Source organism: Streptomyces sp. NPDC001594 (assembly GCF_042893675.1).
Lineage (GTDB): Bacteria > Actinomycetota > Actinomycetes > Streptomycetales > Streptomycetaceae > Streptomyces.
The window spans coordinates 1-218,580 of record NZ_JBIAVB010000014.1; the positions used below are offsets into that span (position 1 = coordinate 1).

General features: G+C 73.3%; 228 protein-coding genes and 3 pseudogenes (1 of these 231 only partly in view). 85 read left to right on the forward strand and 146 right to left on the reverse strand.

The genetic code is table 11. From position 1 onward, the window contains the following. The 3 genes from ACFY0O_RS25955 to ACFY0O_RS25965 all read left to right on the forward strand — a co-directional run. The coding region (locus ACFY0O_RS25955) for a vitamin B12 dependent-methionine synthase activation domain-containing protein (RefSeq protein ID WP_388950648.1) at positions 1-1,574 on the forward strand (1,574 nt) is incomplete at its 5' end. 35 nt (positions 1,575-1,609) lie between these two features. Beyond that, positions 1,610-3,016: an adenosylhomocysteinase gene (gene ahcY, locus ACFY0O_RS25960; protein ID WP_388950651.1), complete on the forward strand. Its 1,407-nt coding sequence runs from the start codon at positions 1,610-1,612 to the stop codon at positions 3,014-3,016. Between the two features lie 45 nt (positions 3,017-3,061). After that, positions 3,062-3,757 carry a maleylpyruvate isomerase family mycothiol-dependent enzyme gene (locus tag ACFY0O_RS25965; protein ID WP_388951248.1) on the forward strand — a complete coding sequence of 232 codons (696 nt, stop codon included), beginning with the start codon at positions 3,062-3,064 and terminating at the stop codon, positions 3,755-3,757. Positions 3,758-3,802: 45 nt separating this feature from the next. Here the strand turns inward: ACFY0O_RS25965 and ACFY0O_RS25970 are convergent, their stop codons facing one another. After that, positions 3,803-4,549 carry a PIG-L deacetylase family protein gene (locus ACFY0O_RS25970; RefSeq protein ID WP_358898275.1) on the reverse strand — a complete coding sequence of 249 codons (747 nt, stop codon included), beginning with the start codon at positions 4,547-4,549 and terminating at the stop codon, positions 3,803-3,805. Positions 4,550-4,651: 102 nt separating this feature from the next. Between ACFY0O_RS25970 and ACFY0O_RS25975 the strand changes: the two genes are divergently transcribed. From ACFY0O_RS25975 to mshA, 3 genes are all read left to right on the forward strand, one after another. Next, positions 4,652-6,466: an asparagine synthetase B family protein gene (locus tag ACFY0O_RS25975; RefSeq protein ID WP_388950654.1), complete on the forward strand. Its 1,815-nt coding sequence runs from the start codon at positions 4,652-4,654 to the stop codon at positions 6,464-6,466. Between the two features lie 245 nt (positions 6,467-6,711). Then, positions 6,712-8,286, forward strand: a complete 1,575-nt coding sequence (locus ACFY0O_RS25980) for a class I tRNA ligase family protein (protein ID WP_388950657.1) — start codon at positions 6,712-6,714, stop codon at positions 8,284-8,286. A 206-nt stretch (positions 8,287-8,492) separates the two neighbouring features. Further along, positions 8,493-9,815 carry a D-inositol-3-phosphate glycosyltransferase gene (gene mshA / locus ACFY0O_RS25985; RefSeq protein WP_388951251.1) on the forward strand — a complete coding sequence of 441 codons (1,323 nt, stop codon included), beginning with the start codon at positions 8,493-8,495 and terminating at the stop codon, positions 9,813-9,815. Between the two features lie 334 nt (positions 9,816-10,149). Here the strand turns inward: mshA and ACFY0O_RS25990 are convergent, their stop codons facing one another. From ACFY0O_RS25990 to ACFY0O_RS26030, 9 genes are all read right to left on the reverse strand, one after another. Beyond that, positions 10,150-11,202 carry a LuxR C-terminal-related transcriptional regulator gene (locus ACFY0O_RS25990; RefSeq protein ID WP_388950660.1) on the reverse strand — a complete coding sequence of 351 codons (1,053 nt, stop codon included), beginning with the start codon at positions 11,200-11,202 and terminating at the stop codon, positions 10,150-10,152. A gap of 121 nt (positions 11,203-11,323) precedes the next feature. After that, a complete protein-coding gene (locus ACFY0O_RS25995; RefSeq protein ID WP_358898267.1) occupies positions 11,324-11,767 on the reverse strand; it encodes a transcriptional repressor in 444 nt (147 codons plus the stop codon). Positions 11,768-11,869: 102 nt separating this feature from the next. Further along, positions 11,870-12,775, reverse strand: coding sequence for a class I SAM-dependent methyltransferase (locus ACFY0O_RS26000; RefSeq protein WP_388950663.1), 906 nt, complete (start codon positions 12,773-12,775; stop codon positions 11,870-11,872). 175 nt (positions 12,776-12,950) lie between these two features. Further along, the gene (locus ACFY0O_RS26005) at positions 12,951-13,430 is read right to left on the reverse strand and encodes a GNAT family N-acetyltransferase (RefSeq protein WP_388950666.1); all 480 of its coding nucleotides are present in this window, start codon (positions 13,428-13,430) and stop codon (positions 12,951-12,953) included. Between the two features lie 130 nt (positions 13,431-13,560). After that, positions 13,561-14,469, reverse strand: a complete 909-nt coding sequence (locus tag ACFY0O_RS26010) for a M56 family metallopeptidase (RefSeq protein ID WP_388950668.1) — start codon at positions 14,467-14,469, stop codon at positions 13,561-13,563. Next, positions 14,466-14,861, reverse strand: a complete 396-nt coding sequence (locus tag ACFY0O_RS26015) for a BlaI/MecI/CopY family transcriptional regulator (protein WP_388950670.1) — start codon at positions 14,859-14,861, stop codon at positions 14,466-14,468. Before ACFY0O_RS26015 ends, ACFY0O_RS26010 begins: the two co-directional genes overlap by 4 nt. A gap of 170 nt (positions 14,862-15,031) precedes the next feature. Continuing rightward, on the reverse strand, positions 15,032-15,313 hold the full coding sequence (locus tag ACFY0O_RS26020) for a metal-sensitive transcriptional regulator (RefSeq protein WP_388950672.1): 282 nt from the start codon (positions 15,311-15,313) through the stop codon (positions 15,032-15,034). Positions 15,314-15,322: 9 nt separating this feature from the next. Continuing rightward, the gene (locus tag ACFY0O_RS26025) at positions 15,323-17,590 is read right to left on the reverse strand and encodes a heavy metal translocating P-type ATPase (RefSeq protein WP_358898256.1); all 2,268 of its coding nucleotides are present in this window, start codon (positions 17,588-17,590) and stop codon (positions 15,323-15,325) included. A gap of 95 nt (positions 17,591-17,685) precedes the next feature. After that, a complete protein-coding gene (locus ACFY0O_RS26030; protein WP_388950674.1) occupies positions 17,686-17,973 on the reverse strand; it encodes a cation transporter in 288 nt (95 codons plus the stop codon). A 186-nt stretch (positions 17,974-18,159) separates the two neighbouring features. Here ACFY0O_RS26030 and ACFY0O_RS26035 point away from each other — a divergent pair, with 186 nt between their 5' ends. Both ACFY0O_RS26035 and ACFY0O_RS26040 read left to right on the forward strand, forming a co-directional pair. Further along, positions 18,160-19,125, forward strand: a complete 966-nt coding sequence (locus ACFY0O_RS26035) for a hypothetical protein (protein ID WP_388950676.1) — start codon at positions 18,160-18,162, stop codon at positions 19,123-19,125. 87 nt (positions 19,126-19,212) lie between these two features. Then, positions 19,213-19,494, forward strand: a complete 282-nt coding sequence (locus ACFY0O_RS26040; RefSeq protein WP_045947249.1) for a metal-sensitive transcriptional regulator — start codon at positions 19,213-19,215, stop codon at positions 19,492-19,494. A gap of 108 nt (positions 19,495-19,602) precedes the next feature. On the opposite strand, the gene katG is transcribed toward ACFY0O_RS26040, so the two are convergent. Next, on the reverse strand, positions 19,603-21,801 hold the full coding sequence (gene katG / locus ACFY0O_RS26045) for a catalase/peroxidase HPI (protein ID WP_388950679.1): 2,199 nt from the start codon (positions 21,799-21,801) through the stop codon (positions 19,603-19,605). 152 nt (positions 21,802-21,953) lie between these two features. Between katG and ACFY0O_RS26050 the strand changes: the two genes are divergently transcribed. Both ACFY0O_RS26050 and recQ read left to right on the forward strand, forming a co-directional pair. Continuing rightward, the gene (locus ACFY0O_RS26050) at positions 21,954-22,364 is read left to right on the forward strand and encodes a Fur family transcriptional regulator (protein WP_358898248.1); all 411 of its coding nucleotides are present in this window, start codon (positions 21,954-21,956) and stop codon (positions 22,362-22,364) included. Between the two features lie 70 nt (positions 22,365-22,434). Then, on the forward strand, positions 22,435-24,486 hold the full coding sequence (gene recQ / locus ACFY0O_RS26055) for a DNA helicase RecQ (RefSeq protein WP_388950680.1): 2,052 nt from the start codon (positions 22,435-22,437) through the stop codon (positions 24,484-24,486). A 46-nt stretch (positions 24,487-24,532) separates the two neighbouring features. On the opposite strand, the gene ACFY0O_RS26060 is transcribed toward recQ, so the two are convergent. The 3 genes from ACFY0O_RS26060 to ACFY0O_RS26070 all read right to left on the reverse strand — a co-directional run bounded on the left by ACFY0O_RS26060 (position 24,533) and on the right by ACFY0O_RS26070 (position 29,345). Then, entirely contained in the window at positions 24,533-26,920 is a 2,388-nt protein-coding gene (locus ACFY0O_RS26060) for an ATP-binding cassette domain-containing protein (RefSeq protein ID WP_388950682.1), read from the reverse strand. Positions 26,921-26,992: 72 nt separating this feature from the next. After that, positions 26,993-28,555, reverse strand: a complete 1,563-nt coding sequence (locus tag ACFY0O_RS26065; RefSeq protein WP_388951254.1) for a serine/threonine-protein kinase — start codon at positions 28,553-28,555, stop codon at positions 26,993-26,995. A 13-nt stretch (positions 28,556-28,568) separates the two neighbouring features. After that, a complete protein-coding gene (locus tag ACFY0O_RS26070; protein ID WP_388950684.1) occupies positions 28,569-29,345 on the reverse strand; it encodes a serine/threonine protein kinase in 777 nt (258 codons plus the stop codon). Between the two features lie 423 nt (positions 29,346-29,768). On the opposite strand from ACFY0O_RS26070, the gene ACFY0O_RS26075 reads away from it, so the two are divergent. Together ACFY0O_RS26075 and ACFY0O_RS26080 are read left to right on the forward strand one after the other, a co-directional pair. Then, the gene (locus ACFY0O_RS26075; RefSeq protein WP_358898240.1) at positions 29,769-30,710 is read left to right on the forward strand and encodes an NAD-dependent epimerase/dehydratase family protein; all 942 of its coding nucleotides are present in this window, start codon (positions 29,769-29,771) and stop codon (positions 30,708-30,710) included. 17 nt (positions 30,711-30,727) lie between these two features. Next, on the forward strand, positions 30,728-34,069 hold the full coding sequence (locus tag ACFY0O_RS26080) for an aminotransferase class I/II-fold pyridoxal phosphate-dependent enzyme (protein ID WP_388950686.1): 3,342 nt from the start codon (positions 30,728-30,730) through the stop codon (positions 34,067-34,069). Between the two features lie 10 nt (positions 34,070-34,079). On the opposite strand, the gene ACFY0O_RS26085 is transcribed toward ACFY0O_RS26080, so the two are convergent. The 4 genes from ACFY0O_RS26085 to ACFY0O_RS26100 form a co-directional block, all read right to left on the reverse strand. Continuing rightward, entirely contained in the window at positions 34,080-34,655 is a 576-nt protein-coding gene (locus ACFY0O_RS26085) for a toxin (RefSeq protein ID WP_388950688.1), read from the reverse strand. Continuing rightward, entirely contained in the window at positions 34,652-35,134 is a 483-nt protein-coding gene (locus tag ACFY0O_RS26090; RefSeq protein WP_358898235.1) for a helix-turn-helix domain-containing protein, read from the reverse strand. The genes ACFY0O_RS26085 and ACFY0O_RS26090 overlap by 4 nt, the downstream gene beginning before the upstream one ends. 302 nt (positions 35,135-35,436) lie before the next feature. Then, positions 35,437-36,597 (reverse strand): MAB_1171c family putative transporter, encoded by a 1,161-nt coding sequence (locus ACFY0O_RS26095; RefSeq protein WP_388950692.1) that lies wholly within the window; start codon positions 36,595-36,597, stop codon positions 35,437-35,439. Positions 36,598-36,642: 45 nt separating this feature from the next. Then, a complete protein-coding gene (locus ACFY0O_RS26100) occupies positions 36,643-37,359 on the reverse strand; it encodes a WHG domain-containing protein (RefSeq protein ID WP_388950694.1) in 717 nt (238 codons plus the stop codon). Between the two features lie 196 nt (positions 37,360-37,555). Between ACFY0O_RS26100 and ACFY0O_RS26105 the strand changes: the two genes are divergently transcribed. Together ACFY0O_RS26105 and ACFY0O_RS26110 are read left to right on the forward strand one after the other, a co-directional pair. Further along, on the forward strand, positions 37,556-37,957 hold the full coding sequence (locus ACFY0O_RS26105) for a VOC family protein (RefSeq protein ID WP_388950696.1): 402 nt from the start codon (positions 37,556-37,558) through the stop codon (positions 37,955-37,957). A gap of 5 nt (positions 37,958-37,962) precedes the next feature. Beyond that, positions 37,963-38,841 (forward strand): patatin-like phospholipase family protein, encoded by an 879-nt coding sequence (locus ACFY0O_RS26110; RefSeq protein ID WP_388951257.1) that lies wholly within the window; start codon positions 37,963-37,965, stop codon positions 38,839-38,841. Between the two features lie 5 nt (positions 38,842-38,846). Here the strand turns inward: ACFY0O_RS26110 and ACFY0O_RS26115 are convergent, their stop codons facing one another. Next, a complete protein-coding gene (locus ACFY0O_RS26115; RefSeq protein ID WP_388950697.1) occupies positions 38,847-39,347 on the reverse strand; it encodes a GNAT family N-acetyltransferase in 501 nt (166 codons plus the stop codon). Positions 39,348-39,482: 135 nt separating this feature from the next. Between ACFY0O_RS26115 and ACFY0O_RS26120 the strand changes: the two genes are divergently transcribed. The 7 genes from ACFY0O_RS26120 to xdhC all read left to right on the forward strand — a co-directional run bounded on the left by ACFY0O_RS26120 (position 39,483) and on the right by xdhC (position 50,895). After that, entirely contained in the window at positions 39,483-40,046 is a 564-nt protein-coding gene (locus tag ACFY0O_RS26120; RefSeq protein WP_358898225.1) for a PadR family transcriptional regulator, read from the forward strand. 39 nt (positions 40,047-40,085) lie between these two features. Further along, positions 40,086-41,804: an acyl-CoA dehydrogenase family protein gene (locus ACFY0O_RS26125; protein WP_388950700.1), complete on the forward strand. Its 1,719-nt coding sequence runs from the start codon at positions 40,086-40,088 to the stop codon at positions 41,802-41,804. Between the two features lie 838 nt (positions 41,805-42,642). Further along, entirely contained in the window at positions 42,643-44,193 is a 1,551-nt protein-coding gene (locus ACFY0O_RS26130) for an alpha/beta fold hydrolase (RefSeq protein ID WP_388950702.1), read from the forward strand. An 80-nt stretch (positions 44,194-44,273) separates the two neighbouring features. Beyond that, the gene (locus tag ACFY0O_RS26135) at positions 44,274-45,806 is read left to right on the forward strand and encodes an alpha/beta fold hydrolase (protein WP_388950705.1); all 1,533 of its coding nucleotides are present in this window, start codon (positions 44,274-44,276) and stop codon (positions 45,804-45,806) included. Between the two features lie 382 nt (positions 45,807-46,188). Continuing rightward, positions 46,189-47,718, forward strand: a complete 1,530-nt coding sequence (locus tag ACFY0O_RS26140) for a xanthine dehydrogenase small subunit (protein WP_388950708.1) — start codon at positions 46,189-46,191, stop codon at positions 47,716-47,718. Next, the gene (gene xdhB, locus ACFY0O_RS26145; protein ID WP_388950710.1) at positions 47,715-50,084 is read left to right on the forward strand and encodes a xanthine dehydrogenase molybdopterin binding subunit; all 2,370 of its coding nucleotides are present in this window, start codon (positions 47,715-47,717) and stop codon (positions 50,082-50,084) included. The genes ACFY0O_RS26140 and xdhB overlap by 4 nt, the downstream gene beginning before the upstream one ends. After that, complete coding sequence (gene xdhC / locus ACFY0O_RS26150; RefSeq protein WP_388950713.1) at positions 50,077-50,895, forward strand: xanthine dehydrogenase accessory protein XdhC; 819 nt, start codon at positions 50,077-50,079, stop codon at positions 50,893-50,895. Before xdhB ends, xdhC begins: the two co-directional genes overlap by 8 nt. A 5-nt stretch (positions 50,896-50,900) precedes the next feature. Here the strand turns inward: xdhC and ACFY0O_RS26155 are convergent, their stop codons facing one another. From ACFY0O_RS26155 to ACFY0O_RS26165, 3 genes are all read right to left on the reverse strand, one after another. Then, positions 50,901-51,527, reverse strand: coding sequence for a VC0807 family protein (locus tag ACFY0O_RS26155; protein WP_388950716.1), 627 nt, complete (start codon positions 51,525-51,527; stop codon positions 50,901-50,903). Positions 51,528-51,680: 153 nt separating this feature from the next. Next, positions 51,681-52,334, reverse strand: coding sequence for a LuxR C-terminal-related transcriptional regulator (locus ACFY0O_RS26160; protein ID WP_388950719.1), 654 nt, complete (start codon positions 52,332-52,334; stop codon positions 51,681-51,683). After that, on the reverse strand, positions 52,298-54,319 hold the full coding sequence (locus ACFY0O_RS26165) for a sensor domain-containing protein (protein ID WP_388950721.1): 2,022 nt from the start codon (positions 54,317-54,319) through the stop codon (positions 52,298-52,300). The genes ACFY0O_RS26160 and ACFY0O_RS26165 overlap by 37 nt, the downstream gene beginning before the upstream one ends. Positions 54,320-54,473: 154 nt before the next feature. On the opposite strand from ACFY0O_RS26165, the gene ACFY0O_RS26170 reads away from it, so the two are divergent. Next, a complete protein-coding gene (locus tag ACFY0O_RS26170; protein WP_388950723.1) occupies positions 54,474-56,090 on the forward strand; it encodes a purple acid phosphatase family protein in 1,617 nt (538 codons plus the stop codon). Between the two features lie 6 nt (positions 56,091-56,096). On the opposite strand, the gene ACFY0O_RS26175 is transcribed toward ACFY0O_RS26170, so the two are convergent. The 3 genes from ACFY0O_RS26175 to ACFY0O_RS26185 form a co-directional block, all read right to left on the reverse strand. Further along, positions 56,097-57,605, reverse strand: a complete 1,509-nt coding sequence (locus ACFY0O_RS26175; RefSeq protein ID WP_388950725.1) for a DUF4246 domain-containing protein — start codon at positions 57,603-57,605, stop codon at positions 56,097-56,099. Between the two features lie 114 nt (positions 57,606-57,719). Next, a complete protein-coding gene (locus ACFY0O_RS26180; protein WP_388950727.1) occupies positions 57,720-58,124 on the reverse strand; it encodes an FKBP-type peptidyl-prolyl cis-trans isomerase in 405 nt (134 codons plus the stop codon). Between the two features lie 21 nt (positions 58,125-58,145). Next, positions 58,146-59,234 (reverse strand): C40 family peptidase, encoded by a 1,089-nt coding sequence (locus ACFY0O_RS26185; RefSeq protein WP_388950729.1) that lies wholly within the window; start codon positions 59,232-59,234, stop codon positions 58,146-58,148. A gap of 259 nt (positions 59,235-59,493) precedes the next feature. On the opposite strand from ACFY0O_RS26185, the gene ACFY0O_RS26190 reads away from it, so the two are divergent. The 3 genes from ACFY0O_RS26190 (at position 59,494) to ACFY0O_RS26200 (ending at position 61,914) form a co-directional block, all read left to right on the forward strand. Beyond that, a complete protein-coding gene (locus tag ACFY0O_RS26190) occupies positions 59,494-59,769 on the forward strand; it encodes a hypothetical protein (RefSeq protein ID WP_388950731.1) in 276 nt (91 codons plus the stop codon). A gap of 212 nt (positions 59,770-59,981) precedes the next feature. Then, on the forward strand, positions 59,982-60,179 hold the full coding sequence (locus ACFY0O_RS26195; RefSeq protein ID WP_388950734.1) for a hypothetical protein: 198 nt from the start codon (positions 59,982-59,984) through the stop codon (positions 60,177-60,179). 259 nt (positions 60,180-60,438) lie between these two features. Further along, positions 60,439-61,914, forward strand: coding sequence for a sialidase family protein (locus tag ACFY0O_RS26200; RefSeq protein WP_388950736.1), 1,476 nt, complete (start codon positions 60,439-60,441; stop codon positions 61,912-61,914). Between the two features lie 53 nt (positions 61,915-61,967). Here the strand turns inward: ACFY0O_RS26200 and ACFY0O_RS26205 are convergent, their stop codons facing one another. Together ACFY0O_RS26205 and ACFY0O_RS26210 are read right to left on the reverse strand one after the other, a co-directional pair. After that, the gene (locus ACFY0O_RS26205) at positions 61,968-62,174 is read right to left on the reverse strand and encodes a hypothetical protein (RefSeq protein WP_388950739.1); all 207 of its coding nucleotides are present in this window, start codon (positions 62,172-62,174) and stop codon (positions 61,968-61,970) included. 156 nt (positions 62,175-62,330) lie between these two features. Further along, on the reverse strand, positions 62,331-62,558 hold the full coding sequence (locus tag ACFY0O_RS26210; RefSeq protein ID WP_388950742.1) for a hypothetical protein: 228 nt from the start codon (positions 62,556-62,558) through the stop codon (positions 62,331-62,333). Between the two features lie 232 nt (positions 62,559-62,790). Here ACFY0O_RS26210 and ACFY0O_RS26215 point away from each other — a divergent pair, with 232 nt between their 5' ends. After that, positions 62,791-63,132, forward strand: coding sequence for a hypothetical protein (locus ACFY0O_RS26215; protein WP_388950745.1), 342 nt, complete (start codon positions 62,791-62,793; stop codon positions 63,130-63,132). 130 nt (positions 63,133-63,262) lie between these two features. Here ACFY0O_RS26215 and ACFY0O_RS26220 read toward each other — a convergent pair whose 3' ends face one another. Next, on the reverse strand, positions 63,263-64,786 hold the full coding sequence (locus ACFY0O_RS26220) for an aldehyde dehydrogenase family protein (RefSeq protein ID WP_388950748.1): 1,524 nt from the start codon (positions 64,784-64,786) through the stop codon (positions 63,263-63,265). Between the two features lie 56 nt (positions 64,787-64,842). After that, positions 64,843-66,179 (reverse strand): annotated as a pseudogene (locus ACFY0O_RS26225) (GAF domain-containing protein). 192 nt (positions 66,180-66,371) lie between these two features. Here ACFY0O_RS26225 and ACFY0O_RS26230 point away from each other — a divergent pair. Continuing rightward, positions 66,372-66,929 (forward strand): MOSC domain-containing protein, encoded by a 558-nt coding sequence (locus ACFY0O_RS26230; RefSeq protein WP_388950751.1) that lies wholly within the window; start codon positions 66,372-66,374, stop codon positions 66,927-66,929. A gap of 29 nt (positions 66,930-66,958) precedes the next feature. Here the strand turns inward: ACFY0O_RS26230 and ACFY0O_RS26235 are convergent, their stop codons facing one another. Together ACFY0O_RS26235 and ACFY0O_RS26240 are read right to left on the reverse strand one after the other, a co-directional pair. Beyond that, positions 66,959-67,420, reverse strand: coding sequence for an SAM-dependent methyltransferase (locus tag ACFY0O_RS26235; RefSeq protein ID WP_388950753.1), 462 nt, complete (start codon positions 67,418-67,420; stop codon positions 66,959-66,961). A 46-nt stretch (positions 67,421-67,466) separates the two neighbouring features. After that, on the reverse strand, positions 67,467-68,255 hold the full coding sequence (locus tag ACFY0O_RS26240; protein ID WP_388950756.1) for a hypothetical protein: 789 nt from the start codon (positions 68,253-68,255) through the stop codon (positions 67,467-67,469). Between the two features lie 134 nt (positions 68,256-68,389). Here ACFY0O_RS26240 and ACFY0O_RS26245 point away from each other — a divergent pair, with 134 nt between their 5' ends. Then, on the forward strand, positions 68,390-69,304 hold the full coding sequence (locus tag ACFY0O_RS26245) for an oxygenase MpaB family protein (protein WP_388950759.1): 915 nt from the start codon (positions 68,390-68,392) through the stop codon (positions 69,302-69,304). Between the two features lie 61 nt (positions 69,305-69,365). Here ACFY0O_RS26245 and ACFY0O_RS26250 read toward each other — a convergent pair whose 3' ends face one another. Then, positions 69,366-69,965, reverse strand: a complete 600-nt coding sequence (locus ACFY0O_RS26250) for a class I SAM-dependent methyltransferase (RefSeq protein WP_388951260.1) — start codon at positions 69,963-69,965, stop codon at positions 69,366-69,368. A gap of 171 nt (positions 69,966-70,136) precedes the next feature. Between ACFY0O_RS26250 and ACFY0O_RS26255 the strand changes: the two genes are divergently transcribed. The 7 genes from ACFY0O_RS26255 (at position 70,137) to ACFY0O_RS26285 (ending at position 76,852) form a co-directional block, all read left to right on the forward strand. Then, on the forward strand, positions 70,137-71,039 hold the full coding sequence (locus ACFY0O_RS26255) for an MHYT domain-containing protein (RefSeq protein WP_388950762.1): 903 nt from the start codon (positions 70,137-70,139) through the stop codon (positions 71,037-71,039). Between the two features lie 43 nt (positions 71,040-71,082). Beyond that, entirely contained in the window at positions 71,083-73,737 is a 2,655-nt protein-coding gene (locus tag ACFY0O_RS26260; protein WP_388950764.1) for a nitrate- and nitrite sensing domain-containing protein, read from the forward strand. Then, a complete protein-coding gene (locus ACFY0O_RS26265; RefSeq protein ID WP_388950767.1) occupies positions 73,737-74,183 on the forward strand; it encodes a roadblock/LC7 domain-containing protein in 447 nt (148 codons plus the stop codon). The genes ACFY0O_RS26260 and ACFY0O_RS26265 overlap by 1 nt, the downstream gene beginning before the upstream one ends. Further along, positions 74,180-74,581, forward strand: a complete 402-nt coding sequence (locus tag ACFY0O_RS26270; RefSeq protein ID WP_388950770.1) for a DUF742 domain-containing protein — start codon at positions 74,180-74,182, stop codon at positions 74,579-74,581. The genes ACFY0O_RS26265 and ACFY0O_RS26270 overlap by 4 nt, the downstream gene beginning before the upstream one ends. After that, entirely contained in the window at positions 74,578-75,225 is a 648-nt protein-coding gene (locus ACFY0O_RS26275; RefSeq protein ID WP_388950772.1) for an ATP/GTP-binding protein, read from the forward strand. Before ACFY0O_RS26270 ends, ACFY0O_RS26275 begins: the two co-directional genes overlap by 4 nt. A 290-nt stretch (positions 75,226-75,515) precedes the next feature. Then, a complete protein-coding gene (locus ACFY0O_RS26280) occupies positions 75,516-75,914 on the forward strand; it encodes a roadblock/LC7 domain-containing protein (RefSeq protein ID WP_045950089.1) in 399 nt (132 codons plus the stop codon). A gap of 113 nt (positions 75,915-76,027) precedes the next feature. Next, on the forward strand, positions 76,028-76,852 hold the full coding sequence (locus ACFY0O_RS26285; RefSeq protein WP_388950775.1) for a DUF6397 family protein: 825 nt from the start codon (positions 76,028-76,030) through the stop codon (positions 76,850-76,852). Here the strand turns inward: ACFY0O_RS26285 and ACFY0O_RS26290 are convergent. The 3 genes from ACFY0O_RS26290 to ACFY0O_RS26300 all read right to left on the reverse strand — a co-directional run bounded on the left by ACFY0O_RS26290 (position 76,816) and on the right by ACFY0O_RS26300 (position 80,864). After that, positions 76,816-77,217 (reverse strand): YchJ family metal-binding protein, encoded by a 402-nt coding sequence (locus ACFY0O_RS26290; protein WP_358896116.1) that lies wholly within the window; start codon positions 77,215-77,217, stop codon positions 76,816-76,818. The genes ACFY0O_RS26285 and ACFY0O_RS26290 overlap by 37 nt on opposite strands. A 55-nt stretch (positions 77,218-77,272) precedes the next feature. After that, entirely contained in the window at positions 77,273-78,175 is a 903-nt protein-coding gene (locus ACFY0O_RS26295; RefSeq protein WP_388950776.1) for an acyl-CoA thioesterase, read from the reverse strand. Positions 78,176-78,281: 106 nt separating this feature from the next. Continuing rightward, positions 78,282-80,864 (reverse strand): DEAD/DEAH box helicase, encoded by a 2,583-nt coding sequence (locus ACFY0O_RS26300; RefSeq protein ID WP_388950778.1) that lies wholly within the window; start codon positions 80,862-80,864, stop codon positions 78,282-78,284. Positions 80,865-80,948: 84 nt separating this feature from the next. On the opposite strand from ACFY0O_RS26300, the gene ACFY0O_RS26305 reads away from it, so the two are divergent. After that, a complete protein-coding gene (locus ACFY0O_RS26305) occupies positions 80,949-81,740 on the forward strand; it encodes a metal-dependent hydrolase (RefSeq protein WP_358896119.1) in 792 nt (263 codons plus the stop codon). A gap of 27 nt (positions 81,741-81,767) precedes the next feature. Here the strand turns inward: ACFY0O_RS26305 and ACFY0O_RS26310 are convergent, their stop codons facing one another. From ACFY0O_RS26310 to ACFY0O_RS26325, 4 genes are all read right to left on the reverse strand, one after another. Then, positions 81,768-83,549, reverse strand: coding sequence for an ABC transporter ATP-binding protein (locus ACFY0O_RS26310; RefSeq protein WP_388950781.1), 1,782 nt, complete (start codon positions 83,547-83,549; stop codon positions 81,768-81,770). Then, on the reverse strand, positions 83,546-85,342 hold the full coding sequence (locus ACFY0O_RS26315; protein ID WP_388950784.1) for an ABC transporter transmembrane domain-containing protein: 1,797 nt from the start codon (positions 85,340-85,342) through the stop codon (positions 83,546-83,548). The genes ACFY0O_RS26310 and ACFY0O_RS26315 overlap by 4 nt, the downstream gene beginning before the upstream one ends. 104 nt (positions 85,343-85,446) lie before the next feature. Then, positions 85,447-88,371 carry an FAD-binding and (Fe-S)-binding domain-containing protein gene (locus ACFY0O_RS26320; RefSeq protein WP_388950786.1) on the reverse strand — a complete coding sequence of 975 codons (2,925 nt, stop codon included), beginning with the start codon at positions 88,369-88,371 and terminating at the stop codon, positions 85,447-85,449. A 64-nt stretch (positions 88,372-88,435) separates the two neighbouring features. Then, positions 88,436-88,906 (reverse strand): MarR family winged helix-turn-helix transcriptional regulator, encoded by a 471-nt coding sequence (locus tag ACFY0O_RS26325; protein WP_388950788.1) that lies wholly within the window; start codon positions 88,904-88,906, stop codon positions 88,436-88,438. Between the two features lie 87 nt (positions 88,907-88,993). On the opposite strand from ACFY0O_RS26325, the gene ACFY0O_RS26330 reads away from it, so the two are divergent. Continuing rightward, complete coding sequence (locus ACFY0O_RS26330) at positions 88,994-90,832, forward strand: ABC transporter ATP-binding protein (protein WP_388950791.1); 1,839 nt, start codon at positions 88,994-88,996, stop codon at positions 90,830-90,832. A gap of 62 nt (positions 90,833-90,894) precedes the next feature. Then, complete coding sequence (gene mltG, locus ACFY0O_RS26335) at positions 90,895-91,812, forward strand: endolytic transglycosylase MltG (protein WP_388950794.1); 918 nt, start codon at positions 90,895-90,897, stop codon at positions 91,810-91,812. 205 nt (positions 91,813-92,017) lie between these two features. Here the strand turns inward: mltG and ACFY0O_RS26340 are convergent, their stop codons facing one another. Further along, entirely contained in the window at positions 92,018-93,097 is a 1,080-nt protein-coding gene (locus ACFY0O_RS26340) for an FAD-dependent oxidoreductase (RefSeq protein ID WP_388951261.1), read from the reverse strand. A 57-nt stretch (positions 93,098-93,154) separates the two neighbouring features. Next, positions 93,155-94,012, reverse strand: coding sequence for a helix-turn-helix domain-containing protein (locus tag ACFY0O_RS26345; protein WP_388950796.1), 858 nt, complete (start codon positions 94,010-94,012; stop codon positions 93,155-93,157). A 101-nt stretch (positions 94,013-94,113) separates the two neighbouring features. Here ACFY0O_RS26345 and ACFY0O_RS26350 point away from each other — a divergent pair, with 101 nt between their 5' ends. After that, complete coding sequence (locus ACFY0O_RS26350) at positions 94,114-95,580, forward strand: MFS transporter (RefSeq protein WP_388950797.1); 1,467 nt, start codon at positions 94,114-94,116, stop codon at positions 95,578-95,580. Between the two features lie 226 nt (positions 95,581-95,806). On the opposite strand, the gene ACFY0O_RS26355 is transcribed toward ACFY0O_RS26350, so the two are convergent. Together ACFY0O_RS26355 and ACFY0O_RS26360 are read right to left on the reverse strand one after the other, a co-directional pair. Continuing rightward, positions 95,807-96,499, reverse strand: coding sequence for an HAD family hydrolase (locus ACFY0O_RS26355; protein ID WP_388950799.1), 693 nt, complete (start codon positions 96,497-96,499; stop codon positions 95,807-95,809). Between the two features lie 45 nt (positions 96,500-96,544). Next, entirely contained in the window at positions 96,545-97,024 is a 480-nt protein-coding gene (locus ACFY0O_RS26360) for an Lrp/AsnC family transcriptional regulator (protein ID WP_045950111.1), read from the reverse strand. 67 nt (positions 97,025-97,091) lie between these two features. Between ACFY0O_RS26360 and ACFY0O_RS26365 the strand changes: the two genes are divergently transcribed. Continuing rightward, a complete protein-coding gene (locus ACFY0O_RS26365; protein WP_388950802.1) occupies positions 97,092-98,471 on the forward strand; it encodes a cryptochrome/photolyase family protein in 1,380 nt (459 codons plus the stop codon). A gap of 23 nt (positions 98,472-98,494) precedes the next feature. On the opposite strand, the gene ACFY0O_RS26370 is transcribed toward ACFY0O_RS26365, so the two are convergent. Beyond that, entirely contained in the window at positions 98,495-99,214 is a 720-nt protein-coding gene (locus tag ACFY0O_RS26370; RefSeq protein ID WP_388950804.1) for a YoaK family protein, read from the reverse strand. Between the two features lie 62 nt (positions 99,215-99,276). Between ACFY0O_RS26370 and ACFY0O_RS26375 the strand changes: the two genes are divergently transcribed. The 3 genes from ACFY0O_RS26375 to ACFY0O_RS26385 all read left to right on the forward strand — a co-directional run bounded on the left by ACFY0O_RS26375 (position 99,277) and on the right by ACFY0O_RS26385 (position 101,899). Continuing rightward, positions 99,277-99,870 carry a histidine phosphatase family protein gene (locus ACFY0O_RS26375; RefSeq protein WP_388950807.1) on the forward strand — a complete coding sequence of 198 codons (594 nt, stop codon included), beginning with the start codon at positions 99,277-99,279 and terminating at the stop codon, positions 99,868-99,870. An 81-nt stretch (positions 99,871-99,951) separates the two neighbouring features. Further along, positions 99,952-101,472: an APC family permease gene (locus ACFY0O_RS26380; RefSeq protein ID WP_388950810.1), complete on the forward strand. Its 1,521-nt coding sequence runs from the start codon at positions 99,952-99,954 to the stop codon at positions 101,470-101,472. Positions 101,473-101,482: 10 nt separating this feature from the next. After that, positions 101,483-101,899: a universal stress protein gene (locus ACFY0O_RS26385; RefSeq protein WP_358894641.1), complete on the forward strand. Its 417-nt coding sequence runs from the start codon at positions 101,483-101,485 to the stop codon at positions 101,897-101,899. Between the two features lie 8 nt (positions 101,900-101,907). Here ACFY0O_RS26385 and ACFY0O_RS26390 read toward each other — a convergent pair whose 3' ends face one another. Beyond that, positions 101,908-103,539 carry an FAD-dependent monooxygenase gene (locus ACFY0O_RS26390; RefSeq protein ID WP_388950813.1) on the reverse strand — a complete coding sequence of 544 codons (1,632 nt, stop codon included), beginning with the start codon at positions 103,537-103,539 and terminating at the stop codon, positions 101,908-101,910. Between the two features lie 337 nt (positions 103,540-103,876). Here ACFY0O_RS26390 and ACFY0O_RS26395 point away from each other — a divergent pair, with 337 nt between their 5' ends. From ACFY0O_RS26395 to ACFY0O_RS26405, 3 genes are all read left to right on the forward strand, one after another. After that, on the forward strand, positions 103,877-105,382 hold the full coding sequence (locus ACFY0O_RS26395; RefSeq protein WP_388950815.1) for an FUSC family protein: 1,506 nt from the start codon (positions 103,877-103,879) through the stop codon (positions 105,380-105,382). A gap of 294 nt (positions 105,383-105,676) precedes the next feature. Further along, entirely contained in the window at positions 105,677-106,816 is a 1,140-nt protein-coding gene (locus ACFY0O_RS26400) for a nitric oxide synthase oxygenase (RefSeq protein WP_388950817.1), read from the forward strand. 54 nt (positions 106,817-106,870) lie between these two features. Further along, complete coding sequence (locus ACFY0O_RS26405) at positions 106,871-107,938, forward strand: lactonase family protein (protein WP_388950820.1); 1,068 nt, start codon at positions 106,871-106,873, stop codon at positions 107,936-107,938. An 82-nt stretch (positions 107,939-108,020) separates the two neighbouring features. On the opposite strand, the gene ACFY0O_RS26410 is transcribed toward ACFY0O_RS26405, so the two are convergent. Next, positions 108,021-108,941, reverse strand: coding sequence for a sirohydrochlorin chelatase (locus ACFY0O_RS26410; RefSeq protein ID WP_388950823.1), 921 nt, complete (start codon positions 108,939-108,941; stop codon positions 108,021-108,023). A gap of 186 nt (positions 108,942-109,127) precedes the next feature. On the opposite strand from ACFY0O_RS26410, the gene ACFY0O_RS26415 reads away from it, so the two are divergent. Beyond that, positions 109,128-109,805: a uracil-DNA glycosylase gene (locus ACFY0O_RS26415; protein WP_388950826.1), complete on the forward strand. Its 678-nt coding sequence runs from the start codon at positions 109,128-109,130 to the stop codon at positions 109,803-109,805. A gap of 18 nt (positions 109,806-109,823) precedes the next feature. Here ACFY0O_RS26415 and ACFY0O_RS26420 read toward each other — a convergent pair whose 3' ends face one another. The 6 genes from ACFY0O_RS26420 to ACFY0O_RS26445 form a co-directional block, all read right to left on the reverse strand. Then, complete coding sequence (locus ACFY0O_RS26420) at positions 109,824-110,585, reverse strand: class I SAM-dependent methyltransferase (protein ID WP_388950828.1); 762 nt, start codon at positions 110,583-110,585, stop codon at positions 109,824-109,826. Positions 110,586-110,642: 57 nt separating this feature from the next. Further along, complete coding sequence (locus ACFY0O_RS26425) at positions 110,643-111,842, reverse strand: aminotransferase class V-fold PLP-dependent enzyme (RefSeq protein WP_388950832.1); 1,200 nt, start codon at positions 111,840-111,842, stop codon at positions 110,643-110,645. A 1-nt stretch (position 111,843) separates the two neighbouring features. Continuing rightward, positions 111,844-113,163 (reverse strand): pyridoxal-phosphate dependent enzyme, encoded by a 1,320-nt coding sequence (locus ACFY0O_RS26430; RefSeq protein WP_388950835.1) that lies wholly within the window; start codon positions 113,161-113,163, stop codon positions 111,844-111,846. After that, positions 113,160-114,674 carry a Y4yA family PLP-dependent enzyme gene (locus ACFY0O_RS26435; RefSeq protein ID WP_388950836.1) on the reverse strand — a complete coding sequence of 505 codons (1,515 nt, stop codon included), beginning with the start codon at positions 114,672-114,674 and terminating at the stop codon, positions 113,160-113,162. The genes ACFY0O_RS26430 and ACFY0O_RS26435 overlap by 4 nt, the downstream gene beginning before the upstream one ends. 82 nt (positions 114,675-114,756) lie before the next feature. Then, complete coding sequence (locus ACFY0O_RS26440) at positions 114,757-115,311, reverse strand: GNAT family N-acetyltransferase (RefSeq protein ID WP_388950839.1); 555 nt, start codon at positions 115,309-115,311, stop codon at positions 114,757-114,759. A 41-nt stretch (positions 115,312-115,352) separates the two neighbouring features. Next, a complete protein-coding gene (locus ACFY0O_RS26445) occupies positions 115,353-116,441 on the reverse strand; it encodes a WD40/YVTN/BNR-like repeat-containing protein (protein ID WP_388950841.1) in 1,089 nt (362 codons plus the stop codon). 239 nt (positions 116,442-116,680) lie between these two features. On the opposite strand from ACFY0O_RS26445, the gene ACFY0O_RS26450 reads away from it, so the two are divergent. Next, positions 116,681-117,781: an NADH:flavin oxidoreductase/NADH oxidase gene (locus ACFY0O_RS26450; protein WP_388950842.1), complete on the forward strand. Its 1,101-nt coding sequence runs from the start codon at positions 116,681-116,683 to the stop codon at positions 117,779-117,781. 124 nt (positions 117,782-117,905) lie between these two features. After that, positions 117,906-118,262, forward strand: a complete 357-nt coding sequence (locus ACFY0O_RS26455; RefSeq protein WP_388950845.1) for an ArsR/SmtB family transcription factor — start codon at positions 117,906-117,908, stop codon at positions 118,260-118,262. Between the two features lie 2 nt (positions 118,263-118,264). Here ACFY0O_RS26455 and ACFY0O_RS26460 read toward each other — a convergent pair whose 3' ends face one another. Then, positions 118,265-119,623: an FAD-dependent oxidoreductase gene (locus ACFY0O_RS26460; RefSeq protein WP_388950848.1), complete on the reverse strand. Its 1,359-nt coding sequence runs from the start codon at positions 119,621-119,623 to the stop codon at positions 118,265-118,267. A 54-nt stretch (positions 119,624-119,677) separates the two neighbouring features. Further along, complete coding sequence (locus tag ACFY0O_RS26465) at positions 119,678-120,334, reverse strand: DUF305 domain-containing protein (protein ID WP_388950851.1); 657 nt, start codon at positions 120,332-120,334, stop codon at positions 119,678-119,680. Positions 120,335-120,412: 78 nt separating this feature from the next. On the opposite strand from ACFY0O_RS26465, the gene ACFY0O_RS26470 reads away from it, so the two are divergent. Then, the gene (locus ACFY0O_RS26470; RefSeq protein ID WP_388950854.1) at positions 120,413-121,900 is read left to right on the forward strand and encodes an LVIVD repeat-containing protein; all 1,488 of its coding nucleotides are present in this window, start codon (positions 120,413-120,415) and stop codon (positions 121,898-121,900) included. A 15-nt stretch (positions 121,901-121,915) separates the two neighbouring features. Here the strand turns inward: ACFY0O_RS26470 and ACFY0O_RS26475 are convergent, their stop codons facing one another. From ACFY0O_RS26475 to ACFY0O_RS26485, 3 genes are all read right to left on the reverse strand, one after another. Continuing rightward, positions 121,916-122,539 carry a TetR/AcrR family transcriptional regulator gene (locus tag ACFY0O_RS26475; protein WP_388950857.1) on the reverse strand — a complete coding sequence of 208 codons (624 nt, stop codon included), beginning with the start codon at positions 122,537-122,539 and terminating at the stop codon, positions 121,916-121,918. Positions 122,540-122,645: 106 nt separating this feature from the next. Further along, positions 122,646-123,581 (reverse strand): M56 family metallopeptidase, encoded by a 936-nt coding sequence (locus tag ACFY0O_RS26480; protein ID WP_388950860.1) that lies wholly within the window; start codon positions 123,579-123,581, stop codon positions 122,646-122,648. A 101-nt stretch (positions 123,582-123,682) separates the two neighbouring features. Then, complete coding sequence (locus ACFY0O_RS26485; RefSeq protein WP_388950863.1) at positions 123,683-124,279, reverse strand: DUF5134 domain-containing protein; 597 nt, start codon at positions 124,277-124,279, stop codon at positions 123,683-123,685. Positions 124,280-124,421: 142 nt separating this feature from the next. Here ACFY0O_RS26485 and ACFY0O_RS26490 point away from each other — a divergent pair, with 142 nt between their 5' ends. After that, on the forward strand, positions 124,422-124,961 hold the full coding sequence (locus ACFY0O_RS26490) for a GNAT family N-acetyltransferase (protein WP_358894664.1): 540 nt from the start codon (positions 124,422-124,424) through the stop codon (positions 124,959-124,961). Positions 124,962-125,012: 51 nt separating this feature from the next. Here ACFY0O_RS26490 and ACFY0O_RS26495 read toward each other — a convergent pair whose 3' ends face one another. After that, positions 125,013-125,705: a glycerophosphodiester phosphodiesterase gene (locus ACFY0O_RS26495; protein WP_388950866.1), complete on the reverse strand. Its 693-nt coding sequence runs from the start codon at positions 125,703-125,705 to the stop codon at positions 125,013-125,015. Between the two features lie 190 nt (positions 125,706-125,895). Next, complete coding sequence (locus ACFY0O_RS26500; protein WP_388950869.1) at positions 125,896-126,534, reverse strand: PadR family transcriptional regulator; 639 nt, start codon at positions 126,532-126,534, stop codon at positions 125,896-125,898. 49 nt (positions 126,535-126,583) lie between these two features. Here ACFY0O_RS26500 and ACFY0O_RS26505 point away from each other — a divergent pair. Beyond that, positions 126,584-126,766: pseudogene (locus tag ACFY0O_RS26505) on the forward strand (LLM class flavin-dependent oxidoreductase); the annotation flags it as partial. Between the two features lie 65 nt (positions 126,767-126,831). Here the strand turns inward: ACFY0O_RS26505 and ACFY0O_RS26510 are convergent. Further along, the gene (locus ACFY0O_RS26510) at positions 126,832-127,038 is read right to left on the reverse strand and encodes a hypothetical protein (RefSeq protein WP_388950872.1); all 207 of its coding nucleotides are present in this window, start codon (positions 127,036-127,038) and stop codon (positions 126,832-126,834) included. Between the two features lie 164 nt (positions 127,039-127,202). Between ACFY0O_RS26510 and ACFY0O_RS26515 the strand changes: the two genes are divergently transcribed. Then, a complete protein-coding gene (locus ACFY0O_RS26515) occupies positions 127,203-127,439 on the forward strand; it encodes a helix-turn-helix transcriptional regulator (protein WP_388950875.1) in 237 nt (78 codons plus the stop codon). A 415-nt stretch (positions 127,440-127,854) separates the two neighbouring features. Continuing rightward, positions 127,855-128,784, forward strand: coding sequence for a TrmB family transcriptional regulator (locus tag ACFY0O_RS26520; RefSeq protein WP_388950877.1), 930 nt, complete (start codon positions 127,855-127,857; stop codon positions 128,782-128,784). 46 nt (positions 128,785-128,830) lie between these two features. On the opposite strand, the gene ACFY0O_RS26525 is transcribed toward ACFY0O_RS26520, so the two are convergent. From ACFY0O_RS26525 to ACFY0O_RS26735, 43 genes are all read right to left on the reverse strand, one after another. Next, positions 128,831-129,109 carry a DUF6087 family protein gene (locus ACFY0O_RS26525; protein ID WP_388950880.1) on the reverse strand — a complete coding sequence of 93 codons (279 nt, stop codon included), beginning with the start codon at positions 129,107-129,109 and terminating at the stop codon, positions 128,831-128,833. A 21-nt stretch (positions 129,110-129,130) separates the two neighbouring features. Then, complete coding sequence (gene tgmC, locus ACFY0O_RS26530; RefSeq protein ID WP_388950883.1) at positions 129,131-130,333, reverse strand: ATP-grasp peptide maturase system methyltransferase; 1,203 nt, start codon at positions 130,331-130,333, stop codon at positions 129,131-129,133. Continuing rightward, positions 130,311-131,309, reverse strand: coding sequence for an ATP-grasp ribosomal peptide maturase (gene tgmB / locus ACFY0O_RS26535; RefSeq protein WP_388950886.1), 999 nt, complete (start codon positions 131,307-131,309; stop codon positions 130,311-130,313). The genes tgmC and tgmB overlap by 23 nt, the downstream gene beginning before the upstream one ends. 3 nt (positions 131,310-131,312) lie before the next feature. Continuing rightward, complete coding sequence (locus ACFY0O_RS26540; protein WP_388950889.1) at positions 131,313-131,585, reverse strand: putative ATP-grasp-modified RiPP; 273 nt, start codon at positions 131,583-131,585, stop codon at positions 131,313-131,315. Between the two features lie 168 nt (positions 131,586-131,753). Further along, entirely contained in the window at positions 131,754-131,963 is a 210-nt protein-coding gene (locus ACFY0O_RS26545) for a hypothetical protein (RefSeq protein ID WP_388950892.1), read from the reverse strand. Then, the gene (locus tag ACFY0O_RS26550) at positions 131,960-132,184 is read right to left on the reverse strand and encodes a hypothetical protein (RefSeq protein WP_388950895.1); all 225 of its coding nucleotides are present in this window, start codon (positions 132,182-132,184) and stop codon (positions 131,960-131,962) included. Before ACFY0O_RS26550 ends, ACFY0O_RS26545 begins: the two co-directional genes overlap by 4 nt. A 216-nt stretch (positions 132,185-132,400) precedes the next feature. After that, complete coding sequence (locus ACFY0O_RS26555) at positions 132,401-133,621, reverse strand: helix-turn-helix domain-containing protein (protein WP_388950898.1); 1,221 nt, start codon at positions 133,619-133,621, stop codon at positions 132,401-132,403. Between the two features lie 145 nt (positions 133,622-133,766). Then, positions 133,767-133,943: a hypothetical protein gene (locus tag ACFY0O_RS26560; RefSeq protein WP_388950901.1), complete on the reverse strand. Its 177-nt coding sequence runs from the start codon at positions 133,941-133,943 to the stop codon at positions 133,767-133,769. A 91-nt stretch (positions 133,944-134,034) separates the two neighbouring features. After that, positions 134,035-135,675 carry a hypothetical protein gene (locus tag ACFY0O_RS26565; protein WP_388950904.1) on the reverse strand — a complete coding sequence of 547 codons (1,641 nt, stop codon included), beginning with the start codon at positions 135,673-135,675 and terminating at the stop codon, positions 134,035-134,037. 9 nt (positions 135,676-135,684) lie between these two features. Beyond that, a complete protein-coding gene (locus ACFY0O_RS26570) occupies positions 135,685-135,906 on the reverse strand; it encodes a hypothetical protein (protein WP_388950907.1) in 222 nt (73 codons plus the stop codon). 20 nt (positions 135,907-135,926) lie between these two features. Further along, positions 135,927-136,241: a hypothetical protein gene (locus ACFY0O_RS26575; RefSeq protein WP_388950910.1), complete on the reverse strand. Its 315-nt coding sequence runs from the start codon at positions 136,239-136,241 to the stop codon at positions 135,927-135,929. A 19-nt stretch (positions 136,242-136,260) separates the two neighbouring features. Then, complete coding sequence (locus ACFY0O_RS26580; protein ID WP_388950912.1) at positions 136,261-137,106, reverse strand: peptidoglycan-binding protein; 846 nt, start codon at positions 137,104-137,106, stop codon at positions 136,261-136,263. A 70-nt stretch (positions 137,107-137,176) separates the two neighbouring features. Beyond that, positions 137,177-137,698, reverse strand: coding sequence for a hypothetical protein (locus tag ACFY0O_RS26585; protein ID WP_388950915.1), 522 nt, complete (start codon positions 137,696-137,698; stop codon positions 137,177-137,179). A gap of 8 nt (positions 137,699-137,706) precedes the next feature. Then, on the reverse strand, positions 137,707-140,259 hold the full coding sequence (locus tag ACFY0O_RS26590) for a hypothetical protein (protein ID WP_388950918.1): 2,553 nt from the start codon (positions 140,257-140,259) through the stop codon (positions 137,707-137,709). A 132-nt stretch (positions 140,260-140,391) separates the two neighbouring features. Beyond that, entirely contained in the window at positions 140,392-143,586 is a 3,195-nt protein-coding gene (locus ACFY0O_RS26595) for a hypothetical protein (protein ID WP_388950921.1), read from the reverse strand. 148 nt (positions 143,587-143,734) lie between these two features. Then, a complete protein-coding gene (locus ACFY0O_RS26600; RefSeq protein WP_388950924.1) occupies positions 143,735-144,199 on the reverse strand; it encodes a hypothetical protein in 465 nt (154 codons plus the stop codon). Next, on the reverse strand, positions 144,196-144,654 hold the full coding sequence (locus ACFY0O_RS26605; protein ID WP_388950927.1) for a phage tail tube protein: 459 nt from the start codon (positions 144,652-144,654) through the stop codon (positions 144,196-144,198). Before ACFY0O_RS26605 ends, ACFY0O_RS26600 begins: the two co-directional genes overlap by 4 nt. Before the next feature lie 66 nt (positions 144,655-144,720). Beyond that, positions 144,721-145,143: a minor capsid protein gene (locus ACFY0O_RS26610; RefSeq protein WP_388950930.1), complete on the reverse strand. Its 423-nt coding sequence runs from the start codon at positions 145,141-145,143 to the stop codon at positions 144,721-144,723. Next, positions 145,136-145,492 carry a minor capsid protein gene (locus ACFY0O_RS26615; protein ID WP_388950933.1) on the reverse strand — a complete coding sequence of 119 codons (357 nt, stop codon included), beginning with the start codon at positions 145,490-145,492 and terminating at the stop codon, positions 145,136-145,138. Before ACFY0O_RS26615 ends, ACFY0O_RS26610 begins: the two co-directional genes overlap by 8 nt. Beyond that, entirely contained in the window at positions 145,489-145,800 is a 312-nt protein-coding gene (locus tag ACFY0O_RS26620) for a hypothetical protein (protein ID WP_388950936.1), read from the reverse strand. Before ACFY0O_RS26620 ends, ACFY0O_RS26615 begins: the two co-directional genes overlap by 4 nt. Continuing rightward, the gene (locus ACFY0O_RS26625) at positions 145,797-146,216 is read right to left on the reverse strand and encodes a hypothetical protein (RefSeq protein ID WP_388950939.1); all 420 of its coding nucleotides are present in this window, start codon (positions 146,214-146,216) and stop codon (positions 145,797-145,799) included. Before ACFY0O_RS26625 ends, ACFY0O_RS26620 begins: the two co-directional genes overlap by 4 nt. 12 nt (positions 146,217-146,228) lie before the next feature. After that, positions 146,229-146,735, reverse strand: coding sequence for a hypothetical protein (locus ACFY0O_RS26630; protein WP_388950941.1), 507 nt, complete (start codon positions 146,733-146,735; stop codon positions 146,229-146,231). 9 nt (positions 146,736-146,744) lie between these two features. Continuing rightward, the gene (locus ACFY0O_RS26635) at positions 146,745-147,080 is read right to left on the reverse strand and encodes a hypothetical protein (protein WP_388950944.1); all 336 of its coding nucleotides are present in this window, start codon (positions 147,078-147,080) and stop codon (positions 146,745-146,747) included. Between the two features lie 10 nt (positions 147,081-147,090). Next, entirely contained in the window at positions 147,091-147,681 is a 591-nt protein-coding gene (locus ACFY0O_RS26640) for a hypothetical protein (RefSeq protein WP_388950947.1), read from the reverse strand. Next, positions 147,674-148,018, reverse strand: a complete 345-nt coding sequence (locus ACFY0O_RS26645) for a hypothetical protein (protein WP_388950950.1) — start codon at positions 148,016-148,018, stop codon at positions 147,674-147,676. Before ACFY0O_RS26645 ends, ACFY0O_RS26640 begins: the two co-directional genes overlap by 8 nt. Next, on the reverse strand, positions 148,018-149,082 hold the full coding sequence (locus tag ACFY0O_RS26650) for a major capsid protein (protein ID WP_388950953.1): 1,065 nt from the start codon (positions 149,080-149,082) through the stop codon (positions 148,018-148,020). Before ACFY0O_RS26650 ends, ACFY0O_RS26645 begins: the two co-directional genes overlap by 1 nt. 17 nt (positions 149,083-149,099) lie before the next feature. Next, the gene (locus tag ACFY0O_RS26655; protein WP_388950956.1) at positions 149,100-149,624 is read right to left on the reverse strand and encodes a hypothetical protein; all 525 of its coding nucleotides are present in this window, start codon (positions 149,622-149,624) and stop codon (positions 149,100-149,102) included. Between the two features lie 435 nt (positions 149,625-150,059). Then, positions 150,060-151,208, reverse strand: coding sequence for a phage minor capsid protein (locus ACFY0O_RS26660; protein ID WP_388950958.1), 1,149 nt, complete (start codon positions 151,206-151,208; stop codon positions 150,060-150,062). A gap of 18 nt (positions 151,209-151,226) precedes the next feature. Further along, positions 151,227-152,741: a capsid protein gene (locus ACFY0O_RS26665; protein ID WP_388950961.1), complete on the reverse strand. Its 1,515-nt coding sequence runs from the start codon at positions 152,739-152,741 to the stop codon at positions 151,227-151,229. Next, complete coding sequence (locus ACFY0O_RS26670) at positions 152,728-152,928, reverse strand: hypothetical protein (RefSeq protein WP_388950964.1); 201 nt, start codon at positions 152,926-152,928, stop codon at positions 152,728-152,730. Before ACFY0O_RS26670 ends, ACFY0O_RS26665 begins: the two co-directional genes overlap by 14 nt. Continuing rightward, positions 152,925-154,211, reverse strand: coding sequence for a PBSX family phage terminase large subunit (locus ACFY0O_RS26675; RefSeq protein WP_388950967.1), 1,287 nt, complete (start codon positions 154,209-154,211; stop codon positions 152,925-152,927). Before ACFY0O_RS26675 ends, ACFY0O_RS26670 begins: the two co-directional genes overlap by 4 nt. Next, positions 154,201-154,725, reverse strand: coding sequence for a helix-turn-helix domain-containing protein (locus ACFY0O_RS26680; RefSeq protein ID WP_388950970.1), 525 nt, complete (start codon positions 154,723-154,725; stop codon positions 154,201-154,203). The genes ACFY0O_RS26675 and ACFY0O_RS26680 overlap by 11 nt, the downstream gene beginning before the upstream one ends. A gap of 87 nt (positions 154,726-154,812) precedes the next feature. Continuing rightward, positions 154,813-155,394: a DUF4352 domain-containing protein gene (locus tag ACFY0O_RS26685; protein WP_388950973.1), complete on the reverse strand. Its 582-nt coding sequence runs from the start codon at positions 155,392-155,394 to the stop codon at positions 154,813-154,815. 181 nt (positions 155,395-155,575) lie between these two features. Further along, positions 155,576-155,983: a helix-turn-helix transcriptional regulator gene (locus ACFY0O_RS26690; RefSeq protein WP_388950976.1), complete on the reverse strand. Its 408-nt coding sequence runs from the start codon at positions 155,981-155,983 to the stop codon at positions 155,576-155,578. A gap of 148 nt (positions 155,984-156,131) precedes the next feature. After that, positions 156,132-156,506 carry a hypothetical protein gene (locus tag ACFY0O_RS26695; protein WP_388950979.1) on the reverse strand — a complete coding sequence of 125 codons (375 nt, stop codon included), beginning with the start codon at positions 156,504-156,506 and terminating at the stop codon, positions 156,132-156,134. A 166-nt stretch (positions 156,507-156,672) separates the two neighbouring features. Then, positions 156,673-156,882 (reverse strand): hypothetical protein, encoded by a 210-nt coding sequence (locus tag ACFY0O_RS26700; RefSeq protein ID WP_388950982.1) that lies wholly within the window; start codon positions 156,880-156,882, stop codon positions 156,673-156,675. A gap of 261 nt (positions 156,883-157,143) precedes the next feature. Further along, positions 157,144-157,704: a hypothetical protein gene (locus tag ACFY0O_RS26705; protein WP_388950985.1), complete on the reverse strand. Its 561-nt coding sequence runs from the start codon at positions 157,702-157,704 to the stop codon at positions 157,144-157,146. Next, positions 157,701-158,204 (reverse strand): hypothetical protein, encoded by a 504-nt coding sequence (locus tag ACFY0O_RS26710; protein ID WP_388950986.1) that lies wholly within the window; start codon positions 158,202-158,204, stop codon positions 157,701-157,703. The genes ACFY0O_RS26705 and ACFY0O_RS26710 overlap by 4 nt, the downstream gene beginning before the upstream one ends. Continuing rightward, positions 158,201-158,740 carry a hypothetical protein gene (locus ACFY0O_RS26715; RefSeq protein ID WP_388950989.1) on the reverse strand — a complete coding sequence of 180 codons (540 nt, stop codon included), beginning with the start codon at positions 158,738-158,740 and terminating at the stop codon, positions 158,201-158,203. Before ACFY0O_RS26715 ends, ACFY0O_RS26710 begins: the two co-directional genes overlap by 4 nt. Further along, entirely contained in the window at positions 158,737-159,525 is a 789-nt protein-coding gene (locus ACFY0O_RS26720; RefSeq protein WP_388950992.1) for a protein transporter Sec31, read from the reverse strand. The genes ACFY0O_RS26715 and ACFY0O_RS26720 overlap by 4 nt, the downstream gene beginning before the upstream one ends. A 72-nt stretch (positions 159,526-159,597) precedes the next feature. Further along, positions 159,598-159,849 carry a hypothetical protein gene (locus ACFY0O_RS26725; RefSeq protein ID WP_388950994.1) on the reverse strand — a complete coding sequence of 84 codons (252 nt, stop codon included), beginning with the start codon at positions 159,847-159,849 and terminating at the stop codon, positions 159,598-159,600. Then, entirely contained in the window at positions 159,846-160,139 is a 294-nt protein-coding gene (locus ACFY0O_RS26730; RefSeq protein ID WP_388950997.1) for a hypothetical protein, read from the reverse strand. The genes ACFY0O_RS26725 and ACFY0O_RS26730 overlap by 4 nt, the downstream gene beginning before the upstream one ends. Continuing rightward, complete coding sequence (locus ACFY0O_RS26735; RefSeq protein ID WP_388951000.1) at positions 160,136-160,552, reverse strand: hypothetical protein; 417 nt, start codon at positions 160,550-160,552, stop codon at positions 160,136-160,138. Before ACFY0O_RS26735 ends, ACFY0O_RS26730 begins: the two co-directional genes overlap by 4 nt. Positions 160,553-160,688: 136 nt before the next feature. Here ACFY0O_RS26735 and ACFY0O_RS26740 point away from each other — a divergent pair, with 136 nt between their 5' ends. The 5 genes from ACFY0O_RS26740 to ACFY0O_RS26760 all read left to right on the forward strand — a co-directional run bounded on the left by ACFY0O_RS26740 (position 160,689) and on the right by ACFY0O_RS26760 (position 162,989). Next, positions 160,689-160,970 carry a hypothetical protein gene (locus ACFY0O_RS26740; RefSeq protein WP_388951002.1) on the forward strand — a complete coding sequence of 94 codons (282 nt, stop codon included), beginning with the start codon at positions 160,689-160,691 and terminating at the stop codon, positions 160,968-160,970. Between the two features lie 115 nt (positions 160,971-161,085). Next, entirely contained in the window at positions 161,086-161,409 is a 324-nt protein-coding gene (locus ACFY0O_RS26745; RefSeq protein ID WP_388951005.1) for a hypothetical protein, read from the forward strand. Positions 161,410-161,511: 102 nt separating this feature from the next. Continuing rightward, the gene (locus ACFY0O_RS26750; protein ID WP_388951007.1) at positions 161,512-161,730 is read left to right on the forward strand and encodes a hypothetical protein; all 219 of its coding nucleotides are present in this window, start codon (positions 161,512-161,514) and stop codon (positions 161,728-161,730) included. Positions 161,731-161,753: 23 nt separating this feature from the next. Further along, the gene (locus ACFY0O_RS26755; RefSeq protein ID WP_388951010.1) at positions 161,754-162,140 is read left to right on the forward strand and encodes a hypothetical protein; all 387 of its coding nucleotides are present in this window, start codon (positions 161,754-161,756) and stop codon (positions 162,138-162,140) included. Positions 162,141-162,422: 282 nt separating this feature from the next. After that, positions 162,423-162,989: a hypothetical protein gene (locus ACFY0O_RS26760; RefSeq protein WP_388951013.1), complete on the forward strand. Its 567-nt coding sequence runs from the start codon at positions 162,423-162,425 to the stop codon at positions 162,987-162,989. A 132-nt stretch (positions 162,990-163,121) separates the two neighbouring features. Here ACFY0O_RS26760 and ACFY0O_RS26765 read toward each other — a convergent pair whose 3' ends face one another. The 28 genes and pseudogenes from ACFY0O_RS26765 to ACFY0O_RS26900 form a co-directional block, all read right to left on the reverse strand. Continuing rightward, positions 163,122-163,832, reverse strand: coding sequence for a hypothetical protein (locus ACFY0O_RS26765; RefSeq protein ID WP_388951016.1), 711 nt, complete (start codon positions 163,830-163,832; stop codon positions 163,122-163,124). A gap of 94 nt (positions 163,833-163,926) precedes the next feature. Next, positions 163,927-164,259: a hypothetical protein gene (locus ACFY0O_RS26770; protein WP_388951019.1), complete on the reverse strand. Its 333-nt coding sequence runs from the start codon at positions 164,257-164,259 to the stop codon at positions 163,927-163,929. Beyond that, positions 164,256-164,414, reverse strand: coding sequence for a hypothetical protein (locus ACFY0O_RS26775; protein ID WP_388951022.1), 159 nt, complete (start codon positions 164,412-164,414; stop codon positions 164,256-164,258). The genes ACFY0O_RS26770 and ACFY0O_RS26775 overlap by 4 nt, the downstream gene beginning before the upstream one ends. Continuing rightward, positions 164,411-164,644, reverse strand: a complete 234-nt coding sequence (locus ACFY0O_RS26780; protein ID WP_388951025.1) for a hypothetical protein — start codon at positions 164,642-164,644, stop codon at positions 164,411-164,413. The genes ACFY0O_RS26775 and ACFY0O_RS26780 overlap by 4 nt, the downstream gene beginning before the upstream one ends. Beyond that, positions 164,641-164,889 carry a hypothetical protein gene (locus ACFY0O_RS26785; RefSeq protein ID WP_388951028.1) on the reverse strand — a complete coding sequence of 83 codons (249 nt, stop codon included), beginning with the start codon at positions 164,887-164,889 and terminating at the stop codon, positions 164,641-164,643. The genes ACFY0O_RS26780 and ACFY0O_RS26785 overlap by 4 nt, the downstream gene beginning before the upstream one ends. A 3-nt stretch (positions 164,890-164,892) precedes the next feature. Next, entirely contained in the window at positions 164,893-165,036 is a 144-nt protein-coding gene (locus tag ACFY0O_RS26790; protein ID WP_388951031.1) for a hypothetical protein, read from the reverse strand. Further along, complete coding sequence (locus ACFY0O_RS26795; protein WP_388951034.1) at positions 165,033-165,596, reverse strand: hypothetical protein; 564 nt, start codon at positions 165,594-165,596, stop codon at positions 165,033-165,035. The genes ACFY0O_RS26790 and ACFY0O_RS26795 overlap by 4 nt, the downstream gene beginning before the upstream one ends. Then, on the reverse strand, positions 165,593-166,327 hold the full coding sequence (locus ACFY0O_RS26800; protein WP_388951037.1) for a hypothetical protein: 735 nt from the start codon (positions 166,325-166,327) through the stop codon (positions 165,593-165,595). Before ACFY0O_RS26800 ends, ACFY0O_RS26795 begins: the two co-directional genes overlap by 4 nt. Positions 166,328-166,346: 19 nt before the next feature. Beyond that, entirely contained in the window at positions 166,347-166,538 is a 192-nt protein-coding gene (locus ACFY0O_RS26805; RefSeq protein ID WP_388951039.1) for a hypothetical protein, read from the reverse strand. Positions 166,539-166,609: 71 nt separating this feature from the next. After that, positions 166,610-166,939 (reverse strand): hypothetical protein, encoded by a 330-nt coding sequence (locus tag ACFY0O_RS26810; protein ID WP_388951042.1) that lies wholly within the window; start codon positions 166,937-166,939, stop codon positions 166,610-166,612. 49 nt (positions 166,940-166,988) lie between these two features. Beyond that, a complete protein-coding gene (locus ACFY0O_RS26815) occupies positions 166,989-167,588 on the reverse strand; it encodes a hypothetical protein (RefSeq protein WP_388951044.1) in 600 nt (199 codons plus the stop codon). Further along, on the reverse strand, positions 167,585-167,890 hold the full coding sequence (locus ACFY0O_RS26820) for a hypothetical protein (protein ID WP_388951047.1): 306 nt from the start codon (positions 167,888-167,890) through the stop codon (positions 167,585-167,587). Before ACFY0O_RS26820 ends, ACFY0O_RS26815 begins: the two co-directional genes overlap by 4 nt. 745 nt (positions 167,891-168,635) lie before the next feature. Continuing rightward, positions 168,636-169,070 (reverse strand): hypothetical protein, encoded by a 435-nt coding sequence (locus ACFY0O_RS26825; protein ID WP_388951050.1) that lies wholly within the window; start codon positions 169,068-169,070, stop codon positions 168,636-168,638. A gap of 535 nt (positions 169,071-169,605) precedes the next feature. Further along, positions 169,606-169,794: pseudogene (locus tag ACFY0O_RS26830) on the reverse strand (WhiB family transcriptional regulator); the annotation flags it as partial. Between the two features lie 20 nt (positions 169,795-169,814). After that, entirely contained in the window at positions 169,815-170,444 is a 630-nt protein-coding gene (locus ACFY0O_RS26835; RefSeq protein WP_388951052.1) for a hypothetical protein, read from the reverse strand. Then, positions 170,441-171,271 carry a phosphoadenosine phosphosulfate reductase gene (locus ACFY0O_RS26840; protein ID WP_388951055.1) on the reverse strand — a complete coding sequence of 277 codons (831 nt, stop codon included), beginning with the start codon at positions 171,269-171,271 and terminating at the stop codon, positions 170,441-170,443. Before ACFY0O_RS26840 ends, ACFY0O_RS26835 begins: the two co-directional genes overlap by 4 nt. Further along, positions 171,268-171,597: a hypothetical protein gene (locus ACFY0O_RS26845; RefSeq protein WP_388951058.1), complete on the reverse strand. Its 330-nt coding sequence runs from the start codon at positions 171,595-171,597 to the stop codon at positions 171,268-171,270. The genes ACFY0O_RS26840 and ACFY0O_RS26845 overlap by 4 nt, the downstream gene beginning before the upstream one ends. Continuing rightward, positions 171,597-172,304 (reverse strand): 3'-5' exonuclease, encoded by a 708-nt coding sequence (locus tag ACFY0O_RS26850; protein ID WP_388951061.1) that lies wholly within the window; start codon positions 172,302-172,304, stop codon positions 171,597-171,599. The genes ACFY0O_RS26845 and ACFY0O_RS26850 overlap by 1 nt, the downstream gene beginning before the upstream one ends. After that, positions 172,301-173,416 carry a hypothetical protein gene (locus ACFY0O_RS26855; RefSeq protein ID WP_388951064.1) on the reverse strand — a complete coding sequence of 372 codons (1,116 nt, stop codon included), beginning with the start codon at positions 173,414-173,416 and terminating at the stop codon, positions 172,301-172,303. The genes ACFY0O_RS26850 and ACFY0O_RS26855 overlap by 4 nt, the downstream gene beginning before the upstream one ends. Further along, entirely contained in the window at positions 173,344-174,165 is an 822-nt protein-coding gene (locus ACFY0O_RS26860; RefSeq protein ID WP_388951067.1) for a hypothetical protein, read from the reverse strand. Before ACFY0O_RS26860 ends, ACFY0O_RS26855 begins: the two co-directional genes overlap by 73 nt. Continuing rightward, positions 174,162-174,566: a hypothetical protein gene (locus ACFY0O_RS26865; RefSeq protein ID WP_388951070.1), complete on the reverse strand. Its 405-nt coding sequence runs from the start codon at positions 174,564-174,566 to the stop codon at positions 174,162-174,164. The genes ACFY0O_RS26860 and ACFY0O_RS26865 overlap by 4 nt, the downstream gene beginning before the upstream one ends. Then, entirely contained in the window at positions 174,563-174,832 is a 270-nt protein-coding gene (locus tag ACFY0O_RS26870) for a hypothetical protein (protein WP_388951073.1), read from the reverse strand. The genes ACFY0O_RS26865 and ACFY0O_RS26870 overlap by 4 nt, the downstream gene beginning before the upstream one ends. After that, a complete protein-coding gene (locus ACFY0O_RS26875) occupies positions 174,829-175,212 on the reverse strand; it encodes a hypothetical protein (RefSeq protein ID WP_388951075.1) in 384 nt (127 codons plus the stop codon). Before ACFY0O_RS26875 ends, ACFY0O_RS26870 begins: the two co-directional genes overlap by 4 nt. Further along, a complete protein-coding gene (locus ACFY0O_RS26880; RefSeq protein ID WP_388951077.1) occupies positions 175,209-175,385 on the reverse strand; it encodes a hypothetical protein in 177 nt (58 codons plus the stop codon). The genes ACFY0O_RS26875 and ACFY0O_RS26880 overlap by 4 nt, the downstream gene beginning before the upstream one ends. Beyond that, positions 175,378-175,767 carry a hypothetical protein gene (locus ACFY0O_RS26885; protein ID WP_388951079.1) on the reverse strand — a complete coding sequence of 130 codons (390 nt, stop codon included), beginning with the start codon at positions 175,765-175,767 and terminating at the stop codon, positions 175,378-175,380. The genes ACFY0O_RS26880 and ACFY0O_RS26885 overlap by 8 nt, the downstream gene beginning before the upstream one ends. After that, positions 175,764-176,207: a hypothetical protein gene (locus ACFY0O_RS26890; protein ID WP_388951081.1), complete on the reverse strand. Its 444-nt coding sequence runs from the start codon at positions 176,205-176,207 to the stop codon at positions 175,764-175,766. The genes ACFY0O_RS26885 and ACFY0O_RS26890 overlap by 4 nt, the downstream gene beginning before the upstream one ends. 86 nt (positions 176,208-176,293) lie before the next feature. Further along, positions 176,294-176,485, reverse strand: coding sequence for a hypothetical protein (locus tag ACFY0O_RS26895; RefSeq protein ID WP_388951083.1), 192 nt, complete (start codon positions 176,483-176,485; stop codon positions 176,294-176,296). After that, positions 176,482-176,703 (reverse strand): helix-turn-helix domain-containing protein, encoded by a 222-nt coding sequence (locus ACFY0O_RS26900; RefSeq protein WP_388951085.1) that lies wholly within the window; start codon positions 176,701-176,703, stop codon positions 176,482-176,484. Before ACFY0O_RS26900 ends, ACFY0O_RS26895 begins: the two co-directional genes overlap by 4 nt. A gap of 239 nt (positions 176,704-176,942) precedes the next feature. Here ACFY0O_RS26900 and ACFY0O_RS26905 point away from each other — a divergent pair, with 239 nt between their 5' ends. Together ACFY0O_RS26905 and ACFY0O_RS26910 are read left to right on the forward strand one after the other, a co-directional pair. Further along, positions 176,943-177,398 carry an XRE family transcriptional regulator gene (locus ACFY0O_RS26905; protein ID WP_388951087.1) on the forward strand — a complete coding sequence of 152 codons (456 nt, stop codon included), beginning with the start codon at positions 176,943-176,945 and terminating at the stop codon, positions 177,396-177,398. A 77-nt stretch (positions 177,399-177,475) separates the two neighbouring features. Further along, positions 177,476-177,991, forward strand: a complete 516-nt coding sequence (locus tag ACFY0O_RS26910) for a hypothetical protein (RefSeq protein WP_388951090.1) — start codon at positions 177,476-177,478, stop codon at positions 177,989-177,991. Here the strand turns inward: ACFY0O_RS26910 and ACFY0O_RS26915 are convergent. Next, entirely contained in the window at positions 177,921-179,477 is a 1,557-nt protein-coding gene (locus ACFY0O_RS26915; RefSeq protein ID WP_388951092.1) for a recombinase family protein, read from the reverse strand. The genes ACFY0O_RS26910 and ACFY0O_RS26915 overlap by 71 nt on opposite strands. On the opposite strand from ACFY0O_RS26915, the gene ACFY0O_RS26920 reads away from it, so the two are divergent. The 5 genes from ACFY0O_RS26920 to ACFY0O_RS26940 all read left to right on the forward strand — a co-directional run bounded on the left by ACFY0O_RS26920 (position 179,476) and on the right by ACFY0O_RS26940 (position 184,613). After that, positions 179,476-180,492 carry an LLM class flavin-dependent oxidoreductase gene (locus ACFY0O_RS26920; protein ID WP_388951095.1) on the forward strand — a complete coding sequence of 339 codons (1,017 nt, stop codon included), beginning with the start codon at positions 179,476-179,478 and terminating at the stop codon, positions 180,490-180,492. The two genes, ACFY0O_RS26915 and ACFY0O_RS26920, sit on opposite strands and share 2 nt — an antisense overlap. A gap of 173 nt (positions 180,493-180,665) precedes the next feature. Further along, positions 180,666-182,072: a DUF6421 family protein gene (locus tag ACFY0O_RS26925; protein ID WP_388951098.1), complete on the forward strand. Its 1,407-nt coding sequence runs from the start codon at positions 180,666-180,668 to the stop codon at positions 182,070-182,072. A gap of 26 nt (positions 182,073-182,098) precedes the next feature. Then, positions 182,099-182,854: an SDR family NAD(P)-dependent oxidoreductase gene (locus ACFY0O_RS26930; RefSeq protein ID WP_388951100.1), complete on the forward strand. Its 756-nt coding sequence runs from the start codon at positions 182,099-182,101 to the stop codon at positions 182,852-182,854. After that, entirely contained in the window at positions 182,833-183,927 is a 1,095-nt protein-coding gene (locus tag ACFY0O_RS26935) for a threonine aldolase family protein (RefSeq protein ID WP_388951103.1), read from the forward strand. The genes ACFY0O_RS26930 and ACFY0O_RS26935 overlap by 22 nt, the downstream gene beginning before the upstream one ends. Positions 183,928-184,013: 86 nt before the next feature. Further along, positions 184,014-184,613: a transglutaminase family protein gene (locus ACFY0O_RS26940; RefSeq protein WP_388951106.1), complete on the forward strand. Its 600-nt coding sequence runs from the start codon at positions 184,014-184,016 to the stop codon at positions 184,611-184,613. Here ACFY0O_RS26940 and ACFY0O_RS26945 read toward each other — a convergent pair. After that, positions 184,549-185,793: an MFS transporter gene (locus ACFY0O_RS26945; RefSeq protein ID WP_388951108.1), complete on the reverse strand. Its 1,245-nt coding sequence runs from the start codon at positions 185,791-185,793 to the stop codon at positions 184,549-184,551. The two genes, ACFY0O_RS26940 and ACFY0O_RS26945, sit on opposite strands and share 65 nt — an antisense overlap. 83 nt (positions 185,794-185,876) lie before the next feature. Between ACFY0O_RS26945 and ACFY0O_RS26950 the strand changes: the two genes are divergently transcribed. Next, on the forward strand, positions 185,877-186,476 hold the full coding sequence (locus ACFY0O_RS26950) for a CGNR zinc finger domain-containing protein (protein WP_388951110.1): 600 nt from the start codon (positions 185,877-185,879) through the stop codon (positions 186,474-186,476). On the opposite strand, the gene ACFY0O_RS26955 is transcribed toward ACFY0O_RS26950, so the two are convergent. Beyond that, the gene (locus tag ACFY0O_RS26955; RefSeq protein ID WP_388951112.1) at positions 186,460-187,182 is read right to left on the reverse strand and encodes a lysophospholipid acyltransferase family protein; all 723 of its coding nucleotides are present in this window, start codon (positions 187,180-187,182) and stop codon (positions 186,460-186,462) included. The two genes, ACFY0O_RS26950 and ACFY0O_RS26955, sit on opposite strands and share 17 nt — an antisense overlap. Positions 187,183-187,421: 239 nt before the next feature. Between ACFY0O_RS26955 and ACFY0O_RS26960 the strand changes: the two genes are divergently transcribed. From ACFY0O_RS26960 to ACFY0O_RS26980, 5 genes are all read left to right on the forward strand, one after another. Next, positions 187,422-187,769 carry a thioredoxin family protein gene (locus ACFY0O_RS26960; protein ID WP_358894675.1) on the forward strand — a complete coding sequence of 116 codons (348 nt, stop codon included), beginning with the start codon at positions 187,422-187,424 and terminating at the stop codon, positions 187,767-187,769. A gap of 245 nt (positions 187,770-188,014) precedes the next feature. Continuing rightward, the gene (locus ACFY0O_RS26965) at positions 188,015-188,563 is read left to right on the forward strand and encodes a flavin reductase family protein (RefSeq protein ID WP_388951116.1); all 549 of its coding nucleotides are present in this window, start codon (positions 188,015-188,017) and stop codon (positions 188,561-188,563) included. A gap of 214 nt (positions 188,564-188,777) precedes the next feature. Next, on the forward strand, positions 188,778-189,563 hold the full coding sequence (locus ACFY0O_RS26970) for an electron transfer flavoprotein subunit beta/FixA family protein (RefSeq protein WP_045950473.1): 786 nt from the start codon (positions 188,778-188,780) through the stop codon (positions 189,561-189,563). Between the two features lie 56 nt (positions 189,564-189,619). Continuing rightward, positions 189,620-190,582 (forward strand): electron transfer flavoprotein subunit alpha/FixB family protein, encoded by a 963-nt coding sequence (locus ACFY0O_RS26975; RefSeq protein ID WP_388951120.1) that lies wholly within the window; start codon positions 189,620-189,622, stop codon positions 190,580-190,582. Positions 190,583-190,754: 172 nt separating this feature from the next. Then, positions 190,755-192,053 carry a DUF6986 family protein gene (locus ACFY0O_RS26980; RefSeq protein ID WP_388951122.1) on the forward strand — a complete coding sequence of 433 codons (1,299 nt, stop codon included), beginning with the start codon at positions 190,755-190,757 and terminating at the stop codon, positions 192,051-192,053. 308 nt (positions 192,054-192,361) lie between these two features. Here the strand turns inward: ACFY0O_RS26980 and ACFY0O_RS26985 are convergent, their stop codons facing one another. Beyond that, entirely contained in the window at positions 192,362-193,351 is a 990-nt protein-coding gene (locus tag ACFY0O_RS26985) for a LacI family DNA-binding transcriptional regulator (protein ID WP_388951264.1), read from the reverse strand. Positions 193,352-193,546: 195 nt separating this feature from the next. Here ACFY0O_RS26985 and ACFY0O_RS26990 point away from each other — a divergent pair, with 195 nt between their 5' ends. Continuing rightward, positions 193,547-194,563 carry an NUDIX domain-containing protein gene (locus ACFY0O_RS26990; RefSeq protein ID WP_388951124.1) on the forward strand — a complete coding sequence of 339 codons (1,017 nt, stop codon included), beginning with the start codon at positions 193,547-193,549 and terminating at the stop codon, positions 194,561-194,563. Positions 194,564-194,632: 69 nt separating this feature from the next. Here the strand turns inward: ACFY0O_RS26990 and ACFY0O_RS26995 are convergent, their stop codons facing one another. Then, complete coding sequence (locus ACFY0O_RS26995) at positions 194,633-195,331, reverse strand: MBL fold metallo-hydrolase (RefSeq protein ID WP_388951127.1); 699 nt, start codon at positions 195,329-195,331, stop codon at positions 194,633-194,635. Between the two features lie 108 nt (positions 195,332-195,439). Beyond that, positions 195,440-196,804, reverse strand: coding sequence for a dipeptidase (locus ACFY0O_RS27000; RefSeq protein ID WP_388951130.1), 1,365 nt, complete (start codon positions 196,802-196,804; stop codon positions 195,440-195,442). A 268-nt stretch (positions 196,805-197,072) separates the two neighbouring features. Here ACFY0O_RS27000 and ACFY0O_RS27005 point away from each other — a divergent pair, with 268 nt between their 5' ends. Then, positions 197,073-198,263 (forward strand): geranylgeranyl reductase family protein, encoded by a 1,191-nt coding sequence (locus ACFY0O_RS27005; RefSeq protein ID WP_388951267.1) that lies wholly within the window; start codon positions 197,073-197,075, stop codon positions 198,261-198,263. A gap of 35 nt (positions 198,264-198,298) precedes the next feature. On the opposite strand, the gene ACFY0O_RS27010 is transcribed toward ACFY0O_RS27005, so the two are convergent. Then, entirely contained in the window at positions 198,299-198,733 is a 435-nt protein-coding gene (locus ACFY0O_RS27010; protein WP_388951269.1) for a nitroreductase/quinone reductase family protein, read from the reverse strand. Between the two features lie 190 nt (positions 198,734-198,923). On the opposite strand from ACFY0O_RS27010, the gene ACFY0O_RS27015 reads away from it, so the two are divergent. From ACFY0O_RS27015 to ACFY0O_RS27040, 6 genes are all read left to right on the forward strand, one after another. Then, a complete protein-coding gene (locus tag ACFY0O_RS27015) occupies positions 198,924-199,622 on the forward strand; it encodes a TetR/AcrR family transcriptional regulator (protein WP_388951132.1) in 699 nt (232 codons plus the stop codon). A 154-nt stretch (positions 199,623-199,776) separates the two neighbouring features. Then, on the forward strand, positions 199,777-200,766 hold the full coding sequence (locus tag ACFY0O_RS27020) for a spherulation-specific family 4 protein (RefSeq protein ID WP_388951135.1): 990 nt from the start codon (positions 199,777-199,779) through the stop codon (positions 200,764-200,766). Between the two features lie 89 nt (positions 200,767-200,855). Then, positions 200,856-201,323: a hypothetical protein gene (locus ACFY0O_RS27025; RefSeq protein WP_388951138.1), complete on the forward strand. Its 468-nt coding sequence runs from the start codon at positions 200,856-200,858 to the stop codon at positions 201,321-201,323. 10 nt (positions 201,324-201,333) lie between these two features. Beyond that, positions 201,334-202,626, forward strand: a complete 1,293-nt coding sequence (locus ACFY0O_RS27030; protein WP_388951140.1) for a hypothetical protein — start codon at positions 201,334-201,336, stop codon at positions 202,624-202,626. 29 nt (positions 202,627-202,655) lie between these two features. After that, positions 202,656-203,153 (forward strand): hypothetical protein, encoded by a 498-nt coding sequence (locus tag ACFY0O_RS27035; protein WP_388951142.1) that lies wholly within the window; start codon positions 202,656-202,658, stop codon positions 203,151-203,153. A 2-nt stretch (positions 203,154-203,155) separates the two neighbouring features. Further along, on the forward strand, positions 203,156-203,623 hold the full coding sequence (locus ACFY0O_RS27040; RefSeq protein ID WP_388951144.1) for a hypothetical protein: 468 nt from the start codon (positions 203,156-203,158) through the stop codon (positions 203,621-203,623). A gap of 85 nt (positions 203,624-203,708) precedes the next feature. Here ACFY0O_RS27040 and ACFY0O_RS27045 read toward each other — a convergent pair whose 3' ends face one another. After that, complete coding sequence (locus ACFY0O_RS27045; RefSeq protein ID WP_388951146.1) at positions 203,709-204,452, reverse strand: maleylpyruvate isomerase family mycothiol-dependent enzyme; 744 nt, start codon at positions 204,450-204,452, stop codon at positions 203,709-203,711. Between the two features lie 37 nt (positions 204,453-204,489). Here ACFY0O_RS27045 and ACFY0O_RS27050 point away from each other — a divergent pair, with 37 nt between their 5' ends. Both ACFY0O_RS27050 and ACFY0O_RS27055 read left to right on the forward strand, forming a co-directional pair. Next, positions 204,490-205,146, forward strand: coding sequence for an alpha-ketoglutarate-dependent dioxygenase AlkB family protein (locus tag ACFY0O_RS27050; protein WP_388951149.1), 657 nt, complete (start codon positions 204,490-204,492; stop codon positions 205,144-205,146). A gap of 43 nt (positions 205,147-205,189) precedes the next feature. Next, a complete protein-coding gene (locus ACFY0O_RS27055) occupies positions 205,190-206,479 on the forward strand; it encodes an ROK family protein (protein WP_388951152.1) in 1,290 nt (429 codons plus the stop codon). A gap of 39 nt (positions 206,480-206,518) precedes the next feature. On the opposite strand, the gene ACFY0O_RS27060 is transcribed toward ACFY0O_RS27055, so the two are convergent. After that, positions 206,519-207,064 (reverse strand): ATP-binding protein, encoded by a 546-nt coding sequence (locus ACFY0O_RS27060; protein ID WP_388951155.1) that lies wholly within the window; start codon positions 207,062-207,064, stop codon positions 206,519-206,521. Positions 207,065-207,263: 199 nt separating this feature from the next. On the opposite strand from ACFY0O_RS27060, the gene ACFY0O_RS27065 reads away from it, so the two are divergent. Next, positions 207,264-208,421, forward strand: coding sequence for a PLP-dependent cysteine synthase family protein (locus ACFY0O_RS27065; protein ID WP_358894694.1), 1,158 nt, complete (start codon positions 207,264-207,266; stop codon positions 208,419-208,421). 26 nt (positions 208,422-208,447) lie between these two features. Here the strand turns inward: ACFY0O_RS27065 and ACFY0O_RS27070 are convergent, their stop codons facing one another. Further along, positions 208,448-208,960 (reverse strand): SRPBCC family protein, encoded by a 513-nt coding sequence (locus ACFY0O_RS27070; protein WP_388951157.1) that lies wholly within the window; start codon positions 208,958-208,960, stop codon positions 208,448-208,450. Between the two features lie 242 nt (positions 208,961-209,202). Between ACFY0O_RS27070 and ACFY0O_RS27075 the strand changes: the two genes are divergently transcribed. Continuing rightward, a complete protein-coding gene (locus tag ACFY0O_RS27075; protein WP_388951160.1) occupies positions 209,203-211,626 on the forward strand; it encodes a hypothetical protein in 2,424 nt (807 codons plus the stop codon). Here the strand turns inward: ACFY0O_RS27075 and ACFY0O_RS27080 are convergent. From ACFY0O_RS27080 to ACFY0O_RS27100, 5 genes are all read right to left on the reverse strand, one after another. After that, on the reverse strand, positions 211,577-214,018 hold the full coding sequence (locus ACFY0O_RS27080) for a right-handed parallel beta-helix repeat-containing protein (protein WP_388951162.1): 2,442 nt from the start codon (positions 214,016-214,018) through the stop codon (positions 211,577-211,579). The two genes, ACFY0O_RS27075 and ACFY0O_RS27080, sit on opposite strands and share 50 nt — an antisense overlap. A gap of 147 nt (positions 214,019-214,165) precedes the next feature. After that, a complete protein-coding gene (locus ACFY0O_RS27085; protein ID WP_388951165.1) occupies positions 214,166-214,783 on the reverse strand; it encodes a hypothetical protein in 618 nt (205 codons plus the stop codon). Between the two features lie 331 nt (positions 214,784-215,114). Continuing rightward, on the reverse strand, positions 215,115-215,942 hold the full coding sequence (locus ACFY0O_RS27090; RefSeq protein ID WP_388951168.1) for an MOSC domain-containing protein: 828 nt from the start codon (positions 215,940-215,942) through the stop codon (positions 215,115-215,117). A gap of 120 nt (positions 215,943-216,062) precedes the next feature. Further along, entirely contained in the window at positions 216,063-216,671 is a 609-nt protein-coding gene (locus ACFY0O_RS27095; protein ID WP_388951170.1) for a DUF6643 family protein, read from the reverse strand. Between the two features lie 288 nt (positions 216,672-216,959). Next, complete coding sequence (locus ACFY0O_RS27100; RefSeq protein ID WP_388951172.1) at positions 216,960-218,129, reverse strand: glycosyltransferase; 1,170 nt, start codon at positions 218,127-218,129, stop codon at positions 216,960-216,962. Between the two features lie 226 nt (positions 218,130-218,355). Between ACFY0O_RS27100 and ACFY0O_RS27105 the strand changes: the two genes are divergently transcribed. After that, on the forward strand, positions 218,356-218,580 hold the start of the coding sequence (locus tag ACFY0O_RS27105; protein ID WP_388951175.1) for a glutamate racemase. Its footprint extends 576 nt past the window's final position; the window shows 225 of its 801 coding nt (coding positions 1-225); it begins with the start codon at positions 218,356-218,358; its stop codon lies off the right edge, out of view.

The following is a 218,580-nucleotide window of genomic DNA, read 5'->3' on the forward strand; positions in this document are numbered from 1 at the left end:
GCAAGGCCGAGGAGCTCCTCGCCCTGCCGCTGGACGAGCGCCTGCAGCGGCGGATCATCGACGGGGAGAAGAACGGTCTGGAGGCGGACCTCGCCGAGGCCCTCCAGACCCGGCCCGCGCTGGACATCGTCAACGACACCCTGCTGGAGGGGATGAAGGTCGTCGGCGAGCTGTTCGGGTCGGGGCAGATGCAGCTGCCGTTCGTGCTCCAGTCGGCCGAGGTGATGAAGACGGCCGTGGCCTACCTCGAACCGCACATGGAGAAGACCGACGCGGAGGGCAAGGGCACGATCGTGCTGGCCACGGTCCGTGGTGATGTCCATGACATCGGCAAGAACCTGGTCGACATCATCCTGACGAACAACGGCTACAACGTCGTGAACATCGGGATCAAGCAGCCGGTCTCGGCGATCCTGGAGGCGGCGCAGGAGCACAAGGCCGATGTGATCGGCATGTCCGGGCTCCTGGTGAAGTCCACCGTGATCATGAAGGAGAACCTGGAAGAACTGAACTCCAGGGGACTGGCGGCCCGTTTTCCGGTGATCCTGGGCGGTGCGGCCCTGACCCGGGCCTACGTGGAGCAGGACCTCCACGAGATCTACGAGGGCGAGGTCCGCTACGCCCGTGACGCGTTCGAGGGCCTGCGGCTGATGGACGCGCTGATCGCCGTCAAGCGCGGCGTTCCCGGCGCCGAACTCCCGCCCCTCAAGCAGCGCCGCGTACCGCAGCGGGCCGCCGTCCTCGACGTGCGGGAACCGGAGGAGGCCGGCCGGTCCGACGTGGCCGTCGACAACCCGGTGCCCACCCCGCCCTTCTGGGGGACCCGGGTCGTCAAGGGCATCCAGCTCAAGGAGTACGCGGGCTGGCTGGACGAGCAGGCACTGTTCAAGGGGCAGTGGGGCCTCAAGGACGCGGACTCGATCGCCACGGACGGCAGGCCCCGCCTGCGCGGCTGGCTGGACCGGATGCACACCGAGCGGCTCCTCGAAGCGGCCGTGGTCCACGGCTACTTCCCGTGCGTCTCCAAGGGCGACGACCTGATCATCCTGGACGAGGACGGCGCCGAGCGGACCCGCTTCACCTTCCCCCGCCAGAGCCGGGGCCGGCGCCTGTGCCTCGCCGACTTCTTCCGCCCCGAGGAGTCCGGCGAGACCGACGTCATCGGCCTCCAGGTGGTCACCGTCGGTTCGAGGATCGGCGAGGCCACGGCCAAGCTGTTCGAATCCGACTCCTACCGCGACTACCTGGAACTGCACGGCCTGTCCGTGCAGCTGGCCGAGGCCCTCGCCGAGTACTGGCACGCCCGCGTCCGCGCCGAACTGGGGATCGCAGGGTCCGACCCGGCGGGCATGGACGGCATGTTCCGCACCGAGTACCAGGGCTGCCGCTACTCGCTCGGCTACCCGGCCTGCCCGGAGCTGTCCGACCGGGCCAAGATCGCCGAACTGCTCCGCCCCGAGCGGATCGGGGTCCACCTCTCGGAGGAGTTCCAGCTCCACCCCGAGCAGTCCACCGACGCCCTGGTCGTCCACCACCCCGAGGCCGGCTACTTCAACGCGGGAGGCCGCCGATGACCCCGGCCCCCGTACCTCTTCAAGGAGCACACCGCATGTCTGCCGCATTCACCGACTACAAGGTCGCCGACCTTTCCCTTGCCGCCTTCGGCCGCAAGGAGATCACCCTGGCCGAGCACGAGATGCCGGGTCTGATGTCGATCCGCCGGGAGTACGCCGAGGCGCAGCCGCTGGCCGGCGCCCGGATCACCGGCTCCCTGCACATGACCGTGCAGACCGCCGTCCTGATCGAGACCCTGGTGGCGCTCGGTGCCGAGGTCCGCTGGGTGTCCTGCAACATCTACTCGACGCAGGACCACGCCGCCGCGGCGATCGCGGCCGCCGGGATCCCGGTCTTCGCCTGGAAGGGCGAGACGCTGGAGGAGTACTGGTGGTGTACGGAGCAGGCGCTGACCTGGCCCGGACAGGCCGGCCCGAACATGATCCTCGACGACGGCGGTGACGCCACCCTCCTCGTCCACAAGGGCGTCGAGTACCAGAAGGCCGGGGCCGTCCCCGACGCCTCGACCGCCGACAACGAGGAAATGGCCATCGTCCTGGGCCTGCTGGCGAAGACGGACATCGACTGGTCCGCCCTCGCGTCCGAGATCCGTGGTGTGACGGAGGAGACCACGACGGGTGTCCACCGCCTCTACGAGATGATGGCCTCGGGTGACCTGCTCTTCCCGGCGATCAACGTGAACGACGCGGTGACGAAGTCGAAGTTCGACAACAAGTACGGCTGCCGCCACTCGCTGATCGACGGCATCAACCGCGCCACCGACGTGCTGATCGGCGGCAAGGTCGCGGTCGTCTGCGGTTACGGCGACGTGGGCAAGGGCTGCGCGGAGTCGCTGCGCGGCCAGGGCGCCCGTGTCATCGTCACGGAGATCGACCCGATCTGCGCGCTGCAGGCGGCGATGGACGGCTACCAGGTCGCGACGCTGGACGATGTCGTGGAGACGGCCGACATCTTCATCACCACGACGGGCAACAAGGACATCATCATGGCCGCGGACATGGCCAAGATGAAGCACCAGGCGATCGTGGGCAACATCGGCCACTTCGACAACGAGATCGACATGGCCGGTCTGGCGAAGATCGACGGCATCGTCAAGGACGAGGTCAAGCCGCAGGTCCACACCTGGACGTTCCCCGACGGCAAGGTGCTGATCGTCCTGTCCGAGGGCCGTCTGCTGAACCTGGGCAACGCGACGGGCCACCCGTCGTTCGTGATGTCGAACTCCTTCGCGGACCAGACCCTGGCGCAGATCGAGCTGTTCACCAAGCCCGAGGAGTACCCGACCGACGTCTACGTGCTGCCCAAGCACCTGGACGAGAAGGTCGCCCGCCTCCACCTCGACGCCCTCGGGGTCAAGCTGACCACCCTGCGCCCGGAGCAGGCGGAGTACATCGGCGTCAAGGTCGAGGGCCCGTACAAGCCCGACCACTACCGCTACTGACCGCGGGGGGAGACCGTGGACACCATCGTGCAGACCGCCGCGGCCATCGTCCCGGACCTCGCCCCGGACCTCGCCCCGGACACGGCTCCCGGCGAACGCGACCCGTGGCTCCCGGACCTGCTGCTGCGCACCGAACGGGACCTGCTGATCCCGCTGTTGCGCCGCACCCCGGAGGCCTCGTTCGGGCTGCGCACCGCCTGCCCCGGCTGGACCGCCCGGGACGTCCTCGCCCACTGCGCGGCGGCCCTCGTCCGGATCGTCGAGGGCCGGCTGGAGGAGGGGGTCTTCCTCCCCGCCGCCAACGCCGCCGACGTGGCCGAGCGCGTGGACTGGCCGGTGGGCCGGATCGTGGACGAGCTGGAACGCGGCTTCAGCGAGGCCGGCCCGGTCATCGCCGCCGGTGACGGCAGGCTCGACGCGGTGGCCCTGGGGGAGTGGATCCACGCGGGCGACGTCCGCGAGGCCTTCGGGGAGCCGGGCGCGTACGGGGGCGACAGCCTCGCCCTCGCCCTGCCCCTGCTACAGGTCACCAGCCGCAAGCGCGAAACGCCCCGGCTGATCGCCGACCTCGACGGTCACACCGGAGCGCTGGAACTGGGCAACGAGGTGGAGGGCCGGCCCCCGGCCCGGTTCAGCGGCGACGCGGCCACGCTGATCCGGCTCTACTCGGGCCGTCCGCTGGTCGCCACCCGCTACGAACTGGCGGGCGCGGCAGAAGAGGAACTGCTCATCTACCGCTGAGACCGCCGGGGTGCGCCCGGGCCGCGACCCGGCCCGGGCGGGCGCTCAGCCGTCGATCCGCACGACCTGGAAGGCCTCCGCCATCCGCCCGGGCGGCAGCCCCGCCGCCCGGGCGTGCTCGCCCAGCCAGTCCCGCAACAGCCCCGCCAGATCGTCGAAGTGCGCGGTCTGCGAGGTGTGGATGCGCAGCGCCTCCACCTTCCGGTCGAAGACCGGCGTGACGTCGACGTACTGGTTCGGGGTCGGGCCGGTCATCAGCCACAGCTCGGGCACGATCCACGGCTCCAGCCCCTCCTCCTTGAGCAGGGACGGGTGGGCGAAGGGGTTGCGCGCCTCGGGGTAGACCGCCCGCAGGGCCGCGTCGCCCACCGCACGGTGGTCGGGGTGCAGGTCCGCGACGCGGGACCAGTTGATCTCCGGGCTGGGTATCACGGCCCGCTGCGGGCGTACCTCCCGGATCACCCGGCACAGGTCGCGGCGCAATTCCACGCTCGGCTCCACGTAGCCGTCCGGGTAGCCCAGGAAGCGGACGTCGTCGACGCCGCTGCGCTTGGCCGAATGGACCTGCTCGGCCCGGCGGAGGTCGCCCATGGCCTGGCGGGGCAGCCGTTCGTCGTAGCCGCCGGCGCCGCCGTCCGTGACGATGCAGTACGTCACGCGCTGCGTGCCCTGCGCGATCCACCGCATGACCGTCCCGCTGACGCAGAACTCGATGTCGTCGGGGTGCGCGGCCACGACCAGCAGGGATTCCGGTGCGCTGCGGTCAATGAGATGGGTCGCGAAGTGTTCCATGCGATCAGCCTGTTGGGCCCGGACCCGGCCCGCAAGGCAGCCCCTTTGGCGTACTCGCGACATGTCGCCTGTACGCCACGCGAAGCGGAGGCGCGTCCGTCCATGTGCAGGATCTTCGGCTCCCTGTCGCCCGCGCCGGCCCGTCCGGACCCGGCCGAACTCGCCGCCGTCGCGGCCCGGCAGCGGCACGGCGGCCCCGACGGGCACCGCGTGCTGCGCGGGCCGGGCTGGGCGCTCGGCTGCGACCGGCTCGCCGTGACCGACCCGGGCGGCGGGGGCCGGCCCCACCGGCTCGCGCACCTGCCGGGCATCACGGCCGTGCTGAACGGACAGATCCACAACCACACCGCCCTGCGGCGCGAACTCGCCGCCCGAGGCCACCGGTTCCCCGACCACTGCGACGGCACCCTGCTGCCCGCGCTGTACGCGGAACACGGCCCCGACTTCGCGCGGCGGCTGGACGGCATGTTCGCGGTCGCCGTCCTCGATCTGCGCGCGGAGCCCCGGTTGGTCCTCGCCGTCGACGCGCTGGGCATCAAGCCCCTCCACTACCACCACGGCGCGGACGGCACGTTCCGCTTCGCCTCCGAGATCCCCGCGCTGCTGGCCTTCGACGGGGTGCGGACCGCCCCGCGCGAGGACAGCCTCGACACCGTCCTGTGCCTGCGCACCCCCGTCTCGGCCCGCACCGCCCTGGAGGGCATCGGCCTGCTGCCACCCGGAGCGACCGCCCTCGTACGGCCCGGCCGGGCGCCCGTCGTACGGCGCAGACCCCCCGGCGGGCAGGAGGGGGCCCCACAGGCGGCCGGCGGGGACGGTGGGCGGGACGTGCAGGACCTGCTGCGCGGCGAGGTGCGGCGGCTGGCCCCGGCCGACGTGCCGGTGTGCACCCTGACCAGCGGGGGACTCGCCTCCGGCCTGGTCACCGCCCTGGCGGCCGAGTACGCCCGGGAGACCGGGGCGCCCGCCCCGCACAGCTTCCACCTCGCCCTGCGCGGCCGGTGGCCCGGCGCCGAGCAGAGCCGGGCCCGACAGGTCGCCCGGCGCACCCGCGCCGTCCACCACGAGGTCACCCTGGACCCGGCCGAACTGCCCTCGCTGCTCACCCGGACCACCCGCCACCTGGGGCAGCCCGACGCCGACCCGGCCGCCCTCACCGCCTACGCCCTCTTCCGCGCCGCCCGGCAGGCCGGGTACACCGTCGCGCTGACCGGGGACGGCGCCGACGAACTGTTCGGCGGCCCCGCCCGGTTGCAGGCCGCCGCCTCGGCACCCACCGGCGCGGACTGGGCCGCCTCCTACGCCGACACGCTGGGCGCCGTACCCCGCCTGCTCCGCCAGTGGCTGTACACGCCCGCCTACCGCGCCTACCTGGCCGACGAGGGCTCGGCCGCCGACCGCGTGGCGCACGAGCTGCGCTCCTGCCCCGACGGCGACCGGCGCGCCGCCGTCACCGCCTTCGAGACCCGCTGGCGGCTGCCCGCCGGCCCGCTGCGCCGGGCCGACCACCTGGGCATGGCCTGGGCCGTCGAGGCCAGGATGCCCTTCTGCCGCCCCGCCGTCGCCGCCCGCGCCCTCGCGCCCGCGGGCCCGCACGACCGCCGGGTCCTGCACGGGGCGGCGCGCGAGCTGCTGCCCCAGGCCGTGGCCCTGCGCGCCCGGCAGCCGTCCGCCCCGCCCCTCGCCGCCCTGATCGCGCCCGGCGGCCCGCTGCTGGACCCCGTGCGCGAACTGCTCTCCCCGGAGCGGCTGGCGCGGGCCGGGCGGGTCCGGCCCGAAAGGGTCGGGGCCCTGCTGGCCCGTCAGCTGGAGCGCCCCTCGGAAGGCGACGCGCTCGCGCTGTGGGCGCTGGCCGCGCACGAGCTGTGGACCGAGGTGGTCCGGGGCCTGCGCGTCCCGCTCGACTGCGCCGCCTGAACGGCCCCGCGGGGCACGGCCGGTGGCCCCCGGAGCACCCGGCCGACCGGCCGGTACCTCCTGGCGTGTCCACGCAACGGCGTGAACGCGCACCCGGATACCAGACCGGGCGGTTCGTTTCTCTGTCACGCTGGAACGGCGGCACCCCGGGCTTCCCGGCGGCCGGGCAGCGGCCCGACGCCCCGAGCGCTCATCCCGTGCCGAGCCCCGCTGCGTACTGCGCACCACCACGTCAAGGAGGTCCCATGAGCACCCCCGTATGGATCACCGCGACCCCTCCGGCCACCCACGGCGAACTGCACGTCGGACACCTCGCGGGCCCCTACGTCGCGGCGGACGTCCTGTCGCGCTACCTGAGGGCCGAGGGCGAACCCGTCCTGTTCACCACGGGCACCGCCGACCACAACAGCTCCGTACACGCCCGCGCCCTGCGCGCGGGCCGCAAACCGGAGGAGGTCGCGGAGGGGTACCGGGCCGCCATCACCTCGGACTGGCTGCGCTCGGGCGTGGAGTTCGACCACGTCGTGCGCCCCCGCCAGGACAAGGGCTACGGACGCTGGCTCGCGGACCTCTTCCGGCGCCTGCACGCCGACGGCGTCATCGCCGCCCGGACCCGCCTCACCCCGTACTGCGAGCCCTGCGAGCGCTGGCTCCACGGGGCCCACGTCACCGGCGGCTGCCCGCACTGCTCCGCCTCCAGCGAGGGCGGCATGTGCCACGAGTGCGCCCGCCCCAACGACGGCGGCGACCTGCTGGAGCCCCGCTGCGCCCAGTGCGGCTCCGCGGCCGTGCCGCGCCGCTGCCGCCGGCTCTACGTCCCGCTGGAGCCGCACCGGGAGGCCCTCGCCGAGTACTGGGCCACCGCCGGCCTGCCGCCGCGGCTGGCCGCGCTGTGCGAGTCCCTCGTCGAGGACGGCCTGCCCGACATCGCGGTGGCCCACCCGGCGGAATGGGGGCTGCCCGTCCCGGTCGACGGCTTCCCCGAGCACCGGATCGACGGCTGCTTCGAGGCCGCCGCGATGCACCTGTTCGGCTACGGGGACCAGGCGCTGCCCGAACGGGCCATCCACTTCTGCGGCTTCGGCCACGCCTTCTGCCACGCCGTGCTGCTGCCGGTCCTGCTCTTCGCCCAGGGCGTCAAGCTGCCGCAGCACTTCTGCGTCAACGAGGCGTACGTCGTGGACGACGAGGCCCTGGTCTGGGGTTCCGGCCAGAAGGCCTGGGCGCTGGACCTGATCACCGAGTACGGGTCCGACACGCTGCGCCGGCACGTCCTGCAGGCCCGGCCGCTGGGCCGGCGCACGGAGTTCCGGCCCGAGCGGCTCGCCGCCGCGCGCCGGGAGCTCGACGAGAGCTGGAACAGCTGGCTGCAGCGGCTGTTCGCGGCCGTCCGCGAGGAGGGCGCCGGGCTGGCCCCGGCGGCGCTGCCCGGCGGCGCCGGCTGGGAGGTGCTGGAACGGCGGCTGCTGCGGGGGGTGGAAGACCTGCGGGAGGCGTACTCGCCCGAGTCCTTCGACCCGCGCAGGGCCGTCGCCCTGCTCGACGAGATGGTGCGCTCCGCGGCCGACTTCGGCCACGTCAACGCGCACGAGGCGCACCGGCCCACGGCCGACAGCCGTCACCTGTCGGCGCTCGCGGGCCAGCTGGCCGTGGCCCGGGCGCTCGCCGCCTGGGCGCGGCCGGTGATGCCGGAGGGCGCCGACCGGCTGGCCGCCGCCCTCAAGGCGGAGCCGGGCGGCCCGGTCTCGGCCGCGGCCCTCGTCCCCCCCGCCCCCGGCACCCGCCTGGCCCCGACCTCAGGCCCGGTCTTCGGCTTCTGACCCCCCGCCCCCGGCTCCGGCCAGGGAGCCGGTTCGTGCCGCCGCCCCCCACACGGCGGCACTCTCCGCACCACGGAACCATCCGCACCATCCGCACCACAGCGAGACGACCACCCTCCTTCGCCGCGTGACCGCGCGCCGGTCACCGGCGGTGCGGGGCGCGCGGCCACTCCCCGTTGGAGTTCCACGTGTCCCTGCGCGTCGCCATGCTCAGCGTCCACACCTCGCCGCTGCACCAGCCCGGCACCGGGGACGCGGGCGGCATGAACGTCTACATGGTCCAGCTCTCCCGCGCCCTGGCCGAACAGGGCGTGGAGGTGGACCTGTTCACCCGGTGCGCGGGCGAGGAGCACCCCGACCCGGCCGGCCTCGGCCCCGGGGTGCGGGTGCGGCACCTGGAGGCCGGCCCGCGCGCGCCGCTGTCCAAGGAGGACATGCCGGCCCTGGTGGTGCCGTTCTCGCTGGCGCTGCTCAAGGAGGAGCGGCGCTACGACCTGGTGCACTCGCACTACTGGCTCTCCGGCCAGGCCGGCCGCATCGCGGCGGCCGGCTGGCGGATCCCGTTCGTGCACACCGCCCACACGCTGGCCCGGGTCAAGAACGCCGCCCTCGCCGAGGGCGACACCCCCGAGCCCGAGCTGCGGATCCGCGGCGAGCACCAGGTGGCCGGCTCCGCGGACCGGCTGATCGCCAACACCGGCGACGAGGCCCGGGCGCTGTCCGAGCTGTACGGGGCCGACGCGCGCCGCACGCGGATCGTGCGGCCGGGCGTGGACCTGGCCACCTTCGGTCCCGGCCGGGGGAGGGCGGAGGCGCGGGCCCGGCTCGGGCTGCCGGCCGACGCGTTCATCCCGCTGTACGCGGGCCGCATCCAGCCGCTCAAGGGGCCGGACGTGATGGTCCGCGCGGTCGCCGGCCTGCTGGAGCGGGCCCCGCATCTGCGCGGGCGGACCCTGGTCCCCGTGGTGGGCGGCAACTCGGGGGCCGGGCCGCGCGGGGAGGCCTGGGAACTCGCCCGCGAGCTGGGGGTCGCGCAGGTGCTGCGGCACCACCCGCCCGTACCGCAGCGGGAGTTGGCACTGTGGTACCGGGCGGCCGACGTGCTGATGGTGCCCTCGCGCAGCGAGTCGTTCGGGCTGGTGGCCCTGGAGGCGCAGGCGTGCGGGACCCCGGTCCTGGCCTCCGCCGTGGGCGGGCTGCCGACGGCGGTGCGGGACGGGGTGACGGGGGCGCTCGTGCACGGCAACGATCCGGCGGAGTACGCCCGATGGCTGCTGTGGTTCGCCGAACACCCGGGGGAGGCCGCGGTGATGGGCCGGGCGGCGGTGGCCCACGCCCGGAACATGAGTTGGCGCGGTGCGGCGGCGCGGACCGTCGAGGTCTACCGGGACGTGCTGCGGGAGGAAGGGGCGCGGCCGGGCGCGGACATGAGTGAGGCAGGAGCGGCGGCACGCTCCTGCCTCGCCGACGCCTCTCCCCTGGAGGGTCGAGAAGGCCGGAATTCCACCCTAGCAGCACTTTTGAGCTGACCAAAGGTGCGCAAGCGTAACGTCTGTATGAACTCCTTCAGATCCGCCTCAGGTGCGCTATAGGCAGCTGGCCCGCCCCCGGAATCCGTACGACAATGAAGAGGTCTTCGAAGGAATACCGGCGGCACGGATCCGCGGAGACCGAATCGATGTTCCGCAATTCCTGGAGGAATCATGTCCGCTGTGCACACCGCCACCGTCCGTCCGCTCTGTACGATCCGCGACAACGGCAACGGCTGGGACTGAACGACCGGCCGGACCGGCGGACATCACCCCGCGATCGCCCCTCCGGGCGGTCGCGGGGTCTTTTATTTCCGCTCTTCCGCCATTCCGTTCAGTCCAGCCAGCCGAGCCGCTGCGCGCGCACTCCGGCCTCGAATCGACTGGACGCCCCCATTTCCTGCATCAGCTCGGAAAGCATGCGGCTCACCGTCCGCAGGGAAACCCCCAGGGTCCGGGCGACCTTTTCGTCCTTCATTCCCGAGGCCAGCATTTTCAGGGCCGCCCGCTGCTGTTCGGACAGTCCGTCGCCGCCGAGTTCCGGCGCGACGTCGTCGCCATAGGGGGTGGCCGCGTGCCAGCAGTGTTCGTACAGCGCCAGATAGGAGCGCACGAGCGCCGGCCCGCGGGCCAGGATCGCGCCGGCCGACCGGTCCTCGGGGTGCACGGGCAGGACGGCGAACTGCTGGTCCGCGATGATCATGTTCATCGGGACGGCGGGGGAGAGGCGGATCTCGACGCCGGCCTCGACCCGGCGCCGGAGCATCTCCACCGCCTCCGGCGACGTGGTGATCCGCTGGTGGTAGATGGCGCGGATGCGCACCCCGTTGTCGATCTGCCGGCGGTCCCTGCTGAGCACCCGGTCCGCGACCTCCCGCACCAGGGCCGTCACGTGCATGGACGTCAGGTCGTGCCGGATGACGTCGGTGATGTCCTCCAGCACCTGCTGGATCCGCCCGTAGTCGTCGAGGATCTCCACCTCGACGTCGGAGCCGCCCAGCGCACCGGGCCGCAGGAACCGTCCGACCAGTGTCTCCAGCGCGCTGTACGCCCGGTCCGACTCGTCCAGGTGCTCGCGCAGCCGCTCCCGCTCGCGCTGGAGCATCCGCAGCAGGGCGATCTCCGGGTCGACGGCCGCGACCGCGTCCGGGCCCGGCCGCCACTCGCCGGACTGGAGGTCGGCGCGGGTGGCGTGGGTGGTGCCGGTCGGCACGATGAGGCCGAGCGAGATCAGCTCCGCCCGCCACTTCTCGCGCTCCTCGGACGAGAGGTCGAGCTCCTCGAAGGCGTCGTTGAGGTTGGACACCCCGCGCAGGCGCAGCTCCTGATAGAGGGCCAGCACCTTGTCGGCCGACTGGATGCCGTCCCTGCCATCGCCCGTTGCCATCGCGAAGCGACCCCCTCGTCTTACGAATCGACAGTCACACTTTGGCACATGCCGATGGGGGACCCGCTGCCCCCCTGTTTCTGATGTGACGGGGGTCACTCGATGGCTCTGAGGTGCGGGATCAGTCCCGGGGCGCGCTCAGGCAGTCGGGGCACAGCCCCTTGAAGACGACCTCCGCGCCCCCGTCCATACGCCAGGCGGTGAGCGGCGCGCCGCGCGGCGGCTCCGGAACCGGGGCCTCGACGTTCTCCACCCGGCCGCAGCGCACGCACAGCGCGTGCTGGTGGGGCGGGCCGGCGACCTCGAAGACCGCGGGCAGGCCGGGACGGTCGAACTTCGCGGCCAGGCCCGTCTCCAGGAAGTGCCGCAGCATCTCGTAGACGGCCTGGCTGGTGAGGGTGCCCAGACGCTCACGGGCCGCGGCCGTGATGGACTCGACGTCCATGTGCCCGCCCGCCGCCAGGACCTGCAGCACCTCCAGGCGCGGCCCGGTGACCCGCAGTCCCACGTCGCGGAGGCGCTGGATCACCGCCTCGCGGCCGGTCGACTCCTCCACGACAGCCATCACCGCGCCACCATCCGCAATCTGGTCGACTCAAAACTTTGGGAGCATCGTACCTCTTGCGAGCCCTTCTCGAGCGGGAGGAGCGGAAAGGCGGCGGCCCGCTCAGCCCGCGGCCCGGCACACGAGCAGGACGCTCTCGGTCCGCCCGTCCAGCCGGTGCGTGCGCCGCCGTTCCACCCGCAGGCCGGCCGCGTCCAGTTCGGCGTCGAGGGCCTCCGCGTCGACGATCCACTTGTCGGTGGCGCGCACCACCCGCTCGGTGCGCACCTTGCCCGTGCGCACGGAGTGATAGGTGATCCGCTCGGTCATCCCGTCCAGGTCGAAGACCTGCCGGGCCACCGTCCACTCCTCGACCCCGTCGAACCGGGGGACCTGGAAGGCCCAGGTGCGCCGGGGCTCCTCGGCCAGCCCGCGCGGTCCGTGCGCGGTGAAGTCGAGGGCCAGGGCGCCGCCCGGCTCCAGCCGCCCCGCGACCTCCCGCAGCAGGCCGGGGCGGGCGTGGGGCGGCACGGCCGCGATCATCGTCCCGGCCAGCAGGGCCAGCCGGTACCTGCCCCGCAGCCGCAGTTCCGCGAGATCGCCCCGGGTGGTGACCAGCAGCCGCGAGACCTGGGGGCCGATGCGCCGGCCCCAGGCCCGCAGCCGCTCCAGGCTGGCCGTGTCCCGGTCCACCGCCTCGACGCGGAAACCCTGCCGGGCGAAGGGCACCGCCAGGCGGCCGGCCCCGCAGCCCAGGTCCAGGACCGGGCCGCCGCAGCGGCGGGCGAGGCTCAGGTAGCGGACGATGTCCGCGCTGTGCGGGCCCAGCAGGGCGTCGTGCAGCCAGCCGGCGTCCTCGTCCGCCGGGGCGGCCGACTCCAGCCCGGGCAGGCAGTCCGCCGGGAGCAGCACGGCGGACCCTGCTTGCGCCGGGAGCCGGGAATCCTCCGGGGCGGCCGGCCGGACCGGTGCGAACGCTGCGGGCACGACCGGCATGAAGGGCAGGGAAGTGCCGCTCGGTGTGTGCATCGCTCCTCCAGGGGCTCGCTCGGTCCAGCCGTCCGGGGCGTGGCTCCCGTGCCGCCGGGGGACCGCGCCGCTGGGGAAATCCTGTCCCGCGGGCGGGCGTCGGGGCCAGCGTTGCGGGCTGCGTGAACACGCGATGGCGTGGATCTGCCACGGTCCCGGGCGGGGGGCGAGGGAGTCAGAGAGCGCGGCCCAGCCGGACCGGCGAGAGCGCGGTGAACCCGTGACGGGTGAAGAACGGCAGGCACGGGGCCGCCTCGGCGGGCAGCGTGACCCGCTGGGCCAGCGCCCCGTGGGACCGCATCCGTTCGCCCGCGGCCGCCAGGAGGGCCGAGCCGACGCCCTGCCGGCGGCGGTCCGGGGCGGTGCACAGGGCGTAGAGCTCGCCCTCGGCGGTGACGGGGACCCCGCCCGACACCGCCCCGACGACGCTGCCGTCCGCGTCGGCGGCGACCAGCCAGCCGAGCCAGGCGGGCGCCCCGCCGGGAATTCCAATTTCCGCTCGAATGCGGGGGAGTGCGCAATGGTCCGACACCAGCCGGCCGACGCCTATTTCGCCGAGGAGGGTGCCGTAGTCCTCGCGTATGGCCGCGGCGAGGAGCCGGGAAATCGCCGGGGCGTCCCCCGGAGCTGCCGTCCGCACGTCAGCCAGCAGCATCTATCCCCCACCTCTCACCGCACCGGTCCTGAGCCCGCACGCGCCCACAATAGCGGCCAATTCGAGTACCGGGGGTCGGGGGGAAATCTACGAATTGGCTTAGTAAATAGCCGGGTTGGGTGACCCCCTATCAACGGGTCCAACAACAGAGCGCGATCAGCGGGAGGATGGCCGACGCCGAGAGGGCCACCGCGAACAGCCCGCGCAGCACCGGGCGGCCCGCCCGGCGCGGCCCCAGGATGCGCCGCATCCGCACCGCCGCCGACGGACCGCCGGCCGCGAACGCCTTGTGCGGCGCGTGCCCGGTCGCCAGCGCGTACAGGGCCCTGGCCAGCGCGTCGCGCGAACAGCCGCGCAGCGCCCGGTCGTCGGCGGCCATCTCCAGCAGCAGCGGCACCGTCCGCCCGCCGATCCGGGCCAGCGGCAGCCGGCGGAACACCGACGCGTACGCCCCCGCCGCCGCCACCAGCAGGTGGTGGCGGCCGCCGATGTGGGCCCGCTCGTGCGCGAGCGCCGCGGCCAGCTCCTGCTCCGAGAGCACCTCCAGGGCCCCCGTCGAGACCACCACCCGGCGCGAACGTCCCGGCAGGCAGTACACCGCCGGGCGCGGGTCGTCCAGCACCGTCACCCCCAGCCGCCCGTCGTAGCGGCCCACCAGTCGCAGCAGTTCGGCGTGCCGGGTGCGCGCCCGGCGCGCCCGCGCCAGCTCCCTTACGAAACCGGTCCCGGGCACCGCCAGCACCGCGAGCGCCGCCAGCGCGGCGAGGGCCTCGCGCGGGGACGCGTCCAGCACCCGGCCCACGGAGGGCAGGTCCATGGTCAGGGCCGTGTCGACCAGCCGGTGGCTGGTCTGCGCGGGCAGCACCAGCTGCGCCGGCAGCATCGCCGTCGACGCCGCGAACAGGGCGCCGCACAGGATCCACACGGCCAGCCCCAGCCGGGGCGCCTGCTGCGCCCACACGGCACGGACCAGCATCCACGGCAGTACCAGGCCGGTGACCAGCGCGAGCCCCAGCGGGGGCAGGACGTGGTGGTTCACAGGGCCTCGCCCCCCACCGGGGAGGGGCGTTCCGAGCGGGCGGCGCGCAGGGCCTCGTCCAGCGCTTCGACGTCCTCGTGGGACATCCGCTCCACGAACCGCAGCAGCGTGGCCCGCCGGTCCTGGCTGTCGCCGAGCGCGTCCTGCATGAGCGCCGCGGTGTACTCCTCACGGCTGCGCACCGCCTGGTACATCCAGGCCCGGCCCGACTTCTCGCGGCTCAGCCAGCCCTTGCGGTGCAGGATGTCGGCCACGGTCATGACGGTGGTGTAGGCGACCTTGCGCCCCCGGTTGATGTCGTCGACGATCTCGCGGACGGAGGCGGGCCGTTCCCACTGCCACACCCGGTCCATGATCTCGGCTTCCAGCTCTCCCAGCCGGCGTACGCGCATGCTCGTCGCCCTCCCCTCGGCAGCGGCTCATCGTACGGCGCGCCCCCGCGGCGGGGGCATACCCCGGTCCGGTACGCGGAGACCGGGCGCGGGGCGCGGGGCGGGGGAACGCCGCGAGCCCCTCCACACGGCTTCCGTGTGGAGGGGCTCCCGGGCCCGCTGCCGCCGGGCTACGCGCGGATCAGCCGGGCGATGGCCCTGCTCGCCTCGCCGACCTTGGCCTTCGCCTGGTCGCCGCCCTGGGCGATGGCCTCGGTGACGCAGCTGCCGAGGTGCTCGTCGAGCAGGGTCACCGCGCAGGACTGGAGGGCGGCGTTGATCGCGGACACCTGGGTGAGCACGTCGATGCAGTAGACGTCCTCGGCGACCATCCGCTGGACGCCGCGGACCTGGCCCTCGATCCGCCGCAGCCGCCGGATGACGTCTTCCTTGTGTGATGCGTAACCGGCCACGGGGGCTCCTCAGTTGGCGGCGGCCCTGAAGCCGCGCAGACGCAGGCTGTTGCCGACGACGAAGACCGAGGAGAAGGCCATGGCCGCTCCGGCGATCATCGGGTTGAGCAGTCCGGCCGCGGCGAGCGGCAGGGCGGCCACGTTGTAGGCGAAGGCCCAGAACAGGTTCGAGCGGATCGTGCCGAGCGTCTTGCGGGCCAGCCGGATGGCGTCGGCCGCGGCCCGCAGGTCGCCCCGGACCAGGGTCAGGTCGCCGGCCTCGATGGCGGCGTCGGTGCCGGTGCCCATGGCCAGGCCGAGGTCGGCCTGGGCGAGCGCGGCGGCGTCGTTGACCCCGTCGCCGACCATCGCGACGCTGCGGCCCTCGGCCTGCAGCCGCTTGACCACGTCCACCTTGTCCTGCGGCATGACCTCGGCGATGACCTCGTCGATGCCCACCTCACGGGCGACGGTCTCGGCCACGGCCTTGTTGTCGCCGGTCAGCAGGATCGGGGTCAGGCCCAGGGCACGCAGCCGGCGGATCGCCTCGGCGCTGGTGTCCTTGACGGCGTCCGCGACCTCCAGCACCGCGCGCGCCTCGCCGTCCCAGGCCACCGCGATGGCGGTGCGGCCGGCCGACTCGGCGTCGGACTTGGCGCGCTCCAGGTGCGGGGGCAGCTGCATCGCCCACTCGGCGAGCAGCTTGCCGCGGCCGACGAGGACGGCGTGGCCCTCGACGACGCCCTGGACCCCGAGGCCCGGGATGTTGGCGAAGTCCTCGGGGGCGGGCAGGGACCCGACGCGGGCGGCGGCGCCGGCGGCGACCGCCTGGGCGATGGGGTGCTCGGAGGCGTGCTCCAGGGCTCCGGCCAGGCGCAGGACCTCGGTCTCGTCGGTGCCCTCGGCGGTGTGCACGTGCAGCAGGGTCATCTGGCCGGTGGTGACGGTGCCGGTCTTGTCCAGGACGATGGTGTCGACCTTGCGGGTGGACTCCAGCACCTCGGGTCCCTTGATCAGGATGCCGAGCTGGGCGCCGCGCCCGGTGCCGACCAGGAGGGCGGTCGGGGTGGCCAGGCCCAGGGCGCAGGGGCAGGCGATGATCAGGACGGCGACGGCGGCGGTGAAGGCGGCCGACAGGCCCGCTCCGGTGCCCAGCCAGAAGCCGAGGGTGGCGAGCGCGATGGCGATGACGACCGGGACGAACACGGCGGAGATCTTGTCGGCGAGCCGCTGGGCGGCGGCCTTGCCGTTCTGCGCGTCCTCGACCAGCCGGGCCATGCGGGAGAGCTGGGTGTCGGAGCCGACCCGGGTGGCCTCGACGACCAGGCGGCCGCCGGCGTTCAGGGTGGCGCCGGTGACGGAGTCGCCGACGGAGACCTCGACCGGCACGGACTCGCCGGTCAGCATCGAGGCGTCGACGGCGGAGGAGCCCTCGACCACCGTGCCGTCGGTGGCGATCTTCTCGCCCGGGCGGACCAGGAAGCGGTCGCCGACCTGGAGGTCGGCCGTCGGCACGGTGACCTCCTGGCCGCCGCGCAGCACGGTGACCTCCTTGGCGCCCAGCTCCAGCAGCGCCTTGAGGGCGGCGCCGGCCTTGCGCTTGGACTTCGCCTCGAAGTAGCGGCCGGCCAGGATGAAGGTGGTGACGCCGGCCGCCGCCTCCAGGTAGATGTTCCCCGCGCCGTCGGTGCGGGCGATGGTGAACTCGAAGGCGTGCCGCATGCCGGGGGTGCCGGCGGTGCCGAAGAACAGGGCCCACAGCGACCACAGGAACGCGGCGATCGTGCCGACCGAGATCAGGGTGTCCATGGTGGCCGCGCCGTGCTTGGCGTTGGTCCAGGCGGCGCGGTGGAAGGGCCAGGCGGCGTAGGTGACCACCGGCGCGGCCAGGGTCAGCGAGAGCCACTGCCAGAAGTCGATCTGGAGGGCCGGGACCATCGCCATGGCGATGACGGGCACCGAGAGGACGACGGCGGCGGTGAGCCGCTGGCGCAGCGGGGCCAGTTCGTCGGCCTCGGCCGGCGGCTCCTCCCCGGCGCCGGACGGGGCGGAGGAACGGGGCGGGGCGGGCTCGTGCGCGGTGTAGCCGGTGGCCTCGACGGTGGCGATCAGGTCCGCGACGGAGATGTCCGCGTCGGCGTCGAAGGTGACCTTCGCCTTCTCGGTGGCGTAGTTGACGGTCGCCTCGACGCCGTCCATGCGGTTGAGCTTCTTCTCGATGCGTGCCGCGCACGAGGCGCAGGTCATGCCGCCGATGGCGAGCTCGACCTGGGCGGCGCCGGGGGTGATGGTGGTCATGAGTGCTGCTCCTCGTTCGAGCGCGGGGCCGGTGCCGGGGCCCCCGGGGGAAGGACGGGGCCCCGGCGTCCGGGTGGGTCGGGGTGGGGCGGGCGTCAGGCCCGGCCGGTGAGCTCGTAGCCGGCGTCGTCCACGGCCGCGGCGATCGCGGCGTCGTCCGGCTCGCCGGCGGTGGTCACGGTGACCACGCCGCCGTCCACGTCCACGTCCACCGTGAGGACCCCGGCGAGCGCGCCGACGGACGCGGTGATGGCCGTCCGGCAGTGTCCGCAGCTCATGCCGGAGACGCGGTAGACGGTGGCGGTGCTGTCGACGACGGCGACGGTGGTCGTGGTCTCACCGTTGGAGGCGCAGGCGCCATCGGGGGAACAGCAGGAAGACATGGGCTTCTCCTTGATCGTGCGGGTGGTGCAGATACCCTGTGGGGGTATCCGGCCTGACTCCAGATATACCCCCCCGAGGTATCCGTTCGCAAGAGTTTCCCGCGCTTGACTTGATACCCCCTGGGGGTATGGTGGAGATCCATTGAACCGCTGTACGCGGCACCTACGTCGTACGGGAGACCAGGCATGAACACCGGAGTGAAGATCACCGCCTTCGCCGCCGCACTCGCGGCCGCCTTCGGCGCCGCCTACGGGGTCGGGGCGGGCGTCGGCCCCGTGGGCGAGCCGGCGAAGGCCGGGCACGCGGCCCACGCCACCCAGGCGAAGGCGCCCGCGGAGGGCGGGCACGGCGGCCACGACCAGGCCGCCGCCCAGGGCCCGGCGGCCGGCGGCCTCCAGGTCTCCGACGCCGGCTACACGCTGAGCCTCGACACCCCCGTGGTGGCCCCGGGTCAGGGCGAGCTCAGGTTCTCGGTCAAGGACGCCGCCAGCCGCAAGGTCACCGGATACAAGACCGAACACGGCAAGGAACTGCACTTCATCGTCGCCTCGCGCGACCTGGCGGTCTTCCGCCACCTCCACCCGGTGCGCGCCGCGGACGGCACCTGGTCCACCCCCGTGGACCTGCCCGCCGCCGGCGCCTACAAGGCCTTCGCCGACTTCGCCCCGTCGGCCGGGGACGCGAAGAACGTCACCCTGGGCGCCGACCTCACCGTCCCCGGCGCCTACGCGCCGAACCCGATGCCCCCCGTAGCGCCCACCGCCGACGTGGACGGCTACCAGGTCGCCCTCGGCGGGAGCCTCCAGCCAGGCAAGCCCGGCGAACTCAAGCTCACCGTCAGCAAGGACGGCAAGCCCGTCACCGACCTGGAGCCCTACCTCGGGGCCTACGGCCACCTCGTCGCCCTGCGCGACGGCGACCTCGCCTACCTGCACGTGCACCCCAACGAGGGCGGCCCCGGCCCCGACGTCTCCTTCACCGCCACGGCCCCCAGCGCCGGCACCTACCGGCTCTTCCTGGACTTCCAGCACCAGGGCAAGGTCCGCACCGCGGCCTTCACCGTCCGGGCGGGCGGCGACGGCGCGGCCGCGGCTCCCGCCGAGCAGCCCGCACAGCCGGCCGGGGAGGAGCAGGGCGGTCACTCGCACTGACCGCCCGGCGGAACATCCCGCGGCCCGTCCTCGTTGTCGACATACCCCCCCGGGGTAAAGAAGGCCCGATGAAGGGAAGCGATCGCCGTGCCCGGTTACACCTCCCACAAGGACGACGTCCTCAAGCGGCTGCGCCGCATCGAAGGCCAGGTGCGCGGCCTGCAGCGCATGGTCGAGGAGGGGACGTACTGCATCGACGTGCTCACCCAGGTCAGCGCCGCCACCAAGGCCCTGCAGTCCTTCGGGCTGACCATGATGGAGGACCACCTGCACTCCTGCGTCGCCGACGCCATCGCCGAGGGCGGCGACCAGGCCCGCGGCAAGGTCGAGGAGGCCTCGCGGGCCATCGCCCGCCTGGTCCGCGCCTGAGGCGGCGCGCACCGGCGCCGGCCCGCCGTCCCCCGCGCACACGCGTCCGGGCCGGCCCCCTCCGAGGGGGCCGGCCCGGACTTGGTGCGCCGCGGGCGCCGCGGTGCGTCAGACGAGGTCGAAGCGGTCCAGGTCCATCACCTTGGCCCACGCCGCGACGAAGTCCTTGACGAACTTCTCCTTCGCGTCGTCGCTCGCGTACACCTCCGCCAGGGCGCGCAGCTCGGAGTTGGACCCGAAGACCAGGTCCGCCCGGCTGCCCGTCCACCGGACCGCGCCCGTCACGGCGTCACGGCCCTCGAAGGAGGTCTCGTCCTCCGACACCGCCGACCACCTCGTGCCCAGGTCGAGCAGGTTGACGAAGAAGTCGTTGGTCAGGACCCCCGGGGTGTCCGTGAGGACGCCCAGCGAGGACCGCCCGTGGTTCGCGCCGAGCACGCGCAGACCGCCGACGAGCACCGTCATCTCGGGCGCGCTCAGGGTCAGCAGGTTCGCCCGGTCGAGCAGCAGGTACTCGGCCGGCAGCCGGTTGCCCTTGCCCAGGTAGTTGCGGAAGCCGTCGGCCGCCGGCTCCAGCGCGGCGAAGGACTCCACGTCCGTCTGCTCCTGCGAGGCGTCCACCCGGCCCGGGCTGAAGGGCACCTCGACGTCGAAGCCCGCGTCCTTCGCGGCCTTCTCGACGGCCGCGCCGCCCGCGAGCACCACCAGGTCGGCCACCGAGACCTGCCGGCCGTCCGAGCGGCCCTCGTTGAAGGACCGCCGGATCCCCTCCAGGGTGCGCAGCACGGCCGTCAGCCGGTCGGGCTCGTTGACCTCCCAGCCGATCTGCGGCTGGAGGCGGATCCGCCCGCCGTTGGCGCCGCCGCGCTTGTCGCTGCCGCGGAAGGAGGAGGCGGCCGCCCACGCGGCGGACACCAGGTCGGCCACCGACAGGTCCGAGGCCAGCACGCGGGCCTTGAGGTCGGCGACGTCGGCGGCGCCGACCGGCTCGTACGTCCGGGCCGGCAGCGGGTCCTGCCACAGCAGCTGCTCGGCCGGGACCTCCGGACCCAGGTAGCGGACCACGGGGCCCATGTCGCGGTGGGTCAGCTTGTACCAGGCGCGGGCGAAGGCGTCCGCGAACGCGGCGGGGTCGGCGTGGAAGCGGCGCGCGATCGGCTCGTAGACCGGGTCGAAGCGCAGCGACAGGTCGGTGGTCAGCATCGTCGGGGCGTGGGTCTTCGACGGGTCGTGCGCGTCGGGCACGGTACCCGCGCCCGCGCCGCCCTTCGGCCGCCACTGGTGCGCCCCGGCCGGGCTCTCGAACAGCTCCCACTCGTAGCCGAAGAGGATGTCGAAGAAGCTGTTGTCCCAGGTCGTCGGGGTGTCGGTCCAGATGCCTTCGAGACCGCTGGTGATCGCGTCCCCGCCCTTGCCGGTGCCGTGGGAGTTCGCCCAGCCCAGACCCTGCGCCGACATCGGCGCGCCCTCGGGGGCCTCGCCGACGCTCTCGGCCGGGCCCGCGCCGTGGGTCTTGCCGAAGGTGTGGCCGCCGGCGATCAGGGCGACCGTCTCCTCGTCGTTCATCGCCATCCGGTGAAACGTTTCACGGATGTCGCGCGCCGCGGCTATCGGGTCCGGATTGCCGTTCGGGCCCTCCGGGTTCACGTAGATCAGGCCCATCTGCACCGCGCCGAGCGGGCTCTCCAGCTCACGGTCCCCGGTGTAGCGCTCGTCGCCGAGCCAGGTGGTCTCCGGGCCCCAGTACACGTCCTCGTCCGGCTCCCAGACGTCCGCGCGCCCGCCGCCGAAGCCGAAGGTCTCGAAGCCCATCGTCTCCAGGGCCACGTTCCCCGCGAGGATCATCAGGTCGGCCCACGAGAGGCTGCGCCCGTACTTCTTCTTCACCGGCCACAGCAGGCGGCGGGCCTTGTCCAGGTTGCCGTTGTCCGGCCAGCTGTTGAGCGGGGCGAACCGCTGCTGGCCGGCCCCGGCGCCGCCGCGGCCGTCGCTGATCCGGTAGGTGCCCGCGCTGTGCCAGGCCATCCGGACCATGAAGGGGCCGTAGTGGCCGAAGTCGGCGGGCCACCAGTCCTGCGAGGTCGTCAGCACCTCCGCGATGTCCCGCTTGACCGCGGGGAGGTCGAGGGTCTTGAAGGCCTCGGCGTAGTCGAACCCCTCACCCAGCGGGTTCGCCACGGCGGGGTTCTTCGCGAGGATCTTCAGATTGAGCGACTCCGGCCACCACTGACGGTTTCCGCCACCCTGGGTCGGGTGCGCGGCGCGACCGTGGGCGACGGGGCAGCCTTCGGCTTGCTTCTCAGACATGGGAATCCTTCCGCACCGGGGGGTGTCGCGGTGCACGGAAATCGCTGGAGTGTTTTCCTGTCCCTTGGCTATCGGCAGATCCGATCCTACGATGGACGGATTCCAAGTCAAGAAGCATGCCAGAGTACGCTTCCCCAGGAATGGGTGACCCTATGAGTGACCTGCTGGAACGACTTCGAAGCCGCGGCTGGCGGATGACCGCGCAGCGCCGCGTCGTCGCCGAGGTGCTGGACGGGGACCACGTCCACCTCACCGCCGACGAGGTCCACGCCCGCGCGGTGCGGCGGCTGCCCGAGATCTCCCGGGCCACCGTCTACAACGCCCTGGGGGAGCTGGTCGCCCTCGGCGAGGTGGCGGAGGTCTCCACGGACGGGCGCGCCAAACGCTACGACCCCAACGCGCGCCGGCCGCACCAGCACCTGGTCTGCTCCGGCTGCGGGACGATCCGCGACGTCCACCCGGCCGGCGACCCGCTGGCCGGATTCCCGGAATCGGAACGCATGGGTTTCACGGTGTCCAAGGTCGAGGTCACCTACCGGGGACTGTGTCCGTCCTGCTCCTGACCCGTTCCTCCCGCGCCCCGGGCCCGGCCGACGGGACGGGAGCGTCCCGGGGTGCCGCTAGGCTTCTCGGATGGCCCTTTCGGACGCTTCCCCCGAGATCTCAGACGAGGTCTCCGACGCCTTGCGGGTGCTCCACCGCGTCTTCGGTTACAGCTCCTTCCGCGGTGACCAGCAGGAGATCATCGAGCAGCTGATCGGCGGCGGCGACGCCCTCGTCCTGATGCCCACCGGCGGCGGCAAGTCGCTCTGCTACCAGATCCCGGCGCTCGTCAGAGAAGGCACCGGCATCGTGATCTCCCCGCTGATCGCGCTGATGCAGGACCAGGTGGACGCGCTGACCGCCCTCGGGGTCCGGGCCGGGTTCCTCAACTCCACGCAGGACCCCTACGAGCGGCAGGCCGTCGAACAGGCCTTCCTCGCCGACGAGCTGGACCTGCTCTACCTGGCCCCCGAGCGGCTGCGCACCGAGGGCACCCAGCGCCTGCTGGACCGGGGGAAGGTCTCGCTCTTCGCCATCGACGAGGCGCACTGCGTCGCCCAGTGGGGCCACGACTTCCGCCCCGACTACCTCGCGCTCTGGATGCTGCACGAGCGCTGGCCCAAGGTGCCGCGGATCGCCCTGACCGCGACGGCCACCGAGGCCACCCACGCCGAGATCGCGGGCCGCCTCGGACTGCAGGACGCCCGGCACTTCGTCGCCAGCTTCGACCGCCCCAACATCCAGTACCGGATCGTCCCCAAGGACAACCCCGCCCGGCAGCTGCTGGAGCTGATCCGCGCCGAGCACGACGGGGACGCCGGCGTCGTCTACTGCCTCTCCCGCTCCTCCGTGGAGAAGACCGCCGCCTTCCTGCGGGAACAGGGCATCGACGCCGTCCCGTACCACGCCGGCATGGACGCCCGCGCGCGTGCCGCGAACCAGGCCCGCTTCCTGCGCGAGGACGGGGTCGTGGTCGTCGCCACGATCGCCTTCGGCATGGGCATCGACAAGCCCGACGTGCGCTTCGTCGCCCACCTCGACCTGCCCAAGTCCGTCGAGGGCTACTACCAGGAGACCGGCCGCGCCGGCCGCGACGGCGAACCCGCCACGGCCTGGCTCGCCTACGGCCTCCAGGACGTCGTCCAGCAGCGCAAGCTCATCGACGGCTCCGAGGGCGGCGACGCCCACCGCCGCTCCCTGGGCATGCACCTCGACGCCATGCTCGCCCTCTGCGAGACCGTCGACTGCCGCCGCGCCCGGCTGCTGGAGTACTTCGGCCAGCACGGCGGCCCCTGCGGCAACTGCGACACCTGCCTGACGCCCGCCGAGTCCTGGGACGGCACCGTCGCCGCCCAGAAGCTGCTGTCCACGGTGTGGCGGCTGGCCAAGGAACGCCGCCAGAAGTTCGGCGCCGGCCAGATCATCGACATCCTCCAGGGCAAGAAGACCGCCAAGGTCATCCAGTTCGACCATGACGCCCTCTCGGTGTTCGGCGTCGGCGCCGACCTCGGCACCGCCGAATGGCGCGGCGTCGTGCGCCAGCTGCTGGCGCAGCGGCTGCTGGCCGTCGAGGGCGACTACGGCACCCTCGTCCTCACCGACGCCAGCGGCGAGGTGCTCGGCGGACGCCGCACCGTCCAGATGCGCAAGGAGAAGAAGGCCCCGGTCACCGCCCGCAAGGAAGGCGGCTCCCGCTCCGGCAAGGCCGCCCGCGTCCCCGTCGACCTCCCGGCCGCCGCCGTGCCCGTCTTCGAGGCCCTGCGCGCCTGGCGGGCCGAGACCGCCCGCGAACAGGGCGTCCCGGCGTACGTCGTGTTCCACGACGCCACACTGAGGGAGATCGCGACCCGGCTGCCCGGCAGCGTCGAGGAACTGGGCGGGATCGGCGGCGTGGGCGAGGCCAAGCTCGCCAAGTACGCCGAGGGCCTCCTCGACGCCCTGGCCGCGTGCCGGGCCGACGGCGCCGTCGCCACCGCCGCACCGGCTCCCGCCGACCCACAGCTCACAGGCGTCGAGCCCGCCGCGCCCCGCCGGACCGCCCCGAAGGCCGCTCCGCAGGCCGCCCCGGAGGAGCCCCCCTTCGAGGAGGAACCGCCCTTCGACCCGGAGGAGATCGACCCTCCGTGGGACGACTGGCGCTGACGCGCCGGTGGGGCGGCCCCCGAAAGGGCCGCCCCACCCGCCCCCGTCAGGCCCCGACGTACGCCGCGAGGTGCTTGCCGGTCAGCGTGGAGGGGGCGGCCACCAGCTCGGCCGGCGTGCCCTCGAAGACGATCCGGCCGCCGTCGTGGCCGGCGCCCGGCCCGAGGTCGATGATCCGGTCGGCGTGCGCCATGACCGCCTGGTGGTGCTCGATCACGATCACCGACTTGCCGGAGTCCACCAGCCGGTCCAGCAGCCCCAGCAGGTGCTCCACATCCGCCAGGTGCAGGCCCGCGGTCGGCTCGTCCAGGACGTAGATCCCGCCCTTCTCACCCATGTGCGTGGCCAGCTTCAGCCGCTGCCGCTCCCCGCCCGACAGGGTGGTCAGGGGCTGGCCGAGGGTCAGGTAGCCCAGCCCGACGTCCACCAGCCGCTCCAGGATCCGGTGCGCGGCCGGCGTGCGCGCCTCGCCCGAGCCGAAGAACTCCGCCGCCTCCGCGACCGGCATCTCCAGCACCTCGCTGATGTCCCGGCCGCCGAGCCGGTACTCCAGCACCGACGCGTCGAACCGCTTGCCCTCGCAGTCCTCGCAGGTGGTGGCCACCCCGGCCATCATCGCCAGGTCGGTGTAGACGACCCCGGCACCGTTGCAGGTCGGGCAGGCCCCCTCCGAATTGGCGCTGAACAGGGCCGGCTTGACCCCGTTGGCCTTGGCGAACGCCTTGCGGATCGGTTCCATCAGCCCCGTGTACGTCGCCGGGTTGCTCCGCCGCGAACCGCGGATCGGCGCCTGGTCCACCGACACCACCCCCGCCGAGGCGGGGACGGAACCGTGGATGAGCGAGCTCTTGCCCGAGCCGGCCACACCCGTCACCACCGTCAGCACCCCCAGCGGGACGTCCACGTCGACGTCGCGCAGGTTGTGCGCCGACGCCCCGCGGATCTCCAGGACCCCCGACGGCTCGCGCGGCGACTCCTTGAGGGCGGCCCGGTCGTCGAAGTGCCGCCCGGTCACCGTCCCGCTGGCCCGCAGCCCCTCGACCCCGCCCTCGAAGCACACGGTGCCGCCCGCCGCGCCGGCCCCGGGCCCGAGGTCGACGATGTGGTCGGCGATCGCGATGACCTCCGGCTTGTGCTCCACGACCAGCACCGTGTTGCCCTTGTCGCGCAGCCGCAGCAGCAGCCCGTTCATCCGCTCGATGTCATGCGGGTGCAAACCGGTGGTCGGCTCGTCGAAGACGTAGGTGACGTCGGTCAGCGCCGAGCCGAGGTGGCGGATCATCTTCACCCGCTGCGCCTCCCCGCCCGACAGCGTGCCCGCCGCGCGGTCCAGCGACAGGTACCCCAGCCCGATCTCCACGAACGAGTCCAGCGTGTGCCGCAGCGTGGCGAGCAGCGGCGCCACCGAGGGCTCGTCCAGACCGCTCACCCACGTGGCCAGGTCGCTGATCTGCATCGCGCAGGCGTCCGCGATGCTGATCCCCTTGATCTTGGAGGAGCGGGCGCCCTCGCTCAGCCGTGTCCCCGCGCAGTCGGGACAGGTGGTGAAGGTGACCGCGCGCTCCACGAACTCCCGGACGTGCGGCTGCATCGCCTCCTTGTCCTTGGCCAGCATCGACTTGCGGATCCGCGGGATCAGCCCCTCGTACGTCATGTTGATCCCGGCGATCTTCATCCGGACCGGTTCGCGGTGGAGGAAGTCGGCGAGCTGCTTCTTGGTGAACGAGCGGATCGGCTTGTCCGGGTCGAAGAGGCCCGACTCGCTGTAGAGCCGGTGGTTCCAGCCGCCCGGCTTGTAGCCGGGGATGGTGAGCGCCCCATCGTTCAGGGACTTGGAGTCGTCGAACAGCTGGCCGAGGTCGAGGTCGTTGACCGTGCCCCGGCCCTCGCAGCGCGGGCACATGCCGCCGGTGATGCTGAACTCGCGCCGCTCCTTGACCTTCTGCCCGCCGCGCTCCAGGGTGACCGCGCCCGCGCCGCTGATCGAGGCCACGTTGAAGGAGTACGCCTTGGGGGAGCCGATGTGCGGGTCGCCGAGCCGGCTGAAGAGGATGCGCAGCATCGCGTTGGCGTCGGTGGCGGTGCCGACCGTGGAACGGGGGTCGCCGCCCATCCGCTGCTGGTCCACGGCGATCACCGTCGTCAGCCCGTCCAGTACGTCCACGTCGGGGCGGGCCGCCGCGGGCATGAAGCCCTGGACGAAGGCGCTGTAGGTCTCGTTGATCAGCCGCTGGGACTCGGCGGCGACCGTGTCGAACACGAGCGAGCTCTTGCCCGAGCCGGACACCCCGGTGAACACCGTCAGCCGCCGCTTGGGGATCTCGACGCTGACGTCCCTGAGGTTGTTCTCCCGCGCACCGTGCACCCGGATCATGTCGTGGCTGTCGGCGGCGTGCGGTACGGGCGGCCGGTCGTTCGTCGTGCCCCTGCTCATCGTCTCTCCCTCGTCGGCGCGGCCGCGGCGGCCTCCCTCGGCGCCCCGGCCCGTTCCACGCTACGTGAGGGCTCAGGGCTCCCGCTTCTCCGAACGTGACCGGTCCGGACACGGGGGCAGGGCCGGGCGGTCCTTCGTCCGCACGGCCGGCAGCCAGGCACTGGCCCGCGGGGCCCCGCCCGGCAGGCGCACCCGGTACCAGAGCGTGGAGCGGAAGTCCGACTCGTCGATGACGGGCTCCCCCTGCGCCAGCTCGCAGTCGGCGTCGAGGACGTCGGCGTGCCACACCCGGGTCGGCACGACGTTCCCGGCGGTGTAGGGCCGCGCCGGGTCGACCGCCAGGCCCAGGCTGCACCGCGGCTCCCGGTCGGCCCGGTCCTGGCAGGCCCGCTCGGCGTTGAACACCCGTACCGGCAGCGGCGCCTCCCGCGCCCCGCCGGGCTGGGCCGCCCCGACCTGGCCGCCGGACGCGGACCACAGGGCGGCGGCCGCCGCCCCCCAGGTCGCGGCCGCCAGCAACACCGCCCGACGCCGCCACAGCGCCCCCGGCCCGGTACGACGCCCCCGCCCGCCGGGGTCCCGCCCGCCGGGGTCCCGGCCGGCCGCCGCCCCGTGCGCCGGAGGCCCGCCCTCCGTCCCCGGCCCGCTCGCGGCCCCGGGCGCGGTCGCCCCCGCCCCCGGGGCGTCTGCGGCAGGGCCGCCCGGGCTCGCCCCGTCCGCCGCCCGCGCCGCGCCGATCCGCCGCAGCAGGCTTTCCGCCGTGTGGGCCGCCCGGGCCTCGTGGGTCGGGGCCAGGCAGTCGGCCGCCAGGGCCCGCCAGAACTCCGGGACCCCGCCGTCCATGCGCAGCGCGGCGCGCCCCGCCGCGTACTCCTGCACGGCCGCGCCCCGTGCCATCGGGGTGGCACCGGGGAACACCGGGGCACCGGAGGCGAACACCTCGTGGATCACCAGGCCCAGGGCCCAGACGTCGGTGCTCGCCCGGACCCGTACGCCCCGTTCGCCGAGCGGCGCCTTCCAGCGCTCCGGCGGAAGATAGTCGAGGGTGCCCATCGGCGCCGCGTACCCGTGGGTCCCGGTCAGCTCGGTGGCGAGCCCGAAGTCCGAGAGCCTGACCGCACCGTCCGCACCGATCAGGACGTTCTCCGGCTTGAGGTCGCCGTGCACCCAGCCGCTGCGGTGCAGGTGGGCCAGCCCCTCACAGATCCCGGCGACCAGCTGTCCGCCCTCGGCCCGCGACACCCCGGCGTCGATCCGCTCGCGCAGACTGCCCGCCGCACGTTCCATGACCAGCACGACCGCCCCGTCCAGCGACGGGTGCTCCGGCGCGTCGAGCACCAGGTAGTCCAGCAGCCGCACCAGCCGGGGGTGTCCCGCCCGGGTCCCGAGCTCCACCTCGCGCCGGGCGGCCTCGGCCACGCCCCGGGCCTGCCGCGGCGCCAGTCCGGCCGTCGGCATCACCTTCAGGGCCACCTCGCCGCCCTGCCGCGGACCCGCCGGCCGCCCGGCGTAGACGGTCGCCCAGCCGCCCGCCCCGATCGGCTCGCCCACCACCCACGCCCCCACCCGGTGGCCCGGGGGCAGGAGTTCCGTGTCCCCGTCGCTGCTTCCCCACCGGGCGCCGGGGCTGCGCAGCCGCCCCACCCGGCTAACCCCGCGCCACCGCTTCGGCCCGTGCGGGCGGCAGCAGCGCGAGGTGCTCCTCCCGGACGATCCCGAACCTCAGCGCGAGCCCGACCACGGCGTCCCGCTTGCCGTTGTGCCGCTCGCCCCGCCCGTCCCCGGCCTCGGCGGGGCCGCCGATCCGCAGCTTCTCCTCGGCCAGGTAGTCGATGTGCGAGCTCACCGCCCGCGCCGTCAGCCGGCCGCAGCCGGGATGCCCGCGCAGCCGCTCCACCACCTGTGGCGTGGTCGGCACCGAGACCGGCGAACGGTCCCGCAGCCAGGGCTCGCAGAGCGCGACCAGCACCAGGAAGTACGTGGCGGTCTCGTCCAGGGAGTACGCCGTCACCGTGCGCCCCGTCAGCGGCCCGCCGGGGCCGGGCGGATCCAGGTAGAGGTGGTCGGGGGCGAACACCTGGAAGGAGACCGCGCCGCCGGCCCGGGTGGGCAGCACCACCCGGGAGAACTCGAACGGTATGGGCGCCCCCGCCCGGCGCGGCGGCACCCGCAGGTACTCGCCCGCCCCCTCCGGGTTCTCCACCAGGTAGCTCTGGGTCGGGCTGTGGTTGCTCAGCTGCCAGTGGTCGTCGGTGACGCGGATCTCCCCGGCCAGCCGGGAGATCGCCACGTCGTCCAGCCGGAGCTCGACCGGCGTCCGCGCGTCCCCGCGCCCGAACCGCGCCACCTCTCCGGGCCCGAGCCGCAAGGTCACCGCCCCGCCGCCCGCGCCGCCTCCGGGCAGATGGACGACCAAGCCGCTCACGATTCCCCCTGTCCGACGTGTTGACAGACGCCTGGACAGGGACGTTACCCGCTGCGCGGCCACCTGGCCCGTGCCCCTTCGGCCAATTCAGGAGGCCGGGCGGGTGCCCCTCAGCCGACCCCCGGCCCCGCGTTGCGGTTGCCCCGAGTCGCAGGGTTCCGGCCAATCGCGCGGCTGCCGCCGGGCGGACGGTGCGCGGTCGACGGGGCCTCCTGGTCGCGCGGGCGGGCAGCCGACGGGGCGCGCGGGACCGGCGATGCGCGCGGACTGGCGATCGGGAATCCGGCAACGGCGCCGTGACCGGGGGATCCGGGGAATCGCGGGATGACCGCGGCGCGTACTTCCGGTAAGGGTGGGGGTTTCGGCCGATGTGCCCGAGGGCGTCGGAGCGGCCCGCCCGAGGGCTCGCGCTAGTGTGCGTACGTGAACTCTCATGTCGTCATAGGTTTCGGACCCGCCGGCGCGGCCACCGCCCGGCTGCTCGCCGAGCAGGGCCGCACGGTGAAGGTCGTCACCACGTCGGGCCGCAGCCCGGAGCCCGGGATCGAGCACGTCGCGCTGGACGCGAAGGACAGCGTGCGGCTCACCGAGGCGGTCCGGGGCGCGGCCGCGATCTACGGCTGCGCCGCACCGCCCTACCACCGCTGGGCGGGGGAGTGGCCGGCGCTGGCCTCCTCGCTCTGCACCGCCGCCGAGGAGACCGGGGCGGTGCTGGTCATGCTCGGCAACCTCTACGGGTACGGGCCCGTGGACGGCCCCCTGACCGAGGACCTGCCCCTCGCGGCGACCGGCACCAAGGGACGGGTGCGCGCCGCCGCCTGGGAGCGGGCACGGGACCTGCACCAGCAGGGCCGGATCAGGGCCGTCGAGGTCCGCGCCTCCGACTTCTTCGGACCCGGTGTCACCGACGGCGGGCACCTCGCCGCGCGGGTCGTGCCGGCGCTGCTGCGCGGCAAGCCCGTCTCCGCGCTCGGCGACCCGGACGCCCCGCACAGCTGGACCTACCTGCCCGACGTGGCCCGCGCCCTGGCGCAGGCCGCGGGCGACGAGCGGGCCTGGGGCCGGGCCTGGCACGTGCCGACCGAACCCGCCCTGTCCGTGAGGGAGATGGTCGGCCGGCTCGCCGCCGAGGCGGGCACCGGACCGGTCGCGGTACGCGGCGTTCCGCCCCTGGCACTGGCCCTGGGCGGACTGTTCAACCCGCTGCTGCGCGAACTGAAGGAGATCCGCTACCAGTTCGACCGCCCGTTCACGGTCGACTCCACGGCCTACGAGACCGCGTTCGCGACCCGGGCCACCCCGCTGGACCAGCAGGTCAAGGCGACGGTGGACTGGTGGCGCGAGCGCCTGGCCACCACCGGGTGACGGTCGCGGTGAGAAGGATGGATTCCACAGTGGACCGCAGCGCGGAGCGGGAGGACATAGCCGTCGTCGGGATGGCGTGCCGGTTCCCGGGAGCACGGAACCTGAACGAGTACTGGCGGCTCCTGACGGACCCCCGGGCCCAGTTCGGCCGGATCCCCGACGCGCGGTGGCGCGTCGACGGCTTCCTCAGCGAGGACTTCCGCGACACCTCGGCCGCCTACACGGACACCATGGCGCTGCTGCCGGACGTGGACCGCTTCGACGCGGCCCACTACGGCATCCCGCCCCGCCGGGCCAAGGCGATGGACCCCCAGCACCGGCTGCTCATCGACCTCGCCCGCGAGGCGATCCAGGACGCCGGGTGGGAGGCCGACGGCTTCGACCGCGAGGAGACCTCGGTGATCACGGCCCTCACCGAGAGCGGCTACCGGGGCCTGACCACCCTCCAGATCCGGATGCGGCAGCTGGCCGGCGGGGAGTTCGGGGCACGCCCGGGCGATCCCGGCTGGCGGGAGACGGTCCGCGCCGTCGACGGGATGCAGGGCACCTCCGTGGCCGGGATCCTGCTCAACATGGGCCCGAACACGATCAGTTCGGTCCTCGACCTGCACGGCGAGAGCTACGCGCTGGACTCCGCCTGCTCCGGCGGCCTCATGGCCGTGGCCAACGCCGTCCACGCCCTGCGCTCCGGCCGCACCCGCATCGCCCTCGCGGGCGGCGCCCAGCTGGTCGTCACCCCCGACCTGCTCGTGGGGCTCTGCCGGATCGGCGCCATCTCGCGCACCGGCCGCTGCCTGCCGTTCGGCGCGGACGCCGACGGCTTCGTCCTCGGCGAGGGCGCCGGGATGCTGGTGCTGCGGCCGCTGTCCGACGCGCTGGCGGCCGGTGACCGGGTGTACGCCGTGATCCGGGGCGTGGGCACCGCCAACGACGGCACCGTCCAGGGCGGCATGCACCCGCAGGCCGCCGGACAGCTGCGCGCCCTGCGCCGCGCCTACCGCGACGCCACACTGACCCCCGGCGACGTCGGCTACCTGGAGGCGCACGGCACCGGGACCACCGTCGGCGACCCCGTCGAGCTCGCCGTCCTGCGCGAGCTGCGCGGGCCGGACGCGGCCCCCGCCTACCTGGGCGCGGTCAAGGCGGTGGTCGGCCACTCCCTCAACTCGGCGGGACTCGCCGGGCTGATCAAGGCGGTCCTGGCCGTGCAGCGGGGCGTGGTCCCCCCGCAGCCGGAGTTCGCCCTCGCGGAGCCGCCCGAGCTCCGGGCGGCGCGGCTGACCGTGCCGACGGAACCCGTCGCCTGGCCGCAGGACGGCGGCCCGCGCCGGGCGGGCGTCAGCGCCTTCGGCTTCGGCGGAACGGGCGTGCACCTGGTGCTGGAGGAGCACACCCCGCGGCCGGCCCGACCCGCCCCGCCCGCAGGCCCGTACACGCTGACCCTCAGCGCCCGCGACCGGGCCGGGCTCGCCCGGTACGCCCGCGACCTGGCCCGTACCGTCGCCGAGGACCGGCCCGCCCTGGCCGCCGTGGCCGGCACCCTGGCCCGCCGGGCCCCCCTCGGGGAAGGCCTCACCGTCGAGGCGCACGGCATCGACGAGGCGGTGGCCCGGCTGACCGGGGCGGCCGAGGCCCTGGAAGCGGGCCGCCGACCGGACCCGTCCGGCGGGGCGGTCGTACCGGCGGGGGAGCGCGTACCCCCGTGCACCCTGCCGCCCAGCCCGCTCGCCCCGCGCCGGCACTGGATCGTGGACGAGGCGGCACGCGCGACGGCCGACCCCGACCCCGGGCCCCCTCCGGAGGCGGAGCCGGATCGGCGGCAGGGGGCGGAGTCGGAAGGAGCGCGCCCCGACGCGCGGGGCGCCGCGGTCGTCGTCCTCGAAGAGGTGTCGCGGACCGGCGTCTACCCGCTGTCCGACCTGCACGAGGGCCAGACGCTGGTCGCCGACCTCGGCTTCGACTCCCTGATGCTGCACGAGCTGGACACGCGCATCGCGAACCGGGTGCCGGGATTCCGCACCGAGGAGATGTTCTCCCCGGACCTCACCGTCGGCCGGCTGATCGCCCTGGTGGACCCGGACCGCGGCGCGCCCCGGCCCCCCGCCCCGCGGGCGGACCCGCCGCCCGCCGTGCGGTGGAACGCCGAGACGGCGGACGTCGACGCCTTCCCGGAGGTGGCCGCGTTCGAACGGCGCCTGGACTCCCTCACCGGGACCGGGGCGTACCCGTACTTCCGGGTCCACGAGGGCACCATCCGCGACACCACGGTGATCGGCGGCCGCCCGTACCTCTCCTTCGGCAGCTACAACTACCTCGGCCTGTCCGGCCACCCCGCCGTCAACGAGGCCGTGCACCGCGCCGTCGACCGCTACGGCACCTCGGTGTCCGCGAGCCGCGTGCTGTCCGGCGAGCGGGACCTCACCGTCCGCCTCGAACGGGCCCTGACGGAATTCCTCGGGGTCGGGGACTGCCTGACGCTGGTCAGCGGCCACGCCACCAACGTCACCGCTATCGGGCACCTGGTCGGCCCGGGGGACCTCGTCCTGCACGACGCCCTCGCGCACGACAGCATCCTCCAGGGCTGCGCCCTCTCCGGTGCGGCCCGGCGCCCCTTCGCGCACAACGACCCCGAGCGGCTGGAACACCTGCTGCGGCTCAACCGGTCCCGGTTCCGCCGGGTGCTGATCGTCGTCGAAGGCGCCTACAGCATGGACGGCGACCTCGTCGACCTGCCCGCCCTGATCGAACTGAAGAAACGTTACGGCGCACTGCTGATGGTGGACGAGGCGCACAGCATCGGCACCGTCGGCGAACGGGGCCGGGGCGTCGGCGAGTTCTTCGGGGTCGACCGCCGCGACGTGGACCTGTGGATGGGCACCCTCTCCAAGGCCTTCGCCAGCTGCGGCGGCTACCTCGGCGGCTCGGCCCGGATGGTGCGCTGGCTGCGCCACACCCTGCCCGGTTTCGTCTACAGCGTGGGCCTGACCCCGCCCAACGCGGCGGCCGCGCTGGCCGCCACCGAGCTGATCGCGGCGGAGCCGCAGCGGGTGGCCAGGCTCCGGCGCAACTCCGAGCTGTTCCTCGGCCTGGCCGCGGCCGCGGGCCTGGCGACCGGCTCCAGCGCCCACACCCCGATCGTGCCGTGCATCCTCGGGGACTCGGCGCGTACCCTGCGCGTCGCGGAGGGCCTCTACGCGCGCGGAGTGACCGCCGACCCGATCTTCCACCCCGCCGTGGAGGAAGGGCTCTCGCGGCTGCGGTTCTTCGTCACCAGCGAGCACCGCGAAGAGGACGTCCGCCGGGCGGTGGCGGCGCTGTCCGAGGAGGTGGCGTCCGCCGCGGGAGGGCACGGGAGGTAAGCGGTCCACCTCAGAACAGGGTCCGTTCGATCCGGCTGAGCATGGCGCTCGTCCCCGGGTCGCCGCCCTCGTCCGCGTCCGCGCCGGGGTGCGCCGCGTGCTGCTCGGCGCCCTCCATCCGCTGGGCGAGCAGGTAGGCGATGATCTCCGCCTCCTGCTCCTGGACGTCGTCGTAGGTCGCGCGCAGGAGCATGTCGCGCACGAGGTCGGGGTCCAGGTCGGGGAAGAGGAGGCGGGCGGCCGCCTCGTCGAGTCCGCCGGCCCCGCGGTGGCAGCAGATGATGTGGCCCAGCTCGTGCAAGATGATGTGCTCCTGATGCGCGCTGGTGGTGTTGGCGTCGTAGAAGATCAGGTCCTCGTCGCGGGCGGCGACCCACATGCCGCACGGGTGTGAGGAGGGCATCTGCATCGGGACCAGGACGATCGGCCGCTCGCGCGCCTCGCCCAGGTGGCGGCAGAGCTCGGCGACGTCCGTCACCTCGGGGAGGTCGAGTTCGGCGAGCCGCCGGGCGCCGGCCTTGCGGAGCTTCTTGAGCTGGCTGCGCCGGTCGTGGTCGGCGGCCCGCTCCTTCCAGGCGCCCCTCATACGGGCTCGGAGGGGCCGGGGCCGTCGCCGGCGGCGGAGGGGTCCGCGACGGGTGCGTCGGTGACCGGCGGGAGGCCCTGCATCTGCCGGTACTGGTCCATGATGGCCGTGATGGCCGCGAGGTTCTCCTTCTTCATCCCGGCCGCGCGCATGGCCACGGCACGGACGCCGGACTGCCGCAGCGCCTCGATGGCGGCGACCTGGCTGAGGACCGACTCGGCGACCTTGTCGTCGAAGAAGTAGGCGACCGAGACGCCGAAGAACTTGGCCAGGGCGGCCAGGAGGTCGGGCGAGGGGTTGGAGCGCTTGCCGGTCCTGAGCTGCGACAGGTACACGCCCCCGGCCTTGAGCTCGGGGTTGACCCGCTTCAGCTCCTCGGCCACCTCGGCGTTGGTCCAGTGCTTGCCCTTGGGACGGACCGTCTTGAACAGGTCGTCAAGGCGCCTGGCGAGCAGGGGCCGGTCGTCGGACTCTGTCATGGTGATACTTCCTCCCGTCACCTCCTCGGTATAGCCCTTGGCTATACGCCAGTTTCACAGAATAGCGGTCAGTTGACAATTGGCCGGGACTCCGCCAACGTTGGGTCTCGCCGATAGCTGCCAGCTAACTCGTCACGGGGGAAGTACGACGAGTTGGCGGGCGGTGAAAGCGGACTGGCCCGGCCCTCGGGGGATGGGCCGGGCCAGTCCGGGCGATGGCCACCCGCCCGGCCGGCACAAGAGGCCGCGGGAACGGGGGAGGCCCGCCCGGTTTGACGGGGGATACAAACCGGGCGGGAGCTTCAACTCGCGGTGCCGAGTTTACTGTAGGCGGCCGCTACTTTGGTGAGCCAGGCGACTTCGGCCGTGAAGTTGTCCGTGTCGCGGTCGTCGAAGTCGCCGGCGTCCTTGTTGTCGTGCGGCATGGTCCCGGCCTGCTTGGCCAGCAGGGCCTGCTTGATCCGCGCCGCCTCCGTGAAGGCCTGCCGCGACTCCGCGTTCTCCTCCCGGCCCGCTTCTCCGGCCGAACCGCCCACGGTGGTCCGGTCGATGTACGGACGCAGGTCCCGCCACCCGTCGCGTATCTCGACGACCCGGCGGTGCAGCCGGTAGTCCAGGTCCGCGACGGACGCGCCCGGGGGCTCCAGGGCGATGTCCGGGGAGGACTCGTACAGGTCCCGCCAGAGCGGGTACAGCGCCCGGTACGAGCGGTAGCTCCGCCCCCACGCCAGCAGCCGCGAAGCCGCCGGACCCCACGAGGAGTTGGTCAGGCCGAGCGACAGGATGACGATGCCCGCCGCGCTGAAGATGTTCGAGGCCAGCTTCCAGACGCCGATGTCGACCCCGGCGGCGGCCGTCAGGATGTTGACCGTCCGGCACGTGCAGTACAGGAACAGCACCACGGCGGACACCCGCAGCACCCGCAGCGCCTGCCGCAGCGACTCGTTCTCCGTCATCCGCGCGTACGCGCCGCACTGGCGGAAGATGGTCACGCACGGCAGCGCCTGGGAGGCCATGAAGGCCAGGAGGTAGACCAGGACCAGCGGTTGCCCGCTGCCCGTGTCGAAGTCCGTGGACGGCCGGGAGGTTCCGTCGGCGAGGAGGAAGAGAGCCACCAGGGCCACGTTCAGCGCGCTCCCGGTGATCACCCACCACCGCGTCCTGCGCCGCGCCTCCTCCTCGGGGGCCGCCCACCGCAGCAGGATGATCTCCGCGGCGACGCAGTAGGCCACCGCCGACAGGTGCATGAGGAGGATGGCGAGGTTGCCCACGCCCAGGAGGCGCGGGCCGCCCATGGCGATGGCGCCGAAGGTGAAGGTGAGGCACTGGAGGACCAGCGTGGTGATCAGCGTCCAGTAGGCGCTGTCGTGCCGGCTGCGCCTCGCCTGGCACAGCCGGTAGATGAGCGCGGCGTACGAGGAGAGCGCCGCGATGACGAAGCAGAGGGTTCTGATGGTGTTCAAGGCCTGGTTTCCTGCAGGGTGTCGCGAGGGGCGGCAGTGTGGGGGTCAGTCGGTGGGTCCGCCGAGCGGGACCTCGAGCCCGATGCTCTCGGCCGCCACGGCGATGGCGTAGTCGAAGTACGCGGCCTCGTCCTTGACGCTGTCGTGGGTGCGGCTGAAGACCTGGAACACCAGGAGCCCGATGAGGCTGCTCCACAGCACGATGCCGCGCTCGACGATGTCCGAGAACGGGGCCTCGGGCACGCCGCCGAAGGCTTCGACCGCGGCCGGCAGCAGCAGCGGGGGCCCGGGCACCGCGCGCCGCGGCGGGGTCAGTTCACCGCCCTCCAGCGCGGCCCGGACGATACCGGCGAGCACGGCGGGGGTCCGCGCGGCGGCCGGGACGGTGTCCTGCGGGGCGTGGTAGCCCGGCACGGGAGAACCGTAGATCAGCGTGAACTCGCCGGGGTGGGCGAAGGACCACCGCCGCAGCGCGCGCGTGACGGCGAGCAGCCGCGCCCCCGCCGGGGCGCCGGCCGTGTCGGCCGCCTCCATCGCCGCGCCGGAGGCGTCGTAGGCGTCCACGACCAGCGCGGTCAGCAGGTCGTCCCGGTGCGCGAAGACGGCCTCCACGTCGGCGAGGCCGAGCCCGGACGCACGGGCCACGCCCTCCAGGGACAGCCCCGCGGCTCCCAGTTCCACCAGCTGCCGGCGGGCGGTCTCCTTGATCGTCTCCGCCGGGTCCGGGCCGGCGCCGTTCGAACTGATTGCTGAAACGTCCATGCCGGAACCGTACCCGCCGCCCCGAACAGCCGTGGCCACAGCACCGGGAGCGAGCCGGGCGGACCGCCGGGATCCGGCCACGGCGGTTCGGGGCTTCTGCCCGGCCTGGTCCGAAACCGCCTAAGCCCAAGGTCGTAGGGCCGATACGGCCGCAGGCCGATCTCCGGCGACCCTCCGCCGTCCTACGGTGATCCACATGGAGATACCCCAGCACCACAAGCAGACCGTCATTCCGCACATCATGCTCGACGGCGCCGCCGCGGCGATCGAGTTCTACGCGGAGGCGTTCGGCGCCGTCGAGCTCGTCCGGCTCGAAGGCGACGCCGGGCGGATCGCGCACGCCGAGATCGGCATCCACGGCTCCACCCTGATGCTCGGCGACGTCGACGTCCCGTTCTCGACCCCGGACCAGGGCGGAACGCCCGTGGCGCTCCACGTGTACGTGCCGGACGTGGACGGCCTGACCGCGACGGCGGTGAGCAGCGGCGCCGAACTGCTGAGGGCCCCGGCCGACATGCCCTACGGCGCGCGGCAGTCGATGCTGCGCGATCCGTTCGGCCACGTCTGGATCTTCCTCACGCCGATCGCGGCGGCGTGATCCGCATGTCGGACATCGCCGAACGGCAGGACACCGAGTACCCGATCGACCGGGCGCTCGTGCTCGGGCCGGGCGGGGTCGCCGGCACCGCCTGGACGGCCGGACTGGCCCACGGTCTGCGTCACCAGGGCCTGGACCTGGGCGAGGCGGACCTGGTCGTCGGCACCTCGGCCGGCGCGATCGTGGCGGCCGCGCTCGGTGCCGAGGACGGCCTCGCCCGCCTCGCCGACCCGCTGAGCGGCGGCCGCCCCCGGCCCGCCGGACCGGACCCGGGGCGGACGGCCGAGGTGTTCGCCGTGCTCGGCACCCCGGGCCTGGCACCGGAGGAGGCCCGGCGCCGGGTGGGACGGATCGCGCTGGAGACGGCCGACCCGCGCGCGCAGCAGGCGCTGCTGACCGGTCGTCGCGAGCTGATCGGCACGGACGCCTGGCCGCAGCGCCGTCTTCTGATCACGGCCGTGGACGCGGCGAGCGGCGAACCCGTGGTCTGGGACCGCGACAGCGGCGTGCCCCTGGTCCACGCGGTCGCCGCGAGCAGTGCCTTTCCCGGCACGGCGCCACCGGTCGCCGTCGGTGACCGGCACTACATGGACGGCGCGCTGCGCGAGGGCAGCAACGCGGACCTGGCCCGGGGGGCCCGCACGCTCGTCGTCGTCGAACCGCTCGCCCATCAGCACCCGCGAGAGCCGCACCGGCAGGCGCACGCCGCCCTGGCCGCGCGGACCGTGCTCACCGTCGTGCCGGACGAGGCCTCGGTCCGCGCCTTCGGCACCGACCCGGGCGACCGCGCGGCATGGGCTCCCTCCTTCCGGGCGGGACGCGCGCAGGCCGCCGCCGAGCACGGGCGGCTCCTTGCCGCCTGGACCGGTCCCCGGTCCGGGTGACCCCTTCAGGCGCGCCGGGTCAGCACGCGGGTGGTGCTGCCGTCGTCCTCCGTGACGTCCCGGACGTGCTCGAAGCCGAGCCGTTCCAGCAAGGCCAGCGAGGCGCCGTTCGCCGCGGCCACCGTGGCGTGCACCTCGGGGAGGCCGAGGGTCTCGAAGCCGTACTCCGCCAGGGCACGCGCCAGCTCGGTCCCCAGCCCCGCACCCCAGGCCGCGGGGGCCAGCGCGTAGACGATCTCGTGGCCGTCGACCGCGTCGGTCCGCTTGATCTCGGCGTGCCCGACCAGCTCGCCGTCGCGGCGGACGGCCCAGACGTCGAAGAGGTCCCCGGCGTAGACCTTGGTGAAGATCCGGCCGAACAGGGCCCGGTCCTCCTCCTCGGGGACGGGCCCGTCGCCCATCCACCGGGACACCCTCGTGTCCTGGAACAGGGCCACGAAATCCTCCTCGTCCGCGGGGACGTAGGGGCTCAGCAGCAGGCGCTCGGTACGCAGGGTGGGGGTCATGGACGGCGACGCTATCCAGCCGCCACCGGGGCGGCAAACGATTTGGCGGCGGCCCGGGCGGGAAGCGGGTGAGCCGTGTCTCACCCGCGCGGCGGCACTTGTCTATGCAACGAGTTGCATAGAAAGATTCGGGGCATGGCGCTCGACCACGCGATCCTCGTCTCCCTCCTGGAGATGCCGGGCTCCGGATACGAACTGGCCCGGCGGTTCGACCGGTCCATCGGCTACTTCTGGACCGCCACGCACCAGCAGATCTACCGCGTCCTCGGCCGCATGGCCGCCGACGGCCTGCTCACCGTCCGCGAGGTGCCCCAGCAGGGGCGGCCGGACAAGAAGGAGTACTCCGTCGCCGCGCCCGGCCGCGCCGCCCTCGCCCGATGGCTGCACGAGCCGATCGAACCCGAGAGCATGCGCCACGAGCTCGCCGTGAAGATCCGCGGGGCGGCCTTCGACGAACCCGCCGCCCTGATCCGCGAGGTCGAACGCCACCACCGCGCCCACAGCGACCGCCTCGCCCACTACCTGGCGGGCGAGCGGCGCGACTTCACCGGCCCCGAAGCCCCCGCCCCGCTCGACGCCGGGCAGGAGCTCCAGCACGCCGTGCTGCGCGGCGGCATCGCGTACGAGCGGATGACCGTCGCCTGGCTGGACGACGTCCTCGCCACCCTCCACCGCATCGGCGCGACCCCGCCCGCCTGACCGCACGACCCGTCACTACTCCCCGGAAGGCGACCCCTCATGGCCGACTCCCTGCTGTTCAACCCGCGCACCTACGACCCCGCGCACTTCGACCCCGAGACCCGCCGCCTGCTGCGCGCCACCGTGGACTGGTTCGAGGAGCGCGGCAAGCGCCGGCTGCTGGAGGACTACCGCACCCGCGCCTGGCTCGCGGACTTCCTCGCCTTCGCCGCCAAGGAAGACCTGTTCGCCACCTTCCTCACCCCGGCCTCCGCCGCCGGCCGCGCGGACCAGCGCTGGGACACGGCCCGCATCGCCGCCCTCAACGAGATCCTCGGCTTCTACGGCCTCGACTACTGGTACGCCTGGCAGGTGACCATCCTCGGCCTCGGCCCGGTCTGGCAGAGCGACAACGCCGCCGCCCGCGCCCGCGCCGCCGAACTGCTGGCCCAGGGCGAGGTGTTCGCCTTCGGCCTGTCCGAGCGCACCCACGGCGCCGACATCTACTCCACCGACATGCTCCTGGAGCCCGACGGCGACGGCGGCTTCCTCGCGACCGGCTCCAAGTACTACATCGGCAACGGCAACGCAGCCGGACTGGTCTCCGTCTTCGGCCGCCGCACCGACATCGAGGGCCCGGACGGCTACGTCTTCTTCGCCGCCGACAGCCGCCACCCCGCGTACGGCCTCGTCCAGAACGTGGTCCACTCCTCGAAGTACGTCAGCGAGTTCCGCCTGGAGCGCTACCCGGTCGCCGCCGAGGACGTGCTGCACACCGGCCGCGCCGCCTTCGACGCCGCCCTGAACACCGTCAACGTCGGCAAGTTCAACCTCTGCACCGCCTCCATCGGCATCTGCGAGCACGCGATGTACGAGGCCGTCACCCACGCGCAGAACCGGGTCCTCTACGGCCGCCCGGTCACCGCCTTCCCCCACGTGCGCCGCGAACTGGCCGACGCCTACGTGCGCCTCGTCGGCATGAAGCTGTTCAGCGACCGCGCCGTGGACTACTTCCGCTCCGCCGGTCCCGAGGACCGCCGCTACCTCCTCTTCAACCCGATGACGAAGATGAAGGTGACCACGGAGGGCGAGAAGGTCATCGACCTGATGTGGGACGTCATCGCCGCCAAGGGCTTCGAGAAGGACACCTACTTCGCCAACGCCGCCGTCGAGATCCGCGGCCTGCCCAAGCTCGAGGGCACCGTCCACGTCAACCTCGCGCTGATCCTCAAGTTCATGCGCAACCACCTGCTGGAGCCGGTCGACTACCCGGCCGTGCCGACCCGCCTCGACGCGGCCGACGACGACTTCCTCTTCCGGCAGGGCCCCGCCCGCGGCCTGGGCTCCGTACGCTTCCACGACTGGCGGCCCGCCTACGACGCGTACGCCGACCTGCCGAACGTCGCCCGGTTCCGCGAACAGGCCGACGCCCTGTGCGAGTTCGTCGCCACCATCGCCCCCGACGAGGCGCAGAGCCGCGACCTCGACTTCCTGCTCTCCGTCGGCCAGCTGTTCGCCCTGGTGGTGCACGGCCAGCTGATCCTGGAGCAGGCGCGCCTGACGGACCTGGACCGCGACGTCCTCGACGAGCTGTTCTCCGTCCTCGTCCGCGACTTCTCCGGCCACGCCGTCGAACTGCACGGCAAGGACTCCGCGACCGGGGCGCAGCAGGCCTGGGCGCTGGGCGCGGTGCGCCGCCCGGTCGTCGACGAGGCCCGCGCGGCCCGCATCTGGGAGCGCGTCGAGGCCCTCTCGGGCGCCTACGAGATGGCGCCGTAACGGAAACCGGCCCGCCGGCCGGGCCCGGGGCACGGCCCCCGGTCCGGCCGGCGGCCCGTCAGGCGGCCGGCTTGCCGGCTGGTCGTGGGTGGAGCAGGCGTAGGCGGACACGAAGTCGTCGCCGCGGCCCGTGATCCGGTCCAGGTCGGGCCGCGGCAGGTCGACCACGTGGTGAACCGGCCCGAGGGCGCGGCCACCTTCCGCGTACCGGCCGAGGACGTCCGCCACACCCGCACCTGGATGGCCTTCCCGGACAGCGGCTCCATCTGGGGCGGCGCGCTCTCCGGGGTCCAGGCGGACATCGCCCTGATCGCCAGGACCATCGCCAGGTCCGTGATCACCTCGATCCCGGTCGACGACTGCTGGACGCGCGACAGCGGCCCGGTCTTCCGCACCGACGGCTCCTGCGGCCTCGACGCCGTCGGCCTGGACTTCAACCGCCGCCGGGGTGGTGGGGGCGGGCGGCGCGGACGACCACGTGGGCGCGACCTCGCGCTTCCTCGCCTCCGGCCGGGCCGTGGTCCAGATGCCCCTGGCCACGGACGCGGACGCCTTCGCCAAGGACGCCCGTCGGGGACCAGGTGCTGTCCGCCGCCACCGCCGCCGACGGCACGCGCATGGCCGTCGAGCGGCGGCGGCATCCACTGCGTCACCCAGCAGCAGCCGGTTCCGTAGGGGGAGCCGTACCGCACCGGGCCGGACGGCCGCCGGAGTGCGGCCGTCCGGGGGACCCGGTAGCGTCGAATGCGTACGTTCCGCCCCACCCCTCGCGGCGCCTCCGCAACGGGTGGGCAGCCGAGGATCCGGAAGCAGGTGCCCGGAAGAGGAGCGGGATCGTATGGCACAGCACCCCCTCAGCGCGGCGGCCGCAGCGGCCGCACTGGTCTGCCTCGGAGCCTTCGGCCCGGCGGCCGGCACCGCCACCGCGGCACCCTCCCGGGCCGGGACCGCCGACCCCGCCGCCCCCGCCCGGTACGTCCCCGGGCCCTGCCCGAAGACGCCCGAGCCGATCGAGGCGCTGGCCACCGCGAAGTGCGGAACCCTGGAGGTGCCCGAGAACCGCTCCCGGCCCGGCGGCCGGACCATAAAGCTGGCCGTGGCGGTCGTCCCGGCCGTCTCCGCCAAGCCCGGCCAGGACCCCGTGGTGTTCATGTCCGGCGGCCCCGGCGGCGAGACGTTCGACGACCTCCCGTTCCTGGTCGGGTCGGGACTGAACCGGGACCGCGATCTGATCGTGATGGCGCAGCGCGGCAACCGCTACGACCAGCCCAACCTGGCCTGTCCGGAACTGGACCGCTTCTACGCCCAATCCGTGGGCCTCTCCTCCTACGCGCCCTCGACCGAGCGCCTGGCGCTCGACGCGGTGAAACGCTGCCGGGACCGCCTCACGGCGGACGGTACCGACCTGGGCGCCTACAACAGCACGGAGAACGCGGCCGACTTCGCCGACCTCCGGACCGCGCTCGGCCTCAAGCAGTGGAACGTGTACGGCCATTCCTACGGCAGCGACCTGGCCCTGACCTACCTGCGGCTGCACCCCCAGGGGATCCGCGCGGTGGCGCTCGACTCGGCGGCCCCGCCGCAGTACGTCTCCCTGCCCTTCGCCTGGGACAGCGCCAAGGAGGGGCTCGAAAACCTCTACCGGGCCTGCGCGGCCGAACCCCGCTGCAAGAGCCGCTACCCCGACCTCCGGCGCACCCTCGACGAGCAGATGCGCAAGCTGGACGCCCAGCCGCTGACCCTGGACGTCCGCCCGCCGCAGGGCGGGGACCCGGTGAAAGTCGTCCTCGACGCCGGCGCGGTGATCAACCTCCTCGTCGCCAAGGCACTCCCGATCGCCGACGTCCCGGCGGCCGTCGACGAACTCGGGCGCGGGCGTCCCGAGCGCTTCGCCCGGGCCCGCGCCGCAGGCTCGGTCGAGGACACCGGCCAGAACGCCCACGGCCTGACGCAGTCCGTGGTGTGCGCCGAATGGGCCCCGGGCCACCCGTCGTCCGAGGTGCTGGCCGCGGGCCGCAGGGCCTTCCCGGACTGGCCGGAAGCGGTCCAGGCGCAGGCGCCCCAACTGGCCTTCCAGAACGCTATGTGCGGCATCTGGAAGGTTCCCGACCGTGCGGCCGCCCAACGCGTGCCCACCAGCAGCCCGGTGCCCGTGCTCTTCCTCAACGGGACCGCCGACATGAAGACCGGGGCGGCGTTCGCGCAGAAGGCGGCCCGTACGCTGCCCCACTCCACCCTCGTGCGCATTCCCGGCGTCGGACACTGGACGGTCCCGCAGTCACCCTGCGCCCAGAAGGTGCTGGCCTCCTTCCTCGACCGTCCCACCGCGCCCGACATCGCCTGCGTGGCCGGCCTCCGGTGGGAGCCGTTCACGATCACCCCCAAGTGACCGAGCAACCGGGAGGGCACATGGCTCCCCAACGCGTTCCCCGTCGCCGCGGCGTTCGGCGGCTGCGTGCCACGCCGGCCGTGGCGGCGACCGGAATCCTCGTCACCGGCCTGTTCGCGCTCCCCGCGCACGGCGCCCCCTCCCCGGGCCCGGCGCCCCTCGGCAGCGTCGCCGGGACCGCCGGCGCCGCCCGCTACACACCGGGCGCCTGCCCCAGGACGCCCGAGCCGGTCGCCGAGCTCGCCGGGGCCCGCTGCGGAACGCTCACCGTCCCCGAGAACCGTGCGAAGCCGGGCGGCCGGACGATCAGGCTCGGGGTGGCGATCGTGCCGGCGCTCGCCGCGAAGCCGCAGCCCGACCCGATCGTCTGGCTCGCCGGAGGCCCCGGGGACGACGCCGTCGGCGAGGCGAAGATGGCCGTCGACGGCGGCCTCAACCGCGACCGCGACGTGATCTTCATGTCCCAGCGCGGCACGTACTCCGCCGATCCCGCGCTCACCTGCCCGAACATCGACGAGTTCAACGCACGCGCGACCGGCCTCGTCGCCGACTCGCCCGCCACCGAGCGCGAGCACCTCCAGGCCACGAAGACCTGCCGCGACCGGCTGACCGGACTCGGGGCCGACCTCGGCGCCTACAACGACACCGAGAGCTCCGCCGACCTCGCGGACCTGCGCACCGCGCTCGGCGTCCCGCAGTGGAACCTGTACGGCATCTCCTACGGCACCCAGCTGGCCCTCGTCACCATGCGCCTGCACCCGCAAGGGATCCGCTCGGTCGGCATCGACGGCATCCTGCCGCCCTCCACCTCCGGCGAGGCCCTGACCTGGAGCGCCGCCAAGCAGGGCTTCGACGGCCTGTTCAAGGCCTGCGCCGAGCAGCCCGCCTGCAACGACCGCTACCCGAACCTGCCGGCCACCTTCGAACGCCTCGTGCGCGAACTCCAGGCCAAGCCGGTCACCACCACCGTCACCCTGCCCGACACCCACCGGCAGGTGAAGGTGGTCCTCGACGGCACGGCCCTGGTGAACTGGCTGACCTCCGCCACCCACGTCGCCGCCCAGGTGCCCCGCGCCCTCGACGAACTGGACCACGGCAAGCCCCAGCGGATCGCCCAGCAGTGGTCGGTCGGCAAGTACAGCCCCCAGGCGGTCGGCCGGCTCTCCCACGGACTCGTCTACGGAGTCTTCTGCAGCGAGTGGACCCCGTACGAGGCCCGGGACGCGGCCCTGCGCGGCGGCGAGGAGGCCTTCCCGTCCTTCCCGCGCTCGGTCCAGTCCCAGTCGCCGCAGCTGGCCTATCTGCACCAGGACTGCGACACCTGGAACGTCCCCGCCGCGCCGCGCTCGATCCGGGACGCCACCACGAGCGACATCCCCACCCTGGCCCTCTCGGGCGGCTTCGACTCCCAGACCGGAGCGGCCAACGGCACCTACGTCGCCCGCACCCTGAGCAAGGCCACCGTCGTCACCGTCCCCTACGAGCCGCACGTGGTCTTCGCCACCTCGAAGTGCGCCCAGACCATCGCGGTCTCCTTCTTCGACACCCCGACGGCCCCCGACACCCGATGCCTCAAGGGCCTCAAGCCCCCCGCCTTCGACACCGGCCCCTGAGCCGCCGACGCACCGGTGGACCCCCGCGGGGCCACCATCCGGAGTGACAGCGGACCACATGCCGGAACACATGCTTGACCGATCAACCGGCGGCGACGTAGCTTCGGGCCGAACGACTCGTGAGCTCAGGGAAGGAGGCGACGTCGGATGCCGACCGTCTCCGCGCCGCCGCGCCCTGCCCACGAGGTCGCCTGGGCGCCCGGCCGTGTAGCCCACGGCTGCTGAACGGCCCCTCCCTCCCGGTGCGCCCGATCGCGGCCCCGGCCCCTTTTTTTCCCACACCCCGCCTGCGGTACGCCGACGCGTGCCGACGTGCGCTCCCCGGGCTCCTCGACGCCCGGGTTCTTCGAGCTGCGCCACCGAAAGAGAAAGCTCCTGAAATATGGCGACCAGTACACCCACACCCTTCATCACGGTCAACGGGAGGGAAACCCCGCTCGCACCGGCCGCCCCCCACACCACGGCCCTGGACTTCCTGCGTGAGCGCGGGCTGACCGGCACCAAGGAGGGCTGCGCCGAGGGCGAATGCGGGGCCTGTTCGGTCCTGGTGGCCCGGCCCGGGGTGGACAAGCCCACCGACTGGGTGGCGGTCAACGCCTGCCTGGTCCCGGCCGCGGCCCTCGACGGCCAGGAGGTCATCACCTCCGAGGGCCTCGCCACCCCCGGCGAGCCCGGCACCCCGCCCGCCCTGCACCCCGTGCAGGAGGAGATGGCGGTCCGCGGCGGCTCCCAGTGCGGCTACTGCACCCCGGGGTTCGTCTGCAGCATGGCCGCCGAGTACTACCGCCCCGGCCGCTGCGCCCACGCCACCCCGGCCGAGGACACCGACGCCGCGCACGGCTCCGCGCACCGCCTCGACCACGGCGACCCCGAACACGGCGACGCGGAGCACGGCCCGAACGGCTTCGACCTGCACGCCCTCAGCGGGAACCTGTGCCGCTGCACCGGCTACCGCCCCATCCGCGACGCCGCGTTCGCCGTGGGCACGCCCGCCGGGGACGACCCGCTCGCCCGGCGCCGCGATCAGTCCCCGCCCGCCCCGGCCGCCACCGCCTACACCCGCGACGACAGCAGCTTCCTGCGGCCCGGCAGCCTCGCCGAAGCCCTGGAGCTGCTGCGTGAGCGGCCCGCGGCGGTCGTCGTCGCCGGCAGCACCGACTGGGGCGTCGAGGTCAACATCCGCTCCCGCCGGGCCCCTTGCGTCATCGCCGTCGACCGGCTGCCCGAACTGCGCACCCTGCACGTCGGATCCGACCACGTGGAGATCGGCGCCGCACAGACCCTCACCGAGATCGAACGCCGCCTCGACGGCGCCGTGCCCCTCCTGGCCGAGCTGTTCCCCCAGTTCGCCTCCCGCCTCATCCGCAACAGCGCCACCCTCGGCGGCAACCTCGGCACCGGCTCGCCCATCGGCGACAGCCCGCCGGTCCTGCTCGCCCTGGAGGCGTCGGTGCTGCTCGCCGGCGCCGACGGGGAACGCGAAGTCCCCCTCTGCGACTACTTCACCGGCTACCGGCAGAGCGTGCGCCGCCCCGGCGAGCTGATCCGCGCCGTACGCGTCCCGCTGCCGCTGTCGCCCGTCACGGCCTTCCACAAGATCGCCAAGCGGCGGTTCGACGACATCTCCAGCGTGGCCGTCGCCTTCGCCCTCGACATCCAGGACGGGACCGTCAGCAAGGCGCGCATCGGCCTGGGCGGCGTGGCCGCCACCCCGATCCGCGCCCTCGCCACCGAGGCCGCCCTGGAGGGCAGGGCGTGGACGGCCGAGACCGTCCAGGCCGCGGCCGAGGTGCTCAGGACCCAGGGCACCCCCATGGACGACCACCGCGCCAGCGCCGGCTACCGCTCCGCCATGCTCGGCCAGAGCCTTCTCAAGCTGTACGCCCAGACCACCGAGGCGGTTTCTTCGTGAGCCAGTTGTCCCAGCGCCCCGAGAAGCCCGCCGTCGGACTTCCCCTGCCGCACGAGAGCGCCAACCTGCACGTCACCGGCGCCGCCCTCTACACCGACGACCTGGTCCACCGCACCAAGGACGTCCTGCACGCCCACCCGGTCCAGGTGATGAAGGCCCACGGCAGGATCACCGCCCTGCGCACCGGGGCCGCGCTCGCCGTGCCCGGCGTGGTCCGCGTGCTGACCGCCGCCGACGTGCCCGGAGTCAACGACGCCGGCATGAAGCACGACGAACCCCTCTTCCCCGACACGGTCATGTTCCACGGCCACGCCGTCGCATGGGTGCTCGGCGAGACCCTGGAAGCGGCCCGGCTCGGTGCGGCGGCCGTCGAGGTGGAACTCGACGAACAGCCCTCGATCGTCACGCTGGCGGAGGCGATCGCCGCCGAGAGCTTCCACGGAGCCCGGCCCATGATGGTGGCCGGCGACGTCGACGCCGGATTCGCCGACTCCGTCCACGTGTTCACCGGCGAGTTCCAGTTCTCCGAACAGGAGCACTTCTACCTCGAGACCCACGCGGCGCTCGCCCACATCGACGAGGCCGGGCAGGTCTTCGTCCAGAGCAGCACCCAGCACCCCTCGGAGACCCAGGAGATCGTCGCCCACGTCCTCGGCCTGCACAGCCACGAGGTGACCGTGCAGTGCCTGCGCATGGGCGGCGGCTTCGGCGGCAAGGAGATGCAGCCGCACGGCTTCGCGGCCGTCGCCGCCCTCGGCGCCCGGCTCACCGGCCGGCCCGTCCGGGTCCGCCTCAACCGGACCCAGGACCTGACCATGTCGGGCAAGCGGCACGGCTTCCACGCCGCCTGGAAGATCGGCTTCGACGCCGAAGGCCGCATCCAGGCCCTGGACGCCACCCTGACGGCGGACGGGGGCTGGAGCCTGGACCTGTCCGAGCCGGTGGTGGCCCGCGCCCTCTGCCACATCGACAACACCTACTGGATCCCCCACGCCCGCGTCGCCGGCCGCATCGCCAAGACCCACAAGGTCTCCAACACCGCCTTCCGCGGCTTCGGCGGCCCCCAGGGCATGCTCGTGATCGAGGACATCATGGGCCGGTGCGCGCCGCTGCTCGGCCTCGACCCGACGGAACTGCGGGAACGCAACTTCTACCGGGAGGGCCAGCACACCCCCTACGGGCAGCCGGTCACCCACCCCGGACGGATCTCCGCCGTCTGGGAGCAGGTCAAGGAGAACGGCGGCCTGGCCGACCGGCGGCGCGAGATCGCCGCCTTCAACGCCGCGCACCCGCACACCAAGCGGGCCCTCGCGCTCACCGGCATCAAGTTCGGCATCTCCTTCAACCTCACCGCCTTCAACCAGGGCGGCGCACTCGTGCTGATCTACAAGGACGGCTCGGTCCTGATCAACCACGGCGGCACCGAGATGGGCCAGGGCCTGCACACCAAGATGATCCAGGTGGCCGCGACCGCCCTGGGCATCCCCCTGCACAAGGTGCGGCTGGCACCGACGCGCACCGACAAGGTGCCCAACACCTCCGCCACCGCCGCCAGCGCCGGCGCGGACCTCAACGGCGCGGCCGTGAAGAACGCCTGCGAGCAGCTGCGCGCCCGCCTGCTGGAGGTGGCCGGCACCCAGCTGGGCGTCAACGCCCCGGACGTGCGCATCGTCGACGGCGTCGCCCGCGCCCTGGGCAGCGACCGGGAACTGGCCTGGGACGACCTCGTGCGCACCGCCTACCTCCAGCGCGTCCAGCTCTCGGCGGCCGGCTTCTACCGCACCGAGGGGCTGCACTGGGACGCGAAGGCCTTCCGGGGATCGCCGTTCAAGTACTTCGCCCACGGGGCCGCCGCCACCGAGGTGGAGGTGGACGGGTTCACGGGCGCGTACCGCATCCGCCGGGTGGACATCGTGCACGACGTCGGCGACAGCCTGTCCCCGATGATCGACATCGGCCAGGTCGAGGGCGGCTTCGTCCAGGGCGCGGGCTGGCTGACCCTGGAGGACATGCGCTGGGACACCGGCGACGGCCCGAACCGCGGCCGGCTGCTCACCCAGGCCGCCAGCACCTACAAGCTGCCGAGCTTCTCCGAGATGCCCGAGGAGTTCCACGTCACGCTGCTGACGAACGCCACCGAGGAAGGGGCGGTCTACGGCTCGAAGGCGGTCGGAGAGCCCCCGCTGATGCTGGCGTTCTCGGTGCGCGAGGCACTGCGGCAGGCCGCCGCGGCCTTCGGACCCGCCGGGGCCGCCGTGGAACTCGCCTCCCCGGCGACCCCGGAAGCGGTGTACTGGGCGATCGAGGCGGCCCGCGCCGCCGGGACCCCCCGGCCCGTCGGCACGAGCGCCCTGAGCAATGCCTGACCTCACCTGGGTGGCCGCGGTCGCGCGGCTGCGGGCGCGCCGGGAACCCGGCGCGCTCGTCACCGTCGCGACCGTGCGCGGCCACGCCCCCCGCAAGGCCGGAGCCAAACTCGTCGTCGGACGGACCGAGACCTGGGGCTCGGTCGGCGGCGGCAACATCGAGGCCGTCGCCATCGACCGGGCCCGCGAGGTGCTCGCCACCCCCGGCGCGGAACCGGAACTGATGGAATTCGCCCTCAACGACAAGGTCACCGGCCGGCACGGCGTGCAGTGCTGCGGGGGAGCCGTCAGCGTCCTGCTCGAACCGCTGCCGGTGGTCCCGGCCGTGGCCGTCTTCGGGGTCGGGCACGTGGGACTGGAACTGGCCCGCATCCTGGCCCGCTTCGACCTCGACCTCCACCTGGTCGACACCCGCCCAGGCCAGCTCACCGACGACCGGCTCGGCGTGCTCGCGGACGCGGTGGCGCAGGTCCACGTCCACCACACCCCGCTGCTCCCCGAGGAGGTCCTCGCCGAACTGGCCCCCGGCACCCACGTCCTGATCATGACCCACGACCATGCCGAGGACGCCGCCCTGTGCGACGCCGCCCTGCGCACCCCGGGCCTGGGCACGATCGGCCTGATCGGCTCGGCCGCCAAATGGGCCCGGTTCCGCCACCGCCTGTCCACCGAGGGCGGCCACGACGAGGCGGCGATCGACCGGATCAAGACCCCGATCGGCCTGACGGAGATCACCGGCAAGGAACCCGCCGCGATCGCGGTCGGCGTCGCCGCGGACCTCCTGCGCACCTTCGAACGCGAAAGGGCCTGACCCCTTCAGGAGAGCTGCTCCATCATCCGCCGCCCGTAGGCCCGGCTGACCTTGACGACGGCCATCAGCATGCCCACCAGCAGGATCACGGAGAGCACGGGCACGAGGTCGACCGGCAGGGTGTACGCCATGACCACGCGGGCGGTGGAGTCGATCAGGAAGGAAGCACCCCAGGCCACCGACATCCAGCGCATCACGCTCCGGAAGCGGGCGTGCCGCTCCCAGTGCGCGTGCCAGGTGCCGGCCGTCTCCTCCGGCAGCATCCTGACCATCGTGGCGAACATGAAGGGGCGCTTCGCGAACAGGGTGGCGATCATCCACAGGCCGAGCAGGCCCGTCAGGTAGCTCTCCCGGGCCAGCAGCAGGCGGGCGTCCCCGGTGACGAGCGTGATGGCGGTCCCGCAGGCCATGACGCTCAGGGTGAAGAGGGCGACCGTGGGGACGCGGCGCTCCCTCGCCATCCGGAGGACCAGCCGGGCCAGCGGGAGGGCGCCGCTGACGAGCAGGGAGAGCCACTGGCCGAGGCCGGCCGCACGCAGCCCGTAGTAGAGGCCGAGCGGCACGCCGACCTCCATGAAAGCCGTCCGGACCAGCTCCGCCTTCGGGTCCTTCGCGCCCTTCGCCGTGATCACCGTGTGCTCCCCGCCCTGTTCCCCGCTCTGCCGGACCGCTGCCCGGCCCGTCGTCCGGGTTCGACGCTACGGGGCGGGCGATCAGCGGCGTAAGGGAGTTGTGAGCACAGCCGGGGTGGAGAAAACTGCACCCCTCGCGGCCGCGTCCGCCCCTCAGTCCTGCGGGGCGTTCAGGTAGGACAGCACCGCCAGCACCCGGCGGTTGTCACTGGTGTCCTGCGTCAGCTCCAGCTTGGTGAAGATGCTCGCCGAGTGCTTGCTCACGGCGCTGTCGCTCAGGTGCAGCTCCTGCGCGATGCCCGTGTTGGACCGCCCCTGCGCCATCAGCTCCAGCACCTGGAGCTCGCGCCCGGTCAACGCGGCCAGCGGACCCGTGCGTTCGCCCCGCGCCACCAGCTTGGAGATCACCTCCGGGTCCATCGCGGTCCCGCCGCCGGCCACCCGGCGCAGGGCGTCGGCGAACTCCTCGTCGCTGAACACCCGGTCCTTGAGCAGGTAGCCGATGCCGCCCCGGCCGTCGGCCAGCAACTCGCGCGCGTACAGCTGCTCCACGTGCTGCGACAGCACCAGGACGGGCAGCCCCGGTATCGCGCGGCGGGCCGCGAGCGCGGCCTGCAGCCCCTCGTCGGTGAAGGTCGGCGGCAGGCGTACGTCGACCACCGCGAGGTCGGGCCGGTGCAGCGTCAACGCCCGCGACAGCGCGGGGCCGTTGTCGACGGCCGCGACGACCTCGAACCCGTACGACTCCAGCAGCCGCACCAGTCCTTCCCTCAGCAGGAACTGGTCCTCGGCGAGGACAACACGCACGGCAACTCCATGGTCACGAGGGTCGGGCCGCCCACGGGGCTGCTCACGAACAGTTCTCCGTCGAATGTACCCAGCCGCCGGCGCACGCCCGAAAGGCCCGTCCCCGCGGCCGGGTCGGCCCCGCCCCGGCCGTCGTCGGCCACCGTGATCCGCAGTACCCCGTCGGAGTGGCGCAGGCCGATCCGCACCCTGGAGGCCCCCGCGTGCTTGGCGGCGTTCGCGAGCACCTCACACACGGCGAAGTACGCGCAGGCCTCCACCGGTGCCTCCGGCCGGCCGGGGACGTCCACCGTCACCTCGACGTCCAGCGGGTGGTCGAGCGCCAGCGCGCGCACCGCGTCGCCCACGCCCCGCTCGGCGAGGACCGGGGGATGGATGCCCCGCACCAGGTCCCGCAGCTGGGACAGGGCCGTGGACGACTGCCGGCGGGCCTCGGCCACCAGCTCGCGCAGCTCCGGGGCCTCCTCGCCCAGCCGCCGCTCGACCAGCCGCAGTGTCATCCCGATCGCCACCAGGGTCACCTGGGCCCCGTCGTGCAGGTCCCGTTCGATCCGGCGCAGCTCGGCCGCCTGCACGCCGGTGGCGTCCGCCCGGGTCTCCGTCAGCCGCTCCACCTCCCGCGTCAGCCGCGCGTTCCGGGTCGGCCGCAGCAGCAGCACCGCGAACCGGGCGTGCGCCCGCAGCGCGTGGGGGACCGCCCACGACACCGCCGCGAACAGCGCCGCGCCCACCGGGACCGCCGCCCACGGGTGTGCAACCAGGACCCCGCCGCCCGGCAGCCGCAGCAGAGCCGCGTCCCAGAAGCCGTACGGGCCCCTGCCGCGGGTCACCAGGTCCAGCACGCCCGGCACCACGAGCCCGAACAGCGCGACACCGGCGAGGGCCGACGGGACGGCCAGCAGCACCGCGCTCACCACCGGGTTGGCCGCCGCCCACAGCAGGTCCCGCCACACCGCCGGATCGTGCGCGGTGTGCCGCACCAGCTGCAACTGCCGTACCAGGTACGGCGTCCGGTACAGCCGCCGCCCGTAGCGGTGGAAGCCGTCCGCACCGCGCCGCACCGGCTCGGGCGCGGGCCGGTAGGGCGCCGGGACCTCCACCCCGGCCAGGCTCCCGGCCATCCGCCGGGCCGCCATGACGAAGGGCCGACAGGACTCCACGGCCTTCGGGAAGAGCACCACGAGCCCGGTGCACACACCGGCCACCAGCGCCGCCACCTGTACGAGGGCCAGCGCCGCGCCCACCATCGCCAGCAGCGACAGCAGCACGCAGGCCCCCAGCAGCCGCAGCCGCCGGCCCGGCTCCCACCCGGGGCCCGCCGCCGGCGGCGCCACCCGGCGGCCCAGCAGCGACCGCGTCCAGCGCCCGTGCACCCACAGCGCCGCCGGGCCCACCGTCACCCCGGCCACCAGCGCCACCAGCCCGGCCCCGGCCACCGCCGCGACCCCGCCCCACGCCGTTCCCGGCGCGGCGGAGCCCCAGGCCGCGCGGCACAACGCCCCGCCCAGCCCGTACAGCCCACCGGCCACCGCCGCGACGGGCAACGCCGCCACCGGCACCCCGACGAACGGGTCGAGCAACAGGAACGCCAGGTCCCGCCCGGTCGCGGGATCCCGCCGCGCCTGGCGCGCCCGCCGGCGGCGCGCCACCGCGCCGGGGGAGGAGTGCAGCCGCCTGCCGTCGCGGTAGAGCCCGTCCTCACGGGGCCGGGGCTCCGGCGGCTCCGGCAGGTAGGGATCGCCGACGGGGGCGTCCGACCACCGCCCGGCCAGCACCCGCCGCCACCGCGGCAGCCACCGCAGCAGTCCCGGCGGCGCCCCCAGCCCCACGGCCACCCCGGCCGGCAGGGCCACCACCGCCCCGAACACCCCCAGCAGCACGAGCACGACACCCCGCCCCGCTGCCACCACACCCGCCCACAGCCCCACCAGGAGCCCGGCCGGCCCCCCACGTCGTTCTTCCCGGGCGGCGATCGAAGCGAGCATCGGGCCAGTCTCGCACGGGGGTTCGACGGCAGGCCGCCGAGGCGCTGCGCCCGCCGATGGAAAATCCTCGTTCAACAGGGCTCCCCGCAGGCATCATTGCGGTCGACCGCCCCAGGGCGCACACGATCGACCCGCTTCCAGAAAAGGGTGCCTCATGCCGATTCCGCGCAGGACGTTACTGACCGGCTCGACCGCCGGGGCGGCCGCCGCCGTCGGGGGTGCGGGGAGCGCCCGGGCCGCCGAGCGGCCGGCGGACGCCGCCTCGCCCCTGCTGCAGCGCACGCCCAGCCGGATCGGGGTGCCCGGAGTGGCCGGACTGCACCTGCAGTTCGGGGCGGACCCGGCCACCGAGATGACCGTCTCCTGGATCAGCCCCCAGTCCGTCCGGCGCCCGCGGGTCCACCTCGGCTCACCGGACGGCGGCGGCTCCGGGCACGCGGTCGACGCCGAGACCCGCACCTACCGTGACGAGCTCTCCCGGCGGGAGGTCTACGTCCACCACGCCCGCGTCACCGGACTGCGCCCCGACACCACCTACCTGTACTCGGCCGGACACGACGGCGCCGCGCAGGAGACCGGGTCGTTCACCACGGCTCCGCGCGGCCGCTCCGCGTTCACCTTCACCAGCTTCGGCGACCAGGGCACGCCCAACCTGCGCCGCTCCCTCACGTGGCCCACGCCCGACGCACCACCGCCGCTCGGCCACTTCCCGCTCTACACCAGCACCCAGGGCGGCACCGAGGCCTCCGCCGACATCGTGGCGGCGGTGGAACGGGTCGCCCCGCTGTTCAACCTGGTCAACGGCGACCTCTGCTACGCGGGCGTGGCCGGTGCCATCGGCGAGGACCGCGTGGCGACCTGGGCCGACTGGTTCATCGGCAACAGCCGCTCGGCGCGGCTGCGCCCCTGGATGCCCTGCGTCGGCAACGGCGAGACCGAGAAGGGCAACGGCCCCCTGGGCCTGACCGGCTACCAGACGTACTTCACCCTGCCGGGCGCGGCCACCGCCACCGACGGCGGGACCCGCGGCCTGTGGTACGCCTTCACCGTCGGCGGGGTCCGCTTCATCAGCCTGGCCAACGACGACGTGGCGATCGTCGACACCGGCGACATCTATCTGCGCGGCTACTCCGGCGGTGCCCAGCGCCGCTGGCTGGAACGGGAACTGAAGGCGGCGCGGGCCGACACCGGCGTCGACTGGATCGTCGTCTTCATGCACCACCCGATGATCTCCAGCCACCGCAGTGGCGGGAGCGACCTCGGAGTCCGTCAGGAATGGGGTCCGCTCTTCGACGCGTACGGGGTCGACCTGGTGCTCTGCGGCCACGAGCACTACTACGAGCGGTCGCTCCCCGTCCGCGGCACCCTCCCCAACGACACCCGCACCCCGATCCCGGTCTCCACCCGCACCGACGTCGCCGACACCGGCAAGGGGACCGTCCACATGATCATCGGTGGCGGCGGCAACTTCGCCACCACCCAGGACGACCTGTTCGAGGAGCCCAAGGGCCGCGTCGTCGTCGACGTGAGCAAGGAGCCCCAGGGCCGCCACCGCACCCCGGTCTACCTCACCGAGGACGCCCCCTGGCGCGCCGTGCAGGACCGCGTCCACCCTCACGGCTTCGCCGCCTTCGACGTCGACCCGGGCACCCGCGGCTCCGGCCGCACCCGCATGCACGTCACGTACTACACCTTCGACGGCCCCTACGGGGAGCTGACCCCGGTGGACACCTTCACCCTGGAACGCCCCCGCGCGGACGCCCGGCCCTGACCGGACTCAGTGCTCGCAGAGGGAGAACTCCCGCTCGTAGAGCTGCTCGTTGTGTTCGGCGACGAAGAACTTGCGCTCGTGCATGAGCTGTTCGCGGTAGCCCTTCGCCTCCTCCAGGGTCATGGTGGAGGTCTCGGCCCAGGGCTGCTGCGGCGGCACGTCGGCGGTCGAGACGATCCGCTCGGACGGATCGACCAGGAAGAACGCGAGGATCTTCCGGTGGCCCGGACGGGTGGGGTCCGCGAGGCGGAACGCGCCGACGCGGTGCTGCAGCACGTTCGGGAAGGCCAGGCAGCGGCCGGCCGGGGTCGACGCCGAACCCAGTATCTGGTTCAGCGCGTCCTCGTTCTCCAGGCCGTAGACCTCGCGCATGCCGTCGTCGTCGTTCTGCTCGTAGTCCGGGTCGTCGAGCGCCGTGCGGAAGCTCAGCCGGCTCTCGGTGACGTTCTCGCTGTCCCAGTAGTAGATGCCGGTCGAGACGATCCGCTCGTTCAGCATCCCCTCGACGTGCCAGGAGCCGCCGGCGTACTCGGGCCGCTCCGGGGTGAGGTGGATGGTGGCCAGCTTCACGATGACCTGGAGGCCGCGGCCGCGCAGGTCGACCCGGTCGGCCGCCCCGGGCACCTCGGGCGCGGTGAACTCCGGCGCGTCCGGGACCACCGGCCGGCGGTCCTGCCACCACGTGTCGTGGGCGTCCCCCCACTCCTGGCGGGCTTCCGCGAAGGCCTTGTCGTCGGCGTAGTCGGCACGGTTCGGATACTGCGGCTCGTCCTCGTACCACCCGTAGGGATCGGCCTCGATGCGCCGGGGCCGCGGATGGCGCAGATCGGTGAGCACGTTCTCCAGCAGCGGACGCATGCGCGCGAACAGCTCCGGCAGCACGGCGGCCAGCTCGCGGTGGGCCTCCGGGTGGACGTTGTTGACGTACGAACGGAAGGAGACCCCGCCGTCCTCACCGACCTCGACGTCCGTGGGCAGCCACTGGAACTTCTCCGAGAACTCGTGCTTCGACCAACGGTCCGTCGGGTTCCGCCAGGCCTCTTCGGGCGCCCCGCTCACGCCCCGCACCAGGCAGAACAGCGAGGGGTGCACCAGGTCCAGCACCTGGCCGTCGGATCCCGGATGCCAGTCCAGCTCCGCCGCGGGCACCTCCTCCAGCACCCGCACCGCCTCCCGCAGCCGCGCCCCGAGCTCCTCTTCGACCAGCGCGTCCGACTGCCACACCCCGTCGACCCCGGACACCTCGACGCCGGTCCGCCCGTCCCGCAGCGCGGCGTAGTGCGCGAGTTCGTCGAGGACGTACCGCACCTGCGCCTCCGTGAGCCCCTGCTCCAGGGCCTCCCGCTTCCACCGGGCGACGACGTCGGCGTCCCGCATCTTCTCGAACCACCCGGCCTTCGCCCGGATGTGCGCGCTGCACCGCATCATCTCCAGTTCCCTCAGCGTTCGTGGAGTGGCGAACGATGTGGAACGCGAGGCTTGAAAGGGCAGCGGAAAGGCGGTCAGGCCGGACAATTCTCTTGATCCTCCGAGTCGGTGTGCGGTGGCCGGAACAATACTTCAGCGCACTGACACCGCCCCGGCCCGCCCGCCGCACCAGGAGCCCCAGGACCCCAGGACCCCAGGACCCTAGGACTTGCTCCACCCGGCCGTGGCGGAGTACGAGTCGACCAGGTCCACCACGAACACCAGGGTCGAGCCCGGCGGGATCAACGGCGAGGGCGACTGCTTCCCGTAGCCGAGGCGCGGCGGAACGATGATCTCGCGCCGGCCGCCGACCCTCATGCCGCGCACGCCCCGGTCCCAGCCCTTGATGACCTTGCCGCTGCCCAGGGCGAACTTGAACGGTTGGCCCCGGTCCCAGGAGGCGTCGAACTCCCTCCCGGTCTCGAAGGTCACCCCCACGTAGTGGACTTTGACCACCATGCCCGGCTTCACCTCGGGCCCGTCCCCGACGACCAGGTCCCGGACGGCCAGCTCGGCAGGAGCCTCACCCTCCGGAACGTGCACCACGGGCTTCGCCAGTTCACTCATGAACGGTCACGCTACCGGGGTTCAGCGCGTGAGGAAGCGGGTGGCGCCGACGTAGACCCGGCCGGTGGCACCGATGGGCTCCTCCCTGACGGGGTCGCCCGTTCGCGGAGAGTTGATCATCATGGGTTCGCCGTCGCGCGTCCCCGAGTAGATGCCGACATGGGTGACCGCGGTGCCGGCGGCGGGGCGGAAGGCGACGATGTCGCCGGGGCGGAGGTCTTCCGTACCGGTGACCCGCACCCCCGCCGCCGATCCCACGGGCACCTGCCCGCCGCCCGCGTCGAACTGCGGCTCGGCGTCCCTGGGGATCGTCACGCCGAGCGCGGAGTAGACCTGGCTGGTGAGGCCGGAGCAGTCGTAGCCGAATCCCGAGGTACCGGACCACAGGTAGGGCAGGCCCAGGAAGGCGCGGGCGGCGGCGACCACGTCGGCGCCGCTCGGCGCGGAGGGCACCCTCGCCAGGTCGCCGGCCCGGAAGAACACCCGGCCGCCGCCGGGGGAGTGGGCGGTGACCACCCCGGGCACCGGACCGGCCTCCACCGGGAAGGAGGTGTTGTACGAGTACTCGGCGACCTGCCCGGACCCGCGGCCGTCGAGCGCGGCCCGGGCGGTGGCGAAGCCCAACGCCGTGGGGCGGGCGACGCGTTCCTCGTGCGTACCGGCGGGCGGGCGCCGGTGCTCCGAGGTCAGTTGCCGGTCGGGGATCCAGCCGGGGTAGGCACCCCGCCCGGCCTGGTCCCTGGGGGTGGGCTGGCCGTGCACCCACACGTGGTCCCAGCGCAGGCCGTCGCGCCACTCGCTGCGGTCGACGGTCACCCGGATGCCGTGGAGGGCCTGGGTCTCCCCGGCGACGTCCCGCCGCTCGTCCAGGGACATGCCGGCCAGCCAGCCTCGGACGTCGGCGGGACGGGCGGTGGCCGGGGCGTCCACGGGGCGGACCTGTTCGGGGCTGACCCAGACCTGGGCGACCGCCACGTCGACGTAGCAGGTCGGGGCGGCGTCGCAGGGGCGCCGCGCGGCGCCGGGGGCGTCGGGGGCCGCGGTGGCCGGAGAGGAGAGGGCGAGGAAGGCTGCGGCAGTGGCCGTCAGGACGGTCTTCACGGAATACATGCGTCGATCCTGTCCAGGACGCGGGGACCGCGAACCCCGCCGCATCCCCGCCGGTACGGGGCGCCGGCGGCCCGCCCCCGCCGTGCCGGACGCCGCCGGGCCGGGTGTGCCCAGGACGGCCGGGGGTGAGGATGCGACGCTGGAGTGGGGGCCGCCGGCCGGGGCACCCCTCGGCGCGCGTGTCCCGGCGGCCCCACCGCGTGGATCCGGCCCACCGGGACCAGGGCCGCGCGACCGACCCGGAAGGCAGGTGCGTCCCATGCGCACGTCGACCCGTATCGCCGGTGCCCTCACCGGCCTGACCCTCACCCTCGGTGGTGCGGTCCTCGCCGCTCCCGGGGCCCGGGCGGACATCCCCGCCTGCACGCAGATGGCCGAACAGGCCGGTGCCACCGATTCCGCCTCCGCCTCGGCGGCTTGCGGCCGCGGCGTGACGGGGGACCTGCAGGGATGTGCGGCCGGGCTGACCGGGGCCGGAGTGGCGGGCGGCGCCGCGACCGCTGCCTGCCGGGCGGCGGCCCACGAACCGCGCTAAGGGGGCCTGTCCGGCGGACCATGCGCGCGGGTCGGCCGAGGGTGGGGGCGCGATGGCTCTCCGCGCCCGGGCCGTCACCGTCCGGGCGGGGCGCCCGGTCACGCCTCGCGGGCCCCGTGCCGAGCGCCCATCCTGAGGGGGAGGGCGCCGTCGTCGTGAGACCCGTCCTTCCCGAAGGCCGAACGAAGGCGCCTGAGAGAAGGAGGAAAGTCATGCGCATGCGAAGAATCCTGGGCCTCGCCCTGGCCGCGGCGACCCTGGCCGGCATGAGCGCCGTCGGCGCCGCGGCCGCCTCGTCTCCGAGCATCTCCCGGGACGACTGCACGGCCGCCGGCGGACACGTCGTCGCACGCCCCTACGCAGGCGAGACCTGCGCACTGCCTGACGGGACCACGCCGCCGATCACCTGACCGGGGAACCGCGAGACGGCGCCACAACAGCACGACCCAGGAGCCGACCGGCACAGCACTCGCCGGTCGGCTCAGTCGTGCGCGCCGACGACCCCGCGGGCGACTCCGCCGTTCGGCCCATCAAGGGCACCGGCCGCAGCGCCGAAGAGGACCAAGCGGAGTCGCCCCCACCCTCGCGTTCCGGTATGCCTCCGTGTCCCAGGCCGCCCCGACGACGGCGGTCCCGTACGCCGGCCGAGAGGCCCGGAGGAGATCCCGCATGCGCGCCGTCCCGCCCCAGACCGCCGTCACCACCGCCGTCCTCCTCCTCCTCGTCACGGCCACCGGCGCCCATCCCGCCGCAGCGGACCCGGACCACGACGGATCGGCCCTGGTCAAGGTCGCCGAGGGCGACCCGTACGCGAAGTGCGCCATCGGAGCGAGGTCCCCCGACAGCGTCGTCTACCCGGGCACCGAGGTCGAGCCGTACCTGTCCGTCGATCCGCGCGACCCCCAGCGCGTGGTCACGGTCTTCCAGCAGGACCGCTGGAACGACGGCGGCGCCCGCGGCCTGGCGGCCGGCTGGACCACGGACGGCCACACCTTCCACCGGAGCACGCTGCCGTTCAGCCTCTGTGCCCCCGGCGGCGCGGACTACGAACGGGCCTCCGACCCCTGGGCGAGCACCGGACCGGACGGCACCGTCTACGCGAGCGGCGAGGGCGTCGACTTCACCAGGAGCACGCGCAGCGCCCTCCTGGCCGTCACCTCCCGCGACGGCGGCCGCACCTGGCAGAACCTCACCACCACGCACGTCGACGAGGAGCCGTTCTTCAACGACAAGCCCTCGCTCACCGCCGACCCGGTCCGCAAGGGCACCGCCTACCAGGTCTGGAACCGCCTCGACAACGACCCGCCCGGCCCCAGCTCCCTCGACGGTCCCGGCTACATCTCCCTCACCCGCGACGGCGGCCGCACCTGGAGCAAGGCCCGGCCGTTCGTGACCACCAGCTCCGTGCCCAACACCCAGACCATCGGCCACCTGATCGTCGCCGACCGGCGCACCGGCACCCTGTACGACTTCTTCGACCGGATCACCTTGGCCGACGACCTCACCACCGTCGTCGAAGCCCGCTACGAAGTGGTCACCTCGACCGACGCCGGAGAGACCTGGAGCGCGCCGGTCACCGTGGCCCGGGACACCTCCGTACCGGAGGTCGACCCGAACGACCCCGCCAAGCCGCTGCGCGCCGCGGCCACCCTGCCGAGCCCTGCGGTCGACCCCGAGTCGGGCACGCTGTACATGGCCTACGAGGGCTCCGACTTCTCCGGCGGCACCTTCGACTCCGTCCAGCTCGTGCGGTCCACCGACGGCGGGCGCACCTGGGGGAGCCCGGAGCTGATCAGCCCCGAGGGTGTCCCGGCCTTCTCACCGTCGATCGCGGTCACCGAGCGGGGCACGGTCGCGCTCACCTACTACGACCTGCGCTTCCTGGAGCCCGGCAACACCACGACCCTGCCCACCGCCCACCAGCTGACCACCCTGCGGCACGGAAACCCGCGGCACCGCACCGAACGGCGGATCTCGCGGGTCTTCGACTGGCTGCAGGCACCGTTCGCCGGGGGCTACTTCCTCGGCGACTACCAGGGCCTGGCGGCGGACGGCAAGGGGGTCCGGGCGGTGCTCACCCAGACCCGCTCCGGCGCACCGCGCAACCGTACGGACGTGTACACCGGCAGCTTCCGCACCCCCTGACCGGCGGGCCGGCAGCGCCCCGCGGCACGTGGCTGCGGGGCGCCGTGCGGGAGTCAGTCGATCTGCTCGCCGTCGTGCGTACCGCCCTTGCAGACGTTGGCCGTCAGATCGGCCGTTCCGCCGCCCTGCTTGCACTCGGAAGGAGTGACGTAGGAGGGGGCGCCGTGGGTGGCGGCGGTGGCGGTGGCGGCACCTGAGAGGCCGAGTCCGGCGAGGGCCGCCGTGGCGGCGACGGCGGCGAGGCTTCTTCGAATGCGCATGTGGTTCCCCTTTCACGGATTGCCTCGATTGGGGCACTAGCCAGCTTGATCTTCACCCATTCGGGTGGCACGCCATGTTGCGCCGTTCGGGTGACAGTGCCGCCGGGTGCCAGGTCGGAGGCCGTTTCCCGGGCGTCCGGGCGTGGGAGTGCGCGGTCAGCCGGCCGGGCGGCCGAGCAGGACGCCGCGGCCCGCGGAGTAGCGGCGCAGCACCGGCCGGGGGACGTCGACCAACTCCTGCGAGGCGCCGTGCCAGCCCGACGGGTTGTGGATCGTGACGGCCAGCACCAGGTGCCCGCCGCGGTGGGGCGGCTCGGTGTCCCCGCTGCGGACGCCCGGGTGGACGGAGAGCATGGCGAGGCGGCCTGCGTGCAGCTGGGACACGACCTCCGACAGCGGGAGCCGGGGGCGGGATGCGGCGTGGAGGCCGAAGCGGTCCCGTCGGTGCGGGTGGCGCCCCAGCGGACGCCCAGCGCGGTGAGGACCTCGCGGACATGGGCGGCATCCGCTACCTCCGCGGCATCGACTCCATCCGGGACCACCTGGAAGCCCTCAACGACGACGTCAAGGAGGAGTTCCTCACCTTCGCGCCCGGCGGACCCAGACCCCTGCCAACATGGAGGCCTCGCGCCCGCTCAACCGCCGCCTCCTCTCCCGCGGCATCACGATGCGCACCGTCTACCTGGACAGCATCCGCCGCGACGCCCCCACCGCCGGCCACGCGACCTGGCCCACCGAGCAGGGAGCGCACATCTGCACGGTGCCGACCCTGCCCAACCGCATGATCGTCATCGACCGGCGCTCGGCCCTGATCGCCTCCGACTCCGACAGCACCGCCGACGGCGCCCTGGCCATCACGGGCCCCGGCGTGATCTCCCTGCTGTGCCGCCTGTTCGACCTCGTGCGGGACTCCGCCGAACCCTTCGGCGCCGCGCCCAGCGCCCCTCCGGCGAACTGACCCGGCAGCAGACCGAGGTCGTGCGCCTGATGGCGGAGGGCCGCACCGACGAGTCGATCGCCAACTGGGCTACCTCCCCCTCCCACCTCTGAAGGACCGCCCGAGCGCCGGCCGCCGCTCAGTCGTGCTCCTAGAAGAAGCCGAGCTTCTTCGGCGCGTACGAGACGAGGAGATTCTTCGTCTGCTGGTAGTGCTCCAGCATCATCTTGTGGGTCTCGCGGCCGATGCCCGACTGCTTGTAGCCGCCGAAGGCCGCGTGGGCCGGGTAGGCGTGGTAGCAGTTCGTCCAGACGCGGCCCGCCTGGATCGCGCGGCCCGCGCGGTAGGCCGTGTTGACGTCGCGGGTCCAGACGCCCGCGCCGAGGCCGTACGCCGTGTCGTTGGCGATGCGGACCGCGTCGTCGAAGTCGTCGAACGAGGTCACCGACACCACCGGACCGAAGATCTCCTCCTGGAAGATCCGCATCCGGTTGTCCCCCTCGAAGATGGTCGGCTGGACGTAGAAGCCGCCCGCCAGGTCGCCGCCGTGGTCGATCCGGCCACCGCCCGTGAGGATCTTCGCGCCCTCCCGCTGGCCGATCTCCACGTACGACAGGACCTTCCTCAGCTGCTCCGCCGAGGCTTGCGCGCCGATCATCGTGTCCGTGTCCAACGGGTGGCCCGGCACGATCAGTTCCGTGCGGGCCACCGCCGCGTCCAGGAAGTCGCCGTAGCGGCCCCGCTCGATCAGGGCGCGCGAAGGGCTCGTGCACACCTCGCCCTGGTTCAGCGCGAACATGGTGAAGCCCTCCAGGGCCTTGTCGCGCAGGTCGTCGTCCTTGGTCCAGATGTCGTCGAAGAAGAGGTTCGGGCTCTTGCCGCCCAGCTCCAGCGTGACGGGCTTCAGGTGTTCCGCCGCGTACTGCAGGATCAGCCGGCCCGTCGCCGTCTCCCCGGTGAAGGCCACCTTCGCCACCCGCGGGCTCGACGCCAGGGGCTTGCCCGCCTCCTCGCCGAACCCGTTGACGATGTTGACCACCCCGGGGGGAAGCAGGTCCGCCACCAGGCTCAGCCAGTAGTGCACGGAGGCGGGGGTCTGCTCGGCCGGCTTGAGGACCACCGTGTTGCCCGCGGCCAGGGCCGGGGCGAGCTTCCACACCGCCATCAGGATCGGGAAGTTCCACGGGATGATCTGCCCGACCACGCCCAGCGGCTCGTGGAAGTGGTAGGCGACCGTGTCCTCGTCCAGCTGGCTGAGCGAGCCCTCCTGCGCGCGCAGCGCCCCCGCGAAGTAGCGGAACTGGTCCACGGCCAGCGGGAGGTCGGCGGCGAGGGTCTCGCGGACCGGCTTGCCGTTCTCCCAGGTCTCCGCGACCGCCAGCGCCTCCAGGTGCTGCTCCATGCGGTCGGCGATGCGCAGCAGGACGCCGGCGCGCTCCGTGACCGACGTACGGCCCCAGGCCGGGGCCGCCGCGTGCGCCGCGTCCAGGGCGCGCTCCACGTCCTCCGCCGTACCGCGGGCGACCTCCGTGAAGGGCTGCCCCGTGACGGGGGAGGGGTTCTCGAAGTACCGGCCGCGCGCGGGCGGCACGTACTCCCCGCCGATGTGGTGGTCGTAGCGGGACGCGTACGCCATCAGGGCGCCCTCGGTACCGGGTGCGGCGTAACGGGCCATGCTGGTCCTCCCCTTGCCGGACGCCGACCGCCGTCGGCCGGCGCTCGGAAGGGAGGCTAGGGGCGCGCGGGTTGCGCGAACGTTGCACGGCCCGCGCCCGCGCCCGGCCTCGGCCTCGTGCCCGCGCCCTGGCCCGGCGCCGCGCCCAGCTCCGCGTCGAGGGACCGTACGCGGGCCAGCGCGGCGGGGCGGGCGTGTGGCGGGAGTGCCGTGGCCAGCGCCCGCCACACGGCCGGGTCCTCCGCGCCCCACGGGCTGCACACCCAGTCCGACAGCAGCCCCACGTCCGCCCGGGCGAGCACCGCCGCCCGCGCCTGGTCCTCGATCCGCCGCCGCAGCCGGACGATCCCCGGGGCCGAGGAGGCCGGCAGCAGCGGGCCCGGGTAGCGGGTGAGGGCGGCCGAGACGGCGCCCGCCGCCAGGTGCCGGGTCACGGCGGCGAAGTCCGCCTCCAGGGGGACCGCCGTGCGGTACGGGCGCGAGAGCAGGATCCCGGCGCCCAGCACGGCCCGCAGCCGCGACATCTCGGCCCGCAGGGTCACCGCCGCCACCGACCCCTCCTCGTACAGGGCGTAGGCCAGTTCGTCCCCCGTCAGCCCTTCCGGGTGCTGCGCCAGCAGGGCCAGGATCTCGCTGTGCCGCCGCCCCAGCGCGATCCGCCGGCCGCCGAGCACCAGCAGCGCCTCGTCCCGGCCGAGGGCGGTGAGCGTGTCGGGGGCCGCCGCGCCCGGAGCGGGCTCCAGCAGCGCCAGCTGGGCCTCGGCGGCCCGGGCCACGGCCTGGACGAAGGCCAGCGAGTGCGGGTGGGCCAGCCCGTCGCCGCCAGTGATGTCCACGGCGCCCAGCACCCGGCCGGTGCGCGGGTCCCGGACCGGGGCCGCCGCACAGGTCCACGGGTGCACGCGGCGGCTGAAGTGCTCCGCGCCGAAGACCTGGACGGGTTCCCCCAGCGCGACCGCCGTACCCGGGGCGTTGGTCCCCATGGCCGTCTCCGCCCAGCGCGCACCCGGCACGAAGCCCAGCCCCTCGGCCCGGCGCAGGGTGGCCGGCTCCCCCTCCACCCACAGCAGCCCGCCCCGCGCGTCGCACACCGCCAGCAGATGGGCCCCGTGCGCCGCGAACGCCCCCACCAGGTCCCGGAACAGCGGCATCACCCGGGCCAGCGGGTGCCGCTCCCGGTACGCCAGCAGCTCCGGCTCGGCCGCTCCAGCCGGGGCGCGCACTCCGGGCTGACCCGGGCCCGCGCGCAGCGCCGCCAGGACTTCGCGATCACCGCCCGGACCGGCGGCTCCATCCGCCCGTCCCGGGTGAAGGCCTCGTGCGCCCGCCGCAGGACGCGCGTGCGCTCGACGGGATCGGCCCCTCCCGGCAGCGCCAACGACGGATCGCCCATGTCACCCTCCCGGGGGCCGTGGTGCCGCGGTACGCGGAGCGCCCCCATCGTGGTGCGGGTCCCCGGCCCCGGCAAGGGCCGCGTCGGCCAGTCCGTGACGGAACCCGGCCGGGAACGCACCGCCGCTGCGGCGCGTTGTACGGCGAGGAAGCGGATCAATCGGCCGCCGACAGCGGCAGGGGGAACAAGCACATGAACGACACCACCACCACGGCGCGGGTCGCGGCGGTCAGCAGCAACGGCGCCTACTCCTTCACGAAGCCGAACCGGGAGAGCATCACCCTGCTCACCGGTCTCGGCGTCGAGGGAGACGTGCACGCGGGCGTCACGGTCAAGCACCGTTCGCGCGTGGCCCAGGACCCGACGCAGCCCAACCTCCGGCAGGTGCACCTCATCCACCGCGAGCTGTTCGACGAGGTCGCCCGGGCCGGATTCAGCGTCGCGCCCGGCCAGCTCGGGGAGAACGTCACCACCGAGGGCATAGACCTCCTGGCCCTGCCGAAGGGCACCCTGCTGGGCATCGGCGAGCGGGCGGTCGTCGAGGTGACGGGCCTGCGCAATCCGTGCCCGCAGATCAACGCCTTCCAGGACGGACTCCTCAAGCAGGTCGTCGGCCGGGACGAGGAGGGCCGGGTGGTCCGCAAGGCCGGGATCATGGGCGTGGTCCAGCAGGGCGGCAGGGTCCGCCCCGGCGACTCCATCACGGTCACGCTCCCGTCCCTGCCGCACATACCGCTCGAACGCGTCTGAGGGAGCCGCCCGGCTCGGCGGCGGGCGCGTCAGTAGTAGTCGCGCATCAGGGCCGTCGCCCACTCCGGCTGGTGGACCCCGCCCCGCGGGCCGAACTCCTCCATGTACGGCTTGAGGTCGAGCACCGGCGTGCCGTCCACCGCGTCCAGGCCCTCCACGTGCACGTCGAGGCCCTCGACCCGCACCACCCGGCACCTCGAGACGCCGAGCCGGTTGGGCCGGTTCTTCCCCCGCTGGGCGAAGATCCCGACCAGCGGCCAGTCCCGGTTCCCCCGAGGATGCCGGGAGCCGGTCTCGATCTTCTCCGGCGGTACCCGGTCGAAGTGGTAGACGACCTCGACGTGCGAGAAGTCCTCCAGCCCGTAGAGGGCCTCAGGCCCGAACAGGCCGGCGTCCAGCCGGATCACGGCCCGTTCCCGCCCCCAGTCGTCGTCCACGACTTCCGCCCGGCCGCCCACGACCACGCCCACCGGCATCGACTCGACCACCATGCCGTTCCCCGTTCCTCATTCGCCGTTTCCGTCCGTGTGTCCGTCTTCAGACCGGCCGTACGGCGACGCGGTCCAGCGCCTCCAGCAGGCCGGACACACCGGGCAGCCCGTCCGCCGCCTCGTGGGGCACCGCCAGCACCCCGCCGGGCTCCTCGTCCAGCAGCACGAAGGCGGCGTCGCCGGTCCGGGCCACCAGCGACCAGCCGGGCCCGTCCGCCCGGAAGGTCCGTACGCCCTCGCCCGCGAAGGCCGACCGGACGCGCCCCGGCGGAGGCGGCTGCCGGGTGTAGTCCAGCGCCTCCCGCAGCGCCCGAGCCAGCCCCGGGTGCGCGGCGGCGGCGGCCCCGCCGTCCTCCGCCACGCGCTCGCGCCAGTCCGCCCACTCCCGGGCGATCTGGTCCGCGCCCAGCCGCCGCTGCACCGGCCCCCAGGTCTCCGCCGAGGGCGGCGTCAGCGGCACCCGCCCGGTGCCGTCCGCGCCCCGCTCCGGATCGTGCGGGGCGGGGATGCCCGGCGTGGACACGGTCAGCTCCAGCGGCCAGCCCGCCAGCGACAGCACGACCGACCGCTCGTCCGGCGACAGGTCGTACTCCATGCCGCAGTCCCAGGAGGCGATGGCGGCGGCCACGAGCGAGACGTCGTCCACCACGACCGTCCACCGGGCGCCCTCCTCGTCCTGGCCGAGGACGAGCCCGTACCCCTCCGCGGTGGGCGCCACGCCCAGCAGCCCGCAGGCCTCCGGGAAGTCGTCGCCGAGCAACGTCGGGAACTGCGTGGGGGTCAGCAGTACGGCACTCAGCACGTACAGCGAGCCCCCGCCCTCCTCGTCCGACATCTGGCCTCCCGATCGCAGTTCCGTCGGCGCACCCTAACCAGCCGGTAACTCGCACGTCGAGCCCCGGCGGGCGGCGATTTTCAAGCCCGCTACCTGCACGTAGAGTTGGCCACCCGCCACAGAAAGGGAGACCGGTGCAGCGTTACGACCGGCTGAAGGAGATCCTCCGGCTCGACCCCGAGAAGGACTTCCTCGCCATCTACCGGCTCACCGCCACCTACGAGTTCCCCTGGGACTTCAGCCGCGCCCTGGAGCTCGCCCTCTTCCGCACCTACGCGGTCCCGAGCATCGGCAGCCTGCTCGCCGAGACCGGGGAGTTCACCGAGCGCCCCCAGAAGCGCTACGACGACACCGCGCTGCTCCTCGACGCGGTCGTGGAGCACGGCTTCGACCACGACACGGCCCGCACCGCGATCCGCCGCGTCAACCAGATGCACCGCAGCTACGACATCTCCGACGACGACATGCGCTACGTCCTGTGCACGTTCGTGGTGATTCCGTCGCGCTGGATCGACGCCTACGGCTGGCGCCCGCTGACCCACCACGAGCGCCGCGCCTGCGCCCGCTACTACGCGACCCTCGGCAAGCACCTGGGCATCAAGGAGGTCCCGGACTCCTACGAGGAGTTCGAGACCACCCTCGACGCCTACGAGAAGGCCCACTTCGGCTGGGACGAGGGGGGCCGCGCGGTCGCCGACTCCACCCTGGGCCTGATGGCCTCCTGGTACCCGGCGCCCCTGGCCCCCGCCGTGCTCCGCGCGAGCCGCGCCCTGCTGGACGAGCCGCTGCTCGACGCCTTCCGGTACGAGCGGCCCCACCCCGCGCTGAGCCGCCTGGTCCACGGCGCCCTGCGGCTGCGCGGCCGCGCGGTACGGCTGCTGCCGCCGCGGAAGACCCCGCACTACGCGCGCCAGAACCCGGAGATCAAGGGCTACCGGCACGGCTACGACGTGGGCGAACTCGGCACCTTCCCGGTGCCCGGCGCCGGCGGCTGCCCCGTGCCCCACCCCCGCCGCCCGGCCGGGGCGGAAGCCCAGCCTCCGGCGTAGCCCCCGGCCCGGCGGGACACCGGCGCGCGTGCCGACGTGAAAAGCGGGACGGAGCGGCCGTTCAGGCGCGGCGGACGGCCAGGGCCAGGAAGCGGGCGTCCTCGTCCGCGTACGAGGTCATCTCCCAGCCGGAACCGGACAGCAGCGGGCCGAGGTTGTGCTCGGCCCGCAGATCGTCCGGCGTCAGCTCACGGCCGTGGCGCGCGGCCAGCGCGGCTCGCCCGATCGGGTGAAAGAGCGCGAGCCGGCCGCCGGGGCGGACCACACGGGCGAGCTCGCGCAGGTCCGCCGCCGGTTCGGGCAGGTGCGCGATGAGCCCGGCGGCGAACACCGCGTCCAGGGCCCCGTCGCGCAGCGGCAGCCGCGCCACGTCCGCCCGCAGCAGCGTTCCGTCCGCCTCCCGCCCCGACCGCCGGGCCGCGGCCAGCATCCCCTCGGTGAGGTCCACGCCGATCACCGTCCCGGCGGCTCCGACGGCCGCGCGCAGCGGGGTCATCGCCCGCCCGGTCCCGCACCCCGCGTCGAGCACCCGCTCGCCGGGCCCGACGCCGAACTCGGCGACGGCCGTCGCGAACGCGGGCCCGTCCGCCGGGAACTTCTCGTCCCAGGCCTCCGCCCGCGCCCCGAAGAACTCCTGCACGCGCGTGTGGTCCTCGCTCATACGGTTCTCAGTGCTCATGCCCCCATGATTCCGCACCCGACGTGGCCCGTGTGCAAGCTGTTGTCCGCCGCGGTCGCAGATGAACGTATGTCTGTCATATTCCAGCAGTTCCAGCGGCTTTCGAAATGCGCCCCGTGTTCGTCCCCTCACCCGGACTAGCGTCCCGTGGCCATGGGACACCTGGACCACGCCGCCTATGGCTGGCTGACCCCCGCGCTGTCGTACGTGATGGCCTCGATCGGCGCCGCCCTGGGCCTGCGCTGCACCGTCCGCGCGCTCGCCGCGACGGGCCCCTCCCGCCGCAACTGGCTGCTCACCGCGGCCTCGGCCTTCGCCACCTGCATCTGGACGATGCACTTCATCGCCATGCTGGGCTTCCACATCACCGGCACCGAGATCCACTACGACGTGCCGTTGACCCTCCTGAGCCTCCTCGTCGCCGTCCTCGTCGTCGGTGCCGGGCTCTTCGCCGTCGGCTACGGCAAGGACCACGGCCGCTCCCTGGTCCTCGGCGGCCTCACCACCGGTCTCGGCGTCGCGAGCATGCACTACCTCGGCATGGCGGCCCTGCGCCTGCACGGGAAGGTCAGCTACGACCCGCTGATCGTCGGGATCTCCGTCGCCATCGCCGTCGTCGCCGCCACCGCCGCGCTCTGGGCCGCCCTCCACATCAAGGCGCCGCTGGCGGTGACCGGCGCGTGCCTCCTCATGGGCGCGGCCGTCAGCAGCATGCACTACACCGGGATGATGGCCGTCGGCGTCCGCGTGACCCCCTCGGCCGAGGCGCTGCCCGGGGCCACCGCGCTCCAGTTCATCTTCCCCCTCGCGGTCGGGCTCGGCTCTTACCTCTTCGTCACCGCCGCCTTCGTGGCCCTGTCCCCGACGGGCGACGACCGGGCGGTGCCGGTGCCAGTGCCCGGCCGGGCCGCGACCGCCGCTCCCGCACCCGCGCGCGCTTCCGGGTCCCTGCCCGGTCCGCCGCCCGGTCCCGTTCCGGCGCGGGCCCCCGCCCCGGGGTACGCGCCGCGCGCGGGCCGGCCGCCGGCGGACCGGGCCGCCCCCACCTCCCACTGAACCCGCGCCCCGCCCACACGTACCGCCCCGGAACGAGGAGCCCATGCGCACACCCCGCAGAAGACCGGACCCGGTCGGGCCGCGGCCGCCCGCGCCCCCGCCGCGCGGCCGCCGCGCCCACGCCGGTGCCCCCGCCGAGGAGGCGGCCGCGCCCGGGAGCGCCGGGTCGGGGGCCGGCGGCGGGCACCCGGTGAGGCCCGGGTTCCGGCTGCGGCCCGCCACCGTCCGGGCGAAGATCGTCTCGCTGCTGATGGTCCCGGTGGTCTCCCTGCTCGCCCTCTGGGGCTTCGCCACCGTCAGCGCCGCCCAGGACATCGTCCGCCTCGGCCGGGTGCGGCAGGTCGACGCCGCGATACGCACGCCCGTCGCCGCCGCCCTCACCGAGGTCCAGGCCGAACGCCGCGCCGCCGTCCGGTACCTGGCCGACCCCGCCTCCGACCAGGTGGCCGCCCTTCAGGAGCAGGCCCGGCGGACCGACGCGGCCGTCCGGCGGCTGCGCCTCGGCGACCGCCACACCGTCGCCGACACCGGTGACCACCGCGCCGACACCGTCGCCCGGCTCACCGCCTTCGTCGCCGACGCGGACGCGCTCGGCTCCGCCCGCAAGGACATCGCCGACCGGCGTGCCACCCCCGACGGGGCCTACGAGACGTACACCCGCGTCGCCGACTCCGCCCTGGCGGTCGAGGGCGCCCTGTCCGGCGGCGCGCGCCCCGAGCTCGGCGCCGACGCCCGGGTCCTGCTCGACTTCGCCCGGGCCGCCGAACTCCTCTCCCGCGAGGACGCGCTGCTCGCCCTGCCGGGCGCCCGCGACCCCGACGCGCAACGCCGCCTGACGGCCGCCGTCGAAGCCCGCCGCGCCCTCACCGCGGCCACCGCCGGGGACCTGCCCCCGGGCCGGCGGGCGGAGTGGGAGGCGGTGGCGCGGAGCGCGGCGTACACCGAGCTCACGGCCGCCGAGGACAAGGCGCTGACCCCGACGGCCCCGGGCGCCGGGGCCTCCGGGGCCTCAGGGACTTCCGGGTCGGGGACCGCCGGTGGCGCCGGGGCCTCCGCCTCCGCCGCCAAGGACTCCCGTGGGACGCCGCCGGGTTGGGACGGGGCGTACACGAGCGTCGCCGGCTCCCTGCGCGAGATCCGGCAGGCCGCGCGCGCCGAGACCGCACCGCGCGCGGACCCCCTCACGGAGACCGCCCTCAGCCCGGCCGGGGCCGCCGTGCTGCTGGGCCTGGCCGCCGTCGCCGTCACGCTCGTGATCTCCGTGCGCATCGGCCGGTTCCTGGTCGTCGAACTCGTCTCGTTGCGCGACTCCGCCCTGGAGATCGCCCACCGCAAGCTCCCGCAGGCCATGGACCGGATCCGCGCGGGCCGCTCGGAGGAGATCGACATCGAGGCCGAGGCCCCGTCCGGGCCGCCCGCCGAGGACGAGATCACCCAGGTCGGCGAGGCCCTGTCCACCGTCCACCGGGCCGCGCTCAGCGCCGCCGTGGAACGGGCCGAACTCGCCGACGGGGTCAGCGGGGTCTTCGTCAACCTGGCCCGGCGCAGCCAGGTCCTGGTCCACCGGCAGCTCAGCCTGCTCGACTCGATGGAGCGCCGGGCCGACGATCCGGCCGAGCTCGGCGACCTCTTCCGGCTCGACCACCTCACGACCCGGATGCGCCGCCACGCCGAGAGCCTGATCATCCTCTCGGGCGCCGCCCCCGGCCGGGCCTGGCGGACGCCCGTGCCGCTGACGAACGTGGTCCGCGCGGCCGTCTCCGAGATCGAGGACTACCCGCGCGTGGAGGTGCGCGGGCTCGCCGAGGCCTCCGTCGCGGGCGGATCGGTCGCCGACCTCACGCACCTCCTCGCCGAACTGATCGAGAACGCCGCCCAGTTCTCCCCGCCGCACACGAAGGTCCGGGTCAGTGGTGAGCCCGTCGGCGCCGGATACGTGCTGGAGGTCGAGGACCGCGGACTCGGCATGGGCCGCGAGGCGCTCGCCGGGGCGAACCGGCGGATCGAGCAGTGCGAGGACCTCGACCTGTTCGACAGCGACCGGCTCGGCCTCTTCGTGGTGAGCCGGCTCTCCGCCCGCCACGGCATCCGGGTGCACCTGAGGCCCTCGCCGTACGGCGGGACCACCGCGGTGGTGCTGCTGCCGCTCTCGCTCCTCCAGGGGGCCATCGGGACGGCGCCGGACGCCGAGCCTTCGGACGCCGAGCCGGCCGTCGCCGGGGCCGCGTTCGCCGGGCGGCAGGCTGCCCGGCCTCGACCCGCCGGGCGCGGAGGCGACCCCGCCGCGCCGCCCGGGGCCGCCGCCCCTCCCGGACCCGGGCCGGGCGGCGGGGACGGGCGTACCGCCCCGGCCTCCGCGGCGGTTCCACCGGCCACCGCCCCACCGGCCCGACCTGTCCCGTCGGCCGCACCGGCCGCACCGGCCGCACCGGCCGCACCGGCCGCACCGGCCGCACCGGCCGCACCGGGATCGATGGCACCGGTGGCCGAACTGCCGCGCCGGGTGCGCCAGGCCAGCCTGGTCCCGCAGCTGCGCGAGATCCCCGCCGACCGGACCCCGCCGGACGCACCGCCCACCGAGGAGCCGCCCGGACGCAGCCCGGAGCAGGCGCGGGAGCGGATGGCGGCCTACCGGGCCGGCTGGGCGCGCGGTTCCCGGGACGCGTCCCCCCACCCAGGCAGTGAAGGAGAAGTGTGATGATCGAACACCACAGGGCCGGCCCCGAAGGCGTCCGCCGCGGCGGGGAGCCGGACTGGCTGCTCGACGAGCTGGTCACCCGCGTCCGCGAGGTCCGGCACGCGGTGCTGCTGTCCAACGACGGCCTCGCGGTCGGCTCCTCCAGCGCGCTGAGCCGTGAGGACGCCGAGCACCTGGCCGCCGTGGCCTCCGGCTTCCACAGCCTGGCCAAGGGCGCGGGCCGGCACTTCCACGCCGGGGGCGTGCGCCAGACCCTGGTGGAGATGGACGAGGGGTTCCTCTTCGTCGCGGCCGCCGGGGACGGGTCCTGCCTGGCCGTCCTCAGCACCGGCGGCGCCGACATCGGCCTGATCGCCTACGAGATGGCCCGGCTGGTCAAGCGGGTCGGCGAACACCTCCACACCCCGCCGCGGTTCGCGGCCTCCCACCCCCCGGCCGCCGGATGAGAGCGGTGGGCCGGAGCGGGGACGGCCGGTGGTACGACGGCGAAGCGGGCCCCCTGGTGCGCCCGTACGCCATGACCGGAGGACGGACGAAACCGGGACCCCACGGGGTCCGCTTCGACCTGATCGCCCTCGTCGCGGTCGGTCCCGGGGGCGCCGGGGCGGGCGACGAGTCGCTGCTGGAACCCGAACACCGGGCCCTGCTGGGGCTCTGCCGCGCCGAGACCCAGTCGGTCGCGGAGCTCGCCGCCGAGGCGGACCTCCCCGTGGGCGTGGTGCGCGTGCTGCTGGGGGACCTGCTGGAGGCGGGGCACGTGAAGGTCAGCCGTCCGGTGCCGCCCGCCCGGTTGCCGGAACTGCGGATTCTGCGGGAAGTCATCGAGGGATTGAGGGCGCTGTGAGGGGACTGCACGACAACGGACCGGCGCGGACGGGGGACGCCGCGGACGACGGGGACCTGGCCGCGCTCGCGTTGAAGATCCTGGTGGCGGGTGGTTTCGGGGTGGGCAAGACCACGCTGGTGGGCGCGGTCAGCGAGATCCGGCCGCTGCGTACGGAGGAGGTGCTCAGCGAGGCGGGCGAACTGGTCGACGACACCGGCGGGGTGGACCGCAAGACGACCACGACCGTGGCCATGGACTTCGGGCGGATCACCATCCGGGCGGGGCTGTCGCTGTACCTGTTCGGGACGCCGGGCCAGGACCGCTTCTGGTTCCTGTGGGACGAGCTCTCGCAGGGGGCGCTCGGGGCGGTGGTGCTCGCCGACACGCGGCGGCTGGAGGACTGCTTCCCGGCGGTGGACTACTTCGAGCACCGCCGGATCCCCTTCGTGGTCGCCGTCAACTGCTTCGCCGACGCCCGGCGTTACGGGGCGAACGAGGTCGCGCGGGCGCTGGACCTGGAGCAGGGCACGCCGGTGGTGCTGTGTGACGCGCGGGACCGGGATTCGGGGAAGGAAGTACTGATCCGGCTGGTGGAGTACGCGGGACGGGTGCACACCGCGCGGCTTCTGGACTCCGTTGGCCCGCAGGCCGGTTCGGTGTGACGGGCCGGAATCCGTCTCTTGACGGTGTCGCCGCCCGCCGTGGACACGGTGGCGCCGCTGCCGGGAACGGCCCGGATGGGAGCGATGTGCGGGCTTCCGTCCGCGTCCGCCCGGGGTGGCGTCCCGGCGGGGGCCGGGGGCCGGAGGGACGCCCGCCATTCCTCTTGAGTCATCTTCCGTGCCATGCGTCCATCCTCCTTGCCGGAAAGCCCCTGGTGGGGAAGGCTTGCCGCACGACCACGCGGGGACGGCGCGGCCACGTCGGCCGGGTCAACGGGGAGGGGCTGGACATGGCACTGGACAAGCAGCTGGACTGGTTGCTGGACGATCTGACGCGCAGGGTCCCGCAGGTCCGCCACGCGGTGGTGCTGTCGAACGACGGGCTGGTGACGGCGGCGAGCGCGGGCCTGGCGCGGGAGGACTCCGAGCACCTCGCCGCGGTCGCGGCAGGGTTGCAGAGCCTGGCGAAGGGGTCCGGGCGGCACTTCCGGGCGGGTGAGGTGCGCCAGACGATGGTCGAGTACGACGAGGGCTTCCTCTTCGTGGTGGCGGCGGGCTCGGGCAGCAGCCTGTGCGCGCTGAGCGCCGCCGAGGCGGACATCGTGCAGGTCGCGTACGAGATGACGCTGCTGGTCAACCGGGTGGGGGAACACCTGGGCGTCGCGGAGCGGCGGATCACCGGGGGCTGAGCGGCACATGACGAGAGTTGTCCACAGGCCCGGCGCGGTGTCGTAGCGCTCGGTTACGGTCTTCACACAGAGTGATCGCCATGGGTGGTCGCCAGTCGTGGGGGAGGACCGTGATGAAGGTGGAAGCGAGGCAGTACGAGCCCGTCGGGGCGGCCCTGCGGGGGGACGCGGAGCCGCAGCAGCTGCTCGCCGGGCCCCGGGCCGCGGAGGAACTGGGCCTGGGACGGGCAGAGTTCGCCCGGGCCGTCCAGCTCGGACTGGTACGCCCCGGTCCCCGGACCGTAGGCGGCGCCGCCCGCTTCGCCCGGGCCGAGCTGGAACGGGTGAAGGCGCTGCGGGGGCATCCGGAGGCGCTCCGGGCGCAGGTCGAGACGGTGGCCGGCGCGGACCACGGAGCCCGGGTGCTGGGGACCGGGCCGACCCGGTTCACCCGGCTGGCCCGGTGCGGGCACCTGAGCCCCGTGGGCTACCGGGTCAACCGCTACCGCGCCCTCGTCTGGCTCTACCTGGCGGCGGAGCTGCGGGAGTTCGCCGCCCGGGAGCCGGGGCTGCTGAGCGGGGCCGCGCCGCCGCGGGACCGGGAACTGATGGCCGCCGGAGCGGACCTGCGCCCGCGCAGGTGGCGGGAGCGGCATGTGGGACTGCTGCTGAGACGCACCGCCGACCCCTGGGAGCGGGCCGCCGTACTGGCCTCCGTGCTCCCGGACGACGAGGTGCTGGCCGCCGTTCCCGACCCGGCGGAGCGGATCGTGCTCGCCGCGCTCGCACCGCCCCCGCCCTACGGCCACCCGCAGGTCCCGGCGGCCGCGGCGGTGGCGGGGCCCCTACTGGTGGCGGAACCGCCCGAAGAGGCCGGCCGGTACCGCGCCAGTCTGGAGTTCGCCCTGACCGGGGCGCGGGGTCAGTCGAACTCGACGGGGGAGAGGGGGCCGACGTAGACCCAGGCGCCGCCCTCCCGGGAGAAGGCGCTGTGCTCGTGCAGCGATCCCCTGTGCCCGCCCTCGCGGTAGTGGGCGCGGAACTCCACCGAGCCCTCGGTCTCGAAGATCCCGCCGCGCGCGGTCGCGAGGATCTCCAGCCGCTCCCAGCGCTGGTCCGGATCCAGGTCCAGCCGGCCCGGGCGGGTCGAGGGGTGCCAGGACCGCAGCAGGTAGGCGGTGTCGCCGACCGCGAAGGCGCTGAAGCGCGAGCGCATCAGCAGTTCGGCGGTCGGCGCCTGCTGGGCTCCGGAGTGGAAGCGGCCGCAGCAGGCCGGGTAGGCGGCGGGCAGCCCGCAGGGGCAGGGGAGGACCGGGCTGGTCATGGTTTCGCTCAGTTCTTCGGGACGGGAGGGGCGGGGAGGGCCGGCCGGCGCCGGGCTACTGGGGGGAGACGGCCGGGCGTGCCTTGTCCGCCGGATACGGGCGGAAGAGGCCCTCCTGGACCACGGAGACCAGCAGCCTGCCCTCCAGGTCGTAGATCCGGCCGCGGGCCAGGCCGCGGCCGCCGTGGGCGATGGGCGACTCCTGGTCGTACAGGAACCACTCGTCCGCCCGGAACGGCCGGTGGAACCACATGGCGTGGTCCAGGGAGGCCATGTCGAAACCGCGCATGCCCCACAGCGGCTCCACGGGGATGCGCACGGCGTCGAGGAGGGTCATGTCACTGGCGTAGGTGAGGGCGCAGGTGTGCACGAGCGGGTCGTCGCCCAGGGGGCCGACCGCCCGCATCCACACCGCGCTGCGCGGGTCGGCGTCCTTGAGGTCCTCGGGGGTCCAGCGGAGCCGGTCCACGTACCGGATGTCGAAGGGCTGGCGGCGGGCCATCCGCTCCAGGGCCTCGGGCAGTGCGCCCAGGTGCTCGCGGATCTCGTCCGCGACCTTCGGGAGGGCGTCCGGGTGCGGGAAGTCGAGGCGGGGAGGCAGCTGGTGCTCGATGCTGCCCTCCTCCGGGTGATGGAAGGAGGCGGTCAGGTTGAAGATGGTCTTGCCCTGCTGGACGGCGGTGACCCGGCGCGTGGTGAAGGAGCGCCCGTCACGCACCCGTTCCACCTGGTACACGATGGGCACCCCGGGGATCCCCGGGCGCAGGAAGTACGCGTGCAGGGAGTGGACCGGGCGGTCGCTCTCGGTGGTCCGGCCGGCCGCGACCAGCGCCTGGCCGGCGACCTGCCCGCCGAACACGCGCTGGAGGGACTCCTGGGGACTGGCCCCCCGGAAGATGTTGACCTCGATCTGCTCCAGGTCGAGCAGATCGACCAGTCTCTCGGCGGGGTTCGTCATCACGGGCTCTCCACTGTCGTGTCCGGCGGGGCCGGCGGGCCGGGCGGGGCCGCCCGGCCGGGCGGCGTGCGGGTCGGGGGTGCCCCCGGAAGGGGTCCGGGGGAGGTCAGAGCGCGCCGAGCTCGCCGACCGAGGTGACCCGGATGACGGCCCGGCCCTCCTCGTCGGACGCGGCGAGGTCGACCTCGGCGCTGATGCCCCAGCCATGGTCGCCGTTCGGGTCGGCGAAGGTCTGGCGGACGCGCCACAGGCCGTGCGCCGGGTCCTCCTCGATCTGCAGCAGCTTGGGGCCGCGCGCGTCGGGGCCGGTGCCCAGGTCGTCGTACTCGTCCCAGTACCCGTCCATGGCCTCCCCCCAGGCGTCGGCGTCCCAGCCGGATCCGGCGTCCAGGTCGCCCAGCTGGTCGACGTGGTCCAGCGCGGCCAGCTCCACCCGGCGGAACATCGCGTTGCGGACCAGCACCCGGAAGGCGCGGGCGTTGGCCGTGACCGGCTTGACCTGGTCGGCCTTCTCCTGGGCCTGCTCCGCCGTCTCCACCTCCGGGTTCGCCAGCTGCTCCCACTCGTCGAGCAGGCTGGAGTCCACCTGCCGGACCAGCTCGCCCAGCCAGGCGATCAGGTCCTCCAGGTCCTCGGACTTCAGGTCGTCCGGGATGGTGTGGTCGAGCGCCTTGTAGGCGCTCGCCAGGTAGCGCAGCACGATGCCCTCGGTGCGGGCCAGCTCGTAGAAGGAGGTGAACTCGGTGAAGGTCATCGCCCGCTCGTACATGTCGCGGATGATCGACTTCGGGGAGACGGGGTGGTCGCGGACCCAGGGGTGGCTCTTGCTGTACACGTCGTAGGCGTGGACCAGCAGCTCCTCCAGCGGCTTGGGATACGTGACCTCCTGGAGCCGCTCCATCCGCTCCTCGTACTCGATCCCGTCCGCCTTCATCGCGCCGACCGCGATGCCGCGCTCCTTGTTCTGCTGGGCCGCGAGGATCTGGCGCGGGTCGTCCAGCGTGGACTCCACCACCGAGACCATGTCCAGCGCGTAGGAGGGGGACTCCGGATCCAGCAGGTCGAAGGAGGCCAGCGCGAAGGTGGACAGCGGCTGGTTCAGCGCGAAGTCCTGCTGGAGGTCGACCGTGAGGCGGATGGTGCGGCCCTCGGCGTCGGGGGTGTCCAGCTTCTCCACGACACCGCCGTCCAGCAGCGACCGGTAGATCGCGATGGCCCGGCGGATGTGCCGCAACTGGGCCTTGCGCGGTTCGTGGTTGTCCTCCAGGAGGCTGCGCATCGCCTGGAAGGCGTCGCCCGGACGGGCGATCACCGACAGCAGCATGATGTTCGTGACCTTGAAGCGGGAGGTCAGCGGCTCCGGGTCGGCGACGATCAGCTTCTCGAAGGTGGTGTCCGACCAGGCGACGAAGCCCTCGGGAGCCTTCTTGCGCACCACCTTGCGGCGCTTCTTCGGGTCGTCCCCGGCCTTCGCGAGGGCCTTCTCGTTCTCGATGACGTGCTCCGGCGCCTGCGCGACCACGAACCCGGCCGTGTCGAAGCCCGCGCGGCCCGCGCGGCCGGCGATCTGGTGGAACTCGCGGGCCCGCAGCGTGCGCACGCGGTTGCCGTCGTACTTGGTGAGCGCCGTGAACAGCACCGTGCGGATCGGTACGTTGACGCCCACGCCCAGGGTGTCGGTACCGCAGATCACCTTCAGGAGGCCGGCCTGGGCCAGCTTCTCCACCAGGCGCCGGTACTTGGGCAGCATGCCCGCGTGGTGCACGCCGATCCCGTGGCGGACGTAGCGGGAGAGGTTCTGGCCGAACTTAGTGGTGAAACGGAAGTTGCCGATCAGCTCCGCGATCTTGTCCTTCTCCTCGCGGGTGCACATGTTGATGCTCATCAGCGACTGCGCCCGCTCGACCGCCTGGGCCTGCGTGAAGTGCACGATGTAGACGGGCGACTGCCGCGTCTCCAGCAGCTCGGTGATGGTGTCGGTGATCGGCGTGGTCACGTACTCGTACGACAGCGGCACGGGCCGGGTCGCGGAGCGGACCACCGAGGTCGGCCGGCCGGTGCGCCGGGTCAGGTCCTCCTCGAACCGCTTCACGTCGCCGAGCGTCGCCGACATCAGGACGAACTGCGCCTGCGGCAGCTCCAGCAGCGGGATCTGCCAGGCCCAGCCGCGGTCGGCCTCCGCGTAGAAGTGGAACTCGTCCATCACGACCTGGCCGATGTCGGCGTACTTGCCGTCGCGCAGGGCGATGGAGGCCAGCACCTCGGCGGTGCAGCAGATCACCGGTGCGTCCGCGTTCACGGAGGCGTCGCCCGTCAGCATGCCCACGTTCTCGGTGCCGAAGATCTTGCACAGGTCGAAGAACTTCTCCGACACCAGCGCCTTGATCGGGGCGGTGTAGAAGGTGACCTTGTCCTGGGCCAGGGCGGTGAAGTGCGCACCCGCCGCGACGAGGCTCTTGCCCGAGCCCGTCGGGGTCGAAAGGATCACGTTCGCGCCCGAGACGACCTCGATCAGCGCCTCCTCCTGCGCCGGGTACAGGGTGATGCCCCGGTCCTCCGCCCACGAGGAGAAGGCCTCGAAGAGGGCATCGGGGTCGGCGGTCGGCGGGAGCTGATCAATGAGGGTCACGCCCCCATCTTGCCTGGCTTCCCGCCGGAAGAGGGAACCGGCGGACGGAAAGAAGATCATCGCCGGTACCCTGGGCCGTCGAGGCGGCCCGACCGAAGACGTCGACGGGGCCGCGCCACCACAGGACCGGGGCGGGGAACGAGCATGATGGGTCCGGCGCACTCGCTGTCCGGGGCGGCGGCCTGGCTGGGGGTGGGCGCCGCGACCGCGGCCGCCGGACACCCGATGCCCTGGCCCGTACTGGTCGTCGGAGCACTGATCTGTGCCGGCGCGGCCCTCGCACCCGACCTCGACCACAAGTCGGCGACCATCTCCCGGGCCTTCGGGCCGCTCTCCCGGGGTCTGTGCGAGGTGGTCGACAAGATCTCCTACGCCGTCTACAAGGCCACCCGCTCACCGCGCGACGCCCGCCGCAGCGGGGGCCACCGCACCCTGACCCACACCTGGCTGTGGGCGGTCCTGATAGGCGCCGGCTCCTCCGCCGTGGCCGTGAGCTTCGACCGCTGGGGCGTCCTGGTGCTCCTCTTCGTCCACCTGGTGCTGGCCGTCGAGGGCCTGCTGTGGCGGGCGGCGCGGATGTCCAGCGACGTCCTGGTGTGGCTGCTCGGCGCGACCAGCGCCTGGATCCTGGCCGGGGTCCTCGACCAGCCGGGCCAGGGTGCCGACTGGCTGTTCTCCGGACCCGGGCAGGAGTACCTCTGGCTCGGCCTGCCGATCCTGCTCGGCGCCCTCGTCCACGACATCGGCGACGCGCTGACGGTCTCCGGCTGCCCGATCCTGTGGCCCCTGCCGGTCAAGGGCAAGCGCTGGTACCCGGTCGGCCCGCCGAAGGCGATGCGCTTCCGCGCGGGCAGCTGGGTGGAGCTGAAGGTCCTCATGCCGGTGTTCATGTTCCTGGGCGGCATCGGCGGCGCCTCGGCCCTCGGCTTCATCTAGGGGCTCCTCCAACGCCGCCGGGGCCCGTCACCCGTGCCAGGAGCGCCACAGGGCCGCGTACGCGCCGTCGGCCGCCACCAGTTCCTCGTGCGAGCCGAGTTCGCTGATCCGGCCGCCCTCGACCACCGCGATCACGTCCGCGTCGTGCGCGGTGTGCAGCCGGTGGGCGATCGCGATGACCGTCCGGCCGTCCAGCACCCGCGCCAGCGACCGCTCCAGATGCCGGGCGGCCCGCGGGTCGAGCAGTGAGGTCGCCTCGTCCAGCACCAGGGTGTGCGGGTCCGCCAGCACCAGCCGGGCCAGCGCGATCTGCTGCGCCTGCGCCGGGGTCAGCGCGGTGCCGCCCGAGCCCACCTCCGTGTCCAGCCCCGACTCCAGGGCCCGCGCCCAGCCGTCGGCGTCCACCGCGCCCAGCGCCGCCCACAGTTCGGCGTCCTGCGCGCCCGTCCGGGCCAGCCGCAGGTTGTCCCGCAGGGAGCCCGTGAACACATGGTGCTCCTGGTTCACCAGCGCCACGTGTTCACGCACCCGCTCCGCCGGCATCCGCGACAGCCGCGCCCCGCCGAGCGTGACCTCCCCGGTCCGCGGCGCGTAGATGCCGGCCAGCAGCCGGCCCAGGGTGGACTTGCCCGCCCCCGAAGGGCCGACCAGCGCCATCCGGGTGCCCGGCGGCACGGACATCGACACCCGGTGCAGGACGTCCACGCCCTCCCGGTAGCCGAACCGCACCTCGTCCGCCCGGACGTCCCGGCCCTCCGGGGCCACCGTCCGGTCACCCGCGGCCGGCTCGATCTCGCGCACGCCCACCAGCCGCGCCAGCGAGACCTGGGCGACCTGGAGCTCGTCGTACCAGCGCAGGACCAGCCCGATCGGGTCGACCATCATCTGTGCCAGCAGCGCGCCCGTGGTCAGCCGGCCCACCGACATCCAGCCGCGCAGCACGCAGTACCCGCCGATCAGCAGCACCGCGCCGAGGATCGTCACATAGGTGACGTTGACGACGGGGAACAGCACCGTCCGCAGGAACAGCGTGTACCGCTCCCACGCCGTCCACTCCTTGATCCGCCGCTCCGACAGGGCGATGCGGCGCCCGCCCAGCCGGTGCGCCTCCACCGTCCGCCCCGCGTCCACCGTCTCCGTCAGCACCGCCGCGACCGCCGCGTACCCGGCCGCCTCCGAGCGGTACGCCGAGGGCGCCCGGCGGAAGTACCAGCGGCAGCCGGCGACCAGGACCGGAAGCGCCACCAGCGCGGCCAGGGCCAGCTGCGGCGCGGTCACCGCGAGCGCCCCGTACAGCAGCCCCGCCCAGACCACGCCGATGGCCAGCTGCGGCACCGCCTCCCGCATCGCGTTCGCCAGCCGGTCGATGTCGGTGGTGATCCGCGACAGCAGGTCACCGGTGCCGGCCCGCTCCAACACCCCCGGCGGCAGCCCCACCGACCGCACCAGGAAGTCCTCGCGCAGGTCGGCCAGCATCTCCTCGCCGAGCATCGCCCCGCGCAGCCGGACCAGCCGGACGAAGCAGGTCTGCACGGCCAGCGCCAGCGCGAACAGCAGCGCCACGCGCCCTAGGTGCAGCTCCCGCTCCCCGGCGGAGAGCCCGTCCACAACCCGCCCCAGCAGGTACGGGCCGGTCATGGAGGCGACCACCGCGACCGCGTTGACCGCCACCAGTGCCGTGAAGGCCCGCCGGTGCCGCCCCAGCAGTTCGCGCACATAGCCCCGTACGGTCGCCGACGTGCCCACGGGCAGCGTCGCGGCCGTCTCGGGGGCCGCCGGATCGTACTGCGGCCGCGCCACGCCGATCATGCGGACTCCTCCATCTCCGTGAGTTCGTCGGTCTCCCGTGTGACGACCGCCCGGTAGCGGGGTTCGGCGCGCAGCAGCTCGCGGTGGGTGCCCGCAGCCACGGCCCGGCCCCCGTGCACCAGCACCACCCGGTCGGCGCGGTCCAGCAGCAGCGGCGAGGACGCCAGCACCACCGTGGTGCGCCCGGCGCGCAAGGCGGCCACCCCGTCGGCGATCCGCGCCTCGGTGTGCGCGTCCACCGCCGAGGTCGGCTCGTCCAGCACCAGCACCTCCGGGTCGGTGACCAGCGACCGGGCCAGCGCGAGCCGCTGGCGCTGCCCGCCGGACAGCGACCGGCCGCGTTCGGTGATCCGGGCGTCCATCGCGTCGTCCACCCCCTCGGGAGCCGCCTGGAGCAGCGCGTCCAGGACGTCCCCGCACTGGGCCGCCGCCAGCGCCTCCGACGCCGGGACGGCGCCCGAGGCCGGTACGTCGAACAGCTCGCGCAGGGACCCGGACAGCAGCACCGGATCCTTGTCCTGGACGAGGACCAGCCCGCGCGCCGCGTCCAGCGCGAGGGCGTCCAGCGCGACCCCGCCCAGCAGTACCGACGGCGGCGCGGCGCCCGGACCGTCGCCCGGCTGGAGGGCGTGCCCGCCCAGCCGTTCCGCGAGCCGGCCCGCCACGTCCGGGTCCCCGCACACCACCGCCGTGAACCGCCCGGCCGGGGCCAGCAGTCCCGTCGCCGGGTCGTACAGGTCCCCGCCCGGACCCGGCGCCCCCACCGGCTCCGCGGAGGGGGCCTCCGGCGCCCCGTCCGTGCGCGTCAGGGACAGCACCCGGGCCGCCCGCTCGGCGGAGGGCCGGGAGAAGGAGTACGCCATCGCGATCTCCTCGAAGTGCCGCAGGGGATACAGCATCGTGGCCACCGCGCTGAAGGCGGCGACGAGTTCACCCACCGCCAGCCGATCGTCCAGGACGAGCACGGAGCCGTACCAGACCACCGCGACCATCAGCGCGCCCGGCAGCAGCACCTGGACCGCGGCGATCAGCGCCCACATCCGGGCGCTGCGCACCGCGGCCCGGCGGACCTCCTGCGAGGCGTCGCGGTAGCGGTCGAGGAAGAGTTCCTCGCCGCCGATGCCGCGCAGCACCCGCAGACCCGCCACGGTGTCCGAGGCCAGCTCCGTCGCCTTGCCCGCCTTCTCGCGCTGGACGTCGGCGCGCCGCGTGGCCCGGGGCAGCAGCGGCAGCACGGACAGGGCGAGCACCGGGACGCCGGCCGCGACGACCACCCCGATCGACGGCGCGTAGAACAGCAGTCCGACGCAGATGGCGACGACGGCGAAGGCGGCGGCGAGGAAGCGGGAGACCGCCTCGACGAACCAGCCGATCTTCTCCACGTCGCCGGTGGACACCGCCACCACCTCGCCCGCGGCGACCCGCCGGGTCAGGGCCGAGCCCAGCTCGGCCGTCTTGCGGGCGAGCAGCTGCTGCACCCGCGCGGCGGCGGTGATCCAGTTGGTGACGGCCGTGCGGTGGAGCATGGCGTCGCCCGTCGCGATGGCGGCGCCGACCAGCAGGAGCACCCCGCCGACCAGCAGCAGCCGCCCGCCGTCACGGTCGACGACCGCCCCCACGCCCAGGCCGACCGCGTACGGCAGCCCGGCGATGCCGCAGAAGTGCAGCAGCCCCCAGGCCAGGCTCCGGGCCTGTCCGCCGAGTTGGCCCCGACCCAGCCACCACAGGAAGCGCGGACCGGAGCGGGCGTCGGGTACTCCGGGATCCGGATACGGAAGGTTGTTGATCTGCATGACGCCCCACAACGGCTCGGTGAGTGCAAACCACGCAAGGTTCGCCTTCCGGTCGCCGCCCCGGCAATCGATTTTCCGGGCGGGGGCCCGCGCGCGGACCGGGTTCAGGGCCGTGTGGCGCGCTCCAACTCCAGCAGCACCGAGGCGTAGGGGTGCCCGGTGGCCCGTTCCATGCCCACCTCGCACATCCGGTTCGCCGACAGGTAGGCGTCGAACGGGCGCGCCGTCACCTCCGCCGCCTCCCGCCGCGTCGCCGAGGCCGTCAGCTCCGGGTGCAGCATCCCCCGGTCGCCCGCGAAGGCGCAGCAGCCCGCGTCGTCCGGGACCACCACCTCGTCCGCGCAGGCCGCGGCGACCGCACGCAGGTGCTCCTCGTCCCCCAGGTGCCGCATCGAGCAGGTGGGGTGGAGGACCGCCGAGCCGGCCGTGCGCCGGACCTCCAGGTGCGCCAGCAGCTCCTCGGCGGCCCAGACCACGGAGTCCACGATCCGCAGCTCCGCGTGCAGGGCCCGGTTGCCCTCGGTGAGGTACGGGACCACCTCCCGGGCCAGACCCAGGGTGCAGGAGGAGGCGTCCACCACCAGCGGGAGCCGGCCCCCGGCCGTCCAGCCCCAGGCGGCCTCCGTGATCCGGTTCGCCATCAGCCGGTTGCCGGCCTCGTACCCCTTGGAGTGCCAGATCGTCGCGCAGCAGGTGCCGTACACGTCGCCCGGGATCCACACCGGCCGCCCGGCCCGCTCCGCCAGGGCCACCACCGCCTCGGGCAGCGAGGGCCCTGGACGGTCCGCGGGACCGCCGAAGATCCGGTTGACGCACGCCGGGTAGTACACGGCCGCCGCGCCCACCCGCCGGGTCGGGGGCAGCCGCCGCGCCGCGGCGCCGGGCAGGCGCGGCAGCCACTGCGGCACCAGGTCGGGACGCACGATCCGGCGCGCGGCCCGGGTGAGGGCGGCCGGCACCCGGTCGCCGGAGCGGCCGGCGACGGCCACCGCGAGCCGGGCGGCTGCCTCGACGGTCCGGAACCGCTCGGCGGCCAGGGCGGCGGCGCGCTCCTCGCCCGGCCCGTGCCGCCGGTAGCGGAACTCCCGCATCAGGGCACCGGTGTCGATGCCGACGGGGCAGGCGAGCTTGCAGGCGGAGTCGGCGGCGCAGGTGTCGACGGCGTCGTGGCCGTAGGCGTCGAGCAGTTCCGCCAGGACCGGGGAGCCGGCCGGCTGGCGCACCATCTCGCGGCGCAGCGCGATCCGCTGGCGCGGTCCGGTCGTCAGGTCCGCGCTGGGGCACACCGGTTCGCAGAACCCGCACTCGATGCACGGATCGGCCTCCGCCTCCACCCCGGGGATGGTCTTCAGCCCGCGCAGGTGCCCCCGGGGGTCGCGGTCGAGCAGGATCCGCGGGGCGAGGACGCCGTCGGGGTCGATGAGCCGCTTGGTGCGCCACATGAGGTCCGTGGCCCGGGGGCCCCACTCCAGCTCCAGGAAGGGGGCCATGTTGCGGCCGGTGGAGTGCTCGGCCTTCAGCGAGCCGTCGAACCGCTCCACCGTGAGCCGGCAGAAGTCCTCCATGAAGGCCGCGTACCGGTCGACGTCCCCGGGCCTGGAGGCGTCGAAGGCCAGCAGGAAGTGCAGGTTGCCGTGGGCCGCGTGTCCGGCGACGGCCGCGTCGAAGCCGTGCTCCGCCTGGAGGGCCAGCAGGGCCTCGCAGGCCTCGGCCAGCCGTGACGGCGGTACGGCGAAGTCCTCGGTGATCAGGGTGGTGCCGGGCGGCCGGGCTCCGCCCACGGCGGTGACGAAGGCCTTGCGGGCCTTCCAGTACCCGGCGATGACCGCCGGGTCGGCGGTGAAGGCGTTGGTGACGGAGGCCACCGGCGCGACCAGCTCCAGCCGGGGCAGGACTGCGGCGGCCCGGCGCTCGCAGGCGGCGCGCCCGGCGGCGTCGGGGGCGCGGAACTCGACCAGCAGGGCGGCCGTTTCCCGGGGCAGCTGCGCCCAGTCGGCGGGCACCCCCTCGACGCTCACCGAGGCGCGCAGGGTGTTGCCGTCCATCAGCTCCACGGCCAGGGCACCGGCCTCGTTGAACAGCGGGACGGCGGCCGCCGCGGCCGGGAGGGAGGGGAAGAAGAGCAGGGCGCTGGTGAGTTCGCGGTCGAGGGGGAGGGTGTCGAAGACGACCTCGGCGATGAAGCCGAGCGTGCCCTCGGAGCCGACCGCCAGCCCGCGCAGGATCTCCACGGGCGTGGTGCCGTCGAGGTAGGCGTCGAGCCGGTAGCCGGTGGTGTTCTTGATCTCGTACTTGGCCCGGATCCGTGCCACGAGGGCCGGGTCCGCCGCCATCTCCCCCTTGAGCTCCATCAGCCCCCGGCAGAGGGCGGGCTCGGCGCGGGCCAGCTCCTCGTCGGCGAGCGGGTCGGCGGTGTCCACCACGGTGCCGCTCGGCAGGACGAGGGTGAGGGAGGACAGGGTGCGGTAGGCGTTCCTCGTGGTGCCGGCGGTCATCCCGGAGGAGTTGTTGGCGACGACCCCGCCGAGGGTGCAGGCGACGGCGCTGGCCGGGTCGGGGCCCAGTACCCGGCCGTGGCGGGCCAGGGCGGCATTGGCCCGGAAGACGGTGGTGCCGGGCCGGATCCGGGCGCGGCGGCCCGCTTCGAGGACCTCGACGCCCCGCCAGTGGCGTCGTACGTCGACCAGGATGTCCTCGCCCTGCGCCTGGCCGTTGAGCGAGGTCCCGGCGGCGCGGAAGACCACCTCGCGCTGCCTGCCGTGGGCGTAGGAGAGGACGGCGGAGATGTCGTCGACGTCCTCGGCGACCACCACGACCTGCGGCACGAAGCGGTACGGGGAGGCGTCGGTGGCGTAGCGGACGAGGTCGGAGACCTTCCACAGCACCTTCTCGGCGCCGAGCAGCGCGGTCAGCTCCTCGCGCAGGGGCCGCGGGGTGCCGGCGGCCGCCCGGTCGGGGACGCGGTCGGGTGCGGGGGCGCCGGGACGGTCCGGGCGCAGTGCGCCCGGCTTCGGTTCGAGCAGCGGCATGTGCGACCCCTTGTCCGTGTGGGCGTCCGGCCCGCCGCCGCGGCGCCCGCCAGGAGCAACCGTTTCAGCAGCGGCGCTCCGCCGGTACGTCCGCGAGCGCGTCGAGGAGGCCGCCGAGCACCTCGCGCTGTCCGGCGGTCAACGGAGCCAGGATCTCCTCTGCCGCGTCGGTCCGCGCGTTGCGCAGACGGCGCAGCGTGGCGCGGCCGGTTTCGGTGAGCTCGATCCGGATCACGCGCCGGTTCGCGGGGTCGGGCGCGCGGCGCACGCAGTCGGCCGCCTCCAGGCCGTCGACCAGGGTCGTCACGGCGCGGGGCACCACCTCAAGGCGGGTGGCCAGGTCGGCCATTCGGGGCGGCGTGCCGTCCGCGTAGTGCGCCATGATCCGCAGCAGCCGGCCCTGGGCGGGGGTGATCCCGAGCGGCTCCATGTGCCGCTTCTGGATCCGGTGGAGCCGGCGCGTGAGGCGCAGGAGCTGCTCGGCGAGGACGCCGTCGGTCGAATCGCGGGTGTCGGTCTCGGAACCGGTGCTCATACTGGGAAACAGTAGCAGGACGGAAGTCATTGTGAGCATAGGTAACAATGAGCTAGGCTCAGTGGAGTCCCCGGCGAAAGGAGGCCCATGCACAGCGACGAGCCGAAGTGGACCCCGTCGAACGAAGCCCTCGATCCCAGCCGCCCGGCCCCCGCCGACCGGCCGCGCGAGCTGCGCCGCATCCTCGGCCTGTTCCGCCCCTACCGCGGCCGCCTCGCGGTGGTCGGCGCCCTGGTCGGGGCGTCCTCCCTGGTCGGCGTCGCCTCGCCGTTCCTGCTCAAAGAGATCCTGGACGTCGCGATCCCGCAGGGCCGGACCGGGCTGCTCAGCCTGCTGGCCCTCGGCATGATCATGACCGCGGTCGTGACCAGCGTGTTCGGCGTGCTCCAGACGCTCATCTCCACGACCGTCGGCCAGCGCGTCATGCACGACCTGCGCACCGCCGTCTACGCCCAGCTCCAGCGGATGCCGCTGGCCTTCTTCACCCGCACCCGCACCGGCGAGGTGCAGTCCCGCATAGCCAACGACATCGGCGGCATGCAGGCCACGGTCACCTCGACCGCGACCTCCCTCGTGTCGAACCTGACCGCCGTCATCGCCTCCGTCGTCGCGATGCTCGCGCTCGACTGGCGGCTCACCCTCGTCTCCCTGCTCCTGCTGCCCCTCTTCGTGTGGATCAGCCGCCGCGTCGGCCGCGAGCGCAAGAAGATCACCACCAAGCGGCAGAAGCAGATGGCCGCCATGGCCGCCACGGTCACCGAGTCCCTCTCCGTCAGCGGCATCCTGCTCGGCCGCACCATGGGCCGTTCCGAGTCGCTCACCGCGGCATTCGCCGAGGAGTCGGAGAAGCTGGTCGGCCTCGAAGTCCGCTCCAGCATGGCCGGGCGCTGGCGGATGTCGACCATCGGCATCGTGATGGCGGCCATGCCCGCGCTGATCTACTGGGCCGCCGGCATCGCCCTCCAGACCGGCGCCCCCTCGCTCTCCGTCGGCACCCTCGTCGCCTTCGTCACCCTCCAGCAGGGCCTGTTCCGGCCCGCCGTGAGCCTGCTGTCGACCGGCGTGCAGATCCAGACCTCGCTCGCCCTCTTCGCCCGGATCTTCGAGTACCTCGACCTGCCGGTGGACATCACCGAGCGCGAGGACCCGGTCCGGCTGGGCCGCGCCAAGGGCGAGATCCGCCTGGAGGACGTGCACTTCGCCTACGAGGCCAAGACCGGGCCCACCCTCACCGGCATCGACATCACGGTCCCGGCGGGCGGCTCCCTGGCCGTGGTCGGCCCGACCGGCTCCGGCAAGAGCACCCTCAGCTACCTGGTGCCCCGGCTCTACGACGTCACCGGCGGACGGGTCGCCCTCGACGGGGTGGACGTGCGCGACCTGGACTTCGACTCGCTGGCCCGCTCCATAGGCGTGGTCTCCCAGGAGACCTACCTCTTCCACGCCTCCGTCGCCGACAACCTGCGCTTCGCCAAGCCGGACGCCACCGACGAGGAGATCACCGAGGCGGCCCGCGCGGCCCAGATCCACGACCACATCGCCTCCCTCCCCGACGGCTACGACACCCTGGTCGGCGAGCGCGGCTACCGCTTCTCCGGAGGTGAGAAGCAGCGGCTGGCGATCGCGCGCACCATCCTGCGCGACCCGCCGGTGCTCATCCTGGACGAGGCCACCAGCGCCCTCGACACCCGCACCGAACACGCCGTGCAGCGGGCCATCGACAACCTGTCCCGGGGCCGCACCACCATCACCATCGCCCACCGGCTCTCCACCATCCGGGACGCCGACCAGATCGTGGTCCTGGACGGCGGCCGCATAGCCGAGCGCGGTACGCACGAGGAACTGCTGGGGGCGGCCGGCCGCTACGCCGCACTGGTCCGCCGGGACCGGGACGCCGCGCACGCGCCCGCTCCGGTGAACGTGTGATGATATGGCCGATATCTGCCGTGATCCCTGGAATCGCCCGCTGTGAAAGCTAGCGTTCCGATATGCCCCACGCGTATCAGTCACCGCAGCGCCGCTCCCGGCTCACCCGCCGGGGCCGCCTGGTGCTCCTGTTCACCACGCTGCTCGGGCTCGGAGCGGCGGTCCTCGTTCCCCTGCTCTCCCCTACGGAAGTCCCCGAGAAGCCGCGCTCGCTGCTGATCCCCGAAGGCTGGCGGGCTCCCCAGGTCTACGCGGCCGTCGACAAGGAACTCCACCTGCCCGCGGGGACCGCCGCGTCCTCGGTCGCCACGGCCGGCCTGCCCCTGCCCGCCGAGGCGAAGGGCAACCCGGAGGGCTACCTGTTCCCGGCCACGTACCCGGTGACCTCGAAGTCCACGCCGGGCGCCCTGCTCGCGGCCATGGTGCGGACGGCGAACCGGCAGCTGGCCACGAAGGCGGTCGCCGAAGGCGCCCGGGCCCACGGCATGACCCCGTACCAGACGGCCACCCTCGCCAGCATCATCGAGGCGGAGGCCGACAACCCCGCCGACATGGGCAAGGTCGCCCGGGTCGTCCACAACCGGCTCGCGAGGTCGATGCCGCTCCAGATGGACTCCACCCTCAACTACGCGCTGAACCGCACCACCGTGGACGTCAAGGCCAAGGACACCCGCATCGACCACCCGTTCAACACCTACCAGCGCCAGGGCCTGCCGCCCACGCCCATCGACAGCCCCGGCCTCCAGGCCATGGCGGCGGCGGTCGCCCCGACGCCCGGGGACTGGCTGTTCTTCGTCACCGTGAAGCCCGGGGACACCCGCTTCTCGGTCACCTACGAGGAACATCGCAGGCAAGTGGCGGAGTTCAACCGTCTCCGCGCGGCCGCCGCCACCCCCACCGCCCCGGCAGCCGGGAAGCCGGCCCGCGCCCAGGCCGCCCCCCCGCACAAGGCCACCGCCCCGGCCGCCCCCGTGAAATAGCAGGCGCCCCCACCGCCGCACGAGGTCCGCGTCCACCTCACCTCCGACGACCGCCACCGCGCGGTGCTCCTGCTGCGCGGCGGCCCCGACGCGGCCCGGCTGTGGGTGGACGGCACGCCCGTCGGGCGAGGGGGAGTGGCTCGACAACGGCGGTTACTGGGAGGGGGACCCCTTCTACGTGATCCGCGAGACCCCGGACGGGCGGTCACACCAGGGCCGGGAGCTCCGGTCCCCGGGCCAGTAGGCGGCGGATCTCCCGGACCGCGGCCCGGCCCGCCCGGTTGGCTCCGATGGTCGAGGCCGAAGGGCCGTAGCCGACCAGGTGGACGCGCTCGTCGCGCACCGCCCTCGTCCCGTCGAGCCGGATCCCGCCGCCCCGTTCGCGCAGCCCCAGCGGGGCCAGGTGGTCCACGGCGGGCCGGAAGCCGGTGGCCCACAGGATCACGTCCGCCTCCACCCGCCGTCCGTCGGCCCAGGCGGCCCCGGACGCGGTGATCCGCTCGAAGGCCGGCAGCCGGTCCAGCACCCCGGACTCCAGCCCGGCCCGCACGGCCTCGTTCAGGGGCAGCCCGGTCACGCTGACCACGCTCCGCGGCGGCAGCCCCCGGCGCACCCGCTCCTCCACCAGCGCCACCGCCGCCCGGCCCTCGGCCTCCCCGAACCCGCCGTCGCGGAACACGGGGGGCCTGCGGGTGACCCAGGTGGTCTCCGCCGCCACCTCGGCGACCTCCAGCAGGTGCTGCACCGCCGAGGTGCCCCCGCCGACCACGATCACCCGGGCCCCGGCGAACTCCCGCGGCCCCGGGTAGTTCGCGGTGTGCAACTGCCGCCCCCGGAACAGTTCCTGGCCCGGGTAGCGCGGCCAGAACGGCCGGTCCCAGGTCCCGGTGGCGTTGACCAGCGCCCGCGCCGACCAGCTCCCGGACGCCGACTCCACCAGCAGCCGCCCGCCGCCGCCCCCGCGCACGGCCGTCACGTCCACGGGCCGCCGCACGCGCAGCCCGAACCGCTCCTCGTACGCCGCGAAGTACTCCCCGATCACCTCGGAGGAGGGCCGCAGCGGATCGGCGCCGGTGAGCTCCATGCCGGGCAGCGCGTGCATCCCGTGCACCTTGCCGTAGGTGAGCGAGGGCCAGCGGAACTGCCAGGCCCCGCCCGGCCTCGGGGAGTGGTCGAGCACCACGTGCCCGATGCCGGCCCGGGCCAGGTGGTAGGCGGTGGACAGCCCCGCCTGCCCGGCCCCCACGACCACCACGTCCACGTCCACCGCGCCGTCCCGCACCATTTCGTTCACGGTTCTACCAACTCGCGGGGTGGGCGGGATCTTCCCCCGGGGCGGACCTCAGGCCGCGACCGGCGCGGACAGGGAGTGGAGCTCCGCCAGGCGCAGCCGGGTCTCCTCGTCCAGCGGGACGAAGGTCGTCAGCCGGGGACCGGCCGCCGGGCCCAGCCAGAGGCTGGTGTGCTCCAGCCGGAGCAGGCCCACATGGGCGTTGCGGACGTACTTCTTGTTGCTGCCCAGGCCGACCACCTCGTGGCGCGCCCAGATCTCCCGGAACTCCGGCGAGGCGGCGTCCAGCCGGGCCAGCAGGGCCTTCCAGGCCGGTTCGGCCAGGTGGCCGGCCATCGAGGCGCGGAACTTCGCCGCCAGGAGCCGGTTCACGTCCGGCATGTCGGCCAGCGACGCCCGCCACTCGGCGTTGGTGAAGGCCAGCCACAGGCAGTTGCGGTCCTCGCGCGGCAGCCGGTCCAGATCGCACAGGAGCCGCGCGTAGGTGGCGTTGTAGGCGAGGATGTCGTAGCGGCTGTTCTGCACGCACGCCGGGATCGGGTCCAGCTGGTCGAGCATCGCCCGCAGAGCCGGGGTCACGCTCGCGCACCGGGTGTCCGGCGCCGGGTCGGTGCTGCCCGCCAGGGCGAACAGGTGCGCCCGCTCGGTGGAGTCCAGCAGCAGGGCGCGCGCCAGGGCGTCCAGCACCTGCGGGGACACCTGGATCTCGCGGGCCTGCTCCAGCCAGGTGTACCAGGTGACGCCGACGGCGGAGAGCTGGGCGACCTCCTCGCGGCGCAGCCCGGGCGTGCGCCTGCGCCGGCCGCGGACCAGCCCCACCTGCTCGGGGGTGATCCGCTCGCGGCGGCTGCGCAGGAAGTCGGCCAGCTCGTGCCGGCGCAGGTCGCTCGGGGGGGCCACAGTGGTCATGGGTCCAGCGTGCCGTATCGCGCAGCCGCTTTCCAGGTACTCCGAGTACCAGGATAAACAGACTCTGGTACCAGGCTGAGCGGTGGAGGATCGTCTCTTCCGTGACCGAAACGACCATACGAACGCCGCACCGTCCGGCCCTGACGCCCTCCGCCTCCGCTCCCGCTCCCGACCCGGCCCGCGAGGCCGGGGGGATCTCGCCGCTCGGGCTGTTCACCGTGCTGCTGGGCGCGGCCCTGCCGCTGATCGACTTCTTCATCGTCAACGTGGCGCTGCCCGCCATCGACTCGGACCTCGCCGCCGGACCGGCCATGCTGGAGCTGGTCGTCGGCGGCTACGGCGTCGCCTACTCGGTGCTGCTGGTGCTGGGCGGCCGCCTCGGCGACACGGCCGGCCGGCGCCGGCTGTTCCTCGTCGGCATGGCCGCCTTCGGCGTCACCTCCCTCGCCTGCGGACTCGCCCCCACCGCCTGGACGCTGGTCGGCGCCCGGGTGGCCCAGGGCGCCGCGGCCGCGCTGATGCTGCCGCAGGTCCTCGCCACCATCCAGGCCACCACCCAGGGCCCGCGCCGGGCCCGGGCGATGAGCCTGTACGGGGCCACCGCCGGACTGTCGATGGTCGCCGGGCAGATCCTCGGCGGGATCCTGGTCGCCGCCGACGTGGCCGGCTCCGGGTGGCGTTCGGTGTTCCTGGTCAACGTGCCGGTGGTGCTGGCGGGGCTGGTCCTCGCCGTCCGGGCCGTACCCGAGACCCGATCCGAGCGCCCGGCCTCCGTGGACGTCCCCGGAACGCTGCTGCTGGGCCTGACGCTCGTGTCCGTGCTGCTCCCGCTCACGGAGGGCCGCGCCGCCGGATGGCCGCTGTGGACCTGGGTCTCGCTGGGCGTCTCCCCGCTGGCCGCCGCCGCCTTCTACCTGACCGAGCGCCGCGCCGACCGCCTCGGGCGGACCCCGCTGGTGCCGCCGAGCCTGCTGCGCCTGGTGTCGCTGCGGCGCGGGCTGGTGATGCTGCTGCCGTTCTCGATCGGCTTCAGCGGGTTCATGTTCGCCTTCGCCGTCGCGCTCCAGCAGGGGCTGCGCCTGGGGCCGGTGTCGGCCGGGCTCGCCCTGGTGCCGCTGGCCCTCGGCTTCTTCGCGGCGTCGCTCGCCGGACCCCGGCTGGTCGGGCGGTTCGGCAGCCGGGTCGTCACCGCCGGGGGGCTGATCCAGGCCGCCGGGATCGGCCTGCTGCTGGTGACCGTCTGGCGCGGCTGGCCAGGCCTGGGACTCGGGGCCCTCGCCCCCGGGATGGCCGTCGCCGGCGTCGGCCAGGGCCTCCAGCTGCCGGTGCTGATGCGGCTGATGCTCTCGGACGTGCCGGCCGACCGGGCCGGCGTGGGCAGCGGGGTCATGGTCACCACGCAGCAGTCCTCGCTCGCCCTGGGCGTGGCGACCGTCGGCAGCCTCTTCCTGGCGCTGGCCGCCTCGCTCGGGATGCGGGACGCCCTCGCCACGACCCTGCTGGTCCAGCTCGGGCTGATCGCCCTGACGGTGCTCCTCAGCCTCCGCCTCCCGCGAGCCATGGGCTGACCCCCCGCCCCACGCCCCGCCGTCGGCCCCCACCCCGCCCGACGAGACCCCCGGCCACCGTCCCGCTGGCCTGCGCCCCGGCCGCCATCGCCCCGGTCACCTGCGTCCCGGCCGCCGCCCCGGCGGCCTGTGCCTCGGCCGCACCGCCCCGGTCACCTGCATCCCGCTCGCCTGCGCCCCGGGCCCCGGCCGCAGACCGTCCGGCCCGCCGCTGACGGCCGCCCGGTCACTCGCCCCCGGTCCACCCGCCCCCGAGCGTGCCCAGCCACTCCTCGGCCGCCGTCGCGCTGAACTCCGCCTGGCCGCCGGGGAAGAGCAGGCCCGCCCCGGCGAAGGCGGGCTCCCCCGCGGCCGGTGCCGCATAGGGGACCGCCAGGCAGTGCATCCCGGCCGCGCGGGCCGCCAGGGCCCCCGGTGCCGCGTCCTCGACCACCACGCAGGAGGCCGGGGCCGCGCCCAGCCGGCGCGCGGCCTCCAGGAACACGTCCGGCGCGGGCTTGCCCCGTTCGACCTCCTCGGCGGAGACCGCGGTGGTCAGCCAGGCGGCCAGCGCCGTCCCCTCCAGCACGGCCTCGATCGCCTCGGGGGAGGACCCGGACGCCACCGCCATCGGGACACCCCGCGCGTGCAGCCGCTCCACGAACGCCCGCATCTCGGGGAAGGCCTCCGTGCGGGTGCGGGCCAGCTCCAGGTAGGCGGCGTTCTGCTCCGCCAGCAGCTGCTCCACCGGCGCCCGCAGCCCGTACCGCTCCTTGAGCAGCCCCAGGGTCTCCAGGGTCCCGATGCCGATGAACCGGGAGTGCTCCTCCCACGTGAAGCCGGGGACGCCGTGGCGCGCGAGGGTGCGGCGCCCGGACTCGTAGTAGTTCGGCTCGCTGTCCACGAGGGTGCCGTCGAGATCGAATATGACGGAGATCATCCGATGTGCCCGTCCTGCCGGTCCTAGGGGGTGCGCTCCATCCTGTCAGGGTTTGCGCGCAGCCCGTCCCACCGCTTCGACCAGCGGCAGCAGCCGGTGCGCGACCCGTTCGCGCAGCGCCACCTCGGTCCGGGTGCGGACCACCCCCGGCAGCCGGATCAGCCGCTGGATCACGTCCTCCAGGTGCGCGTTGTCCCGGGCGGCCACCCGGGTCAGCAGGTCCCCGCCGCCGGTGATCGAGAAGGCCTCGATGATCTCCGGCACGGCGGCCAGGGCGTCGCCCACGTCGTCCAGGTGCCCCTGGGTCACCTCGATGTGCACGAAGGCCAGCACCGGGTGCCCGAGGGCGGCGGGGGAGAGCACCGGGCCGCTGCCGGTGATCACACCCGTGCGCTCCAGCCGGTCCAGCCTGGCCTGGAGGGTCCCGCGCGCCACGCCGAGGATCCGGGCGTACTCGCGGACACTGGTACGCGGCTGCTCGATCAGCAGACGCAGGATCCGGGTGTCGAGCTCGTCCACCGCCATGCCAGGACTGTACCAATGGTCCCTTCAGCCCGGATCGCCCGGATTTCGGACGGGGGAGACCAGCACCGTGAACACCGCCGTGGTCCTGTACACCAGCGACCTGCGCCTGCACGACCACCCGCCGCTGCGCGCCGCCCTGGCCGCCTGCGACCGGGTGGTCCCGCTCTTCGTCCGCGACCGTGACATCGAGCGCTCCGGCTTCGCCGTGCCCAACCGGCTGGCCTTCCTCGCCGACTGCCTCGCCGACCTCGACGCCGGACTGCGCGACCGCGGCGGCCGCCTCGTCCTGCGCTCCGGGAACGTGGTGGACGAGGTCTGCGCCCTCGTCCGGGAGGCCGGCGCCGGCCAGGTGCACCTCGCCGCAGGGGCCAGCGGCTACGCCCAGCACCGCGAACGGCGGCTGCGCGAGGCCCTCCGCTCCCAGGGGTGCGCCCTGCACGCGCACGACGCGGTGATCACGGCGGTGGCCCCCGGCGCGGTCCTCCCGAAGGGCAAGGGCGCCGACCACTTCGCCGTCTTCACCCCGTACCTGCGCCGCTGGAGCGAACCGCCACCGCGCCCGGTGGCCGCCGCACCGCGCGCCGTCCGCGTACCCGAGGACCTCGGCTCCGAGGACCTCCCGCGCCGTTCCTCCGTCACCGGGACCTCCCCGGGCCTGGCGCGCGGCGGCGAGGGCGAGGCCCGCCGGATGCTGACCCGCTGGCTGCGCTCGGGCATCGCCCGGTACGAGGACACCCACGACGACCTCGCCGCCGACGCCACCTCCCGGCTCTCCCCCCACCTGCACTTCGGCACCCTCTCACCCGTCGAGGCCGCCGCGCGTGCCCGCACCGCCGGCGGTCCCGGCGCCGAGGCCTTCGTCCGGCAGCTGTGCTGGCGCGACTTCCACCACCAGGTCCTCGCCGCCCGCCCCGAGGCCGCAGCCCAGGACTACCGCCCCCGCCACGACCGCTGGCGCACCGGCCCCGGCGCCGAGGAGGAGGTCCAGGCCTGGAAGGACGGCCGCACCGGCTACCCGGTCGTCGACGCGGCCATGCGCCAGCTGCGCCACGAGGGCTGGATGCACAACCGGGGCCGGCTGCTGGCCGCGAGCTTCCTCACCAAGACCCTCTACGCGGACTGGCGCACCGGAGCCCGCCACTTCCTCGACCTCCTCGTGGACGGGGACGTGGCGAACAACCAGCTCAACTGGCAGTGGGTGGCCGGCACCGGCACCGACACCCGTCCCAACCGGGTCCTCAACCCCGTCCGCCAGGGCCTGCGTTACGACCCCGGGGGCCGCTACGTCCACCGCTGGGTCCCCGAACTCTCCGGCCTGTCCGCGCCCCGCGTCCACGAGCCCTGGAAACTGCCCGCCGCCGAACGGGCCCGCCTCGACTACCCCGAGCCGCTGGTGGACCTCGCCGAAGCCCAGGCCCGCTTCCGCGCGGCCCGGCAGGGAGCCTGACGCGGAGCGCGACCGGCCCCGCGTCAGACGCCCCGCAGGGCCGGCTGCCGCACGTACGCCGCGGCCACCGCCAGCACCAGCGCGGCCGCCGGGAGCAGCAGCCAGTTCACCGGGCACCCGGCCCGCACCAGCAGCCCCCCGGTCAGCCCGCCCGTGAACATGGCCGACACCGCCCACGCCCGCCGCCCCCACGCCCCCGTCCCGTAGCCGAAGGCGCTGTCGTGTCCCAGCGCCGATCCGCCCAGCAGAGCCGTCATCGTCCGGGTGACCAGGGTGGTGGGCACCCCGGGCAGGGCGACCCGCATGCTCGTGACGTTGCGGAACCCCATCGCCACCGCCAGGGCGGAGGCCGTCAGCAGGTGCCGGGCGGCGGGGGACCCGTAACGGGGCGCCAGGTCCCAGCCGATCCCCGCCGCCACCGTGATCAGCGCCGCCTCGACGGACAGCCCGAGCACGAACCAGTGCCGCCCCCGGGCCTGCGCCGCCCCCTCCAGCCGGGCCGCGCACACCGCCCCCAGGGCGAACGACAGCAGCGACACCCCGGGCGCCAGGGCCGGCAGGTGCCCCTGGTGGGCCGGCCCGAAGGACAGGAACAGCACGTTGCCGGTCTGCATCGCGGTGAACACCGGTCCCAGCGCCAGCAGACTGACCGCCTCGACCAACCCCGTCACCCAGGTCAGTACCAGCAGCAACACGGTCAGCCGCCGCCCCGCACGCACGTCCATGACGCCAGACAGTGACACGGCCGCCCCGCTCCACCGCCCCGACATGCCGGGCGCGAGCGCCTCCCCCTAGGGTCCGGGGTATGAGTGAACTGCTGCTGGTGAGGCACGGGGAGACGGCGTGGAGCGCCAACGGGCGGCACACCGGACTCACCGACGTCCCGCTGACCGCCCGCGGGGCCGACGAAGCCCTCTCGCTGGCCCCCTACTTCCGTGACCGGCACCCCGCCCTGGTCCTGACCAGCCCCCTGAGCCGGGCCGTCGCCACGGCCGAACTGGCCGGACTGACGGACGGGGTGCCCGAACCCGACCTCCACGAGTGGGACTACGGCGGCTACGAGGGCATCACCACCGCCGAGATCCAGCGGACCCGCCCCGACTGGTCGCTGTGGACCGACGGCGTCCCGCCGGGCGACGCCGCGCACCCCGGTGAGAGCGCCGCCCAGGTCGGGGCCCGCGCGGACCGGGTGCTGGACCGGGCCGCGGAGGTGCTGCGCGCGGACAAGGGGGACGTCGTCCTCGTCGCCCACGGCCACTTCCTGCGCGTCCTGACCGCCCGCTACCTCGGCCTGCCCCCCGAGGCGGGCCGGCTCTTCCTGCTGCGCACCGGCACCGTCAGCGAACTCTCCACGGAGCACGGCCTCCCGGTGATCGCGGGCTGGAACACCCGCCCCTGACCGGTCCGCGGCGCGGGCCCCCGCCACCCGGACGACCCGCGCCGCCTCGCGCGCCCCAGCCCCCCGCGTGACCATGCGTACATGGACCAGGGCGACCGCGGCCGACCGGAGGACACCCTCCGCGGCGCCGCCGACGACGAGGACACCCTCCAGGCCGGCGCGATCGGCTTCCTCGACGCGCTGGTCATCGGCCTGAACTCGACCTCGCCCGCCTACTCCCTGGCCGCCGTCATCGGCCCGATCGTCGCCATCGCCGGGATCTACGCACCGGGCGTGATGCTGGCCTCGTTCGTGCCGATGCTGCTCATCGCCGCGGCCTTCTACTACCTCAACAAGGTCGACCAGGACTGCGGCACCACCTTCTCCTGGGTGACCCGCGCCATGGGCCCCTGGGCGGGCTGGCTCGGCGGCTGGGCCATCACCATGACCGGCGTCCTCGTCATCGGCTCCCTCGCCGACGTCGCCGTCCACTTCGGGCTGCTCGCCGCCGGCCTCGACGGCCTGGCCGGCAACACGGTGGTCCGCCAGACCCTCACCGTCGTGGTGATCCTCGCCATGACGGCGATCTGCGTCATCGGAACCGAGCTGTCCGCGCACTTCCAGGACGTCCTCATCCTCGCCCAGGTCCTCTTCCTCCTGGTCTTCGCCGTCGTCGCCATCTATCGGGTCTACGCCGGCACCAGCACCCTGGACTCCGTCCACCCCTCCGTGACCTGGCTCAACCCCTTCGGCGCCGGCGGCAGCGCCCTCACCGGAGGCCTGCTGCTGGGCGTGTTCATCTACTGGGGCTGGGAGTCCGCCGTGAACCTCACCGAGGAGGTCGAGGACTCCGCCACGGCGCCCGGCAAGGCCGGCATCTGGTCCACCCTGGTGCTGCTCGTCACCTACCTGTCCGTCGGCTTCGCCATCGTCGCCTACGCCGGGACGAAGTTCCTGGCGGAGAACGCCGGCGAGGAGGAGGCGGTCTTCGCCGTCCTCGCCCACGAGGTGATGGGCGGCTGGGACTGGATGGTGCTCCTCGCCGTCTGCACCTCCGCGCTCGCCTCCACCCAGACCACGATCATCCCGGCCTCCCGCACCGCCCTGTCCATGGCCCGCCGGCACGCCCTGCCCCCGCACCTCGCCCACATCCACCACCGCTTCCACACCCCCGACGTCAGCACCTGGTGGGTGGCCGCCATCGCCGTCGTCTGGTACCTCGCCGTCAACCAGATCAGCGAGAACGCCCTCCTCGACTCCCTCACCGCGCTCTCCCTGCTCATCGCCTTCTACTACGCGCTCACCGGCCTGGCCTGCGCCGTCTACTACCGCCGCCACCTGCTGGAGAACGCGCACAACCTGCTCCTCATCGGCGTCGGCCCGCTGGTCGGCGCCGGACTGCTGGCCTGGCTGCTGGTCGAGTCCATCGAGGACATGTCCAACCCGCGGAACTCGGCCAGCGGGGTCTCCTGGTTCGGCCTCGGCCCGCCCCTGGTCATCGGGATCGGCATCGCCGTCGTCGGCGTGCTCCTCATGGTCTTCTGGCGGGTCCGCGACGGCAGGTTCTGGCAGGAGCGCCGGGGCGTGGTCGACCCGGCCCTCGTCCGCGGCCGCGAGAACTGAGGAGACCCCGATGTCCGTAGTCCTCGGGTACGACGAGTCCCCCGGCGCCGAGCGCGCCCTGCGCGTCGCCCTGGAGGTGGCCACCGCCTTCGGGGAGCCGCTGGTCCTCGTCTACGGGGCCGCCGCACCCGGTTCCGCGGGCGAGGAGTACCGCGCCCACCGCGAGGCCGTCCTCCAGGCGGGCCGCAGCGCCCTCGCCCGGGCCGTCGAGGCCGCCGACGAGGCCGGGGTGCCCTCGGCGGTCGAGGTCATGGACGACAAGCCGGCCCAGGCCCTGCTCGCCGCCGCCGCACTCCACGACGCCCGGGTCATCATCGTCGGCACCTGGGGCGACAGCCCGATCCGCGGCGCCCTGCTCGGCTCGACCCCGCACAAGCTCCTGCACCTCTCCCCGGTCCCGGTGCTCTGCGTCCCCACCGAGCCCTAGTCCGGCCTTCAGGCGAAGACCCCCGCCAGGTATCCGGCCAGACCCTCGGCGGTCGGCGGGCACAGCCGCGCACCCAGGTAGCCGTCCGGGCGCACCACGAAGGCCGTCGGCGCCCGCACCCCGTAGCGCAGGGCGAACTCGCCGCGGGCGTCGCGGTACACCGGCATCGGCGTGGCCCCGGCGGGCGCGGTCCCGCCCTCGGTGAGGACCGCGTACGCCGTGAGCCGCCCCGCCGGCGACCCGCCCGTCAGTGCGGCGAGTCGGGGGACGTACGCGTCCCACGCGCCGTCGGTGTACACCAGCAGCACGTGCTCGCGGTCCCTCAGCAGGTCGTGGAGCCGCAGCGGATAGGCGGGGAGCTCCCCGGCCAGACCGCCGCAGTCGGGGGCCCGTTCCCCGGGCCCCGGCCCGGAGCCGCCGGCCTCCCCGGGGGCCGGCCGCAGGACGACCGGGCTGTCGGGGTAGCCCACCAGCAGCTGGGCCTCGCGCAGCAGCGCCGCGGTCCGCCCGTCACCCGCCCCGGCGGCCTGCCGGGCATGGCGCACCGTCCGGCCGACGACCTCCTCGCCGACCGGGCGCCGCTCCGCGTCGTAGCTGGCGAGCAGCCCGGGGTGCGCGGAGCCGCCGACGGCGAGGGCGAGCTTCCAGGCCAGGTTCCAGGCGTCCTGGATGCCGGTGTTCATCCCCTGCGCCCCGGTCGGCGGATGGATGTGCGCCGCGTCCCCGGCGACGAAGACCCGGCCCGACGCGTACCGGTCGACGATCCGGTGGCTGATCCGGAACACCGAGGACCAGCGCAGGGCCGAGGCGGTCACCGGTCGGGGCGCCATCCGGTCCAAGGCCGCCTGGACGTCGGCGAGGGCGGGGGCCCGGGAGCCCTCCAGCCCGTGTGCCACCCCGTCGCCCGCGGCCGGCGCGGCGGATGCGGAGAGCTCCGGCGGCACCGGCATGGACATCCGGTAGCGCCCCGGGCCCGGCAGCGGGACGCAGACCAGCAGGTCGTCGATCTCCCCGTCGGCGCCGTGGCGCACGGCCCGCACGGCGTACCCGTACGGGAGGTCCCAGTCGGCCTCCACGTCGGCCAGCATGTACTCCTCGGGGAAGGCCCCGCCCGCGAAGTCCAGCCCCAGCCCCTTGCGCACGGTGCTGTGAGCCCCGTCACACCCCACCAGGTACCGGGTCCGCAGCTCCTCGCCGCCTCCCCGTCCCGTCAGCAGGACGGTCACCCCGTCCTCGTCCTGGGTGAAGGACACCAGCTCGGTGTCCCGCTCGATCCCCGTGCCGAACCGGGCCAGCGAGGCCGCCAGGATCCGTTCCGTCTCGTACTGCGGCAGCGCGGCGAACCCGTACGGCACCTCGGGCGGCAGCGCCAGGCGCACCGGCTCCCGCTCCTCGCCGTCGACGTAGGCCAGCTGGCCGCGCAGCGGGACCGCTGCGTCCAGGACGTCCCCGACGATCCCCGCCCGGTCCCACAGCTCCAGCGTGCGTGGCTGGATCCCGACGGCCTTCGCGTACGGCAGCCGGGCCGGCAGCCGGTCCACGATCCGGCAGTACACCCCGCGCCGGCGCAGTTCCACCGCCGCCGTCAGCCCCACCGGCCCGGCGCCCACGACCAGCACGTCCACCGCTCCGCGGTCCATGCGTCCATCGTGTCCACCGGCCCGCGCCCCCCGCCACCGGACCCGCCGCGCGCCCCCCTGCGGCCGCCTGCGCGCACGGCCGATCCGTTGGCCCGCCCATGGCCGGAAACATCCCCCTGCGGGGGTGCCAATGGCCCAGTGCGGGCAGCCCGCCTTGAGCCAATGCCCCTACGGATGCTTATCTGTGTCGTATCCATGTACTTTCGGCGCCGCGCAGCGCCGGCCGGCAACGACGCCGGACCGGAGCGCGGCGCCTTCGCCGTGCCCGTACGCCGCCCACCACCCCCGGGCGGACGCCGGCCGGCGGGCAGCACTCCGAGGGGGGCGGCACACCGCCATGAAGAGGATGTTCACGGCTCCGGATCCGGGGCGCGCCAGACTCAGGAACTCCACGCGCGCGGTCATCGGCACCGGACTGGCGGTCGCGGTGGCCGAACTGGCGGGGCTCTCGCTCACCGCGTCCATCACCGGCGGCCTCGCGGCCCTGCTCGCGCTGTTCACCGTCCTCGACGCGGACGTCCGCGCCCAGCGGGTGACCACCGCCCTGCTGCCCGTCGCCGGGTTCCCCGTGCTGGTCCTGGCCACCTCCCTGCACGGCATGCCGCCCGTGCGCGACGCGGCCTGGCTCGCCGTCGTCTTCGCCGGGGTCTACGCCCGCCGCTGGGGGCCGCGCGGGCACGCCCTCGGCATCTTCGGTTTCATGATGTTCTTCGTCACCCAGTTCCTGCACGCGCGGCCCGCCCAGCTGCCCGAGCTGTTCGCCGCCGTCGCCCTGGCCCTCCTGTCGGCCGGGACCGTGCGGTTCGTGCTGTGGCCCATCGAGCGCCGGACGCCCCCGGCCGCCGCCCCGCCGCCGCTGCCCGGCACCGGCCTGGCCCGGCCCACCACCCGCCAGGCCTTCCAGGCCACCGTCGCCTGCGGCTTCGCGCTCGCCGTCGGCCAGATCCTGTCCGAGGACCGCTGGTACTGGGCCGTCGGCACCGCCTGGTGGATCTTCGTCAACACCGCCTCGCGCGGCGAGACCCTGGTACGCGGCTTCCGCCGGGTCCTGGGCACCGTCACCGGCATCGCCGCCGGCCTGCTGATCGCGGTACCGCTGCACGGAGCCCCCGCGCCCACCGCCGCGCTGGTCGCCGTCTGCGTCTTCGGCATCTTCTACACGGCCGCCCCCTCGTACTCCTGGATGATGTTCTTCGTCACCGTCATGGCCGGGCTGCTCTACGGGCTCCTCGGCGTGCTCCACCCCGGGCTGCTGCTCCTGCGCTTCGAGGAGACCGCCGTCGGCGCGCTCGGCGCGGCCCTCGGCGTCACCCTGATCCTGCCGGTCACCACGCACGCCGCCAACGACGCCTGGATCCAGCGCGCCCTGCACTGCGTACGGGCCTCCACCGCGGCCTCCCTCGACCGCCTCGCGGGCGACCCCGACGCCGACCCCGCCCCGCACGCGGCCGAACTGGAACTCCTCCTGGCCCGGGTGCGGATGGCGCTCGCGCCCCTGGTCCACCCGCTCAGCCCGCTGCGCGCCCGCAAGGCCCGCGCCCGCCAGGTCCTGGCCCTGCTCGACGACTGCGCCCGCGAGGTGCGCGGGCTCGTCTCCGTCGCCGCCGACCCCCAGGCCTCCCACGACGCCCGCCTCGCCGCCGCCTGTTGGAGGGTCGAGGCCGCCGTGGAGGCGCTCACCGCCCCGCAGGGCGCGGCGGAGGCCGGCGCCCCCGCCACCCCGGCGGCCCCCGCCGGAACCGAGCCCGCCCTCGCCCACCTGCACGGCCTGGAGACGGCCCTGGTCGCCCTTGCCACCCCGCTGCGCACCGACCCCCGCGCCCCGCTGGTCGTCACCGCCTGACGTCAACCGCGCCTGACGTCAACCGCCCCCGCGCGCGGGCGGGGGCGGAGTACGGTCGGGGTCATGACCACCCCAGGCGCCCCTGGCTGACGCCCCAACTCCCGGAATGCCGGGGATGGTACGCCTCACCGCACCCCAACCGCAGGCCAATGCCTGAAGATCACTCGGAGGAGTGTTCCGTCGGCTCCAGGGGCCCGGCGCTGACCTGCGGCATGTACAACGGGTGATTGTTCACTGCACATTCATCCGGCATGTACAGGGTGGATCTGTCCGGACAGGGGGTAACCGCCCGGAATGGAAATTCTGCAGAAGCACTCGAGCGAGGCTCAGGTGTGGGAGGAAGCCGAGGAGTTCATCCGGCTCTTCCACCGGGAGAATCCGCAGACCGGTGATCCGCGCGCCCGGCTGGCCGCCGTACGGGCCGAGCTCGCGGAGACCGGCACCTACCGCCACACCTCCGAGGAACTGGTCCACGGGGCCCGGGTGGCGTGGCGCAACAGCAACCGCTGCATAGGCCGGCTCTACTGGAACTCGCTGCGCGTGCGCGACCGGCGCGGGGTGACCGACGCCGAGGGCATCGCCGCCGAGTGCTTCGAGCACCTGCGCGAGGCCACCAACGGCGGCCGGATCCGGCCCACCATCACCGTCTTCGCCCCGGACGCCCCGGACCGGCCCGGCCCGCTGATCTGGAGCGAGCAGCTGGTGCGCTACGCCGGCTACGGGGACCACCCGTCGATAACCGTCGGCGACGCCCGCAACAGACCGCTCACCGAAGCCCTGCTGAGGCTCGGCTGGGCCGGCGGCGCGGGCACCCCCTTCGACCTCCTCCCGCTGGTGGTCCAGGGCGTCGACGACAAGCCCCGCTGGTTCGACACCCCCGCCGACGCCGTGCTGGAGGTCCCGATCCGCCACCCCGACGGTCAGGACGACTGGTCGGACTGGGGGCTGCGCTGGCACGCGGTACCGGCCATCTCCAACATGTGCCTGGAGATCGGCGGCATCCACTACTCGGCCGCCCCCTTCAACGGCTGGTACATGGGCACCGAGATCGGCGCCCGCAACCTCGCCGACACCGACCGCTACAACCTCCTCCCGGCCGTCGCCCGCCGCCTCGGCCTCGACGTCTCCAGCGACCGCTCGCTGTGGAAGGACCGGGCCCTGGTCGAGCTCAACCGGGCGGTGCTGGACTCCTTCGACCGGGCCGGGGTCACCATCGCCGACCACCACACCGAGTCCCGGCGGTTCCTCTCGCACCTGGAGCGCGAGGAGAGCAAGGGCCGCGAGGTGGGCGCCGACTGGTCCTGGATCGTCCCGCCGATCTCCGGCGCCGCCACCCCCGTCTTCCACCGGACCTACGAGGACCGGCCGAGCGCGACCGCCTACGTCCACCACGACGGCGCGCAGGAACGGGCCTGGGGACGGGACTTGGTCTAGACCTTCTGTTACGGTCGGCTCGGAACGGATCCGGGACGGCGGAGAGGGGCACCGGTGGACGGCGCGCACAGCACGGACCACGGCGGCGGACACCGGGCCTACATCGGCTCGTTCACCTCGGGGGGCGGCCGCGGTGTCCTCACCGCGGCCGTGGATCCGGCCACCGGAGCGCTGACCCCGCTCTCGGCGGAAGGCTCCCTGCCGGACCCCTCGTACCTCGCGCTCGACCCGGCCACCGGCGTGCTCTACGCGGTGAGCGAGACCGAGCGGGGCGCGGTGGCCGCCTTCCGCCCCACCGCCCAAGGGCTCGCGCCGCTCGGCGCCCCCGCCCCGGTCGGCGGCTCGGGCCCCACCCACCTCGCGCCGGCCGGGGGGCGGTTGCTGACCGCCAACTACACCTCCGGCAGCGTCAGCAGCCTGCCGCTCGCCGCCGACGGCAGCCCCGCGGGACCCCCCGCCGTCCTGGAGTACGAGGGCTCCGGCCCCGACCCCGACCGCCAGGCGGGCCCGCACGCCCACCAGGTCCTGCCCGACCCCACCGGCCGCTGGGTCCTCGGCGTGGACCTCGGCACCGACGCCGTACGGGTCTGCGCGCCCGACCCGGCCGGCGGGCGGCTCCGGGTCCACGCGCGCGTCGCCCTGCGCCCCGGGAGCGGCCCGCGCCACCTCGCCTTCCATCCGGCCGGCGCGGTGGCCTACGTGCTGCACGAGCTGGAGCCGCTGCTGACCGTCTGCCGCTGGGACGCGCACGCCGGGCGGCTCGACCCGGTCGCGGAGGTGCCCGTCGTTCCGGCGGGCGCCCAGCAGGGCGTACGGGCCTACCCCTCGGCGATCACCGCCTCGCCCGACGGCCGCTTCCTGTGGGCGGCGGTGCGCGGGGCCGACGCCCTGGTCACGTTCTCGCTCGCCGACGGCCCCGAGGAGCCGCGGCCCACGAGCACGGTCGGCTGCGGCGGGCACTGGCCGCGCGACCTCACCGCGGATCCCGCGGGCCGCCGCCTCTACGCGGCCAACGAACGCTCCGGCGACGTCACCTGGTTCGACGTGGACCCCGGCACCGGCCGGCCCGTCCGCGCGGGCTCGCTGCCCGCCCCCGCCGCCTCCTGCGTGGTCTTCGGCTGAGGCCCGCCGCGGGGCGCGGGCCCGCGAACGGCGGGAGGGCCCGCCCGGGAACCTGCCGGGCGGGCCCTCCTCGTACCGCGTCCTACTGGGCCGGAGCGCCCAACTGGAGGCCCAGGGCCGCGCTGTACTGGGCGACGGCCAGCTTGCCGAGCGCCGAGTAGGCGCCGAGCACCTCGGCGGTGGCGCAGTCGGCCTCCTTGCAGGCCGTGTCCAGCAGCCCCTCGGCCGCCTCCGGACCGATGAGGTAGGGCGCCAGCGCCAGCTGCACCGCACCCGCGCCGCGCAGCTCGGCGGCGACCGCCGCCACCGAGCCCTCCTGGTCCAGGGCGGCGGCCATCACGGGCACCGCGAGCCGGGCGGCCAGCAGCATGCCGGTGATCCCGGCAGCCTGGACCGCCTCCTCGCCGCCGGTGGTGGCGAGGATGATGCCGTCGGCCGCGGTGGCCACGGTGAACAGCCGGGCCCGGTCCGCGCGGGCCAGACCGGCCTCCGAGAGGCGCACGTGCAGGCCCTCGGCCAGCAGCGGGTGCGGGCCGAGGACGTCGGCCAGCTCGGCGGCGGCCGAGGAGTCCATCAGCGCCTGGCGCATCCGGCGCAGCAGGTCGGCGTCCGGGCCGGCCAGCAGGGGCACGACCACGGCGTCCGGACCGGTCGGCGCGGGCACCTCGTGACCGGCGGCGCGGGCGAACTCCGCGCGCACGCTTCGCTCGTCCGCGACGGCGTCCAGCACCCCGGACAGCGACGGGAACTCGCTGCCCTCGCCGTCCTCGCCCTCCAGGTAACCGATCCGGGCCTCCAGGCCGGGCAGCTCGGAGCGGCCGATGCTGATGATCTCTTCGGCGAGCCCCCGGGAGGCGGTCGAGGGGGCACCGGGCACGGCGAGCACCAGCGCGGGCGCGCCCTCGGGCGCCACCGCGGGCTCGGGCCGGCGGTGCCGTCCGGTCTGGCGGGGTCGCGGCATTCGTACGGGCAGGCCGTTTGCGGGCCCAGTGGGGGAGCTCATGGCGCCGCATGCTACTGGCTTATCGGAACCAGGTGTTCGGGCAGGGCCCGTCCAGGTGGCATCTGTCCGCATTTATCCGTTGAAGGTGATACACGGTTCAACCGGATCAACTGACGGACGGCGAGCACCAGTCGACGGAACGTACCGGTAACGCCCTGTCAGTGTGACCCAGTAGAGTGACGCAGCGTGGCACCACGACCCTTGAACGAACTTGTCGAGGCGGGCTGGGCGAAGGCCCTGGAACCCGTCGCGGACCGCATCTCCGGCATGGGGGACTTCCTCCGGACCGAGATAGCGGCCGGCCGGACCTACCTGCCGTCCGGGGCGAACGTCCTGCGCGCGTTCCAGCAGCCCTTCGACGACGTCCGCGTCCTGATCGTCGGACAGGACCCCTACCCGACGCCCGGCCACGCCATCGGCCTGAGCTTCTCGGTCGCCCCCGAGGTGAGCCCGATCCCGGGGAGCCTGGAGAACATCTTCCGCGAGATGCACACCGACCTGGGCCTGCCCCGGCCCTCCAACGGGGACCTCACCCCCTGGACCCGGCAGGGCGTGCTGCTGCTCAACCGTGCGCTGACCACCGCCCCGCGCAAGACGGGCGGCCACCGGGGCAAGGGCTGGGAGGAGGTCACCGAGCAGGCCATCCGGGCGCTCGCCGCCCGCGGCAAGCCGCTGGTGTCCATCCTCTGGGGCCGCGACGCCCGCAACTGCCGGCCGCTGCTCGGCGACCTCCCGGCGATCGAATCGGCGCACCCCTCACCCATGTCGGCCGACCGGGGCTTCTTCGGCTCCCGCCCCTTCAGTCGGGCCAACGACCTGCTCACCCGCGCCGGGGCCCAGCCCGTCGAGTGGCGCCTCCCGTAGCGGCTGCGCCGGCCGCCGTCAGCGGACGGCGGCCAGGACGTGGCTCGGACCGACCTGCCAGACGACCCCCACGTCCGCGAACCCCGCCTCGCGCAGCAGGGTGAGATGGCCGGACACGGTGAGGTCGTTGCCCTCGCACGGGGCCCGGCCGCCCTCGCCGCCGCGGTGGAGCAGGGGGGCCAGCTCCGGATCGCCGGCCGCGCCCGCCCACCAGGACTCCCAGTCCTCCTCGTGCCCGCAGACCGCGTTGCGTTCGGCGTGGCGGCGCCCGACGTCCCGGGCGAGTTCGGACATACGCACCGAGTCCGGGCTGATGTGGTCCCCGTTGACCAGGATCCCGCCGGGCCGCAGCAGCCCGGCGAGCTCCCCGTACACCTGCCGCAGGGTCCGCTCGCCGAGATAGTGGAGGGCGGTCGTCGACACCACCGCGTCCGCGGGACGCTCCAGACCCAGCCGGCCCACCCAGCCCGGCTCGCCGATCAGCGTGTTCACGTAGCGCAGCGCCCGGCCGTAATGGGCGCTGCCGAGCTCCAGCAGCAGCGGGTCCGCGTCCACCGCCAGCACCTCCGCGCCCGGCAGCCGCGCGGCCAGCCGCGCCGCCAGGCAGCCCGGCCCGCTGCCCAGGTCGAGCACCAGCGGCGCCGGCCGGCCGCCCGCCACGTGCTCGACCAGGTCGGCGATGACCGCGAACCTCTCCTCGCGGTCCACCGCGTACCGCCGCTGCTGGCGCTCCCAGCGCTCCACCCAGCGTGCCGCCGTCCCCGTACTCAAGCCGCCCATGCCCGCGCCCATGCCTTTGCACTGCCTCCGCCGCCGAAGCCGACCCGCTCATGGAAATCATTGCAGACTGGCGAGGGCGGCGAGGAGCGCTTCCACCTCCTGGGGGGTGTTGTGCACGTGCAGGCTGACGCGGACCGAACCCTCGTCCGCGTCCCGCCCCGCCTGGCAGTGGCCGTCGGTGCGCACCATGAACCCGCGGCTGAAGAGGATGAAGCCGAGATCGCGGGAGTCGATCCCGCGGTGCCGGAAGGTCACCAGGCTGCGCCGCCGCTGGACCCGCGACCCCGCCGCCAGACTGGTCCGGCAGCCGAGCACCTCGTAGGCGTCCATCCGGTCCAGCCCGTCGGTCAGCAGCGCCGTCAGCGCCACCGTCCAGCGCTCGATCCGCCCGAGGCCCGCCGCGTCCAGCCAGTCCAGGGCCGCCGCCAGGCTCGCGATCCCGGCCGTGTTGGGGGTCCCGCTCCAGCCGCCCGGCCGCAGCCGCGGGCCGCGCAGCCCGCGGGCCCAGACCGCCCCCGTCCCCGGCAGGGCCATCGCCTTGTGCCCGGAGAACACCACGAAGTCGACGTCGAGCCCGGCCACCGACACCGGCAGGTGCCCGACGCTCTGCGCCGCGTCCAGACAGATCGGCACCTGCGGCCCGACCACCTGCCGGATCCGGTGCACGTTCATGTCGGCGCCGTAGACGTGGTGCACGTGGGTGGCGGCGACGAAACGGGTCCGGGGCCCGGTGACCGCCGCCAGCGCCCGCGGATCGTAGTCCCCGGAAGACGCCTGGTACGGCAGCTCCCGGACCCGGACCCGCACCCCCTGGCGGGCCAGCAGGTCCCGGGCCTCCAGCCACGGGGACAGGTTCGCCTGGTGGTCGGCGAACGGGACGACGATCTCGTCCCCGTCGACGAGCAGGGACGGCAGCCAGTCCCGGGCGACCGTCCGCAGCCCCTCCGTGGTCCCGCTGGTGAAGTGGACCGAGGAACGCTCCTGATCCGGATCGCCCAGGAACCGCTTGACCCGCTCCCGGGCCCCCTCCACCAGGGCGGTCGTGGTGTTGGCCCACGGGTAGGAGCCGCGGGCCGCGTTGGCGTTGGAGGTGGTCAGGTACGTCTGGACGGCGTCCAGGACCGGCCGGGGCTTCTGCGAGGTCGCGGCGCTGTCCAGGTAGACCAGGTCCGGCCGCCCTTCAAGGATCGGGAACTGGGCGCGCAGCGGCCGCTGCCAGTCGGCGAGGGCCGCCAGTTCGGCGGCGGGGCCGGCCACGTCAGTCCCGCACCAGGGGAGCGCCGGCGTCCCGCCAGGCGATGATCCCGCCGGCCAGGCTGCGCACGTCCGGGTGCCCCATGCGGGTCAGCAGGGCCGCGTACCGGGCCGACTTCTCGCCCACCGGGCAGGCCAGCAGGACCGGCCGGCTCCGGCCGAACGGCAGCCCGCCCCGCAGGAGTTCCTCGAAGATCCCGTCCACGATGTTCACCGAACCCTCGATGTGCAGCGCGGCGTACGCGAAGGGCCCGCGCAGGTCGACGACCAGCGGCTGCCGCTCCGCGATCCACTTGCGGGCCTCGTCCACCCCGATGACGGGGGCCGAGGCCAGCTCCGCCCCGGTCAGCGTGGCCACCGAGTTCCGTACGGGCGCCAGCCCCATCAGGTCCGGGCGGCGCCGCCGGATGTAGCCGACGTAGCTCTCCACCCGGTCGCAGACGATGAACACCGCCGTCCTGCGCTCCGTCAGCCCGGCGTCCAGCTCCCGCAGATGGCGGACCGCGCCGAAGTACGCGGCCCCGCCGGTCGGTCCGGCGAGCAGGCCGCAGCGGCGCAGCAGCGTCAGCATCCCCTCGATGGCCTCGTCGGAGCCCACCGGCTCCAGGGTGTCGTACGTCGCCGGGTCGAAGATGCCGACCTCCTGCACCTCGTCGATGGTGCGGATGCCCGGGATGAAGTCCGACTTCTCCCCGACCAGGCCGACGACGCGCACCGCCGGGTCGTGGGCCCGCAGTGCCCGCGCCACCCCGGTGGAGGACCCGGCCGTGCCCACGCAGGCGACGAAGAAGTCGGGAGCCCGCCCGTCCAGGTCGGCGATGATCTCCGGGCCGGTCCCGGCGGCGTGGGCCTCGGTGTTGAGGGCGTTGAAGTACTGGTCGGTGTGCAGGTGCGCGCTGCCGGGGAGGTTCAGCTGCCGGTGGAAGAGGGTCAGCGGATCGTCCTCGTCGGTCGGGTCGAGGCATTCGCTGCGCCCGGGGAGCTCCTCGATCTCGGCGCCGAGCAGCAGGAGCAGGTCCTTGACCTCGGGGATCCGCATCCGGTTGGTGACGCTCTTGAACGGCAGCCCGTGCAGTCCGGCGATCAGGGCCAGGGCCTTGGCGGTGTTCCCGCTGGACAGTTCCACGACCGTCTCGCCGCGCTCGGCGGCGCCGGCGAGCGCGTCGCGGGTCATGTTCCAGGCGACCCGGTCCTTGAGCGAGCCGAAGGGGTTGAGCATCTCCAGCTTGGCGTAGAGGTCGATGTGGCGCAGGCCGTGCACGGCCGGGTCGATCCGGACCAGCGGTGTCCCGCCGATGGCTTCGGTGATGCTGTCGTACCTCATCCCTGCGCTTCCCCCGTACGTGTGAGAGGCCAGTACTGCTCGTCCAGGCACCACTGCCAGGCGCCGTCCGCCCCCTCCCGGTGGACGGCGACCTTGCGCGCGAGCGGCTGCCCCTGGGCGCGCGTCGCCCCGAAGTCCATGCAGTACCCGGCGGTGTTGGCGAAGGCGAGGAGGTCGCCGGGGTGCGGCCGCCGGGGCAGGAACACGGTCCGGCGGGTGATCAGGTCCGCCTCCAGGCAGAGGTTGCCCATGAGGTGCACCGCGACCGGTCTCCCGGCGCCGGGCGGGGCGGGGGCGCGGGGCAGGAGGACCGGGTCCACGAGGACGCCGTGGTCCTCCAGGCCGACGTCGCCGGCGTTCATCGCCAGCCGGACCAGGCTCTCCCCGCTGTCGGAGGTGCGCACCTCCACGACCCTGCCCAGGGTGAGCCCGCACTGGTCGGCCAGGGCGCGGCCCGGTTCGGCGTAGAGCTCGTACAGGCCCTCCAGCAGCAGGGTGCCCAGGGGGCGGCCCAGGCGCGGGGCCGGGAGGGAGAGGAGTTCGTCGAGGTAGCCGGGGCCGGCGGTGTCGCGGTGGGCCGGGTAGAGGCCGAGGGCCCCGCGCAGGGTGCCGTTCTCGGCGCGCAGGCCGTAGCCGTGGCCGCCCCAGGTCAGCGGCGGCCGGGTGCCCAGCACGGCGCGGGTCAGCTCGGTGGTGTAGCGCTCCCATTGGGCGGCGTGGGCCAGGTAGCCCACGCCGAAGCCCCCGCCGACGTCGACGGCCCTGGGCTCGAAGCCGCGCACCTGCAACTCCTCCATGGCGTGCAGACAGCCCTCCAGGGCCGTCGCCTTCTCCTCGACGCTCGTGGTGTCGAGGTGGTAGCCGACGCCGACGGGCTCCAGTTCGGCGCGGTGGCGGTCGAGGACGTCGAGCAGCCGGTGCAGGGACTTCACGGGGGTGCCGAAGCGGCTGCGGCGCGAGAGCCGCCGGGCGCCGGTCGCCTCGAACCCGGACAGTCGCACCAGCACGCGCAGCCGCGGCAGTCCGTGCGCCCGCACCAGGGCCGCCGCCCGCTCCAGCTCGTCCGGGCCGTCGGCGTTGACCAGGGTTCCGCTGCGGGCGGCGAGCCAGAGGAACTCGGGGTCCTTGGGGCCGGTCGCCATGACCTCGGCCCCGGCGAACCCCGAGCCCAGGGCGTGCCGCAACTCCCCGAGCGAGGCCGCGTCGAGGGCCGCGCCGGTGGTGGTCAGGCGGCGGACGAGGGCGCTGGAGCGGTTCGCCTTGTGCGCGAAGAAGATCCGCCCGGTGAGCCGGTGGCGGGCGAACACCTCGCGGAATCCGCGGACGTTGTCGGCGATCTGGTCGGGCAGGATCACGTTGAGGGGCGATCCGAGGGCGTCGACGAGGCCGTGCAGGAACGCCGGCGATTCCAGCAGGGCCGCCGTGCGCGGTGCGAGCCTCGGTTCCAGGTACAAGGGGGGCGACAGCGAGCCGCTGTGCGAAGGGCCGCCGTACAGGGGGTCGTTGCTCATCCCAGCTGTTCCTCTCCGCCGAGGAATGCGTACCGGTGTCGGCAAACGGTCATAAGACCGTAACCCCCGCGGGGCATTTTTGTCAGAGGACCAGGCTCATCAGGATCTCGTCCCGGTCGTCGCCGGGCGCGACCCGCAGGGCTCCGGGCCAGCGGCCCACTTCGGTCCAGCCCAGCCTGCCGTAGAACGCCTCCAGTCCGAGGCCGCCGCGGACGGCGATGGCCAGCCGCTCCAGGCCCATCCCCTCCCGGGCGATGTCGGGGACCCGGTTCATCAGGGCGGTGGCGATCCCGCGCCCGCGCAGCCGGGGGAGGGTCTGGACGTGGTTGACCGTGCCCCGGTGGGCGACGAGCGGATGGCCGTCGCGGCGGATCACCAGCCAGCCCGCGAGCGAGCCGCCGACGGTGGCGACGAGCAGCCGGGCGAGCCGGGGGTCGAGGGCGCGGACCAGGCCGTCGACCACGGGTGCGACGTGGGACCGGGCGACGGGCGGCAGCGGGAACTCGGCGGCGATGACGGCGCCGCCGGAGTTGACCACCTCCTCCCAGCAGTCGGCGAGTTCCTCGCGGAGCTCCGGGGTGATCTCCTCGGGGCGGGTCAACTGCCGCAGTTCCAGGGGCGCGCAGGCGTCGTTCATGCCCGTCAGCCTCCCAGATGCCCGGCCCCCGGTGCGGGAGGTCAGGGCAGCACGGCGGCCCGGACGCAGAGCACGTCCGGGAGGTGCTCGGCCAGCAGCCGCCAGCTGTCGCCGTCGTCGTCGCTGGCGTACAGCTCGCCGTTGCGGTTGCCGAAGTAGACGCCGGCCGGGTCGGCGTCGTCCGTGCACAGGGCGTCCCGCAGCACCGTGCCGTAGTGGTCCCCGTCGGGCAGGCCCTTCGTCAGCGGTTCCCAGGTGGCGCCCGCGTCGCGGGTGCGGAAGACGCGGCAGCGGCGTCCGGCCGGGACCCGGTCGGAGTCGGCGTTGAGCGGGAAGACGTAGGCGGTGTCCGCCCGGTGGGGGTGGGCGGCGACGGCGAAGCCGAAGTCGGAGGGCAGGCCGGAGCCGATGTCGGTCCACTCGGCGCCCGCGTCGTCGCTGCGGTAGACGCCCCAGTGGTTCTGGAGGTACAGCCGGTCCGGGTCGCCGGCGTCCTGGGCGATCTTGTGGACGCACTGGCCGAACTCCGGGTGCGGATCGGGCAGGAACACCGCCGAGACCCCGCGGTTGGCCGGGGCCCAGCTCGCGCCGCCGTCCCGGGTGCGGAACACCCCGGCCGTGGAGACCGCCACCGTCACCGCCGCCGGGTCCGCCGGGTGGGTGATCACCGTGTGCAGGCCCTCCCCGCCGCCTCCCGGCACCCACGCGGAGCGGGTCGGGTGCTCCCACAGGGGCCGGACCAGCTCGAAGGACTCGCCCCCGTCGGCCGAGCGGAACAGCGCGGCCGGCTCCGTCCCCGCGTAGACCACCCCGGGGGCCTCGGGGCCGGCCGGGCGCAACTGCCAGATCCGCTCCAGGGAGGCGCCGGTGTCCTTGGGGAACCGGACGGCGGGCGCGGCGGGCTCGTGCCAGCTCGCCCCCAGGTCGTCGGAGCGGAACACCGACGGCCCCCAGTGCGTGCTGTCCCCGGCGACCAGCAGCCGGGGTACCGGGCCCCGGGTGTCGACGGCCACCGCCGAGACGGCCTGGGCGTTGAACTGCGGCCCGTCCCACCTCCAGGGGCCGGTGCCCCGGCGACGGCCGATGAACAGCCCCTTGCGGGTCCCGGCGAGCAGCATCACGTCGGTCATGGCCGACACCTCCGGACGTCCTTGTCCTGTTACGGGCACTTTCCCGCCAGTCTGCACCCACCCGTCGGCCGTGCCCGCCGAAACGGGGCCGAAGACCCCCGGCGCGGCGCCGCGCGCCCGCGCTACGGGAGGTCTTGTACGGGAGGTCTCGTACTACGAGGGATTTCGTAGTACGGTGTTTCTCGTACTTAGCGCCGCACCGACCGCCGGTGCGCGTCCGGTGACATCTGGAGAAACCCATGAGTGCCGCACCCGCAGCCTTCGCCGCCCTTTTCCAGCCCTACACCCTCCGCTCGGTGACCATCCCGAACCGGATCTGGATGGCGCCGATGTGCCAGTACAGCGCCGAGGCCTTCGGCCCGAACGCCGGCGTGGCCCTGGAGTGGCACTTCGCGCACTACGCGGCCCGCGCCACGGGCGGCACCGGCCTGATCATCCAGGAGGCCACCGCCGTCTCCCCGGAGGGCCGGATCAGCCCCTACGACCTCGGCATCTGGAACGACACCCAGGTCGAGGCCCTCCGCCGGATCACCGCCTTCGTCAAGTCCCAGGGGGCGGTCCCCGGCATCCAGATCGGCCACGCCGGCCGCAAGGCCTCCACCGACCAGCCCTGGAACGGCGGCGCCCCGGTCGGCCCCGAGGCGCACGGCTGGCAGCCCAGCGCGCCCAGCGCCGTGCCCTTCGACGAGGGCCACCCCGTGCCGCACGCGCTCACCACCGAGGAGATCCACGAGATCACCGGCCGGTTCGCGGCCGCCGCCGGACGCGCCCTCAAGGCGGGCTACGAGGTGCTCGAGATCCACGGCGCCCACGGCTACCTCATCGGCGAGTTCCTCTCCCCGCACAGCAACCGCCGCACCGACGCCTACGGCGGCTCCTTCGAGAACCGCACCCGCCTCGCCCTGGAGGTCGTCGACGCCGTCCGCGCGGTGTGGCCCGAGGAGCTCCCGCTGTTCTTCCGCATCTCCGCCACCGACTGGCTGGAGGAGGACGGCTGGACCGCCGACGAAACGGTCCGGCTGGCCACCCTGCTGAAGGAGCACGGCGTGGACCTGCTCGACGTCTCCACCGGCGGCCTCGCCCCGCACGTGCGGATCCCGGCCGGCCCCGGCTACCAGGTGCCCTTCGCGGCCCGCGTCAAGGACGAGACCACCCTCCCCGTCGCGGCCGTCGGGCTGATCACCGAACCCGAGCAGGCCGAGAAGATCCTGGCCAACGGCGAGGCCGACGCCGTCCTGCTCGGCCGGGAACTGCTGCGCGACCCCTACTGGGCCCGCCGCGCGGCCGCCGAGCTGGGCGCGCAGATCCCGGTCCCCGGCCAGTACCGGCGCTCCTGGTGACCCCCGGGCGGCGCGGGGGCGCAACCGGCCCCCGCGCCGCACCCGAGCGGGTCGTACGAAGGTTCTCGTACCATGGAACCCCGGCCCGACGACCCGGCCGGAACCCGAAGGAGCGGAGCAGGACATGACGGAACGTGACGCGCCCCGTGCCCTCGCCCACCCGGAGCCGGAGGAGATCCGTCTCGAGGGCGTCCTGCACGCCCTCTCCGACCCGCTCCGGTTCTCCATCGTGCGCGAGCTGGCCGACCGGGAGGTCGAGCTGGCCTGCTCGGACTTCGTCCTGCCGGTCACCAAGTCCACGACCACCCACCACTTCCGCGTCCTGCGCGAGAGCGGGGTGGTGCGCCAGACCTACCGCGGCACCGCCAAGATGAACGGCCTGCGCCGCGAGGAACTCCAGGCCCTCTTCCCCGGCCTCCTCGACACCCTCCTGACGGCCGCGGCCGCGCAGGAGTCCCGCCTGGGGCAGCCGACCCCCTGAGGCTACGCGAGGCCCGCCGCCGTGTGCAGGCCCGCCCAGTCGGGGATCTTCACCGAGCGGCGGCCCAGGGAGCGGCCCAGAGCCTCCTCCGCCGCCTCGATGGCCAGCCAGCCGCGCCATTCCACCGGGCGCAGGCCCGCCGCCCGCAGGGCGTCCAGGGGGTCGCCGGGCAGTTCGCGGCGGGCCAGGGCGCCCGCGTCCTGGAGCAGGGAGGAGACGGTCTCCTTGGCGCAGGGGCGGTTGGTGCCGATCACCCCCGTCGGTCCGCGCTTGATCCAGCCCGCCACGTACTCCCCGACCGAGGCCCGCCCCGCGCGGACCACCCGGCCCGCCGCATGCGGCACGGTGCCGGTGGCCGGGTCGAAGGGCAGGCCGGGCAGGGGCACCCCCAGGTAGCCCACCGACCGCAGCACCAGCTCGGCCGCCACGTCCTCGTACGCGCCGGTCCCGGTCACCCCGCCCCGGCCGTCCGGCAGGGTCCGCTCGAACCGCATCCCGCGCACCCGGCCGTCCGGGCCGCCCAGCACCTCGACGGGGCGCAGGTAGAAGCGGAGCGCGATGTCCCGCTGCCCGTCCCCGCCCGCCTCCGGGCCCTCGGCCCAGCCGCGCAGCACCTCCAGGTTGCGCCGGGCCACCGCCGGCAGGCTCTCGGCCACGGCCGGGTCCGCGTACGCCGGGTCGAGGGCCAGCTCGGCGGCGTCCGCCCGGGTGTCCACCCCGGGCAGGGTGCCCAGTTCGCGGAGTTCCTTGGTGGTGAACTTGGCCTGTGAGGGGCCGCGCCGGGCCACCATCGCCACCCTCCGCAGCCCGCTGTCCGCCAGCGCCCCGAGCGCCGGCTGGGGCATGTCGGTGGGCGCCAGCTCCGGTGCGCCCCGGGCCAGGATCCGGGTCACGTCCACCGCGACGTTGCCCGCCCCCACGACCACCGCGGAGCGCACCCCGCCCAGGTCGAAGGAGCCCGCGTCCGGATGCCCGCTGTACCAGGACACGAACGCCGTCGCGGAGTGCACCCCGGCCAGCTCCTCGCCGGGGATCCCCAGCATCCGGTCCCGCGCCGCGCCCACGCAGTACACCACCGCGTGGTACAGCTCCAGCATCCGGGCGGTGGTCAGCGGGGCGCCGCCGACCTCCACGTTCCCGAGGAACCGGATCCGTTCGTCCTCCAGGACCGAGCGCAGGTTTCCGGTCAGCGACTTGATCTTCTCGTGATCGGGGGCCACCCCGTACCGGACGAGGCCGTACGGGGCCGGCAGCCGGTCCAGTACGTCGACCCGTACGCCCGGGACCTCACGCTGCCCGACCAGGGTCTGGGCGGCGTAGACCCCGCTGGGACCCGAGCCGACGACGGCGACACGAAGCACGGCGGAACTCCCTCCCGCGGATGCTCCCCAGCATGACACCGGCCCCCGGTCCCGTCAGCCCATGGCGCGCATCCGGTGTACCTCGGCGCTCTGGACGGCCACGACCTCGTTCGCCATCTCCTCGACGGCCCCGTTGTTGCCCTGGGCCAGGGCCTGGCCCGCCATCGTCAGCGCCCCCTCGTGGTGGGCCGTCATCAGCGAGAGGAACAGCCGGTCGAAGTCGGCGCCGCGGGCCTGCGCCAGCTCGCGCAGCTGCTGTTCGGTGGCCATGCCGGGCATCGCGGCGTGGTCGTGCCCGCCGGGGTCGCCGGACGGGGCCGGGTAGCGGGCCTGCCACCGCTCCATGGCCCCGATCTCGGGCCCCTGCGCGGCGGCGATCCGCTCGGCGAGGCGTCTGACCCCGTCCGCCGAGGCGCGTTCGGGGGCCAGCGCGCTCATGGTCAGGGCCTGCCGGTGGTGCTCGATCATGCGCCGTACGTAGGCCCGGTCGGCGGCGTTGGGGCTGTCGTCGGGCCGCTGCCGGGCGGCCTGGCCGGGGGAGAGGGTCCGGGACTGCTCGCCGGGCCGGCCCGGGGCGACCACCACCGGCGAGCCGCCGCCGGCTCCCCGCGGGGCGTCGTCGTCGGCGGTGCAGCCGGTGAGGGTGAGGAGGAATGAGGCGGCCAGCGCCGCCCCCAGGAATCGGCCGACTAATGCGTTTGCCATGTCCATGGAAAGGAAGATACTGCCGGGGTCCAGGTTCCGCTTCCCCACCCGGGAACGGAGCACAGGGCCCCCACGGGAGGCACAGTGACCTTGCTGCACACCGTCAGAGTGCGCCACCGGAGTCTGGGGGCGGCCCTGGCGGCCGCCGGACTCCTCACTACGCTCCTCGCCGCCGCCGGACCGGCGGCGGCCAGCCCCGACCCCGGCGACTCGTCCCCGGGCGCGGGCTCCCGGCAGAGCGCGGACCTCGCGCCGGGCCGCGAACTCGCCCCCGGGGAGATCCCCGGCCAGGACGAGGTCGTGCACAGCGCCAACCTCAAACCCCTGGCCAACATCCCCGACGCCGGCCTCAAGGGCATCAACTCCGACCTGGCGTTCCAGGGCCGCTACGCCTACGCCGGCAACTACGACGGCTTCACCATCTACGACATCGCCGACCCCAAGACCCCGAAGATCGTCACCCAGGTGCTCTGCCCCGGCGGCCAGAACGACGTCTCGGTCTCGGGCGACCTGCTCTTCCTCTCCACGGACTCCTCGCGCAGCGACGACTCCTGCAACAGCGTCTCGCAGCCGGCCACGGAGAAGTCCTCCTGGGAGGGCATCAAGATCTTCGACATCAAGGACAAGAAGAACCCCAAGTACATCAAGTCCGTGGAGACGGCCTGCGGATCGCACACCCACACCCTGGTTCCGGGCGGCCGCGACATCTACCTCTACGTCTCCTCGTACTCGCCGAGCGAGGCCTTCCCCGACTGTCAGCCCCCGCACGACGGCATCTCCGTGGTCAAGGTCCCGAAGAAGGACCCGACCAAGGCCGCCGTCGTCGGCTTCCCGGTGCTCTTCCCGGACGGCGGCAACCCCGGAGCGCCCACCAACCCGGGCGTCTCCAAGACCACCGGCTGCCACGACATCACCGTGCTTCCGTCCGAGGACCTGGCCGCCGGCGCCTGCATGGGCGACGGCATCCTCTTCGACATCAGCGAGCCCGAGCGGCCCCGGGTCATCGACCGGGTCCAGGACAACGTGAACTTCGCCTTCTGGCACTCGGCGACCTTCAACGAGCGCGCGGACAAGGTGGTGTTCACCGACGAGCTCGGCGGTGGCGGCGCCGCCACCTGCAACGAGGCCACCGGGCCCAACCGGGGGGCCGACGGGATCTACGACATCACCGGCACCGGCGACCAGCGCAAACTGGTCTTCCGGGGCTACTTCAAGATCCCGCGCCACCAGGCCGACACCGAGAACTGCGTGGCCCACAACGGCTCGCTGGTCCCCGTCGGCGACGGCCGCGACATCATGGTGCAGGCCTGGTACCAGGGCGGGGTCTCGGTCTGGGACTTCACCGACTCGGCCCGGCCGAAGGAGATCGGCTACTTCGAGCGCGGCCCGCTGACCACCGACCGGCTGGGCCTGGGCGGCTCCTGGTCCGCGTACTACTACAACGGGCACATCTACTCGAACGACATCGTCAAGGGCCTCGACGTGCTCCGGCTCGACGACCGGCGCACCGACCCGGCCAAACGGGTGTGGATGGACCGGCTCAACGTCCAGAGCCAGCCCGAATACCACTGACCGCGCCCGGGAGGTTCACGGAGGAAACGTTCCGCCGGGCGGTCCGCCGTCCGGCGGGAACCCCCGCTCCCACTCCAGTCCGTACCGCTGGAACAGCTCGGCCCGCAGCCGGGCCGCCGGCATCGGCGCCCCCGGCAGCAGGACCGCGACCACCGCCCCCATCAGCAGCGCGCGCAGCATCGGGTAGTCGGTGTCCACGTCCGCCGAGCCGTACCGGGTGACGGTCTCCCGGAGCAGCTGCGCGAGCCGCTGCTGCTCCGGGCACTGGATGAAGCCCTCCGCCTGGAGGATCCCCGCCATGTGCGTGCGCATCAGCCGGGGCTGGTCGCGGGCCAGCCCCAGGATCGCGTCGACCGCCCGGGCCAGCCGCTCGCGGCCGTCGCCGGTGCGCGGCTCGCGCTCCAGGGCCTCTTCCAGCGTCAGGTGCATCAGCCGGTGCACCGCCGACTGGAGCAGCTGCCGCTTGCCGGGGAAGTAGTACGACACCAGGCCGCGGGCGGCGCCCGCCCGGTCGGCGATGTCGCCGAGTTTGGTGGCCTCGTAGCCGCGCTCGGCAACCAGTTCGACCGTGGCCTGCAGCAGCCGCTCCCGGGAACGTCTGCGCAATTCTTCATTGACCGATGCGCTGCGCGGGGACATGCTTACTCCTGCGTTGACTGGCTTCGAGCCAATATACTCAGCGCGAAGCCGTCGGCCCGAGGCGACGCGGGGGATCGCCTCGGGCGGGCGCGTCCGGCGGACCGGATCAGGCCAGGGCGCTGAGTCCCGGTACGAACGCCACCACCAGCGGTACCGCGGGCAGCAGGGTGGCCAGGGCCGTGAGCCGCAGCCGCCGTCCCGCCGACAGGCGCGGGGTGGCCGACAGCAGACGCCGTACCCGCTCCGGCACGTGCGCCTGGGCGGAGGCGGGGCCGAAGACGCCCCGGTCCTCGTTCAGACCGACCAGCGCCAGGGCGATGGCCAGCCGGCCGTAGCGCCGCGAGGCCACGTCGTCGGCGGCCAGCTCCACCAGCCGGTCCATCTCCGCCTCGAACGCCGCGAACACCGGCACCTGCGGGAAACCCCGTGCCAGCGCCCGTGAACAGTGCAGCAGCCAGTCGTGCCGCGCCGCCACGTGCCCCTGCTCGTGCGCCAGCACCGCGTCCAGCTGGCTGCCCTTGAGCCGCCCGAGCGCCGCCGTCGTCACCACCAGCCGCGGCGCCGGCCCCGGCTGCCACCAGGCCTCCGGGCGCGGGCCCTCCAGGACCACCAGCCGCGCCGTCGCCGGGTCCTCGCCGGGCAGCAGCGGGGCGCGCAGGCGCAGTTCGGCCCCCCGGGCCCGCCGCCGGGCCCGCGCCCGCAGCACCTCCCGGGTCAGCATCGCCCCGGTCCACAGGCCCCCGCAGGCCAGGGCCAGGGCGGTCCCGGCGGCCCAGTGACCGCCGACCGGGCCCAGCCCGTACGCGTCCACCACCCCGTGCGGTGCGGCGGCGAACAGCCGGGCCCGCACCTCCTGCCAGGCGGCGGCCGCGCTCAGCAGCATCGACAGGCCCAGGCACAGCAGCGTCGCCCCCACCACGCACTGCCACACCCACAGGGCCACCACGGGTTCTCGCTCGGGCCACTGGGCGCGGGCCAGCAGTCGGGGCGCGAGGAACGCGGTCAGTGCGCCGAGCAGCAGAAGGGCGGCGGGGACCATCATGTCCGCCAGCCTATGAGCGCCGGGCTACCTACGGGTAGGGGCCGGGGCATTGGTGACGCAGGACACGTTCCGGCGCCCGCCGGGACGCGCCCCGCACCCCCTCACATGGTCAGCAGCATCGCCAACATGCCCGTCCCCATGGCGAGTCGGCAGGCCCGGACGAGTTCCCCCGCCCCGCCGGCCTCCGCCCCCGCGGCCCCCGGCCCGCCCTCGCCCGCGGTCACGGACAGCACGCCCCCGGCCGTCACCAGCCGGGCCCCGCCCAGCAGTACGTACCCGGCGTAGTACAGCAGCAGGACCCCGGTCACCACCGGCAGCCCGGCCTGGCCGTGCCCGTGCTCGTGTCCGTGTCCGTGTCCGTTCCCGGCGGCCGTCGCCAGCGCCATGTAGGCCATCGCCAGCGCGCCCACGAGGTGGTGCGCGTGGTGCATCCCGCCCCGCAGCAGCCACAGCGCGTGCACCGCGGCCCCGCAGCAGACGGCGGCGAGGGCCTGCGGGCCCCAGGGGCCGGTGCCCGAGGGCACGGCCATCGCCGCCATTCCGAAGCCCATCACCGCCTCGCCGGCGGCCATGCCCCGCACCGTCCGGTCCGCTCTGCGGGCCCGCAGCAGGCAGTACGCACCGCTCACGGCGCAGAGCAGGACCAGCAGCCAGGCGGAGGCGGCGGAGGCGGAGAGGGGCGTCGCGGATCCGTGCACGGCGGAACCTCCCGGTTCGTCGGCGTCATCGGAAGGGATGCCCTGCTCACACCCCCTTCACGCGGGACCGGGATACGCTCTCTGCGACGCCCGCGGCATGTCATATGCCGCTGATCTGCCGCCGCACCGAACGGAGCGCCCGATGTCCACCGCGCAGCCCGCCGCCCTGAGCTTCCGCACCGCCGTGGAGGAGGACGTGCCGGCCCTGGTGGCCCTCGTCGAGTCCGCCTACCGCGGGGACGCCAGCCGGGCCGGCTGGACGACCGAGGCCGACTACCTGGACGGGCAGCGCACCGACCCGGGCGGGGTCGGCGCGATCATCGCGGACCCGGACAGCACGCTGCTGGTCGTCGAGCGCGCCGGCGAGCTCGTCGCCTGCTGCCAGCTCGAACACCGCGGGGACCACGCCTACTTCGGCATGTTCGCCGTCCGGCCCGGGCTCCAGGGGGCCGGCCTCGGCAAGGAGGTCATGGCCGAGGCCGAGCGCCGGGCCCGGGAGGACTGGAAGGTCGCGGAGATGCGGATGACCGTGGTGAACGTACGGGAGGAGCTCATCGCCTACTACGTGCGCCGCGGCTACCGGCGCACCGGCGAGCTGAGCCCCTTCCCGTACGGCGACGAGCGCTTCGGCATCCCGCTCCGCGACGACCTGGCCTTCGAGCTGCTGGTCAAGGCGCTCTGACGGCCGCGGCCGCGAGCGCGGCCGGGGTCGTCGGAGCGCGCCGGGAGGTGCTCAGGCCGTGAACCGGCCCGTGCTGCGGACCTCCGGGAAGTCCGTGGCGGCGCCGTCCAGTTGGAGGGCCCGCGCCAGCCGCAGCAGGTCCAGGCTGTTGACCGACCAGCCCGTCACCCGCAGCCCCGCCGCGTGCGCCGCCTCCACCGCCTCCAGGCTCAGCCGGCGGACGTCGGCCGCGACGGCCGCCGCCCCCGCCGCCCGGGCGAGCCCGACCAGTTCGCCGGGGTCCGCCCCGGGCCGCTCCACGCGCAGCGCCGTCCGAGCGCCCGGCACCCGCCGGGCGACCTCGGCCAGCAGCTGCGCGTCAGCCGAGGCCACCTCCACCCGGGCGGCCAGGTCGGCGCGCAGGAGCAGTTCCACGAGCGCCCCGGCGGCGGCCTGATCCTGCACCGAGACCTGGAGCGGGATCCGGACGGCGTCCAGGACCTCCTCCAGGACCGGCACCCGTTCACCGTGACCGGCGTCCAGTTCGCGCAGCTCGGCGAGGGTCAGGTCGGCGACGGCGCCCGCGCCGTCCGTGGTGCGGTCCACCTCGGCGTCGTGCAGGACGACGAGGACGCCGTCCTTGCTGAGGCGCACGTCCAGTGCGATGACGTCCATCCCGCAGCGTTCCGCCCGGATGAACGACCGAAGGGTGTTCTCCGGTTCCACACCCATGACCCCGCGGTGACCGATGGTGAGGAAAGTCAAGGTTCTCTCGCTTCCGTCGACGGCGGCTCCCGGCGCGGTCGCGGTGTCCCGACCGGCCGCGCCCGGTGAGGACGCATGCTAGTGCGCGCCGCGCGCGTTGGGACCGGGCGTGCAGGGGCCCGCGGAAGCCTTCCGGCCGCTTCCCGTCAGGGGTGTGGGACCGGCGCGGGCCCCGGGCCGCCCCGTCGCGTCACCCGGGGGTGGGCGCGTCCCCGCCGGCTTGACGCTCCGCCCGCGCGGGGCGGGCTCCCGCCCGGCGCTCCGCCTCCGCCAGGTCCGCCAGCAGGGCCCCGCCCAGCTCCAGTTCGGCCAGGTGCTGGCGTTCGGCCCAGCGCAGGGCGAGTACCGGGAAGGCCCACTCCGGTACGTCGGCCGCGTGGCCCACGGCCTCCCGTACGGCCGCCAGTTCGGCCCGGGTGCGCTCCAGGTGGTCCGCCACCATCTCCCGCAGCCGCTCCGGCTCCGACAGGTGTCCGAGCCAGATCCGCAGCAGCAGCCCGTGCTTGAGCACCGGCGGCCCCGCCTCGGCGGTGTCCGCGGCCCATCCCGCGAGGGCCTGGCGGCCGGCGTCCGTGATGGCGTAGCGGCGCTTGGCGCGGACCTCCTCCGGGCCCGAGCGTGCGGAGGAGGCGTAGCCGAGTTCCTCCAGCCGTCGCAGTTCGGCGTAGATCTGGCTGATGGCCGGCGACCAGTAGAAGAAGCGGAGGGAGGAGTCCGCCCACTTCTTGAGCTCGTAGCCGGTCCGCTCTCCGGGGAACGACAGCAGCCCGAGAACCGCCCACGCGGTCGGCGGGAGGTCTTGCTTCTTCGCGATATGACTACTAGTCATATTTCTAATCGAAGCAAGACCGGGCACGGGACGCATCTCTGGAGGCATCGTGAAATTCTCCGTGATCTTCGAGGCTCAGCTGGCCGACCCCACCGTGGAGCGGGAGCACCAGGTGATCCGCGACTGCGTCGAGCAGGCGGTGTTCGCCGAACGCATGGGATTCGACCGGATCTGGGCCGTCGAGCACCACTCGCTGAAGTGGTACGCCCACATGAGCGCACCCGAGAAATTTCCACTGCGCATACGTTCGACTCGGCGGCCGCCCCGCTCCAGGTGAATGGGGGGCGGGCCGCGAGTCTACTGGGTCGCCTCGTCGAGCAACCGGAGGGCGTCATCGAGGGCGCTTCGCAGGCTCTCGATCATGAGGATGGACGCCGCGCCATCGAGGGCTGCGAGGTCGGCGATGCGCGATGAGGCAAGGACCCGGTTGGCCGAGCCGACCCGCGCCCGCTGTGTCAGCGTCAGGGCCGTACGGGATGGCTCGGGGTCTAGCTTCTCGTGCACTGGATATCACCCTGGGTTCTCGGGCTGTCGCTTCTGTCAGCAGCACAGCCACTCCGAGCCGCTGGCGCAACAGTTTTCGGTCGGCTGGCCGGTATGTGTGCCGGATCGTTAGATTTACCTGGTCAGGTAAAGACAAAGGCGCAAGATCATCACAACGTGTATGGGTGTCGAAAGATCCGCCCCCGGCCTGGGTCCTGGCCCGCCGCCTGGTGATCGGCGACCGCGTACGCGACGCCCGGGCTGCCGCCGGCCTCACTCAGGAGGAATTGGCGAAGCGTGTGGGGATCGACTACAAGACGGTGCATCGGATCGAGTACGCAACGTCGGATCCGAGCTTGACCGTGCTGCTCTTGATCGCTGCGGCCCTCGGCCTGTCGCTGGCCGAGCTGGTACGCGAATAGCCCCGGTCGAATGCGGAGTGCGACCGGGGCTCTGATTCGGCGTTACTCGATATCTACCCCCATCCGCTGTCGTTCGTGTTGACGGGTGTCGTCGGCGCGAGGGGCGTCGGCTCGGCCGCAGGGGTGGAACCCCATCCGGAGTCGGCGAGTGTGCTCGTCGGAGCCGCCTGGCCGGCTAGTGCCAGGGCGGCGAGGGCGAGCAGCATAGCCGCGGCTCCCCGGATCGTCCGTTGGATCATGCGCGTGGTCCTTCCCTTGGCACTTGCACCAGGTAGTTGCCCTCCGCATAGGGTGCGTCAGGAGTTACTGCCGGGCTAGCGCCTGAGGGGTGCTGATGTCTGTCGCGCATATATCTGTCGGGGGGTAAACAGTGCTTGATAGGGACGAGACCGGACATCCCCGCCTGAGCGGAGAGGTGTCGCAGACTTATGCCCGCATTCTGAGGCGGGAGCACATCGAGTCTGGTGACCCGGGGCTCGCCCCCCTCCTTGACCGTGACCTCGTTCGACCGGACGCGTATGCGCCAGGTCAGTACAACCCGGCCGTTCCCCATCAGGCGGAGAGGGCGGCGGTGCGCCAGGTCCGCGAGGAGCTTGAGCGCATGCTGGGGCGGCTCGCGGAGATCCCCGCGATCAGCGAGGCCCTGGAGCCGGCGTTCGAGGCTTCCCGCTTCTACGGCGGGCCGGCGTCTGAGTTCCTGGAAACTCCGGACGGCATGAACGCGCGGATCACTGAGGTGATCGAGGCTGCTGAGACGGAGTTGCTCACGGCACAGCCGGGGCTGCGCCCGCGGACAGTGCTGCAACGCGCTGTCGAGCGAGACAGGAGGGCCCTGGAGCGGGGGGTCGTGATGCACACTCTCTATCACCCGAGTTCGCGGTCCAACCCGGCCGTAAGGGAGTATGCGGATCAGGTCGTCCCTCTCGGGGGCCAAATTCGGACGCTGGCCAGCGAGTTCCAGCGGCTGATCATCGTTGATGGGCGACATGCATTCGTCAGCAACCTCGTGGTGGAGGATGCCCCGCCGCATTGCGGGTGGCATGTCACGGACAGGGCGGCCGTAGCGATCCTGCGGGAGGCGTTCTCCCTGGAGTGGGCGCGAGCGGAAGCATGGGAGCGTACGGGCGCGCCTGATGCTGAAACGATCACCACCGACGTGCAGCGAGGGATCCTGCGCCTGCTGGAATCAGGTCTGGACGTCAAGCAGGTCCCGGGCAGGCTGGGGATGAGCGACACGGCTGTCGCTAAGCAGCTCCGCCTGTTGAAGGCGGCAACGGGCACCACGACCCTGTTTGGGCTGGGTGCATGGTGGGCGACGGCGACGGCAGAGCGGGCACTGGACTGAAAGCGCGAGCCCCGGCCAGCAGGAGGGGCGCCGGCCGGGGTGGTTCTCACGCGTGCTGGGCGCCCAGTGCTGCCCAGGCTTTCGCTGCCGCGAGGTCGGGCGCGGTACCGACCACGGTGTAGGCGAAGCCGTTCCACTCCTCCAGCACGCGCGGCGAGTCCGGGCTCACGTGGCTGGCACCGCCGTGTGCGGGGCGGTGGCGTCGGTGGATGTCCATGGGCGGCTGGCGGCGTCTGTCGTATGCGGCGAGCGGGTTGGCGGGGTCGATGCGGGGGACGGCCCGGGACGGCTGGTTGGGCGGTCCCGGGCGGCGGTGCTTGGCCATGGGGGTGATGGTCCCAGCATCTCAGGGCCGGGGCAGGGGGAGACCCGGAATCCGAGGGTGGCGGAGATGCTGGCCGCCGTCGTACACGTGAAGCGTGAAGGTCTCCGGCCCGGGCTGGTCGGCCTTGTCGTAGGCGGTCAACACGGTCTCGACCTGTTCCCACAGCCGTACCGGCCCGCGCTCCCGTACCTCCCACTCGTCACCCTCTGGGGTGAGGAGTGCGGCGGAGCCGGTGACGGTATCGACCAGGAGCACGCTTTTCCCCACGGTGGTCATCTGCGCGTCAGGCACGGCGGACTGGGCCAGGAAGCGCAGGTGGAACGCTTCCGTGGTGGGGGCGGTGATCCGCTGCGGCGAATGCTCGGCGGGGCGGCTGGCGTCGGTGAGCTGGGCGGTCCAGTGGGCGGGGTTCCCGAACGCGGGGGCGGCGTGGGTGCGGGCGGACATGAAGGAGACCGTCCCGGGCAGCAGCCGGCCTCCGGCGGTGCCGTCCTCGTTCACGGTGAGGAGGACGCGGGCGTATCCGTAGAGCCAGCCACCGAGGGTCAGGAGGATCTTTCCGCCCGGCCGGGTCTGGGAGATCAGGGCCGGGGGGACTGCGCGGAAGGAGCATGCGGCCACGATCCGGTCGAAGGGCGCTTGCGGCCAGTACCCGTACAGGCCGTCCGCGACGCCGAGCGTGGGCGTGTAACCCAGCTCGAACAGCGCGCCCGCGGCCTGGCCGAGGCGTTGGCCGTCTACTTCGATGGAGGTCACCATCTGGGAGCCCAGGTGTTCGCAGGCCAGCGCGGTGGAGTAGCCGGTGCCGGTGCCGATTTCCAGCACCCGGTGGCCTTCGCTCACGATGGCGTCCTCCCACATCTGCACCACGAGGGACGGCAGCGTGGAGGAGGACGTGGGGGCGCCGCCGTGCCGGGGGGCGGGTGGCTGCTGCCAGTTGGGTTCGTCGCCGTCGAACTGGGTGATCAGGGTGGTGTCGGTGTAGGAGGCGGCCATCCACCGGCCGTAGTCCAGTTCGGCGGTCACCGGCTCCCACACCGTCAGCCCCTGGGCGTCGCGCTCGGCGGCGGGCAGGTAGAAGCCGGGGACGAACCGGTGACGGGGCACCCGCTCCACGGCCGCCCGCCATCCGGGGTGGGTCAGCGCGCCGGATTCGGCCAGGGCGCCGGCCAGGGTGTGCCGCAGCGGGGCGGCGTCGGTGTCAGGGTCGGCGGGCATCGTCATGGCCTGCCGCCTCCTTCCTGGTGAGGATGTCGGCGAACGCCTCGGTGATGGCGGGCGCGTCAGGGAGCCAGCCCCACTGTCCGTTCGGGTTGCACTCGATCGCCGTCCAGTCTTCCGCAGCGTGGCCGGTGCCGGTGAGGGCGAAGTCGAAGCAGCCGAAGACCAACCGAAACGACTCCAGGTAGGCGAGCGCGGCCGCGGCGATCGGTGCGGGGACGTCGATGGGGGTGTGAATCAGCTGGTTCCAGTCGCCGCGGCGCCAGTCCAGGGCGCTGTCTGGTGCCTGCACGCGGCTCGCGAACACCTGCTGGCCGACGACTGTCATCCGAACATCGCCCGTCTTGTGGATCTCCGCCTGGAACAGGTGCGGCATCACCGAGAGGGAGCCGTCGAAGGTCTCAGGGTCGACACGCTGCGCCCAGATCGCTCCGGCGAGACCATCCTCGGCGAAGGGCAGACCGCGGAAGGGCTTGTAGATGATGGGGCCGTGCTCGGCGGCAAACGCGTGCGCCTCCTCGGCGTCGTTGGTGACCAGCGTTGCCGGGATGGTGAGGCCGAGCTCGGTGAACCGTTGGAGCTGGGTGGGCTTGTACTCGGCGCGGGCAACGGCCACGGGGTGGTTGACGTAAAGGGCGCCGGTCAGGCTGTGCAGGACACCATTGAGTCCGTGGCGGGCTTCGGCGGTGGCGAATTCGCGCTGCTGGGTAGGTAGGTGCCCGTACCGGGCGGTGTACGGGGTGGGGCGGCGGTAGTACACCGCCGCCACCTCCCCTAACTCCACCTCCCGGCTCCCCGTGGCCAGGCGCCCGCCCCAGGACTGGGTCGTGCCTCCGATGCGGGCCGCGAAGGACAGGCCCGCGCCGATGTTGGCTGGGTCGGCGCGGACGACCGGCACATTGCGCTCGTTGAGCGCGTTGATGACGAGATCCGCGGTGACGTCCTCAAGCGCGGTGAGGACCAGGACGGTGGAGGTCATTGGTCAGTCCGTGCTGTAGTCGGGGCTGGAGTCGTCCGCCGTCTGGGGCTGCGGCGCGTTGCCGTCGCTGCCGCCGGACTGGGAGGTGGTCGGGTTGGTCTGGTTGGTGCCGTGCTGCCCCATCTCAACGCGCCGGCCGGCGGTGTCGATGTAGTGCGCGGTCTGCGTCGACGGATCCAGGGTCACTGCCGCGTAGGCCGGTGCGCCGATCGGGAGCCGGTCGGTGACCAGCCGCATCGCCCAGGGCGACGACGGTGCGAGGGTTGCAGTGCGCATGATGGTGCTCCTCTCGATGAAGTGAGTAGTGCTGGTCGGCCCTGCGGGCCGGGGCGCAGCCCACCGAGTGGGGTCGGCTGGGGGCTGTGCGCCGCCACGCAGGGTCGCGGACCCGCCTCAAGAGAACCGAGCGCTTCTCAGGTGGGCCGGCCCAGGGGTTTCCTGCCGTCAGCGGGGGTGAGCCTCGCGCAGCGCCTCGTGGTCAGAGACGATCCATTCCCTGCCGCCGCCCTCGGGCCGCAGGAACACTGCCTCGGGGACGACCCGTCGCGTCTGCGGGTCCTCCCACTCGCCGATGAACTGGACCACCGCCTCCCGGTCACTGCCGGGGTCGAAAACACGGGCGCCCTCGTACAACCAGTCGGGTCGTCTGCTCACGCCGGGCCTACCTCATCGGAGCCGGAAGAACCGATGCGGCTGTGCAAGGCCCCGAGCTTCTCCCAGCCCCGCATCGCTCGCGCCATGAGGGCCGGAGACGGCTGGCCGTACGCTTCGCTGACGTCAGCGGAGACGGCGTAAGCGGCCCAAGGAATGCGCTCGCTGGGCTGTTCTGCCGCCTGCGGGTCCAGCGATGTGCCGTTAGGGAGTGGCTTGGTCATGGCGCTGCTCCTCTGCGAGAAGGGGTGCCCGGCGCTGCCGCGATCCGCGGCGGCAGGGCCGGGCACTGGTGCTGCCAGCCGAGCCCTGGGGGAAAGGTCAGGTCCCGGTCGCGGCGGCTGATGACCAGTGAACGCGCAACAGCGCCCCGTAACTGGCACAGGTTGTGACAGTTACGGGACGCTGTGTGACGGCAGTGACTTGTGTGACTTCTGGGGCTAGAGGTCGGCCCCGCACCATGACGCGTACCCGATCAGCGTGTCCGGCGTGCGTCGAGCCGCGTGCACCAGGCCAGTGACCGTCTCTCGCACGCTCGGGTGGTACTTAGCCTGCTGAGGGGCGACGGCCCGCGCCTTGAACAGCGAGGAGAGGGCGGCGTCCGTTTTGCCGGTAGACAGCTGCGCGCGAGCGGTGTCGATCCAGAAGTGCCCGAGCCGGTCGGGGAAATAGTCGGCCGGCGGCCGTACCTCCTTGGCGAGTTGCAGAGCCCGACTGTGGTTGCCGAGCTCCATCTCTACGGCGCTCGCGTGGATGGCCACGTTGGTCGGGCCGAAGCTCTGGATGTGGGGGCCGTCGTTGCCGCCTCCGGTGACTTCCCGGCCGAGCTGGTTGGCGAGCTGTCGAGCTTCGGACAGTTCCCCTCGAGCGGTGTCGCCGTCGCCGCGGCGGCAGGCCAGCATCGCGGCTCGGAGGCGCAGGTTCCCGGCGGAGCACAGAGCGGCGACCTCGGCCGCCCGGACGCCGTCTTCGACGACCGTCAAGGCTCTGCCGATGATGGCCTGCCCAACCTCCAGGCGGCCCGTCGAGAAGGTGGCGTAGGCGCGCATGTAGTGGTGCAGGGCCATCAGGTAGGGGTCGTTGCCCCGGCTGACTGAGTAGTCCATCCGGGACAGCAGGAGCGACACCAGGTCTGAGAGGCCGAGGTTGTACGCCACGTCGTAGGCGGACCGGTAGACGTGCACGAGCATCCGGTGGGCCCGCTCCTCGCCTTCACCGGGCGCGGTCTGCGAGACCTGCACCAGCTCGTCGATCAGTGGGGGAGCCATAGTAACGATCTTCGCGTAGTTGGATGCCCGCCGGGCCTCGAGGACCAGGCGGACGTCGGCGGCGATCTCAGGCAAGCCCCGCACGGCGACCTCGTCCAGGGGCAGGTCCCAGTTGTCCAGCGAAGCCCGCAGGTCGGCCAGGGGGCCGTCGAGGCGGTCGTGGGCGTGCTCGGCAGCGTAGGGCTGCCCGGTGAATGTCGTGAGGGGAACACCCAGGGCGCGGGCAACAGCGGCAATCAGGGGGCCCGAGGCTGGCCTCCGCCCCTGCTCGACCTTCACGAGGAGGCTGTATGAGATGTTCGCCTTGGTGGCGAGCTGCGTCTGGGTGAGCCGGCACAGTCTCCGGTACGCGGCAATGCGCGTACCCGTGCCAGCGACAGGGTTCTGGGGCATTCTGTCTGTGCTCCGTCCTGCGTAGTAGGCCTACCGGGACGGTACCCGCCGCCGGGTGGCGGGTGAACGGAAAGAGCCCCAACCGGAAACCGGTTGGGGCCCTCGTTCGTGGACGATCCCTGTGGTGATCGAACGGCCGGTCGCCCTATCTCTCGTCGGGTCGGTGGCCTACTCCGTCGCAGGCGAAGCAGTCCACGGTCAGGGGGTCCTGGCACCCCGGCGAATCGCATGAGTGGTTGTAGACGTTCGGTTCGGTGCCGACGCCGAGGCAGTCCCAGCAGACCATCTGCCCCGGCGGCGGCATGTAAGGGTTGTCGGCCATGCCGCCCACGATGGCAGCCCTGGCGCCCGAGCCGTGCCCAAACGCACGAAAGCGTCCCCTCCCGCCCGTAGGCGAGAGGGGACGCTTTCGTTCAGGAGACGCCATACCACTGGCTGGCCCAGCCCGTGTTGATGATGCTGGTCGACTGTGAGGCCATCGTCAGTGACGCCGGCAGCGACGTCTGACCGGTCAGCAGGTTCGAGTACCGCAGTCCCGGCGCAGTGAGCCCCGCATTCACTGAGATGCCCGCGCCGCTGCTCTTGAACGTCAAGGCGTTCGTTGCCCAACTGCCGTTCAACAGCATCGCGATGTAGTAGAAGCCCGGGGCGGCCGTGAACGGTGTGACCAGTTGCAGGGCCTTCGCGGTCGCTCCCGACATCAGCGAGGAAGAGATGTCCGCCGTGACCCCCCGGAGCGTGCCCGTGGTGTCGTACACCCCGAGGTAGCAGTTCGACAGGACCGCCGCCGCGTCGACCCCCGCCAGCCCAATCCAGATGGAGGACCACGTGATCGTGTTCCGGATCGGGATCCGTACAAGGGTCACCCGACCAGCGACACCGGCGGACGACTGCGCGGTGACGTGGCCGGCCATCGCCGGATCGTACGTCCACGCCAACAGGTTCTGTTCGCTGGGTTGGTCGGTGACGCCGTCACCGGGCACAGTGCTGTCGGTGATCAGGCCGACCGTAGCGAGGCCGGAGAGGAGGCTTGCCAGGGCGGAGCCGTCGGTCCGGGAGCCCGTGACCGTCCGCCGTGTGACGGGGGTGGCGCCGTAGAGACCCACGGTGTTCGCCGCGCCGTCGAGGACGTGCCGGGTTGTTCCGTACAGGGTGTCGACGTACTCGACCTTCCCCGCAACCTGGAGATTCTGAGCGTCCGCCGACAACCGCAGATACGAACGTTGCACGCCGTCGAAGGCCGGCCCGGACCAGTTGGAGACGATGAGGTCGGAGCCCGTCGCCTCCAGGTCGAGGCTCCCCCCGCCGCGCCGCAGCCGGTATCCCTTCCCGGCGCCGGAGATCGCGAGGTCGGCGCCAGCGATGGTGACCGCGCCCGTGAAAGTTGCCCCGGTCAGCGGGGCGAGCGCGGCGAGCGCAGCAGCCAGCCCTGTCACCTGCGCCTGGGTGAGCGTGATTGGATCCGTTCCGGCCGCGGCGTGTGAGGCAGCGTGCGCGGTGGGAGTCCTGGCGTTCGTGGTCGAGGGATCGGTGGAGCGCAATGCGATCCCGGACCCGGCCCCGGCCGCACCGAGGGGCGGCTGAGGTCCGACGTCCCCCGTGTCGCCCTTCGGCCCCTGCGCCCCGGCCGGCCCCGTTGCGCCAGTTGGTCCAGCCGGTCCCTCCGGTCCCTGCGGACCGGCCGGGCCAGCAGCCCCCCGCACGTAGCCGGGTAGGGCTGGGTCCGCGACGACGAGGGTGTTGATGTCGACGGCCGAGCCGTTGCCGGTCGGCAGCTCGAACACGCGGACCCGCACCGGTACCCCAGCAACGGCCTCGGTAAGCCGGTAGTAGCGGCCGGTCGTCGGCTCGATGCCGGGTTCGTCCGTCGGCATCAGGGTGATGGACCAGGCCCCGTTCGTGACCGGGACCGGGTGGTCAGGAGCGGCCAGGACCCGGCTGCCGGACTCGTCGGTCCAGCGGCGGGGCAGGGCGGCCAGCGTGACGGACACGTCAGGGGCCCCAGTGTTCGTGAAGAGGTCGTCCACCCTGCCGGTGACGGTGCGCCGGGCCATGGCCGCCCCCTACTTCGCAAGGATCGTGTACACGAGGGACCCGACCGCGGTGACCGCTGCCAGGGACGGAAGCGGCCAGCGGGCCCGCTCCACGGCGTCGAGGCGGGCCTCATGGTCCTCGATCTTCTTGTCCGTCTGGTCTCCGCGTTGCACCAGCAGGGCGAGGGAGCCGTCGACGCGGGTGAAACCGACCTCGACGGCGCGACGCAGCTCGGCGATCTCGGTGGCCACGTGCTGAGACTCGGACGGCGTCACCCGGCCCTCCGGGCGGTGATCAGCCGGTCCTGCGCGGCTCCGGACACCCCGGTCGGCTTCCAGAGGCCGAAGTGCGCCAGGGTGGCGGTCCCGAAGGACACCAGCGCGAGGACGGCGGCCGTCCCGGCGTCCCAGCCCGGTCCGGGGTGGGCCATCTCCGTCAGGAAGCCGGTCGCACCGGACAGAACCAGGAGCAGCACGGCCTTGACCCCGGGGTGGGTAACCCGGGTGGTGACCAGTCCGACAAGGACGGGCAGGACGACGGACAAAAGCAGGCCGAGCCAGTACGCGCGGTCGAGGGTGATGGTCATGGAAGACTCCTTGATGGGTTCAGACGTTGGGGACCTGGAGCCGGGCCCAGGACGTAGGGCCGGGGATGCCGTCGGCGTCGGCGCCGGAGTAGCCGAGCTTCCGCTGCCAGGCGGCGTAGCTGGCCTTGTCGCCGGAGCCCCAGACGTCGAGGTTGGTGTTGGTCTGGTAGCGGTTGCAGCCGACGGCGACGAGCCGGGCGTGCATCGCGGCGATGATCGGCGAACGGCGGCCGGTCACGAACCAGCCGGCGCCGGGGAACGGCTCGTAGGCCGGAGCCGGGGCCGGGCTGGTGGTGCCGCCTCCGGCGGCGAGCAGGGCCGCGGTGTCGATGGCGCCCGGGTCCCAGTGATCATTGCCCGGGATCTGGCAGTGCCCGTAGTGGCCGGCCCGCGTGGTCCAGGTCGCCGTGCTGCGAGAGACATCGTCGCTCCCGGACCGGGCGAGACGGCCGGCGGGCCAGACGTCCGGGACGCCCCAGGAGCGGATCGCGCGCAGCAGCGCGGCGAAGTTCGGGCCAGGCTTCCAGTATCCGGTGAAGGGAGTGCCCGCGCGGGCGAGGACCTCGATCTGGATGCAGGCCTCGCCGGTGCGGTTCGTTCGCAGGGCGCCCGCGTTGCGCAGCGCGCGGGCGGACTGGTTGAGGGGCCCGAACTGGCCGAGGGCGTCGGTGGTCGGGTCGTAGAGGATGTGTGGTTCGTCGGCGTCGTCGATGAGGCCCTCGGCGACTGCGGCGAAGGCGGCAGGGCCGGCGCCGGTCTCGGTTGTGTGCCAGACCGTTCGGGGCGGAGCGTCGGGGGTGTCCATTGGCCCGCCGATGACGCCGTCGCCGAGGCGGACAGCCTCGGGGATCCAGATTTCGCCCATGGTGATACCTCCAGGCATGCCAAAAGCCCCGGCCTGGTAGGCCTGGGGCGAGTGAGTTGAGGGGTTGGGGTCAGGCGACGCGGGTGAGGAGAATCCAGCTGCCGGCGCGCATGATGCTGGACGTCACGTTGGCGACGCGCTGGGACCAGTTGAGCTGAAGGCTGCCGGCCGTGGACGAAGTGGTGAGGCGGCCCCAGAAGGGCGCCGTCATGTAGGTGGTGTTCTCGGCGCCGAACCCGCCCAGCGGGAAGGTGGTATTGCCGATGGACTGTCTGTCGACGACGACGCCGGAGCCCGCGAGACCGCCGGTGCCGTCCTGCGACTGGCCGTGGCTGATCCAGTCGAAGACGGACCCCGACGGCCCGGTCCAGCCGATCTTGATGTCCGTGTCCGTGCGGGCGCTGTACAGCAGCATGCCCTGGACGAAGTACTTGGCGTTGGCAGCCACGGAGGCCGTCAGCGCCGTGTCATTGACGTTGGTTGTCGAGTTGGTGACGGGCTGATCGGTCGGCTTTTCCACGTAGATAGGCTGAGTGGACTGCATCAGGGCGGCAGTCATGCGCTGCCCCGCATAGAAGATCGGGTAAGGCAAGGCACCTCCTACAGGGCAAGAATGGTGGGCGCAGCCAGCTGGACCGGAGCCCCGGACAGATGGCTCTTGACGACGCCGTTCATGGAGCGGATCACGGTCCAGGACTGCGGCGAGGTGGAGCCCGACACCGCGGTGACGGTGACGATCTCCCCATTGAGGTCGGCATCGAAGGGCCAGTCCGCCGCAACCGGGCTCCAGACAGGGCCCGACGTCGTGGCCACGGACAGCGTGGTCGCCGTGCTCGACACGCCAGACGCCAGCTGGGAGCCCTCGGTGTCCAGCCGGCCGCGGACTATGTCCTCGACCACGCCGACCTGCCACGGCTCCGCCGGCGAGCAGGTGAGGACGATCTCCCAGGACAGCGGTCCGAGCGTCTCTTCGTAGCCTTCGACGAGGAGGTCCAGCGGCCCCGGCGGGAGATGGGCGGGCAGGCCCGTGACGCGGATGATCGAACCGGAGTCCAGGTTGGTGACCGCGTCGATGTACTGCGGGTACTTGTGCAGCAGGATCTTGACCTGCGGATAGCGGGCCTCGTCGACCGTGCCCAGGTGGACCAGCCACTGCGCGAGAGGCTGGCACTGGGAGTCGTCTGCGACGTTGACCGAGGTCGAGTCCTCGTAGAGGCCGACGCCAGCCGGGGCGTTCTGCGTGGACATGCTTCCGGTGTCCAGCGTCCACCGGCCGAAGGACCCGTTAACGCGGGAGACTGTTCGGTCGTTGCGGATGCGGGTGTCGTCGTCACGGGGAGGCCCCAGTTCCGACAGGTGCCCGTACGGAATCGTCAGTGCCGGCGCCCGGTTGTAGAACGAGGTCCGCCCCTGGTAGACGAGGCCGAGCCGTTCCCTGTCCTCCATGAGGATTCCGCCGTCTGCGGCCTCGCACTCGGCGAGGAGGTCGACGAGCTGAGCCGGTCGCTGGTAGCCCATGGCCTGCTGGGCCTGCGGGTCGCCCCACACATCAACCGTGACCGCCTCCTCGGCGCCGAGGCGGACCACACGGTCGCCCGCGGTCTCTCCGCGCCATGCTGTTTCGTAGCCGGCGGGGGTGGCGGTAGATGCCTTGTAGACGGCGAGATGTCCGAATCCGGACCCGGCCAGAGACGCCCCGAAGGTGGTGGAGAAGGAGGTGACTTGGCCGCTGCTGGCACCGACGAGGGTATTGCTGCCGCCACTGGTGATCACGAACAGGTCGCCGCCGATAGGGATCGCCACGACTGAGAACTGGTACCAGCCGGTGCCGTAGTTGGAGGCGATGTTTACGGAGGTGACCAGGGTGGTGGCGCCCGTTCCGTCCTCCACGACAAGGTCATAGTTTGTGGGGCCGAATCGCAGACGCCAGATGCGCCAGGGCACCCCTGTGGTCACCCACTCCAGGATGGTGCCACTTGAGGCGGGCGCCGAATTGATCTTGTAGTGGAAGTCGATCTCCCACACCGAGCCGGCGTACCGCGGCACCGCGCCGGTGAGGGTGGCACCTCCCACGATCGTCGGGAGCGCGTCGGCAGCCGGGAACGAAGTGTCCGCGGCCATGTTCAGGCCGGACACCGTCAGCGGCTGGACTCCAGCGATAGGGCTGTAAGCCTGCCGAGAGTCGCGGCCGTCCTCCAGCGGCCAGTACGCCACCGGGGACAGGGTGGGCAGACCGCGGGTGAGTGCGCTCTTCAAAGGGCGTCGGCCCTGGCCCAGACGCCGCATGATGCCGGCGGCGGTGACGGGCGCAAGGACATCATTGCCAGACACGTGCCAGCGGGGCGCCCATTCGGAGATCTCGCCGACCGTACGGGTGCGGCGGGAGGTGATCTGAGCGGTACCGGCCAGGGACCAGGTCCGGCCTGCGGCGTCGGTGAAGCCGGTGGCTCCGGATGCCTGAGAGGTAAAGATCGGATTGGCCACGATGCTGCCGCCGATGCCGGATCGGACCTCGACCGCATGGAACCGTCGGCCGATCGGGGCGTAGCTGAAGGCGGTCAGGTCGCCGATCTGAAGAGCGGCGGTCCCCGCAAAGATGCTGGTGATGCCGGCCTCGATCACGGCGTCGCCGAGCTGGGTCCAGGTGCCGGCGATGGTGTCGGAGGTGTAGAAGGTTGTCGTACGGCCGCTCGCGCCGTTGTTGACGTCGAGGACGGCGCGGATTGCGCCCCTCTGGCCGGGGGTGAACGGCACCGCGAGGGTGCTCACGACCGACAGGATGTTGCTGCCGGTCGTCGACCACGAGAGGACGAGGCGACCATCGCTCTGGACGGTGAGCCAGTAGGCGAATTGCCCTGAGCTGGCCTTGCCGAGGACCGGCCAGCCGGCGGCGCCCCGGTCGCCGTCCCACGAGGTCGGGGTGAGGTCGGCGCGGAGGTCGAGGTCCCCGGTGATGTCCAGGGCGGCTGCATCCGGGGTCGTTACCCGGCCGACGTCGCCTGGGGGGAGGACAAGGGCGACGTTCGCGCCGTCCACGCTGTACCGCAGGGGTGTGTTGCGGCCGAGCTGTCCGTAGTACGGGCTCCGGGGGTTTCGGTTGTTGAAGGCGCCCGTCGGGTCCTCCAGGGTGAGCGTCGTGGTGGACGGGTCCACGCGGGCGCCCTCCGAGCGGCGCCCGCGCGCGTGCCGGATGCCGTCCGTCTTGCGGACCGCATCCGTCACGTCCACCCACGTCCCCGCGATCTGAAGCTCGACCTTGGCGCCGGGGACTGCCATGAGACCTCCTTACCGAGGCTGGCCGATGACCTTTTGCACGTCGCCGCCGCGCTGCTGCACGACACCGCGCAGCAGCGCGAGCATGGCCTCCGGGCCTTCGAACCTGATGATCACTTCCTGTGGGGCGCCGGAGTTGCCCGCTGACATCCCTCCGGCGGGGAACCCGGATGCGGCGAGAGTCATCCCCGGCACGGCGCCGGTGAGGGCTCCGAGCTGGTCGCGCAGGCCTGGTGTGGCGGCTGCGATACCTCGCTGGAATCCCTCGATCACGCTGGTGCCGGCGGGGGTGAGTAGCCGGGCGTCCAGGGTGGCCGGCCCCTTCCAGCTGGGGATCATGGAGGTGATCCAGCCGAGGTGGTCTTTGAGGCTGGGGACCATCGCACGCAAGCCGTCGATGAAGCCGGACAGCGCTCGCGCTCCCGCGTTGTAGAGCACGCTGCCGATGGCGCCGAGTGCGCGGAGAGCCACCTGAGGCAGCTCGTTGAATCGCTGGACGGCATCTACCAGGAAGCCCCGCAGGGCTTGCTTGGCGTATGAGGCCGCACCTGCCATGTCGCCTTGCATGAGTGCTGCGAGGGACTTGAGGAGCGGGACTGCTACGTCCCGGATCGACCGCGTGAAGTCGCTGATGAAGAAAGCGGCGATCTGGAGGAAGAAGTCCAGGACGGGCCGGAGCACCGGGAGCAGCCGCTGAAGCAGTTCCGTGGACATTTGCGCCCAAAGCTGGATCAAAGGAGCCAAGGCGACCATCAGTTCGCCGAGGGCCTGCCCCAGGGACACCAGGGTGGGTGAGAGTTCGACGAGCAGGTCGCCGACCAGGCCTAGCCACATCGCGAGTTGTTCGCCGAGGGCTTGCGCCAACGGCCGTATGATGCCGGGAAGTTGAGCCAAAACGGGGCTGAGGGTGTCTTTCAGGGTTTTTGCGACATTTTGCACTATGGGTGCCAAGGCCTGAAAGACCACAACTGCCGCATCTAGCAGTGGAGTTAGTGCTGGCAGCAGTGCAGCGACCAGCTCGCCCGCCACTGTGAGCAGCGGCGACGCGGCAACCACCAGCGCGCCTACGGCCTTCGCCCCGGCCACCAGAACCGGACCGAGGGCCCGGATCACGGGTTGCAGTCCAGCGCCCAAAGCCTGGATCAGCACCTGCACCGGGGGGCCCAAGGCCGTGAAGACCGGAGCTATGGCCTGGAGGGCGTCCGCGAGGAGCGGACCCACGGTCTTGCCGAGGACCGACATGGTCTCGTAGATCGACTTCAACCCGGCCTGCACGGCAGGCGTGTTGAAGGCGTCGGCCATCGCACCTGTGATGTCCTTCAGGACCCCGATGAAGCCGCCCCCGGACGCCTCCATCGGCTTGAGGATGTTCGCGAAGATGCTGCCGACGTTCGCGAAGACGTCGAAGAGGTCACCGACAAGGCTGATGGCGTCCTCGATGGCCTTCTGCATCCGCCCGCTGGCGAAGCTGTCAGCCATCCGAGCGGCGAGCCGGTCCAGCGCTCCGCCAGCGGCCGCAGTGAGCCGCTCGAAAGCCGGCCCGGCCGCCGCAGCCACCTGCCCCAGCCCCGTGACGATCTGCCCCGGCGCCCGCGAGAGATTCCGCAGCCCGGCGGACGCCGACGCCATGGCGCGGCCCAGGGTCCCGGACTCGGCCAGGTCCCGCGCTGCATCCAGAACGCCGCGGCCCATCATGTTCAGGGCGCCGGCCGAGTCGACCAGGCCGCGACGCAGCACTGGCAGGACACTGCCGGCCGTGCGGGTGATCTCCCCGGCCAAGCCCTGCATGAGGGTCTGCTGCACGTCCAGGCGCAGGCTCTCCCAGGCAGGCTTGAGATCAAGGAGCGCCTGCACGAAGGCCCGCGCTGCCGGCGCCAGCTTGCCCATGGCCTCGGCGAACGGATCGGCCTGGCCGCCGGTCGCCTCGGCAAGTGCGGCCTGGGCGCGCCGGACCTGCTCGATCCCGTCCGCCGCCGTACGGGCGGCATTTTGGCGGGCGTCGGCGAGGTCGCGTTCCCGGTCAGCGACGGTGCGCTGGGTGTCAGCGACCCGCTCCTGTGCCTGCCGGACCGCGTTCGTGCCCTCCACACCGGCCGCATTCGCCTTCGCGGTCTCCTGCCGGAGCCGGGCGGTTTCGGTCGTCTGCTCTTTGAGGCGCTGGACGGCGCGGTCGTACGCGAGCTGAGCGCGGGCGATCTCCTTGGGGTCGCCGCTGGCGCGGGCCTTCGCCAAGGCCTCCTCGGCATCGGCGACGTCCAGCACGGCGTCGCGCTGCGACAGCTCGGCGTCGGCGAGCCTGTTGTTCAGGTCTTCCAGGTCACGGGCGCCCTGCTCACGGGCGTCGTTCAAGGCCATCTGCGCGGCGCGGGCCTCGCGCTGCGCGTCGGCCAGCCCGCGCTCGGCGGTCGCCACCTGCTTGGCGGCCTGCTCGTTGGCGCGGGCCGCCGACTTGACCGCGTCAGACAGGGACTGTTGGGCTGACGCCGCCGCCTTGGCGCCGCTCGCGGCTGTGGTGGCGGTCTTCCCAGCGCCGGCGATCGCCTCGGCGATGCCGGAGGTTCCGAGCTTGATGGCGCCAACGGCCTGCCCCAGCATGAACACGGCACTCGCACCGAGCCCGGCCGCTGGCGCGATGTTGGCCAGAGTCGCCACCAGGCCAGCCGCTGCCGGTAGGGCTGTGCCGAGGGCGGCCGCGACAAGGCCGCCCTTCGCCGCCACCGAGCCCAGCACGCCCGCCGCCGAGCCGAGGCCTCCCAGGGTGAGCGAGAAGCGCCGGCCTTCGCGGTCGCCCATGCTCAGCCCGAGCGCGGCCCGCTGTCCTGCGGACGCGAACCGGCCGTCGAGGGTCCGCAGGCGCCCGGACGCGTCCGTCGTGTACCGGACGACGGACTCCTGAGCGTCGAGCACAGCACGCTGTACACGGCTGCTGTCCGCACGGAGGTCCATCTGGACCGGGTGGCCCAGAGAGACGAGGTGGCCGTCAAGCGTGCGAAGCGATCCGTCTGTGGACTGGACGAAGCCGCGCACTCGCAGCTCTGCCGCGCGCAGGTCAGCGACCGAGGAGAAGCGCCCGTTCAGCGCCCGGAGGTGCCCATCCGTGCTGCGCTGAAAGCCGCGCATCTCCAGCTCGGCGGCGGACAGGCTCCGCGCGAACCCGGTCTGGTCGGCGTCGATCCGGGCGACAAGTTCGCCGATGGTCAGCGCCATGCGCGGCCTCCCTGTCAGGTAGCGAGAGAGGCCAGCGCGGCCCTGATCTGGTCGGGATCGTCGACCACGTTGATCTCGTCGCCAGCCAGACGCCGCCACATGGCGTCAGCGGACAGGCCGGCGAGGAGGACGTAGAAGCGGCGGCGGGTCAGCTGCGCGATGTCCTGCGGGCCGAGCCGGTATTCGCGTTGGAAGTCGGCTTCGAGCGCCCACCAGTACCGGCGGATCGCGCGCGTCGTGCGGCTCGGTTCGGCGGCGGGGCTTTTCCCTCCGCGACGCCTTCCTGGGTGAGCTTGTAGGCGTCCTCGAAGCTGAACTCGGTGCCGCGGGCGTTGGCCATGCCCCAGGTCAGGACCACCCGGAATTCGAGGAGGCCCATCCCGTTTGCCCGCCACTGGTCTAGGCAGTCCTGGCCGAAGATGAGGCCGACCAGCTCGGCGATGTCGTCAAGGCTGGTGGAGTCGTGCAGCTCCTCGACGCGCTGCTCTACGAGCATCGGCATGTCGGTCGGGATGGCGACCTCGACGCCTCGGATCGTCGTGGTCTGCGGGCGGGACACGGACGCCCAGAAGTCGTCCCAGGACTGCGTATCGCTCGTCTTGCGGGCGGTCACGGCTTCGCCGCCGTGGTAGACGGGCCGGAACGGGTGAACGTGGCGGACCACGACACCTCGTCGTTGTTGCCACCGCCCTGGTCGCCGAGGGTCACCCGGGTCTGGGCCCAGACGGTCCAGGTGGTGTCGTTGGTGTGCGCCCACCGAAACCCGGTCAGGCTCTGCGTGCCGAGCCGGTCGTTCATCGCCTCGACGATGGCCTGGCCGGGATCGAGGGCGCCGGTGGCCGGGTCGCGGAGGCGGAAGCCCTCCAGCTGGAGGCTCTTGCCGATCTGCATCTTCATGCTTTCGGCCTGGCCGGCGCTGCCGAAGGTCGTGGTGTCGGTGGTCTCCTCGTCCTCACTCTTCGTGAACGTGTTGATCGCGAGAGGAGAGATCGCCACCCAGGTTCCGGGACTGGCGTAGTTCTCGATCTGGAACACGATGTCCCTCGCGTTGTACTTCTGAACTGCCATGACTCCTCCAGGGCATGACGAAATGCCCGGCGCGGCGGAGCCGGCGGGCTGGAGAATCGGGGTGGGTCAGATGCGGTGCGCGGTCACGGAACGCACCTGCATCCGGACGTTGAAGACATGCTCGTGCCGGCGGTTGTCGTCGGCGCCGAGCCCGGCCACGTTCCGGGCGACCGCCAGCAGCAGATTCGTGCCGTCGGCGAGTACAACCGGGCCCAGGCCGTGCAGCTCGGAACGGATCGCGAGCGCGCGGGCGCGGGAGACGCGGGGGTCGGTGGTCCCCCTTACGCGGACCTGGACGGCCACGGTGTCGTAGCCGATGTGGGAGTCCTGCTCGGCGCCGTCGTCGTAGATGCCGAGGACGAAGCACACGTCTGGCGTGCTGGGCAGGGACTCGATGAACACGTCCCCGCTGTGGCCGGCTGGGTCGTAGGTGACCAGGCCGCGGGCGGCGAGGTGCTGGGCGAGGCCATCAAGGAGATCGTCAGCCACGCAGCCACCGCCTCAGGGACACCTGCATGAGCCGCAGCAGCACCTCGCGGTCCCGGTTGAGCGGGATCTCCAGGTACTTCGCGGACCGGCCCGGCAAGTGCTTCCAGGTCAGCTCCTCGTGCTGCCGCTTGGCGTACACGGTGTCGTAGGTGACGGCCCCGTCGAGGCCGTCGCGGACGACGCGCCCGGAGCGCTCCAGGGTGCCCTCGCGCAGCGGCACCAGCTTCCGAGACTCGGCGAGGAGATGCTCCAGCGCCCGCTGGAGCCCTTCCTCCGCGCCCCGGCGGCCGCGGGCGCTCGCGCCCAGGCGGCTGCCCTCCCAGCGCAGTTCGGTGTACTGCCTCGTCATGTGAGGGTCACCTCCCTGTGGTCTGGTGTGCCGAGGCCCGGCGCGGAGTGCAGCGCCGAGGTGATGACGGACGCCGTCCGGCCGGAGGGAGTGGTGACCAGGGACTCCGGCGGGCAGGCCTGGGTGGGCATCAGGTAGAGCGTGGTGGAGGCGACGACCTCCTCGCCGCGCTCGCCGCGGACCGTGCGGACCGTCTCCTCCACGAGGGCCCGGGCCGCGACCGGGGCTGCGTACTGCGGCCCGTACGCGGTGTCGCCCTCGTAGACCTGGATGGTCACGGTGTGGACGAGCAGCCAGCCGGGGATCACGAGATCACCAGCCCGAGCCGGAGCCGGTCCGGGGTGAGGTCCGGGCTGCGGAGCGCGTCCCACACCGCCGGGGCGACCTGCCGACCGGGGGAGTCGGCGCCGGACACCGCGGTCACCGACCGGCTCAGGCGTACGGAGCCGATTTCCACGCTGCCCCAGCCAGCCCCGGCCGCGCCGGTGACGTCGCCGACCTCCACCCCCCATTCGACCTGCGCGCACACCGCGGTCGCGAAGGCCGCGGCGACGAGGGCGTCCGTGGGGAGTCCCGTGGTCGGGCTGGCCGTGTAGACGCAGAGGCGGAACACGGCCGCGTCCAGGAAGCGGCCTGCCCGAGCGAGCCGGGCGTCGATGTCCGGCGGCGCCGCCGTCCCGGTGAAGGCCTCGTACTGCTCGGCGGTGGCATAGACGCGGGCCATCGCCACCACCTCCTACGCGGAGCAGCCGACGATGACCACGTCGTAGGTGACGCTGGTCGACCCGGCGCTGTTGGTGACCTTGAGGATGTCGCCGGTCGCCGCCGTGACGGGCCATCCCACCGCGTCACCGGCGCCGGCCCCGAAGCCGCACCACCCGCCCGGCTTGAGCGTCACCGTCCCGGTCGAGTTCAGCAGGGTGGCCCACGGGTTGGTGCCAGCCCCGATCACCACGTTGTTGGTGTTGGAAGCGGACGCGGCGATGAACAGGCCTTTGATCCGGACGAAGGTGATCGTCGCGCCGTAGACGTCGGCGAGGATTCCCGCCAGGTCGAGATCCTCGGTCGCGCTGGCGGCCAGCGTGCGCTGGTCGTGGAATGCCTTGTCGGCCTGGCCGGCGCCTGTGCCGGATTCCAGGTGGGTGGACCAGATCTTCGCGAGCGGATCGGAGGTCAGGGTGAAGTCCTGCGCCTTGGTCTGAAGGACGGAGGCGCTCATGCTGAAGTCGCTGATCATAGGCACGTATGCCCCCTACTTTCGTCGTCGGGCCGGCGGCGCTGAACTGTCGTCGGGCGGTTCGTCGGCGGGCGGTCCGGGCTCCGGAAGTGCCGGAGCGGGCGTGCCCTCCGGTTCATCGGCCTCGGCGGGCTCAGGCTGGCCCATGACCTGGACCTGGTACCCGGGCTCGGCCCGGAACCAGGCCAGCGCCCGCGCGTTCTGGGCGTCGTCGTCCACCACGGCGTGGCCGTTGGCGAACGCCACACCCATCACGCCGCCCGTGACCGGCCCCGGCGCCGCAACGCGGTACCGGACCGGAGGTGCGGGCGGGGGCGCGGCCGCGACGTCGGTGTCCTCGATGGGAGTCATGCCGTCCGCCTCAGGTGAGGACGACGTACGGCACGAAGCTCTTGCCCGAGGCGCCCGTGATGGTGGCCGGCGCGGTCCCGGTCAGCGACGAGCCAGAGGACTGCGACAGGTTGCGTTCCCCGGTGACGATCGCCGGGGCCGCGCACGTGCCCAGGAGGGTCGGCGGGGTCGTCGCGGCCACCATGATGCCGACCCAGTAGATGCCCGTCCGGGTGATCGTCACCGGTGCCGTGAGCGCCAGCTGCTTCGTGGTGTTGGCCGCCCACGCAGTCGACGTCTGGTCGGCGCTCTGCGCCAGCAGGGCCGGGGTGGCCGAGCTGTCGTAGAGCGCCACCCAGTAGTTGGTGGGCGTGCCGGCCGCCGTGGCGCCGGACCGCACCGACACGGTGGTGATGACGTCACCCGAGCGGAGGTGGATCGGGACGGAGGTCATGACGCCGGTGGCCAGGGCAACCTGGCCGGTGTCGGAGGCCGAGTCGTAAAGGCCGGTGCGCGGCATGTTCCGGCGGTAGAAGGTATCCGGGCTGGACGGGTCGGCGGCGTTGACGTGCGCCATGGCGTCGCGGACGTTGCGGGTGTACCCGCCGAGCTGCTCACTCACTGGCCGGTCCCTTCTTGAGGATGGTGGCGCGGGCCTGGCCCGCTTCTTCGGCAGCGAGCACGCGGGCCCGCTCGGCCTCGCCGGCGTCGGCAAGGTAGGCGAGGACGTCGGCCACGTTGTGCCCGGACGGGTCGAAGTCGGCGGCGGGCTCCGGGGCGGGCATGCTGCTCGCCACCGTGGGGACTTCGTCGACGATGTGGTAGCCGCTGCGCCGAAAGTAGGCCAGCGCCGCCCGCGCGTTGGGCACCTGCGGGTCGACGGTCGCGGCGCCGCCGGTGAAGGTGACGCCGCCGACCTCGCCGGAGAACCCCGGTTCGGGGCTGTGAACGGTCAGCATTACGCGACCTTGATGTTGCGGAGGACGCCGCAGGAGCGGGTGTTGCGGAGCACCGCAGCGACCGGGCCCATCTCGATCTCGCCGGTCTTGACCGCGCCGGGCTGTGAGAAATCGGGCATGTAGGTGTTGACCAGCGGCTGGCCGGCGACAGCGGCGCCGTGCAGGGCGTCCAGGCCGAAGCTGACGGCGTACAGGTCGGTCAGGTTGGTGACGTTGCCACCACCGCCCGCACCATCGGGGTCGCGGGTCTCGACCGGGATGATCGGGGCCGAGCCGAGCGCGTTGTCACCGAGGTCGACGAGGACCCACGGGCCGTACATCTCGATCTGCCGGCCGAGGTCGTCGCGGGTCGCGGTGTAGATCGCAGCCCACCGAGCGAGCGCCCGCATGCGGGTGATCGACTTGGTGTTGCCGAGGATGGCCTTCACGCCCGGCGGGAGCGCGCCCGGGGCGCCCGCGTCGCCGCCGCCCGTGTGGGACGGCACGATCCGGGAGAGGAAGTCGTCGACGACGTCGAGCTGGGCCATGGCCTCGGGCTGCGTGTCGATGGTGCCCCGGGTCCAGTCCAGGTATCCGGAGGTGACACCCTCGTTGAACGGAAGGTACTCCGTCGACTGGCCCGTCAGGCTCTTGTCGAGGCCGTCGAAACCATCGGCGTTGACCGCGGTGTCGCCCCGGATCAGCTCGTTCTGGAAGCTGGTGCGGACGCCCGTCAGCAGCTGCTGCATCTGGAAGCTGATCTCGTTGGTCTGCGACGCGCCGAGCCGAGACAGGACCCGGTCGATGGTGAACGCGCCGCCGAGCGGCTTGAGGTCCACGCTGTAGCGCTGCCGGTTCGCCTGCGCCGGGGTGTACTCCGAGTTCATCGCGCGAAACTGGGCGCCGCGGCCGGCGGTCAGGCGGGTGTAGCCGTAGGTGAGGCTCGCGCCGCCGGTGCCGGGGGTGACCGTGTCGTCGAACGCGATCTGGTCGAGGAGCCAGCTGTAGCGGCGGAGGTTGTCGATGACGGCGTAGTCGATGTCCGCCTGCGAGTTGATCTGGGCCTGGGCGAGGGTGACGGGCACGGGGTGCTCCTAGGGGGTCAGGTACCGAAGGCGCCGCGCACGGCGGCGTGGAGTGAGGTGGGGCGCTGCCGGGTGCTGCCTTCGCCGGTCCCGCCGGAGAGGTCGCCGCCGGACGCGGTGGCGGCCGGGGTGGCGGCGAGGCTGGGGTTGTCCTTGACGGCGGTCTTGATGGCGTCGTCGAGGGCCGCAGCGAAGCCCTTGTCCGCCGGGTCGAGGCCGCTGGCCGCCTTCATGAAGGCGCGAGAGTCCAGAAGCGCGTCCGCCTTGGCGCCGGCCTTGGCGGCGCGGGCCCAGACGGCGAGTTCGACGTCACGCGCGCGGAGCTGGGCGTCTCGCTCGGCGAGGGTGCTGTCCTTCTCCTGAATGGCCTTCGCGAGCGCTGCCGGGTCCGGCGGGGCCTCGTCTGCGACGAGGCCGAGCGCCTTGCCGAGCTTCTCGGTCAGGGCCTTCACAGCGTCGTCGGCGGCCTGCTGCTTGGCGGCAGTGCGGTCCTTGCCGGCCTCCGAGCGGGCGGTGCGCAGCTCGCGTTCGAGGCGCTTCACGGTGGCCGCGAGGTCCTCGGCGTCCGGCCCTTGGCCGCCGCCAGTCTCGGTCGTAGTCGCGGCCGGTCCGGAGGCCTGTCCGGAGGATCCGGACGGGTCTCCGCCCTGGTCAGCGGCCTGGCCTCCGGTTCCGCTGTCGGCGGATCCGGATGCGTCTCCGGCCCCGCCGTCGGCGTACAGGTACGGGTCGAAAGGGCCGGTGCGGTAGGGGTGGGACCAGCCGGCGCCCGCGTGGGATGTCGGGCGAGTGAGGGTGTGTCGCGGCATGGGTGCGCCCTCCGGGGCGTGCGGGCGGCCCGCTCCCGGCGGTCCGCGGTCGGGGTGGGGTTGGCGCCGCGCCTGGCGGTCGCTGGGGGTGGCCGCTCGGCGGCCGTGGTGCGGATGGCCCGCTCCTGGCGGGCCGGAGTTCCCGGCCCGCGCCAGGCGGGCCGAAGTTCAGTGGGCGCGGCCGATCTGCTCGCGCGCGGGCTGGCGGATGATGTGGTCGTGCGCGGCGACGTGCTCGCGGGCGGCGGCCTGCCACGTGCGGACCTTCGCCCGAGCCCGGGCGCGGGCGGCGTTGTCCAACGCGGCGGCCTCGGCCCGCTTCCAGCGACGGATGTGCCGCTCGATCGCGCGCTGGCGCTGCGTGTCCTCGTAGGTGGTGCCCGGCGTCGCGTGCTGCGGGGGCCGGGTCGTCACGCCGGGCAGGTACAGGGACAGGGAGTGCCTGCAATTCGGGTGGAACAGGCCGGCTGCTCGGGCCTCGGGGAGGCTCCCGGCGATGTGCACCGCGACCGTGCGGGGCGGCGCGAGCAGGCCCCGGAGGCCGGTCGGCTGTACCGCGTGCTCCGTGCGGACCGTGCGCGGTCCGGGCGGTCCGGTCAGGGCGAGGACTTCACCCTCCCACGGCGCGCACAGCGGGCACTCCAGCGGCGCATCCGACACGATCACCAGGCCCTGGCCGACCTCGGCCATGGCGTCGATGTGCCCGTCGATCGCGGCGCGGGCGGTGACCGAGCGGACGGCCATCTCCGCGTAGGCGGCCAACTCCCAGCTGCGCCCGGACCGGTCCACGAACCCGCTGACACCGCGGGCCGCGAACTCGTCCAGTGCGCGCTGGGCGGCGGCCCGGCGGGTGATCCCGGTCAGGAGCTGCGTCCCGGCCGCCCGCGCGTTCACCCCGCGGAAGGTGTCGAGGACGGCGCGGGTGATGCGCTGGTACAGCGGCCGGGTGTCCCGGGCGTACGACGCGGCGAGCCGGTCGACGGCCGCCGCCCCGGGAAGGAGCCGGCGGGCCTGGAGCTCCCGGCCGATGTCGAGCGCGCCGAGCTCGGCCACGGCCGCCTGCCGGCCGCGCCCGTATGCGGTCGTGAGCGCTGCCGCCACGGCCCCGTTTGCGTCGTCCTGGAGGGCCGCGGTGACGGTCTCGACGGCCTCGCGGAGGTCCCCGAGGGACCTCAGCTTCAGCTCGGCCCACCGGGGGCTGTCAATGCCCTCGGCGAGCGCGTCGCGGAGGATCGCGATCAGGGCGAGCTCGGCGTCCGCGTACAGCATCGCGATGGCGGCGGCGAGATCCTCGGCGAGGGCGGGGGAGACGGGCATCGGACCGCCTCCCCACGGCTATTCCGCGCCGGTGGCCATCGGGTCAGCGACGTCCCGGCCTGACTCGCGGAGGATCCGGCGGACTTCTTCGGCCTGCCAGTCCGCGTCGCGGTCCGGGTTGGCCAGGGCCACGATCGTCTCCGTCGAGGCGCCCTCCGCGCGGCGCAGAAGCTCGGCCGTCTCCGCCAGCGTCTTGACGTCGTCCTGGATGGAGTCCCGGAACTGGACCGTCGGCCGCTCGACGGCGACGGCCGGCAGGCCCGGGAACATGGGGGACGCCTCCAGGATGAGGAGGGTCTCGACGATTTCCGCGATCCCGACGGCCTCCAGCTCGCACTTGCGCGCGCGGGTGCTCATGCTGCGCGCCGTACGCGCCTTGATCTCCGTCGCGGTGGCAGCGGTAGCGCCCTCAGTGTCCCCGAAGGTGCCGCCGGAGTAGCCGGCGGTGCGAATGACCTTGCTGGACAGGTCGGCGATCGTCTCGCGGTGTGAGAGGTGACGGATCTCGAACTGGTTGAGGGTGATGCCGTGTTCGGAGGTCGGCGGGATGTTCATCGGGGCGAACACCTCCCGGTCCTCCCACGACACGCCCTGGCCGAGCCCGCCGGACTGGAGGTACCCGGCCGGGACGATGATGCGGGAGCGGGCAAGGCGGACGTCCCGCATCCAGCTGGTGTACACCTCGTCGATGCTGCTCAGGAACGTCTCGCTGCCCTGGTAGTCGGACGCGCCGAGGCCTGCGGCACCCGGAAGGTCGTGCCAGTCGGGTGCGGAGACGGTGTTCGGGATGTACGTGCTGGCGAGCCGGTTGCCGATCGGGAGCGTCTGCTCCGGCAGGAAGGACCGGGTTTCCTCGAAGGCTCCGAGGTCGCGGGGCTTGCCAAGGTTGTCCTCGCTGCCCTCGTAAACGCCGTGCAGGATCTTCCCGGGTTCGTGCTGCTCCAGGTGCCGGATGACCTTCTGGCCGTCGACGCCGAGGACAGTCCAGTAGGTGACTGCGCGGAGCCGGCCGTGGACGAACTTCGGGGCGGCGCCGTCAGCCCGGACGAGGCTGATCCAGGGCCGGTCGCTGATGGTGAGGTCCCAGACGATGCGCAGGTACGCCCCGCCGAGCGCGGCGGACATCTCGGCCTGGGCGAGGAGGGTGCGGCGGAGGCCGTCCTCCATGAGCTGTTCCAGGCGCTCCCGGGTGCCGAGGTTGTCGGTGAGGAGATTGGGGGGCTCGCTGAACAGCAGGTCGCTGGACGTGCGGGCGAGGTCGCGGGCCAAGGGCAGATGGAGGTTCGACCGCTTCTCGCCGAGCGGGGTCGGCATGCCCCAGAACCACCGGGCCATGGTTCCGACGAGGCCGCCGCGGTACTGCGAGGGCCGGTTGGCCAGGGTGCCGTACCGGTTGGTGATGCGGTGCCGGTTGGAGTACCGGTAGGCGAGCCGGTCAGGGTTCGCGGAGTACCAGGCAGACCAGTCTTCGATGTCGGAGCGGACGGCCGGATCGATGGGCGGCCACGGGGCGCCGGCCTCAGGGAGCGGCATGGGGCACCTCCTCGTCGGCCGGGTCCGGGTGTTCGTAGGCGTCGGCGGCGGCCCGGAGCATGTCCGCGATGGCGCGGCGCGCGTTGGTGGCCCATCCGCCGCCGGACGCGGGCAGGTCGAGGGTGGCGATCTCGGCCTCGATGTCCCCGATCCGAAGCGCGACAGGCAGGATGACAGTGTCGATCACGCGGCCACCTCCAGCTTCGGGCGGATCAGGCCCCGCCACTCGTGCGCGGTGGAGTGCAGGGCGTAGCGGAGGGCATCGGCCGAGTGGTCGTTCGCCTTCACCGGTTTGTCCTCGCCGCGCTCGGCGGCCCGCTCGTCCCATGCGTAGGTGGGGAGTTCGCCGAGCAGGCCAGTGCAGGAGCGGTGAAAGCGGAGCAGGCCGGAGCCGAGGGCGACGCTGACGGAGCGGATCCCGTCGAGGACGTCGTTGACGGCCGGGGCGATCCCGGGGACGTTGTCGTGCCACAGCTGGTTCATGAAGGAGGCCGCGCTCGGGTCCACGAAGATCCATTGCGGCTGTACGCCGCGTGCTTCGCGCTGCCCGGGCGGGCGCACGTTCGCGAGCCAGTCGCGCACGTTGCGGGAGTACTCGGCGTCGGTGAGCTGACGGCCTACGGCGCGGGAGTCGTGCCGGTACTCGGAAGCGACATACAGCCGGTCGTCCTCACCGTGGCCCACCAGGACGGCGCTGAAGGCGTTCACGGTGCCGTAGTCGATGCCGACGGCCGTCCAGCGCTTCATGGGCGGCATGACGTCGACAACGTGCTCCTCCGCGTCGAACATCTCGTAGACGGCGCCGCTGGCGAGGCACCACTCGCCGAGGATGAACCGCCGGTACCACATGCCCGTGTACTGGGCTTTCAGGCGGGAGACCCAACCCGGGTCGAGCGAGGGGTTGTCGTCGAGGGTGAAGTGCCAGTTCCGGAGCCCGACCTCGGAGCCGCGCAGGATGAAGTCCGTGCGCAGCCAGTGGAAGGGCCCGTCCGGGTTGGTCGTGGCCAGGAGACGGGACTCGGCGCCCACACGTAGGCGGGACAGCAACATCAGCCAGAACGGCTGAGGCAGGAGAGTCGCCTCGTCAACGTAGGCGAGTGCGATCGTCGAGCCTCGGATCCTGCCCTCAGCGCGGGCGTCGGACGCGCCGACGAGGTGCACGGTACGGCCGAGGATGGTGGCCGTGGTTGAGCCGGCGGTGTGGAGGACGTGCATGGCTAGCGGCCCGAAGAGGTTGGTGGACTGGAGCGGGTCGATGATGTTCCGCTCGATCGTCTGGAGCGTCCGTCCGACGATCACGATCAGCCCGTGGTCCGGGGCGACAGCCAGGCGGAGGAGAAAGGCGATCAGCGACCCGATCGTCTTGCCGCTGGAGACGGCCCCTGACCACAGGGCGATCGGGACATCTTGGGATTCGACGATGGAGCGGATCTGCGCGGGAGAAAGGGGCAGGGGGACGTCACGGAGCATCACCGGCCCCCTCGTCTCCGTTCATCGCGCCGTAGGCGGCGGTGAGGCCGGCGGCGAGCTGGCCGAGCAGGCTCTTGGCGTCGCTGACGCCGTTGTCGGAGTTGAGGGCCTCCAGCTTGACCGCCTGGCTGGCAGCGGCTCCGGCGGCCTGGATCAGGTTCCGTACGTCCTGGGTGGGAAGGTCGGTGGCCGTGTAGCGGATGACCTTGCCCAGGGATACCTCGGTGATCTGGTGCTCGTCGCGTTCGAGCCGGGCGAGGATCTTGTCGGCCTGGGCGTAGTACCGCTCAATCAGGCTCTGACGGCGCTCGCGGGTGTCGATGACGCGAGCGCGGGTGGCCTCGGCGGTGGCGGTGCGGTCGAAGGTGAGGCCCAGTTCCTCGGCGAGGACCGACACGGTGCGGGAGCTGCGCCCGAGCTGGCGGGCGATGGCGTTGCGGCCGAGACCCTCGGCATGGAGGGCACGAACTTGTTCGCGGTCCTCGTCGGTGACCGGCCGGGGCGTAGTGGCCATGGCGTCACCTCCGTTGGGGCCCGCCGTCCGGGGCGTCCACCGCGCGCCCTCGTGCGCGGGAGCCGGCCGGACGGCGGGAGCTGGGGGTTAGGGGATGATCCACTCCCCGGTCTGGGAGGCGAACCCGCTGTTCATCGCGAACTGGACCTTGACGATCTTCGAGTCCTTCGGGACCTCGTAGACGATCCAGCCGAGCACCTTGCCGCCCGGCGACGCCTTGGCCGCGCTGGTCATCGCCGGTCCGGCGGTGATCTCTCCGAACGTGGTGTGGAATTGCTGGCCCTCGGCGTCGGCCACCTGGGTGCCGTTGCTGGGGCTGTCGTTGTAGACGGCCGTCCCGGTGTTGACCAGCTCGAACTGGGCGGCCACCCAGCGCTTTCCGTCCTGTGGCTTCATGAAGTCGTCGGCGGACTGCGCCGGGTCGGCCCACTTCTTGATGGTCACGGCCAGCTGCTCGCCGTCCCCGTTCCCCTTCAGGGTCACGGTGTCGCCCACGGCTGCAACCTTGCCGGGTGCCGGCTTGCTCGGGGCGGCCGGGGCGGGGACGGTGGGGGACGGCGGGGCACCCTTGGCGTCCGGCTTGGTGGTGATCTCGTTGGTGGGGCCGCAGGCGGTGAGGGCGAGGAGTGCGACGCCGACGGTGGCGCTGGCGAGGTGGTGTGTACGCATCGCGTCATGGTCGCCGGGTTCGGGTGCCTGTGTGGTGGCTGTGATCGGTCTGTGACACGCGAAAGCCCCGCGCGGTGGCGGGGCTTCGGGGGCTGCTGTTTCCGGGCACGCCGGAGTTGCCGCCCATCTTGAGGGATGACGGCTGGTTTTGCAACTGGGTGCACTCGGTGGATGGCGTGCCCTACTCGCCTGCGTCCGCCGTCCGGCGGTACGCCCTGCGCTTCGCGACGGCCTCGTTGACGGTGGCGCCGAGCCAGCGATGCGCGCGCTCGGACGTGTCGTCCGCAGCCGGCCAACGGCCCTTCTTCACGTCGGCGCGGATCGTCGCGGGCTTGATGCCGGTGGCGGCCTCGATCTCCTTGGCGGTGTACAGCCGGTCCGGCGCGAGGGTGGCGGCCTTGCGGGCGAAGTGCTGCGCGACCACGGCGTCCACGGCGGCGCGGTCGTACACGTAGGCGTGTCTGCGCCGGCCGACGGGGGCCGGCCAGTCGGGGTGGAGACACCAGCGGGAATTCAGGGTGTCGACGGAGCGGCCGTAGCGGTCGGCGATCTCCTGGAGCGTCTCGGCGTCGGGCGGGGTGGCTACCATGGGGGTGTCCGGTCTCTGCGAGGCTGGTTGGTGACCGGCGGGGTTTTGCGCCGGGCGCGTGCGCCCGTGGGCTTCGGCCCGGCCCCGCCGGTCGTTTGGCTTGTTGTACGGGGGAGCCCCCCGGCTGGATGCCGGGGGGCTCCTTTTCTTACTCCTGGCGGTCGAGGAGTTCCGTGAGGTGGAGGATCGCGTCAGCTGCGTCGTTCAGGACCAGTTCGATCTCTACTGCCGCGACCTTGGAGGGTTCCTCGGCGTGCAGCCAGACTCCGAGGAGTCGGGCGGCTGCGTTCCAGTAGAGGCTCGCGCCCCAGACGTGGGCCTGGATCTCCATGTCGATGGGCTGGTCCTTGATGATCTCGACGACTCGGGAGACTGCCGAGGTGAGCTCCTTGGACTGGAAGACCGGGCCTCGCGGGAGGGTGATCGGGACGGGGAGCTTGGTGAGAGCCTCCGCCAGTGCCACGTAGGTGGTGACGATCGCCTCCGTGAGGAAGGCCCGCATTTCGTCGGTCTCGTCGGACATGTTGTCCTCTCTCTGTTGAGTTGTGCTGGTTGGTGAGGGCTTGGGGTTTGCGGCCCCTTTGCTGCCCTCGTGTCTCTATTATGAGGCACGACTACTGTGAAAGGCAACACTTTCATGGTTGGAAGTGGCCCCAACCCGCCCAGGGCTGGGGCCACTTGCCCTCTGATCAGGCCAAACGCCAGCCGAACAACCGGTCATCCGAACCCACCTCGGCCGTCAGACGCCGCCCCGGCAACTCGCGCATGGGCAGGCCGACATCCTCCGCGATGATCGACGCCGGGTACCGCTCCGGCGCCGCCGGGTCGGCGACATCGGCGACGATCTCCGCCTCGGCGCCGAACAGCAGCAGAACTTTCACGTTCACTCGCTCGCTCATGTTGCTCATCTTCCCTTTCACAGGCCCCGCACTGGCGGGACCGGGTCACTTCGGCTGGTCGGTCTGCTTGCTGGGCGGTGTCTGCGGCGGCGGGAAATGCCCACCGCGCGACGCCTGATAGGTCGTCTCGTGACCGACCAGGCGCGGGTCGTCGGGGGCTGGGGTGGGCTGGCGAAGAGGCATGGATGGGGCTCCTTAGAAGGGAGACGCCCGGTCTCCCGGGCGGGAGATGCGGGGGAGACGCTTCAGTAGATGTGCAGGTCAGACGACAGGAGACGCGACGGGAGGCACACCCTCGGCGGCCGGCCGGGGAGTGGGAGAGACGGCCTCCCGGCGGACCCCGCGCGTCGGGGTCCCGTTGAGCTTCAGCTTGGGTTCGACGGGGATGCCCAACGCCTCGATGTGGCGGCGCAGGTCGGCGACCTTCCAGGAGGTGTGGTGACCGTCCTCCTGGAGGCGCATGAGGACGGTCTTCAGGTGGACCCCGGGAGCGTCCCCGATCAGCTCCCGGAGAAGTGCCCGAACGGCCTCCGCCGGATTGGCGCTGACGGGGTTCACGGCGGGGGCGGGCGGGATGGGTTGGGGGCCAGCGCGCCAGGCAGCCCAGCACCCCCACGCGGCGACCACCCACAGGACGACCGGGAGGAGCTGCACGAGCCGCCACGCCAGCAGGGGTGGCACGGCGAGCAGGGCAACGCGGAGCGCACGGCCGCCGAGGGAGTGGGCGGCCCGCACCCACCCGGCCGCCCCGGCGGTGTAGCCGGTCAGCAGGACGGCGGCCCCGCGGCACAGCCGCTCCGCGGCGGGCTGGAGGCGGCTCACAGGATGCCCTGCCCCTCCAGAGCGGCGCGGGCGGCCGTGCCGATGCCGTTGGCAACGGAGGGGAGCCCAGAGAGGAGGTTCGCGACGCCTGCGGTCGCGCACAGGGTGGCTCCGCAGAACAAACCGCCAGCAGCCCGCTTCTTGATCTCCTTGCTTGAGGCCTTCCAGGCGAGAGCCAGCGCGACGGTCAGGAGGAAGACGACCACACCGCCCTCAGGGCTGAGGGAACCCATGGAGCCGCTGGCCAGTGCTCCGCTGTCGGTGCCGGTCGCGCCGGGCACGGCCCGCTTGCCGGTGCCGTTGGCCGCCTGGACGGTGCACCCGGCGAGGAAGCCGAGGAGGCCGCCGATGCACACGGTGGCGAGTGCGCCGAGGGTGAAGTGGATGGCGAACGGGCCGATGACCTTGGGTTCCCACTTCGCCTTGTGCATCGTGCGGACGTTGGCATAAAGGACGGCCAGGCTGATGGCCGATCCGGCGAGGGTGAGGGGCGTGCTCACGGGTGTACTCCGGTGACGGCGGTGACGATGTCGTAGGGGTGGGCCATGCCGACGGTCCCGACGAGGGCGGTGGCGAGCCCGGTGCGGGTGAGGAGCCGGGGGCGTACGAGGTCGATGGCGAAGGTGAAGCCGAGGCCGCCGAGAGCGAGGATGTACGCAGGCATGAGGCCAGCCTCGGCGCGGCACTCGGTCAGGGTTGCTGCCCATCCGGTGGCGAGGCTGTAGCCGCGGGGGCCGAGCGGGGCCACCGCGAGGGCGGCGCCGGCCAGGGATGTCCATGGTCGGGCCCAGGCCCACAGCCAGGACCAGTCGCGTGCGGGCTCGGGCTCCGGCTCCGGATAGACGAGGTCCACGGTGACGCGGACCGCGAGCGGAGCAGGGTCCGACTCTGGCGCGGAGTGCCAACCGGGTCCGGCCGACGGCGGGGGAGGAGGAGCGGCTGGCCGCCAGGGCGGTATCTCGCCGGGCTCCGGCGGCCGCGCGGGCAGCGGCGCGCCGGGCGGGATGATCTGCGAGGGCTTGATCGGGACGCTCATCCGGCCCTCCGGATGTCACGGAGGTACCGGTCCACGGTGTCCTGTCGCGCCCTCGGGTCGGCGACACGATGAACGTAGGCGAGGATCGAGGCCCCGTCGGCCATGCCGGAGTGCCACGCGGTCTCCACTGCCTGTCGGACCGACGGACGCAGCGGGACGACGTCCTCCGGACCGTCCGGATCCCTGTCCGGGCTGGGGCTGGCCCCTTCGCGGGCTTCCAGGGCTGCAAGACGGCGCAGCTGCGCGCGGAGGGCGAGCTTGGCGGCGACGCGGTCCTGTCGACGGACGAGCCACTGCTGGGTGCGGGGGTCGAGCGGGCGGGCGTAGGCGCGCAGGGTGAGTGTCCATCCGGTCTTGGCGAGGGCCGATACGGCTGCGGCGACGAGCCCGACCGCAAAGGAGGCGGTGAGGCGGCCGTGGAGGCAGACGGCGGCCATGGCGATGGCGAGCGCGACGTGGCCGGCTCGGCGGTAGAGGGCCGCCCGGTCGGGGTCGTACCGGTTGACCCACTCCAGGATCAGGCAGTTGATCCAGAGGAGGTCGAACACGCCGGCGGCGGTGTACGCGGCGGCGGCCGGGGCGGTGCGGTGGAGGAGGTCGCCGATGCTGACGGTGGACCAGCCGACGGAGGCGAGGACGCTCGCCGCGGTGGTGGTGGTGACGACGGTCAGGCCGATGTCGTCCCAGTCGAGCGGGGGCCGGGGGAGCTTGTACTTCTCGGGAATGAGTTCGGTCTCGCCGTCGATGGTGTGCTGGACGTAGCGGGTCGCGGTGCGGGTACGCACGGGGTGCTCCGGGGTGTGCGGGGCCGGGGCCGCGCGGGTGGTCAACGCGGGCCCGGCCGGTCGAGGGGTGGGTCAGTGGGAGGTGTCGAGGCAGGGCCGGCCGTCGCGGCAGTCCGGGCAGGCGGCCTTGGCCTCGCACCCGGTGCAGCTGCCCTTGGGCTCGCCGTCGTGCTCGACGCAGAGCACGTCCACGTAGGAGCCGGAGGTGCAGCGGTAGGTCGTGGCGAGGGCCTGCTCCGCCATCTCCCGGGCGTCGCAGACGGTGAGGTCGTCGTCGAACTGGATGAGTGCGCGGTCCTCGGCGTTGAACACGGCGTGGATCATCGGGCGCTCCCGGCGGGCGGGAGGAGGAGCGCGTATTCGCCGCGGGTGATGTCGCGGGTGATCTCCGGCATGACGGCGAGGAGGTCGCGGATCAGCTCGTCCGCCTCGTCGGTCCAGCCGAGCGTGTCGCTGGCGTACCGCTGGGCGATGGCGAGGCGGGCGGCGTCGGTCATGACGTGGTGGGCGCGCGGGTCGGTGAGGCGCTTGACGGCGTAGGCGAGGCCGCCGCGGACGCGGGCGTCGCGGCTGGTCTGGCGGAGGGCCTCGTCGGGCTGGCTGAGGTGCGTCATCCGGCACCGCCCAGGATGTGCAGCAGCGCGACGACGGCCGGGGCGCCGGTGGTGTGCGCGGTCTCGGTGAGGCGGTCGACGGGGGCGTTGACCGCGTCGATGATGGCGCGCGCGGTGTCCGGGAGGTACGGGTCGCTGGGCCGGACGGCGAGGCCGAGCATGGCAGCGACGGTGCAGCCGCGGCGCATGCGGAAGGCGTCGGAGCGGTTGGCGTGGGCGAGGTCGGCGGGGAACGGCACGTCGTAGCCCAAGGGGAGGGTGTGGCCGTCGACCTGGGAGAGGTATTCGCCGGCGGCGTCGGCGATGTAGCGGCGCCGGCCGGGGGTGGTGCGGGCGATTGCGGTGAGCGCGTGGTCGAGCTGGCGCCGCGCCGGGCTGTTGGGCTGGTGGGGGTGCTGGGTACGCTCGGGCATGGCTGTTCCTCCTGGTAGGCAGGTGGGACGGCTGGCCCCGGCGGAGCTGCGAACTCCGACCGGGGCCGATCTGCGTTGCTGGTACGACCGTAGCGACTTCCTTGTTTTGAAGCAAGGAAGTTGAGAGGATGGATCCATGCCCGACTCCCCGCCCGAGGAAGTCGTAGAGACGGGAGGCCCGGACTTGATCTCGTTCGCGGACATGCCCGCGCGCCTGGAGGCCGCCGGCCTGAAGAAGCTCAGCAAGCAGCGCTGCCGTCAACTTGCTGAGACCGACCCCGACTGGCCGGTGCCGCTCGCCGAAGCCACCAAGATCGGCCGAATGCGCCTCTTCGACTGGCGCGTCCTGGAACCGTACTTCCGCTCGCGGACATCGCGGCAGGGTCAGCGCACCGACCTGAAGCCGCGCCTCGAGTAGCCCGGGCGCGGCGGAGCCCCTGGTCCCTGGCGGATCGGGGGCTTCCTGCCTGTACGGAGCCCGGCCCCGTGAGGTGAGCGGTAGGCTGCGGCTCCCCGAACCGAGGAGCATCACGATGGCTAAGCGCGGTCTCTCGCACTCCGATCATCTGAGGCTGGGGCAGATCCTCGCTGGCCTTCAAGTTGCGTTGTTGCAGGCGGAAGTCGATTTGGAAAACGCCTACCCGCGGTCAGGGGAGAGGGCCTTCCCGGCGAAGCAGCTCGGCGCGGCGGGTGATGCATTGCGTGAGGCGCGAAGGGCCCTGGAGAGCGCCGTGTTCGACGAGCACCCGACTGTGGCCGCGACGGAGGACTACTTCCCGTACTCGGAGCATGAGGCGAGGGTCGAGGTGCCGCCAAAGCCGGGCAGCAGCAGAGTGCGCTTTGGGTGGCAGAGCTGAAAGCAGGCTCGCCGGCGGTGACAGTCAGCCCCCGATCGCGGCGGATCGGGGGCTGCGCGCTGTCCGGATGCGTCCGGAGTCGTCCGGACGCAGGCTGAGACTATGGGCGACCACCTGATCGTGATCGGCAAGCCGTCACCGACGGGTGGCCGCCGCGTGCGGGTCGACGGGGAAATCCTCGGCCTCGCTCACGGGGTCTCGGATGTGCTGGAGTTCTTGCGCCGGGCCGGCCTTGAGTGGGATGAGGCGGACCTTCTGAGCTCCGGCTTGGTGGAGTGGAAGGGTGGCGGCCCGACTGAGTGGCCGGAGTCGCCGTCTTAAGCGCCAGGAGGCGAAGGTCTGCCATGGAATACCCGAGCGAAGATGTTCGGCGGCAACTGGAGGAGATGCGTTACGACACCGAAGAGGACTGCGCGAGGAATCTCGCACACCTCGCGGAGCTCATCGGAAAGCAGCCGAATATTTCACCCGAGTCGGACCCATTCGAATCACTCACCGCCATCGAGGGATGGGCTTCCCTGGCGTCATACGTGGTCGCCCGGACGTATGCGCCGCAGAGTCCATTTCGGTATCCGGGCTGGACCCACCATGTCGGGCGGCTGCTGCGGCGGATTGCAACGCAGCTGCGCTCCGAGCTGCTGAAGATCGCGCAGTTCCTTGGTGCCACCGGATGTTCGGTGGGTGTTTCCTTCCCATGGGGGCTGAGCGTATCGCTCGATTGGACGGTTTAAGTCTCAGGTGAAAGGCGCGCTCGGCGGTGCAGCGTTGATCATCGTCATCCGACGGCAATGACCGCGGCTCGATGAAGTGGGTGGCGGGTGTCCTGTGACACCGAACCTTGAGGGCATGCGGTCACGGTCTCAGCAAGCATGAAGGCGGCCCGAGACGCCGCTGGAACGGCTTCGGGCAAGATGCACGGCGAGGGCTGTGAAACCGTCAGTACGGCCCACCGCAAGGTAGTAGGTTCATCCTGCTACATCACCTGCCATCCAGGGGGACGCATGAAGTGGGCCATGAGCGATGACTATGCCGCTCTCATCACAACCGTCATCGTGGCTGTGCTACTGATAGGGACAGTTCAGGCATACACCCTGTTTAAGGCGTGGGGGGATGGGTTCCTTGAGTTGACCGCGGACTGGCGCACTTCCGCCGACAATGTCATCCAGGCAAGGCGAGCCGGTGTAGAGGTTCCGGCGGAGGATCTGGCCAAAATTCACGAAGGCAGGGAATCGAACCGAGTCAAGAGGCAGAAGTTCGCGGCGCTGGTGGGGGCCTTCGCGTGGTTGTCCATCTGCGCAATCCTGGTCTTAGTGGAGATCAAAGTTTTGAAGTGGTCGGCCACCCACAACCCAAAAGAAGACCCGCAACTGGCTAAGGCGGCGTTCCTAGCCTGCGCCGTATCCATCGTCATCCTGGTAGGCGAAGGACTGGGGCGGGTTGTGGGGCGACTCGCAATCGGCGTGAAAAGGCAACGTGAGTGGGCGCGCCAGTACACGGACGACGACCTGCGCCACTACGACGAGGCCTTGCGGGTGTATAGGCAACGTCAGGAGGCCGAGCCCACTGACTCTGTCACCTGAGCGCTCGGCCGTGTTACCCGTCGCCAATGCCGTGCCGGGCGGGGGCCTCCTGCCCAGAGCCTGGGGGTAGGGGCGCCCGGCGTCCGGGCCCGTCTGGATCCGTCCGGAGACCGCCCGGACGGGTCCGGACGGCTACGCAGCCGCAGTCTCGGGCAGCGTCCAGCCGCGGGCGCATCCCTCGCACCGGGCGGCCGGGGCCCGGCCGGCGCCGGTGGTGACGACGATGCGGCCCGCGCAGTCGGGGCAGGGCCGGACTGCGGTCTCCTCGCGGACGGTCAGGCCGAGGACCGCGGCGATCCGGTCCGCGCAGCCGGCGGCGACCTGCTCGACGTGGTGGAGGTGGGCGGCGGTGAGCATCCAGAACGGGCCCGCCTCGCCCACGACGCGCGCGTGGAGCCAGCCCGCCGCGTACTCGACCGTCCGCACGCCGACATACCGCCAGCGGCGCGGGTCGCCCTGCTCATCGTCGGCGCACTGGTTACGGAGCGCCCGGTCGACGGCTGTCCACCCGCGGGCGGCCCAATCGTCCGGGGCGTGGCTGATCGCGGGCCGGGTGATCTGGGGGGCGAGGGTGTCGGCGAGGTGGATGAGGGTGGTCTCGACGAGGCGGGCGGTGTCGAGGACGCGGAGGGAGACGGGGGCCGGCGTCTCGCCGATCTGCTGGGGGTCTCGCTCCAGGGCCCGGAGGGCTGCGGCTTCTTCGGCGTCGGCCTGGTCGAGGACGCGGAAGAGGTCGGCGCGGCTGGCGAGCCAGTTGGTGCCGCGCTGGTCGAGGGCGTCGTCGAGGTGGGGCCAGAGGGTGGCGATGCGGATGAGGTGTGCGGCGGCGGGGTGGGTGGTCATCACGGTGCTCCTGGGGCGTGGTGCGGGTACGGTGGTGGCCACCTGGGGGCGCATCCGGTCTGTGGCGGACGGTGGATGCGCCCCTCGCGCATGCTCAGGCAGGCCGGATCGCCTGGGGCTCGTCGATGGCGGCGTGAATCCGGTCGAGCGCCCAGCGGGCGCCGGCGGAGAAGGTGTCCGTGCGGGTCTCGTCGCGGTTGACCGTCGGTAGGGCGGCGATGCGGTCGTGCTCGGCGCGGACGCGGGTGAGCGTGGCTTCGGCCTGCTCGGCGCGCGGCTCGGCAGCCTGTACGTCCTGGACGGCGCCGACGTAGGCCCGCCGGTTGCTGCGGCAGACCGCGGTGAGAGTGTCGAGGCGGGCGTACAGGTCGTCGAGGTCGTTGTCGGTGATCGTGTCGGCGGTGTGCCGGGCGGGCTGTTCGGTCATCGGCTGCTCCTGGGGTGGCTGGTGAGGTGCCAGGCGAGGCAGTGCGGGCACGGGTAGAGGGCGATTTCGCTGCGGCCCCGGGCGCGGAGGTTGCGGAGGTTCCGGCGGGCGGCGCCGCGGGTGCGGTAGGTGAACTTGCCGGTGGGGCAGGTCACCGGTTGCTCCCGTTGGCCTCCAGGACGTAGCCGCTGCGGCGCGGTTGACCGGTGCGGGTGACGGGCTTGGTGTGCAGCTGGCTGACGCGGATGCGGCGGAAGCGCTTGCCGGTGTTGGCGTCGACGACGTAGGCGTCCTCGGCGCCGGGCTGGTAGGCCTCGATGAAGATGCGCCGGCCTTCGTCAAGGGGGTTGGCCGCGCGGTAGGTCTGACCGGGCTTAATGGTCATGGGTGTTCTCCGTGTTGGTTGTTGCGGGCCCAGGGCGGGCCGTGAGGGCGGCTGTGGCGGCCTCGCGGCCGCCGGGTGGGGCTGGAGGCGTCCCGGCCCCAGTACGCGGCGTGTGGGTCGGTGTGGCGGCTGGTGCGGTCCTGCTGCTCGCCGTGGCGAACGACTCGGCCGAGGAGCAGGGCTACGGCGGTGCCGCAGAGCAGCCACAGGGCGAGGCCGGCGAGGACGAGCAGCAGGGTCAACACGGGCTACTCCTCGGTGAGCTGGCGGAGCCGGGCGAGGGCGGCGTCGTCCTCGTCGGTGAACTCGTCGCTGCGGACGGCCATGTGGTCGGCGGCGAGGTCGAGGGCGAAGGCCAGGAACTGGCGCTCGGCGGCGGTGAGGAGGCTCACGCCCCGGCCTCCCCGACCTCGTCGTCAGCCGGGTCCCACGTGGCGAGCGGGTCCCGCCGCGTGGTGGCCCACATGTAGGTGGGGCACGGCCACGTCAACTCGCATTCGGTGCACAGGCCGGATGTCATGCCGCCGCCGACCTGGCCATGGTGGTGGGCGTCGGCGATGCGGGCCAGCCGGTCGGCGGTGCCGTCCTGCCCTTCGGCCATCCGACGCAGCAGGTACGCCACGCACCGGGCGCCGCGCGCAGCCTCAACCCCGGCGGCGAACTCCAGGCGGATGGCTTCATCCTGAGCTACGGCGACCGCTTCGCGGAAGGCTGCGGCTCGGCCTGATGCCTGCTCGGGTTCGTCCCAAACGATCTCGGTGGCGCCCTTGTGCCCGTGTACGGCCTGGGTATCGGCGATCCGGTCCCAGTGGACGGTGGACGGGCGTTCGCCCCTCCAGCGGAGGCTGGCGGTGCCGTCGGGCCACAGGATGCCGTCGGCGACGATGCCGGTTCCGGAGACGCCGGAGATATCGGTGTGGCGGAGGAGGTGGAAGCGGCGGGGCTGGCTCATGCTCCTGTCTCCTTGGCGGCGTTGTGCGGGGCACCGAGGATGGCCTCGGCAGTGCTGGTCCACGGGTGGTGGTGGCTGCCCTTGGGGATCCCGCAATGGCCACAGAGCGCGCCGGCGCCTGGCTGCTGCGCGCAGGGCTCCGGGCTGGCGGGCGGGTCGATGTCGAGCACGCGTAGGACCCCGGCGAGGACAGTCCCCGGGTCGGCACTGTCCTCGCCGGCCGTGCCCTCGATCGCGTGCCAGGCACGGTCGTGCTCCAGCTCGGTCAGACGGCGGCGGGTGGGGGCGAAGGGCTGCCCGCCGGCTTGCCGAGCCGCTTCCCGCTGGCCCGCGATGACCTCCTCCAGCAGTTCCACCGGGATGAAGGCCTCGGCGTGGCCGGTCTCGCTGCTTCCGGCGGAGAACCGGATCGCGGGCCGGCCGTCGGGCGTACGGCCGGGGAACGCAGCGAGGTCCTGGCCGTCGAGGCCGGGGAGGATGAACCCGGCCCGGGGGAACTTAGCGATGCGGTCCGCGGGTTCCGCCGTGAGGTCCTCGTACGTCGTGGTCTCCACGACGATGCGCCGGCTGCACGGTGTCCCGTCCCGCCAGGCCGGCCGGGTCTCGGTGAGATGGGCCAGCTGCTCGACGGCGGCCTGGCTGTTGGTCAGCGGTAGGCCGGAGACCCATTCGCGGGCGAGGGGGTCGTAGGTCTCGACGTGCCAGCGGACGCGGGGCGGGTGAGCGGTCATGGTGCGGGGTCCTTCCGGGTCAGCGGGTGGCGAGCAGGCGGTCGACGCAGGCGGCGCGCGCCGTGCAGACGTGGCCGTCGGGCGTGCTCTGGAACAGGCGGGTGCCGAGGCGGCCGCAGCGGGCGCACTGCTTCAGCTCGGGGCCGGCCGCCGCGGGGCGGGGCTCGGGCTCGGGGCCTTTCAGGGGGCTGGAGGTGTTCTGCACGGACACGGTGGTCCTTCCGGTGGATGCTGGTGGGGTCGGCCGCCCCGCACTGCCCGCGGGGCGGCCTGCGGCCGGGGTCAGACGCGGTCGGGGTGCGAGGCGATGTCCTCGTCGGCCATGGCCCGCAGGCACGCGGCCTCCGGGTCCTCCTCGGCCTGGACCCCCGCCGCTTCCTCCCGCGACGCGGCAGCGATGACCTGAAGGTGTGCGAGCAGCCGGCCCAGGTCCGTGAGCGGCAACGAGGACCAGTTCGGGTCGGTGCGGAAGTAGAGGGCGGGCGTCCCGTCGTCGAAGACGGCCGTGCTGATGAGGAGTCGGTCGCCGTCGGGGTCGGTGTGGGTGAAGCGGCTGGGGTGGGGGATGGCGCCGGCCGGGGTGGGGGCGAGGCGGATGTCGGTGTGGCTCATGAGGGTGGGTCTCCTTGCGCGCGAGAGGGCGGGAACCGGGTTCGGTCGATCAGGCGGCGTTGGTGTGGCTGGTGCGGGCGCCGTGGGGCTGCTGTCGGCGGGTGCCGGACTTGGGGCTGGTGCAGCGCTGGCCAGGGCGTGCGCCGCACTGGGGGCAGCGGTGGGAGAGGGCGCCGTCGAGGCCGCGGCGGGGCCAGATGGGGCCTAGCTGTTCGCGGATGGCGTCGGGGACGTAGCGGCCGATGTGGTTGAGGCGGTCGCGGAGTTCGGGGCCGGGTGCGACGAGTTCGGGGACACCGACGGGGGCGGTGTGGCCGAGCGCGACGGCTTGTCGGCGGGTGGCGAGGCCGGTGCGGTAGGCCTGTTCGTCGTCGGGGTCGACGCCGGGGGGTTCGGGGTCGGCGTCGCGGTTCATGCGGTCGCGGACGGTCGCCTGCCAGCGGGTGGCGATGTCGGCGGGGAGGATCGGCCATTTGGAGGTGGCGTAGTGCTTCTGGGCGGCGGTGACGGCGTACTCGTACGGGACGTCGACGAGGATGCCGGCCCACATGAGGACCTGGGCGCGTCGCTCGATGGGGTCTTCGCGGCGGACGCGGGGGTCGGCGAGGGCTATTTCGGCGAGGAGCTGGGGGACCTGCTCGGGGTTCATCCGGCACCTCCGGTGTGCTGTAGGCGGAGTTCTTCGGCGATGGACTGCATGTCGGCGAGGTAGGACTGGGCGGCGGAGGGCGGCCCGACGGGGCGCGGGCCGGTGAAGGAGGTGTCCGGCTCCAGGCCGGTCCAGCCGGGGAGGAAGTACTTGGCGCTGAACGGCGGTGTCTGGGCGGCGCGCCAAACGCGTTCGGCGTGTTCGACGAGGGCGCCGACTCCGACGCGGCGTACGGCGTCGCGGAGCTCGATCCACTCCTCGGCGGAGAACTTCCACGTAACCCGCATGTGGCGTGCGCTCATGGCTTGGATGAGGGGCTGGATCTCTCCTCGTCCGCTGGCCGGGACCACGTCAGTGCCGGGCCTGTGCGCCGGGGGGTAGGGGGGAGGTTCCTCCGCAGGAGGAACCTCGGATTGGAGTGGAGGGGATTGGACACCCGTAGCACCCTGGAGGGTGTCACGCTGTGACGCGCGGCCCTGACCTGCGGTTTCATCCCCAAACAGAGGTTCATTTTCGTGCGAGTTCGGCGCAGAACTCGGCGTATTTTCGCGTGAGTTTGCGTCGAGATTCGCGTCAGAATCTCGCGACTTTGCATCGTCACGGGCCCGGTCGCGGCCCTTCTGCTGCCTCTTCCGGCCGTTCTCCCGGGCCGCCTCGATCTGCTTCCGCGACCGGTTGTAGTCGAGGTAGTCGTGCATGACGTACCCGCCGTCCGCCGGCTGCTCGCACTTCGCGCAGCCGTGGCCGACCGGGTGGAGCATGCCGACCGTGACGAGCTTCCTGACGGTGGCGGGGGTCCCGTAGTCGCGGACCACGGCGGCGTCGAGCTGGCCCTCGGTAAGGTGCCTGGCGGAGTACGAGCCCAGTCGGCAGAACAGCCCGGCCGCCGCATTGCCCGCCGCGCGGACCTTCGGGTGCGAGTCGAACCCGTCATCGACGTTGAACCAGGGCATCGGGTGGGTCTCCGTTCGGTGGAGCAGAGGCGGGTGCTGGTGCCCGCCCGGGGCGTTGAACCCCGGGCGCCGGCCAATCCGGACGGGCTGCTGGTCAGGACGTCCTGCGGGACTGAAGGACAGCCCGGCCGAGGCTGGCGACGACCAGGAGGAGCGCGGCGACGGATTCGCTGAACTGCTCCGGGCCCGCCTTGATGGCGGTCGCGTAGAGCGCGTTGGTCATCTCGGGGTCACGGTTGGCGTGGGCGACGAAGAACCGCTGTGCCCACGCCGTCTGGGGGTTCGCTGCGGCCGCCCCCGGCGTGATCTCGCTGAGCGCGAGCATCTCGCCCTTGGCCGGGTCGAATCCGGTGGGGTCGAGGAGCTGCACGGCACGCGTTCCGGCCTCGGCGAAGGCACAGCACACGCCGTACATCTGGCGGGCATCGACGCTGAAGCCGATGGCGTCCAGGGCGTTCGCGGCCTGGTCGACCTCGCCGTGCACGGCTGCGGTGTAGGCGGTGGAGATGAGCTGGGTGAGGGCTTCCATCAGCGTGCTCCTACAGGACGGGGTTGGGGTGCGTGAGTGGTGCAGCGCCAGCCGCAGGGGTACAGGCGGGCCGGGCCGCTGTGATCCGGGTCGGGTACGTCGCAGTGCGGTCGGCCGGTCATACGCGCACTCGGCCCATGCGCATGACCTGGTCGGCCAGATGGGCTGAGGCGACGCAACCCGCAAGGCCGCAGGTCGCTTTGACGTGTCCCTCCGGCTCACGCCCATGGCCCACGAGGAACGCAAGCCGCGCAGGCCTGTAGTGGCGCCCCTGGACGGCAATGAGGTCACCGCCGGACCACACGCGGTGGCCTTCGCCGGCAGCTTGGCTGAGCTCGGCGTAGACACTGAGAAGCGTCCGCTGCTTGGCTCGCGGTTCTAGGTTGAGGTGCTCACGGCGCCGGTAGACGGTCGATATGGGCAGCCCGGTGATCTCGGCGACCTCAGCAGTCGAGTGTTCGCCCGTGGACAGCAGCCGGTCAGCCTCCGTGTAATCCCGGGTCCTCGCCACTGCCGTGTTGCGGCGGCCCGAAGCCAGCTCGCTCCGCTCGTGTTCGGATAGGCCGCCCCAGATTCCGAAGCGTTCGTTGTTGCTGAGGGCGTAGTCCAGGCACCGGTGGCGGACAGGGCAGCCGTAGCAGAGCCGCTTGGCGTCGGTTGCCGAGTGGCCGCGCTCGGGGAAGAACTGGTCCGGGTCGGTCTGGGCGCAGATACCTTCGGTCATCCACTTGGGCGCGGGGGTGATCACCGGGTCACCGCCTTGTCGAACCCGGACCAGTCGCAGCCGTCGAGCGCCCGGGAGTGCGTGGCGGGCACGTCGGCGAGCGGGTGCCCGAGGTGGGCGTAGCCCATGGCGAGGAGGACGTAGGCGTCGGCCTCGTCGTACTTGCATGGGCCCTCGGTGTGGATGCCGTAGGTGTCCTCCACGGCTTCCTTCACGACGGCCTTGAGGGCGGTCCCGGTGAGGCGGACGCCGTTCTCGTCCTTGTGGACGGTGCTGCCGATGGCGTAGGTGACCCGCTTGCTGGGGGTGATCACGGCGTAGGGGATGCGCCGCTTCCACAGGTCGTGGCGGATCATCCACCGCATCGCGGCGAGGACGTCGGCGCCCTGGGTGTGGCCGCGGGAGTACGCGGCGCCCTCGATGAGGACGTAGTCCGCGTTCCGGTAGAACGACGACAGGCCGTCGAGCTGGTAGGCGAGGCGGGCGTGTCGGCTGGTGCTGGTGCACCGGACGTGGTCGGTCCAGCCGTCCCCGGCGACGCCGGAGGCGTTGAGGGCGACGTCGAGGCCGATGACGACGGGGCGGGGTTTGGTCACCGAGGCCGGGAGGGTGAGCGGCATCCCGGTCGCGGGGGTCACGGTGGAGGTCATGTCATGCACCATCCGGAGTCACAGAGGCCGTCGGCCTCGTCGAACATGGGGAGCACGTCGACCCCGTCGGGGATCGCGTCGCGCAGGGGCCGAGCGAACTGGGTCAGGTACACGTGGTCCTTGCCGAGGCGGGTGCGCCGCTCGTTGAGGAGGTCTTCGAGCTGGCACGACTTCTCGAACAGGTCCGGCTCGGTACGGCGCATGGTGTGCCAGGTCTCGGGCCGGTGAAAGGGACAGAAGTAGCAACTGCTCTTGGGGGGCACGGGCAGGCCGGCGTCACGGATGATTCGCGCGCAGTCGGTGCGGCGGAGCCCCAGTTCGAGGAGCGGGTACACGATCTGCTCGTGAGCCTCGACGCGGCGGTTGTTCGCCCGGTGGATCTCGTCGACGCTGATGCCGATACCTACGACGGCCGGGCTGGCTGCGGTCGCTCCGCGCCGCTTCAACTCCTTGGCCGTCACCTTGATCTTGAAATCCGCCGTGCAGCTGCGGGTACCGGGAGCCCCGTTGGACATGCGGACCGGGATCGGGAGCGACCGGGACCCCTCCCGGGTCAGCCGACTCCACAGCGTCTCGACGGTTCCGTCGCGGCGGACCCGGTCCAAGACCACCAGCTCGATCCCGTGGTCGGCGGCGTACGGCTTGGCGTACTCGTCGACGTAGCGCAGGGTTCCAGGGTTCTCGGAGTCGGCGCCGACGTTGGCCATCAGGAACAGGGGGAAGTCGATCTGCCCGGTGGCGGCGAGCACCAACAGCGCAGTGGACTGGACGCCCCCGCCGAAGCTGATCGAGCGGAGCCCGGCGGCCGGGGCCGCGGTGTGGCTCACGCGGTCACCTGCCGGGCGGCCTGGGCCAGGTCGTACGCCTCGCGGGCCGCGCCCTCGTTGGCGGCCTGGAGGATGTCGAGCTGCGCGGCGAGCAGCCGGCGCGCGTCCTCGGACTGGCGGAGCTGGCGGAGGAGGTCGGTCTCACCGGCGGTGAGCGGGCGCGAGATGAGCTCCCGGTGCCGCTCGGACAGGCCCCGCACGACCTCGCGGGCCGAGTCCCGCTCGCCGGTCACGTCGGCGAGTTCCCGCTCCAGGCGGAGGATGTCAGCGCGCTGCTCGGCGGTCTGCTGCTGGAGGGCGCGGTATCGGCGTCCGGATACGGGCATCACAGGTCTCCGTCCTGCTGGTGGGGGATGAGGGGCCACTCGCTGCGGACCACGGCGTTCGGGTCCTTGCGGCGGAGGTACTCCTGGAGGCCGGTGGCCTGCTCGGCGGCCCAGCCGATCTGCTGCTCGTGCAGCTTGGCGAACGAGGCGGCGGCGAGCTCCGGGTAGCGGGCGCCGAGCCTCCAGGCGATCCGACACGCGGCGAGCGCGTCGGCGTCGGCGGTATGCGCCTCGCCCATCGGCACCTCGTAGTGCGCGGCGAGGTTGACGAGCTTGCGGGACCCCTTGCGGTAGCGGTCGACGCGCTTGTCGATGACGTACGGGTCGGTGACCGGGAACCCGCCGGGGAGCGGGGTCAGGCCGTGGCGGCGGGCCTCACGGTCGAGGAGCGTCAGGTCGAAGCGGGCGTTCATCGCGACGATCGGAATCCCGCCGGTGACGGCCTGCCCGAGCGCGGCGAGGACGTCGGCGACGACCTCGGCGGCGGGCTTGCCCTCGGCGCGGGCCCGCGCGGTGGTGACGCCGTGGACGGCGGCCGCCTGCTCGGGGATGTCGATGCCCGGGTCGGCCAGCCACGACGCGGACGCGGTGGGCTGGCCGCCGCCGCACTGCACGACGCAGGCGGTGACGATCCGGTCCGCCTCGACGTCGATGCCGGTGGTCTCCAGGTCGAACCCAGCGAGGCGGCCGAGGTGCCAGGCGCTCATGCGCGCGCCCCCGATCCGGGCTGCGCGACCGCCGGCCAGCCGGACGGCTCCCCGTCCTCGACGACCTCCGCCACGTAGGCCCCGTCCTCATCCGGACCGTCCGGGATGGCGTCGATGTACGCCGGCGGGGCGTCGTCCTCACGGCCGCTGGTTGCCTCGTCGTCCTTCTCGGCGGCCAGCGCCATCAGCTTCTGGGACAGTTCGTCGGAGCCGTCCCGAGCGACATGCCCAGCCTCCCGAGCCCTCCGCCACACGTCCCGAACGTCGTCTGAGCCGAGCGCGGCCTCCGCCTCCGCGACGTAGTCCGGGCGCGGCGCCTCGATCGCGGCGACCGCCCGGGACCCCGTCGGGTCCAACGCGAGGGCGGTCGAGATCGGACCGGCGAGGGCCTGGCGCGGCGTGATGCCGCGCAGCTCCACCACCACGACGGGGAACTTCTTCGTCTGCCCGTCCCGCACGACCTGCCGGGGCTCGATTCGCAGCGTCACCGGCACGAAGCCGCGCCCGTCGGTCCCGGCGAGGACCATGTCGACCATGCCGCCCCACTCCGACGCGGCGTAGAACGAGTGGGTCTCGGCGCGCCACATGCCCATCCCGGACAGGTCCGGGAGCATGACATTCAGCCGGGAGGTGGCGGAGCAGACGCGGCCCTTGGGCTGCTGGTGCCAGTCCTCGCCGAACTGCTGGGCGCAGATGCACGGCTGGCGTGTCAGAAGCTCGGTGGCGCCGTTGCAGCGCCTCTGGCAGCCACCAGCGGACCACATCTCGTTGTACTGGTTCAGGGGGTCGCCGGGCGTGATCAGCGCCTCGATCGCCGACGCCTTGGTGATCACACGCCACTGCTGGATCTTCGAGTTGAGCGGAGCCCACGTCTCCGGCTCGCCGCCCCACAGCCCGGCGGCCGTACGGACGTGCTCCTCCGAGTGGGAGGTGATGACCCAGGTCGCGGACCTCATGGGCTTGTTGCCCTGGGTGTAGCCGGTGCGCAGGCGGCCGTGTTCGGCTGCGCGCCGCTGGATGTTGAGGAGGCGGGAGCCCATCAGGCCGCCTTTCGAGAGGGCGCCGTCGAGGGCGACAGCGCGGAGTACGAGGTGGGCGCGGCGTGCAGCCACCGGGTGCCTTCGAGGAGGCCGCGGAACGCCCGGTGGGCGAACCGGTCGGCGGGCATCGGCACCAGGGCATGCGAGGCGGCGCGGAGGTTGAGGACGCCAGCCCTCTCGATGCGCGGCATCGGGGCGTCGGTGTCGTCGGGGAGGAGGACGGCCTCGCAGTAGCGGAGAGCGGCGAGTTGGAGCGTGTTCTCCGGGTAGACCGACGTTGCACGGCGGGTCGCCGAGGTCTTGTAGTCGATCAGCCACAGTTCCCGGCGCCCGCCGGGGCCGGTCGGCAGCCACACCATCAGGTCGGCCGTGCCGGCGTATCCGAGGCGCCGGTGTACGCAGGTGATCTCTGTGGCCTCGATGTCCTCGTTGAGGTCGACGCCCCAGGAGTCGAGCCACAGCTCCAGCTGCGTGATGTACGGGGCGACCTCCAGTTCCTGGGGGAACGGGGCGCCGAGGACCCGGTTTTCGGCGGCATCGTGGATGCGGTTGCCGAGGTCGGCCGCGCGCTCCTTGGCGTCGCGGTGCACGGCCTTGATCTCCTTAACGACGGCCGTACGGTCGGTGACCAGCCGCAGCGTGATCGAGGGCAGGTGCGCGAGGACGTACTCCGTCGTCAGCTTCACGGCCCACGGGATCAGGGCCTTCTTCGCGACGACGGTGTCGAGCACGTTGGTGACGCTGACGAGGTCGGGGCCCCCGGCGGGGTCGGTGTAGTACCGACCCCGCTCGGTGTCCCGCGCGTGGCGCGGGTTCGTCATCGGCTCTCGTCCTTCGGGTAGTTCGGGACGTAGGAGACCCGGCCGGGCTCGCGGCGCTCGCGGAGGTAGCCGTGCGCGGCGAGCGCCTGAAGGGAGTGGCGGGTGAAGTAGATCGGCGGCTTCGGCTGGATGCTCGCGGTCACCCATCGGTGCGCCTTGCCGGTCGTCCACTCGCCGCCGGTGTTGAGGATGTGGTCGGCGAGCTGTAGGGCCCGCTCGTCAAGCCCGGGCGCCCGGCCGCCGAGGAGGCCGGCGAGCTTGCCCCGCGCCTCGTCGTCGAGGAGCAGCGCCACCGGGCGCCCGTCCTCGGCGACGCAGCAGACGAGGAGCTCGGCCTCACCGGCCTCGCGGTCGGGCTCGACGGAGCAGTCGAAGCGGCGGACGATGAGGGGCTCGTTCACGACGCGCTCCGATCCGCGTTCAGCAGCGCGACGAGGTAGTCGGCGAGCGCCGCCGACCCGACCTCGATGACCGGATCGGCGCAGCACGTGTAGACGCTGCCGTCGTCCGGGTCGTGGTCCTCGTCGGGGCAGACCGGTGCAATACCGGTCGGACAGTCGGTGCCGTCCGTGCTGAAGCAGGTCCGCCAGACCGGGTTAGGGCCTCCGCTGGTCGGACAGGCCAACCAGGCGCGGGCCGCCGCACGGGCGCTGTCGAGGGTGCTCACGCCGCCTCCTCACGCTGGTGCGGGAGCCGGGCCACGGCCGCGGGGTTGAACCGGCCGAGCGTCTCGATCACCGCGTCCAGCTCGGCCCGCAGCCGCAGCGCGGCCGCCAGGTCGATACGGACCTCGGCGTCGTCCATCGCCGCCGCGTCCTCGACGGCCTCGATGAGGTGGTCGAGCTCGCCCTCCCTCGGCGAGGTCACCGCCTCGGCGAGCGCGTCGAGCTGGCGGAGGATGTCCTCGCGGGCCTCGTCGTCGCCCCACGTCGCGACGAGGGAAACGAGGGTGTCGCGGCGGATCTGGTCGACGCGGAGGATCCCGGCCAGCCACATCGTGTCGAGCCTGATCGAGAGGCCGGGCTCCCGGCTCGGGTTGGTGCTCACTGGCCCTCCTTGCGGGCAAAGCGGCGGCGCATCTGCATGCGGGCGAGGATCTGGCGGGCGGTCGGCGCCGACCAGGCGTGCCACCCGGCGGGCGGCTTCCAGCGCTGGGCGTGCTCGCGCTCGGGGATGCCGCAGAGGCGGCAGCCGGACGGGGTGATCGGGCGGTCAGCCACGAGGCACCTCCGGCAGCTCACGGCCGAGGCGATAGTCGTGGTGGAGCGGCGAGTCGTGCGGGTTCTCGGCGGGCCGGATCGCGCCGCGCGCCACCTTCGAGGCCATCCGCTCCAGCACCTCGGCCTGAACGGAGTGCTCCCGGTTCCGGGTCGACCGGTACTCGCGGGCCTTCTTGTACAGCCACGCGGAGACCTCCGCGTAGCGGTCAGCCTCCAGCTGCACGACCCGGGCCCGCAGTCTGGTCAGCTCGGCCGTCGACTCCGGCGACTGGAGCAGCCCCGCCGCCTCCAGGTCGTACGCCAGCTCCGCCGGCGTCGCCGCGCCCCGCTCCATCGCCGCATGCAGCGCACCGGCCGCCGCGCGCACCCGCTGCGCGTTCACGCCGCACGCTCGGGAGCCGTCGCCACCGACTCCAGCACTCCGACCGCGGTGGCCTTGTCGACGGTGTCCGACCAGTCGTCCACGTGCTGCTCCAGCGACCTCCAGTCCCGCCACACCGGCCCCCCGTCCAGCGACAGGGCCAGGAAGTTCACGGCCATGTCGGCCAGCGTGCTCGTGTGCTGCGGCGAGCCCGTCGCCGCGTACCGGATCGCCCCGACCACGGACATCGGGCGGATGAACAGCGGCACGTCGACGCCGTCGCGGCCGAGCGCGTCCAGCACGTAGTCGCCGTGGTGCAGGCCGACCCGGGCGATGACACGGGCGGCCGCGAGGAGGACACCCTCGACCGTGTCCGGCCCGGAGGGCCGGATCGGGAGGGCGACCAGGACCGTACGGCGGAAGCCGGTCGGGAGGTCGGTCGGGCTACTCTGGTGGTTCATGGTGTTCCTCGTCTTCTCGGTGTTGGTGAGGAATGCCGGGGTCGTTCCGGATGGCCGTCCGGGCGGCCCCTTCTTCTTTCTGCCGGTCAGGCAGCGATCGGCCTTTCAGCGGGTGCCGTGGTCGGCTGCTCGGCCGGGGCGGGCTTCGCCGGGTTCGTGAGGATGGGCCGCAGCGCCTCGATCAGCGCATCGCTCGGCGGCGGGGCTGCGGCTACCCGCTTGTGGATCGCGGCGACGGTGGCCGGGCCGAGGATCGCCAGGCGCTCGGCCGGCGTCACGCCGCCACCTCGGTCGTCTCGACCAAGTCGTCCTGGGAGAGCCCGTAGGTCTGCCCGATCTGGAGGAGCGTTTCGAGGCGGGGCCGGGCCTGGCCCCGGAGCATCCGCGACAGCGCGGACTCCGAGATACCGGTACGCCGGGCCATCGCGATGTTGCTCTGATCGCCGACCGCGAGGGCTGCGGCGCGGAGTCGGTCGATGCGCAGGCGGTAGGGCATGTGGGAGGCCTCCTTCCTTGCGGGGGAGCCAGAGTTTCTGTCTCGCCCGAGAGAAAGGTAGCGGGGTTTCTATCTTGCGCGCAAGCAAGGATTTGTGGAGGCGGCGTGTTTTCTTTTATCGAACGTGCGAACGAGTTTGAGTGTTAAGGTGCACGCATGCTTGAAACAGGCCCTGACCTGCAATCTTGCGTGCGAGACAGATTGCTGCAACTTGCTCGCGGGCGAGATACCGTGCCCACATGCGGAGTGACACGGTTCGAGCGCGATTCGGCAGGCTGGTGACAGAGGCGGCCATCAGGGCGGGCTACGACCTCGACAAGCGCGGCACCAAGGCGGTGCTCGCGCGCGATATGGGCATGACGGAGACAGCCGTCGGCCGGATGCTTTCCGGCCAGACGCTCCCCGACCCATGGGCCTACGAACGCATCGCTCAAGTGGTCCACCTGGAGCTGCGCGATCTGCTCATCGAGTCGGGTATCGCGTCACCTGAAGCCCTGTCAACCCCCTCCCAAACAGGGGCAACAGGGGTAGGCTCGGATTCAATCACCCCCGAAGACGCGGCAGACGCACTCGGTCTCACCGACCCCGTAGCACGCGAAATGGTCGCTGCGGGCCTCGAACGACAGCGGCGAATTCAAGCCGCCGAGCGCGAGGCGGACGCCGACGCCGGCGGGAGTGCCACAGCTCAGATGTAGCGGGGGTACGAATGCACGACGCAGCCACACGCGCACGGGTCTCGGCCCTAGCGGCTGGCTTCGCTCTAGTCCTTGCCGTGGGCGTCGTCGTCTACGGCATCGTCGCGAACGACCTCGCGCGGAGTCTCGGAGGAGGCATCACCGCTTTCACCGCCGCCCTGCTTCTCTCCCTCGCCAAGATGCGCAGCTGGACCACCGACGCCAAGGCGGAACGCGCCCGCCTCGCGAAGGCCCTGCAAGCCGCCGACGACGAGCGGACCCGATACGTGGCCGCGCAGGGAGCGCAGATGCAGGAGGAGTCGCGGCGCATCCGCGACCTGGAAGCCGAGCGCATCGCCCTCCGCGCCCAGGCGGATGTAGAGCGGGCCCGCCTCCTCCAGGAACTGGAGGATGAACGGGCCCAAATCCAGATCGACGCGTACCTCACCGGGGTGGACCACGGCCGCCGCGGAATCCTCAACGCGTCCCCGGCTCGACCGGGCCGAGTTGTGCAGTTTCCGACGCCCGGCATCCGCGAGAGGGCTACAGGCCACCCGGCTGACCCAAGTCCCGTTCAGGAGGCGGAGTTTGACCGCGACGCAGGCCACCCATGAACCCCGGCTCACCCTCGAAAGCGAGGGTGACCCGCCCCTCCTCGATGGAGCGCACACCGCGAACAGACGCCTTGTGCAGCCGCACCGTGCAGCAGAGTCGCAAGACGGAACGCTGCTGCTGAAGGTCGTACCCGTCCCACAGGGCACCGGGATCCGTCGCCTCCAGCAGGTTGAGGAGCACCTCCGGCACGACGGCCGGGCGAGCCGCCTGCCTGGCGGCCGCGATGAGCGGGGTTAGTCGCAGCTCCGTCGCGTTCAAGGATGCGATGCTCAGTCCAGGGACTCCGTTCTCGTCGAACGTCGTCGCTGCGACCCGAGCCTCCTCCAACTGCGCTTCCAGGGCCCGCAGCCGAACGCGCGCAGCCTCGGCCTCGCGGTCGTCCGCCTTCACCTGAAACGCCCTCTTGGCCTTGTCCGAGGCGAGGTAGGTGACCAGGTGCTCCTCGGTGTACGCGACGAGCTTCCTCTCATTGATGGTGACGTGCGCACTCAGGTCGCACTTCAACGACGGGTAGCCCCGGTTCACGAACCCTCGAAGCGTCGGCTCCGAGTTCGTCCTGCGCAGATCGAAGTGCTCGCCACACAGGCCTATCCCGGACAGCAAGTGAACGGGGGTCAGGTCCGTGGCCCACGCCCGCCCTTCCACGTCAAGAAGCTGCTGCACGGCGTCGAACACCTGCGACTCCACGAGCGCCGGCCACGTGCCCTCCTTGAAGTCCTTGCCTCGGAACTTCCGACGCCCGACGTACGCCGGATTCCGGAGGATCGTCCGCAGGTGCCAGACCTGCCACAGCTTCCCCTTCTGTGTCCGGTGACCGTCGCGGTTCAAACCGGCCGCGATGCTGCGAAGGGACTGGCTGGCGGCGGCTTCCCTCCAGATGCGGCGGACCACCGGCGCCTGCACTGGGTGCTCTATCTGTCTGAGGAGGACGCCTGTATCCGGGTCGTACTCCCGCTTGTAGCCGTCCGGCACGATGCCCCACGGCTTGCCCGCCTCGGCCGTCAGTCGCGCCGTACGCAGGTTGCGGTCCCTGATCCCCTCGCCCTCGTCCTCGGCCTGGACGGCGTCTTGAGCGGTGGCCTTGCGGTCCTCTCTCTTGGAGAGGTCGAAGACCTGACCGTTGTAGCAGAGCAGGACATCGGCTTCGTGGCACGCGTCCCGGAGCCGGATGTAAGCGCCCAGGTCGCGGTAGTAGCGGCTGGCCTCGAAGGCAACGACGATCCGGCCGCGGCGACGCCTGATGTCGTCGAGGAGCCGTTCGAAGTCGTCGCGGTCCTGGCGGGCGTGACGGGTCGCGGAGATGCCCACGTCCTTGTACTCGTCGACGACGGGCCAGCCGACCTGCTCACACAGCTTGTGCCCCTCGTGGAGCTGGGCTCGGACGCTCGAGCCCTTCTGCTTCGGGTCGACGCTGGCGCGGCCGTACAGGAGGGCGGGGAAGGGTCCGGGATAGATCAGGTGCAGATACTCGGGCGCGACAGGCATGCTTCACCGTAACCAACTACCTATGCGCATTGGAATAATTGCGCCGGAGGTCTTCCTGAGCTGGGTCGCGGCCAGGACGCACACGATACGCATCGGGCACGGCGTCGTGTGCATGCCCTTCGGCTTCAACCACCCGGTGCGCGTGGCGGAACGCGCCGCCATGCTCGACCTGCTCTCCGGCGGCCGCGTGGACCTCGGCGCCGGACGCGGCGGCACCCTCCAGGAGACCTCCCTGTGCGGGGTGGACCGCGACCGCACCGAGGCCGAGGTGGAGGAGGCGCTGCGGATCATCGGCCGGGCCTGGCGGGAGGAGGAGCTGGAGTACCACGGGGAGCTGATCGACATCGACCCCCACCCGGTCCTGCCGCGCCCCGCGCAGGCCCCGCACCCGCCGCTGTTCCTGGCCTGCAGCCGCGCCGAGACCCTGGTGAAGGCCGCCGAGCTGGGTATCGGGGCCCTGGTCATGGGCTTCGCCGGACCGGAGTCCATCGCCGGGATGCGGGCCGTCTACGACGCGGCGCGCGCGGAGCGCGACGGCAGCCGCTTCGTGTCCTCCGTGGTCAACGACCACTTCTCCGTGCTCTGCCCCACCATCGTGCTCGACGACCCCGAGGAGGCCCGCCGCGTCGGGGTCCGCGGGCAGCGCTTCTTCGCCCAGTCCATCGGGCACTGGTACGGGGGCGCGGGCGTACCGGACGAGGCCGTGGTGGCCGGCGCCGACGAGGCGGCGGAGCTGCGCCGGGCCGCCGAGCAGGTGGTGGCCCGGCTGCACGAGCAGGACATCCCCGTCCGCCCGACCGCTACGGCCACCTTCAACGCCGACCACGCCTACGGGAGCGCGGACGAGGCCATCGCGTACGTGGAGCGGCTGCGGGAGGCCGGCGCGGACGAGGTGATGTGCCTGGTCCAGATGGGGACCGTGCCGCAGGAGGCCTGCATGGAGACCCTGCGCCAGTGGGGCGAGAAGGTGATCCCGCACTTTCGGGCAGGGGTGAACCCCCGCTCCGGCGATTAGGCCGAACGCTACGCCGATTACTAGGCGGAGTGGTGGATTCCACCGTGAGTAACGGGAAGACTTCCGGTGGAGTGGGGGGTATTACAGAAAAATTTCCCGAGTTTCCTCTTGAGCGGGAGAGCCTCGCATGCATACGCTGTCTTAACGCGAGGTTCTCCTGTGGAGGAAGTGACATGACGGAAACTCTTGTGCCGGGCATCGGCGGGGCCGTGATAACCGCCGGGATGCGGGTGGTGGACCACCCGGCGTGGCCCGAGCTCAAGGCCGCCGTGGAGGAGATCCGCCCCTGGCAGGCCAAGGACGGTTCGATCGACTTCGAGGCCGAGGGCGCCCCCGCCCCGCTCGACGTGGAGGCCGTCGTCGAGCGCGCCATCGAGGCGGTCGAGACCCTGTCCCCGCTCCTGCCGCACGCCGCCGAGTACCACAAGGCGCTCGTCGCCGACATGCGCAAGTGGGTCGCGGACGGCTTCCAGGTGCCGGACTTCCTCGACTCCCTGCTGGCCTTCCACCCGGCCTCGCAGCGCGAGGACGGCCTCCAGCACCTCGTGGTCTTCCCGATGTACACCCAGAACGGCAACCTCGACCGCAACTTCGAGGCCGTCGTGCTGAAGATGGTGTGGCCCGAGTGGCTCTCCGAGCTGGAGCGCACCCGCTACGACAACCCGCTCTTCCTCGGCATCACCCTCGAGGACTTCACCCCGGGCTACGACACCCACTCCGCGGTGCTCTTCCCGGAGACCATCGCCGTCCGCGAGGCGCCCGAGCGCTTCACCTGGGGCGGCATCTTCTGCGACCGCGAGGCGGCCCGCTACCGCAAGGTCACCGGCGCGGCCGTGGACATCCTGGGCATCGAGCTGCCCGAGGACATCGCCCGCATGGTCGAGGACCAGGAGCGCTGCGAGAAGGCCTTCGTCCTGTGGGACATGGTCCACGACCGCACCCACAGCCACGGCGACCTGCCGTTCGACCCCTTCATGATCAAGCAGCGCCAGCCGTTCTGGATGTACGGCCTGGAGGAGCTGCGCTGCGACCTCACCGCCTTCAAGGAGGCCGTGAAGCTCGAGTCCGAGGGCAACGAGCACGGCCGCGACGTGCAGTACGCGGTCCTCTTCGACCGGATGTTCCGCTTCCCGGTCTCCGGCGACCGCAACCGCAACTACGACGGCCTCGGCGGCCAGCTGCTCTTCGCCTACCTCCACAAGCACGACGTCGTGCGCTGGACGGACAACAAGCTGAAGATCGACTGGATGCGTGCCCCGCAGGTCACCAACCAGCTGTGCGCCGAGATCGAGGACCTGTACCGCGCGGGCATCGACCGCCCGAAGCTGGTCCACTGGTTCAAGGCCTACGAGCTGGTCTCCACCTACCTGGCCCCGCACCCGGGTTCCAAGTGGGCCAAGGGCCCCGACGCCCTCGACCTGACGCAGCCCCCGCGCAAGCTGGTGGACGACGTGCTTCCGGACGAGTTTCCGCTCAGCATGTTCTACGAGGCCCTCGCCAAGAAGCTCAAGGGTGTGATCGCCTCCACCAAGGGCATCACTCCCCAGAACGCCGACGACGCCTCGCGGACCGCCGCGTGAGCACTCGCCCTCAGGAGGCTGCACAGATGAACGGCTCCGGGAACGGCCCGCTCCAGGGCGCGGTGGTGGCGGTGGCCGGGGCCGGTGGCCCCGCCGGCCGCGCCGCCCTGCTCCGCCTGGCCGAGGCGGGCGCCACCGTGGTGGCGTCCGACGCCGACGCGGCCCGCCTCGCGGAGTCCGTCGACGCCGCCCGCTACGCCCACGGGGGCGCCACCGTCATCGGCGACACCGTCGACCTGCTCGACCTGGAGGCCACCAAGGCCTGGGCCGATCGGACCGAGAAGGAGTTCGGCCGGGTCGACGGCCTGGTGCACCTCGTCGGCGGCTGGCGCGGCAGCAAGACGTTCACCGACGTGGACCTCGCGGACTGGGACCTCCTGGAGAAGCTCCTGATCCGCACCGTCCAGCACACTTCGCTCGCCTTCCACGACGCCCTGGTGCGCAGCGACCGCGGCCGGTACGTCCTGATCAGCCAGTCCGGCGCGCACAAGCCGGTCGCCAACAACGCCGCGTACAACGCGGGCAAGGCGGCCGCCGAGGCCTGGACCCTGGCCATGGCGGACTCCTTCCGCAAGGTCGGGGGCGAGGACGGCCCGTCCGCCGCGGCTGCGATCCTGGTGATCAAGGCACTGGTGCACGACGCGATGCGCGCCGAGCGCCCCAATGCGAAGTTCGCGGGCTTCACCGACGTCAAGGAGCTGGCCGAGGCCATCGCCGGCGTGTGGGAGCGGCCCGCCTCCGATGTGAACGGACAGCGTCTGTGGCTCACTCCGCAACCGTGAGAACCGACAACGGCAAGACCGACGCCCGCCGCCACCACGACCCGGCGGTGCGCGGTTTCGCCAGCGACAACTACGCCGGGGTCCACCCGGAGGTGCTCGCGGCCGTCGCCCTCGCCAACGAAGGCCACCAGGTCTCCTACGGCGAGGACGACTACACCGAGCACCTCCAGAAGGTGTTCCGCAGCCACTTCGGCCCCTACGCCGAAGCCTTCCCGGTCTTCAACGGCACGGGCGCCAACGTCGTCGCCCTCCAGGCCATGACCGACCGGTGGGGCGCGGTGATCTGCGCCAAGAGCGCCCACATCAACGTGGACGAGGGCGGCGCGCCCGAGCGGATGGCCGGCATCAAGCTGCTGGCCGTGCCCACCCCGGACGGGAAGCTCACCCCCGAGCTGATCGACCAGGAGGCCTGGGGCTTCGAGGACGAGCACCGGGCGATGCCCCAGGTCGTCTCGATCACCCAGAACACCGAACTCGGCACGGTCTACACCCCGGACGAGATCAGGGCCATCTGCGAGCACGCCCACTCCCTGGGCATGAAGGTGCACCTCGACGGTGCCCGGATAGCCAACGCCGCGGCCTCGCTCGACGTTCCCATGCGCACCTTCACCAACGCGGTCGGGGTGGACGTGCTGTCGTACGGCGGCACCAAGAACGGCATGATGTTCGGCGAGGCCGTGGTGGTGCTCAACCCGGACGCGGTCCGGCAGATGAAGCACATCCGCAAGATGTCCATGCAGCTGGCCTCCAAGATGCGTTTCGTCTCGGTGCAGCTCGAAGCGCTCCTGGCCAAGGACCTGTGGCTGCGCAACGCCCGCCACGGCAACGCGATGGCGCAGCGGCTCGCCGCGGGCGTGCGCGAGACCGACGGGGTGGAGATCCTCTACCCGGTGCAGGCGAACGCGGTGTTCGCGCGACTGCCGCACGACGTCACGCGCCGGCTCCAGGAGCGGTACCGCTTCTACTTCTGGGACGAGGCGGCCGGCGACGTGCGCTGGATGTGCAGCTTCGACACCCGGGAGGAAGACGTCGACGGATTCCTCCAGGCGCTCAAGGAGGAGCTGGCCCGCTAGGCGCAGCCCCTTCGGTAACTGAATATGTATGCCTCCGACCGTAAATTTATTGATCTACGGTCGGAGGCATGCCTATGCTGCGGATCATGCAACTGACCCAGCAGAACCCCGACGTTCACGCATATCTGGCCTCCAGTGAGGCCATCGACCACTGGCATCCCCTGGTGCAGGAGACCGCCGACACCCTTTGGGCCTCCACCGGCGGTGCATATTCATACGCCGAGGCGGCCTTCGAGCTCGTCCGCGACACCATCCCGCACTCCGCCGACTCCGGCGACCCGCGGGTCACCTGGCGCGCCTCCGACGTCCTGGCCACCCGCAACGGCATCTGCTACGCCAAGTCGCACGCCCTCGTCGCGCTCCTGCGCGCCCAGGGCATCCCCGCGGGGCTGTGCTACCAGCTGCTGGGCGGCGACGACAGCTCGGGCCTGGTCGTCCACGGCCTCGTCGCCCTGCGGCTGCCCGGGCGGGAGGAGTGGTCCCGGGTCGACGCCCGCGGCAACAAGCCCGGGGTCGACGCCCGGTTCAACCTCGACCGCGAGCAACTGGCCTTCCCCGTACGGCCGGAACTCGGCGAGATCGACTACCCGGGCCTGTACGACGCCCCGCACCCCGCCACCCTCAAGGCCCTCCAGGAGTCCGCCGACCGGCCGGAGCTGTGGCGGAACCTCCCGACGTCCCTGTAGCCGGCACCCGCGCCACCCGCCCGCGCCCCGCCACCAGCAGGTGCAGCGCGGCGGCCGCGAGCTGCAGCACGGCGATCCCGAGCAGCAGCGTCCACGGCGGCGCGGCGGCCGCCAGCCCCACCAGGGCGGCCCCCGTGGAAGCCGCCGTCACCTTCAGCCCCGCCCCCAGGGTGAACACCTGCGCCCGCACCGCGCCCGGGGCGTGCTCCGAACGGATCCGCAGCGTGGCCGTCAGCAGCGGCCCGTCGCACACCCCCGCCGCCGCGAACGCGGCCGCCGCCGGTGCGACCGAGGGCGCGAACGCCGCCGCCGCGAGCGCGACCCCCGTCCCCGCCATCGCCCAGCGGGCCAGCCGGCCCGGCGCCACCGAGGTCATCCGGCCCAGCGTCAGGGACCCCGTCAGCGCGCCGAGCGCGAAGGCCGTCATCAGCACCCCGCCCGCGCCCGGGCTGCCGAGCCCCCGCGCGAGGAGCACCGAGGTGGTGGTCAGCGCCCCGACGCCGACGAAGGCCAGGGTCGTCGCCGAGGTGATCGCCCGCAGGTCCCGGACCCGCCACAGCGCGGCCAGCCCCGCCCCCAACCCGGCCCGGGGCCCCCGCGGCGGGGAATCGGCGCCCGGGGGTGGGCCCGGGTACGGCAGGGAGGCGGCCAGGGCGGCCGCCAGCGCCGCCGACAGGGCCAGCACCCCCATCGCGGGCCCCGCCGAGACCGCCGCCCCCGCCAGGCTGACCACGGCGGGGGCCGTCACCGCGGCCGCGTTGTACGTCGAGGCGTCCCAGCCGTACGCCCGGTCCCGTCGCGTCCCCTCCGGCACCAGCCCCGCGACCAGGCTCGACAGCCCGCCCGTCACCACCGGCCCGCACGAGCCGCCCAGCACCGCCACCGCCAGCACCACCGCCACCGGGGCCCGCCCCAGCAGCGCCGCCAGCGCGGCCACCGCGAGCGTGAACCCCGCCAGCGCGCCCGCGTAGAACAGGCGGGGCCTGCGCGCCCGCGCCGCGGCGGCGCCCGCCAGCGGCGCGGCCAATACGTGCGGGGCCATCCAGGCCGTCAGCACGAACGCCCCGTGCGCGGCGCTGCCCGTCCGCTCCAGGGCCAGCAGCACCACCGCCATGCCCATGCCCTCGGAGGCGAACCGCCCCGCCAGCGCCGCCGCCAGGTACCGCCCGAACCCGCCCATCGGCGGACCCCCTCCCGCGTTCGGTAACGTGTTGTGCGAGCAAGACGTTACGTCAGACGGGTGTAGGGGGAAAGGAGTCCGGGATGACAGATCCGCCCGCGGCGGGGTTCTCGGCGGCCGGCCGCCTGATCGAGCTGGCCGAGGCGGTCCGCGCGGACCCCGCCCTGCCCCGCGACGAGCTCGCCGCCATGCTCGCCCGGCACGGGGAGCACCCGGCCGATCTGGCCCCGGAGGCCTTCGGGGAGCCGGAGGCGGCCGAACTGCGCGCCGCGGCCCGCCGGATGGCACGCGTCCTCGCCGAGACCGACGAGGACCGCGCGGCCGAAGCCCTCAACGGACTGCTGGAGGAGTGCGGCACCCGGCCCCGGCTGACCCGGCACGACGGCCACCCCTGGCACCTGCACGTGGACCGGGGCGACGGCGCCCGCTGGGGGGACTGGTTCCTCGCCTCCGGCGCCCTCGCCCTCGCCCAGCTGCTCACGGAACACGGGCGCATCGCCTGGGGCGCTTGCGCGGCGCCGGGCTGCGGGCGCCTCTTCCTCGGCACCGGCCCGGGCAGCGCCCGCCGCTACTGCACGCCCACCTGCGCCACCCGCGCCCGGGTCGCCGCCCACCGGCGGCGCAAGCGCGAGGCGGCGGCGCCGGAGCGGGGGACCGGGGCCGGGATCAGCCCGCTTCCTTGACCTGCGCGGCCGTCGGCGCGGTCCCGCCGAGGTGGGCCGGCAGCCACCAGGAGTCCTCGGTGCCCTGCGGCTTGGCCGGGTAGGCGGCCTGCGCCGCCTCCAGCAGCTCCTGCACCCGCTCGCGCAGCCGGCGGGTGATGGCCCCCGCGTACTGGTCCTTGGGGGCGTCGATCGGCTCGCCCACCCGCATGGTGACCGGGATGTGGCTGCGCTTGAGGTTCTTCGGCCGACCCTTGGTCCACAGCCGCTGGGTGCCCCACAGCGCCACCGGGATCAGCGGCACCCCGGCCTCCTGCGCCATGCGCGCGGCACCCGACTTGAAGCTCTTGAGGGTGAAGGACTGGGAGATCGTCGCCTCGGGGAAGACCCCGATGATCTCGCCCGAGCGCAGCGAGTCCAGCGCGTGCTGGTAGGCGGACTCGCCCTGCTGGCGGTCCACCGGGATGTGCTTCATCGCGCGCATCAGCGGACCCGACACCTTGTGCCGGAAGACCGACTCCTTGGCCATGAAGCGCACCAGGCGCTTCTGCGGCCGCGCCGTCAGGCCGGCGAAGATGAAGTCGAGGTAGCCGATGTGGTTCGACACCAGGACCGCCCCGCCCTTGCGCGGGATGTTCTCGGTGCCCTTCATGTCGATGCGGATGTCGAGCGCGCGGAACAGGGTGTGCGCGGCGCCGATCACCGGGGGGTAGACGAGCTCAGCCATGGGGAGACCCCGCTTTCTGCCTGGGGAGGTGCTCCCGGCCGGAAGTTACGGAAGCGTAGGTACGCGACCATGGGGATCGTGCCCGAAACGCGGCGCGCTGGCCAGTCCGGACGGCCGCGCACGGGGAGATCCTCGTCACGCCGGGAATGCGCGGCGTGACGGCGGCGCTCGGACAGGGAGAGCCTCCCGGCCGCGGCCGGGGCGGTGCGTACATGGGGACAGGGTAGACAGGAGCGGCCGTGCCCGAGCACGAGGAGGCCGCCGCGACGGCGGCGGGACAGGGGCGCCTCGGCGCCGCCGAACTGGGCCGGGAGCCGGGGGAGCGGGCCAGCCTGGTGCAGTTCTCCAGCGCCTTCTGCCAGCCCTGCCGGGCCACCCGCAGGATCCTCGCCGAGGTCGCCGCGATGGTGGACGGGGTCGAGCACATCGAGATCGACGCCGAGCGCAACCTCGCGCTCGTACGCGCCCTGCGCGTGGAGAAGACCCCGACCGTGTTCGTCCTGGACGGCGCGGGCCGGATCGTCCGGCGGGCCGCGGGGATGCCGCGCAAGGCCGATGTGATCGCCGCCCTGGGTGCCGCGGTGTGACGCCCGCGCCGGTGCGCGCGCCCGCACGCAGCGTGACGCGCCTGACATCTGACCGCTGCGGCTTGACTGTGTACACGGGAGATCGCCAGGCTGGCGGCATGCGGTACGAACTCCTGCTCCACGGGCGGGTCCATGTGGACCTCGGCCGATGCGCGAGTGCGCGCTGTTGGGATCACTGAACGCCCCCGACCGACCCCGATCCCCGAACGCCCTCCCGCGACCCCGCGGCAGAAGGAAGGCCCCCCATGACGGCCCCGACGGCCCCGCCCGCGTCCCTCACCGCCGCCCCCTTCGGCGACCCCGGCCGCGCCCCCCTGCCCGGCTCGCCCGAACTGCTGCGCTCCGTCTTCCGCCGACACGCCGCCGGGGTCGCCGTGATCACGGCGCAGACCGGGGGCCGCCCCGCCGGCTTCACCGCGACCTCGCTCAACTCCGTCTCCGCCGATCCGCCGATGCTCTCGTTCACCATCGGCACCGGGGCCTCCAGCTGGCCCGCGGTACGGGACAGCGACCACCTCGGCGTCCACATACTCGGGGAGCACCAGCGCGACCTCGCCGGACTGTTCGCGCGCAGCGGGGCCGACCGCTTCGGGCCCGGCACCGACTGGGCTCCGGGTCCGCACGGGGTGCCGCTGCTCGACGGGGTGCTGGCGTGGCTGGTGTGCCGGGTGGTGGCGAGGGTGCCCGCCGGGGAGCACCGCGTGATCATCGCGGAGGCCGTGGCGGGGGACCCCGCCGGCGAGGGCCGGCCCCTGCTCTACCACCAGGGTCGCTTCAACGCGTTGCGCGACTGAATCGTCCCTGCTGGGACCGGTTCGGGCGGCGTTGGCCAGATCACAGTTCGGCGGCCTTGCAACCGGGGAAGACCCACTGTGTACTGACGAGTAACATTCCTTTCGGAGCGGGGCCCGCCCCGACCGGGATCCGCGCCGGAAGGCGCCTATGCTGCCTCCACAAGGCGGTATCAGTAGCGGTATCAGTAAAAGACGATGCGGTAGGAGAGCCGGCGTGAGCCTGAGGATCGTTGTCTGTGTGAAGTACGTGCCCGACGCCACCGGCGACCGGCACTTCGCCGATGACCTGACGGTCGACCGCGACGACGTCGACGGTCTGCTGTCGGAGCTCGACGAGTACGCCGTCGAGCAGGCGCTCCAGATCGCCGACGAGGCCGACGACGCCGAGATCACCGTCCTGACGGTGGGCCCGGAGGACGCCAAGGACGCGCTGCGCAAGGCGCTGTCGATGGGCGCCGACAAGGCCATCCACGTCGAGGACGACGACCTGCACGGCACCGACGTCATCGGCACCTCCCTGGTGCTGGCGAAGGCCGTCGAGAAGGCCGGCTACGACCTGGTCATCACCGGCATGGCCTCGACCGACGGCACCATGGGCGTCCTCCCGGCGATCCTGGCCGAGCGCCTGGGCGTCCCGCAGGTCACCCTGCTCTCCGAGGTCAAGGTCGAGGACGGCAAGGTCACCGGCCGCCGCGACGGCGACTCCGCGAGCGAGCAGCTGGAGGCCTCCCTCCCGGCGCTCGTCTCCGTGACGGACCAGTCGGGCGAGGCCCGCTACCCGTCCTTCAAGGGCATCATGGCGGCCAAGAAGAAGCCGGTGGAGTCCTGGGACCTGTCCGACCTGGACCTGGACGCCGAAGAGGTGGGCCTCGAGGGTGCCTACACCGTGGTCGAGTCCGCGGCGCAGCGCCCGGCCCGCACCGCCGGCACCGTCGTCAAGGACGAGGGCGAGGGCGGCAAGCAGCTGGCCGAGTTCCTGGCCGGCCAGAAGTTCATCTAGGGGCTCCGGCCTCACCAGTAGCCCCCAGACACCTCGTAAAGCAGGAGAGCAGTCCCATGGCTGAAGTTCTCGTCTACGTCGACCACGTGGACGGTGCCGTCCGCAAGCCCACCCTCGAGCTGCTGACGCTGGCCCGCCGCGTCGGCGAGCCCGTCGCCGTCGCCCTGGGCGCCGGTGCCGAGGCCACCGCCGCCGTCCTCGCCGAGCACGGTGCCGTCAAGGTCCTGACCGCCGACGCCCCCGAGTTCGCCGACTACCTGGTCGTCCCCAAGGTCGACGCCCTGCAGGCCGCGTACGACGCCGTTTCGCCGGTCGCCGTGCTCGTCCCCTCCTCCGCCGAGGGCAAGGAGATCGCCGCGCGCCTCGCCGTGCGCATCGGCTCCGGCATCATCACCGACGCCATCGACCTGGAGGCCGGTGACGAGGGTCCGGTCGCGACCCAGGCCGCCTTCGCCGCGTCGTTCACCACCAAGTCCCGCGTGTCCAAGGGCACCCCGGTCATCACCGTGAAGCCGAACTCGGCCGCGGTCGAGGCCGCCCCGGCCGCCGGCGCCGTCGAGGCGCTCGCCGTCACCTTCGGCGCCCTGGCCACCGGTACCAAGGTCGTCTCCCGCACCCCGCGCGAGTCCACGGGCCGCCCGGAGCTGACCGAGGCCGCGATCGTCGTCTCCGGCGGCCGCGGCGTCAACGGCGCGGAGAACTTCCACCTCATCGAGGACCTCGCGGACTCCCTCGGTGCGGCGGTGGGCGCCTCCCGTGCCGCCGTCGACGCCGGCTGGTACCCGCACACCAACCAGGTCGGCCAGACCGGCAAGTCGGTCTCCCCGCAGCTGTACATCGCCGCCGGCATCTCCGGCGCGATCCAGCACCGGGCCGGCATGCAGACCTCGAAGACCATCGTGGCCGTCAACAAGGACGCCGAGGCCCCGATCTTCGACCTGGTCGACTACGGCGTGGTCGGCGACCTCTTCGAGGTCGTCCCCCAGCTGACGGGCGAGATCAAGGCGCGCCAGGGCTAAATCCCTGACCTGGCGTTTCCGCTGCCTCCGGGGCCGTGTGGTGATTGTCACCGCACGGCCCCGAGTCGTTCGTCCCAGGCGGTGGAGGGACCATTGACTGAGCGGAACCCCGTGACTAAATTCTGCTATGCGGAGCCAGGCTTCCGTGAAGCGGAAAAGAGGAGAGTGCACGATGGGTCAGCAGGAGAAGGTGGCGACGAGCCTCGCCGGCGCGGTCAGCGAGGGCATCAGCGCCTCCCTCGCGCCGGTGGACGCGGAACTCGCGCGCCACTACCCGGGCGACCCCGGCACCCGCCAGCCGATCCACACGGTCTACGTACCCGGTGACGTCTTCGCCGCCGACACCATCCGCTCCTGGGGCGACCAGGCCCTCGCGGCCCTGGACGAGCACGCCCCGGACGCGGCCACCTTCGCGAAGGTGCTCGGCATCTCCGACGAACTGGCCGTCCCGGTCTACGACCGGGTCCGCGCCAAGCTCGCCTCGGAGCCCATCGAGGACCTCCGCGTGGACTTCGAGGACGGCTTCGGCGTCCGCTCCGACGAGGAGGAGGACCAGGCCGCGGCCCGTGCCGCCCGCCTCGTCTCGGAGGCCTTCGCCAACGGCACCAACGCCCCGTACATGGGCATCCGCATGAAGTGCATGGAGTCCAACGTCCGCGACCGCGGCATCCGCACCACGGACGTCTTCCTCTCCGGCCTCCTGGAGCACGGCGGCCTCCCCGAGGGCCTCGTCCTGACCCTCCCCAAGGTCACCTACGCCGAGCAGGTCAGCGCCTTCGTCAAGCTGCTGGAGGCCTTCGAGACCAGCCGCGGCCTGCGCCCGGGCCGGATCGGCTTCGAGATCCAGATCGAGACCAGCCAGTCCATCCTGGCCTCCGACGGCACCGCCACCGTGGCCCGGATGATCGAGGCCGCCAAGGGCCGCGCCACCGGCCTGCACTACGGCACCTTCGACTACAGCGCCTGCGTCGGCGTCTCCGCCGCCTACCAGGCCAGCGACCACCCCGCCGCCGACCACGCGAAGGCGATCATGCAGGTGGCGGCCGCCGGCACCGGCGTACGCGTCTCGGACGGCTCGACCAACGTCAAGCCGGTCGGCACCACCGAGCAGGTCCACGAGGCCTGGCGGCTCCACTACGGCCTGACCCGCCGCGCCCTGGCCCGCGCCTACTACCAGGGCTGGGACATGCACCCGGCGCACCTGCCGACCCGCTACGCGGCCGTCTTCACCTTCTACCGCGAGGGCCTGGAAGCCGCCGCCGCGCGCCTGAAGGCGTACGTGGCGAAGATCGAGGGCGACGTGATGGACGAGCCGGCCACCGCCAAGGCCCTGGCCGGCTACCTGGTCCGCGGCCTGGACTGCGGCGCGGTGGGCACGGACGAGGTCACCGCCCTGACCGGCCTGACCCGCGCCGAACTCGACGCCTTCGCCATCCCGCGCCGCTCGGCCACCCTCACGGCCACGGCCTGACCCCGCGCCGCCCGCCAGGCCCGTTCCCGGAAACCCGGGGGCGGGCCCGCGCACGGTGCGGTCGCGGCTCGCGGTCGCGGGCAGCGTGCCGTCCGGGGAGAAGGCCACGGTGTTCACCGCGTTGTCGTGGCCGGACAGGGGCGGCACGACCGGACGTCCGGTGGCCGCGTCCCACGACCAGGCGGGTGTGGCCGACCAGGCGGTGTGTGATCGAGAACTCCGTCCCACACTCCCCACCGCCTTCCTCCAGCGGTGCCTCCACGGGAGCCGGCGGCGGCGCCGGGTGGGTGTGCCCGGGCTGCGGGGGCTCATCCGGTGAGCGGGGGGAGTTCGCCCGAGCCGCGGGGGACCAGGCGGGTGGGGAGGACGGTGCGGGTCGGCGGGAGGGCGGTGCCCGACAGGCGTTGGAAGAGGCGGTCCGTGGCCACCCGGCCCAGGGCCGCCGGGTCCTGGGCGATCACCGTGACGCCGGGGCGCAGCAGGTCGGCCAGTTCGAAGTCGTCGAAGCCGACCAGGGCCACGGGCCGGGGCAGCGCCGCGAGGACCCGTACGACGGTGACGGTGACCCGGTTGTTGCCCGCGAAGACGGCGGTGACCGGCTCCGGGCCCGCCAGCATCGCCCGGGCCGCGGCCGTCACGCGTTCGGGGGCGGTGGAGCCGAGGGAGACCCAGGAACCGGACACCGGCAGGCCAGCCCGCGCCATCGCCTCACGGTAGCCGCGCAGCCGTTCGGTGGCGGTGTGGATGCGGGGGTGGTCCCCGATGAAGCCGATCCGGCGGTGTCCGGCGGCGATCAGGTGGGCCACCCCGTCCCGGGCGCCGCCGAAGCTGTCCGACATCACCACGTCCGCCTCGATCCCGCCCGCCGGGCGGTCCACGAACACCGTGGCCACTCCGGCCCGGATCTCCGGCTCCAGGTAGCGGTGGTCGTCGCCGGCCGGGATCACGATCAGGCCGTCCACCCGGCGGGCGCACAGCGCGAGCGCCAACTCCCGCTCCCGGTCCGGGTCCTCGGCGCTGGAGCCGTTGATCAGCAGGGCGCCGTGGGTGCGCGCCACCTCCTCGACGGCCCGGCTGAGGGGACCGTAGAAGGGGTCGGCGAGGTCCTCCAGGACCAGGCCGACGGTGGCGGTGCGGCCCTTGCGCAGGACGCGGGCGCTGTCGTTGCGCCGGAAGCCGAGGGCCTCGATGGCGTCCTGGACCCGCTGTTCGGTGTCCGGGGTGACCCCCGGCTCGCCGTTGACGACCCGGGACACCGTCTTCAGGCCGACGCCCGCCCGGGCCGCCACGTCCTTCATGGTCGGCCGGGTGCCGTAACGGGGCTCGGACGGGGGGCGGTTCTGCGGCACGACGGGACAACCTCCGGGGGCGGGGCGGCGGGGCGCTGTGACCCCGAGGATATGCACTCGGCCGGAGAGCGGGTTTCCGTGGCAGGGTGGGGCGGGCAAGCCACTGGGGGCTTCGGAGGCGAGGCAAAGGGGAGAGGGGTAGACGTGATTGTCTGGATCAACGGCGCTATCGGTGCCGGGAAGACCAGTACGGCCCGTGAACTGGCCGGACTGCTGCCGGACAGCACCCTGTACGACCCGGAGCTCATCGGGGAGGCGCTGCGGCGCCTCCTGCCGGACAAACGCCTCGCCGAGGTCGACGACCACCAGGACCTGCCGAGCTGGCGACGGCTCGTCGTCGACGCGGCCGCGGCGGTGCTGGCGGAGGTGGGCGGGGTGCTGCTCGTACCGATGACGCTGCTGCGCCAGGAGTACCGGGACGAGATCTTCGGCGCGCTCGCCGCCCGCCGGATACCCGTACGGCACGTGCTCCTGGCCCCGGCTGAAACGATCCTGCGCGAGCGGATCGCAGAGGGCGGCGGGGAGGAGCGGGACCGGCGGCGGGCCTACGACCGGATTCCCGCGTACCGGCAGGCGCTGGGGTGGCTCACGGCCGACGCGCACGTCATCGACAACGGCCCCCTGACCCCGCGGGAGACGGCGCGGCGGATCGCCGAGGCCGTCACGACGGACACGGCGGCGGTCTGCGACATCGTGCAGACCCCGGAGCCGACGCGCGAGACGGTGGCGGCGGGGGTGCTGCTCTTCGACGACCGGGACCGGGTGCTCCTGGTGGATCCGACGTACAAGCCGGGCTGGGAGTTCCCCGGCGGGGTCGTCGAGCCGGGCGAGGCGCCGGGCCGGGCGGGGGTACGCGAGGTCGCGGAGGAGCTGGCCCTGACGCTGGACCGGGTGCCGGAGCTGCTGGTGGTCGACTGGGAGGCCCCCCGGTCCCCGGCGTACGGGGGGCTGCGGCTGCTGTTCGACGGGGGCCGGCTGTCGGAGGCGGAGGCCGCGCGGCTGCGGTTGCCGGGGCCGGAGCTGAGGGCCTGGCGGTTCGTCACGGAGGCGGAGGCCGCGGAGCTGCTGCCGGCACAGCGCCACGAGCGGCTGCGGTGGGCCCTGCGGGCGCGCGAGCGGGGGCGGCCGCTGTACCTGGAGGCGGGCCGACCCACGCCGTAGCCCCGCCGGGCAGGTGCGGAGTGCCGCTGCGCGGGGCGGGCCCCCCGCCCCGCGCAGCGTGAACGGGGGTCAGGCGGTCTGGGCCGCCGCTTCCTTCAGCGTCCGCGCCGTGTCCACCGTGCGCGGGTCGCCGTGGCCGAAGCAGGCCACCGTCGGGGTCAGGTCGGCCAGGCGGTGGAAGGAGGCGATGGCTTCGGCGCGGTCGGTGTTGAAGACGCCCAGCATCACCTCGCCCACCCCCGCCACGCAGTCCCCGGTGAACAGCACCCCGTGCTCCGGCAGGTGGACGCCGATGCTGCCCGGGGTGTGCCCGGGGGAGTGGACCACCACCGCGCCGCCGCCGAAGGGCAGCACCTCGCCGTCCTCCAGCTCCCGGTCGACCGGCGTCGGCGGGGCCGGCGGGACGGTCAGGCCGTGCTCGTAGAGCGGGACCTCCCACTCCAGCAGCACCGGCTCCGGCACCGGCCGCTCGCCCCGCACCACCGGTGCGTCCAGCCGGTGCGCCAGCACCTCCGCGCCCCGGCGGGCGGCGAGTTCGCCGGCGGAGCCGACGTGGTCGCGGTGGCAGTGGGTCAGGACGATCCGCTCCAGGTGCTCCGGCGCGAGCCCGAGCGAACGTATCGCCCCCTCGATCGCGTCGGCGGCCCCGGCCGGGCCGGAGTCGACCAGGGTCAGGGCCTCCCCGCCCCGGTCCTGCCAGAGATAGGCCTGACCGATGGGGAAACGCAGCATGTGCAGCCGATTCGGGAGTACTTCGACAAGATCCATACGGCGAACGTAGGCGGGCGGACCCGGTCCGCGCACGGGAGTTCACCAGGAGCGCAGTACGCCCAGGGCGCACTGCGCCCTGGGCGTAACGGTCCTGCGCGCAGGGGGTCAGCCCCGCTTGGACTCCGCGTAGTTCACGAGGAACAGCGCCTCGGCCACCGACAGCCGCTCCAGCTCCTCCGGGGAGACGCTCTCGTTCACCGCGTGGATCTGCGCCTCCGGCTCGCTCAGGCCGATCAGCAGCATCTCCGCCGCCGGGTAGAGGGAGGTGAGGGTGTTGCACAGCGGGATCGATCCGCCCATGCCGCTGATCTGCATCTCCTGGCCGTCGTAGGCCTCGCGCAGGGCGGCGGCCATCGACGCGTACGCCGGGCTGGTGGTGTCCGCCTGGAACGGCTGCCCCTGGCCCACGACCTCCAGCTCCAGCTTCGCCTTCCACGGGGTGTGCGCGACCAGGTGCGCCTCGAGCAGCTTGATGGCCTCGGCGGTGTCCACGCCCGGCGGCACGCGCAGGCTGATCAGCGCGCCGGCGCTCGCGTGGACCGAGGGGGTCGCGCCGATGACCGGCGGGCAGTCGATGCCGAGCACGGTCACCGCCGGACGGGCCCACAGCCGGTCCGCGATGGTGCCCTCACCGATCAGCTCGACCCCGTCCAGCACCTTCGCGTCGGCGCGGAAGTCCGCCTCGGGGTACTGCAGGCCCTCCCACACCGCGTCGGAGGCCAGGCCGTCCACCGTCGTGGAGCCGTCCTCGGAGCGCAGCGAGTCCAGCAGCCGGATCAGGGCGGCCAGGGCGTCGGGGGCGACGCCGCCGAACATCCCGGAGTGCAGGTTCCCGCCCAGGGTGTCGATCTTGACCTTGATCAGGGTCATGCCGCGCAGGGTGGCCGTCACCGTCGGCAGGCCCAGACGGAAGTTGCCCGCGTCGCCGATCACGATCGTGTCGGCGGCCAGCAGCTCGGGGTGGGCCTCGGCGTACTGCTGGAGACCGCCGGTGCCCTGCTCCTCGGAGCCCTCCACGATCACCTTCACGGAGACCGGCACGCCGCCGTTGGCCTTCAGGGCCCGCAGGGCCAGCAGGTGCATGATGAACCCGCCCTTGCAGTCGGCCGCGCCGCGCCCGTACCAGCGGCCGTCGCGCTCGGTCAGCTCGAAGGCCGGGGAGATCCAGGCGGCGTCGTCCAGTGGCGGCTGCACGTCGTAATGCGCGTACAGCAGGACGGTCGGGGCGCCCTCGGGGCCGGGCAGGAAGCCGTACACCGACTGGGTGCCGTCGGGGGTGTCGAGCAGGGCCACGTCCTGGAAGCCCTCGGCGCGCAGGGCGTCGGCCACCCAGTTGGCGGCGCCCTCGCTCTCGCTCTTGGGGAACTGCGCCCAGTCCGCGACCGACTGGAACGCCACCAGCTCGGTCAGCTCCGCCTTGGCGCGGGGCATCAGCGAGGCGACGGTCTCGGCGATCGGATTCTGCGACATGGGCACGCTCCTCGTGGGTGCGACGTTGTGCGGTGTGTACGCCGTGGTGCGGCGGGGTCCGCTCGATCCTCGCACAGCAGGACGATCGGGTTGCGCGCCGTAGGATCTTCCCGGCATCGGAGCAACGTGTGATCAGGAGCGGCAGCCCATCGTGACCAGCGACGACAGCATTGACGGCGGATCCGCGGCGGAAGCGGAGCAGGCGGCCGCGGCCGCCCAGGACCGGGACGGGGAAGCGGGCGGCCCGGCGGCCGACGACACCGGTGAGGTGTGGGACGTCGTCGTGGTCGGCGCCGGCCCGGCCGGGGCGATGGCCGCGTACGCGGCGGCGTCCGCGGGGCGGCGCGTCCTGCTGCTGGAGAAGGCCGAACTGCCCCGGTACAAGACCTGCGGCGGCGGCATCATCGGCCCCTCGCGCGACGCCCTGCCGCCGGGCTTCGTGCTGCCGTTCAAGGACCGGATCCATGCGGTGACCTTCTCCCTGGACGGCAAGCTGACCCGGACCCGGCGTTCGAAGCACATGCTGTTCGGACTGATCAACCGGCCCGAGTTCGACGCCGGGCTGGTCGCGGAGGCCGAGAAGGCCGGCGCGGTGCTGCGTACGGGCACGGCCGTGAGCCGGGTCGAGCAGCACGGCGCGTCCGTGCCCGACCGGCGGACGGTCGCCGTGGTGCTGGCGGACGGGGAGACCGTGCTGGCCCGTGCCGTGGTCGGCGCGGACGGCAGCGCGAGCCGCATCGGCGCCCATGTCGGGGTGGAGATGGACCAGGTCGACCTCGGGCTGGAGGCGGAGATCCCGGTCCCGGCGACCGTGGCCGAGGACTGGAAGGGCCGCGTCCTGATCGACTGGGGGCCGCTGCCGGGCAGTTACGGCTGGGTCTTCCCCAAGGGCGACACGCTCACCGTCGGGGTCATCTCGGCGAAGGGCGAGGGTGCCGCGACCAAGCGGTACCTGGACGACTTCATCGCGCGGCTGGGGCTGGCCGGCTTCGAGCCGGCCGTCTCCTCCGGGCACCTGACGCGGTGCCGCAAGCCCGGGTCGCCGCTGTCGCGCGGCCGGGTGCTGGTGGCGGGTGACGCGGCCGGTCTGCTGGAGCCGTGGACCCGGGAGGGGATCTCCTTCGCGCTGCGTTCGGGACGGCTCGCGGGGGAGTGGGCCGCGAAGATCGCCGAGGCGCAGGACGCGGTGGACGCGCGGCGCCAGGCGCTGAACTACGCCTTCGCGGTCAAGGCCGGGCTGGGCGTGGAGATGAGCGTCGGCAAGCGGATGCTGACCGTCTTCGAGTCCCGTCCGGGGCTGATGCACGGTGCGCTGACGGGGCTGCGTCCCGCCTGGAAGGCCTTCGCCGGGATCACGCGCGGGTCCACGAACCTGGCCGACCTGGTCCGTAGGCATCCGATGGCGCGCAAGGCGCTGCACCTGATGGACTCCCGCCTGGCGCGGAGCGGCCGGGGCTGACGGCGGGCGGATCCGACGGCGGGCGGCCGTGGGGGTCAGCCGGTCACCGTGATGCGGAAGACCGGGTGGTCCCCGGCGGCCGCCCGCAGCTCGGCGTCCGTGGACTTCGCCGTGACGCCCTGGAAGAACCGGTTGACCTCCCAGCCCCACTTCTCCAGGTAGGCGCGCAGCACGGCGGCCTTCTCCACCGGGTCGGTGAGCTCGGTGGCGGTGAAGGGGCGGACCTTGCGGCCCAGGCGCAGCTCCCCGCCGCCCGCCACGCGCATGTTGCGGACCCACTGGGAGTGGCCGCGGGCCGAGACCAGGTACTGGGCGCCTTCGAAGGTGTGCGGGTTGACCGGGATGCGCTGCATCGTGCCGGAGGTGCGGCCGCGGACCGACAGTTCCGCGGTGCCGGCCAGGCTGATGCCGAGACGGGCGAGCTTGCCGAAGAAGGCGTTGAAACGGGTCTCGAGCGGGCCGGCCTGGATGTAGTGCGGGGTGGACGCGTTCACGGTGGCCTCCAGGGCGGTGTCGGGCTGATGGCGATTTTCGAGAGCACTGCTCTCGCTTGAGGTCAGTGTGCACGGATCGGTGCGCCAAAACAAGAGCAGTGCTCTCGAAAAGGCTCAGTGCTCCGATTTTTGTGCACTGCTCCGCGTGTATGTCACACTGATCACCATGAGCACCGTGCGAGGGGCCCGGGAGCGGGCCCGTATCGAGGTCACCGCCGCCATCAAGGACGAGGCGCGCCGCCGGCTCGCGGAAGAAGGCGCCGCCAAGCTCTCCCTGCGGGCCGTGGCCCGCGAGCTGGGCATGGTCTCCTCCGCCCTCTACCGCTATTTCCCGAGCCGCGACGAGCTGCTCACCGCGCTGATCATCGACGCCTACGACAGCGTCGGCGCCGCCGCCGAAGCGGCCGGAGCCGCGGCCCTCGCCGCCGGAGCCGCCCCCCGCGCCCGCTGGACGGCCGTCTGCGGGGCCTTCCGCGCCTGGGCGCTCGCCCACCCGCACGAGTACGCCCTCATCTACGGCTCCCCCGTCCCCGGCTACAGCGCCCCCCAGGACACGATCGTCCCCGCCTCCCGCGTCGCCAACGTCCTCATCGCCATCCTCCGCTCCGCCCACGAGGGCCGCGGGCTCGCCCTGCCCCCGCTGCCCGCCGTCCTGCGCGCCGAGGCGGGCCGGATGACGGCCGACTTCGCCGAGGGCCTGCCCCCCGAGGTGACGGCCGCGCTCGTCGCCGCCTGGGCGCAGCTCGCCGGGCTCGTCTCCTTCGAACTGTTCGGCCAGTTCGAGAACGTGGTCGAGGAGCGCGAGGCCTTCTTCGCGCACGCCGCGGACCAACTGGCTCACGCGGTCGGCCTGCCCGCGCTCTGAGGGGAACCCGCTGCCTCGGTCGGCGAGATTCACGGGATGAGGTGACGATTCGTTTGTCTGTTCCTCATATCGGATGTCGGCGGTTCGGCCGCCACGGTCAGGCCGCGCCCCTACTGTTCCTCGGGTCGCCCCTGCCGTCGCCGGAGGAACAGACATGGCCCTGGCCCACGGCCGCGCTCTGAAGGCCCTCTACGCCGTCCTGCTCACCGGATCGCTCACCGCCCCCGCCCCCGCCCTGACGGCCCCGGCCGAACCGCCACCGCGCTCCAGACCTTCCGCCGCTCCCTCCACCGGACCCGGAACGGCCGCGCCCGTGGCGGCGCCCCGCACGCCCCGAACCCCCGGCGTGCGGGGCCTGGAGATCGCCGTCCCCGCCTACGTCCGAGCCGACGGCCCCCTGCTGTCCGAGCTCACCGCCACCGACCCCGCCGCCTCCGTCGTCGTCCTGAACCCCGGCAACGGCGACGCCCGGTTCGACTCCTCCTGGCGTGCCCGCGCGGACGCCCTGCGCGGCGGCACCACCGCCACCGGCGAGCGGCGCCGGGTCCTCGGCTACGTCCACACCGACCACGGCGACCGCGACCCGGCCGCCGTCCGGGCCTCCGTGGACAACTACCTCAGGACCCCCGACGGCAGGCTCCACGTCGACGGCATCTTCTTCGACGTCGTCAGCCGCGAGTGCGGCCCCGGCAACGCCACCCGGGACCACTACGCGGCCCTGCGCCGCTACGTCCAGGACACCATGCGCTCCGTGGACCCCGACGTCCCCGAGCTGGTCGTCGACAACCCGGGCACCGCCACGGCCGACTGCTACCTCGAACCCGGCCACCGCACCGCCGACGTCTTCGTCACCTACGAGGGCGCGTACGCGGACTACACCTCGGGCGGCTGGCCCGGCGGCAACGTCTTCGACCCCGCCGGGAGCTACCGGACGGGCACCGAACTCGACCCGAGCGGCACGGCGTTCTGGCACCTGGTCCACGACGTCCCGGACGCCACCGCCATGCGCGCCACCCTCGCCACCGCCTTCGCACGCGGCGCCGGCTACGCCTACGCGACCAGCGCGGCCATGCCCAACCCCTGGGACACCGCCCCCACATGGGGCTTCCGCCCCGAGACCGGCTACGCCGCCACTCTCGGCTAGAGCCGGCCACCCGCCTGCGCGCGGGCCGTTTGCACCGCGTGCGGCGACCGTGCATATGATCAGCTCCTTCCGACGGGGGAGGCGCGAACATGCCAGACGATTTCGGCCACGGACAGGCGGCGGCCGACGGGCGGACAGCCGGTACGGACGAGCAGATCGGCATGCGGTTGAACCATGTGCCGACGGAGCCCTCGGGCGGCCCGGCACCCGGCCCGGTTCCCGGATTCGGCGCCGGCCCCGGGGACTTCGCCTCGACACCGAAGCAGAAGCAGGAAGCGGCCGGCACGATCGAGACCGAGCTGGAGCCGAACACCAAGAAGGCCGCCGAGGTCGCGGACGACGCCACCAGCACCGCCCAGAAGGGCTTCGAGGGCTGGGAGACGGCGGCCGGCCTGAAGACGGTGGCGGAGACCTGGGACAAGCAGGTGAAGGTCCTGATGGGCCGCCTCTCGGCGGAGAAGGGCGCCCTGCGCGGCGCCTCGGGCCTCTTCGCGCGCAACGACACGGGCATCCGCAACGGGTTCCTGGCCTCGCAGTCGAAGCTGAACGACCTGTGAGGGGGCCGCGGTGCTGAACTACCACGAGGTCATGACCACGGACCTGGGCCTGCTGACGACGGCCGCCGGCAAGTGGGACTCGATGGCGGCCGAACTGGCCAAGGTCGAGAGCCGTTACGGCGACACCGTCCAGAAGATCACCATGGGCCCGGCCTGGACCGGCGTCAGCGCCACGGCGGCGCACACCACCTTCAAGGGCACCCGGTACGAGTACTCCGCCGCGCAGATCCAGGCCAAGGCCGTCGCCAGCCTGCTGCGCGAGGCGCACACCCAGCTCACCGACCTGAAGAAGAAGCTGGAGAGCGCCCGGGACGACGCGGTGGCCGCCGGCATGACCGTCTCCGAACAGGGCCGCGTCGCCTTCGACTACGCCCGCCTCACTCCGGCCGAGCGCAGCGCGTACCACCACGACCCGGACGGCCAGAAGACGGTCGCCGAGGCCGTCGGCAAGTGGCAGCAGCACATCGACGACCGGGTCAAGGCCGTCGCCGAACTCGACCAGGGCGTGCGGACCGCTCTGGCGCGGGCGAGCGTCGACAGCAACAAGGACGCCTTCGGCAAGGGCGCCGACGAAACGTACAACGGCTTCAACGCCGGAGCCGAGGGCGACCTGGCCAAGGCCATGAGGCCCGACGAGACCGGGGTCGGGACCAAACCCGACAGCAAGACCGGTGTGACCGTCAGCGGCCCCAAGTACGGCAAGGAGGGCTCGGTCAAGGCCTACGCGGACCTCTTCCACGAGACCGCCAAGGGCGAGACCACCGTGGACGGGATGAAGCTCTCCGGGACCGCCGACATCTACGGCGGCCTGCGGGCCACCGCCAACTACGGGTTCACCGACCAGGGCGCCTCCGCCAAGGCCGAGGCCTCCGCGGGCGTACGGGCGCTGGCCGAGGGCCGGATCGACGGCGAATACGTGGGCCGTTACGCGCGGGCCGAGGGTTTCGCGGGAGCCGAGGTCGGTGTCAGCGCCAAGGCGACCAAGGAGGAGGTCTCCGCCGGCGTCAAGCTGTTCGCCGGGGCCAAGGGGACGGTCGCCACCGGCGCCGAGGTCTTCGGGATCGGCGTCGGTGCGAACGCCGAGGGCTGGGCCGGGCCCGGAGCGGAAGGCTGGTGGGGCTACAAGAAGGACAAGGACACCGGCGCATGGAAGATCGGCGGCGACTTCGGTGTCTCGCCCATCGTCGGGGGCAAGGTGGGACTCGAGATCACCGTCGACCCGCACAAGGTGACCAAAGCGGCCGGCGACGCGGCCCACGCCCTGGGCGACGCTGCCCACGAGGTCGGCAGCTGGTTCGACTGATGTACACGTTCCCGGAAGGACGGCCCCGAATGCCCGCACCCCTGCCCGTGCCGATCGAGTTCGACCTGCCGGAGGGCTGGCTCCCGGCCAAGCCGGACGGACTCGATCCGGACGCGGTGGCCTTCGCCGCGGTCCATCCGCGGCCGGACGCCGGCTTCTCCGCCAACATCACGGTCGACGGCGGGTTCCCGGCCGAGGAGGAGACCCTGGAAGGGCTCGCCGAGGAGTCCGTGCAGCGCCTGGCCGGGCCGGCCGGACCGGTCGAGGTGGTTCAGCGCCGCGAGGTCGGCTCCGCTGACGCACCCGCGCTGATCCAGCGGCTGGCCTTCCGGGCCGTCGCCGGGGGAGTGCGCCGCGACCTCGTCCAGTCCCAGGTGTACCTGGTCATGGCGGACGTCGCGGATCCGCGCAGGCGCGCCGTGATCCGGCTGGCGCTCACCGCCACCGCCGGCCAGCACGACGAAGTCCTCGGCGACTTCCAGGACTTCGTGAGCTCGGTCCGGCCCGACACCGGGACGGAGGCGTAGCGGTGGGGCGGCTCAGGGACAAGCTGACCGGCACGGCCCACCCGCGCGGCGGTGTCGTGCCGAGGCCCGCCGAGGAGGTCCGGGCCGCACTGCTCGCGGCCGCCGGACCGCAGGCGCGGTTCACCGTGCGCGAGGCCACGCCGAAGGACGGCAGCGCGGATCTGGTCGCGGAGTGCCTGATTCCGGCGCTGGACGTCACCCTCCGCACCCGGATGCGCCTGGACGCCGGGACGCACGCCGTCCGGGTCCTCGAGGAGCGGTGGGCACCGACCTCCGAGGGCGCGAACCGGCAGTACGGACGCGGGCCCTCGGACATGGTCTACCGGCAGTGGGAAGTCAGGAAGGCGGCGGACGGCAGCCGGCAGAAGGTCGAGACGTTCCGCTTCAGCACCCGGGACATGCGGGTCCCGCTCCAGAGGGCCGTTCTCGGCGCCGGATGGACCTGGCGCGGGGTCCTGTTCAGACTCTGACCGGCGTGACCGGCGTGACCGGCGTGAACGGCGTGACCGGCGTGACCGGCGGGGGCCCGGGGGGCTCCCGCCGGTCCGGGCGCCGTCAGATGTGCGCCGTGTCCTGCCACAGGCGGGCCAGATCCGTGTCGCCGGTGACCCCCGGGCCCGCCAGGGGGAGGCGGTTCCACAGGGCCGCGTAGAGCCAGGACGCCTCGCCGGTGAGCTCGCAGTCGGCCGGCTCGCCCGTGTCCCCGCGCACCGTCCGCGCCGGCTCCTTCGACAGGTGGACCGTCCACACCGCGCCCGTGTCCGCCGCCCGGACCCGCACCACCTTCGGCTCCTCGGTACGCACCCGGCTGCGCGGCCGCGCGTGGAAGCCGGTCAGCAGCTCGTCCACCCCGTCCTCCGCGAACTCCGGGCTCACCGCGGAGAAGGCCACCCCCCGCGCCGCCTGCGCGTCGAAGCGGTGCACGGCCGTCTCGTGCGCCTGGCGCCGCGCCCAGAACGCCAGCGGCGAGGGCGCGGCCGTCGGCAGGAAGGTCCAGCAGACCAGCTCCGCCGGGGCCTCCGCCAGCGCCCGCACTATTTCCGCGTGCCCCTCCCGGAACCACGCCACCAGCTCGGCCCCCACCAGCTCCGGCGCCTCGGGGAAGGGCGCCGGATCCACCAGCCCGCCCGTCACGAACCCGGCCGCCCAGCGGTGGACCGCCCCCGTGTGCCGCAGCAGGTCGCTCACCCGCCACTCGGGGCAGGTCGGCACCAGGGCCTCCGTGCCCGCCCGTTCGGCCTCGTCGGCCAGGAGCTCGCCTTCCCGCGCCAGCGTCTCCACATACTCGGTGATCTTCATGACCCCGAGTGTGCCAGCAGCCCCTGACAATGGAGGAGTGGACGGTGAACTCTTCCCGCGCGAGCGGACCGAGGTCGCACCCGGCGCCGTGCACCTGCCCGACTGGCTCGGGCCGCGGCGCCAGCGCGAGCTCCTCGACGCCTGCCGCGCCTGGGCCCGCCCGCCCGCCGGACTGCGCACCGTCCGCACCCCCGGCGGCGGGACGATGACCGCCCGGCAGGTCTGCCTCGGCCTGCACTGGTACCCGTACGGCTACGCGCCCACCGCCGTCGACGGCGACGGCGCCCCCGTCAAGCCGATGCCCGCCTGGCTCGCCGAGCTGGGGCGGCGGGCCGTCGCCGACGCCTACGGCACGCCCCCGCCGGCCGCCGAGGCGTACGACATCGCCCTGGTCAACTTCTACGGCGGCGACTCCCGCATGGGCATGCACCGCGACGCCGAGGAACGCTCGCCCGCCCCCGTCGTCTCGCTCAGCCTCGGCGACGCCTGCCTCTTCCGCTTCGGCAACACGGTCTCGCGCGGCCGCCCCTACCGGGACGTCGAGCTGCGCAGCGGGGACCTGTTCGTCTTCGGCGGCCCCAGCCGGCTCGCCTACCACGGGGTGCCCAAGGTCCTGCCCGGCACCGCCCCGCCCGCGCTGGGACTGACCGGGCGGCTCAACATCACCCTGCGGGTCGGCGGCCTGGGGGTGTAGCCCGGGGCGCTCGGCACCTCCCCGATCATGCGAGGATCGCTGCATGAACGGCAACGGCGCCCCGTCCGGGGTGGGGGACGAGAGGACGGCGTCGACGGCTCCCACGCCCCCTCCGGCCTCCGCGTCCTCCACGAAGAGCAAGCTGGAACGGGGCCGCAGCGCCCTGGGCCCCGCGCTGGAACTCGTCCACACGGGCCGGGCCCCGACGCGCGCGGTCCTCACGGCCGAGCTGGGCGTCACCCGGGCCACCGCCGGGGCCGTCGCCGCCGAGCTGGAGGCCCTCGGCCTGATCCGCGTCGACTCCCGCCCGGGCGGCGCCGGCGGCGCCCAGGGCCGCCCCTCGCACCGGCTCGCCGTCGACGAGCACGGGCCCGTGGCCCTGGCGGCGCAGGTGCACTCGGACGGGTTCCGGGCCGCGCTGGTCGGTCTCGGCGGACGGATCGTGGCCACCGCGCCCGGCAAGGTCACCGTCTCCGCCGACCCGGCCCAGGTCCTCGGCGCCGTCGTCGGGGCGGGAGCCGAGCTGCTCGCCGCGTCGGGCCGGCGCTGCATCGGCGCGGGCCTCGCGGTGCCCTCGGCGGTCGCCGAGCCCGACGGCACGGCCCTCAACCCGCTGCACCTGGCCTGGCCGGCGGGTTCTCCCGTGCGGGCCATCTTCGCCGCGTGCGTGAAGGCGGCCGGGATCGACGGACCGGCCCTGACCGGCAACGACGTGAACCTCGCCGCGCTCGCCGAGCACCGCCACGGCGCGGGCCGCAGCGCGCAGCACCTGCTCTGCGTGGCCACCGGCCACCGCGGGGTCGGCGGCGCGCTGGTCCTGGACGGCCGGCTGCACAGCGGCAGCTCCGGCCTGGCCCTGGAGGTCGGCCACCTCACCGTCAACCCGGAGGGGCGGCCCTGCCACTGCGGCAGCCGGGGCTGCCTGGACGTGGAGGCCGACCCGCTGGCCTTCCTCACCGCGGCGGGCCGCACCCCGGGTCCCGAGGTGTCGCTGCTCCAGCAGGCCCGCGACCTGCTGCGCGCCGAGTACGCGCAGCCCTCGGTGCGGGCGGCCGCCGAGGAGCTCATCGACCGGCTCGGGCTGGGCCTGGCGGGCCTGGTGAACATCCTGAACCCGGACCGGATCATCCTCGGCGGGCTCCACCGCGAGCTGCTGTACGCGGACCCGGAGCGGCTGCGCGCCGTGGTCGCGGACCGGAGCCTGTGGGGGCGCAGCGGGGGCGTGCCGATCCTGCCCTGCACCCTCGACCACAACAGCCTCGTGGGGGCGGCTGAACTGGCCTGGCAGCCGGTGCTGGACGACCCGCTGGGAACGCTGGGCGCGGCGGCCTGAGCCGCCGCGGCCCCGGGGACGTGGACGGCCGGGGATGCGTCAGCCGGGCGCGGTGCCGGCCGACACCGACGCCGGCACGCCCGTCACGAGGGGCTGGGCGTCCACGGCGCCGATCACCGCCCGGGCGGGCTCCCGTACCGTCTTCTTCGCGCCGATACGGACCGTGTGCGGCGGCGCCGCCGGGGCGGGGGTGGCCCGCAGGGAGAACCAGACCACCTTGCCGGGTCCGTCCGGCCGGTGGCGCGCCCCCCACGCCTCGCTGACCGCCGCCACGAGCGCCAGCCCGCGCCCGCAGGTCTCCAGGCCACCGGCCTCGCGCAGCACGGGCAGCCGCGGATCGCTGTCGTGGACGGAGACGGTGAGCCGCCCGAGGCGGAGTTCGATCTCGACCGTGCAGACCTTGTCGGGCTGCGCGTGGCGGTGGACGTTGCTGAGCAGCTCCGTCACGCCGAGCGCAGCCCGGTCTATGAGCGGATCGAGCTGCCAGTGGCGCAGTTGGGCGGAGACGATCCGGCGGACCTGGCCGATCCGCGAGGGCAGGGCCTGCAGTTCCACTACGCAGTGCCTGCGGGAATGTGTGATCACGGCTGCGACTCCCCGACATCAGTGTTACGGGTGCTGCACCCTCGGTGACGCACTCTCCAGGGTCACCCACCGTCGCGCCGCGTGCAACCGAACGCGACCGAAAGCGATCCGCATAGAAACCCAAAGTGACCGTTTGTGCAGGTGAGGGGGGTACATTTCGAAAGGAGGGGGCCCTGGAACCGACAAAGGAGCAAGGCGCATGAGCACCACCGGCACCACCGCTACGCCGGCCTCGAACACGGCCGCGGTGACGACCACCGTCGACGTCGACCGGAGCGACGCCGAATACCGCGCCTGGCTCAAAGAGGCCGTGCGCAAGGTCCAGGCGGACGCCAACCGCAGCGCCGACACGCACCTGCTGCGCTTCCCGCTGCCCGAGGCCTGGGGCATCGACCTCTACCTCAAGGACGAGTCCACGCACCCGACGGGCTCCCTGAAGCACCGCCTCGCCCGCTCGCTGTTCCTCTACGCGCTGTGCAACGGCTGGATCCGCCCGGGCCGCCCGGTCATCGAGGCCTCCAGCGGCTCCACCGCCGTCTCCGAGGCCTACTTCGCCAAGCTGATCGGCGTCCCCTTCATCGCCGTCATGCCGCGCACCACCAGCCCGGAGAAGTGCCGCCTCATCGAATTCCACGGCGGCGAATGCCACTTCGTCGACGACTCCATGAAGATGTACGAGGAGTCCGCCGACCTCGCCGCCCGCACCGGCGGCCACTACATGGACCAGTTCACGTACGCGGAGCGGGCCACCGACTGGCGCGGCAACAACAACATCGCCGAGTCGATGTACCAGCAACTGCGCCTGGAGCGCTACCCCGAGCCGGCCTGGATCGTGGCGACGGCCGGCACCGGCGGCACCTCCGCGACCATCGCCCGCTACGTCCACTACATGCAGCACGACACCCGCATCTGCGTCCCGGACCCGGAGAACTCCTGTTTCTTCGACGGCTGGACGCGGCACGACCCGCACGCGAGCAGCGACTGCGGCTCCCGCATCGAGGGCATCGGCCGGCCCCGGATGGAGCCGAGCTTCGTACCGGGCGCCATCGACCGGATGATGAAGGTCCCGGACGCGGCGAGCGTCGCCGCCTGCCGGGCCCTCGAACAGGCCATAGGGCGCAAGGCCGGAGGCTCCACGGGCACCGGGCTGTGGAGCGCCCTGAAGATCGTCTCCGAGATGGTGGCGGAGGGCCGCACGGGCAGCGTCGTCACCCTGCTCTGTGACCCGGGCGACCGCTACCTCGACAAGTACTACTCGGACGAGTGGCTGGCGGCGCAGGGCCTCGACATCGCCCCGTACGCCAAGACGATCGAGACGCTGCTGGAGACCGGCGCCTGGGCCGAGCCCCGGGCCTGAGGGCCCGTCGCGGCGCGCCGAGGAGCTCAGCCGCGGCCCGGGGCGGCCGCCAGGCGGGCGTCGAGGGTGCGGACCGCCGTACGGAAGGAGTGCCCCAGCCCCGGGCGGGCGGCGGTCAGCGCGAGGCGCAGGGCGGGCGGGCCGTCGGCGGCGAAGGTCCAGCGCACGAGCGTGCCGGGGGAGCGGTCGCCCGGGGAGTGGGGCCCGGCGGCCGGGGCCAGCAGCCACTCCTCCAACAGGGCCCGCAGCCCGGGCGCGTTGGTCTCGTCGACGCGGTAGGCGTAGCGCCGCGAGGCCTCCGCGGCCACGACCGTCTCCCGGAACCGGACCCCGCCCACCAGCCTGACGTCCCGCCCGGCGCCGCCCCCGGTGGGCCGGGCCAGCGACACCGCCCGGAACCACGCCGGCCAGCCGGTCACCTCCTCGGCGAGCGCCCGGTACAGGGAGGCGGGCGGGGCCGCCGCCCTGGCCGTGAACACCAGGCGGGTCGGAGCCTGTTCGAGGAAGTCCAGCCCCACGGGGCGGAGTCGGCGGGCCATGGCGGTTCCCCCTGGGGTGCGGCTGCGGCGGGTAGGGCGCCGTTCACGATATCTGGCTGACCGTCAGATGTCTTCGGCCGACGGCCTCGTCACGCGAACGAGCCCTGGGCAGGGGCGCCTTGGCGCGGGATGCTGGAGGAGGCCCGAAGCCGGAGCCGAAGCCGACGCCGGAGCCGGAGCCGACGCCGTCCCCGAGGCCCCGCGCCGGGCCCGTACCGCAGCCCGCCCCGCGGAGGCCCCGCATGCCGCAGCCCGCCCTCCCCGACGCCGTCCCGCCGGACGGGGCGCACCGGACCGTCCCGGTGCCCCCGCCGCCCCCGCTCGCCCTCGAACTGTTCGTGCACGGAGTCGCCGGAGCCGCCCCCGGCGAGCTGCTCCGCGATCCGCACCCCGTCCGGGTGACGGGCGACTCCACCGCCGCCGTGTTCCGCCGCGCCGAGGACGCCGACGCCGAGGCCCACCCCGGGCGCTACGCCGGGCGGCCCGTCCCCGAGGCCTACTGCTGGTCCCGGCTCACCTCCGGCAACGGCGCCCGCGCCCTGTGGCTGCTGCTCCTGCCGTTCATGGTGGCCAACCTCGCCCACTGGGCCCGGCCCGCCACCGCACCCGGCGGGCCGCCGCCCCGCGCGGTGCGCGCGTACGGGCTCCTCGTGCGGCTCCTCGCCCTCTCGCTCACCGTGCTGCTCGTGGCGGCCGCCTGCGAAGTGGCCCTGGACCTCCTCGCCTGGCAGTGCGCGGGCTCCCGCGCCTGTACCGGATCCCGGGCCCGGCTCGCCTTCCTGAGGCCCGGCGGCTGGTGGGCGCAGCCGGGGCGGCGCCTCGCCCTCGGCGCCCTCGTCCCGGCCGCGCTCACCGGACTGCTCTGGTTCCTGTCGGCCCGCACCTGGAGCGCCTACGAGTCCCAGCCCCCGCCCGCCGGTACCCCGGATCCGGCCGGCCACGGTGACGCCCCGCTCGGCCGGCCCGGGTTCTGGTACGGGCGCCGGATCGTGGCCCGGCTGCGCGCCGCCCACACCGCCGCCGGGCTCCTCACCGTGGCCGTCGCCGTCGCCGCCCCCGCCGTGCGGGAGGACCTCCACTCCGCCGCCACGCCCGCCGGGCTCCTCGCCGCCGGCTGGGCGGTGCGGGTGCTGCTCGCGGCCGGGGCGGTGAGCGTGCTGTGGGTGGTGTGCCGGCGCGGCCGTACCGAGGCCCGGCCCGACCACCGCCTCGACCGGGCGGCCGTCACCCTGCTGCCCTCCGGCGCCCTCGCGCTGCTGGCCGCCGTCCTGCTCTACGCCGGCTGGTCCCGCCCCGGCTGGACCTCCTCGGGGCGGCTCCCGGGCGACGTCGCCTTCGGGGTGCTGATGCTCGGCCAGGGCGGCTGCGTCCTGGCCCTGGCCCTCGTCGCCCGCCGGCTCCACCGCCGCACGCCGACTCCGGGAGCCGTGCTCGGCGGGCTGGGCGGGCCGGCCGCCGCGCTGCTCGGCTGCGCCCTCGGCGGGGTCATGTCCGGCGGGGTCGCCCAGCGCGTGGCCGACTGGCTCGACGGGCCCGCCGCCCCCGGCGCCCCCGGGGACCCGCTGCCCGGGCCGCCCGTGCTGCTGTCCTGGCAGGCGGCCGTCCTCCCGCCGCTGCTGCTCGCGCTGGCCCTGGTGGCCGCCGTCGCCGCCGTCCGGGCCGCCGCGACACGGCGCGGGGCCGCCGCCACCGTCGCCGCCGAGTACCCGGGGGCCGTGCCCGACCCCGACCGCAGCCGGCGCATCGCCGGGGCGCGGGCGGCGGCCGCGCTGACCGACACCGCCCCCTGGTTCGCGGGCGCCGTCTGCCTGGTCACGCTCCTCCTCGGCGCGGGAGCCCTCGCCGGGGCCCGGGTGAGCGGACGGGTCCCGGCCGAGGCCGCCCGGGACGCCCACCCGCTCCTGGCCGCCGCCGCCAGGGCCGCCCAGGACAGCGGATCCTGGCTGATCGGCTTCGGCATGGCCGCCTTCGTCGCCCTGGGCCGGCGCGCCTACCGCGACCCCGCCTCGCGGCGCACCATCGGCATCCTGTGGGACGTGGGCACCTTCTGGCCGCGCGCCGCCCACCCCTTCGCCCCGCCCTGCTACGCCGAGCGGGCCGTGCCCGACCTGACCTGGCGGATGACCGGCTGGACCGCCCGGACCGGAGGGCGGCTCGTCATCTCCGGGCACTCCCAGGGCAGCGTGCTCGCGGCGGCCGCCGTCTGGCAGCTGCCGCCCGGCACGCGCCGCCGCGTCGCCCTCCTGACGTACGGATCACCGCTGGCCCGGCTCTACGGCCGCTGGTTCCCCGCCTACTTCGGGCCCCGGCCGCTCGCCGCCCTGCACCGCGACCTCGACTGCTGGCGCAACCTGTGGCGGGCCACCGACCCCATCGGCGGACCCGTCGGCGTCGGCGGGTCGGCCGATGCCGACGGGCCCGTGGACCGGGGCCCCCTCGCCGACCCCGTGGCCTACGGCCGCGACCCCCTGCACCCGTTGCCCGCACCGATCCTGCGCCACACCGACTACCAGGCCGACCCGGCCTTCACCGCCGAACGCGACGCGCTCCTCGCCCGCCTGGCCGACCCCTCCCGGCCCGGAGCACGGGAGGACGCGGACCTGCCCGCCCAGCGGATCAGCAAGGCGCGGGCAGCACCGGCAGATCCGCCGGGAACAGCAGGGTGAGCTCGTCCGTGCCCGCCTCGGCCAGCTGCGCCACCCGGCCCGCGTGCCGCTCCACCATCGACTCGAAGGTCTGCCGCGCGGTCCGCCCGTTGCCGAAGGCCGGGCCCTTGGGCAGCTCCGTGAAGTACTCCAGCAGCGCCTCGGCGGTGCCCTCGCCCAACCGGTACTCGTGCTCCTCCGCCTGCTGCTCCACGATCCGCAGCAGCTCCTGCGGCCCGTAGTCGCCGAAGGTGATGGTCCGTGAGAACCGGGACGCCACGCCGGGGTTGACCGTCAGGAAGCGCTCCATCTCCGCCGTGTACCCGGCGACGATCACCACCACCGCGTCCCGGTGGTCCTCCATCAGCTTCACCAGCGTGTCGATGGCCTCGCGCCCGAAGTCCCGGCCCGAGTCCTCCGGCGCCAGCGCGTACGCCTCGTCGATGAACAGCACCCCGCCCCGCGCCCGTTCGAAGGCCTCCTGGGTGCGGATGGCCGTGGACCCGATGTGCTCGCCGACCAGGTCCACCCGGGAGACCTCCACCAGGTGGCCGCGCTCCAGCACCCCCAGGTCGGCGAGGATCTCCCCGTACAGCCGGGCCACCGTGGTCTTCCCCGTGCCCGGGGAGCCGGTGAAGACGAGGTGCCGGCGCACCGAGGCGGCCTTGAGGCCCGCCTGCTGCCGCTTGCGCCCCACCTCGATCATGTCCGTGAGGGCCCGCACCTCGCGCTTGACGCTGTCCAGCCCGACCAGCGCGTCGAGCTGTCCCAGCACCTCGCCCGCGCCGCGGCCGGCCGGGGCCGCCGCCTCCCGGGGCCGGGGCTCCGGCAGCGGCGCCGGGCCGGGCCCCCCGGCCGGCCGTTCCCCGAGGTCCTGCACCGCCGTCACCGTACGCACCCCCGGCCGGGCCCCGGCGCCGGCGACCGCCTCGGCGGTGGCCCGCGACCCCGGCTCGTCGCCCGTGCACCCCTCGGCGAACGGGCCGTCCTCCGCGAACTCGTAGCCGCCGCGCGCGCAGCGCTCGGTGTGGCACCCGGTGAGCGTGCTGCGGCAGCCGTCGAGGATGTGGAAGCCGAAGCCGGAACTGCCCGTCACCCGGCAGTCCGTGAAGGTGCCCCGGCCGCCCGCCGACACGTAGAACCCGGCCTCCGCGGCGGAGGTCACCACCACCCGCTCCAAGGCCGGGTCGGCGCCCTTGGAGACGATCACCCCGGTCTGCACGCCGTCGACGGTGCAGCCGCTCAGGGTGCCGCCGCTGCCGTGGTCGCGGAACCACGCCCCGGTGCCCGCCTCGCGGATCCGGCAGTCCTCCAGCCGGACGGTCGCGCCGTCGCTCACGGAGACGGCGGTGTTGCGGACCTGCGCCAGATCGCTGTCGGCCACGTCGGCGCGCGAGCCCCGGTCCAGCACGAACAGCGCGTCCGGCACGTCATGCAGCCGGCAGGACTTCAGGGAGGCGGTGGCCCCGTCGCTGATCCACACCGCCGGGTAGTCGCCCGTGCTGTCGTGGATCTCGCAGGACTCCGCCTCCACCCTGGTCCCCGGGTCCCACACCGACAGGCCGTTGCGGCCGAACCGGCGGACCGTGGTCCGGCTGAGGGTGAGCACGGAGCGGGAGCGCAGGTCCACCGCGTTCTCCGGGATGTCGTGGATGTCGCATCCGGCGAGGGCCAGGACGGCGTCGGTGTCGAGGGTGACCCCGTCGCCGGAGGTGCGGTGCACCGAGCAGTCCGTGAGCCGGGCGGCGGCCCGCCCCGCCACCTGTACCCCGCTGCCCTTGATCTCGTACACCTCGCAGCCCAGCGCCTCCAGCCCGGAACCCTCGCCGGTGACGGCGATGCCCGCGCCGACGGCGTGGTGGATCCGGCACCGCTCCAGCCGGGGGTGCCCGCCGCGCACCGAGAACCCGGCCTGCCCGGCGGCGACCACCTCGCACTCCTCGAACACCCCGCCGCCGCCGTCCAGTACGGCGATCCCCACCCCGGCCGGGTTCTCCACCGTGCACCGGCGGACCAGGGGGCGGGCCCCGCCGCGCACCTCGATGCCGGACGCCGAACGGGTGTGCACCCGCAGGTCGCTGAACTCGGGCGAGCCCTCCTCGACGAGCAGCGCGGGCGCCGCCCGGTCCGCCCCCTCCAGATAGAGGTCCTGGACCACCGCCGAGGCGCGCACGGTCAGCGCGACCCCGTCGAGCGGGGCGATCCGCACCGAGCCGGCCGCCGCGCCCTCGGGCCCGCGCAGGGTGACGGCATGACGCAGCACCAGGTTCTCCCGGTAGGTTCCGGGGGCGACGGACAGTACGTCGCCGTCGCCCGCGACCGCGAGGGCGGCGCCCAGCGTCGGATACTCTCCTGAGCGCCGCCGCCACCGCGAGGCCCCGCCGTGCGTCACCTGGACCGTGCCCTGAGCCATCGTGCTGCCGTGCCCCCACCCTCGTACTCGCGCTGCCGGACCGGCCGGAGCGGCTGAAGCGGCCGAGGCCCTCCCGGGCGCCGAAGCGGCCGGCCGGACGGGCCTGCGGCTCCACCGTAGCGCGCGCGGAGCCCGGGAGTTGCCAGGTCAGCTGCCCGCACCCGCCCGGCCCCAGTCGGGCCCGGCCGCCGCCCACGCCCGGTCCAGACGCATGTACCGCCGATGCATGAGCCTTCGTACGACGAGGCGGCGGAGCGTCTCCGCGAGCGCGGCCGAGGTGAGCGCGGCCGCCAGCCCGGCCATGGCGGCGTGGAAGGACGCGGCACCGGGGTCGAGCGGCTGCCCCACGAGCCGGCCCCGGAGGTCGGTCCATATCCGGAACCGGTCGCCCGCACGCGGCGGTTCCTCCGCCGCCGGGACCGCACCCTGGTGACTGCTCCCGTCGGGCGCGGTCCACGAGGCCACGATCGTGGTCCGCGCGGGCGCCGTGCGCTGCGCCGAGGGCTCGGCGCGCCCGCCGGCCGCGGCGGCGGCCGCGGCCGCGGGCCGCACCACCACCGCCGGCACGAGGTACCGCTCCTGCCGCTGCTCACGCGCGGCGCGCTGCAGGATCCCGTCCACCCGGAGGCCGGAGGCCCACCCGACGGCCGGAGCCACCAGCAGCACGCACACCAGCGCGACACAGGCCACCCACGCCTCGACGAGGTCGGTCGGCCTGCGCAGCGGATTGCGCCGCCAGCGCCACACACCCATTGCTGTCCGCACGGTCCGGCTCCCCCTGCCCATGCCAGTCTGCGTCTGTCCGCGAGTCCGCGTCTGTCCGCGCGTCCCAGCCTTCCGCATCCCCGCAGGACGCGCATCCCGGGACGCGCGGGACGTCCTTCACCCGATCCGGTGCTCCTGCCCCGGCCCCGGTTCCGACCGTCCCGCATGCTCCAACGGCCCCGCGCCGCCGGTTGGTTCCGGCAGGCCCCAGGAGCCCCTCGAAGGTGTCATTCCCCCTGGGCCTTCCGCCCGGACGCCCCGCGTGTGCGCCCGGCCGCCGGGGTCAGGGGCGGGCCGGGCGCGGGGTGCGGGGGCAGCGAAGGGGGGAGGGTCAGTCCAGGACGCGTACCTCGTCACCGACGCGCACCGTGCCCGGGACGACCGGCACCAGCTGGCGCCCGAAGGCGAGCGACTTGCCGATGCGTCGGTGGCGAGCCAGGGTCTTCAGGGGCTCCCGGCCGCGTTCGGCCGTGGCCTGGTCGGTGGTGGTGACGATGCACCGCCCGCACTCGCGCACCCCGCGGAAGACGGCCCCGCCGATCGCGACGCGCCGCCACCCGTCCTCGGCCCAGGGGTCGAGGGGGCCGCCGACCACCACGTTCGGGCGGAACCGGTTCATCGGCAGGGGGCCCTCCTCGGGGTGGTCCCCCGCGGCGATCAGGCCGTTCAGGGCCTCCAGCGAGGCGGAGGTCGCCAGCAGCACCGGGTAGGCGTCGGCGAGGCTCACCGTTTCCCCGGGCAGGGCGTAGTCGGGGTCGACGGGCCGGCGGACGGCCGGGTCGTCGAGGTGGACCAGCCGCGCGGGCAGCCCGAGGTAGGTGCTGAACCATGCGGCGGCGGCCGCCGAGGCGACCACCGTGTCGACCTTCTTGCCGAACAGGACCACCGGCTCCAGCGGGCCGGGATCCGGCACGTCCACGGTCAGGTCCGGCATGCCGGGCGCCGACAGGGCGACCCGCCCGCCGGGCAGCGGACGGGACGAGGCCAACGCCAGCCGCGCCTGCTGGCGTTGGGTGATGACCGCGCCGGTCTCGTCGACCACGGCCCACCGGCGGTCGCCGACCGGACCCCAGGGCTCCACGGCCATCTCGTCGGGAGAGGTCCCCGCCACCGACTTGACGGGATGGACGTGGAGGGACTGGACGTACAAGTTCGACATGGGGGCATTGTGACAGCCCCCGGTGCCGCCGCCCCAGCGCGTTTCGCGCCGGGCGCATGCCCGCGGCCGCGGACCCCGGCGCGCTGCCGGCCGGGGTGCGGGGGCCCGGGGCGCGGCCGGTCAGTAGCCGCGGCTCTGGTACTGGCCTCCGTAGGGGTCCTGGTACGAGGGGACCGCCGCGGCGGTCGGCACGGCCGTGGGCACGGGCGCGGCCATCTGCATCGGGGCGGCCATCTGCATGGGGGCAGCCATCTGCATGGGGGCGGCCATCTGCATGGGGGCCGCCATCGGGCGCGGGGCCGCCGGGCGCATGGCCTCGTAGCCGGTGCCCGCCGCGAGCGGCCGGGGCTGCTGCTGCGGCTGCTGCTGCGGCACGAACCCGCCGCGGGGCGGGAGCTGCTGCTGCGGGACGTACGGGGCCGGCGCGTGCTGAAGCGGAACCGGCATCGGGGCCGGCGCGGCCGGCTGCTGCTGGTACCCGTACCCGTACGCCGGGGCCGGCGTCGGCTGCGGCGAGGCGGGCGGGAGCGCGGGCATGGAGGAGGCGAGGGCCGGCAGGTATCCACCGCTCGAGTAACCGGCACCGGGGGTGTCGTAGGCGGCCGGAACGCGGATCGGGGCGATCTGCGGAGTCCCGCGTTCTGCGACGAGGGAGTCGTAGATGGGGGTGTCCGGGAAAGAGGGCGCGGAGTAGTAACCGCCGCCATAAGTGGAGCGGGGGGAGGTCATGGGAGACAAGTTAAGCCCACGACTTCACCGGGTCCATAGCCAGGTGCCGCCAACACCGCTCTGACCTGCATATTCCCAGGTCAGAGCCACAGCTTTCACTTGACGTTCACGTGCACGATTCGCCCCATGCACCCCGCCTTGCTCCTAGTCGTACTCGCCGGTTGGCCCGTGCACCTATCCGGAACTGACGCACGGTCACAACGCGGTGACCTCGGATGACGGCGGACGGCGCCGGTGCCGCCCCGGGGTGACGCCCCGTCAGGCCCGGTCCGCGCCACCCGGGTGGTTTCAGGCATCGCTCGGGCGGGCATAGGTACGGCCCTTCCACGCGGCCCCGCGCCCCCGGTAGTGCTGCACGGCCGAGTCGACGGTCATGAGCAGGTACAGCAGCGCGGTGAACGGCAGCAGCGGCGCGAGCACGGCCGGCTGGCGGTAGTAGCGCAGCATCGGCAGATAGGTGCCGGCCATCAGCAGCCAGGCCAGCCCGCCGGCGGCGGCGACGCCGGACCGGCCGGCCGCGAGCCCCGCGAACAGCGCCGCCGGGGGGGCCAGGTAGACCAGCGCGAGCCCGGCCACGGTCCCGGCCAGCAGCAGCGGCTGGTGGCGGAGTTGGGCGTACGCGCTGCGCGAGACCATCCGCCACAGGTCGCCCAGGGCCGGGTAGGGGCGGACGCTGTCCACCCGCTCCGCCAGTCCCAGCCAGATCCGCCCGCCGGAGCGCTGGACCGCCCGCGCGAGCGCCACGTCGTCGATGACGGCCTGGCGGATGGAGTCCGGGATCCCGGCGCGGACCGCCGCCTCCGTGCGCAGCAGGACGCATCCCCCGGCGGCCGCGGCGGTCCGCGCACTGGGCCGGTTGATCCACCGGAAGGGGTACAGCTGGGCGAAGAAGTACACGAAGGCGGGCACGACGAGCCGCTCCCAGACGCTGACCACGCGCAGCCGGGCCATCTGGGACACCAGGTCGAGGCCGGAGGAGGTCGCGGCCGCGACCAGTTCCCGGAGGCTGTCCGGCTCGTGCGCGATGTCGGCGTCGGTGAGCAGCAGGTACTCGGGGGCCCCGGCCGCGCTCGCGGTCGCGTGGGTGATGCCGTGGCGCAGCGCCCACAGCTTGCCGGTCCAGCCGGGCGGGGGATCGGAGGGGCTGAGCACCGTGAGGGGGAGGCCGGGCTGCTCGGCGGCCAGGCGGCGGGCCAGGCCCGCGGTGCCGTCGGTGCTGCCGTCGTCGACCAGGACGATGCCGGCCTCGCCGGGGTAGTCCTGGGCGAGGAGCGACGGCAGGCTCAGCGGCAGCACCCCGGCCTCGTCCCGGGCCGGGACCACGATGGCGACGGAGGGCCAGCGGGCGGGGGCGGTGCGCGGGGGCAGGCGGGTGTCGGTGCGCCAGAACATGCCCTGGGCGAGGGTCAGCCAGAGCCAGGCGGCGAGGGAGGCGTAGGCGGCGATGAGGAGGCCCATGGCGGCAGTGTCGCCGAACCGGCCGGGGCGTGTCCCGCGTCCGGGCCGATCACCTCCGGCGCCGCCGGTCCGGTCGGTGGTCCGTCGAGGGCGGCCCGCGCTCCCGGAAGGGCGGGACCGGCGGCGCGCCTCGAAGAGAAGAGAGACGCGGTCAATGACGCGCTTTGACCCGGTTTGACGGACTCGGATTCGGGCGGTCGGCGGGGGCGTCGACTAAGGTGACCCGGTGAAGATCGCGCTCATGGACTCGGGAATCGGCCTCCTCGCTGCGGCCGCCGCGACGCGTCGGCTGCGGCCCGACGCCGACCTGCTGCTGTCCTCCGACCCCGACGGGATGCCCTGGGGCCCGCGTACCCCCGCCGACCTCACCGAGCGCGCCCGCGCCGTGGCCCGGGCCGCCGCCGCGCTGCGGCCCGACGCGCTGATCGTGGCCTGCAACACCGCCTCCGTG

Excerpts from the sequence above, each read along its gene's own strand:
- ahcY (WP_388950651.1), top strand. The coding sequence starts at position 1,610 with ATGTCTGCCGCATTCACCGACTACAAGGTCGCCGACCTTTCCCTTGCC.
- ACFY0O_RS25970 (WP_358898275.1), bottom strand. The coding sequence starts at position 4,549 with ATGGAACACTTCGCGACCCATCTCATTGACCGCAGCGCACCGGAATCC.
- ACFY0O_RS25975 (WP_388950654.1), top strand. The coding sequence starts at position 4,652 with ATGTGCAGGATCTTCGGCTCCCTGTCGCCCGCGCCGGCCCGTCCGGAC.
- ACFY0O_RS25980 (WP_388950657.1), top strand. The coding sequence starts at position 6,712 with ATGAGCACCCCCGTATGGATCACCGCGACCCCTCCGGCCACCCACGGC.
- mshA (WP_388951251.1), top strand. The coding sequence starts at position 8,493 with ATGCTCAGCGTCCACACCTCGCCGCTGCACCAGCCCGGCACCGGGGAC.
- ACFY0O_RS25990 (WP_388950660.1), bottom strand. The coding sequence starts at position 11,202 with ATGGCAACGGGCGATGGCAGGGACGGCATCCAGTCGGCCGACAAGGTG.
- ACFY0O_RS25995 (WP_358898267.1), bottom strand. The coding sequence starts at position 11,767 with ATGGCTGTCGTGGAGGAGTCGACCGGCCGCGAGGCGGTGATCCAGCGC.
- ACFY0O_RS26000 (WP_388950663.1), bottom strand. The coding sequence starts at position 12,775 with ATGCACACACCGAGCGGCACTTCCCTGCCCTTCATGCCGGTCGTGCCC.
- ACFY0O_RS26005 (WP_388950666.1), bottom strand. The coding sequence starts at position 13,430 with ATGCTGCTGGCTGACGTGCGGACGGCAGCTCCGGGGGACGCCCCGGCG.
- ACFY0O_RS26015 (WP_388950670.1), bottom strand. The coding sequence starts at position 14,861 with ATGCGCGTACGCCGGCTGGGAGAGCTGGAAGCCGAGATCATGGACCGG.
- ACFY0O_RS26025 (WP_358898256.1), bottom strand. The coding sequence starts at position 17,590 with ATGACCACCATCACCCCCGGCGCCGCCCAGGTCGAGCTCGCCATCGGC.
- ACFY0O_RS26030 (WP_388950674.1), bottom strand. The coding sequence starts at position 17,973 with ATGTCTTCCTGCTGTTCCCCCGATGGCGCCTGCGCCTCCAACGGTGAG.
- ACFY0O_RS26035 (WP_388950676.1), top strand. The coding sequence starts at position 18,160 with ATGAACACCGGAGTGAAGATCACCGCCTTCGCCGCCGCACTCGCGGCC.
- katG (WP_388950679.1), bottom strand. The coding sequence starts at position 21,801 with ATGTCTGAGAAGCAAGCCGAAGGCTGCCCCGTCGCCCACGGTCGCGCC.
- ACFY0O_RS26050 (WP_358898248.1), top strand. The coding sequence starts at position 21,954 with ATGAGTGACCTGCTGGAACGACTTCGAAGCCGCGGCTGGCGGATGACC.
- recQ (WP_388950680.1), top strand. The coding sequence starts at position 22,435 with ATGGCCCTTTCGGACGCTTCCCCCGAGATCTCAGACGAGGTCTCCGAC.
- ACFY0O_RS26060 (WP_388950682.1), bottom strand. The coding sequence starts at position 26,920 with ATGAGCAGGGGCACGACGAACGACCGGCCGCCCGTACCGCACGCCGCC.
- ACFY0O_RS26080 (WP_388950686.1), top strand. The coding sequence starts at position 30,728 with ATGGATTCCACAGTGGACCGCAGCGCGGAGCGGGAGGACATAGCCGTC.
- ACFY0O_RS26085 (WP_388950688.1), bottom strand. The coding sequence starts at position 34,655 with ATGAGGGGCGCCTGGAAGGAGCGGGCCGCCGACCACGACCGGCGCAGC.
- ACFY0O_RS26090 (WP_358898235.1), bottom strand. The coding sequence starts at position 35,134 with ATGACAGAGTCCGACGACCGGCCCCTGCTCGCCAGGCGCCTTGACGAC.
- ACFY0O_RS26100 (WP_388950694.1), bottom strand. The coding sequence starts at position 37,359 with ATGGACGTTTCAGCAATCAGTTCGAACGGCGCCGGCCCGGACCCGGCG.
- ACFY0O_RS26105 (WP_388950696.1), top strand. The coding sequence starts at position 37,556 with ATGGAGATACCCCAGCACCACAAGCAGACCGTCATTCCGCACATCATG.
- ACFY0O_RS26110 (WP_388951257.1), top strand. The coding sequence starts at position 37,963 with ATGTCGGACATCGCCGAACGGCAGGACACCGAGTACCCGATCGACCGG.
- ACFY0O_RS26115 (WP_388950697.1), bottom strand. The coding sequence starts at position 39,347 with ATGACCCCCACCCTGCGTACCGAGCGCCTGCTGCTGAGCCCCTACGTC.
- ACFY0O_RS26120 (WP_358898225.1), top strand. The coding sequence starts at position 39,483 with ATGGCGCTCGACCACGCGATCCTCGTCTCCCTCCTGGAGATGCCGGGC.
- ACFY0O_RS26125 (WP_388950700.1), top strand. The coding sequence starts at position 40,086 with ATGGCCGACTCCCTGCTGTTCAACCCGCGCACCTACGACCCCGCGCAC.
- ACFY0O_RS26130 (WP_388950702.1), top strand. The coding sequence starts at position 42,643 with ATGGCACAGCACCCCCTCAGCGCGGCGGCCGCAGCGGCCGCACTGGTC.
- ACFY0O_RS26140 (WP_388950708.1), top strand. The coding sequence starts at position 46,189 with ATGGCGACCAGTACACCCACACCCTTCATCACGGTCAACGGGAGGGAA.
- xdhC (WP_388950713.1), top strand. The coding sequence starts at position 50,077 with ATGCCTGACCTCACCTGGGTGGCCGCGGTCGCGCGGCTGCGGGCGCGC.
- ACFY0O_RS26165 (WP_388950721.1), bottom strand. The coding sequence starts at position 54,319 with ATGCTCGCTTCGATCGCCGCCCGGGAAGAACGACGTGGGGGGCCGGCC.
- ACFY0O_RS26170 (WP_388950723.1), top strand. The coding sequence starts at position 54,474 with ATGCCGATTCCGCGCAGGACGTTACTGACCGGCTCGACCGCCGGGGCG.
- ACFY0O_RS26180 (WP_388950727.1), bottom strand. The coding sequence starts at position 58,124 with ATGAGTGAACTGGCGAAGCCCGTGGTGCACGTTCCGGAGGGTGAGGCT.
- ACFY0O_RS26185 (WP_388950729.1), bottom strand. The coding sequence starts at position 59,234 with ATGTATTCCGTGAAGACCGTCCTGACGGCCACTGCCGCAGCCTTCCTC.
- ACFY0O_RS26190 (WP_388950731.1), top strand. The coding sequence starts at position 59,494 with ATGCGCACGTCGACCCGTATCGCCGGTGCCCTCACCGGCCTGACCCTC.
- ACFY0O_RS26195 (WP_388950734.1), top strand. The coding sequence starts at position 59,982 with ATGCGCATGCGAAGAATCCTGGGCCTCGCCCTGGCCGCGGCGACCCTG.
- ACFY0O_RS26200 (WP_388950736.1), top strand. The coding sequence starts at position 60,439 with ATGCGCGCCGTCCCGCCCCAGACCGCCGTCACCACCGCCGTCCTCCTC.
- ACFY0O_RS26205 (WP_388950739.1), bottom strand. The coding sequence starts at position 62,174 with ATGCGCATTCGAAGAAGCCTCGCCGCCGTCGCCGCCACGGCGGCCCTC.
- ACFY0O_RS26215 (WP_388950745.1), top strand. The coding sequence starts at position 62,791 with ATGGAGGCCTCGCGCCCGCTCAACCGCCGCCTCCTCTCCCGCGGCATC.
- ACFY0O_RS26220 (WP_388950748.1), bottom strand. The coding sequence starts at position 64,786 with ATGGCCCGTTACGCCGCACCCGGTACCGAGGGCGCCCTGATGGCGTAC.
- ACFY0O_RS26230 (WP_388950751.1), top strand. The coding sequence starts at position 66,372 with ATGAACGACACCACCACCACGGCGCGGGTCGCGGCGGTCAGCAGCAAC.
- ACFY0O_RS26235 (WP_388950753.1), bottom strand. The coding sequence starts at position 67,420 with ATGGTGGTCGAGTCGATGCCGGTGGGCGTGGTCGTGGGCGGCCGGGCG.
- ACFY0O_RS26240 (WP_388950756.1), bottom strand. The coding sequence starts at position 68,255 with ATGTCGGACGAGGAGGGCGGGGGCTCGCTGTACGTGCTGAGTGCCGTA.
- ACFY0O_RS26250 (WP_388951260.1), bottom strand. The coding sequence starts at position 69,965 with ATGAGCGAGGACCACACGCGCGTGCAGGAGTTCTTCGGGGCGCGGGCG.
- ACFY0O_RS26255 (WP_388950762.1), top strand. The coding sequence starts at position 70,137 with ATGGGACACCTGGACCACGCCGCCTATGGCTGGCTGACCCCCGCGCTG.
- ACFY0O_RS26260 (WP_388950764.1), top strand. The coding sequence starts at position 71,083 with ATGCGCACACCCCGCAGAAGACCGGACCCGGTCGGGCCGCGGCCGCCC.
- ACFY0O_RS26265 (WP_388950767.1), top strand. The coding sequence starts at position 73,737 with ATGATCGAACACCACAGGGCCGGCCCCGAAGGCGTCCGCCGCGGCGGG.
- ACFY0O_RS26270 (WP_388950770.1), top strand. The coding sequence starts at position 74,180 with ATGAGAGCGGTGGGCCGGAGCGGGGACGGCCGGTGGTACGACGGCGAA.
- ACFY0O_RS26280 (WP_045950089.1), top strand. The coding sequence starts at position 75,516 with ATGGCACTGGACAAGCAGCTGGACTGGTTGCTGGACGATCTGACGCGC.
- ACFY0O_RS26285 (WP_388950775.1), top strand. The coding sequence starts at position 76,028 with ATGAAGGTGGAAGCGAGGCAGTACGAGCCCGTCGGGGCGGCCCTGCGG.
- ACFY0O_RS26290 (WP_358896116.1), bottom strand. The coding sequence starts at position 77,217 with ATGACCAGCCCGGTCCTCCCCTGCCCCTGCGGGCTGCCCGCCGCCTAC.
- ACFY0O_RS26295 (WP_388950776.1), bottom strand. The coding sequence starts at position 78,175 with ATGACGAACCCCGCCGAGAGACTGGTCGATCTGCTCGACCTGGAGCAG.
- ACFY0O_RS26300 (WP_388950778.1), bottom strand. The coding sequence starts at position 80,864 with ATGATCTTCTTTCCGTCCGCCGGTTCCCTCTTCCGGCGGGAAGCCAGG.
- ACFY0O_RS26305 (WP_358896119.1), top strand. The coding sequence starts at position 80,949 with ATGATGGGTCCGGCGCACTCGCTGTCCGGGGCGGCGGCCTGGCTGGGG.
- ACFY0O_RS26310 (WP_388950781.1), bottom strand. The coding sequence starts at position 83,549 with ATGATCGGCGTGGCGCGGCCGCAGTACGATCCGGCGGCCCCCGAGACG.
- ACFY0O_RS26315 (WP_388950784.1), bottom strand. The coding sequence starts at position 85,342 with ATGCAGATCAACAACCTTCCGTATCCGGATCCCGGAGTACCCGACGCC.
- ACFY0O_RS26320 (WP_388950786.1), bottom strand. The coding sequence starts at position 88,371 with ATGCCGCTGCTCGAACCGAAGCCGGGCGCACTGCGCCCGGACCGTCCC.
- ACFY0O_RS26325 (WP_388950788.1), bottom strand. The coding sequence starts at position 88,906 with ATGAGCACCGGTTCCGAGACCGACACCCGCGATTCGACCGACGGCGTC.
- ACFY0O_RS26330 (WP_388950791.1), top strand. The coding sequence starts at position 88,994 with ATGCACAGCGACGAGCCGAAGTGGACCCCGTCGAACGAAGCCCTCGAT.
- mltG (WP_388950794.1), top strand. The coding sequence starts at position 90,895 with ATGCCCCACGCGTATCAGTCACCGCAGCGCCGCTCCCGGCTCACCCGC.
- ACFY0O_RS26340 (WP_388951261.1), bottom strand. The coding sequence starts at position 93,097 with ATGGTGCGGGACGGCGCGGTGGACGTGGACGTGGTGGTCGTGGGGGCC.
- ACFY0O_RS26345 (WP_388950796.1), bottom strand. The coding sequence starts at position 94,012 with ATGACCACTGTGGCCCCCCCGAGCGACCTGCGCCGGCACGAGCTGGCC.
- ACFY0O_RS26355 (WP_388950799.1), bottom strand. The coding sequence starts at position 96,499 with ATGATCTCCGTCATATTCGATCTCGACGGCACCCTCGTGGACAGCGAG.
- ACFY0O_RS26360 (WP_045950111.1), bottom strand. The coding sequence starts at position 97,024 with ATGGCGGTGGACGAGCTCGACACCCGGATCCTGCGTCTGCTGATCGAG.
- ACFY0O_RS26375 (WP_388950807.1), top strand. The coding sequence starts at position 99,277 with ATGAGTGAACTGCTGCTGGTGAGGCACGGGGAGACGGCGTGGAGCGCC.
- ACFY0O_RS26380 (WP_388950810.1), top strand. The coding sequence starts at position 99,952 with ATGGACCAGGGCGACCGCGGCCGACCGGAGGACACCCTCCGCGGCGCC.
- ACFY0O_RS26385 (WP_358894641.1), top strand. The coding sequence starts at position 101,483 with ATGTCCGTAGTCCTCGGGTACGACGAGTCCCCCGGCGCCGAGCGCGCC.
- ACFY0O_RS26390 (WP_388950813.1), bottom strand. The coding sequence starts at position 103,539 with ATGGACCGCGGAGCGGTGGACGTGCTGGTCGTGGGCGCCGGGCCGGTG.
- ACFY0O_RS26395 (WP_388950815.1), top strand. The coding sequence starts at position 103,877 with ATGAAGAGGATGTTCACGGCTCCGGATCCGGGGCGCGCCAGACTCAGG.
- ACFY0O_RS26400 (WP_388950817.1), top strand. The coding sequence starts at position 105,677 with ATGGAAATTCTGCAGAAGCACTCGAGCGAGGCTCAGGTGTGGGAGGAA.
- ACFY0O_RS26410 (WP_388950823.1), bottom strand. The coding sequence starts at position 108,941 with ATGAGCTCCCCCACTGGGCCCGCAAACGGCCTGCCCGTACGAATGCCG.
- ACFY0O_RS26420 (WP_388950828.1), bottom strand. The coding sequence starts at position 110,585 with ATGGGCGGCTTGAGTACGGGGACGGCGGCACGCTGGGTGGAGCGCTGG.
- ACFY0O_RS26430 (WP_388950835.1), bottom strand. The coding sequence starts at position 113,163 with ATGAGGTACGACAGCATCACCGAAGCCATCGGCGGGACACCGCTGGTC.
- ACFY0O_RS26435 (WP_388950836.1), bottom strand. The coding sequence starts at position 114,674 with ATGAGCAACGACCCCCTGTACGGCGGCCCTTCGCACAGCGGCTCGCTG.
- ACFY0O_RS26440 (WP_388950839.1), bottom strand. The coding sequence starts at position 115,311 with ATGAACGACGCCTGCGCGCCCCTGGAACTGCGGCAGTTGACCCGCCCC.
- ACFY0O_RS26445 (WP_388950841.1), bottom strand. The coding sequence starts at position 116,441 with ATGACCGACGTGATGCTGCTCGCCGGGACCCGCAAGGGGCTGTTCATC.
- ACFY0O_RS26450 (WP_388950842.1), top strand. The coding sequence starts at position 116,681 with ATGAGTGCCGCACCCGCAGCCTTCGCCGCCCTTTTCCAGCCCTACACC.
- ACFY0O_RS26455 (WP_388950845.1), top strand. The coding sequence starts at position 117,906 with ATGACGGAACGTGACGCGCCCCGTGCCCTCGCCCACCCGGAGCCGGAG.
- ACFY0O_RS26465 (WP_388950851.1), bottom strand. The coding sequence starts at position 120,334 with ATGGACATGGCAAACGCATTAGTCGGCCGATTCCTGGGGGCGGCGCTG.
- ACFY0O_RS26475 (WP_388950857.1), bottom strand. The coding sequence starts at position 122,539 with ATGTCCCCGCGCAGCGCATCGGTCAATGAAGAATTGCGCAGACGTTCC.
- ACFY0O_RS26480 (WP_388950860.1), bottom strand. The coding sequence starts at position 123,581 with ATGATGGTCCCCGCCGCCCTTCTGCTGCTCGGCGCACTGACCGCGTTC.
- ACFY0O_RS26490 (WP_358894664.1), top strand. The coding sequence starts at position 124,422 with ATGTCCACCGCGCAGCCCGCCGCCCTGAGCTTCCGCACCGCCGTGGAG.
- ACFY0O_RS26500 (WP_388950869.1), bottom strand. The coding sequence starts at position 126,534 with ATGACTAGTAGTCATATCGCGAAGAAGCAAGACCTCCCGCCGACCGCG.
- ACFY0O_RS26525 (WP_388950880.1), bottom strand. The coding sequence starts at position 129,109 with ATGGCCAAGCACCGCCGCCCGGGACCGCCCAACCAGCCGTCCCGGGCC.
- tgmC (WP_388950883.1), bottom strand. The coding sequence starts at position 130,333 with ATGACGATGCCCGCCGACCCTGACACCGACGCCGCCCCGCTGCGGCAC.
- tgmB (WP_388950886.1), bottom strand. The coding sequence starts at position 131,309 with ATGACCTCCACCGTCCTGGTCCTCACCGCGCTTGAGGACGTCACCGCG.
- ACFY0O_RS26540 (WP_388950889.1), bottom strand. The coding sequence starts at position 131,585 with ATGCGCACTGCAACCCTCGCACCGTCGTCGCCCTGGGCGATGCGGCTG.
- ACFY0O_RS26550 (WP_388950895.1), bottom strand. The coding sequence starts at position 132,184 with ATGACCAAGCCACTCCCTAACGGCACATCGCTGGACCCGCAGGCGGCA.
- ACFY0O_RS26555 (WP_388950898.1), bottom strand. The coding sequence starts at position 133,621 with ATGCCCCAGAACCCTGTCGCTGGCACGGGTACGCGCATTGCCGCGTAC.
- ACFY0O_RS26560 (WP_388950901.1), bottom strand. The coding sequence starts at position 133,943 with ATGGCCGACAACCCTTACATGCCGCCGCCGGGGCAGATGGTCTGCTGG.
- ACFY0O_RS26565 (WP_388950904.1), bottom strand. The coding sequence starts at position 135,675 with ATGGCCCGGCGCACCGTCACCGGCAGGGTGGACGACCTCTTCACGAAC.
- ACFY0O_RS26575 (WP_388950910.1), bottom strand. The coding sequence starts at position 136,241 with ATGACCATCACCCTCGACCGCGCGTACTGGCTCGGCCTGCTTTTGTCC.
- ACFY0O_RS26580 (WP_388950912.1), bottom strand. The coding sequence starts at position 137,106 with ATGGGCGAAATCTGGATCCCCGAGGCTGTCCGCCTCGGCGACGGCGTC.
- ACFY0O_RS26595 (WP_388950921.1), bottom strand. The coding sequence starts at position 143,586 with ATGGCGCTGACCATCGGCGAACTTGTCGCCCGGATCGACGCCGACCAG.
- ACFY0O_RS26605 (WP_388950927.1), bottom strand. The coding sequence starts at position 144,654 with ATGGCAGTTCAGAAGTACAACGCGAGGGACATCGTGTTCCAGATCGAG.
- ACFY0O_RS26615 (WP_388950933.1), bottom strand. The coding sequence starts at position 145,492 with ATGACGAGGCAGTACACCGAACTGCGCTGGGAGGGCAGCCGCCTGGGC.
- ACFY0O_RS26625 (WP_388950939.1), bottom strand. The coding sequence starts at position 146,216 with ATGGCCCGCGTCTATGCCACCGCCGAGCAGTACGAGGCCTTCACCGGG.
- ACFY0O_RS26635 (WP_388950944.1), bottom strand. The coding sequence starts at position 147,080 with ATGACTCCCATCGAGGACACCGACGTCGCGGCCGCGCCCCCGCCCGCA.
- ACFY0O_RS26645 (WP_388950950.1), bottom strand. The coding sequence starts at position 148,018 with ATGCTGACCGTTCACAGCCCCGAACCGGGGTTCTCCGGCGAGGTCGGC.
- ACFY0O_RS26660 (WP_388950958.1), bottom strand. The coding sequence starts at position 151,208 with ATGCCCGTCTCCCCCGCCCTCGCCGAGGATCTCGCCGCCGCCATCGCG.
- ACFY0O_RS26665 (WP_388950961.1), bottom strand. The coding sequence starts at position 152,741 with ATGCCGCTCCCTGAGGCCGGCGCCCCGTGGCCGCCCATCGATCCGGCC.
- ACFY0O_RS26675 (WP_388950967.1), bottom strand. The coding sequence starts at position 154,211 with ATGCTCCGTGACGTCCCCCTGCCCCTTTCTCCCGCGCAGATCCGCTCC.
- ACFY0O_RS26680 (WP_388950970.1), bottom strand. The coding sequence starts at position 154,725 with ATGGCCACTACGCCCCGGCCGGTCACCGACGAGGACCGCGAACAAGTT.
- ACFY0O_RS26685 (WP_388950973.1), bottom strand. The coding sequence starts at position 155,394 with ATGCGTACACACCACCTCGCCAGCGCCACCGTCGGCGTCGCACTCCTC.
- ACFY0O_RS26690 (WP_388950976.1), bottom strand. The coding sequence starts at position 155,983 with ATGGTAGCCACCCCGCCCGACGCCGAGACGCTCCAGGAGATCGCCGAC.
- ACFY0O_RS26695 (WP_388950979.1), bottom strand. The coding sequence starts at position 156,506 with ATGTCCGACGAGACCGACGAAATGCGGGCCTTCCTCACGGAGGCGATC.
- ACFY0O_RS26700 (WP_388950982.1), bottom strand. The coding sequence starts at position 156,882 with ATGAGCGAGCGAGTGAACGTGAAAGTTCTGCTGCTGTTCGGCGCCGAG.
- ACFY0O_RS26715 (WP_388950989.1), bottom strand. The coding sequence starts at position 158,740 with ATGAGCGTCCCGATCAAGCCCTCGCAGATCATCCCGCCCGGCGCGCCG.
- ACFY0O_RS26725 (WP_388950994.1), bottom strand. The coding sequence starts at position 159,849 with ATGATCCACGCCGTGTTCAACGCCGAGGACCGCGCACTCATCCAGTTC.
- ACFY0O_RS26730 (WP_388950997.1), bottom strand. The coding sequence starts at position 160,139 with ATGACGCACCTCAGCCAGCCCGACGAGGCCCTCCGCCAGACCAGCCGC.
- ACFY0O_RS26735 (WP_388951000.1), bottom strand. The coding sequence starts at position 160,552 with ATGCCCGAGCGTACCCAGCACCCCCACCAGCCCAACAGCCCGGCGCGG.
- ACFY0O_RS26740 (WP_388951002.1), top strand. The coding sequence starts at position 160,689 with ATGCCCGACTCCCCGCCCGAGGAAGTCGTAGAGACGGGAGGCCCGGAC.
- ACFY0O_RS26745 (WP_388951005.1), top strand. The coding sequence starts at position 161,086 with ATGGCTAAGCGCGGTCTCTCGCACTCCGATCATCTGAGGCTGGGGCAG.
- ACFY0O_RS26750 (WP_388951007.1), top strand. The coding sequence starts at position 161,512 with ATGGGCGACCACCTGATCGTGATCGGCAAGCCGTCACCGACGGGTGGC.
- ACFY0O_RS26755 (WP_388951010.1), top strand. The coding sequence starts at position 161,754 with ATGGAATACCCGAGCGAAGATGTTCGGCGGCAACTGGAGGAGATGCGT.
- ACFY0O_RS26760 (WP_388951013.1), top strand. The coding sequence starts at position 162,423 with ATGAGCGATGACTATGCCGCTCTCATCACAACCGTCATCGTGGCTGTG.
- ACFY0O_RS26765 (WP_388951016.1), bottom strand. The coding sequence starts at position 163,832 with ATGACCACCCACCCCGCCGCCGCACACCTCATCCGCATCGCCACCCTC.
- ACFY0O_RS26770 (WP_388951019.1), bottom strand. The coding sequence starts at position 164,259 with ATGACCGAACAGCCCGCCCGGCACACCGCCGACACGATCACCGACAAC.
- ACFY0O_RS26780 (WP_388951025.1), bottom strand. The coding sequence starts at position 164,644 with ATGACCATTAAGCCCGGTCAGACCTACCGCGCGGCCAACCCCCTTGAC.
- ACFY0O_RS26795 (WP_388951034.1), bottom strand. The coding sequence starts at position 165,596 with ATGAGCCAGCCCCGCCGCTTCCACCTCCTCCGCCACACCGATATCTCC.
- ACFY0O_RS26800 (WP_388951037.1), bottom strand. The coding sequence starts at position 166,327 with ATGACCGCTCACCCGCCCCGCGTCCGCTGGCACGTCGAGACCTACGAC.
- ACFY0O_RS26810 (WP_388951042.1), bottom strand. The coding sequence starts at position 166,939 with ATGAGCCACACCGACATCCGCCTCGCCCCCACCCCGGCCGGCGCCATC.
- ACFY0O_RS26815 (WP_388951044.1), bottom strand. The coding sequence starts at position 167,588 with ATGAACCCCGAGCAGGTCCCCCAGCTCCTCGCCGAAATAGCCCTCGCC.
- ACFY0O_RS26820 (WP_388951047.1), bottom strand. The coding sequence starts at position 167,890 with ATGAGCGCACGCCACATGCGGGTTACGTGGAAGTTCTCCGCCGAGGAG.
- ACFY0O_RS26825 (WP_388951050.1), bottom strand. The coding sequence starts at position 169,070 with ATGGAAGCCCTCACCCAGCTCATCTCCACCGCCTACACCGCAGCCGTG.
- ACFY0O_RS26835 (WP_388951052.1), bottom strand. The coding sequence starts at position 170,444 with ATGACCTCCACCGTGACCCCCGCGACCGGGATGCCGCTCACCCTCCCG.
- ACFY0O_RS26845 (WP_388951058.1), bottom strand. The coding sequence starts at position 171,597 with ATGCCCGTATCCGGACGCCGATACCGCGCCCTCCAGCAGCAGACCGCC.
- ACFY0O_RS26850 (WP_388951061.1), bottom strand. The coding sequence starts at position 172,304 with ATGAGCGCCTGGCACCTCGGCCGCCTCGCTGGGTTCGACCTGGAGACC.
- ACFY0O_RS26860 (WP_388951067.1), bottom strand. The coding sequence starts at position 174,165 with ATGACGAACCCGCGCCACGCGCGGGACACCGAGCGGGGTCGGTACTAC.
- ACFY0O_RS26890 (WP_388951081.1), bottom strand. The coding sequence starts at position 176,207 with ATGAACCACCAGAGTAGCCCGACCGACCTCCCGACCGGCTTCCGCCGT.
- ACFY0O_RS26900 (WP_388951085.1), bottom strand. The coding sequence starts at position 176,703 with ATGCCCTACCGCCTGCGCATCGACCGACTCCGCGCCGCAGCCCTCGCG.
- ACFY0O_RS26905 (WP_388951087.1), top strand. The coding sequence starts at position 176,943 with ATGCGGAGTGACACGGTTCGAGCGCGATTCGGCAGGCTGGTGACAGAG.
- ACFY0O_RS26920 (WP_388951095.1), top strand. The coding sequence starts at position 179,476 with ATGCTTCACCGTAACCAACTACCTATGCGCATTGGAATAATTGCGCCG.
- ACFY0O_RS26915 (WP_388951092.1), bottom strand. The coding sequence starts at position 179,477 with ATGCCTGTCGCGCCCGAGTATCTGCACCTGATCTATCCCGGACCCTTC.
- ACFY0O_RS26925 (WP_388951098.1), top strand. The coding sequence starts at position 180,666 with ATGACGGAAACTCTTGTGCCGGGCATCGGCGGGGCCGTGATAACCGCC.
- ACFY0O_RS26930 (WP_388951100.1), top strand. The coding sequence starts at position 182,099 with ATGAACGGCTCCGGGAACGGCCCGCTCCAGGGCGCGGTGGTGGCGGTG.
- ACFY0O_RS26940 (WP_388951106.1), top strand. The coding sequence starts at position 184,014 with ATGCAACTGACCCAGCAGAACCCCGACGTTCACGCATATCTGGCCTCC.
- ACFY0O_RS26945 (WP_388951108.1), bottom strand. The coding sequence starts at position 185,793 with ATGGGCGGGTTCGGGCGGTACCTGGCGGCGGCGCTGGCGGGGCGGTTC.
- ACFY0O_RS26950 (WP_388951110.1), top strand. The coding sequence starts at position 185,877 with ATGACAGATCCGCCCGCGGCGGGGTTCTCGGCGGCCGGCCGCCTGATC.
- ACFY0O_RS26955 (WP_388951112.1), bottom strand. The coding sequence starts at position 187,182 with ATGGCTGAGCTCGTCTACCCCCCGGTGATCGGCGCCGCGCACACCCTG.
- ACFY0O_RS26965 (WP_388951116.1), top strand. The coding sequence starts at position 188,015 with ATGACGGCCCCGACGGCCCCGCCCGCGTCCCTCACCGCCGCCCCCTTC.
- ACFY0O_RS26975 (WP_388951120.1), top strand. The coding sequence starts at position 189,620 with ATGGCTGAAGTTCTCGTCTACGTCGACCACGTGGACGGTGCCGTCCGC.
- ACFY0O_RS26980 (WP_388951122.1), top strand. The coding sequence starts at position 190,755 with ATGGGTCAGCAGGAGAAGGTGGCGACGAGCCTCGCCGGCGCGGTCAGC.
- ACFY0O_RS26985 (WP_388951264.1), bottom strand. The coding sequence starts at position 193,351 with ATGAAGGACGTGGCGGCCCGGGCGGGCGTCGGCCTGAAGACGGTGTCC.
- ACFY0O_RS26995 (WP_388951127.1), bottom strand. The coding sequence starts at position 195,331 with ATGGATCTTGTCGAAGTACTCCCGAATCGGCTGCACATGCTGCGTTTC.
- ACFY0O_RS27000 (WP_388951130.1), bottom strand. The coding sequence starts at position 196,804 with ATGTCGCAGAATCCGATCGCCGAGACCGTCGCCTCGCTGATGCCCCGC.
- ACFY0O_RS27015 (WP_388951132.1), top strand. The coding sequence starts at position 198,924 with ATGAGCACCGTGCGAGGGGCCCGGGAGCGGGCCCGTATCGAGGTCACC.
- ACFY0O_RS27020 (WP_388951135.1), top strand. The coding sequence starts at position 199,777 with ATGGCCCTGGCCCACGGCCGCGCTCTGAAGGCCCTCTACGCCGTCCTG.
- ACFY0O_RS27025 (WP_388951138.1), top strand. The coding sequence starts at position 200,856 with ATGCCAGACGATTTCGGCCACGGACAGGCGGCGGCCGACGGGCGGACA.
- ACFY0O_RS27035 (WP_388951142.1), top strand. The coding sequence starts at position 202,656 with ATGCCCGCACCCCTGCCCGTGCCGATCGAGTTCGACCTGCCGGAGGGC.
- ACFY0O_RS27045 (WP_388951146.1), bottom strand. The coding sequence starts at position 204,452 with ATGAAGATCACCGAGTATGTGGAGACGCTGGCGCGGGAAGGCGAGCTC.
- ACFY0O_RS27055 (WP_388951152.1), top strand. The coding sequence starts at position 205,190 with ATGAACGGCAACGGCGCCCCGTCCGGGGTGGGGGACGAGAGGACGGCG.
- ACFY0O_RS27065 (WP_358894694.1), top strand. The coding sequence starts at position 207,264 with ATGAGCACCACCGGCACCACCGCTACGCCGGCCTCGAACACGGCCGCG.
- ACFY0O_RS27070 (WP_388951157.1), bottom strand. The coding sequence starts at position 208,960 with ATGGCCCGCCGACTCCGCCCCGTGGGGCTGGACTTCCTCGAACAGGCT.
- ACFY0O_RS27075 (WP_388951160.1), top strand. The coding sequence starts at position 209,203 with ATGCCGCAGCCCGCCCTCCCCGACGCCGTCCCGCCGGACGGGGCGCAC.
- ACFY0O_RS27080 (WP_388951162.1), bottom strand. The coding sequence starts at position 214,018 with ATGGCTCAGGGCACGGTCCAGGTGACGCACGGCGGGGCCTCGCGGTGG.
- ACFY0O_RS27090 (WP_388951168.1), bottom strand. The coding sequence starts at position 215,942 with ATGTCGAACTTGTACGTCCAGTCCCTCCACGTCCATCCCGTCAAGTCG.
- ACFY0O_RS27095 (WP_388951170.1), bottom strand. The coding sequence starts at position 216,671 with ATGACCTCCCCCCGCTCCACTTATGGCGGCGGTTACTACTCCGCGCCC.
- ACFY0O_RS27100 (WP_388951172.1), bottom strand. The coding sequence starts at position 218,129 with ATGGGCCTCCTCATCGCCGCCTACGCCTCCCTCGCCGCCTGGCTCTGG.